This window comes from Pedobacter antarcticus, assembly GCF_900103515.1.
Taxonomy (GTDB): domain Bacteria; phylum Bacteroidota; class Bacteroidia; order Sphingobacteriales; family Sphingobacteriaceae; genus Pedobacter; species Pedobacter antarcticus.
The window spans coordinates 1-230,686 of sequence record NZ_FNGZ01000003.1 but is presented as its reverse complement, the minus strand read 5'-3'; the positions used below and the strand labels follow the sequence as shown (position 1 = coordinate 230,686).

The 230,686-nt window shown below is 41.0% G+C and carries 216 protein-coding genes and 1 pseudogene (1 of these 217 cut by a window edge); 106 read left to right on the top strand and 111 right to left on the bottom strand.

The genetic code is table 11. The features are described 5' to 3' along the window. On the top strand, positions 1-488 hold the 3' portion of the coding sequence (locus BLR53_RS08210; protein ID WP_051759627.1) for a nuclear transport factor 2 family protein. Its footprint begins 4 nt before the window's first position; 488 of the gene's 492 nt are visible here — the last part of the coding sequence; its start codon lies beyond the left edge, outside the window; its stop codon occupies positions 486-488. Further along, the gene (locus BLR53_RS08205; protein WP_074588924.1) at positions 466-1,638 is read left to right on the top strand and encodes a serine hydrolase domain-containing protein; all 1,173 of its coding nucleotides are present in this window, start codon (positions 466-468) and stop codon (positions 1,636-1,638) included. The genes BLR53_RS08210 and BLR53_RS08205 overlap by 23 nt, the downstream gene beginning before the upstream one ends. A gap of 49 nt (positions 1,639-1,687) precedes the next feature. Here the strand turns inward: BLR53_RS08205 and serS are convergent, their stop codons facing one another. Next, positions 1,688-2,959 (bottom strand): serine--tRNA ligase, encoded by a 1,272-nt coding sequence (gene serS, locus BLR53_RS08200; protein ID WP_037438433.1) that lies wholly within the window; start codon positions 2,957-2,959, stop codon positions 1,688-1,690. Positions 2,960-2,990: 31 nt separating this feature from the next. On the opposite strand from serS, the gene rsmI reads away from it, so the two are divergent. The 3 genes from rsmI (at position 2,991) to lnt (ending at position 6,128) form a co-directional block, all read left to right on the top strand. Continuing rightward, positions 2,991-3,734: a 16S rRNA (cytidine(1402)-2'-O)-methyltransferase gene (gene rsmI, locus BLR53_RS08195; RefSeq protein ID WP_051759630.1), complete on the top strand. Its 744-nt coding sequence runs from the start codon at positions 2,991-2,993 to the stop codon at positions 3,732-3,734. 105 nt (positions 3,735-3,839) lie between these two features. Continuing rightward, a complete protein-coding gene (locus BLR53_RS08190) occupies positions 3,840-4,496 on the top strand; it encodes a PH domain-containing protein (protein WP_074588922.1) in 657 nt (218 codons plus the stop codon). 6 nt (positions 4,497-4,502) lie between these two features. Beyond that, a complete protein-coding gene (gene lnt / locus BLR53_RS08185; protein WP_074588919.1) occupies positions 4,503-6,128 on the top strand; it encodes an apolipoprotein N-acyltransferase in 1,626 nt (541 codons plus the stop codon). Positions 6,129-6,206: 78 nt separating this feature from the next. Here the strand turns inward: lnt and BLR53_RS08180 are convergent, their stop codons facing one another. Together BLR53_RS08180 and BLR53_RS08175 are read right to left on the bottom strand one after the other, a co-directional pair. Next, positions 6,207-7,847: an NAD+ synthase gene (locus BLR53_RS08180; RefSeq protein WP_074588916.1), complete on the bottom strand. Its 1,641-nt coding sequence runs from the start codon at positions 7,845-7,847 to the stop codon at positions 6,207-6,209. A 10-nt stretch (positions 7,848-7,857) separates the two neighbouring features. After that, on the bottom strand, positions 7,858-8,520 hold the full coding sequence (locus BLR53_RS08175) for an outer membrane beta-barrel protein (protein ID WP_234797575.1): 663 nt from the start codon (positions 8,518-8,520) through the stop codon (positions 7,858-7,860). A 319-nt stretch (positions 8,521-8,839) separates the two neighbouring features. Between BLR53_RS08175 and BLR53_RS08170 the strand changes: the two genes are divergently transcribed. Next, positions 8,840-9,643 (top strand): patatin-like phospholipase family protein, encoded by an 804-nt coding sequence (locus BLR53_RS08170; RefSeq protein ID WP_074588914.1) that lies wholly within the window; start codon positions 8,840-8,842, stop codon positions 9,641-9,643. Here BLR53_RS08170 and BLR53_RS08165 read toward each other — a convergent pair. From BLR53_RS08165 to BLR53_RS08130, 8 genes are all read right to left on the bottom strand, one after another. Further along, a complete protein-coding gene (locus BLR53_RS08165; protein ID WP_074588912.1) occupies positions 9,640-10,359 on the bottom strand; it encodes a 2-phosphosulfolactate phosphatase in 720 nt (239 codons plus the stop codon). The two genes, BLR53_RS08170 and BLR53_RS08165, sit on opposite strands and share 4 nt — an antisense overlap. A 33-nt stretch (positions 10,360-10,392) precedes the next feature. After that, a complete protein-coding gene (gene gcvT, locus BLR53_RS08160) occupies positions 10,393-11,472 on the bottom strand; it encodes a glycine cleavage system aminomethyltransferase GcvT (protein ID WP_074588910.1) in 1,080 nt (359 codons plus the stop codon). 42 nt (positions 11,473-11,514) lie between these two features. Beyond that, positions 11,515-12,717 (bottom strand): glycosyltransferase family 4 protein, encoded by a 1,203-nt coding sequence (locus BLR53_RS08155; RefSeq protein ID WP_074589281.1) that lies wholly within the window; start codon positions 12,715-12,717, stop codon positions 11,515-11,517. A gap of 163 nt (positions 12,718-12,880) precedes the next feature. Then, a complete protein-coding gene (locus BLR53_RS08150) occupies positions 12,881-13,336 on the bottom strand; it encodes a hypothetical protein (protein ID WP_074588908.1) in 456 nt (151 codons plus the stop codon). Further along, positions 13,336-13,896 carry a Panacea domain-containing protein gene (locus tag BLR53_RS08145; RefSeq protein WP_037438442.1) on the bottom strand — a complete coding sequence of 187 codons (561 nt, stop codon included), beginning with the start codon at positions 13,894-13,896 and terminating at the stop codon, positions 13,336-13,338. Before BLR53_RS08145 ends, BLR53_RS08150 begins: the two co-directional genes overlap by 1 nt. Positions 13,897-14,021: 125 nt before the next feature. Beyond that, positions 14,022-14,633, bottom strand: a complete 612-nt coding sequence (locus BLR53_RS08140; protein ID WP_074588906.1) for a ribonuclease HII — start codon at positions 14,631-14,633, stop codon at positions 14,022-14,024. 18 nt (positions 14,634-14,651) lie between these two features. After that, on the bottom strand, positions 14,652-15,788 hold the full coding sequence (locus tag BLR53_RS08135; protein ID WP_074588904.1) for a glycosyltransferase family 2 protein: 1,137 nt from the start codon (positions 15,786-15,788) through the stop codon (positions 14,652-14,654). Next, the gene (locus tag BLR53_RS08130; protein ID WP_037438445.1) at positions 15,766-16,743 is read right to left on the bottom strand and encodes a lysylphosphatidylglycerol synthase domain-containing protein; all 978 of its coding nucleotides are present in this window, start codon (positions 16,741-16,743) and stop codon (positions 15,766-15,768) included. The genes BLR53_RS08135 and BLR53_RS08130 overlap by 23 nt, the downstream gene beginning before the upstream one ends. 43 nt (positions 16,744-16,786) lie before the next feature. On the opposite strand from BLR53_RS08130, the gene ruvC reads away from it, so the two are divergent. Further along, on the top strand, positions 16,787-17,350 hold the full coding sequence (ruvC, locus tag BLR53_RS08125) for a crossover junction endodeoxyribonuclease RuvC (protein ID WP_037438446.1): 564 nt from the start codon (positions 16,787-16,789) through the stop codon (positions 17,348-17,350). 124 nt (positions 17,351-17,474) lie between these two features. Here the strand turns inward: ruvC and BLR53_RS08120 are convergent, their stop codons facing one another. From BLR53_RS08120 to BLR53_RS08075, 10 genes are all read right to left on the bottom strand, one after another. Then, on the bottom strand, positions 17,475-17,690 hold the full coding sequence (locus tag BLR53_RS08120; RefSeq protein ID WP_037438447.1) for a hypothetical protein: 216 nt from the start codon (positions 17,688-17,690) through the stop codon (positions 17,475-17,477). Between the two features lie 70 nt (positions 17,691-17,760). Then, positions 17,761-18,555, bottom strand: coding sequence for a 5'-nucleotidase, lipoprotein e(P4) family (locus BLR53_RS08115; RefSeq protein WP_074588900.1), 795 nt, complete (start codon positions 18,553-18,555; stop codon positions 17,761-17,763). Positions 18,556-18,653: 98 nt separating this feature from the next. After that, positions 18,654-19,541 carry an ATP synthase F1 subunit gamma gene (gene atpG, locus BLR53_RS08110; RefSeq protein WP_037438449.1) on the bottom strand — a complete coding sequence of 296 codons (888 nt, stop codon included), beginning with the start codon at positions 19,539-19,541 and terminating at the stop codon, positions 18,654-18,656. A 27-nt stretch (positions 19,542-19,568) separates the two neighbouring features. Next, on the bottom strand, positions 19,569-21,143 hold the full coding sequence (gene atpA, locus BLR53_RS08105; RefSeq protein ID WP_074588896.1) for a F0F1 ATP synthase subunit alpha: 1,575 nt from the start codon (positions 21,141-21,143) through the stop codon (positions 19,569-19,571). A 44-nt stretch (positions 21,144-21,187) separates the two neighbouring features. After that, positions 21,188-21,736, bottom strand: coding sequence for an ATP synthase F1 subunit delta (gene atpH / locus BLR53_RS08100; RefSeq protein WP_037438451.1), 549 nt, complete (start codon positions 21,734-21,736; stop codon positions 21,188-21,190). Between the two features lie 26 nt (positions 21,737-21,762). Then, positions 21,763-22,257, bottom strand: coding sequence for a F0F1 ATP synthase subunit B (gene atpF, locus BLR53_RS08095; protein ID WP_037438452.1), 495 nt, complete (start codon positions 22,255-22,257; stop codon positions 21,763-21,765). An 88-nt stretch (positions 22,258-22,345) separates the two neighbouring features. Continuing rightward, complete coding sequence (gene atpE / locus BLR53_RS08090; RefSeq protein ID WP_037438545.1) at positions 22,346-22,546, bottom strand: ATP synthase F0 subunit C; 201 nt, start codon at positions 22,544-22,546, stop codon at positions 22,346-22,348. A gap of 34 nt (positions 22,547-22,580) precedes the next feature. After that, entirely contained in the window at positions 22,581-23,711 is a 1,131-nt protein-coding gene (atpB, locus tag BLR53_RS08085; RefSeq protein WP_037438453.1) for a F0F1 ATP synthase subunit A, read from the bottom strand. A gap of 17 nt (positions 23,712-23,728) precedes the next feature. Beyond that, a complete protein-coding gene (locus BLR53_RS08080; RefSeq protein ID WP_037438454.1) occupies positions 23,729-24,115 on the bottom strand; it encodes a hypothetical protein in 387 nt (128 codons plus the stop codon). A gap of 68 nt (positions 24,116-24,183) precedes the next feature. Continuing rightward, positions 24,184-24,405: an AtpZ/AtpI family protein gene (locus BLR53_RS08075; protein ID WP_074589279.1), complete on the bottom strand. Its 222-nt coding sequence runs from the start codon at positions 24,403-24,405 to the stop codon at positions 24,184-24,186. Between the two features lie 263 nt (positions 24,406-24,668). On the opposite strand from BLR53_RS08075, the gene BLR53_RS08070 reads away from it, so the two are divergent. From BLR53_RS08070 to BLR53_RS08055, 4 genes are all read left to right on the top strand, one after another. Beyond that, on the top strand, positions 24,669-26,894 hold the full coding sequence (locus tag BLR53_RS08070) for a penicillin-binding protein 1A (protein WP_037441094.1): 2,226 nt from the start codon (positions 24,669-24,671) through the stop codon (positions 26,892-26,894). Next, positions 26,895-28,700, top strand: coding sequence for an excinuclease ABC subunit UvrC (gene uvrC, locus BLR53_RS08065; protein ID WP_037441096.1), 1,806 nt, complete (start codon positions 26,895-26,897; stop codon positions 28,698-28,700). It begins immediately after the preceding gene. Between the two features lie 644 nt (positions 28,701-29,344). Beyond that, on the top strand, positions 29,345-29,836 hold the full coding sequence (locus BLR53_RS08060; protein ID WP_244889466.1) for a helix-turn-helix transcriptional regulator: 492 nt from the start codon (positions 29,345-29,347) through the stop codon (positions 29,834-29,836). Further along, on the top strand, positions 29,837-30,478 hold the full coding sequence (locus BLR53_RS08055) for a nucleotidyl transferase AbiEii/AbiGii toxin family protein (protein WP_074588888.1): 642 nt from the start codon (positions 29,837-29,839) through the stop codon (positions 30,476-30,478). It begins immediately after the preceding gene. An 862-nt stretch (positions 30,479-31,340) separates the two neighbouring features. Here BLR53_RS08055 and BLR53_RS08050 read toward each other — a convergent pair. Together BLR53_RS08050 and BLR53_RS08045 are read right to left on the bottom strand one after the other, a co-directional pair. Continuing rightward, positions 31,341-32,111 carry a uroporphyrinogen-III synthase gene (locus BLR53_RS08050; RefSeq protein ID WP_037443528.1) on the bottom strand — a complete coding sequence of 257 codons (771 nt, stop codon included), beginning with the start codon at positions 32,109-32,111 and terminating at the stop codon, positions 31,341-31,343. A gap of 9 nt (positions 32,112-32,120) precedes the next feature. Next, entirely contained in the window at positions 32,121-33,110 is a 990-nt protein-coding gene (locus tag BLR53_RS08045) for a DUF4271 domain-containing protein (protein WP_037443526.1), read from the bottom strand. A 156-nt stretch (positions 33,111-33,266) separates the two neighbouring features. On the opposite strand from BLR53_RS08045, the gene BLR53_RS08040 reads away from it, so the two are divergent. Then, complete coding sequence (locus BLR53_RS08040; RefSeq protein ID WP_074588884.1) at positions 33,267-33,755, top strand: GNAT family N-acetyltransferase; 489 nt, start codon at positions 33,267-33,269, stop codon at positions 33,753-33,755. A 4-nt stretch (positions 33,756-33,759) separates the two neighbouring features. After that, positions 33,760-34,248, top strand: coding sequence for a MarR family winged helix-turn-helix transcriptional regulator (locus tag BLR53_RS08035; RefSeq protein ID WP_074589277.1), 489 nt, complete (start codon positions 33,760-33,762; stop codon positions 34,246-34,248). Between the two features lie 27 nt (positions 34,249-34,275). Here BLR53_RS08035 and BLR53_RS08030 read toward each other — a convergent pair whose 3' ends face one another. After that, complete coding sequence (locus tag BLR53_RS08030; protein ID WP_074588881.1) at positions 34,276-36,624, bottom strand: ABC transporter permease; 2,349 nt, start codon at positions 36,622-36,624, stop codon at positions 34,276-34,278. Between the two features lie 218 nt (positions 36,625-36,842). On the opposite strand from BLR53_RS08030, the gene BLR53_RS08025 reads away from it, so the two are divergent. After that, on the top strand, positions 36,843-37,349 hold the full coding sequence (locus tag BLR53_RS08025; RefSeq protein WP_037443519.1) for a GNAT family N-acetyltransferase: 507 nt from the start codon (positions 36,843-36,845) through the stop codon (positions 37,347-37,349). Between the two features lie 92 nt (positions 37,350-37,441). On the opposite strand, the gene BLR53_RS08020 is transcribed toward BLR53_RS08025, so the two are convergent. Beyond that, positions 37,442-38,314, bottom strand: a complete 873-nt coding sequence (locus BLR53_RS08020; protein WP_037443516.1) for an inositol oxygenase family protein — start codon at positions 38,312-38,314, stop codon at positions 37,442-37,444. A gap of 184 nt (positions 38,315-38,498) precedes the next feature. Between BLR53_RS08020 and BLR53_RS08015 the strand changes: the two genes are divergently transcribed. The 7 genes from BLR53_RS08015 to BLR53_RS07985 all read left to right on the top strand — a co-directional run bounded on the left by BLR53_RS08015 (position 38,499) and on the right by BLR53_RS07985 (position 46,772). Further along, positions 38,499-39,512, top strand: coding sequence for a LacI family DNA-binding transcriptional regulator (locus tag BLR53_RS08015; RefSeq protein ID WP_074588876.1), 1,014 nt, complete (start codon positions 38,499-38,501; stop codon positions 39,510-39,512). A 106-nt stretch (positions 39,513-39,618) separates the two neighbouring features. Next, a complete protein-coding gene (gene hemW / locus BLR53_RS08010) occupies positions 39,619-40,767 on the top strand; it encodes a radical SAM family heme chaperone HemW (RefSeq protein ID WP_074588872.1) in 1,149 nt (382 codons plus the stop codon). Positions 40,768-40,960: 193 nt separating this feature from the next. Beyond that, the gene (locus BLR53_RS08005) at positions 40,961-41,842 is read left to right on the top strand and encodes a cupin-like domain-containing protein (RefSeq protein WP_037443509.1); all 882 of its coding nucleotides are present in this window, start codon (positions 40,961-40,963) and stop codon (positions 41,840-41,842) included. A gap of 80 nt (positions 41,843-41,922) precedes the next feature. After that, positions 41,923-42,804 (top strand): cupin-like domain-containing protein, encoded by an 882-nt coding sequence (locus BLR53_RS08000; protein ID WP_037443507.1) that lies wholly within the window; start codon positions 41,923-41,925, stop codon positions 42,802-42,804. A gap of 86 nt (positions 42,805-42,890) precedes the next feature. Then, the gene (locus BLR53_RS07995) at positions 42,891-43,985 is read left to right on the top strand and encodes a vWA domain-containing protein (RefSeq protein WP_037443505.1); all 1,095 of its coding nucleotides are present in this window, start codon (positions 42,891-42,893) and stop codon (positions 43,983-43,985) included. A 14-nt stretch (positions 43,986-43,999) separates the two neighbouring features. Continuing rightward, positions 44,000-45,490, top strand: coding sequence for a sigma 54-interacting transcriptional regulator (locus tag BLR53_RS07990; protein WP_074588868.1), 1,491 nt, complete (start codon positions 44,000-44,002; stop codon positions 45,488-45,490). 4 nt (positions 45,491-45,494) lie between these two features. After that, entirely contained in the window at positions 45,495-46,772 is a 1,278-nt protein-coding gene (locus BLR53_RS07985; protein WP_037443500.1) for a metallophosphoesterase, read from the top strand. 132 nt (positions 46,773-46,904) lie between these two features. On the opposite strand, the gene BLR53_RS07980 is transcribed toward BLR53_RS07985, so the two are convergent. From BLR53_RS07980 to BLR53_RS07970, 3 genes are read right to left on the bottom strand one after another with little or no spacing between them, the layout of a single operon-like run. Continuing rightward, on the bottom strand, positions 46,905-47,594 hold the full coding sequence (locus tag BLR53_RS07980) for a response regulator transcription factor (RefSeq protein WP_037443498.1): 690 nt from the start codon (positions 47,592-47,594) through the stop codon (positions 46,905-46,907). A 4-nt stretch (positions 47,595-47,598) separates the two neighbouring features. After that, the gene (locus tag BLR53_RS07975; RefSeq protein WP_074588864.1) at positions 47,599-49,266 is read right to left on the bottom strand and encodes a sensor histidine kinase; all 1,668 of its coding nucleotides are present in this window, start codon (positions 49,264-49,266) and stop codon (positions 47,599-47,601) included. A 6-nt stretch (positions 49,267-49,272) separates the two neighbouring features. Continuing rightward, on the bottom strand, positions 49,273-51,168 hold the full coding sequence (locus BLR53_RS07970; RefSeq protein WP_074588858.1) for a S9 family peptidase: 1,896 nt from the start codon (positions 51,166-51,168) through the stop codon (positions 49,273-49,275). Positions 51,169-51,417: 249 nt separating this feature from the next. On the opposite strand from BLR53_RS07970, the gene BLR53_RS07965 reads away from it, so the two are divergent. Both BLR53_RS07965 and rfbC read left to right on the top strand, forming a co-directional pair. Continuing rightward, entirely contained in the window at positions 51,418-51,720 is a 303-nt protein-coding gene (locus BLR53_RS07965) for a DUF4286 family protein (RefSeq protein WP_037443492.1), read from the top strand. Between the two features lie 4 nt (positions 51,721-51,724). Then, positions 51,725-52,279, top strand: coding sequence for a dTDP-4-dehydrorhamnose 3,5-epimerase (gene rfbC, locus BLR53_RS07960; protein ID WP_074588856.1), 555 nt, complete (start codon positions 51,725-51,727; stop codon positions 52,277-52,279). A 127-nt stretch (positions 52,280-52,406) separates the two neighbouring features. Here rfbC and BLR53_RS07955 read toward each other — a convergent pair whose 3' ends face one another. From BLR53_RS07955 to BLR53_RS07860, 20 genes are all read right to left on the bottom strand, one after another. Then, positions 52,407-53,249 carry an OmpA/MotB family protein gene (locus tag BLR53_RS07955; protein WP_083332044.1) on the bottom strand — a complete coding sequence of 281 codons (843 nt, stop codon included), beginning with the start codon at positions 53,247-53,249 and terminating at the stop codon, positions 52,407-52,409. Between the two features lie 8 nt (positions 53,250-53,257). After that, the gene (locus tag BLR53_RS07950; RefSeq protein ID WP_037440833.1) at positions 53,258-53,914 is read right to left on the bottom strand and encodes a DUF2461 domain-containing protein; all 657 of its coding nucleotides are present in this window, start codon (positions 53,912-53,914) and stop codon (positions 53,258-53,260) included. Beyond that, the gene (locus BLR53_RS07945) at positions 53,911-54,309 is read right to left on the bottom strand and encodes a hypothetical protein (RefSeq protein WP_037440835.1); all 399 of its coding nucleotides are present in this window, start codon (positions 54,307-54,309) and stop codon (positions 53,911-53,913) included. The genes BLR53_RS07950 and BLR53_RS07945 overlap by 4 nt, the downstream gene beginning before the upstream one ends. Positions 54,310-54,322: 13 nt before the next feature. After that, positions 54,323-54,574: a hypothetical protein gene (locus tag BLR53_RS07940; RefSeq protein ID WP_037440836.1), complete on the bottom strand. Its 252-nt coding sequence runs from the start codon at positions 54,572-54,574 to the stop codon at positions 54,323-54,325. A gap of 167 nt (positions 54,575-54,741) precedes the next feature. Next, the gene (locus BLR53_RS07935; protein WP_037440838.1) at positions 54,742-55,317 is read right to left on the bottom strand and encodes a DUF420 domain-containing protein; all 576 of its coding nucleotides are present in this window, start codon (positions 55,315-55,317) and stop codon (positions 54,742-54,744) included. Between the two features lie 21 nt (positions 55,318-55,338). Beyond that, on the bottom strand, positions 55,339-56,046 hold the full coding sequence (locus BLR53_RS07930) for an SCO family protein (protein WP_037440840.1): 708 nt from the start codon (positions 56,044-56,046) through the stop codon (positions 55,339-55,341). Next, positions 56,043-56,402, bottom strand: coding sequence for a cytochrome C oxidase subunit IV family protein (locus BLR53_RS07925; protein WP_037440842.1), 360 nt, complete (start codon positions 56,400-56,402; stop codon positions 56,043-56,045). The genes BLR53_RS07930 and BLR53_RS07925 overlap by 4 nt, the downstream gene beginning before the upstream one ends. A gap of 24 nt (positions 56,403-56,426) precedes the next feature. Further along, positions 56,427-57,134 carry a cytochrome c oxidase subunit 3 gene (locus BLR53_RS07920; RefSeq protein ID WP_037440848.1) on the bottom strand — a complete coding sequence of 236 codons (708 nt, stop codon included), beginning with the start codon at positions 57,132-57,134 and terminating at the stop codon, positions 56,427-56,429. Positions 57,135-57,164: 30 nt separating this feature from the next. Next, the gene (locus BLR53_RS07915; RefSeq protein ID WP_037440851.1) at positions 57,165-57,755 is read right to left on the bottom strand and encodes a cytochrome c oxidase subunit 3; all 591 of its coding nucleotides are present in this window, start codon (positions 57,753-57,755) and stop codon (positions 57,165-57,167) included. 1 nt (position 57,756) lies between these two features. Continuing rightward, on the bottom strand, positions 57,757-58,659 hold the full coding sequence (gene cyoE, locus BLR53_RS07910) for a heme o synthase (RefSeq protein WP_074588851.1): 903 nt from the start codon (positions 58,657-58,659) through the stop codon (positions 57,757-57,759). Between the two features lie 17 nt (positions 58,660-58,676). Then, on the bottom strand, positions 58,677-59,735 hold the full coding sequence (locus BLR53_RS07905) for a COX15/CtaA family protein (protein ID WP_037440856.1): 1,059 nt from the start codon (positions 59,733-59,735) through the stop codon (positions 58,677-58,679). Between the two features lie 85 nt (positions 59,736-59,820). Next, a complete protein-coding gene (locus tag BLR53_RS07900) occupies positions 59,821-61,710 on the bottom strand; it encodes a cytochrome c oxidase subunit I (RefSeq protein WP_170844845.1) in 1,890 nt (629 codons plus the stop codon). 20 nt (positions 61,711-61,730) lie between these two features. Further along, positions 61,731-62,993, bottom strand: coding sequence for a cytochrome c oxidase subunit II (locus BLR53_RS07895; RefSeq protein WP_037440861.1), 1,263 nt, complete (start codon positions 62,991-62,993; stop codon positions 61,731-61,733). 64 nt (positions 62,994-63,057) lie between these two features. Further along, positions 63,058-64,272 (bottom strand): quinol:cytochrome C oxidoreductase, encoded by a 1,215-nt coding sequence (locus tag BLR53_RS07890; RefSeq protein WP_074588849.1) that lies wholly within the window; start codon positions 64,270-64,272, stop codon positions 63,058-63,060. Between the two features lie 14 nt (positions 64,273-64,286). Further along, positions 64,287-64,871, bottom strand: a complete 585-nt coding sequence (locus tag BLR53_RS07885; RefSeq protein WP_234797526.1) for a c-type cytochrome — start codon at positions 64,869-64,871, stop codon at positions 64,287-64,289. After that, the gene (locus BLR53_RS07880; RefSeq protein WP_037440866.1) at positions 64,864-65,400 is read right to left on the bottom strand and encodes a DUF3341 domain-containing protein; all 537 of its coding nucleotides are present in this window, start codon (positions 65,398-65,400) and stop codon (positions 64,864-64,866) included. Before BLR53_RS07880 ends, BLR53_RS07885 begins: the two co-directional genes overlap by 8 nt. Before the next feature lie 2 nt (positions 65,401-65,402). Continuing rightward, positions 65,403-66,875 (bottom strand): NrfD/PsrC family molybdoenzyme membrane anchor subunit, encoded by a 1,473-nt coding sequence (gene nrfD, locus BLR53_RS07875; protein WP_037440869.1) that lies wholly within the window; start codon positions 66,873-66,875, stop codon positions 65,403-65,405. Between the two features lie 23 nt (positions 66,876-66,898). Further along, positions 66,899-69,928, bottom strand: a complete 3,030-nt coding sequence (locus tag BLR53_RS07870; RefSeq protein ID WP_074588847.1) for a TAT-variant-translocated molybdopterin oxidoreductase — start codon at positions 69,926-69,928, stop codon at positions 66,899-66,901. Between the two features lie 44 nt (positions 69,929-69,972). Continuing rightward, positions 69,973-71,268, bottom strand: coding sequence for a c-type cytochrome (locus BLR53_RS07865; RefSeq protein WP_037440873.1), 1,296 nt, complete (start codon positions 71,266-71,268; stop codon positions 69,973-69,975). A gap of 252 nt (positions 71,269-71,520) precedes the next feature. Then, entirely contained in the window at positions 71,521-72,501 is a 981-nt protein-coding gene (locus BLR53_RS07860) for a deoxyhypusine synthase family protein (RefSeq protein WP_074588845.1), read from the bottom strand. 363 nt (positions 72,502-72,864) lie between these two features. Here BLR53_RS07860 and BLR53_RS07855 point away from each other — a divergent pair, with 363 nt between their 5' ends. Together BLR53_RS07855 and BLR53_RS07850 are read left to right on the top strand one after the other, a co-directional pair. Then, positions 72,865-73,200 carry a DUF6686 family protein gene (locus tag BLR53_RS07855; protein WP_244889465.1) on the top strand — a complete coding sequence of 112 codons (336 nt, stop codon included), beginning with the start codon at positions 72,865-72,867 and terminating at the stop codon, positions 73,198-73,200. A gap of 38 nt (positions 73,201-73,238) precedes the next feature. After that, complete coding sequence (locus tag BLR53_RS07850) at positions 73,239-74,360, top strand: BamA/TamA family outer membrane protein (RefSeq protein WP_074588841.1); 1,122 nt, start codon at positions 73,239-73,241, stop codon at positions 74,358-74,360. Here BLR53_RS07850 and BLR53_RS07845 read toward each other — a convergent pair. Further along, positions 74,357-75,139: an O-methyltransferase gene (locus tag BLR53_RS07845; RefSeq protein WP_037440880.1), complete on the bottom strand. Its 783-nt coding sequence runs from the start codon at positions 75,137-75,139 to the stop codon at positions 74,357-74,359. The two genes, BLR53_RS07850 and BLR53_RS07845, sit on opposite strands and share 4 nt — an antisense overlap. 43 nt (positions 75,140-75,182) lie before the next feature. On the opposite strand from BLR53_RS07845, the gene BLR53_RS07840 reads away from it, so the two are divergent. Then, positions 75,183-76,052 carry a transglutaminase-like domain-containing protein gene (locus tag BLR53_RS07840; protein WP_074588838.1) on the top strand — a complete coding sequence of 290 codons (870 nt, stop codon included), beginning with the start codon at positions 75,183-75,185 and terminating at the stop codon, positions 76,050-76,052. Here BLR53_RS07840 and BLR53_RS07835 read toward each other — a convergent pair. From BLR53_RS07835 to BLR53_RS07825, 3 genes are all read right to left on the bottom strand, one after another. After that, a complete protein-coding gene (locus BLR53_RS07835) occupies positions 76,049-76,978 on the bottom strand; it encodes an alpha/beta hydrolase (RefSeq protein ID WP_074588836.1) in 930 nt (309 codons plus the stop codon). The two genes, BLR53_RS07840 and BLR53_RS07835, sit on opposite strands and share 4 nt — an antisense overlap. Positions 76,979-76,988: 10 nt before the next feature. Beyond that, positions 76,989-78,066 (bottom strand): peptide chain release factor 2 gene (gene prfB, locus BLR53_RS07830; RefSeq protein ID WP_139218413.1). Its coding sequence is split into 2 segments (ribosomal slippage): positions 76,989-78,005 and positions 78,007-78,066, totalling 1,077 coding nucleotides; the frame shifts between segments, so codons are not numbered across the junction. Between the two features lie 78 nt (positions 78,067-78,144). Then, the gene (locus tag BLR53_RS07825; protein ID WP_074588835.1) at positions 78,145-78,654 is read right to left on the bottom strand and encodes a hypothetical protein; all 510 of its coding nucleotides are present in this window, start codon (positions 78,652-78,654) and stop codon (positions 78,145-78,147) included. Positions 78,655-78,864: 210 nt separating this feature from the next. On the opposite strand from BLR53_RS07825, the gene pgi reads away from it, so the two are divergent. Beyond that, positions 78,865-80,517: a glucose-6-phosphate isomerase gene (gene pgi / locus BLR53_RS07820; protein ID WP_074589275.1), complete on the top strand. Its 1,653-nt coding sequence runs from the start codon at positions 78,865-78,867 to the stop codon at positions 80,515-80,517. A gap of 76 nt (positions 80,518-80,593) precedes the next feature. Then, positions 80,594-81,148 carry a DUF4251 domain-containing protein gene (locus tag BLR53_RS07815; protein WP_074589272.1) on the top strand — a complete coding sequence of 185 codons (555 nt, stop codon included), beginning with the start codon at positions 80,594-80,596 and terminating at the stop codon, positions 81,146-81,148. Positions 81,149-81,153: 5 nt separating this feature from the next. Here the strand turns inward: BLR53_RS07815 and BLR53_RS07810 are convergent, their stop codons facing one another. From BLR53_RS07810 to secA, 8 genes are all read right to left on the bottom strand, one after another. After that, positions 81,154-82,209, bottom strand: coding sequence for a glutaminyl-peptide cyclotransferase (locus BLR53_RS07810; protein ID WP_074589270.1), 1,056 nt, complete (start codon positions 82,207-82,209; stop codon positions 81,154-81,156). Between the two features lie 13 nt (positions 82,210-82,222). Next, positions 82,223-82,585 carry a YraN family protein gene (locus tag BLR53_RS07805; protein WP_037440892.1) on the bottom strand — a complete coding sequence of 121 codons (363 nt, stop codon included), beginning with the start codon at positions 82,583-82,585 and terminating at the stop codon, positions 82,223-82,225. Beyond that, positions 82,585-84,552, bottom strand: a complete 1,968-nt coding sequence (dnaG, locus tag BLR53_RS07800) for a DNA primase (RefSeq protein ID WP_074588833.1) — start codon at positions 84,550-84,552, stop codon at positions 82,585-82,587. The genes BLR53_RS07805 and dnaG overlap by 1 nt, the downstream gene beginning before the upstream one ends. Before the next feature lie 5 nt (positions 84,553-84,557). Beyond that, positions 84,558-85,229 (bottom strand): SGNH/GDSL hydrolase family protein, encoded by a 672-nt coding sequence (locus BLR53_RS07795; RefSeq protein ID WP_074588831.1) that lies wholly within the window; start codon positions 85,227-85,229, stop codon positions 84,558-84,560. A gap of 61 nt (positions 85,230-85,290) precedes the next feature. Further along, positions 85,291-86,238, bottom strand: a complete 948-nt coding sequence (locus BLR53_RS07790) for a hypothetical protein (protein ID WP_234797523.1) — start codon at positions 86,236-86,238, stop codon at positions 85,291-85,293. Between the two features lie 2 nt (positions 86,239-86,240). Next, positions 86,241-87,428 carry a M20 metallopeptidase family protein gene (locus tag BLR53_RS07785; RefSeq protein ID WP_074588829.1) on the bottom strand — a complete coding sequence of 396 codons (1,188 nt, stop codon included), beginning with the start codon at positions 87,426-87,428 and terminating at the stop codon, positions 86,241-86,243. Between the two features lie 4 nt (positions 87,429-87,432). Continuing rightward, the gene (locus BLR53_RS07780; protein WP_037440914.1) at positions 87,433-87,885 is read right to left on the bottom strand and encodes an SPOR domain-containing protein; all 453 of its coding nucleotides are present in this window, start codon (positions 87,883-87,885) and stop codon (positions 87,433-87,435) included. Positions 87,886-87,953: 68 nt separating this feature from the next. Beyond that, complete coding sequence (secA, locus tag BLR53_RS07775) at positions 87,954-91,262, bottom strand: preprotein translocase subunit SecA (protein ID WP_074588827.1); 3,309 nt, start codon at positions 91,260-91,262, stop codon at positions 87,954-87,956. Positions 91,263-91,521: 259 nt separating this feature from the next. Between secA and purD the strand changes: the two genes are divergently transcribed. Then, entirely contained in the window at positions 91,522-92,793 is a 1,272-nt protein-coding gene (gene purD, locus BLR53_RS07770; RefSeq protein WP_074588825.1) for a phosphoribosylamine--glycine ligase, read from the top strand. Between the two features lie 127 nt (positions 92,794-92,920). On the opposite strand, the gene BLR53_RS07765 is transcribed toward purD, so the two are convergent. After that, complete coding sequence (locus BLR53_RS07765; protein WP_074588823.1) at positions 92,921-94,105, bottom strand: formimidoylglutamase; 1,185 nt, start codon at positions 94,103-94,105, stop codon at positions 92,921-92,923. Between the two features lie 71 nt (positions 94,106-94,176). Between BLR53_RS07765 and BLR53_RS07760 the strand changes: the two genes are divergently transcribed. The 3 genes from BLR53_RS07760 to BLR53_RS07750 all read left to right on the top strand — a co-directional run bounded on the left by BLR53_RS07760 (position 94,177) and on the right by BLR53_RS07750 (position 97,614). Beyond that, entirely contained in the window at positions 94,177-95,145 is a 969-nt protein-coding gene (locus tag BLR53_RS07760) for an NAD-dependent epimerase/dehydratase family protein (protein ID WP_074588821.1), read from the top strand. Between the two features lies 1 nt (position 95,146). After that, complete coding sequence (locus BLR53_RS07755) at positions 95,147-96,445, top strand: HAD-IB family phosphatase (RefSeq protein ID WP_074588819.1); 1,299 nt, start codon at positions 95,147-95,149, stop codon at positions 96,443-96,445. Positions 96,446-96,549: 104 nt separating this feature from the next. Beyond that, on the top strand, positions 96,550-97,614 hold the full coding sequence (locus BLR53_RS07750) for a branched-chain amino acid aminotransferase (protein ID WP_037442388.1): 1,065 nt from the start codon (positions 96,550-96,552) through the stop codon (positions 97,612-97,614). Between the two features lie 62 nt (positions 97,615-97,676). Here the strand turns inward: BLR53_RS07750 and BLR53_RS07745 are convergent, their stop codons facing one another. Beyond that, positions 97,677-98,207 carry an NAD(P)H-dependent oxidoreductase gene (locus tag BLR53_RS07745; protein ID WP_037442387.1) on the bottom strand — a complete coding sequence of 177 codons (531 nt, stop codon included), beginning with the start codon at positions 98,205-98,207 and terminating at the stop codon, positions 97,677-97,679. Positions 98,208-98,304: 97 nt separating this feature from the next. On the opposite strand from BLR53_RS07745, the gene BLR53_RS07740 reads away from it, so the two are divergent. Next, positions 98,305-98,685 carry a winged helix-turn-helix transcriptional regulator gene (locus BLR53_RS07740; protein ID WP_074588817.1) on the top strand — a complete coding sequence of 127 codons (381 nt, stop codon included), beginning with the start codon at positions 98,305-98,307 and terminating at the stop codon, positions 98,683-98,685. A gap of 88 nt (positions 98,686-98,773) precedes the next feature. Here BLR53_RS07740 and BLR53_RS07735 read toward each other — a convergent pair whose 3' ends face one another. Further along, positions 98,774-99,406, bottom strand: a complete 633-nt coding sequence (locus BLR53_RS07735) for a TetR/AcrR family transcriptional regulator (protein ID WP_074588814.1) — start codon at positions 99,404-99,406, stop codon at positions 98,774-98,776. 259 nt (positions 99,407-99,665) lie between these two features. On the opposite strand from BLR53_RS07735, the gene BLR53_RS07730 reads away from it, so the two are divergent. After that, positions 99,666-100,763, top strand: coding sequence for a serine hydrolase domain-containing protein (locus BLR53_RS07730; protein WP_074588811.1), 1,098 nt, complete (start codon positions 99,666-99,668; stop codon positions 100,761-100,763). Between the two features lie 54 nt (positions 100,764-100,817). On the opposite strand, the gene BLR53_RS07725 is transcribed toward BLR53_RS07730, so the two are convergent. Then, positions 100,818-101,240, bottom strand: coding sequence for a winged helix-turn-helix transcriptional regulator (locus BLR53_RS07725; RefSeq protein WP_074588807.1), 423 nt, complete (start codon positions 101,238-101,240; stop codon positions 100,818-100,820). 89 nt (positions 101,241-101,329) lie between these two features. On the opposite strand from BLR53_RS07725, the gene BLR53_RS07720 reads away from it, so the two are divergent. The 3 genes from BLR53_RS07720 (at position 101,330) to BLR53_RS07705 (ending at position 104,257) form a co-directional block, all read left to right on the top strand. Continuing rightward, positions 101,330-101,776, top strand: a complete 447-nt coding sequence (locus BLR53_RS07720; protein ID WP_074588803.1) for a nuclear transport factor 2 family protein — start codon at positions 101,330-101,332, stop codon at positions 101,774-101,776. A gap of 4 nt (positions 101,777-101,780) precedes the next feature. Continuing rightward, entirely contained in the window at positions 101,781-102,662 is an 882-nt protein-coding gene (locus tag BLR53_RS07715; RefSeq protein ID WP_074588798.1) for an NmrA family NAD(P)-binding protein, read from the top strand. 515 nt (positions 102,663-103,177) lie between these two features. Next, positions 103,178-104,257 (top strand): NAD(P)H-dependent flavin oxidoreductase, encoded by a 1,080-nt coding sequence (locus tag BLR53_RS07705; protein WP_342342067.1) that lies wholly within the window; start codon positions 103,178-103,180, stop codon positions 104,255-104,257. Between the two features lie 190 nt (positions 104,258-104,447). Here BLR53_RS07705 and BLR53_RS07700 read toward each other — a convergent pair whose 3' ends face one another. After that, positions 104,448-104,858 carry a nuclear transport factor 2 family protein gene (locus tag BLR53_RS07700; RefSeq protein WP_037442373.1) on the bottom strand — a complete coding sequence of 137 codons (411 nt, stop codon included), beginning with the start codon at positions 104,856-104,858 and terminating at the stop codon, positions 104,448-104,450. 91 nt (positions 104,859-104,949) lie between these two features. Continuing rightward, on the bottom strand, positions 104,950-105,918 hold the full coding sequence (locus BLR53_RS07695) for an alpha/beta fold hydrolase (RefSeq protein ID WP_083332036.1): 969 nt from the start codon (positions 105,916-105,918) through the stop codon (positions 104,950-104,952). Positions 105,919-106,005: 87 nt separating this feature from the next. Here BLR53_RS07695 and BLR53_RS07690 point away from each other — a divergent pair, with 87 nt between their 5' ends. Both BLR53_RS07690 and BLR53_RS07685 read left to right on the top strand, forming a co-directional pair. Then, positions 106,006-106,890, top strand: coding sequence for a LysR family transcriptional regulator (locus tag BLR53_RS07690; protein ID WP_074589266.1), 885 nt, complete (start codon positions 106,006-106,008; stop codon positions 106,888-106,890). A 182-nt stretch (positions 106,891-107,072) separates the two neighbouring features. Further along, a complete protein-coding gene (locus BLR53_RS07685; RefSeq protein ID WP_074588788.1) occupies positions 107,073-108,113 on the top strand; it encodes a succinylglutamate desuccinylase/aspartoacylase family protein in 1,041 nt (346 codons plus the stop codon). Between the two features lie 81 nt (positions 108,114-108,194). Here the strand turns inward: BLR53_RS07685 and BLR53_RS07680 are convergent, their stop codons facing one another. Together BLR53_RS07680 and BLR53_RS07675 are read right to left on the bottom strand one after the other, a co-directional pair. Next, positions 108,195-108,743, bottom strand: a complete 549-nt coding sequence (locus BLR53_RS07680) for a GNAT family N-acetyltransferase (protein WP_074588783.1) — start codon at positions 108,741-108,743, stop codon at positions 108,195-108,197. A gap of 25 nt (positions 108,744-108,768) precedes the next feature. Beyond that, positions 108,769-109,095 (bottom strand): DMT family transporter, encoded by a 327-nt coding sequence (locus tag BLR53_RS07675; RefSeq protein WP_074588780.1) that lies wholly within the window; start codon positions 109,093-109,095, stop codon positions 108,769-108,771. A 233-nt stretch (positions 109,096-109,328) separates the two neighbouring features. Here BLR53_RS07675 and BLR53_RS07670 point away from each other — a divergent pair, with 233 nt between their 5' ends. The 5 genes from BLR53_RS07670 (at position 109,329) to BLR53_RS20310 (ending at position 115,375) form a co-directional block, all read left to right on the top strand. Then, positions 109,329-110,243: a LysR family transcriptional regulator gene (locus BLR53_RS07670; RefSeq protein WP_218122975.1), complete on the top strand. Its 915-nt coding sequence runs from the start codon at positions 109,329-109,331 to the stop codon at positions 110,241-110,243. Positions 110,244-110,748: 505 nt separating this feature from the next. After that, positions 110,749-111,495, top strand: a complete 747-nt coding sequence (locus BLR53_RS07665) for a DUF4377 domain-containing protein (RefSeq protein ID WP_051760036.1) — start codon at positions 110,749-110,751, stop codon at positions 111,493-111,495. Positions 111,496-111,563: 68 nt separating this feature from the next. Beyond that, positions 111,564-113,678: a S9 family peptidase gene (locus tag BLR53_RS07660; protein ID WP_074588772.1), complete on the top strand. Its 2,115-nt coding sequence runs from the start codon at positions 111,564-111,566 to the stop codon at positions 113,676-113,678. A gap of 371 nt (positions 113,679-114,049) precedes the next feature. After that, on the top strand, positions 114,050-115,210 hold the full coding sequence (locus tag BLR53_RS07655) for an alpha-L-fucosidase (protein WP_074588768.1): 1,161 nt from the start codon (positions 114,050-114,052) through the stop codon (positions 115,208-115,210). Further along, positions 115,211-115,375, top strand: coding sequence for an alpha-L-fucosidase C-terminal domain-containing protein (locus tag BLR53_RS20310; RefSeq protein WP_083332043.1), 165 nt, complete (start codon positions 115,211-115,213; stop codon positions 115,373-115,375). A gap of 80 nt (positions 115,376-115,455) precedes the next feature. Here BLR53_RS20310 and BLR53_RS07645 read toward each other — a convergent pair whose 3' ends face one another. Continuing rightward, entirely contained in the window at positions 115,456-116,337 is an 882-nt protein-coding gene (locus tag BLR53_RS07645) for a helix-turn-helix domain-containing protein (protein WP_074588765.1), read from the bottom strand. 155 nt (positions 116,338-116,492) lie between these two features. Between BLR53_RS07645 and BLR53_RS07640 the strand changes: the two genes are divergently transcribed. The 3 genes from BLR53_RS07640 to BLR53_RS07630 all read left to right on the top strand — a co-directional run bounded on the left by BLR53_RS07640 (position 116,493) and on the right by BLR53_RS07630 (position 119,231). Then, positions 116,493-116,888: a RidA family protein gene (locus tag BLR53_RS07640; protein ID WP_037442432.1), complete on the top strand. Its 396-nt coding sequence runs from the start codon at positions 116,493-116,495 to the stop codon at positions 116,886-116,888. Between the two features lie 78 nt (positions 116,889-116,966). After that, a complete protein-coding gene (locus tag BLR53_RS07635; RefSeq protein WP_083332035.1) occupies positions 116,967-117,809 on the top strand; it encodes an endo alpha-1,4 polygalactosaminidase in 843 nt (280 codons plus the stop codon). Between the two features lie 465 nt (positions 117,810-118,274). Beyond that, entirely contained in the window at positions 118,275-119,231 is a 957-nt protein-coding gene (locus BLR53_RS07630) for a gliding motility protein GldB-related protein (RefSeq protein WP_176763530.1), read from the top strand. A gap of 524 nt (positions 119,232-119,755) precedes the next feature. Here the strand turns inward: BLR53_RS07630 and BLR53_RS07625 are convergent. After that, complete coding sequence (locus tag BLR53_RS07625; RefSeq protein WP_074588760.1) at positions 119,756-120,250, bottom strand: hypothetical protein; 495 nt, start codon at positions 120,248-120,250, stop codon at positions 119,756-119,758. Then, positions 120,250-120,951, bottom strand: a complete 702-nt coding sequence (locus tag BLR53_RS07620; protein WP_037442357.1) for a DUF3800 domain-containing protein — start codon at positions 120,949-120,951, stop codon at positions 120,250-120,252. The genes BLR53_RS07625 and BLR53_RS07620 overlap by 1 nt, the downstream gene beginning before the upstream one ends. 581 nt (positions 120,952-121,532) lie before the next feature. Between BLR53_RS07620 and BLR53_RS07610 the strand changes: the two genes are divergently transcribed. The 4 genes from BLR53_RS07610 to BLR53_RS07595 are packed head-to-tail and all read left to right on the top strand — an operon-like array spanning position 121,533 to position 127,676. Next, positions 121,533-122,141 carry a TetR/AcrR family transcriptional regulator gene (locus BLR53_RS07610; protein ID WP_074588755.1) on the top strand — a complete coding sequence of 203 codons (609 nt, stop codon included), beginning with the start codon at positions 121,533-121,535 and terminating at the stop codon, positions 122,139-122,141. 45 nt (positions 122,142-122,186) lie between these two features. After that, positions 122,187-123,560, top strand: a complete 1,374-nt coding sequence (locus BLR53_RS07605) for a TolC family protein (RefSeq protein ID WP_074588753.1) — start codon at positions 122,187-122,189, stop codon at positions 123,558-123,560. 5 nt (positions 123,561-123,565) lie between these two features. Further along, the gene (locus BLR53_RS07600) at positions 123,566-124,612 is read left to right on the top strand and encodes an efflux RND transporter periplasmic adaptor subunit (RefSeq protein ID WP_074588751.1); all 1,047 of its coding nucleotides are present in this window, start codon (positions 123,566-123,568) and stop codon (positions 124,610-124,612) included. Between the two features lie 10 nt (positions 124,613-124,622). Continuing rightward, positions 124,623-127,676: an efflux RND transporter permease subunit gene (locus tag BLR53_RS07595; RefSeq protein ID WP_074588749.1), complete on the top strand. Its 3,054-nt coding sequence runs from the start codon at positions 124,623-124,625 to the stop codon at positions 127,674-127,676. A gap of 35 nt (positions 127,677-127,711) precedes the next feature. Here BLR53_RS07595 and BLR53_RS07590 read toward each other — a convergent pair whose 3' ends face one another. Both BLR53_RS07590 and BLR53_RS07585 read right to left on the bottom strand, forming a co-directional pair. Next, complete coding sequence (locus BLR53_RS07590; protein ID WP_037442353.1) at positions 127,712-129,496, bottom strand: hypothetical protein; 1,785 nt, start codon at positions 129,494-129,496, stop codon at positions 127,712-127,714. Between the two features lie 80 nt (positions 129,497-129,576). Further along, a complete protein-coding gene (locus BLR53_RS07585) occupies positions 129,577-131,397 on the bottom strand; it encodes an AsmA family protein (RefSeq protein WP_074588747.1) in 1,821 nt (606 codons plus the stop codon). 135 nt (positions 131,398-131,532) lie between these two features. Between BLR53_RS07585 and miaB the strand changes: the two genes are divergently transcribed. From miaB to BLR53_RS07540, 9 genes and pseudogenes are all read left to right on the top strand, one after another. Beyond that, positions 131,533-132,966 (top strand): tRNA (N6-isopentenyl adenosine(37)-C2)-methylthiotransferase MiaB, encoded by a 1,434-nt coding sequence (miaB, locus tag BLR53_RS07580; RefSeq protein WP_037442349.1) that lies wholly within the window; start codon positions 131,533-131,535, stop codon positions 132,964-132,966. A gap of 33 nt (positions 132,967-132,999) precedes the next feature. Beyond that, positions 133,000-134,232, top strand: coding sequence for a sigma-54 interaction domain-containing protein (locus BLR53_RS07575; protein WP_037442347.1), 1,233 nt, complete (start codon positions 133,000-133,002; stop codon positions 134,230-134,232). A 3-nt stretch (positions 134,233-134,235) separates the two neighbouring features. After that, on the top strand, positions 134,236-134,745 hold the full coding sequence (locus BLR53_RS07570; RefSeq protein ID WP_074588745.1) for an LptE family protein: 510 nt from the start codon (positions 134,236-134,238) through the stop codon (positions 134,743-134,745). Between the two features lie 36 nt (positions 134,746-134,781). Continuing rightward, the gene (locus BLR53_RS07565; RefSeq protein ID WP_074588742.1) at positions 134,782-135,873 is read left to right on the top strand and encodes a hypothetical protein; all 1,092 of its coding nucleotides are present in this window, start codon (positions 134,782-134,784) and stop codon (positions 135,871-135,873) included. A 14-nt stretch (positions 135,874-135,887) separates the two neighbouring features. Continuing rightward, on the top strand, positions 135,888-136,241 hold the full coding sequence (gene secG, locus BLR53_RS07560) for a preprotein translocase subunit SecG (RefSeq protein WP_037442340.1): 354 nt from the start codon (positions 135,888-135,890) through the stop codon (positions 136,239-136,241). A 228-nt stretch (positions 136,242-136,469) separates the two neighbouring features. After that, positions 136,470-136,760: a co-chaperone GroES gene (locus BLR53_RS07555; RefSeq protein WP_037442338.1), complete on the top strand. Its 291-nt coding sequence runs from the start codon at positions 136,470-136,472 to the stop codon at positions 136,758-136,760. A 68-nt stretch (positions 136,761-136,828) separates the two neighbouring features. Continuing rightward, positions 136,829-138,469, top strand: coding sequence for a chaperonin GroEL (gene groL, locus BLR53_RS07550; RefSeq protein ID WP_037442336.1), 1,641 nt, complete (start codon positions 136,829-136,831; stop codon positions 138,467-138,469). A gap of 102 nt (positions 138,470-138,571) precedes the next feature. Further along, positions 138,572-139,228 carry an MgtC/SapB family protein gene (locus BLR53_RS07545; RefSeq protein WP_074588740.1) on the top strand — a complete coding sequence of 219 codons (657 nt, stop codon included), beginning with the start codon at positions 138,572-138,574 and terminating at the stop codon, positions 139,226-139,228. Between the two features lie 34 nt (positions 139,229-139,262). Then, a pseudogene (locus BLR53_RS07540) lies at positions 139,263-140,679 on the top strand (L-serine ammonia-lyase). Here the strand turns inward: BLR53_RS07540 and lipB are convergent. Together lipB and BLR53_RS07530 are read right to left on the bottom strand one after the other, a co-directional pair. After that, positions 140,660-141,367, bottom strand: coding sequence for a lipoyl(octanoyl) transferase LipB (gene lipB, locus BLR53_RS07535; protein ID WP_074588737.1), 708 nt, complete (start codon positions 141,365-141,367; stop codon positions 140,660-140,662). The pseudogene BLR53_RS07540 and the gene lipB sit on opposite strands and share 20 nt — an antisense overlap. A 10-nt stretch (positions 141,368-141,377) precedes the next feature. Then, complete coding sequence (locus BLR53_RS07530; RefSeq protein WP_037442330.1) at positions 141,378-142,013, bottom strand: 4'-phosphopantetheinyl transferase family protein; 636 nt, start codon at positions 142,011-142,013, stop codon at positions 141,378-141,380. Positions 142,014-142,079: 66 nt separating this feature from the next. Here BLR53_RS07530 and dcd point away from each other — a divergent pair, with 66 nt between their 5' ends. The 5 genes from dcd (at position 142,080) to BLR53_RS07505 (ending at position 147,454) form a co-directional block, all read left to right on the top strand. Beyond that, positions 142,080-142,616 (top strand): dCTP deaminase, encoded by a 537-nt coding sequence (dcd, locus tag BLR53_RS07525; RefSeq protein WP_074588735.1) that lies wholly within the window; start codon positions 142,080-142,082, stop codon positions 142,614-142,616. Between the two features lie 143 nt (positions 142,617-142,759). Beyond that, positions 142,760-145,453 carry a carboxypeptidase-like regulatory domain-containing protein gene (locus BLR53_RS07520; protein ID WP_074588733.1) on the top strand — a complete coding sequence of 898 codons (2,694 nt, stop codon included), beginning with the start codon at positions 142,760-142,762 and terminating at the stop codon, positions 145,451-145,453. Positions 145,454-145,468: 15 nt separating this feature from the next. Next, a complete protein-coding gene (locus BLR53_RS07515; protein ID WP_074588731.1) occupies positions 145,469-146,227 on the top strand; it encodes an enoyl-CoA hydratase/isomerase family protein in 759 nt (252 codons plus the stop codon). A gap of 4 nt (positions 146,228-146,231) precedes the next feature. Beyond that, positions 146,232-147,107 carry an SDR family oxidoreductase gene (locus tag BLR53_RS07510; protein ID WP_074588729.1) on the top strand — a complete coding sequence of 292 codons (876 nt, stop codon included), beginning with the start codon at positions 146,232-146,234 and terminating at the stop codon, positions 147,105-147,107. A 65-nt stretch (positions 147,108-147,172) separates the two neighbouring features. Continuing rightward, the gene (locus tag BLR53_RS07505) at positions 147,173-147,454 is read left to right on the top strand and encodes an ATP-dependent Clp protease adaptor ClpS (protein WP_037442321.1); all 282 of its coding nucleotides are present in this window, start codon (positions 147,173-147,175) and stop codon (positions 147,452-147,454) included. A 23-nt stretch (positions 147,455-147,477) separates the two neighbouring features. Here the strand turns inward: BLR53_RS07505 and BLR53_RS07500 are convergent, their stop codons facing one another. Further along, positions 147,478-148,077 carry a thioredoxin family protein gene (locus BLR53_RS07500; RefSeq protein WP_074588727.1) on the bottom strand — a complete coding sequence of 200 codons (600 nt, stop codon included), beginning with the start codon at positions 148,075-148,077 and terminating at the stop codon, positions 147,478-147,480. 96 nt (positions 148,078-148,173) lie between these two features. Here BLR53_RS07500 and BLR53_RS07495 point away from each other — a divergent pair, with 96 nt between their 5' ends. From BLR53_RS07495 to BLR53_RS07485, 3 genes are all read left to right on the top strand, one after another. Continuing rightward, the gene (locus BLR53_RS07495; RefSeq protein ID WP_074588724.1) at positions 148,174-150,657 is read left to right on the top strand and encodes a TonB-dependent receptor; all 2,484 of its coding nucleotides are present in this window, start codon (positions 148,174-148,176) and stop codon (positions 150,655-150,657) included. Positions 150,658-150,747: 90 nt separating this feature from the next. After that, positions 150,748-151,302, top strand: coding sequence for an NUDIX domain-containing protein (locus tag BLR53_RS07490; protein WP_037442317.1), 555 nt, complete (start codon positions 150,748-150,750; stop codon positions 151,300-151,302). A gap of 7 nt (positions 151,303-151,309) precedes the next feature. After that, positions 151,310-152,053, top strand: a complete 744-nt coding sequence (locus BLR53_RS07485; protein WP_037442315.1) for a lysophospholipid acyltransferase family protein — start codon at positions 151,310-151,312, stop codon at positions 152,051-152,053. A gap of 20 nt (positions 152,054-152,073) precedes the next feature. Here the strand turns inward: BLR53_RS07485 and BLR53_RS07480 are convergent, their stop codons facing one another. Continuing rightward, positions 152,074-152,832 carry a LytR/AlgR family response regulator transcription factor gene (locus BLR53_RS07480; protein WP_074588722.1) on the bottom strand — a complete coding sequence of 253 codons (759 nt, stop codon included), beginning with the start codon at positions 152,830-152,832 and terminating at the stop codon, positions 152,074-152,076. A gap of 33 nt (positions 152,833-152,865) precedes the next feature. Continuing rightward, a complete protein-coding gene (locus tag BLR53_RS07475) occupies positions 152,866-153,891 on the bottom strand; it encodes a sensor histidine kinase (protein ID WP_074588719.1) in 1,026 nt (341 codons plus the stop codon). A gap of 341 nt (positions 153,892-154,232) precedes the next feature. Here BLR53_RS07475 and BLR53_RS07470 point away from each other — a divergent pair, with 341 nt between their 5' ends. From BLR53_RS07470 to BLR53_RS07460, 3 genes are all read left to right on the top strand, one after another. Further along, positions 154,233-154,421, top strand: a complete 189-nt coding sequence (locus BLR53_RS07470) for a hypothetical protein (RefSeq protein WP_139218412.1) — start codon at positions 154,233-154,235, stop codon at positions 154,419-154,421. Between the two features lie 247 nt (positions 154,422-154,668). Further along, a complete protein-coding gene (locus BLR53_RS07465) occupies positions 154,669-155,040 on the top strand; it encodes a BlaI/MecI/CopY family transcriptional regulator (RefSeq protein WP_037442307.1) in 372 nt (123 codons plus the stop codon). Position 155,041: 1 nt separating this feature from the next. Then, a complete protein-coding gene (locus BLR53_RS07460) occupies positions 155,042-156,292 on the top strand; it encodes a M56 family metallopeptidase (RefSeq protein WP_074588716.1) in 1,251 nt (416 codons plus the stop codon). 92 nt (positions 156,293-156,384) lie between these two features. Here the strand turns inward: BLR53_RS07460 and BLR53_RS07455 are convergent, their stop codons facing one another. The 4 genes from BLR53_RS07455 to BLR53_RS07440 form a co-directional block, all read right to left on the bottom strand. Next, positions 156,385-157,155 (bottom strand): succinate dehydrogenase/fumarate reductase iron-sulfur subunit, encoded by a 771-nt coding sequence (locus BLR53_RS07455; RefSeq protein WP_037442303.1) that lies wholly within the window; start codon positions 157,153-157,155, stop codon positions 156,385-156,387. A 24-nt stretch (positions 157,156-157,179) separates the two neighbouring features. Then, positions 157,180-159,159: a fumarate reductase/succinate dehydrogenase flavoprotein subunit gene (locus BLR53_RS07450; protein WP_037442301.1), complete on the bottom strand. Its 1,980-nt coding sequence runs from the start codon at positions 159,157-159,159 to the stop codon at positions 157,180-157,182. Positions 159,160-159,186: 27 nt separating this feature from the next. Then, entirely contained in the window at positions 159,187-159,867 is a 681-nt protein-coding gene (locus tag BLR53_RS07445; RefSeq protein WP_037442300.1) for a succinate dehydrogenase cytochrome b subunit, read from the bottom strand. A gap of 209 nt (positions 159,868-160,076) precedes the next feature. Then, positions 160,077-161,612 carry a S1C family serine protease gene (locus BLR53_RS07440; RefSeq protein ID WP_037442298.1) on the bottom strand — a complete coding sequence of 512 codons (1,536 nt, stop codon included), beginning with the start codon at positions 161,610-161,612 and terminating at the stop codon, positions 160,077-160,079. A gap of 248 nt (positions 161,613-161,860) precedes the next feature. Between BLR53_RS07440 and dapF the strand changes: the two genes are divergently transcribed. Continuing rightward, the gene (gene dapF, locus BLR53_RS07430; RefSeq protein WP_244889464.1) at positions 161,861-162,667 is read left to right on the top strand and encodes a diaminopimelate epimerase; all 807 of its coding nucleotides are present in this window, start codon (positions 161,861-161,863) and stop codon (positions 162,665-162,667) included. Here the strand turns inward: dapF and BLR53_RS07425 are convergent, their stop codons facing one another. From BLR53_RS07425 to BLR53_RS07410, 4 genes are all read right to left on the bottom strand, one after another. After that, entirely contained in the window at positions 162,668-164,926 is a 2,259-nt protein-coding gene (locus tag BLR53_RS07425) for a helix-turn-helix domain-containing protein (protein WP_051760026.1), read from the bottom strand. It abuts the gene before it with no gap. Positions 164,927-164,954: 28 nt separating this feature from the next. Beyond that, positions 164,955-165,653, bottom strand: coding sequence for a response regulator transcription factor (locus tag BLR53_RS07420; protein WP_037442296.1), 699 nt, complete (start codon positions 165,651-165,653; stop codon positions 164,955-164,957). Positions 165,654-165,706: 53 nt separating this feature from the next. After that, the gene (locus BLR53_RS07415; RefSeq protein WP_074588707.1) at positions 165,707-167,530 is read right to left on the bottom strand and encodes a sensor histidine kinase; all 1,824 of its coding nucleotides are present in this window, start codon (positions 167,528-167,530) and stop codon (positions 165,707-165,709) included. Between the two features lie 173 nt (positions 167,531-167,703). Continuing rightward, a complete protein-coding gene (locus tag BLR53_RS07410; protein ID WP_037442292.1) occupies positions 167,704-168,072 on the bottom strand; it encodes a DUF3127 domain-containing protein in 369 nt (122 codons plus the stop codon). Positions 168,073-168,144: 72 nt separating this feature from the next. On the opposite strand from BLR53_RS07410, the gene BLR53_RS07405 reads away from it, so the two are divergent. The 9 genes from BLR53_RS07405 (at position 168,145) to BLR53_RS07365 (ending at position 176,786) form a co-directional block, all read left to right on the top strand. Continuing rightward, positions 168,145-169,350, top strand: coding sequence for a THUMP domain-containing class I SAM-dependent RNA methyltransferase (locus tag BLR53_RS07405; protein WP_074588702.1), 1,206 nt, complete (start codon positions 168,145-168,147; stop codon positions 169,348-169,350). Between the two features lie 30 nt (positions 169,351-169,380). After that, positions 169,381-170,040, top strand: coding sequence for an HD domain-containing protein (locus BLR53_RS07400; protein ID WP_234797521.1), 660 nt, complete (start codon positions 169,381-169,383; stop codon positions 170,038-170,040). Between the two features lie 52 nt (positions 170,041-170,092). After that, complete coding sequence (locus tag BLR53_RS07395) at positions 170,093-171,349, top strand: putative DNA modification/repair radical SAM protein (RefSeq protein ID WP_037442291.1); 1,257 nt, start codon at positions 170,093-170,095, stop codon at positions 171,347-171,349. Between the two features lie 15 nt (positions 171,350-171,364). Further along, positions 171,365-172,126 carry a TIGR03915 family putative DNA repair protein gene (locus BLR53_RS07390; RefSeq protein WP_074588699.1) on the top strand — a complete coding sequence of 254 codons (762 nt, stop codon included), beginning with the start codon at positions 171,365-171,367 and terminating at the stop codon, positions 172,124-172,126. Positions 172,127-172,180: 54 nt separating this feature from the next. Then, on the top strand, positions 172,181-173,206 hold the full coding sequence (locus BLR53_RS07385) for a sensor histidine kinase (protein WP_037442287.1): 1,026 nt from the start codon (positions 172,181-172,183) through the stop codon (positions 173,204-173,206). Between the two features lie 86 nt (positions 173,207-173,292). Next, positions 173,293-173,934, top strand: a complete 642-nt coding sequence (locus BLR53_RS07380) for a DUF47 domain-containing protein (protein WP_037442285.1) — start codon at positions 173,293-173,295, stop codon at positions 173,932-173,934. A 12-nt stretch (positions 173,935-173,946) separates the two neighbouring features. Beyond that, positions 173,947-174,957, top strand: a complete 1,011-nt coding sequence (locus BLR53_RS07375; protein ID WP_037442283.1) for an inorganic phosphate transporter — start codon at positions 173,947-173,949, stop codon at positions 174,955-174,957. 696 nt (positions 174,958-175,653) lie between these two features. Further along, positions 175,654-176,169, top strand: a complete 516-nt coding sequence (locus BLR53_RS07370; protein WP_074588695.1) for an RNA polymerase sigma factor — start codon at positions 175,654-175,656, stop codon at positions 176,167-176,169. Next, entirely contained in the window at positions 176,166-176,786 is a 621-nt protein-coding gene (locus tag BLR53_RS07365) for a hypothetical protein (protein ID WP_074588691.1), read from the top strand. Before BLR53_RS07370 ends, BLR53_RS07365 begins: the two co-directional genes overlap by 4 nt. A gap of 37 nt (positions 176,787-176,823) precedes the next feature. Here the strand turns inward: BLR53_RS07365 and BLR53_RS07360 are convergent, their stop codons facing one another. Beyond that, on the bottom strand, positions 176,824-177,729 hold the full coding sequence (locus BLR53_RS07360; RefSeq protein WP_074588686.1) for a hypothetical protein: 906 nt from the start codon (positions 177,727-177,729) through the stop codon (positions 176,824-176,826). Continuing rightward, a complete protein-coding gene (locus tag BLR53_RS07355) occupies positions 177,722-178,300 on the bottom strand; it encodes an RNA polymerase sigma factor (protein ID WP_074588682.1) in 579 nt (192 codons plus the stop codon). The genes BLR53_RS07360 and BLR53_RS07355 overlap by 8 nt, the downstream gene beginning before the upstream one ends. Positions 178,301-178,454: 154 nt before the next feature. Here BLR53_RS07355 and BLR53_RS07350 point away from each other — a divergent pair, with 154 nt between their 5' ends. From BLR53_RS07350 to BLR53_RS07325, 6 genes are all read left to right on the top strand, one after another. Next, positions 178,455-179,192 carry a DUF4197 domain-containing protein gene (locus BLR53_RS07350; RefSeq protein ID WP_074588678.1) on the top strand — a complete coding sequence of 246 codons (738 nt, stop codon included), beginning with the start codon at positions 178,455-178,457 and terminating at the stop codon, positions 179,190-179,192. Positions 179,193-179,280: 88 nt separating this feature from the next. Continuing rightward, positions 179,281-180,594 (top strand): DEAD/DEAH box helicase, encoded by a 1,314-nt coding sequence (locus BLR53_RS07345; RefSeq protein WP_051760022.1) that lies wholly within the window; start codon positions 179,281-179,283, stop codon positions 180,592-180,594. 84 nt (positions 180,595-180,678) lie between these two features. Then, positions 180,679-181,959: a replication-associated recombination protein A gene (locus tag BLR53_RS07340; protein WP_074588673.1), complete on the top strand. Its 1,281-nt coding sequence runs from the start codon at positions 180,679-180,681 to the stop codon at positions 181,957-181,959. A gap of 10 nt (positions 181,960-181,969) precedes the next feature. Continuing rightward, positions 181,970-183,448, top strand: a complete 1,479-nt coding sequence (locus tag BLR53_RS07335; RefSeq protein ID WP_074588671.1) for a DUF5687 family protein — start codon at positions 181,970-181,972, stop codon at positions 183,446-183,448. Further along, positions 183,448-184,140, top strand: a complete 693-nt coding sequence (locus BLR53_RS07330; RefSeq protein ID WP_074588667.1) for an ABC transporter ATP-binding protein — start codon at positions 183,448-183,450, stop codon at positions 184,138-184,140. The genes BLR53_RS07335 and BLR53_RS07330 overlap by 1 nt, the downstream gene beginning before the upstream one ends. Before the next feature lie 176 nt (positions 184,141-184,316). Continuing rightward, positions 184,317-185,000, top strand: coding sequence for a YiaD family glycine zipper/OmpA-like lipoprotein (locus BLR53_RS07325; RefSeq protein ID WP_143007851.1), 684 nt, complete (start codon positions 184,317-184,319; stop codon positions 184,998-185,000). Positions 185,001-185,103: 103 nt separating this feature from the next. Here the strand turns inward: BLR53_RS07325 and BLR53_RS07320 are convergent, their stop codons facing one another. After that, positions 185,104-185,457, bottom strand: a complete 354-nt coding sequence (locus BLR53_RS07320; RefSeq protein WP_037442265.1) for a hypothetical protein — start codon at positions 185,455-185,457, stop codon at positions 185,104-185,106. Positions 185,458-185,539: 82 nt separating this feature from the next. Here BLR53_RS07320 and BLR53_RS07315 point away from each other — a divergent pair, with 82 nt between their 5' ends. Beyond that, positions 185,540-186,553, top strand: coding sequence for a Gfo/Idh/MocA family oxidoreductase (locus BLR53_RS07315; protein WP_074588662.1), 1,014 nt, complete (start codon positions 185,540-185,542; stop codon positions 186,551-186,553). Positions 186,554-186,619: 66 nt separating this feature from the next. Here the strand turns inward: BLR53_RS07315 and BLR53_RS07310 are convergent, their stop codons facing one another. From BLR53_RS07310 to BLR53_RS07300, 3 genes are all read right to left on the bottom strand, one after another. Then, complete coding sequence (locus BLR53_RS07310) at positions 186,620-187,609, bottom strand: alpha/beta fold hydrolase (protein WP_074588660.1); 990 nt, start codon at positions 187,607-187,609, stop codon at positions 186,620-186,622. A 204-nt stretch (positions 187,610-187,813) separates the two neighbouring features. Continuing rightward, positions 187,814-190,132 carry a TonB-dependent receptor gene (locus tag BLR53_RS07305; protein WP_074588657.1) on the bottom strand — a complete coding sequence of 773 codons (2,319 nt, stop codon included), beginning with the start codon at positions 190,130-190,132 and terminating at the stop codon, positions 187,814-187,816. 119 nt (positions 190,133-190,251) lie between these two features. Continuing rightward, positions 190,252-190,593: a hypothetical protein gene (locus BLR53_RS07300; protein WP_074588654.1), complete on the bottom strand. Its 342-nt coding sequence runs from the start codon at positions 190,591-190,593 to the stop codon at positions 190,252-190,254. 39 nt (positions 190,594-190,632) lie between these two features. Here BLR53_RS07300 and BLR53_RS07295 point away from each other — a divergent pair, with 39 nt between their 5' ends. The 3 genes from BLR53_RS07295 (at position 190,633) to BLR53_RS07285 (ending at position 193,204) form a co-directional block, all read left to right on the top strand. Then, positions 190,633-191,406 carry a TetR family transcriptional regulator C-terminal domain-containing protein gene (locus BLR53_RS07295; RefSeq protein WP_342342064.1) on the top strand — a complete coding sequence of 258 codons (774 nt, stop codon included), beginning with the start codon at positions 190,633-190,635 and terminating at the stop codon, positions 191,404-191,406. Positions 191,407-191,417: 11 nt separating this feature from the next. Further along, positions 191,418-192,719 carry an ABC1 kinase family protein gene (locus tag BLR53_RS07290; protein ID WP_074588652.1) on the top strand — a complete coding sequence of 434 codons (1,302 nt, stop codon included), beginning with the start codon at positions 191,418-191,420 and terminating at the stop codon, positions 192,717-192,719. A gap of 101 nt (positions 192,720-192,820) precedes the next feature. Beyond that, on the top strand, positions 192,821-193,204 hold the full coding sequence (locus BLR53_RS07285; RefSeq protein ID WP_074588650.1) for a response regulator transcription factor: 384 nt from the start codon (positions 192,821-192,823) through the stop codon (positions 193,202-193,204). Here BLR53_RS07285 and ku read toward each other — a convergent pair whose 3' ends face one another. Further along, positions 193,205-193,972: a non-homologous end joining protein Ku gene (gene ku, locus BLR53_RS07280; protein WP_074588647.1), complete on the bottom strand. Its 768-nt coding sequence runs from the start codon at positions 193,970-193,972 to the stop codon at positions 193,205-193,207. A gap of 72 nt (positions 193,973-194,044) precedes the next feature. Here ku and BLR53_RS07275 point away from each other — a divergent pair, with 72 nt between their 5' ends. Continuing rightward, positions 194,045-194,815: a dienelactone hydrolase family protein gene (locus BLR53_RS07275; protein WP_074588645.1), complete on the top strand. Its 771-nt coding sequence runs from the start codon at positions 194,045-194,047 to the stop codon at positions 194,813-194,815. Here the strand turns inward: BLR53_RS07275 and hisS are convergent. The 3 genes from hisS to pdhA all read right to left on the bottom strand — a co-directional run bounded on the left by hisS (position 194,812) and on the right by pdhA (position 198,962). Continuing rightward, entirely contained in the window at positions 194,812-196,215 is a 1,404-nt protein-coding gene (gene hisS / locus BLR53_RS07270; RefSeq protein WP_074588643.1) for a histidine--tRNA ligase, read from the bottom strand. The two genes, BLR53_RS07275 and hisS, sit on opposite strands and share 4 nt — an antisense overlap. Before the next feature lie 72 nt (positions 196,216-196,287). After that, entirely contained in the window at positions 196,288-197,934 is a 1,647-nt protein-coding gene (locus BLR53_RS07265; protein ID WP_074588641.1) for a pyruvate dehydrogenase complex dihydrolipoamide acetyltransferase, read from the bottom strand. A gap of 32 nt (positions 197,935-197,966) precedes the next feature. Next, positions 197,967-198,962, bottom strand: a complete 996-nt coding sequence (pdhA, locus tag BLR53_RS07260) for a pyruvate dehydrogenase (acetyl-transferring) E1 component subunit alpha (protein ID WP_037442246.1) — start codon at positions 198,960-198,962, stop codon at positions 197,967-197,969. A 234-nt stretch (positions 198,963-199,196) separates the two neighbouring features. Between pdhA and BLR53_RS07255 the strand changes: the two genes are divergently transcribed. The 3 genes from BLR53_RS07255 (at position 199,197) to BLR53_RS07245 (ending at position 201,959) form a co-directional block, all read left to right on the top strand. After that, a complete protein-coding gene (locus BLR53_RS07255) occupies positions 199,197-199,751 on the top strand; it encodes a C40 family peptidase (RefSeq protein ID WP_074588639.1) in 555 nt (184 codons plus the stop codon). An 81-nt stretch (positions 199,752-199,832) separates the two neighbouring features. Continuing rightward, complete coding sequence (locus BLR53_RS07250) at positions 199,833-200,963, top strand: CapA family protein (RefSeq protein ID WP_074589257.1); 1,131 nt, start codon at positions 199,833-199,835, stop codon at positions 200,961-200,963. Between the two features lie 72 nt (positions 200,964-201,035). Then, positions 201,036-201,959, top strand: a complete 924-nt coding sequence (locus tag BLR53_RS07245) for an SPFH domain-containing protein (RefSeq protein WP_037442244.1) — start codon at positions 201,036-201,038, stop codon at positions 201,957-201,959. 75 nt (positions 201,960-202,034) lie between these two features. On the opposite strand, the gene BLR53_RS07240 is transcribed toward BLR53_RS07245, so the two are convergent. The 6 genes from BLR53_RS07240 to fumC form a co-directional block, all read right to left on the bottom strand. Continuing rightward, positions 202,035-204,191, bottom strand: a complete 2,157-nt coding sequence (locus BLR53_RS07240; RefSeq protein WP_244889463.1) for a carboxy terminal-processing peptidase — start codon at positions 204,189-204,191, stop codon at positions 202,035-202,037. Positions 204,192-204,399: 208 nt separating this feature from the next. After that, the gene (locus BLR53_RS07235) at positions 204,400-205,071 is read right to left on the bottom strand and encodes a hypothetical protein (protein WP_074588636.1); all 672 of its coding nucleotides are present in this window, start codon (positions 205,069-205,071) and stop codon (positions 204,400-204,402) included. 152 nt (positions 205,072-205,223) lie between these two features. Beyond that, complete coding sequence (locus BLR53_RS07230; RefSeq protein WP_037442240.1) at positions 205,224-205,679, bottom strand: PA2169 family four-helix-bundle protein; 456 nt, start codon at positions 205,677-205,679, stop codon at positions 205,224-205,226. A gap of 157 nt (positions 205,680-205,836) precedes the next feature. Then, positions 205,837-206,628, bottom strand: coding sequence for a S1/P1 nuclease (locus BLR53_RS07225; RefSeq protein WP_074588633.1), 792 nt, complete (start codon positions 206,626-206,628; stop codon positions 205,837-205,839). Positions 206,629-206,721: 93 nt separating this feature from the next. Then, the gene (locus BLR53_RS07220) at positions 206,722-207,195 is read right to left on the bottom strand and encodes a fumarate hydratase (protein ID WP_244889462.1); all 474 of its coding nucleotides are present in this window, start codon (positions 207,193-207,195) and stop codon (positions 206,722-206,724) included. 25 nt (positions 207,196-207,220) lie between these two features. Then, on the bottom strand, positions 207,221-208,618 hold the full coding sequence (gene fumC, locus BLR53_RS07215; protein WP_037442234.1) for a class II fumarate hydratase: 1,398 nt from the start codon (positions 208,616-208,618) through the stop codon (positions 207,221-207,223). Positions 208,619-208,819: 201 nt separating this feature from the next. On the opposite strand from fumC, the gene BLR53_RS07210 reads away from it, so the two are divergent. Beyond that, on the top strand, positions 208,820-210,028 hold the full coding sequence (locus tag BLR53_RS07210) for a serine hydrolase domain-containing protein (RefSeq protein ID WP_037442232.1): 1,209 nt from the start codon (positions 208,820-208,822) through the stop codon (positions 210,026-210,028). On the opposite strand, the gene recG is transcribed toward BLR53_RS07210, so the two are convergent. The 5 genes from recG to BLR53_RS07190 form a co-directional block, all read right to left on the bottom strand. Beyond that, complete coding sequence (gene recG / locus BLR53_RS07205; protein WP_074589253.1) at positions 210,025-212,130, bottom strand: ATP-dependent DNA helicase RecG; 2,106 nt, start codon at positions 212,128-212,130, stop codon at positions 210,025-210,027. The genes BLR53_RS07210 and recG overlap by 4 nt on opposite strands. 4 nt (positions 212,131-212,134) lie before the next feature. After that, complete coding sequence (locus tag BLR53_RS07200; RefSeq protein WP_074589250.1) at positions 212,135-213,040, bottom strand: EamA family transporter; 906 nt, start codon at positions 213,038-213,040, stop codon at positions 212,135-212,137. A 1-nt stretch (position 213,041) separates the two neighbouring features. Continuing rightward, a complete protein-coding gene (locus BLR53_RS07195; protein WP_037442229.1) occupies positions 213,042-213,422 on the bottom strand; it encodes a RidA family protein in 381 nt (126 codons plus the stop codon). Position 213,423: 1 nt separating this feature from the next. Continuing rightward, entirely contained in the window at positions 213,424-213,555 is a 132-nt protein-coding gene (locus BLR53_RS20270) for a DUF6728 family protein (RefSeq protein WP_316741416.1), read from the bottom strand. Positions 213,556-213,684: 129 nt separating this feature from the next. Further along, a complete protein-coding gene (locus tag BLR53_RS07190) occupies positions 213,685-215,028 on the bottom strand; it encodes an OmpA family protein (protein ID WP_037442398.1) in 1,344 nt (447 codons plus the stop codon). Positions 215,029-215,589: 561 nt separating this feature from the next. On the opposite strand from BLR53_RS07190, the gene BLR53_RS07185 reads away from it, so the two are divergent. The 8 genes from BLR53_RS07185 (at position 215,590) to BLR53_RS07150 (ending at position 224,212) form a co-directional block, all read left to right on the top strand. Further along, the gene (locus BLR53_RS07185; RefSeq protein ID WP_074588627.1) at positions 215,590-216,246 is read left to right on the top strand and encodes a glycosyltransferase family 32 protein; all 657 of its coding nucleotides are present in this window, start codon (positions 215,590-215,592) and stop codon (positions 216,244-216,246) included. Positions 216,247-216,448: 202 nt separating this feature from the next. Beyond that, the gene (locus BLR53_RS07180; protein WP_074588623.1) at positions 216,449-217,351 is read left to right on the top strand and encodes a glycosyltransferase; all 903 of its coding nucleotides are present in this window, start codon (positions 216,449-216,451) and stop codon (positions 217,349-217,351) included. A gap of 29 nt (positions 217,352-217,380) precedes the next feature. After that, on the top strand, positions 217,381-218,178 hold the full coding sequence (locus tag BLR53_RS07175) for a glycosyltransferase family 2 protein (RefSeq protein ID WP_074588618.1): 798 nt from the start codon (positions 217,381-217,383) through the stop codon (positions 218,176-218,178). A 22-nt stretch (positions 218,179-218,200) separates the two neighbouring features. Further along, complete coding sequence (locus tag BLR53_RS07170) at positions 218,201-220,030, top strand: ABC transporter ATP-binding protein (protein ID WP_074589247.1); 1,830 nt, start codon at positions 218,201-218,203, stop codon at positions 220,028-220,030. A 115-nt stretch (positions 220,031-220,145) separates the two neighbouring features. Next, on the top strand, positions 220,146-221,108 hold the full coding sequence (locus BLR53_RS07165) for a glycosyltransferase (RefSeq protein ID WP_074588613.1): 963 nt from the start codon (positions 220,146-220,148) through the stop codon (positions 221,106-221,108). 49 nt (positions 221,109-221,157) lie between these two features. Continuing rightward, on the top strand, positions 221,158-222,333 hold the full coding sequence (locus tag BLR53_RS07160; protein WP_074588609.1) for a glycosyltransferase family 4 protein: 1,176 nt from the start codon (positions 221,158-221,160) through the stop codon (positions 222,331-222,333). 26 nt (positions 222,334-222,359) lie between these two features. Further along, positions 222,360-223,214, top strand: a complete 855-nt coding sequence (locus tag BLR53_RS07155) for an alpha-1,2-fucosyltransferase (protein WP_074588604.1) — start codon at positions 222,360-222,362, stop codon at positions 223,212-223,214. Continuing rightward, complete coding sequence (locus tag BLR53_RS07150; RefSeq protein ID WP_074588601.1) at positions 223,199-224,212, top strand: glycosyltransferase family 2 protein; 1,014 nt, start codon at positions 223,199-223,201, stop codon at positions 224,210-224,212. Before BLR53_RS07155 ends, BLR53_RS07150 begins: the two co-directional genes overlap by 16 nt. Positions 224,213-224,287: 75 nt before the next feature. On the opposite strand, the gene infB is transcribed toward BLR53_RS07150, so the two are convergent. From infB to BLR53_RS07130, 4 genes are all read right to left on the bottom strand, one after another. After that, complete coding sequence (gene infB, locus BLR53_RS07145; protein WP_074588595.1) at positions 224,288-227,326, bottom strand: translation initiation factor IF-2; 3,039 nt, start codon at positions 227,324-227,326, stop codon at positions 224,288-224,290. 222 nt (positions 227,327-227,548) lie between these two features. Then, entirely contained in the window at positions 227,549-228,784 is a 1,236-nt protein-coding gene (gene nusA / locus BLR53_RS07140; protein WP_037443076.1) for a transcription termination factor NusA, read from the bottom strand. Position 228,785: 1 nt separating this feature from the next. Further along, on the bottom strand, positions 228,786-229,250 hold the full coding sequence (gene rimP, locus BLR53_RS07135; RefSeq protein WP_037443081.1) for a ribosome assembly cofactor RimP: 465 nt from the start codon (positions 229,248-229,250) through the stop codon (positions 228,786-228,788). A 187-nt stretch (positions 229,251-229,437) separates the two neighbouring features. After that, positions 229,438-229,863, bottom strand: coding sequence for a hypothetical protein (locus tag BLR53_RS07130; protein WP_143007849.1), 426 nt, complete (start codon positions 229,861-229,863; stop codon positions 229,438-229,440). Between the two features lie 18 nt (positions 229,864-229,881). Here BLR53_RS07130 and BLR53_RS07125 point away from each other — a divergent pair, with 18 nt between their 5' ends. Both BLR53_RS07125 and BLR53_RS07120 read left to right on the top strand, forming a co-directional pair. Further along, positions 229,882-230,229 (top strand): phage holin family protein, encoded by a 348-nt coding sequence (locus BLR53_RS07125; protein ID WP_037443085.1) that lies wholly within the window; start codon positions 229,882-229,884, stop codon positions 230,227-230,229. A gap of 141 nt (positions 230,230-230,370) precedes the next feature. Further along, positions 230,371-230,686 (top strand): helix-turn-helix domain-containing protein (locus BLR53_RS07120; RefSeq protein ID WP_143007848.1); only part of this gene is annotated, 316 nt, incomplete at its 3' end.

The following is a 230,686-nucleotide window of genomic DNA, read 5'->3' as shown; positions in this document are numbered from 1 at the left end:
TGATCCGTAAAACCATTATGCTTGGCCTATTGACGCTTTGCGCACATGCAGGCTTTTCTCAACAGAATAAAACTGCAGAGACCCCATTATATCAGGAAATTTTTAAAGCAGACAGCCTGATGTTTCAGGCCTTCAATAACTGTGACAGCATTACATACCGGAAGTTTATAAAAGACGACCTGGAATTTTACCATGATCTGGGGGGCTTCACAAAAGGAGCTGCCAATGAAATGTTATCTATTAAAGAAATGTGTGAAAGAGGTAACCACATTCGCCGTGAGCTTATAAAAAGCAGTCTTGAAGTACACCCGCTAAAAGGATATGGAGCAGTTGAAATCGGCACCCATCGTTTTTACCATACCAATAAAGGCCAGGAGGAAAAGATCAGCGGAACATACAAATTTGTACAGGTTTGGGAATTTAAAGACGGTTTGTGGAAACTTGCCCGGGTAATCAGTTATGGCCATGAGAACGTCAGCAATGATTAGAACAGGTTTCACATTGATCCTTTTGCTCCTATTATGGACAAATGCTTACACGCAAATCAGAACATTGAATGGAACTTATGTTTCAGATAAGGCAATGGATGAGTTTCTAAAACAACAAATAGATTCAGGCGCAGTTCCTGGCTTATCCATAGCAGTAATCAATGATGGGAAAATTGTATTTCACCGTGCAATTGGCAGCGCCAATTTGGCTAATCATACACGGATAAACAAATCATCCATTTTTGAGGCCGCGTCCTTATCTAAAACTATGTTCACATATTTTGTACTCAGACTCGTAGATAAGGGCATTCTGAGTCTGGATACACCTTTACACACCTATCTGCCCTATCCTGATATTGCATACGACGAACGTTATAAATTAATCACGGCACGTATGGTATTGAGCCATACTGCAGGGTTTCCAAATTGGCGAACGCGCAATTTCGCCGATAGTAGCAGAAATATCCCAAAAGGGGACTTGTATTTAAAATTTAAACCGGGAACAGAGTTTTCTTATTCCGGAGAAGGCTATTATTATCTGGCTAAGGTTATTGCACAATTAACTAAAAATAGTCTGCAGACACTCGATAAATTATTCCAGCGGGAAGTCTCGGCACCTATGGGTTTACCATATGCCTGGTTTAGCACCAACCCTTTCATTACCAAACACAAAGTTACAGGTTATGTCGATAAGAAGGCACGCGACAACTGGCCAGCTTCGATAGTCGGCCAGGACTCAACATGGTTTGGTGCGGCCGGAGGTTTACATACAGAGGCCCTTACGTATGCTAAATTTCTGACAGCACTCATGAATGACTCGGGCCTTTCCCGTCAAAGCATAGAAGAATTCTTTAAAGCTCAGGTCGTACTCTCTGATCCTGCAGATCATGACGGCGATACAGCCTGGTGTCTTGGTCTATCCGTCAGACCAGGTTTAACTACACCAGATAATAACCATCGCGGAGATAATGGAAATTTCCAATCCTATTACCGGATAAATATGGAGCGTAAAGACGGTTATGTATTTTTTGCTAATTCAAACCATGGTGGGGAATTCAACGAAAAACTTGAAGCTTTTTTCAAAAAAGGTGTTTATGCAGAATCCGCAGAACGCTTCGGTAATACCGGAAAGCTGGCGGTCTCTAAATAAAAAAAGGGCATTCATCAAAAATGAATGCCCTTTAAACTAGGAGTGATTATTAATCAATTCTGTCGAATCCTGTATATGCAGCCAATACTTCCGGCAGTATGATACCTTCCGGTGTCTGACAGTTTTCCAGAATAGCAGCGACAATACGTGGTAAAGCCAATGCACTTCCATTGAGCGTGTGTGCCAATTGAGTTTTACCCGTATGACCTTTATATCTCAACTTAAGTCTGTTCGTCTGATAAGTCTCAAAATTAGATACAGAAGAAACCTCAAGCCAGCGTTGCTGTGCAGCGCTCCACACTTCCATATCATAAGTCATAGCAGAAGTAAAGCCCATATCACCACCACAAAGACGTAATACACGATAATGCAGTCCAAGCTCCTTTAATAAGGATTGCACATACAGGCTCATCTCTTCCAATACTGCGTAAGATTGCTCAGGATGAACGATTTGTACCAGCTCCACCTTATCAAACTGGTGCAGCCTGTTTAATCCGCGCACATGTGCACCATAAGAACCAGCCTCTCTGCGGAAACATGGTGTATAAGCCGTGTTCTTGACTGGCAGATCTTCCTCTTTTAGAATAACGTCCCTGTACAAATTAGTGACAGGAACCTCCGCAGTAGGGATCAGGTACAGATTATCTTCAGTTACGTGATACATCTGCCCCTCTTTGTCCGGTAATTGTCCGGTGCCGAAACCAGAAGCTTCGTTTACCATTAAAGGTACCTGCATTTCGCGGTATCCACTTTCCGTCGCGCGGTCCAGGAAGAAGTTAATCAGCGCTCTTTGCAGACGTGCTCCCTTTCCTTTATAAACCGGGAATCCTGCGCCGGCTATTTTAGTACCAAGTTCGAAATCTATAATATCATATTTAGCCGTCAGTTCCCAGTGCGGAACAGCACCTTCGTGTAATACAGCAGGGCTTCCGTGTGTATAAACAACTTCATTTTCTTCCGGCGTAGTGCCTGCAGGCACAGCTTCAGCTGGAAGGTTAGGTAACTGAACCAGAGCCTGATGCAACTGCTGTTCGGCCGCTAACAATTGCTCTGACAGCTGTTTAATCTGTTCCTTGTTAGCTGATGTAGTTTGTTTAATCGCTTCTGCCTCCTCTTTCTTACCATTACGCATCAGTTCACCAATTTGTTTGGCGCTTGAATTTGCAATAGCAGATAGGTTATCCAGTGAAGTTTGAGTTTGTCTGCGTTCTTCATCAATTCTGATAATTTCATCAACCAGCTCTGGCTGTTTGAAATTACGCACGCTTAAGCGTTCTAAAACTTTCTCTCTATTTTCGCGGATATAGTTAACTTGCAGCATTATTTATTTTTTTCAGCAAATATAACAAGTTTTGGAGAATACCACAGGCGGCAAACTATTTCTGGTACCGACACCGATCGGGAACCTGGAAGACATGACATTCAGAGCAATACGTATCCTGAAAGAAGCTGATGTGATCCTGGCAGAAGACACCAGGACAAGCGCACCACTGCTAAAACATTTCGGAATAGACAAGAAAGCCTACTCCCATCATCAGCACAATGAACACCAGGCTACTGCTGAAATTATACGTTTTCTGAAGGAAGGTAAACAAGTAGCCCTGATCTCAGATGCGGGGACACCGGCAATCTCTGATCCCGGTTTTTTCCTCGTACGGGAAGTTCTCAAGCACGATTTACCAATAGAATGCCTGCCTGGCGCAACAGCATTCGTCCCTGCACTGGTTAATTCAGGCCTGCCGACTGATTCCTTTGTTTTTGAAGGGTTCCTGCCAGTTAAAAAAGGAAGACAAACCAAACTGACTAAACTCGCTGCAGAAGAAAGGACTATCATCTTATACGAAAGCCCGCACCGCCTGCTAAAGACTCTGGAAGAATTCTGTACTTATTTTGGTGAAGACCGCCAGGCATCCGTGAGCCGGGAACTGACAAAAATGTATGAAGAAACAGTAAGAGGTACGATTCTTGAAATAAAATCACATTTCGAAAACAATATCTTAAAGGGTGAATTCGTAATTTGTGTCGCTGGCAGGGAGCCTCAGAAAAAGGAAAAAAGAAGTTACCGTAAAGATCAGCCCGAAGAAGACGAAGATTAAGATCCAGAAAAGCCTTTGCAGAGAATTCCCTGAAGAATCAAATTTCCGAATGGGATATTAGGGTAAACAAATTAAAAACAGGGTAAACAGATAAAAAGGTATAAAATGAATATAACCGAAAGATTTTTAAATGATGAGCAAGATCCTAAAGCTGTTGAAAAAGTATTAGGCAAACTGAGTGATATGCTGGTTACCGGCGAAGAACTTCTTTATCTGGCTGTACAGAAAAAACCAGCAGTAAACTTGCTTCCCGACTGCATCGTAGTAAGTAATAAAAGGATCTTTTATTGTGAACCAGCTAATTTCGGTATCACTATGAACTTCAAGGATATTTCCTGGAAAAGCATTAAAGAAGTGTCCTTTAAAGAAGAACTCTTCGGTTCTAAGTTCATTTGTGTACCGCAGCACGGAGAGAATATCATTACAGAATATATCCCAAAAGTACAGGCACGTAAACTTTACCAGGCCGCCTACGAGCAGCTTGAGGCTTTTAAAGAACAGCAGCGAAATACAGAACTGGAAGAAAGACGTGCCGCACAGCAGCAGCAATCACAGCAACCGCTGGTTATCACAGAAATTCCGGTACAGGAAAGTATTCCGGAACCAGAACCCGTAGTTTACCTCCCAGCTCCTGAACCTGCCCCGGAACCAGAAGATGAAACCACGCTGAAACTCCGAAAACTCAAAACACTTTACGATAAACAACTGATCACCCAGGAAGAATACGAAGCCAAGAAAGCAAGTATTTTAGCTGATCTATAGTCTCTGATGAAGATAAAATCAAATTATGCACTGGCACTATCCAGTGCTTTTCTACTTTGGCTGGCCTGGCCACCAATTCCCTACACGACCCCTTTATTATTAGTTGCCCTGGTTCCCCTGTTTATAGCAATCAGCAGGATTATGTCAGAACCAGACCCGAAAAAAGGAAAGCAGGTTTTCCTGACAGCAGGATTAACTTTTCTGGTTTGGAATACAGCCTGCATTTACTGGGTATATAACGCCATAAGTGCTTATAACAATCCTGTGGTAGCCCTTCTGGTGTCACTCATTCCCTATGGTTTGGGTGCACTATTAATGACCTTTGCCTTTTGGTTGTTCTACCGCCTTAAATTAGTTACAGCCAGCCCAAAACTAGCATATTTCGGGTTGGTCAGCTTTTGGGTAAGTATGGAATATCTCCATGCATCCTGGGACCTTGCCTTCCCCTGGATGACTCTGGGCAATGGACTCGCGGGAATGCATCAGCTTGCACAATGGTATGAAACTACCGGCGTGTATGGCGGTTCCGTATGGATCATTCTGAGTAATATTCTCGCTTTTGAAGCCTGGAAAAGTTATCAGCAAAATACCGGTTACCTGAAAATCAGGACTGGACTTGGCTGGTTGCTGCTCGTATTAATCCCAGTAGGGATTTCACTTGCCAAATATTACAATTACCAGGAAAAACCGATGCCGGTCAATGTTGTTGTGGTACAACCCAATATAGACCCCTATGAGAAAATGGGTGGTATGTCCACGGCCAACCAGCTAGATATCTTAACTAAATTATCCGATTCAGTTGCGCAGGTCAATACAGAATATTTCATCTGGCCAGAGACGGCACTCCCTAGCTATGTTGACGAAGAGAAGATCAGAGACAGCCGTGAGTTCCACAGCTTACAGCAGTTTCTAAACCGGTACAAAAACGGCACCCTGATAACCGGGATGGAAACCATGCGTTTTTATAACGAGCAAAAAACTATTTCATCATCCCTGGATCCAAACAGCGGACGTTATTACGATCATTTTAATACTGCTGTACAGTTAGAGAATTCGCCGAATGTGCAGTTTTATCATAAATCCAAATTGGTTCCTGGTGTTGAGAAAATGCCTTTCCCTAAATTATTATCGTTCCTTTCCCCTGTATTCGCAGGCCTGGGCGGCACAGTATCCGGCTGGGGGTGGCAGGACGATCCCGGCGTTTTTTATTCACAGAGTGGCGTAGGCGTAAGCCCTGTTATCTGTTATGAATCACTTTGGGGTAGCTGGATCGGTCAATCCGTTAAAGACGGTGCGCAGCTTATTGCGATTATCACTAATGATGGCTGGTGGGGAAATACTTCCGGAAAAGATCAGCATTTCCTGTATGCCAAACTTAGAGCGATAGAAACCCGCCGCTGGGTAGTCCGCTCTGCTAACACTGGTATTTCAGGTTTTATTGATCAGCGCGGGGACGTTGTTAAACAATCAGGATGGTGGAAAAGAGATGCGCTGAAGATGGATGTGAATCTGAACGACCAGCTCACCTTTTATACCAAAAGCGGAGATATCATCGCTCAGCTGCTCAGCCTTTGCGGCATCGGGCTGGCACTATTGATTCCCTTGAAAGCATTCAGTAGAAAAAAAGCATAAAACACCCTTAATAAGAAAAGCTCATCGACATTCCATAATGGTTTGCTGATGAGCTTTTTCTGTAAATTTAATTCCGGTTTAAGGAAGATATTTCCCGACAAGAGGCATTCTTCTGCCTTGTCCGAAAGCCTTTGGAGACACCCTTAAGATGGGTGGGGTCTGGTAGCGTTTAAACTCTGCACCATTTACCATTTTTATAACCTTTCTGACCAATTCTGCGTCATACCCCTGTTCAATAATTGCGGCAGACGTCTTACGCAGTTCAATAAACTGATAAAGGATCGCATCCAGCGTATCATAATCAGGGAGACTATCTGAATCCTTCTGATCAGGTCTAAGCTCAGCAGAAGGCGGCTTAACTATCGTATTTTCAGGAATAAACTCCCTTTCCTTATTAATATAACGGGCCAGCTCAAAGATTTGCGTTTTATAAACATCACCGATAACACCAATTGCGCCGCACATGTCACCATATAAAGTACCATAGCCAACTGCACATTCACTTTTATTAGATGTATTCAGCAGGATATAACCAAACTTGTTAGACATAGCCATTACGACTACACCTCTGGTTCTGGCCTGGATATTTTCTTCCGTCAGGTTAAAAGGTAAACCCTGAAAAGCAGGTGCCAGCATTAAGTCGAATGCGTCGGCAGCCTCCTTAATCGGAATGATCTGGTGCATACACCCAAAGTTTTCTACCAGATCCAGCGCATCTTTAATCGAATGATCCGTAGAATATTTAGAAGGCATTAAAACAGCCATTACATTTTCGGGTCCCAGTGCCCTGCAGGCTAGCGCACATACGATCGCAGAATCAATTCCACCAGAAAGACCCAGTACTGCTTTACTGAAACCAGATTTGCGGAAATAATCCTGAATACCAATTACCAGCGCATCATGGATTTGTGCAATATCACTTACAGGCTGGTGTGCTACCGGTTTTAAATCAGGAAAACCTTTTCCGTCAAAACGGTAAGTTCGGGAAGCAGTTTCAAAATAAGGCATTTCATCCAGCAATTGCCCCTGACTGTCATAGGCCATAGAACCGCCGTCAAAAATCAGCTCTGTCTGTGCACCCACCTGGTTGACGTATAACAGCGGCAATTTATACCTTGCTGCATTATCTGACAGTACCTGCCTTCTTTCCTCATCGTGAAGATAAGAGAACGGAGAAGCTGCAATATTAATCATTAGGTCTGGCTGTTGTAGAATCAGCTCATCCATCGGATTAGAGATATATAAAGGATTATTATTAATATTCCAGAGATCTTCACAAATCGTAAGCGCTATTCTGTAACCTTTGTATTCGATACAGTCAAATTCAGTAGCCGGCTCAAAATACCGGTATTCATCAAAAACATCGTAATTAGGCAGCAAAGCCTTTTTAACAATAGCTTTAACCTTGCCATCTTCAATAAAATAAGCTGCATTATAAAGATCCTTACCAGCAGGCTGCACATTCTTAACCGGCAATCCAATAATGCAGGCAATCCCCATACACTCAGCGGCTATTTGCGTAGCTGCAGCTTCACAAAGACTAATAAATTCCTCGAATTCAAGGAAATCCCGGGGCGGGTAACCGCAAACAGCAAGTTCCGCAAAAACAACCAGGTCTGAACCCTCTGCTTTAGCAGCGCTGATCTGCTCTATAATTGATTTTGTATTCTGCTCAAAATTACCAATGTGGTAGTTGAGCTGTGCAAGGGTAATATTCATGATTTGCTACTTAGAAAAACATCCCTAAATTAAGTCCGAAATAATGGTTCTTTACAGAACGGTTACTGTCAGAAGTTATATTCGTAAATCCGTTATTAAAAGTTAATCCGATCACGACGCTCGTATGGTTTGCGATATCATATTCCAAACCACCACCAATGATTAAACCAGCACGGTAGAATTTTGTTCCCTGATTTATTTCTCTTTTATCGACAGGATCCGGTCTGGTATCCATGCGGGATTTAGTTTTAAAATCGTTCGACAAACCAAACTGTCCATACCAGCGTGACTCTCCCATTTTATCAGTTTTTAATTTAACTGTCAACGGAACCTCCACATACTGCATCATATATTTCAGGTCGAATAACCTGTTTTGAGAACCGTCGGCAAAAGCGGTGTTTCTCCCAACTTCCGTTGTCCTGCCGTTGATTGTGGTTATTGTAATACCGGTAGCGATACTATAATTCTCTGCAAAATTGAAGTCGGCCATCATACCGTAGGCAAACCCTACATTAACCCCGTTACTTTTACCAGTTTCCGGCTTATACCAGCCGAAATTCGGGTGGGCAGTAAGACCTAAACGGAAACCATAATCCGGACCCGTAAAATTTTGTGCAAATACGCCGCTACCAAGAAGGGAAAATAAAAGGATAGTCAGTAATTTTTTCATCATGTGTAATTTACAATATTTAAGATTTTGTAATAATCAGGATGCGGATGCTTACATTTTAGCCGGATGCTATTGAGGTTTCCGCAACGTTCTGATTATATTTGTTAGTCATGAATAACGTTAATAGAGTTCAAATCTATCTATTTTTTCTATTTGTCCTGTCATTTATTTCGGGCAGACAGGGGAATAAACCAGATACAAACATTATTCCGTGTCATAAATAGCTTACTAATGAAAATCAGGATACACCATTGACAATAGCAGTATCCTGATAGTAATGAAGAATTAACAAGAATAAAAGCAGCAAGAAAAAAGAGCAGATATGACTAAAGTAGGAATTGTATTATCCGGAGGAGGTATCAGGGGAATTGCCCATCTCGGTGTATTAAAAGCATTAATTAATTCGGGCATTACCTTCAGCCATATCAGCGGCACGAGTGCAGGTTCTATAGTAGGTGCATTTTATGCGGCAGGCATAGACCCCGAAGAAGCACTTTATATCTTTATGGAAACCAAATTACTGCGCTTTATTCGCCCCGCTTTAACATTAGGGACACTCGGACTGATTAATATTGAACATACCTCTGAGCTGCTCAAAACATTTTTTCCCGAAGACCGGATAGAGAAATTAAAGATTCCGCTGACTATTGCCACAACCAATTTCAGCGAAGGTAAACTCGTATACTTTAGTGAAGGCCCTTTAATTCGTGCAATTCAAGCTTCCAGCTGTATTCCGGGGATTTTTAAACCAATTATGATTGATGGACAGATGTATGTCGACGGTGCGATATTAAATAACTTTCCTGTGGAACCCCTGCTCGAAGATTGTGACTTTATTATTGGCTCTTCCTGCAACCACCTTAAACCAGTCGGTGAGATTACCAATCTGCGTAAACTCATGACCAGAACCGGTATGATGTCTGTCAATAAAGATATGGAGCGCAAAGCAGGATATTGTGACCTCATGATTGAGCCCAAAGGAATGGGCGAAATCAGCACTTTCGATATGAAAAAAGCAGAAACTATTTACTGGCTCGCCTACGAAGAAACACTAAAGACCATTCAGCAGGATCTGGGTTTCAAGCAACTGCTTAATAATATGGATAGAAATAAAACAAAGAATTAGACCGTTTTCAACCGCACCAGACGTTCACCTTCCAGTACAGGTATTGCCTGGCAGGTATTCAGCTGAAGACAGAACGCTACATCCTTTTCGATATTTAAGGCTGCCATTCTGTGAGAATGGGACGATTTCCCAATATAGGCTCTCAAATCGTCCTTAGCTAACTGATAAAGATCTGCTGCTGCAACACTTGCATCATCTGCCATGCTGAAAGTGTCCCTTAATGCACTAACCACTGCACCAGCAAAAACAGTATCCTCTAAGTTAAACTGATCTTTCCATCCCGCGCATAGCAACAGCACGTTTTTATCCTGTGTTTTTAGCCATTCGCACAGCGCATCCAGGTTCAGGAAGGCTCCGATAACCACCTGACTCGCATTCGGCCGGGCAAGTTGCAGAGCTTTGGTACCATTGGTTGTGGTTAAGACAACTGTTTTACCGGATACTTTTTCTGCAGTATAGGAAAACGGAGAATTGCCAAAGTCGTAACCCGGGACAACTTCTCCGTTTCGCTCCGCTGCCAGTAAATAGCCTTGATCTGCATAACTCAGACATTCCTCCACCTGGGCCACCGGAATAATGGAGGTGGCACCATTTTCGATCCCATAGACAATCGAAGAGGTAGCTCTTAAAATGTCAATCACCACAACTATACTTTCTGTGATATCATATAGACCGATCAGGGCAGGTGTCAGGCAGACTTCAATATTTCTTTGCATAAAAAGAGGGAGGCAGCTATTTGCAATAATTAATTATTTATAAAAAGGGAATTTTACAACTTTGGCTTTAATCGCATTATTTCTGATGCTGATAAAAATCTCATTGCCTTCTTTCGCCTGATCTTTATTTACGTAACCAATACCGATTGCTTTTTGCAGGGATGGAGATTGCGTACCGGAAGTTACCTTACCGATTACATTTCCCTGTGCATCAACAATCTCATAGTCATGACGCGGAATACCACGGTCAATCATTTCAAAACCAATTAGCTTGCGTTTAACACCAGCTTCTTTTTCAGCTTTCAGCGCAGCAGAATTTGTAAATTCTTTCGTGAATTTAGTTACCCAGCCTAAACCAGCTTCAATTGGCGAAGTTGTGTCATCAATATCATTACCATATAAACAGAAACCCATTTCCAGACGCAATGTATCCCTCGCACCTAAACCAATAGGTTTAATCTGGTAATCGGCACCAGCTTGGAATACAGCATCCCAAACTGCTTCCGCATGCTCGTTATCGCAGTAAATTTCAAAACCACCTGCACCAGTATAACCTGTAGCAGAAACGACCACATTATCAACACCTGCAAACTTTCCTTTGGTAAAAGTATAATACTCCATAGAGGCCAGGTCAATTTCAGTCAGTGACTGTAAAGCCTCAGCAGCTTTCGGACCTTGTACCGCCAATAAAGATGTTTTTTCAGAGATATTGTGCATTTCCACCCCGTCAGTATTGAACTTCTGGATCCAGTTCCAGTCTTTTTCAATATTCGAAGCATTCACAACCAGCATATAAGTCTTCTCGTCGATTCTGTAAACCAGTAAATCATCTACGATACCGCCATTTTCATTCGGAAGGTAAGCATATTGCACTTTACCATCATATAATTTAGAAGCATCATTGCTGACAACTCTTTGGATCAGATCCAGCGCATTGTCACCTTTAATAATGAATTCACCCATATGACTTACGTCAAATACGCCTACGCTTTTTCTGACTGTAGCATGTTCTGCATTGATGCCCTCGTATTGAACGGGCATATTGTATCCTGCAAATGGAACCATTTTGGCTCCTAATGAAATGTGTCTATCTGTTAATGCGGTGTTTTTCATGCGCTTTTACTCTTAAAAATTGAGGGCAAAAGTACATAATTTTTATCCATTTACTAATTGAGTGTAGACATTCAGCATCCTTTTGGAAATACCCCGCAGATCATGATCACGCTCTACAGTTTTTCGTGCATTTTCACCCAGCTCCCGCCAGCGGTTTGGCCGGGTCAGACATTGCAGAATACAACGGTAGAATTCATCGGGCGTATCGGCAATCAGGATGTCATAACCATTTTTACAATTGAGCCCCTCTGCGGCGAAACTGGTTGCGATAATACATTTCTTCATGGCCATTCCCTCAATGATCTTTACCCGCATCCCACTCCCCGATAGCAAAGGCACAATCATAATTGCTTTGGAATTCATGAATTCAACGGCATCGAAGACCTCACCCTCTATCACCAGATTTTCGGAATCATATTCATAGAAATGCCGCTGTATCCGCTTTCCGGCAATATAAAACCGGAGCTCAGAATTCAGTTTTTCTATATCGGGCCAGATCTCTTCGATGAACCACTCCAATCCTTCTTTGTTTGGCCGCCAGTCCATCGCACCAATATGGAATAAGGTTGGAAAGCTCGTTTTGGATATATCAATAAGGTATTTTTCAAAGTCAAGTGCAACCGGGAAAACATCTATGGGTATTTCACAACCAAACTGCAGAATATTATGCCGGTCGGGTTCACTGATTGCAAAAATACGGTGGAAGCGGTTAAACTGTTCAGTTTCGTAAGTTTTGAGACGGCGGGCAAGAAATTGCAGGTATCGGCGCCGGGGTGTAAACCGCTCGCTGTTTGCCAGTCTTTCCCAGACATCAAAAACTATATTATGTGCCCGGTAAATCAGTTTGGCGTTGCTATATTGCTTAACAGTATCGAGGTAAGGTACAACAAAGAGCCCCTCAAACTGTATTACATCAAACTCAGTTTCCCGGAGCAGATTCTCTAACATCTTAGCTGCATCGTCATCATAAAACCGGGAAACATTATAAGAATCGTTACTGAAAATATTGAAAAACGCGTCCCAGAGATTAACCTCCGTATCCAGTTCAAAAGAATGAAATTTGATCTGTTCAAACACCGGATCATAAATATCATCCACATCTATACGATGAGAATTTGGGTTGATACAGAACAAAGTAATCTCTGCCCCCAAATTTAATAAGCCTTTCATTGTGTTGTAAACAACGATAGGATAACCACTGGTTGGAGGAAAAGGAACCCTGTTACTGAGAATTAGTGCTTTCAATCCGATCAAAATACAAATTATCTGTCGTTTTCGGAAAAGCTAAAGAAGTCTGGTGAAGAAATGGTAAATGTTTGACGGTGATGTGGTGTATTTTACAACGATAACCATCTTGTTTATGCCAATTTAGGTTGACATCACGTAAAACTTCCGATAAACTCTGAACTTAAAGAAACAATCCAAAAGTTTTCTTGATGGCCGGAGTGATAGTTCGAGCAGCCTTAATTTTTTCTCTTATCTCTTTTAGGTCAAACCCGGAGACTTCTCCAATAATTTTTGTTGGATCTTCACCGATAATAGTTAATAGCCAATCTGCATCTCGTTTATATATACTTGAGCAATCTGCATAAGAATCGTGAGATAGATAAGGCCTGTCCTTCGCAGTTAATTCTAAGTTTAAATCTCTAAGCTCCTGAGTAGGAAATACATTTGGATTTATTTCGGAATTTATAAAAATGGCTGCAAAAATTAATTTGTCGTAAGACTGTCCAACTAAGACAAAACGTTTCTGTTTTGGAGGATTAGTATCCCTGACATATAAACGGATAACTGAACCAATTTTAAGATTCCTCTGAACAAATTCTTGTCTAAAATTTTCTGGGAAAGAGTCAGAAAGCGACATTAAGAAACTCTAAGATTATTATTCTCAGCATTGAGCAAAATATAACGAAGCATTTCTGGCGCAGTCTCAACAGATTCTGCAATATCTAAATAAGACATTTCTGTTTCACTGGATTTTTCCGCCTTAGCCCATGCCGAATCATGAGATTTATCGGTAATCTCTCTAAAACTCAACTGCTGATTCTCATCAATTGAGGTTAAAATCGCATCAATATTGGATTCTGATAATTCATCAATATCAGGTTCGCGATTGGGTGTGACGTAAGGAATTTTTTCATTGCGGGTTACAGTGAAAGCTTTTGACAACTCCAATGCCTCATGGAATGGTGAACTCTGATTTTCTGAAGCTTTAAAAATATCATAAAGAAACGACGGAACGGGACCGTAAGGCATCGCCTGATAAACGTCACCAGTTAACGGCTGACCATAATTCTTTAGATGTTGCTGTTCAGCAAAATACAAGATTTTAAAAACCCTATGGTAATCTGCCTTACCAAGTTTATTTAGAATAAGGAGCGCAGCGTTAAGCGTTTTCTCTTTATCTACATTAAATGCCTGCATAATACAAAGTTAATTAATATTTCCGAATAAAAATACTAAACTAATTAGCAAATACTTTTATCGTAAGTCAATCGGAAATACTGTTTATCAGGTCTTAACCAATATTTCATGCACCATTCTGTTTATTACCCATCGTTTTCTGAAAAGCTAAAGAGGTCTGGTGAAGAAATAGTAAATGTTTGACGGTGATATGGCGTAAGCCCGTGTTCCAGAGCTGCAGAGCGGTGTACTCTGGTGGGGTAACCTTTATTTTGTTTCCAGTCATAAATCGGATATTCCAGATGCAGCTTTTCCATGTATTCGTCGCGGTGGGTTTTGGCCAGTACAGAAGCAGCAGCAATATTTAAATATTTGCCGTCTCCCTTTACAATACAACTATGCGGAATTTGTGGAAATGATTTAAAACGGTTACCATCAATGCTTAAATAGCCAGGTCTGAGCTGAAGCTTTTCGATAGCCCGGTGCATGGCCAGAAACGAGGCATTGAGTATATTGATCTCATCGATCTCGATATTGTCTACAGAAGCAACCGCCCAGGCTAATGCTTCCCTTTCGATTAAGGGACGAAGCGCAGCCCTTTGTGCATGCGTAAGTTTTTTGGAGTCATTCAGTTGTCCGGCAATAAAATCGGCTGGTAGAATAACTGCAGCTGCAAAAACAGGTCCGGCAAGACAACCTCTGCCTGCTTCATCACAACCGGCTTCCAGGTGTTCTATTTGAAAACAATTCAATAACATGTTGCAAATTTAAAAATATCAGCGGACAATCCTGCTTTTCCACTCGTACTTACCCGAGTTACCAGCAATACCGATGTAAATGATATATAGAATATGGAACAAATTGAGGACCGGTAATAATTTAAGTAAAGACGTCCTGCCTGCAAAAGCAGTGACACTCCGCAGGAAATAATATTCTATTCCAATCTTCAGGAGCAGCTGGCAGACCAGTACCGGCCAGAACTCCGGCATGAACAGTGCAGTAATCAAGTTAATCAAAATGCTGAGATTGAACAGCCATACAAATACGCCAAGCACAATAATAGACTTATTCTTATAACGGGTACTTTTAGATGCCCAGCGTTTACGCTGCTGCAGAAATTCCCGCAGATTGGGTTTGGCATGGGTATAGACAATTGCGTCCTTATTTTTAAGGAACCCTATTGAACTATCATCAGCAGCGGCCATTTTATGCAGCAACAGCTCATCATCACCGGAAGCCAGGTCATCTATTCCCTGAAAGCCGCCAACGGCGTAGAAGGCCTCTTTTTCGTAGGCCAGGTTTGCACCATTACAGGTCGAAGGTTTTTGGTTACCGATCGTGGAAGCACCCAACCCGATCAGGTAGAGGAACTCAAGGCTTTGTGCACGTTCGAAGAAACTACGCTCCTCATCATAGACCACCGGAGAAGATATCATTTTATAACCTTTTTCTTCATAGCAGGCTACTACAGTACTCAACCAGCGGCTACCCATCCGGCAGTCCGCATCAGTAGTGATAATCAATGTACCACTTGCCTGCCCTATAGCAGTCTGGATAGCTTTTTTCTTATAAGAATTTGTAGCGGCATCAGCTTTCAGGGAAATTAACTTTACGCCGCGGGAAGCATAAGACAAGACCACCTCTGCCGTATGATCTGTAGAATGGTCATCAATAAAAATGAGCTCCGTTAACGCCGGATCGTAATCCTGTGCCAGCAAGCATTCTATAGTCCGTTTAATACCGCCGGCTTCATTACGCGCAGCGATTATTACCGAAACCATTGTGCGGGCTTTTATACCCGCCGGTTTAAAACTGATCAGCTTGCCCCAGCCCCGGATAAATCCAAAGACAACGACCAGATAAACCAGCGTTAAAATAACAGATATCGTATTAATTACGTTTAAGAGTTCCAAAAAAGTTCAGTTTAAAAACAAAATAAGAGCCTAATATAGCAGGAATAATAATATTGATGAGCCAGATACTTGCCGTGCAGGCAATCACAGCTACATCCTGATCTGTGACATAGCTAAAGAAATAAGATGCCGTTACACTTCTGACACCAATATCAAACAAGTCCAATGAAGGCAAAGTACTTTGCACGAAGAACAAGATACAGGTCATCATCAGAATATCCATATAATACAAATCAGGAATCAGCCAGAAGAAAAGAATAAAATATTGCGTGCTGAATACCAAATAACGAGCCACGCAAAACAACAGAATCTTAAACAGCTCCTTTTTCTGGTAACGCCCCAGGATACTGTAAAACTTCTTGTATTTACGGGTAAACCGCATAGACAGCAGAATACCATTTAGCCAGCGGATATTAAAATAAAAGATAATAAAAAACAGGCAAAACATGGTAGATAGCGCTATTAGCGCATATTCAAGCCGATAATCCAGATCTGCAAAACGATAGAGGAATATACAGATTGCAATGGCACCGAAGATATTGGTAAGTACCATCTGACCAATATTGCCAACGGCCATAGCCACTACCCCGATAATCCGGCGTTTAGGTGAGAGAAAAAACACCCTCCCTCCATACTCCCCGATCCTGTTCGGCGTAAACACCGCCCAGGTGAGTCCGCAGAATACAGATTCCAGCGACCTCCAAAGGCTAAGCTTTTCGATCGGCCGTACTAGCCGGCGCCATTTCAAAGCTTCCAGCCCCCAGTTAACGAGCATCAAAAAGACAACGATACCCAAAACCATCGTAATTTCCGGCTGCGGTATGGCTTCAATCAATTTTCTGAAGTCTTTCAGGTTACTGTTTGAACTTAGTTTGGTATAGATCATCCAGAACGCCAGGGTGACAATACTAACTTTGAGCAGTGTGGAGACTATGGTTTTATACTTAGATATCAAATTGCTTTAAATTATATTATGCAAATATGCTTAATATTGCGGTATGTTGGTTGGAAAAAAGGAAAGGGTAATCATGGGGATCGATCCGGGTACTTCGGTAATGGGGTACGGCGTGATCCTGGAGAAGGGGAGCAAAATAGAACTGATCAGTATGGGAATTGTACGGATGGACCATCTGGACGACCATTTCCTTAAATTACAAAGGATCTTTGCCAAAACTGTAGGACTTGTAGAACAATACAAACCAGATGTTATGGCACTGGAAGCACCCTTCTACGGGAAGAATATCCAGGTTATGCTTAAACTCGGACGTGCACAAGGTATTGCTATGGCGGCAGGGCTATCCAAAGACATTCCAATCTTCGAATACGCACCCAGAAAAATTAAACAGTCCATTACCGGAAATGGAAATGCAGGTAAAGAGCAGGTCGCTGCAATGCTGCAGACACTACTCAAGTTCAAGGAGACACCAGAATTCCTGGATGCAACCGACGGACTTGCAGTTGCAGTCTGTCATTCCTTTCAGCGCGTGAGTACTAGCGGCAGCGGAAAATCCTATTCCGGCTGGGAAGCTTTTGCAAAAGACAATCAGAAAAGAGTTAAATAATTCAGCGTTTAAGCAGGTAATCATTAATTGATTACCTGCTTAAACGCAAAAAAGCCCCTGAACGAGTACGATCAGGGGCTTTTCTTATAAATATAAAGACCGGAATTATAAACCGGTATTTGTCTTAAGAATTCAGAATTTTAAATACCGCTTTGAAGCAGATAAAAGCACCAAGGAATAAAATTATCCAGGAAACCAAAGATAGTATTGTAGAATCCATTGCAAAACGCAGATAAACTCCCACGATGCTGACAACGATACCGACTATCAATAATTTATATATTGAAGTTTCATTTGCATTTTGCATGCTTTTAGTATTGTGTTTTGGCGTTTGCTCCATTTTTGTGTGTTTTATAATTTGCTAGCAAAATTAAGATTATTTCTTTTAAAACGGCATGATTAAAAGAGAATTATTTCATTTCATACCCCTTCAAACCCTGCACACGCTGTGCGGATCTTTCTTCCTCTGTTAACCCCGAACCTTTATAAAGAATTTTCTCCCAGTCACCGTACATCGGATTCGGTAAAACGATAAAATGATTACCAAACTCCTGCCATGCAGCATCTACCTGTTCCCGGGTATCCTTGCCCTCGCGGTAAAACACATTACTAAAGTCACTCAGATTGTCACCACAAAGCAGTAAAATATTATAATCTTTCAGCACGATCTGTCTGCGGGGCTCTTTATCTGAAGTTGCAGTGTTCAACAGCAAATGCGCTTCATCTGCATTAGGAAAACCCAGTCTCTGGAGATTTTTTAGGGTACCTGCATGCTCAGCTGCTGTACGGTTACTGATATAGAATGTTTCCACCTGTTTGTCCGCTGCAAATTTCAGGAAGCTTAAAGCCCCCGGAATAGTATCTGCCGCCCCCAGGCTGGTCCATTCGCCCCAGTCTTTCAAATTGTAACTAATCCCCTTTTGTATTTCGTGACCTTGAAAAGGTGAATTATCAAGTACGGTTTCATCTATATCTACAATGACACAATTCTTTTTAGCCGGATCGGCCGATGTCAGTCTGTTTACCAGCGATAACCTTGCAAAGTTGAATGCCTGAAAAGACAAGGCCCTGAACTCACCTGAGTGCTGTTGCCAGGCCACGGCAATTGCATAATCATTAGCGGGCGAAGCAACTGTTGTTTGTTGCGCTGCCAGTGTTAAAGGAAAAAAGCAGGCAAGTGCTGCCATTCTAAGCATTTGTTTCATATTGTAATTCTTTTACCGGTGCAAAAATAAAGAAATTATACGGGCACAAAAAAAGGGCTCCATAAAGAAGCCCTTTTTCCAAAATATGTTTACGGTTATTATCCGTTCAGTGCTGCTGCACCACTGACAATTTCTGTCAGCTCTGTTGTAATTGCAGCCTGACGAGCCTGGTTGTAAGAAAGCTTTAACGCTTTCAACAGGTCTCCCGCATTCTCAGTTGCTTTATCCATTGAGGTCATCCTTGCACCATGCTCAGAAGCATGAGAATCAAGAACAGCTTTATATAACTGGATTTTAATTGATTTAGGAATTAACTCCTTCACAATTTCTTCCTGAGAAGGTTCCAGTATATAATCTACCTGGTGGTGTACATTTGTTTGTACAACAGGCTGCTCATTTTTAGGTAAAGGCAACAGTTGTTCTGTAGTTAAAATTTGAACGGCAGCGTTTTTAAAGCGGTTATAAACCAATTCTACACGATCATATTTGCCTTGTTTGAAGCCGTCCATAATCATATCGGTGATTTTGGTTACGTTCTCAAAAGTAAGGGCTGCGTAAACCTCATTGTGGTTACCGATCACTTTGTAGTTACGTTTCTCGTAAAAATCCTGAGTCTTTTTACCAATAGCTACAATGCTTACATTACCATTCTGAAATTGTTTACTGTATTTCTCAGCAATCAGGTTGTTGGTTGTTTTGATAACATTCATGTTGAATGCACCAGCCAGTCCCCTGTTAGATGAAACAGCAACGATCAGTACTTTGTTCGGCTCACGTTCTTCAATAAAAGGCGATGAAGATCCTTCCAGGTTGGCAGAAAGATTTCCTAAGATTTCCTTAAGCTTGGTCGCATAAGGACGTAACTGTATAATCGCATTAGTAGCCCTTTTCAGTTTTGCTGCCGAAACCATTTTCATGGCTTTGGTAATCTGCTGGGTAGACTGTACCGATGATATACGAATTCTTACTTCTTTTAAATTAGCCATTCTTTTTTAATCTTCTTCCTTTTGTTATTAGTAATTAGCTGAAAGTTCTTTAGCTACGGTCTCCAATACAGATGTAATAGTATCATCCAGTTTACCAGCTTTTAAAGCAGCTAATGTTTGTGGGTGACGTTGTTCCAGTTGTTGCAGGTATTCTGCTTCAAAAGCTCTGATTTTGTTAACCGGTACAGAACGCATCAGGTTTTTAGTACCAATATAAATGATAGCGACTTGTTTCTCTACAGTCATTGGAGAGAATTGTCCCTGTTTTAAAATCTCCACGTTTCTTGAACCTTTATCCAGTACAGATTTGGTTGCAGCATCTAAATCAGATCCGAATTTAGAGAAAGCCTCTAACTCACGGTATTGTGCCTGATCCAGTTTTAAAGTACCAGCAACTTTTTTCATTGATTTAATCTGTGCATTACCACCTACACGTGATACAGAAATACCTACGTTGATCGCCGGACGAACACCTGCGTTAAACAAGTTAGACTCCAGGAAGATCTGACCGTCAGTAATGGAGATTACGTTAGTTGGGATATATGCAGATACGTCACCAGCCTGAGTTTCGATAATAGGCAAAGCAGTTAATGAACCACCACCTTTAACGATACCTTTCAGGGATTCAGGTAAATCGTTCATGTTTCTTGCGATCTCATCATTCGCGTTAATTTTAGCCGCACGCTCTAATAAACGACTGTGCAGGTAAAACACGTCACCCGGATAAGCCTCACGTCCTGGTGGACGACGCAATAACAGGGAAACCTCACGGTAAGCTACAGCTTGTTTAGACAAATCATCATAAACAATCAGTGCAGGACGACCTGTATCACGGAAGTACTCACCAATAGCAGCACCAGAGAAAGGTGCGTAGAACTGTAGTGGAGCAGGATCAGCAGCAGAAGCAGAAACAACAACAGTATAAGCCATTGCACCGTTTTCTTCTAAAGTACGTACAACGTTTGCTACTGTACTTGCTTTCTGACCACAAGCTACATATATACATAAAACAGGGTTACCTGCTTCATAAAATTCTTTTTGGTTGATAATGGTATCAATACAAACGGCACTTTTACCAGTTTGACGGTCACCAATAACCAGCTCACGCTGACCACGGCCGATTGGAATCATCGCGTCAATCGCTTTGATACCAGTTTGTAATGGCTCATTAACCGGCTGACGGTAAATTACACCCGGAGCTTTACGCTCGATCGGCATTTCGTAAGTTTCACCAATGATTGGTCCCTTACCGTCGATCGGCTCACCTAATGTATTTACAACACGGCCAAGTAAACCTTCACCAACTTTGATAGAGGCGATTTTCTTAGTACGTTTAATCGTATCCCCTTCTTTGATATTGCTTGACGGGCCTAAAAGTACCACACCAACGTTATCTTCTTCAAGGTTCAAAACAATACCCTGCAAGCCGTTTTCAAATTCAACTAGCTCACCTGATTGAACTTTAGTTAAACCATAAACACGGGCAATACCATCACCCACTTGTAATACGGTACCAACTTCTTCAAGTTCGGCTTCTGATTTAAAGCCCGACAATTGTTGCCTGATAATTGCCGATACTTCGTCTGGTCTTACCTCTACCATAATTTTATATTATTTCTTTTGTAATTCTTGTTTGAATAATGGAATTAAACCACACCCTGGGCAAATTCCTTTTTTAATTTATTTAGACTTCCAGCGATGCTGGCATCAAATTGTTTATCACCAACTTTAAGAATAAAACCACCAATAAGTTTTTCATTAACTTTTTCGTTGACGATTACTTCATTTGCACCGGTTTCCCTTTTCACAACAGTTACAATTTCTGCTTTGCTCTCCGGAGTTAACGGTGTAGCTGAAGAAACTTCTGCGGTTACAATACCTTTAATTACATTGTATTGTCTGATGAAAGCTTTGGTCGTATCAAATAAAATGGCAGAACGTCCTTTATTAACGATCAGTTTAAGGAATGAACTTGTAATCGGACTTACACTTTTACTCAGGATTTCATTCAGGATAGCGTATTTCTTATCCAATGGAATAACCGGGTTCTGCAGGATAGCCTCCAGAACAGAATTCTGGTCAATAACCTGCTCAATCAAAACCATATCATTCTTCATCTCTTCCAAAGAGTTTTGCTCCGTAGAAAGGTCAATTAATGATTTGGCGTATCTTGATGCTGCTTTATTTTCTGACATGTTCATTTTAATTTGATGGCAAGGAATTAGTTCAATTCAACGTCTTTCAACAGTGCTGCAACTAAATCCTGTTGTTTAGCTTGATCTGCTAACTGGCTTCTCAATACACGTTCAGCAATATCCAGTGACAGGGAAGAAACCTGATTTTTCAATTCAGCTAAAGCAGCTTTCTTTTGATTCTCGATTTCAATTTTTGCTTTCTCGATTAATTTAGCGCCTTCAGTCTGTGCCTGAACTCTTGCTTCATTAACAATTGTGTCTTTAAGGTTTTTAGCTTCTTTAAGGATCAGGTCTCTTTCTGCACGGGCTTCCTTCATGGATTCCTCATTTTGCGCAGCCAGACGAACCATTTCCTGCTTAGCCAGCTCAGCTTTGTTCAAAGCTTCGTCAATTGTCTGTTCGCGTTCTTTAATAGCCGCCAGCACAGGTTTCCATGCGAATTTGGCTAAAATAAACATCAACAATAGAAAAGCTATTGTTTGAAAAACAACTAAACCAATTTCCGGTACTAATAATTCCATCTCAATATATATAGGTTAATTCTAATTTCTTGTTAGATAGATTGTACTTTGCAGCAACCCTGCAAAGTACAATACTATTATCTTTTAGTTACACTAATGCAACTACTACTGCGAAAAGCGCAACTGCTTCAACGAATGCAGCAGCGATTAACATCGCAGTTTGAATTTTAGAGGCAGCTTCCGGTTGACGGGCAATACCTTCCATAGCTGAACTACCGATTTTTCCGATACCAACACCTGCGCCGATAGCAGCTAATCCAGCACCAATTGCAGCAATACTTCCTGTAATCATGATTATATATATTAATTGTTAAAAATTCTAATTAGTGGTGTTCTTCTATCGCCATACCAATAAACAGGGCAGACAGAATGGTAAAAATAAATGCCTGGATAAATGCAACCAGTAATTCGATAGCACCAATGAACAGGGCAAAAGGAACAGATACGAAGGATACGTACACCGAGTTGAAAACGAAGATCAATCCGATCAGCGCCAGCACAAGAATGTGTCCTGCAGTAATGTTCGCAAATAAACGAATAGCCAAAGCGATAGGTTTAGTAAAGATACCGATAATCTCAACCGGAACCAGAACAATATACAACCACCATGGAACGTCCGGGGCGAAGATATGTTTCCAGTAATATTTGTTACCGTTAACCAGAATCAGGATTAAAGTAATCGAAGCTAAAACTACCGTTACTGCAATATTACCAGTCAGGTTGGCTCCTCCCGGAAGGAAAGGAATCAGACCAAGCATATTGTTAAACCAGATAAAGAAAAACACAGTTAACAGGTAAGGCATAAATCTTTCATATTTATGGCCCAGGTTTGGCTTAGCGATATCATCACGTACAAACAAGATGATAGGCTCCATCCAAGACTGCAATCCTTTCGGAGATAAACCTTTTCTTACTTTATAACCGTTGGCTACTTTCAGGAATACCGCAAGGATAACCAAAACAGAGATGAACAGTGTACAAACGTTTTTAGTTATAGAGAAATCAAGTGGACGTTTATTTAAAGAATGATGATTTTCATCTACCTCTACATACTGACCGTGCTCATTTGCCGCTTCAGATGCATAATAAATTTTCTCATGCAATTTCACGAAACGCTGACCACCTTTTTCAACAACCAGTTTCGCTTCATCATCATGATGGAAATCGTTGGAATTGAAAACAACCAGACCTGTATTCGTATACAGCATTACCGGAAGACCGATATAGGTATCTCCGATTACATGCCAGCTATGCGAATCCGCAATATGGTGCAGGGCAAACTTCCCTAAATTAAACTTCTTCTCTGCCTCTGGTTCGGCATGAGCGGTCGCTGTTACGTTCGATGTGTCTTCCTGTGCGTATAACACCGGTGTTACAAAGAAAAACGCTAAAAAAAGCGCAAATACAACAGTTAACCTATTAACTTTAAAATCAAAAACGTGGCTACAATCCATTTACTGGCAGATTTTTACTATTTATTTTGGTGGCGCAAGTTACACAACAGCGAGTATATTTCAAAGAAGCTGAACAATAAATATAAAGAAAAAAAGTTGAGTGCAAAAACTACCCCCTTTTCTTTGCTGTTCAGGCTGTAAATCAGCACAAAAGCCAATGAAAAAATCATTTTGAGTACAATCGAACCCATAATAGCCACTACACCGGCCTGAGGGTCCATTTTGATTCCGATATATGCAGTTAAATACGCGATATATGTAAGCCCGCCGAGGAATCCGAACAATAACCAGAATTTATCTACCAATAATCTGGTATCCGGAAAGAGAAATGGAAGAGCAGCAGCGACCCCGGCCAGAACGAGACCATAGATCAGATAGAGGATAGTAAATCGGGGGAGTGTCAAAATAATTATTTTTTACAAAAGTATTAAAAGGATTCTGCACATCCAGTCAATTTTTGTAATTTGATAAGCTAACTATCTTTATTGTTCAGTTGCCGGACCACCTGATAAAGAGAAATAATCACACCTATAAGCCCGAAAATAGCCATACAGACTGGTTTCGCATTCTTCAGATATTCGTCCAGTTTATACCCTCCGAACGCAAACACGCCTATGGTAGCCAGCATCTGAAAACCCAGACCTGAGTATTTTACGAAATTTGTTGTATTTTTCTTATTTTCCTGTTCTTCCATAAAGTTTAATGGCAGCTCGCCCGTACCGCTAAAGATACAGCGCTCGCCGAAGGAATGCAAAACCCGGCACAACGGATTTGAAAAATGCCTGCTTACCCGCCAAAACAGCACCGAATGCAGTTTAGAGCGCTCTTTAATAGAAATTGATAATGACCAAAGATATATCTTCGGAACTTTAGTAGTTTTGCAGAGGTTAATTTTACTCCGGCTTTATCTCAGTAAAGAAACCATTATTCAGAATTCTACAAAAACAATTATACACAATGACCAAAAATATTTCAGCTGCGGAGATAAAAAGATATAACCTGACCCTCTGGAAATTACTGATTGGAGGATTGATCCTTTTCTCACTCTTCATTGTCGCTTTGGGTTTTGGCTTGTTCGGCACATTGCCTTCTTTCCGTGATATTGAACATCCTAAAAGCAACCAGGCAACAGAGATCCTGACCGAAGACAAACGTGTACTAGGCACTTACTTTGTGCAGAACCGGTCCAATGTCACTTATCCGGAAATCTCCCCGAATGTTATCAATGCACTGATCTCTACGGAAGATACTCGTTTCAAAGACCACTCAGGAATAGATTTTAAAAGGACATTTACTATCATATTCTATAATCTGATTGGTAAAAAGCAAGGTGCAAGTACCATTACCCAGCAACTTGCATTAAACCTTTTTTCTGAAGAAGGCCGCCAGCGCAATTTCGCTAAAAGACTGATGCAGAAATTCCAGGAGTGGATTGTGGCTGTTAAGCTGGAGCGGAACTATACGAAAGAGGAAATTATTACGATGTATCTGAATACCGTTGATTTCGGTAACCAGGCTTATGGAATTAAATCGGCAGCGAGAGTATATTTCAATACTACTCCCGATAAATTAACCGTACCACAGGCTGCAACACTGGTTGGCCTGCAGAAGGGTATTACGCGTTACTCACCTACCCGTAATCCGGAAAGATCCCTGGCCAGAAGGAATACAGTAATGGCTAACATGGTGAAAGAAGATATGCTTACGCCACAGGAATTCGAGCAGGAAAGACAACAGCCACTGAACCTCAAGTTTAGTGCTGCAACTGTGAATGACGGGATCGCCCCTTATTTCCGGGCGGTATTAAAAAGTGATATCAAAAAAATATTCCTGGAACGTTCTATTGTAAAAGCCGATGGTACACCTTATGATCTGGACAGGGATGGTCTGCGTATTATTACAACGATCAACTATGATATGCAGGTGTATGCTGAAGCAGCACAGAAAGAAGCTATGAAAGTTTTGCAGGATCAGTTTACCCAAAGCTGGAAGGGGAAAAATCCATTTAAAGGCAACGAAATGCAGATCGAACAAGGTATCAAGCGTTCCGATCGTTATAAAGCATTGCAACTGGAAGGTAAATCTGACGAAGAAATCAAAGCAGATTTTAATACGCCGACCAAACTGAGCATTTTTACCTGGAAAGGTAATATTGACACGCTGATGAAACCAGTGGATTCTGTCAAATACTATAAATTATTATTGCGTAACGCGATGATGGCAATGGATCCAAAAACAGGTTATGTGAAAGCATGGGTTGGCGGTATCAACTACGAACACTTTAAATATGACCAGGTTAAAATGGGTACCCGCCAGGTGGGTTCCACTGCTAAACCATTTACTTATTCTGTCGCCATAGAAAATGGTTATTCTCCCTGCTTCCAGGTACTGAATGAGCCGGTTACCATAGAAGTTCCGGGCAGTGCGCCATGGACTCCTAAATCGGGAGGAACATTACCGGGTTATGTAACTTTGCAGAAGGCGCTTGCTTACTCGCAAAACTATATTGCAGCGTACCTGATGAAACAAGTTGGTCCTACCGCTGTAGCTACACTGGCCAAGAGAATGGGCATCACCTCTAATGTACCCGCGTATCCGTCGATTGCACTGGGTAGTTTTGACGCCTCGGTATTTGATATGGTGGGTGCCTACAGTGTTTTTGCAAATAAAGGAATCTGGACACAGCCTACCTATATCCTGAGGATAGAAGATAAAAATGGTGTCGTACTATTTAGTCAGACACCACAGAAACATCCGGCTATGAGCGAAGATGTGGCTTATGTAATGACCAGAATGCTGGAGGGCGTTGTGAAGAACGGTTATGGCTACAGCCTGATTAGTAAATATGGAATTACCACGCCTGTAGGTGGAAAAACAGGTACTACACAAAACAATTCTGACGGCTGGTTCGTTGGCATTACGCCAGATCTGGTTGCCGGTGTATGGACAGGCTGTGAAGACAGGGCATTTCACTTTATCAGTACCAGACAGGGTGAGGGTGCCAAAACTGCGCTTCCTATCTTCGGTGGATTCCTGAAAAAGGTATATGCCAATCCGAAACTCAAAGTTGGCCGGGGAGATTTTGAACTCCCTAAAAACGGGGTTTCTATCACTTATGACTGCAACCAATATCAGCAGCAGCAAACAGACACCACAGAACTGGACGAGAAGTTAGGGTTTTAAATGAGCATTTTTGATCACAGGAAAGCGTTAGCAGATATACCACACCGCCCCGGCGTTTACCAGTACTGGGACGCTGAGGATACTTTGATTTATATCGGCAAGGCAAAGGACCTGCGTAACCGCGTAGGCTCCTATTTCAATCAGGATAACCAGATGAATGGTAAGACGCGCGTCCTGGTTTCCAGAATCCGTCGAATCAGTTTTACTATTGTCGATACGGAAATTGATGCCTGGCTGCTGGAAAACAGTCTGATCAAAAAACATCAGCCGCGTTATAATATTATGCTCAAGGATGATAAGACCTACCCATGGATTATTATCAAGAAAGAAGCTTTCCCACGTGTTTTCTGGACCCGTAAAATGATTAAAGATGGCTCGACCTATTTCGGGCCATACGCCTCCGTAGGTATGATGCATACTATCCTGGAGCTGATTAAAGAAACGTACCCCCTGCGGACATGTAACCTGCCACTCAGCCCTGAGAATATTGCTGCAGGTAAATTTAAAGTTTGCCTGGAGTATCAGATTGGTAACTGCAAGGGCCCTTGCCAGGCGCATCAGTCTTTACCAGATTATGAGGACAGCATCTCTGAAATTAAAGATATCCTGAACGGTAAGATCGGCAACGTGATCCGTGAGGTAAAACAAATCATCAAAACTGCTGTAGAAGACCTTAACTTCGAGCTTGCACACCTCTACCAGAAGAAGCTGCAGGTACTTGAAAAATACCAGAGTAAATCTACCGTGGTTAACAGTTCCATTACCAATGTTGATGTAGTGAGCATAGCTTCCGACGAACGCTATGCATTCGTGAATTACCTGAAGATCATGAATGGCAGCATTATCCAGACCCAAACCATTGAGATTAAAAAGAAGCTTGATGAATCGGATGAAGAGTTGCTGAGCATTGCGATCACGGAATTCCGCACTAAATTCAACAGTACTTCCCGCGAAATTATCGTTCCTTTTGAACTGAACCTGACCGACGAGAATCTTAAGTTCACCGTCCCTAAATTAGGAGAGAAAAAGAACCTGCTGGACCTGAGCCATAAGAACGTGCTCTTCTTCAAAAAAGAAAAGCTGAACCAGTACGAGAAACTTAACCCGGACCTTCGCACAGACCGCATCCTGGCACAGATGCAAAAAGATCTGATGCTGACACAGCTTCCTGTGCATATCGAATGTTTTGATAACTCGAACTTCCAGGGGCAGTACCCTGTATCTGCAATCGTAGTTTTCAAAGACGCTAAACCTTCCAAAAAAGATTACCGCCACTTCAACGTTAAAACCGTCGAAGGGCCAAACGATTTCGCTACCATGGAGGAAGCCGTTTACAGACGCTATAAACGCATGCTGGACGAAGGCGACCCGTTACCTCAACTCATTATCATTGACGGCGGCAAGGGTCAGCTAAGCTCTGCTGTGAGCAGCCTGAAAAAACTGGGCATCCATAACCAGGTAACGATTATCGGTATCGCCAAAAGGCTCGAAGAACTCTACTACCCCGGCGACAGCTATCCCCTGCACCTGGATAAGAAATCCGAGACGCTTAAAGTTATTCAGCAACTGCGTGATGAGGCCCATCGTTTTGGCATCACCTTTCACCGCAAAAAACGAGACCAGGGAACCCTCAAAACCGAACTCGAAGCTATTCCCGGCATCGGCAAAACCACAGCAGACAAATTGTTGCGCCAATTCAAATCCGTCAAAAGAATTAAACTGGCAACCGAAGCGGAACTCGCCGCGGTCCTGAACAAAAGTCAGGTACAAACCTTGCTCAAATACTTCAGTAACCCCGCAACTTAAAAAACTCTGCCTACCAATTTCTCATACGATGTCATTCGGGTCTGATTCGATCCACACCCTCCATATTTACACCTTTCCCTACATCAACCCCACCAACTTGTGGGTTCTTGTGGGTAAGATGTGAGTTCTTGTAGGTAAACTGTGGGTTCCAGTCGAAAAACACCAATGCGAGACCTGAATGAAACCAAAGCAAGACCCGAATGAAACCAAAGGATATCTCAATCCACTAAACTGGAAATTTGCCCTTCTCCGGGTCGACCTCGGGTCAGGTCCGGGTCGAACTCACCTGTTCTTCGGGTTCCAGTCGAACAATACCACCATATGGCCCGAATAAAACCAAAACATCAGCATATGAACATGCAGCAGTTTAGATTTTGTCAAAAAACTATTCTGACAACTACACCCCATTATTCAAGAACCTCCAAATACTTATAAATGGGTCAAGGATAGGGTAAAGCCGTTCCAACCCTATGAAAAAAATGGGCCAACTAAGAACGAGACACGACCAAGACTCTAAGAAAACACTTAAATGGGTAGATCGGGTGGACAATTACCTGGCGCTATGTACTTAAAGAGAAAAGCAACTACTGAGTAAACTAAAAATATATAACCAAAATTGATTATATTTGGATATGGAAAAATCAATGATCAGATACAAAGGAATTCACCCTGGACTAATTCTGGCACATGAGCTTGAGAAAAGAGGAATAAAAAAAAGACCTTTTGCTTTGTCCATTAATATACTCCCCCAGACCCTGAACGACATCACTAAAGCACGGAGAAGACTTACTCCATCCATATCCCTGAAGATTGACAGAGTACTCTGTCTTGAGGAAGGTACAATGCTTATACTACAGGCCTACTATGACCTAAAAGAAGAAAAAGAAAAGTCACCCGGGCCGACTCCTGACCTGAAAAACTTGAGAAAGATCCTTTTTTGGGATACCGATATCAATAAAATCGACTGGCAAAAGCAGTCCACCAGCATAATTCAGAGGGTCTTCGAGCGCGGAAATGATATCGAAAAGAAAACGCTACTGGACTTTTACGGCAGAAGCAAAATCAAATCAGTTACAGGCAGAAGCGGGATAAAAGATAATTACATTCCCATTATGAAAACCCTTAAATCAAAATAGATGTTAAAGTGGAATACAGTCGATGACCTACTCAAAAATAGCCTGTTAAAACTTATGGCGGCAGAGGAACTCTCCGAAATGCGCCTTGTAGGTGGCACAGCACTAAGTTTGCACCTTGGTCATAGGATGTCAGTAGATATTGATCTCTTTGCAGATTCCACGCTTTACGGAAAGATCGATTTTGAGGCAATTGAGAAGTTTCTAATTGACAACTTTGACTACGTGCAAGGAGACTTCGGTGCCAAACCGGGTATGGGAAAATCTTACCTTGTTGGCTCCTCCAGAGATAACTTGGTAAAGCTTGACCTATATTACTCGCAAGATCCTTTTTTTCAGGAATTTATATTCGAAGATGGAGTAAGGCTGGCGACAATCGAGGAAATTATAGCAATGAAAGTAGATGTGGTTCAAAGGGGAGGAAGAAAAAAAGATTTTTGGGATTTGCATGAGCTATTGCCAACTTATACAATCGCTGACATGATTGAACTGCACCGGAAACGCTTTGAGTGGACCCATGATCCAGATCTCATTTTAAAAAACTTTACAGATTTCTCCGTAGCCGATCCTGACTTCAACCCCATTTGTCTGAAAAGAAAGGAATGGGAATTCATAAAGGATGACTTTATAAAATCAGCATCCTAAAAACCAAGCTCAAAAAGATCCCTACCGGTCCGAAATTTCAATATCCAAGAGATTACTTCAATCGCTTTCTGTTGTGGATTGCATTTGATGTATTTGTTTCTTATAAGATTTAATCATGAGCCGATTATTACGTCTAATCGGCTCATGATTTCGGCATATTTGAGCCGATTACAATTACTAATTTGCTCAAGATATATAATTGGCAACATAAAGACTGGCCTGATACTACTTAAAACCGTATAGTTATAATACTTACTGAAGCAGATTAAAGATGGATTACAAAGTATCATTATCGAAAATAGATAGGACGATTAACTTCTAAATTTTATATATTACTTATAACCCATAAATACTGAAAATATTTACTGTTATGAGAATTTTAATGCTTCCGCTGCTAATAATAATCTTCGCACTTTACATACTCTATAGATTACTAATTACTAAAGATTTAAAAAAACATATTTGGGAATTGTATACTGGTCTTACCTTCATTGGAATATGGTGCATAATAGCATACCTTATTTTGTAATAATCTAGCCGCCAAACAAACAATTCGTTACCCATTCCCGCAATTCGCTAAACAAACAATTCGTCAACAAACAATTCGTCAACAAACAAATCGACCAATCACCCCCATACCGGACAACACCCCCGATGGTGTCAAACGTTTAAAAAGTTCGAAATTTTGCGCGTAAAGGCATCAGCTGATTCGTAGAATCAGGTGCCGGCCTTTGCGGCGCAAATTTCGACCTTTTTAAACTGCCACCAACAAAAAAAACCAGTTCCTGCAAATGCAAGAATCTGGTTTTCAATATATTTTCGGGAATTAACTCCCTTCAATTGTCAATCCCTGATGCGGAATCTATTTATTAGACTTTTTGATATAGTTTTCAATCGCCATAATCATCGAAGGAGATTCCGGTGATGGAGCAGCGATGTCCACGATAAGATTACTGTCTGTTACCGCTTTATGTGTATTTACACCGAAGGCAGCAATCCTTGTAAAGTTCTGCTGAAACTCCGGAAAATTGATGTAAAGCGACTGGATGCTTGACGGACTAAAGAAACCTATCACATCGTATGTCACATCGGCCAGATCAGATAAATCACTGACGACAGTTTTAAACAATACTGCTGGTGTCAGGTCATATCCGTTTTTGACCAGGAAATTCATGGTGTCTTCCGTTGCTACATCAGAGCAGGGATACAGGAATTTCTCAGATGCATGCTTTTTGAGAACCTCTGCGAGGTCTACAGCAGTCTGTTTTCCGAAGAAAATCTTCCTTTTACGGTACTGAATGTATTTCTGAAGATATAATGCTGTAGATTCTGAACTACAAAAGTATTTAAGATCCGCAGGAACTTCGTAGCGCATTTCTTCACAAATTCTGAAAAAATGATCTACTGCATTTCTGCTTGTAAATACAACAGCAGTATAATCACCTAATGCGATTTTATCTTTTCTGAAATCCCTGGCGGGTACCCCCTCTACATGGATAAAGGACCGGAAATCAACTTTTAAGTTATACTTCTTTGCTAACTCAAAATAGGGGGATTTCTCTGTTTCGGGTTTTGGTAAAGTTATCAGTATACTTTTTACTTTACGCAACCTATCTTCTGTTTTTTCTTGCATTTTACCTAGTTACAGCTCAAAACCTATTGCCTTGATTAATATCAAAATAGGACATATTTCGAGGGCACAAAAGTACACAAATAAATAGAACTTAGGAAACCGATAGTGAGATAATATATTAACACCAGCTCTGATCAATTGAAACGTAAAGATTAGTATGGTTATTACAAAAGCCAAAACAATATAATATATACCGTATTGGAGGGGTGAAAGACCAAAAGCCACTACAAGCGGAATAAACAATAATGAGATATTAAAATAACTTAAATATAATATAGAAACATACTCATGTACGGCCTTCTGAACATTAAACAGGTGGCCCAGGATACGCAGAAACAGGATTTTTAGTGCGTAAAAAACCATCACAAGAACAGACACGCTAATGAAGAAACGGAACCCCTGATTTACGTAGGCCAACTGATAGTACTGAGCTACCAGATAGAAGAACATGCCAATGGTAAAGCCGAACTGTATAAAGTAAAAAAGGAATGACCAGGAGCTGAAAACATTGTCTTCTTTATTGAGATTATTTAACCCTCTATTGCTATAAAACGCCTGTATGATGCTCTGGAGCTGTTTTGGAAAAGAAATTCTAAGTATTCCAAAAAAAGCAAGCAAGACAACTATAACTGCAATTACCCAGCCCTGCCCTTTCGGCTGCGGTTCTCCTGTCCGCAAACGGTTCTCCTTTTTTTTAAGGTGCCCGTACTTTTTAAACCAGGCATCAAGGTCTAGTTTTTCGAAAACATTTGCCTTTATAATACTATCAATGATAATGGACCGGTTTATTAAAGAATCGGGAACGAGCCAGGTGTGGGTCATAATGGAATCCGTTACAAAACGCTGGCGTGCCAGGAAGGCAGGATCCTGATTAACTGCCCGTCGGTATTGTGGCCTGACAGGGACAGAATCTGTTAACCTTACATCTTCCTGTGCAAATAGCAGAGGCTGACCAATGATCAGACACAACAAAAAAGTTACCAGAAAGGATTTCAGCATCAGGTTAAATTTAACGGAATTATGGTTTGTTGCAAATTTATGCTTTTATAATTTCCATTCCTATAACGCAGTTCTGGTTTTATTTTTTCGATATGACACCATATATTTGGATATATGTATTTGACTACGTAGTTTTATATTATAAAGTAAAAACAAATGAAAATTGAGATTTCACCCATAGAAAATGAATATGCAGAACAAGTGATTGATCTGATTTTAAGTATTCAGCAAAAAGAATTTAATGTTGCCATAACGCTGGCCGATCAGCCCGACCTGCTGGAGATTAAAAATTTCTATTATAGGGATGGTGGATGTTTCTGGGGAGCTTTTGCGGACGGTGAGCTGGTTGGTACAATTGCATTGATTAAATTTGATGCGCAAGCGGGTGCCATCAGGAAAATGTTTGTTAAAAAGGAGTTTCGCGGTAAAGAATTCGGAATTGCTCAGCTCCTGCTAGACACGTTAATAGACAGCAGCCGTGAAAAAGGGTTGAACAATCTTTACCTCGGTACGATTACAATATTGGCCGCAGCGCTGCGATTTTATGAAAAAAATGGATTTGTCCGCATAGCGAAGGAGTCGCTTCCAGAGACTTTTCCTTTAATGAGTGCAGATAATGTATTTTGTAATTTACCCCTGGATTAAAAGGATGAATATCATAGACGAATCTGGCATACTTGCAATTTCTACAAGATTACAGCGGCTGAGTGAGCAACTCAGAAAGGACGGAGCTTTACTTTATAAAAGCTTTGATATTGACTTTGAACCTAAATGGTTCCCTGTCATGTTAACCCTGCACCACAAGGAAATTTTAAGCGTCGTTGAAATAGCAAACGAAATCGGTTACACACACCCTTCTACCATTAGCCTGCTAAAAGAACTGGAGAAACAGAAACTCATCCGGTCTAAAAAGGACAAAATCGATGAAAGGAAACGTTTATTATTGCTGACGGCTAAAGGAAAAGAACTTATTATCCGTATGCAACCAGTCTGGGCCCTGATGATCACTGTACTGCAGGAAATAGCCGACAATGAGCATAACCTCCTGCAGGCTATCCAGCAGGCTGAGGATACCTTAAAAAATCAAAGCTTCCTGCAGCGGGCAATGCAATTGAAGCAGGAGAATACGTCTTCCTAACGAAAATATCCTGGCAGACTGGATCGGCTATTCATATCTAAGTGCTTTAACAACTATCGTCTTTGCAGCCTTATATGCCATTACACTGACCGTAAGCACACTGATGAACAAGGAAATAAGCATGGTATACAAAAAGGGCATCATGTCTATATCTGTACGATATACAAATCCTTTCAGCCAGGTTGTTCCCAATAGGAAAGCGAGCGGAATCGCAATAATATTTGCAATGAGAATTAACCCCAGGAAGTTTCCGTTGATGAGCTTAACGATATGAAAATCATCTGCGCCAAGAACTTTTCTGATCCCTATCTCTTTGGTTCTCTGTTTAGTAACAAAGCTAGCCAGCGCAAACAGCCCGAGTACGGCCACAAAGAGTGCCACATACGTAAAAATGTTAAACAGCTTGCTCAGGTGAATATACTGGATATAAACCTGCTGAAAGCTATTGTCCAGCCATTCATATTCGAATGGGAAGGGTTCTGCTGTCTGCCAGACCGACTCTATTTCCTTGATGGTCTGCAGGAAGTTACCGGGTGCAACCTTAATTACAACGTGGTCTGCTGAATTTGAATTCTCTGTCTCAATCACAAAAGCCATGGGCTCTACCTCAGACTCCATGCCCTTCTGTATATGATTTTTAACAATTCCAGCAATGTGCCAGTTACGAATCCATTGCTCACCAACCATTTTCTGGAGACCGTATTTATCTCTTGCTGATTCATTGACCACTACAGCCGACGAGTCTGCAAGGCGTCTTCCGGAGAATAGTTTGCCTTCAGCTACTCGCATGCCCATCACGTCAAAATAGTCTGCATCAACAGTAATTACACTCAGATCATTCACCTGCGTATCTTTGTAACTGGAACCGATAACCTGCATTCCCTGTACACCAGGGTAATAATTAACGCGGCCGACTTTAGCTACACCGTCTATTTTTAGCAGACGTTCTTTTAATGATTCAAAGTTTGTGCGTGTTTCATCCTTTCGGATCTTAAATACCATCACCTGGTCACTATTAAAACCAGTGTCTTTATTTTTCATGTAGTCCACCTGCTTGTTAATAATAAACAGGACAGAAATAAATACCGCTGCAATTATAAACTGAGAAACTATCAATACTTTTCTTAACCATAGACTACCTTGTCCTCTTGTAAAATCTCCTTTAAGTACCCTTGAAGGGTTAAAGCCGGAAAGAAAGAATGCGGCATATCCTCCGGCAATTAAGGTGACTATGACCATCACTATCCCGATCTGTAACATCAGTTTTTTTAACAGAAGTGGCGTATATAACACTAGTGTTGTACCCATCATCTTGTTTAATAAAGGGAGACATATTTCTGCGATGGCCCAGGCAAGGCCCATTGCGAGCAAACATTGCACGGCAGTTTCAGTCAAAAACTGGATGATAAGTTCTCGTTTACGCGCACCCATCACTTTCCTTACACCAATTTCTTTAGCTCTTCTGGACGACTGTGCAATGGATAAATTTGTAAAATTCATGCAGGCGATAAAAAGCAGGAGGCCGGAAACCAATAACAGTAATCTCTGATTTGCCGCATTACCCCGGCTGGCAATATCCTGTACTGCATTGGCCTTCAAATAAATATCTTTAACTGGTTGTACCAGCAGCTGAATTTTCTTTTTGTTAGAAATGTCTGCAATAGGCAGCTTAGCGGCTGTCTGATTGATTTTCTCTCTGAACTGAGTAATATTTGTTCCTTCGGCTAACTTTAGATAGCTGAAAAAATTAGCGTTTCCCCAACCCTCACCTTTGGATCCTGCTTTTACAAAGCCATCATTTGGCATATGTTCAGGGCTCGACGGATTTTCGTAAACGCCGGTGATGTGATAGGTTTTTTTCTGATCTATTTTAATGGTTTTGCCTACCGGATTGGCATCACCAAAAAACAATTTGCTGGTTTTACTGCTCAGGACGATGTTGTCAGCAGAAGCTAACGCCGTTTTTGCATTACCATAAATGAATTTGTAGGGAAAGAGATCAAACCAACTGCTGTCTACCCCAAGAATATGATCTACATAATGTTCATTTCCCGGATCTCCGACAAGCCTCTGTTTTAAATCCCAGATATAGATTCTGGCATAAGAGAGGATCTCGGGATGATTTGCTTTTAAAGCCGGAGCCAGCTCTCCCGGACTGGTTGGGTATTCCTCTGCACCTGGTTCATCAATCACAGAAATCCGGTAAACCTGGTCTGCTACCGGGTTCCAGTTATCGTAGCTGTTTTCGAAATTTACGTAAACCAGTATCAGGATAAAACCACTCAGCCCTACAGATAATCCGAAAATATTAATCGCAGTTAAGACTTTATTATTCCAGAGATTTCTTAACGCTAATTTGAGATTTAATATAAACATGCCTAAAATTTACAGAGTTTAACTCTGCTTTGCCAATGATATGCCAATTTAGCAAATCTAACTTTAACGGGGTTCTGCGGCCAGTAATTCCCATTTATTGTTCGTTACCGAACATGCCGCGTACACTACCGGACAAGATAAAGTTTAAATGAACAGGCTGTTCTTTTATCTTTGCCGCCGGGATATAATTCTACCGTCCCGGTTATCAATTTTTGCACATGGAAATTTTAAAAAGCACACCTGAAAATATTGATGAAATATTTTCAGTTTATGACGCCGCCACACAATACCAAAAGACAGTAAACAATAAAAACTGGAAAGGTTTCGAGCGCGAAAGAGTCCTTCAGGAAATTGAAGAAGGCCGGCACTATGTTATTTTAGAAGGAGAAACTATTGCCTGTACGTTCCTAATTAAAGAGGAAGATCGTGCAATCTGGAAAGAGAAAGATGCAGACCCGGCAATTTATATTCACAGAATTGCAACTAACCCAATTTTCAGGGGTGGCGGCTATGTGAAGAAGATTGTAGAATGGGCCAAGGAATATTGTAAACAACACCAAAAAGACTATATCCGGATAGATACCATGAGTGGTAACGAAAGGCTCAATAAATATTATACCAGCTGCGGATTTACTTTTCTGGGTGTAACTGATGTAGAGTGGAGCCCGGAACTGCCAGAGCATTACAGAAACATTAGCCTGAGCATTTTTGAAATTAAGCTTTAACTAGCAGACCCTTTAAATTAGTTCTGGGTAAATAAAGAAGCCGCAACAGTTTATAGCTGAGGCGGCTTCTTTGTTAATTTCGGGTGCTTTGTTTAGAGGGCTACTTTATCTGGTAAATATTTTGCTATCAGGTCTTCATAATAAGGTTTTAATTCACTTACTACGGGTGGTTTCGGACTTTTTGAATAGAGGTCATAAGGATTAAATTTATCGACCCATTTAAACATCTTCTGATCATGTGAATTTAATAAATGGTCATAAGCTTTTTCTCTGTGCTGCGAATAAAAAGAATGATACCGGATCATGTATAAGGCTTCTTCAGGAAGGTGCTGCCTGGTAATATGATAGAGATATTCGTCATGTCCCCAGGACATATGGATATTATCAAGCCCGCACTGGTGTGTATATACACCGTATTTTGTATTGTAACGTTCGTCTTTGCTATCCGGATTGGCATCAAAAAATTCCGGGAAGACAATTTTATCGGAGAATTTACACCCAACCGGAAACGAATCTCCAACGACATTCCACTGCGGCTCTCCAAACAGGCATAATACTTTTCCCAAGTCATGTATAAAACCGGTAAGTACAAACCAGTCCGGATGTCCGTCTGCCCGGATCGCTTCTGCTGTTTGCAGCAAATGCTGCAGCTGGTCTAAAGAGGTATCGGGATCGGAATCGTCAATCAGTGTATTTAGATATTCCATCGCTGCCCACCATGGTAACTCTTTTTTATCGAATTTCAGGAAGTTTTCCTTTTTTGCCAGGACATTCTCATAGGTCTGGTACTTGTGATTTAACCTGTAAAACTCACGCACAGAGTCAATTTCAGGACTGTCGTAATTTCTAAATTCATCCTTCGTTTTTGCAGGAACTCCCGGCTCAGGGTATCTTTTTAATACATCATCTTCCCAGACATCCAGACTTGATAACGGGGAGATCTCGTCTTTTTCAAACTCTTTCATAAGATAAATTTATAATTGATGATATTTTTGATAGCACATGCTGCAGTACCGATGGTAAATAAAAAAACGCGCTCATACATAAATCTCCATATAAAGATGTTAAATTAAAGGCTGATTGAATTTTTTATTTACGAATACGTTTAAGTGAATTGCTTTAATATTAAGCAGTTCTGAAAAAAAAAGAATGACCGAGAATGTAACTGTAAAAACTTTAGCCAGAGAATTGAATGTCTCTATTGCCACAGTGTCAAAAGCATTGAATGACAGCCATGAGATTAGTATAGAGACCAAGCAAAAAGTTCTGGCCCTGGCTAAAAAGCTGAAGTATGAGCGAAATCCGTCCGCAAGTAATCTGCGCAGCCAGAAGACCAAAACGATAGCAGTAATTGTCCCCGAAATTGCAAACAGCTTTTTTTCACTGGCTATCAATGGAATTGAAGAGATTGCCCGCAAACGCGATTATCATGTATTGATTTATCAGACACATGAGAATAGTGAAATAGAAACTGCTTTTACAGAAAGTCTGGTATGCGGAAGGGTTGATGGTATTCTGATCTCAATCTCCAGCAGCACAAATAATAGTTCGCACTTCAAAAGTTTGGTAAAAAAGATTCCGGTGGTGTTTTTTGACAGGGCCTTAGACGACATTGACGCGATCAAAGTTACTACCGATGACTACCAAAGCGCCTATCAAGCCACATTGCACCTGATCGAAAATGGTTGTAAAAATATAGCTTACTTATCTGCTTTGAGCAAGCTTGATACTGGAAAAAAGCGAATCCAGGGCTATTTTGATGCCCTGAAAAATAAAGGGTTGAGTTTCAACAAGGGCCTAATGGTTACACATGATCCAGATAGAGACAAAACATACAACCGCATTAAAAACCTGCTGATAATCCAGAAACCTGATGCCATTATTTCTTCTGTGGAAGAGATGGTAATTCCAGCCTATAATGCCTGTAAAGCATTGGATCTGCGGATTCCGGATGATGTTAAAATATTAAGTTTTTCCAATCTAAGCACAGCAGCCCTGTTAAACCCGTCTCTCACCACAATTACGCAGCCCGCATTCGAAATTGGTCAGGAAGCAGCGGGTTTTCTTTTTAAACTGCTTGATAAAAAATATATTACAACGGAAGAAATACCAGTTCTGAAATCTGTACTGATCAAACGCGATTCTACTTCCGGCCATACGTAAAGGGATCAGAGGCAGAATAAATGACCCCCCGATTAGATTCATAATTCCTACCTTTGAGCTATCAGTACATCTACTGCCACTCACCCTCAATTACGATTCTAATCACATGTCCGGAATTTATATTCATATCCCTTTTTGCAAACAGGCTTGTCACTACTGTGATTTCCATTTCAGCACTTCTTTGCGGTATACGCAGGAAATGACAGATGCAATCTGCAAAGAAATCGTCATGAAAAAAGAACGTGTCAAAGATGATCTTGGCAGTATCTATTTTGGTGGAGGTACACCTTCTCTGCTGCCAGAAAAGTCTTTTCAGCAAATTTTCGATACAATAACACGTCATTTCTCTATCGCGACAAATGCCGAAATAACGATTGAAGCGAATCCTGATGATCTAAATGCTGCAAAAATTGCCGTATTAAGGCAATTACCTATTAACCGTTTCAGTATCGGAATTCAATCTTTCTTTGAAGAAGATTTACGCTGGATGAACCGCGCACATAACGCAGAGGAGGCCGAAACCTGTATCAAAAGAAGTCAGGATGCAGGATTTGAAAACTTGAGTATAGACCTGATCTATGGTTATCCGCTGCTGACGGACAGCAAATTGCTGGAAAACATTAATAAATCTGTCTCGTTCCAGACACCACATATTTCGGCCTATGCCATGACGGTCGAACCCCGCACTGCACTGGCCTCGGCAATCAAAAAAGGGAAACAGGTTCCGGTAAATGATGAGCAGGCAGCAGCTCAGTTTACCTTATTAACTGAAAAACTGGCTATCGCAGGTTTTGACCAATATGAGATCTCTAATTTCAGCCTCCCTGGTAAACATGCTGTTCACAATACGAATTACTGGCGTGGTATTCCCTATCTGGGCATTGGCCCGTCAGCGCACGGATTCGATGGTTATAACCGCTATCTGAACGTGGCGAACAATGCGCATTACATGAATTTTCTGGAAAATGGCCAGCTAGCGGAAACAGTAGAGGAGCTGCATATCTGCGATCGCTTCAATGAATATATCATGACTTCCCTGCGTACAATGTGGGGTACAGATCTCAGCAAAATAAGAGTGGATTTTGGTAAGGTCTTTGCAGAGGAAACGAAAAAAAACGTGGAAATTTTCAAACAGCGGAAATGGGTTACCGAGCAAAATGAAGTCGTTACTTTAACGCCTGACGGCAAATTATTTGCTGACTATATCGCTTCGGAGCTTTTCCTGCTCCCTGAGGAAATCGCAGAAAAAATTTAAATTTGATTTGGTCAAAAGCAGTGCATTGGTAAAATTACCGGCAGATTACAGGATTCTCCTGCACAGAGAGAACATTTCCGGTTCTCTCAGGTTAAGTTAATGTTTACTTTTTGTAAGGATTTTGTTTTGAAAGCTCCTCGTAATTACAAAAGCATGATTTTTATTTAATTTTGACCACCAATATTAATGTAACATGAAGTTTGATCTCACTCAAATTGATTGCGTTGATGATATTTCCAAAGAAGATTTCGAAAAGAATTATCTGAAGAAGCGCAGACCCCTGGTTATTAAAAATATGGCCAGGAACTGGCCCGCGTATAGTAAATGGTCTATGGACTATATGAAAACTGTAGTCGGCGACAAGATGGTACCTTTATATGATAGTTCTAAAGCTGATCCTTCCAAACCAATTAACGCCGCTGCTTCGGAAATGAAATTCAGCGATTACATTGATTTAATCCGATCCACACCGACCGATCTTCGTATTTTCCTTTTCGACCCGATTAAACATGCGCCCAAATTACTGGAGGATTATATTGCGCCTAAAAACCTGATGGGAGGTTTTCTGGATAGTTATCCGAATATGTTCTTTGGTGGAAAAGGATCCGTTACTTTTCTGCACTATGATATTGACATGGCCCATATCTTCCACACACATTTCAATGGCCGCAAACATGTAATTCTATTTGAAAACAAATGGAAAGACCGCCTCTACCAGATTCCTTATGCGACATACGCCCTTGAGGATTATGATGTCGAAAATCCTGATTTTGAAAAATTTCCTGCGCTGAAGGGTGTAAAAGGTGTCGAAGCTTACCTGGAGCATGGCGACACTTTATTTATGCCTACGGGATACTGGCACTGGATGAAATATCTTGATGGTTCTTTTTCTATCAGTCTGAGAGCCTGGGATAAATCATGGTCAGTGAAAGCAAGAAGTCTTTTTAACTTAACCATACAGCGTAAATTCGATGATTTTATGAAGGGTAACTTCAGGTTTAAATATATGGACTGGAAGGAAAAATTAGCCTTTAAAAGGGCCAATAAGGCTTTAGCAAATCACAAACCTGAGTAAAATTAGGTTACATACTAGTATTTATACCCGTTTTCAGAATTTAATTCACAATTTGCAGCCTAGATTTTATCTTTTTGATTATGAGCTTCATCCTTAAACCGGTTGATACTGTCGAGCAGATCAGCCCCGCGGATTTTAAGAAAAATTACCTGAACCCGCGAAAACCACTAATTATAAAAGGATTAACAAAAAGCTGGCCTGCAAGAGAAAAATGGACAACGGAATACCTGAAAGAAATTGCAGGTAACCTGGAGGTACCGCTTTATGATAATGCGAAGGCCGACCCCTCACGCCCTATTAATTCTCCTACAGCAAAAATGCAGTTTGGAGACTACCTGGATCTAATTAAAAGAGAACCTACTGAACTCAGAATCTTCTTTTTTAATTTATTCAAGCATGTACCCAGCCTGATAGATGATATCGTTTTACCCAAAGATTTAATGGGTGGCTTTATTGAAAGCATGCCTGCCATGTTCTTTGGTGGCTCTAATTCGGTAACTTTCCTGCACTACGACATAGATCTCCCGCATTTATTCCATACCCATTTTGGCGGAAGAAAGCATATTATTCTTTTCGACAATAAATGGAAAGAAAGGTTATACTGTATTCCAAACGCCACGTATGCACTGGAAGATTATGATGTGGCCAATCCGGACTTTGACAAGTTCCCTGCACTGAACGGTGTTGAAGGGTACGAGGTCTTCCTGGAGCATGGTGATACTTTGTTTATGCCTACAGGAATGTGGCACTGGATGAAATATCTTGACGGTTCTTTCTCACTCAGCTTAAGAGCCTGGGACGCCTCTCCGGTAAGAAAAGCGCAAAGCTTGTATAATCTTGCTGTGAAGGGTGGTTTGGACAGTCTGATGAAGATGGCGTTTAAAGCTCCTTATGCACACTATCGTGAAAAACTGGCGGTAAAGCGCGCAGAAAGTGCACTAGCCAGAAACTCGCCTTCCTAATAAATTCTACCTCAGGTATTTTGACTTGCAGGTAACATTATTGGCAACCCAAACTTTTACCTTAGATCAATCGTTAATTGTATTATATGAGAGGTTTCCAATTTTCTAAATTTGTTCCTGAAAAGCAGGTGGCCGGTGGGTTTGACGATCTGTTTAAGTTATTTATGCAACTGCTCAATGTAACAGCCGGCGATGCTGCTTCTTCTCTTTCCTGGATGACGGAAATGGACAAGCTGCATTCTTTCACCAACAATGATTACGGTATCGGCGATTTTATTGAAGATCTTAAGGAAAAAGGCTATATCGCTCCTGACGAAAAGGGGGATTTTAAAGTCACTGCCAAATCTGAACAAACAATCCGTAAATCGGCACTGGAAGAGATATTCGGACAGCTCCGGAAATCTGGAAAAGGTGATCATACGAGTAACTTATCTGGCCTTGGTGATGAAAACAACGCGATCCGCAGAGCTTACTCTTTCGGAGATAGTGCCGATCAGATTGATATGACAGCTTCTATTCAGAATGCACAGATCAATCACGGGATCAACGATTTCATCATGACCGAGAATGACCTGGAAGTGCATGAAAAGGACTATAAAACGACTACAGCAACGGTGCTGATGATCGATATTTCTCATTCTATGATCCTTTACGGGGAAGACAGGATCACACCTGCCCGGAAAGTTGCTATGGCCCTTTCAGAGCTGATCAAAACTAAGTTTCCAAAGGATAGTCTGGATATTGTAGTCTTCGGTAATGATGCCTGGCCAATTACTCTAAAGGAGCTTCCCTACCTGGAAGTTGGCCCTTATCATACGAATACTTGTGCTGGCCTGGAGCTGGCTGCAGACATTCTGCGCAGAAGAAAAACACCTAATAAACAGATTTTCATGATCACTGATGGCAAACCTACCTGCCTCAAGGAAAATGGACGCTATTATAAAAACAGTATAGGTCTTGATCGTAAGGTTGTCGCCAAAACACTGAACATGGCCGCTCATTGTAAAAGGTTAAAAATACCGATTACTACTTTTATGATTGCCAAAGACCCCTATCTCCAGCACTTCGTGCGGGAATTTACCAAGATTAATGACGGAAGGGCTTTCTACAGTTCATTGGAAGGTCTTGGTGAATACATTTTTGAAGATTTCATTACCAACAGAAAAAAAACAGTTCGATAATTCGGCATCTATCTATGGACCATAATTTAATTCAAACGCTTGGCGCCCTCAAAAACGCCGGATATACTTCATTAAGCGTAAAAGAGGAATTACGCAAGAATCTTATTACCCAGCTCCAGAATAAAGCTGCTGGTTTTAAAGGCATCGTCGGCTACGATGAAACAGTAATACCTGAACTGCAAACGGCAATCTTATCCCGTCATAATATTCTGCTGCTCGGTCTTCGCGGGCAGGCGAAAACCAGAATCGCAAGGTTAATGGTGAACTTGCTGGATGAGTATGTCCCTTATATTACAGGGAGCGAAATCTTCGACGACCCTTTAAACCCTATTTCCTGGTTTGGAAGAGATATTATTTCCCGTATGGGTGAGGATACGCCCGTAAGCTGGCTTCACCGCTCTGAAAGATATACGGAAAAACTAGCTACACCTGATGTAACGGTCGCCGACCTGATTGGTGATGTCGATCCTATTAAGGCGGCGGCAATGAAGTTAACCTACAACGATGAAAGAGTCATTCACTTTGGTCTGATCCCGCGTGCACACCGTGGAATATTCGTGATCAATGAGCTGCCTGATCTTCAGGCCAGAATCCAGGTTTCCTTGTTTAATATGCTACAGGAAAAGGATATTCAGATCCGTGGTTTTAAACTCCGTCTCCCGCTGGATGTACAGTTCGTATTTACTGCAAATCCGGAGGATTACACGAACAGGGGCTCTATTGTGACACCACTGAAAGACAGAATTGAAAGTCAGATACTAACGCATTACCCACAAACGATCGCTATTTCCCGCAAAATCACTTTCCAGGAAGCAAGGGTTACCGAAGAACAGCTGCAGCGTGTGGAAGTAGATGGACTGGTAAAAGACCTGATTGAACAGATCGCTTTTGAAGCTAGAAAAAGTGAATATATAGATCAGAAATCTGGTGTTTCTGCCAGACTGACAATCTCTGCTTACGAAAACCTTATTTCTTTTGCTGAGCGAAGGGTTCTGGTAAGTGGCGAAGAAAGAACGGCAGTAAGACTGGCCGACCTGATTGGCATTATTCCTGCCATCACCGGAAAAATCGAGCTTGTCTATGAGGGTGAAATGGAAGGTCCGGCGAAAATAGCAGGCACGCTTACAGGTAAAGCAATTAAGGCTTTATTCCCAATCTATTTCCCTGATCCTGAAAAAATCAAAAAGAGCAAAGGAAAAAATCCGTATCAGGAAATCACAGACTGGTTCACCGAGGGGTACACAATGGCCATAACTGACGATATGACCAATGCGGAATATGAGGCGGAGTTAATGAAGGTAAATGGCCTTTATGACCTTGCAAAACGTTTCCACCATACATTGAGTGCCGCACAAATCCTGCTGCTGATGGAATTCATCCTGCATGGTCTTGCCGAGCATTCTCAACTAAGCAAAAAATTCTTAACCGGCGGATTTACTTTCGCTGATATGTTCGATAGTCTCTTCACTGCCGGTTCGGACGAAGATGATATAGATTTTACCTGATTTTATGGGCAGATTACCTTTTCTGATTACTGGCTGTCTTTTGATAATAGCCTTTGACTACTACTTTGTGAATGCCGTTCTGGCGGTTTTCAAATCCTGGTCCAAACCTGTACGTGATGGGTTCAAAAAGATTTACTGGTCAATTAGTATCCTGCTGATCGTAGGTGTCTTTGCGGGTATCTACCTGAATATTTATCTATCACTGCGTTCGGTAATCATGGTTTCTTTTTTCCTGATTACTGCTTGTAAAATTGTAATGCTGCCTTTCCTGCTGCTGGATGACCTGCGCAGACTGGTCGTTTACGTTTTCAGGAAAAAGAAAGTTGTGGAGGATGCAGGTATAAACGAACATAATGGTTCTCCTGTGATCGCTGACGGTGGTCCTGAGCCAATCACACGCTCCGCCTTTCTGGTGAAAGCCGGGCTAGTGGCTGCTGCTGTTCCCTTAACGTCTTTAACCTGGGGCATTGCTTCGGGTGCATATGATTACCAGGTCCGCAGAAAAACATTGATCTTACCTAATCTGCCTGCTGCTTTCGATGGTATTACCATGGGGCAGGTTTCTGATATCCACTCAGGCAGTTTCTATAATAAACGCGCTGTATTGGGGGGTGTAGAAATGCTCTTAGGGGAGAAGCCTGATTTTATTTTCTTCACCGGCGATATTGTAAATGATATGGCCAATGAAATGCGCGGATACCAGGATATTTTCAGCAAGATCAAGGCTCCTCTGGGTGTGTATTCTACGCTGGGTAACCACGATTATGGAGATTATCATTTTGGAAAGGAGCCTTCAGCTGCGAAAGCTAAAAACCTTGCAGATGTGATTAAAACACACGAACTGATGGGCTGGGACCTGCTCATGAATGAAAACCGCCGATTAAAAGTGGGCGGGGAAGAGATTGGCATCCTCGGTATCGAAAACTGGGGAATGGGCCGCTTTCCGAAATATGGAAAAATGGAGCTTGCTGTAAAGAACACAGATGATCTTCCGGTAAAACTACTGCTCTCACATGATCCTTCACACTGGAGAGCCGAGGTTCTACCTAAATATCCGCAGATCGATGCGATGTTCAGCGGGCATACGCATGGTATGCAATTTGGTGTCAGAACTGAGCATTTTCAATGGAGCCCCGTTGAATATATTTACAAGGAATGGGCTGGTCTTTACCAGGAACAACAGCAACAGCTATATGTGAATGTGGGATATGGGTTTCTTGGTTATCCGGGAAGGGTGGGTATCCTGCCTGAAATTACTATTTTCACATTGAAAAGGGCGTAATGATTGCTCTATGCATTATTCTATATAATGTTAGAAAACATTCCGGACATAAAAAAAGCACGCTGAATTAAAACAGCGTGCTTTTTTTATGTCTTTTGATTATTTTGTTCTCTACTCTAATTCTAAGCTGTATTAACCTGCATTAAAACGGTAACCAATACCTCTTACAGTCTGCAATAATTGCGGATTGTCCGGATTGAGTTCAATTTTCTTTCTCAATCTTACGATATGCATGTCCAGCGTACGGGTATTCACATCAGAATTGTACCCCCAGACAACCAGCATCAGCTCGTCCCGGTTAATGACCTTGTTCGGATTTCTAAGGAAATATAAAAGAATTCTGTTCTCCAGAATAGTTAACTCAATTTTTTTGCCGCTTCTGAAAAGGGTATGAATATTCGGATGGTGCTCCATGTCGCCAAAACGGTGTATCTCCGAACGGTCGTTATTAAGCAAAAACTTCACTTTGCTTTCCAGCATGGCAACCAGTACATCCATATTAAATGGCTTGGTCACATAGTCAGAAACACCAAATGTATAAGCGTCGATCTTATCGACATCCTGTGCCTTGGCAGTCATCATAATAATTAATTTATCGAATCCCTGCTTACGAACTTCTTCGCAGACTTCCGAGCCTTGTTTTCCCGGCAGCATCCAGTCCAGTAAAACAATATCCGGCTTTTCGTCCATAATCGTTCTGACTGCTGTTTCACCATCGCCATTCTCCAGGATCTCATATCCTTCGGATTTCAGACGGTGAACAACCAAGAATCTTAAATTTTCATCATCCTCAACTATCAGTATTTTAATTCCTTTAGACATATCATTAATTGTTATAAGGCAGTACGATTTTAAACTCTGTTCCTTTGTTTACTTTACTTTTTACGCTTATCTCTCCACTCATATAGTTAACCAGTTCTTTACAGAATGCAAGGCCAAGCCCCACGCTTCCATTTTGATTATACTGATTTTGGATTCTATAAAATTTCTTGAAGATATGATTAATCTCCGGTGCCGGAATACCTATCCCCTGATCTGTAAACCTAAGCACAATTTTTCCTTTTATCAACCGCGCCGTAATATGCAGCCTTTTAAGTTCTGGTCTGGAATATTTATAGGCGTTCTCTGCTAAATTATCAAAAAGACTTCCTAAAAGCACGGGATCTGTAATAAAAGTGCTGAAACCTGAAACTTCATAAGTCACATTAAAGTCGGGGTGTTTCAATGTATGGGATTCGATAGTACTTTCTATAAAATCTTCCATATTTACGATATCCTTATTGAGCTCTATGGCGTTATTTTCAATTTGTGTGAAGGCCAGTAATTTATTCATCAGTCCATTGAGCTTATCTGCTTCTTCATCCAAAATCTTACCGTACATCTTCAGCTCTCTTTCTGTAAGCGATGCAGCACTCCTGATATTGTTTCCAGCTATTTTAATGACACTGACGGGCGTTTTAAACTCATGGGTAAGGTTATTCACGAAATCGTATTGCAGCTTAAACATCCGGTGGTTAATATTCAGATTCCGGAAAATAAGATACGCAACCAATACGAGCAGACTATAAAACAGCAGCATGACGAGCGAAATTGGAATAAAATAACTTCTGATCTCTTTATCCACGAATGATTTGGCTGAAATAAAATAGAGCTTATAGTCGGAGAACGGACCGGGAAGGGCAATCTCCGTTGCAATATATTCAGATGAGGTATTCAAAGGATCGTAAGTAAGCGGCTCTATTCTGATGTTCTGATATAACAGCGGGCGCGAATTTATAATCCGAATCTTATAAGGATCCATATGAAATGATAACATATCCTGCTGGTAAACGGGCGACGGGTGCAGCTTGTTACGCAGCATCTCTTTATAAACTTTCAGATCTTCAAAACGGGGGATATTAAGATAAGTGATCTTATTAGACCGGATATTACTGAAATTTGTAAATAGCTCATCCTGTGCCGGCACTTTTGTTGTGTCGAGATTTTCAACGTAAGATATGAGTTTTATACCCAGAGCATTGAAATCATCCCTGTGATTGAATTTTTTTGTCTCGTCCCTGGAAAAAAGCTTCACGGAGTCCATAGGCACTAAATCTCCAAACTGATAGACCAATTTCGGGCCTAGGGAGAACTGTCCGGTGTTAAGACCGTCTCTGACTGGTCCGTTATTAACCTCAAGATCATAAAAGACAACCTTAGAAACAAAGGGATAGGTTTTTAAAATAGTATCCACAAATTTCGCTGTAGTAGCGGAGTCGAGGTATCCGTTATAATAAGATATCTCCGGCACTTTATTCTGAAAGAACTCATTATAAGGTTTGATACTTTCTTCTAGTACTTTAACCTTTTCAGAGACAAACTCATTCTCTATAAACTTTTTACTGAAATTATAGGCAAGAAACAGGGACAGGATAAAAAGCACCGAGATTAAGACGATAAATATCAGAATCAGGGAGAAGTTTTTACGGTAGCCGCTGTAATGTTCAGAATGCATAATTTACTATTTGCCCGATAAATTGTTGGACAGGAAATGTTCCAATGCTGTATAAAGTTTCTGACGGACATCTTCACCCTGAGGGGAAAACTCGCTGTATTCTTTTTCCAGATAAGTCACTTCTACATTTCTTTTCTTCAGCTCTTTAACAAATTGAATGGCCTCTCCCGAATTACTTCTCGGATCCTGCGGGTTTTGTGCGATAAACACAGGAACCTGGATTTTATCGGCATGAAACACCGGAGATGCCTGACGCATATAGTCCACTTCTGTTACCGGATTTCCAATAATTTCGTAATACATCTGCAGATTTGGTGTTAAAAATGGTGGAATTGATTTTAAATAACTGAATAAATTAATGACTCCTGAATTCGACCCGCCACAAACATACATACCCGGACTTGAATATAAGCTATTTAAGGCAATATAGCCACCAAAGCCTGTACCGTAAATAGCGATTTTGGATGGATTCGCAACTCCTTCATTAATCAGCCATTTCACGCCGTCATGAATATCTTCCTGAATTTTACCACCCCATTGTTTAAACCCTGCTGCCATGAAGTTCTTGCCATATCCCGATGATCCCCGGTAATTCATCTGAAAGACAGCATATCCACGGTTGGCCAAAAACTGAACTTCAGCATTATATTCCCAGATATTTCTATTTCCCGGACCATTGTGCGGCAATACTACTACTGGTAAATTAACTGGATTCCGATGTTGTGGCAAGGTAAGATAACCCTGGATCTTCAGACCATCACGCGCCTTAAAAGTAACAGGCTTCATTTCATTCATCTCCGATTCTTTGATCACCGGATTAAAGTCGCTAAGCTTACGCACATTTTGTTTCTTCACATCATACAGGTAATAAGAGCCTGGATTCCTGTCGGTAAATGTTCTAACCACATATAGGTTCTCTGCAATATCACGATCAATAATCCGGGATTCCGTACCTGGCAAAAGCTGATCCAGTTTGCTGTACAGCTTCTTTGCATTGCTATCCAGATAGAATTTTTCTTTCTTCCAGGTCTCACAAATCACAAAGGAGAACTTCTTCTTAGAGGATGAGTATTGTGCATCTACGACGTTAAGCGTATCATTACTAAAGAGTACTTTACTTTCTTTTCCTTTATTACAGTCTATCTCTACAAGCGCGCATTTATCTCTGTTTACATCAGAAATAGCATAAACTATATTCGGATTCTGTTCTGAAATAGATAATGGTTTAAAGGTAGATTTAAAATTATTCGTCACCACGGCTTTAAACGGTTGATTTTCTTTCTCCCTGTACCACAACGTCTGATTCACACCGTCGCTGGATGTAGCAAGCCTCAGGTTTCCTTTTGAATCAGTAAACCAATCAATAATATTACCGGGATTCCGCGCCGCCATATCCATCTTCCCGTTTCTGACATTTAAGCGATAGACATCAAATACCGAAGAATCCCTGCGGTTAGATGAAACTAACAGATATTTTTCGTCTATCAGTTTTTCTTTGAGTACGCGCATACGACTCCTGCCATTATTACTTAACTGACGTTCATTGTCGCCGTTTCGGTCTATTATAAAAATATCCGAAAATCGCTCCGCTCCTGCTTTCTCTTTATAATAAATTAGTTCTTCATTACTAACCCAGAAATAATATTTAATATTTTTTTCTTCGAATTTCGTGATCTGCTCTGTCGTCCCTGTAGCGAGATCTTCTACAAAAAGATTTTGCTTTTTACCTTGTACCTGCACAAAGGATAATTTCTTCCCATCGGGAGAGATACTGTATAAACTCTTATCCAGTGATTTAAAAAAGTCAGCTACAGGGATTATCCTTACTGTTTTTTCCGGTTTGCAGGCATTGCAGAATAGCAGGAAGAGAACCGGCAACAGTAGTTTAAGCTTTACATTCATAGCATAGTGTAGCGTGCAAAAATACATAACGGCTTTTGTGTATTATTGGAGTACACCAATATTGTTACTTTTCTAACTCCGTTAATAGTTCAAAATAATGAAATTTCATTTGAAGCAAAATAAAAGTACGTAACAATTAAAATACGTGCATTCTTATATACACATTGGCATTGAATTTTTCGTGCCTTCGGGAGAATTATGAACATAGAAATCACCTATCAAATGGATTCAATATGATATATTTGCAACATGCTATTATACAACGCAACTTTAATTATTGAAGAGGCTTCAGCCGGAGCCTGGATGCAATGGATGCAGGGAGAATACCTGCCTGAACTAATGGAAACTGGCCTGTTCATTTCTAAACGTTTACTAAAGGTAGTAGATTCACCAAACGAAGGACTTACCTATTGTGTGCAATTTATTGCAGAAAATCAGGAAGCATGCGATATTTATCAAAATGACTATGCACCTGCGTTTATTGAACGGATGAATATCATGTTCAAGGACAAATATGTATCCTTTAACACCATTATGGAATTTATAGATTAATAATATGAATATAATCCCTACTCCTATACATGACCTGTATGTTATCGAACCTAAAGTATGGCAGGATAACAGAGGTTATTTTTTCGAAAGCTACAATGCTAAAGTAATGGCAGAAGCCGGAATTAAAGCAGAGTTTGTACAAGATAATCAGAGCTTTTCACAGAAAGGCACACTCAGAGGTATGCATGCTCAGAACTTCCCCTCTCCACAGGGTAAATTAGTTAGAGTGATTCAGGGCAAAGTGCTAGATGTAGCAGTTGATATCAGAAAAAATTCTACAACCTATGGTAAGCATTTCAGTGTTGAACTTAGCGGCGAAAACAACAAACAGCTATGGGTTCCGCCTGGATTTCTACATGGTTTTTTAACCTTAGAAGACAACACTATTTTCAGTTACAAAGTGACTGGATATTTTGATAAAGGTGCGGAGATCGGTGTAATGTGGAATGATAAGGATCTGAATATTGACTGGACGAGTCATTTAGCTGAATCTGAATTTTTACTTTCTGATAAAGACCGTGTACTGGCTTCCTTCGATGATCTGGAAAGTCCATTCTAATAAGCTTAACCGTAAGTCTTCAACATAAAAGATAACGAATCATTTTCCTATAAAACAAAAGCGGCTGTATCATTAAATAAAAAATGATACAGCCGCTTTTGTTTATAGTTTATAGTTTATAACAGGATTATTGCTTAATCAAATTATATAATTCATCCAATTTTGGTGATAATACCACCTCGATTCTCCTGTTTCTGCTTCGGCCGTCCGCTGACGAATTAGATTCCAAAGGCTGGAATTCTCCTTTTCCAGTGGCAGTTAACCGAACCCCGGGAACTTTTTCATTCTCAGTTAGAAAACGAACTACCGAAGTGGACCGTAACACACTCAGATCCCAGTTATCTTTGATCTGCCCCAGATTATTTATTTTCTGCGAATCAGTATGGCCTTCGACAGCAATAATGATATCAGGCTGTTCTTTCAATACTTTAGCAAGTTGAGTCAAGGCTTGTTTCCCCTTCTCATCAATAACGATACTGCCGGATGGGAACAATAACTTATCCATCAGCGAAACATATACTTTACCGTCTTTCATCTCAACTGTCAGCCCACTTTTTGTAAAGCCTAATAAAGCCTGCTGTAGTTTCTCTTTGAGCTGATTTGTTGCTTCATCACGTTTGCGTAATACATCTTCGACTTCTTTCAGCCTTTGTTCACGTTTTTTAAGGTCATCAGACAGCTTACTAATTGCTGATGAACTGTTACTCTTGAGTGTTTTATACTTGCCGTCTACATCTTTATATTTGCCGCCTAATTCATTCAGCTTACCATATAAGTCTGCTGTATCCTGCTTCAAACGTCCGATAGTCTTTTCAAGGCTTTCATTGGAGTTCCTTGCGCTGCCCAGATCTGTATTGAGAGAGTCTCTATTCGCCAGCAAAGCTTTATATTTTTTAGGGGACATTACAACACATGACGTAAATGCACTCACCATTAATCCAACGGCAGAAAATAGAAAAATTCGTTTAATCATCTTATTTATTGGTCTAATGCTTTTCTGAGGAAGGAAACAAAAGGATAGACTCCCTGAAAAGCTTTTTTTAATTGATTGTTTATTTCGGGTTTAAAAAGGTCAGTATCGGAAATCGGAAATGAAGCTATAAAACTCTTCAATCTTAAATAATCAATCATAGGATTTTCCGGATCATATCCTTTGGGAGCTTTCTTCAGCGTATCGGAGTAAGATAACTCAAACTGACTGCTGAATTGCTTCTCATTAACAATTTCCTGAAACTCTTCTGCACTATAATCAATCTCTTCTCTAATGAGTTTCAAATCTGAAGCCTGTGGCATCCAGGATCCTGCTGCGAAAAATGAATTGCCAGGCTGGATGTGAAGGTAGTAATCGGGTCCTCCATTTTGTTTTACAGCAAAAGAAATCCCATAATTATTCTTATAAGGATCTTTATTCTTACTAAAACGGACATCTCTATAGATCCGCATCAGGCACTTTTTAGGATTAGTTTCCAGTGGAAAAGCGGGGTCGGCAGCTGCAAGTAAGGGAATCAACTCTTCGACCCAATTAAGGACGTCCTCTCTTGCCACTTCATAACGGGGTTTATGGATTGCAAACCACTCTCTATTGTTATTGGCAGCGAGTTCCACTAAAAAATTAAGGCTTTCAGGTTTAATCATGGTCTGTCATATATTGGATTGTAACCGATTCTCGGGGAGAGCCAGTGCAATAAAATAATTCGGGAATATCTGTAATTAAATGGGGAAAGCAGAAAACAGCCTCCAAAAATAACGGAAACATATAACCATAAAGAATCGAACTCCAGATTACCGCCAGAAAATATATAGGTCGCAAAGCCTGTCGCGATCATCTCTGTTACATTCATAGCATAGCTGACATACATCGCCGCATAAAAGTATCCAGGTTCAATTTCATAGCGCTGTCCGCAATGACCGCAATTCTCGTTAGTACGCTGTAAATTAAATCCATACAGGTTTCCAGTAAATATGTCGCCTCTTCTGCAGTGCGGACATTTTCCGTTAATTACTGCCGATAGCTTTGTGGTTTTTACCATATCCGGCAACCGATCAGGAGCTTTGCGTAAACTTTGAAGTACGATACTTTTTATACCATAAAACACCGATACCAGCAATTAAGATATATGGAATAACCAGCAGATAAACAATGCCTGTATTTAATCCCTTTCCCTGTGTATTACCATTCTTAGTACCTTGTTCAGCACTGATCGAACACATAGCACATTGCGCAGAGGCAGTTGAAATTCCAGTGCCGATAAAAGCACTGCAGAAAAGCAGACAGATAATTAAAAACTTTTTCATGTGTATGATATTTTTTAATTCAAAGCAAACCATGCGGTATATATAATCTCAGCTTATAATAAGCCTATTGGCATGACAACAAATATAAACTTTATAGCATTCAGACAGCAAGGGGCGATTCACACAGTGATGTCAAAAAAGAACTGTATCCGCTAATTATACTAATCTTAAAAGTTATAGTATGGACTGATCATCAAGTATACAATAACTCCCGATACAGCAACATATAACCAAACAGGAAATGCCCATCTTACGATCTTACGGTGACGCTCAACCTGCATACTGAAACCGCGCAGGAAACTCACCAGAATAAGTGGCAACACAATTACAGCAAGAATGATGTGGGTAATTAGAATAAAGAAGTAAATCATTCGCGTAGCGCCTACTGCCGCGAGTTCAGCTGCATCTAAAATCCCATTATGGTCAATATCACCATATTTGGTATCTTTCTCGTACAGGTGAAAGAGAATATAGAATATAAGAAACACTGCAGACAACATAAATGTAATTATGTTGGTGATTTTATGGGCCTGAATATTTTTCTTCTTGATAAAGATCAGGGAAATTACAAGTAATACAGCACAGGTTGCGTTGATACCGCCAATCAAATGTGGCAGCAAATAAATAAATGAAGGTTTTGTTTCCGGTGCCGGAACAAGCTTCAATGCAATTACAACAACAAGTACTACTGCTGTCACAATCCAGATGAGACGCAGGAAAAATTTATCATTTAAAGTAGTCATGTTTAGCTAAATTGTTGGGCATTATCTGCCATCACGGACATTTCTGAGTTCTTCAGCAATAAGAACTTTAATTTCATCATCGAGTTTAGAGAGTGCTTCCTGATTAGTCGCATCGTAATACCCCCGGATTCTATGCTGTGGGTCCAGTAGTACAAAAAGGTTACTGTATATAAACTTCTTCTCACCATTCTCTATACCCTGGTGAGCATCTATATAAAGTCCCTTATTAATCCATTGATAGATTTCCGTACTGTCTCCTGATAACAAATCCCATTTACCGGCATTCGCACCAATTTTGTCAGCATATTTTTTCAATTCTGAAGGTTTATCTGCAACCGGATCTATACTTAAGCTTATCGCATGAACCAGTGGATTCTTCCTATAAGTGTTCATATAGTTTTTCATTGCCTTACCGGCAAATTCAACTGCATAGTTATCACCCTGTGTGTAAAATAGATTCAGCACTATAATCTTTCCTTCATACGACTTCCAGGTTACACTGTCAGCAGCTTGATTCAACAATTTAAAGTCGGGAAGCATATGATAGATAGTATCAGGAATTTGTTTGCCCATTTTGGAATGGAAAGTCGATGCAACCTCTTTAGGGCCAAAAAAAGGCAAAGGCTTATACCTGTTTTTACCTTCTTTAACGAGTGCATAATATAAAAATCCTGGTACCGCTAAAATCGATACCAGGATTAATACTTTCTTTATTGAAGTTAACCTCATGGATGAAGTGACATGTGTAAATGAAGATACCCGCCTTCTATAAGCATTAGAACAATGAAGTATATAATAAATATAAAGGCTAGCCCCAGCGCGAGCTGTAGACCGGTTTTTTCAAACTTAAGGTGCATAAAGTAAGCAACGATATAATATGCTTTCAGAATTGTAAGTAAAATATAAAGAACGTTACCTGTCGTATGTCCCATCATACCTTTTGGCAAAATAACCAGGGCTATGATAAATTCAACTACCGTAATACCTAACAGGATAAAAAATACCTGCCAGATTTTAGATTTGCTTAGACCAGCATGCTCATCATGTGCATGTTCTTCTGTATTTTGTATGTTATGTTCAGACATGTGATTAAGATTAAAGATGGAAAATTATACTAGGTAGAAGAAGGTAAATACGAATACCCAAACCAAGTCAACAAAGTGCCAGTAAAGTCCAACTTTCTCAACCATGAGGTAATGACCACGTTTTTCAAATGTACCGTTCATCGCCATAATCAGAATGATAATGTTTAAAAGGACACCCGTAAATACGTGGAAACCGTGAAACCCGGTGATCGTAAAGAATAAGTTAGCAAACTGTAATGCAGAAACATTGGAAACCGGGCCTACAAAGAAATCCTGTAACCTATCAGCTGCAGGAATAGATCCCCACCAGAAACCTTCATGGTGTAAGTGACTCCACTCCAATGCCTGACAGCCAAGGAACATGAAACCACCGATAATTGTAGCGACCATCCAGCCTACAACTTCTTTTTTCGCCATTCTATGACCAGCTTCTACAGCAAGAACCATAGTAACTGAACTCATAATCAGGATAAAAGTCATGATACCTACAAACACCAAAGGCGCACCTGTATCCACAATACCCGGGATAGATTGGAAAACCAGATCCGGATCAGGCCATGTAAACTTAGAGAAACGTTGAGCTCCGTAGTATACTAATAAGGAAGAGAATGTAAATGCATCAGATAGCAAGAAAAACCACATCATTATTTTTCCGTATTCTACCGACCACGGTGAACGGCCGCCACTCCATGGAGTAGTTTTTACCTGATCTAATTGTGATAATGAATTCATTTTAAAAATTGTAATAGTTTGTTAAAAAGTCTAACTGTTCAAAAGTAAAAAAACATAAAGATATATCCATAATATATCTATAAAATGCCAAAATATAGAAGCAATTTCAATACGATAAACCGCATTCTCCTGCGGAACCTTAGTATAAGATCCCCAAAGGCTGTTTAAAATAAAACAAACGCCTGCAAAGATATGCAGTAAGTGCATTCCGGAAACAATGTAAATGACCGAAATTGCAGCATTGTTATTAACTAATGTCGCTCCGGTCTGATATAAAGCAGACCATGCATCGACCTGTAAATAACCAAATCCAAGTCCGAGTGCTAATGTAACCCAAAGCAGGCTCCTTTGTGCACTAATATTCTGCTGACGTACAGCACGAGCTGCAAAAAACAGACAAATACTACTTAGAACAAGTACCAATGTACTGTAAGTGAACATATCCGGTAAAACCAGACCATGTCCTTTGCCCTTAGATGCTGCAAAAACGATGTAATAACTCGTAAATCCTCCAAACATAATTGTCGAAGAAACTACAAACAGCCAGAGTACGAATTTCTTGGCTTTGGTTGAAGATTGTAAATCGTGTTCTACATCTTCCTGTTTTAATGTATGTACCATATTATTTACCTATAAAATCAAATAACAAAATCAATTGAACCAATGGAATATAAAAGAATGAAGCAAACATAACTTTTTTCGCACTTTCGATATCCAGGTTTACCAGCAGCTTATAAGCATACCAAAGGAACCATAACCCTGCAATCAGGGAAAACCCAGCAATATAATACCCACCGAATCCGTAAAATGTGGGCATCAAACTAACCGGAATCAAGACTAACGCACTAATAAATACAAATGCAGCGCTAACGCGATCACGTTTCTTTGTCGGCAGCAAACGGAATCCAGCCTTTTTGTAATCATCATCCAGCACCCAGGCTATAGCCCAGAAATGTGGGAACTGCCATACGAACTGAACTAAAAATAATATCCCTGCTATTTCATAATCAATAGGCAAGAAGTGTTTAACATGCCCCATTGCAGCTAAGTAGCCAATAAGCGGGGGTAACGCTCCTGGAATAGCACCGACAAATACGGCAATAGGAGATTTTCTTTTTAAAGGTGTATAAGCAAATGCGTATAACAGGATGGAAAAGACAGAGATCAGTCCGGTTTCAAGGTTTAATTTACCAAGTAACCAGGTACCGAACATCCCCATAATAAGTCCCATAACCAAACCCTGCCCGGTTGTCATTCTGCCAGCAGGCATGGGACGGTCCTTTGTACGGGTCATTAGCTTATCCAGGTCCTTTTCAATAATCTCATTAAAACAATTCGCCGCACCGGTGACAAGAAATCCACCCACAACCAGGATTAGCCAGTTGCCCCAGTCAATTCCTGGAATTTCACCTCTGGCAACCTGCATTCTGGATCCAATCAAAAAAGTAATGGAAGCGGAAAACACAACCAGAAATGTAAGTCTGAATTTGATGAGTTTAGATAGATCTGAGAAAAATAATTTCAATTCCTGTATGTTTAATATTATTGATTGTAAGTCCGTGTGCGGTATACCTGTAAAAAGAGGTAAAACTGCAGGGTAAACAGTACTGTTGAGAACACTAAGTGCGTTGCCTGAGCGAAAGGAGGCAGTGCAAAGTTAGACAATATTAATCCACTTGCAATCTGAATCAGCAAAACTAGTATGATCATATTAGACATTCTCAATTCTTTGGCTTTACCCCCAAATTTGTTCATCATCAACTGATAAATCACCACATTAGCGACCACCACAAAAATAGCGAGATCCCGGTGATACTGAAAAATGGCACCTGTTTTAGCAACCCATGTATTCCGCTGTTCATAGAGTAAATTTCTGGAAACCTCATCAATAGCTTCCCGCACTTCAGTACCAAAAACAATCTGAATAATGCTGAGAATAACCGAAACCGACACTAATAGTTTTAGCCAGCCTGTACCAGATATAATGATGGTGCGTTCCCTGTTTAAACTATCCGCATAAAAATGCGTATAAACCAAAATGGCAAGAATCACTATGGCCAACAGCATATGCACGGTTACAATCCAGGCAACCAGATTTGTAGAAACAACAATTGAACCAAGCCAGGCCTGAATAATAACAATCACAACATTCAGCAAGCTCAGGACAATAAGCCTATTGGCTTTTCCCTTATACGCGAAAGAACAAATGACCAGTCCGACCAACAAAAACCCAGTAACGGCACCTGTAAGCCTATTAATATACTCGGTCCAGGTTTTGGCGACGTTAAACTCTTCCGGAACGGCGATTGTCTCATCATGGCGGATACTGTTAGCCAGATGAGATTTACCCATTTTATCAAGCAGCTTTGCGAAACGCTCGTTTTTAGCAATCCTTCCAGCTACATACTTCTCTTTATAATCCTGGGGCAACTGATCAACAGAGGTCGGCGGAATATACTGATCAAAGCACTTAGGCCAGTCAGGACAGCCCATTCCGGAACCCGTACTGCGGACAACTGCACCCGCTAGAATGAGCACCAGTGTGACGATTAAAGTTATCAGGTTAAGCCGGATAAATCTATTTTCAGATTTAGTAACCATGTAGTTGAAAAGGTTAAAAAAAATGAGGTTACTGAACTAAGTATAAACTCAACCAGATAACCTCATTCATTATTTTATATTGGAATTAGTGCTGTTCGCGCACAATACCGTTAGCAGCATCCCATTCTCTCTGGATACGCTCAGACTCAGCATTACCTTCAAAATCATGAGGCATGTTTGAATGCATCGTTTGAGAATAAGGAACAGTTTGAGGAATGAAATCTTCTTCTGCACCAGGTTTACTGTAATCATATGGCCAACGGTGAACTGTTGGAATTTCTCCCGGCCAGTTACCATGGATATGCTCAACAGGCGTAGTCCATTCCAATGTATTAGATTCCCAAGGATTCTGTGTAGCTTTTTTACCTTTAAAAATTGAGTAGAAGAAGTTAAACAGGAATGCTACTTGTGCCAGAGCCGCTACAATCGCTGCCCAGGTTACAAATACGTTAACGGTAACCCATTTCTGCATAAATTCAAACTCAGTGAAGGCATAGTAACGACGCGGAACACCGTCAAGACCTAAGAAGTGTAATGGGAAGAATACCAGGTATGCACAAATAAAAGTAAGCCAGAAGTGCAGGTAACCTAATTTAGCATTCATCATTCTACCGAACATCTTAGGGAACCAGTGATAAACACCGGCAAGCATACCGAAGATTGCAGCAGACCCCATTACCAAGTGAAAGTGAGCAACAACAAAGTAAGTATCATGCAGGTTAATATCCAGTGAAGCATTACCCAGGAAGATACCTGTTAAACCACCAGAGATAAAGAATGAAACCATACCGATTGCACAAAGCATCGCTGGAGTGAACCTGATATTACCGCGCCACAAAGTAGCCAGATAGTTGAATGTTTTTACTGCAGAAGGAACCGCAATAATTAAAGTCGTGATCATAAATACACCGCCCAGTAATGGATTCATACCCGTTACAAACATGTGGTGACCCCATACGATAAATGATAACACTGTAATACCGATCAGTGAGTAAACCATCGCATGGTAACCAAAGATTGGTTTTCTTGAGTTCACAGAGATAACCTCAGAAGAAATACCTAATGCAGGCATAATTACAATATATACCTCTGGGTGACCAAGGAACCAGAATAAATGCTGCCAAAGAATTGGAGAACCACCTTCATTCGGTAACACCTGTGTACCCATTACGATATCAGAAAGATAGAAACTTGTACCGAAACTACGGTCAAAGATTAACAGAACAACACCAGCAACTAATACAGGGAAAGATAACACTCCCAGAATAGCTGTCAGGAAGAAAGCCCAGATAGTTAATGGCATTTTCCAAAGGTCCATACCTTTAGTACGCATGTTTAATACAGTACTGATATAGTTGATACCACCCATTAGCTGAGAAGCAACAAATAAGACCATACTAATTAACCACAAAGTCATACCCATGGCTGAACCAGAAATAGCTTTTGGAATAGCAGATAACGGCGGATAAACTGTCCATCCGGCACTTGCAGGTCCCGTTTCAATAAAGAATGAAGCCATCATAATTACACAGGCTACAAAGAATAACCAGTATGAAAGCATGTTCATGAAAGGCGAAGCCATATCCCGTACACCTAGCTGAAGCGGAATTAATAAGTTACTGAATGTACCACTCAATCCGGCAGTCAGTACAAAGAATACCATGATGGTACCGTGAATGGTAACCAGGGCAAGGTAAAAATCAGGTTTGATCCTTCCTCCTTCTGCCCATTTACCTAAAAAGGTCTCTAAAATAGGGAAACTTTTATCTGGCCATGCTAATTGCAAACGGAATAAAATCGACAATCCCATGGCAATAACAGCCATAACGATACCAGTTATTAAAAACTGTTTAGCGATCATCTTGTGATCCTGGCTAAAAATGTACTTCGTTATAAAAGTTTCCTTGTGATGACCATGATCGTGTCCGTCATGATGATCATTGTTATGTGTATCGTGTAATGTTATAGTTGACATAATGCGCTATTCCAGTATAATTATTTTTTTAAAGCCGGTTTGTTCATTGCTACAGCAGAAGAATCTTTGCCAGCAGTTGCAGTACTATCAGCAGGTGCAGCCGGAGTTGCTCCTGCAGCAGGATCTGCTACTAATGGTAAGTTAAATTCTTTCCTCAGATCATTATTTATAATTAATGGTTGCTCAGCAATCCAGGCGTCATATTCAGCCTGAGAAACAACACGAACAACTTTCTGCATATTATAGTGACCAGATCCACAAATTTTTGAACATAAGAACAAGAATTTAAAAGCTGGATCATTAACCTTTGCCTGCATATCGGCGGTAGTAATTGTAGGCGTAAATTCAAAGTAAGAAGTCATACCGGGAACAGTGTTTAACTGAACTCTGAAATGCGGCATGTAAAAACTGTGTAATACGTCTTTACTAGTTAAGATTAATCTTACCGGTTTATTTACCGGAATAACCATTTCCTCTGCCATTTGGTCATCAAGGTTGTTCTTATCATTAAAGTCCATACCTAAACCATTTGTACCAGTGATCAGTTTGTAGTTTTTCAAACCAACAACACCATCAGCACCAGGATAACGGATAGTCCAGGAGAACTGCTGAGAAGTAACTTCAATGCTTATAGGCTTATTGTTAGGGTCTTCAATTTTGTAGAAAATTGATCTCCAGGTCAGGAAGCCCATTAAAACAAGAACAGTTAAAACTAAAGCAGGAACGATAGTCCAGATACGCTCTAAAGCATTGTTATGCGGATAGTAGTAAGCTTTTCTCTTTCCGGAGTGTTTGTAGATATAAGAGAATACAAACAATACAATATGTGTTCCGATGAAAACAATTGTCGTAAGGATCAGCGTGATGTTAAACATCTGATCAATTTTCTTACCATGTTCCGATGCCGCGTCAGGCAGGATCATGCTACCATGAACTGTATATTCAAAATATACACCGCCAAGACCAACTATTAAGAAAAGTATGAAAAGAACCGCATTAATGGTATTCCAGTTGATTCCTTCAGGTTTGTCCTGAGCTTCACGTGTTAACTCATATACCCGCAAAGCTTTACCGATTATTGCTATAAATAAGCAAACCAGTAAAAATAACAGGGTATAAAATGCAACCGATTTGTAAATCGGCAACATATCGATCGGTTTTGCAGCCGTAGCGGCAGCACCGGCGGCAGCTTCTTGTGCAAATGCGCTGGTATTTGCAAACACAGTAACAATCACTGCCAGGGCCGCTATTGTCTTATTGCTTATAAATTTTCTTAAACTCATTTTCTTAAAAGTAGTACGATGTACTTCTACTATACTATTAATTTATATACTCTCTAACCAATAATTACAACTGGTGATTCAGACTCTCTTCAAGGAGAGGATGATTCTTTGCAATCAGCGGGCTCTTACTTAGTGCAGACAGTACTGTAAAGGTAAATAATCCTACAAATCCAATAGCTGTTCCTATCTCAATAATACCAAAACCGTTATGTTCTTCTACAGTACCCGGCATGATCATCTGGTAGTAATCTACCCAGTGTCCGCAAAGTACCACTATTGAAACACCCAGTAAGATATTTTCGTGTCTTTTATTGTCACGGTCCATCAGCAGAAGAACCGGAGCAAGGAAGTTCATTACTAAATTCAGGTAGAACCAGAATTTGTAAAACTCAAACCTTTTGTAAAAATACACAGTTTCTTCCGGCATGTTAGCATAATAGATCAACATAAATTGAGCAAACCATACATATGTCCAGAAAATAGAGAAACCAAAGATAAACTGACCAAGGTTGTGCAGGTGGCTATTATTAACCCATTGCATATAACCTGCTTTTCTCACCAGAATGATAATCACTGCCATAGTAGCAAGACTACTCACCCACATTGCTGCGAAGTTGTACCAGCCAAACATTGTAGAGAACCAGTGAGCCTCAAGAGACATCACGGTATCAAAAGCAAAAATTGGAGTTGTGAATCCGTAGATAACTAAAAATATACAAGAGTACTTGAAACTCTTATTATAAGAAGTTAATCCACCTTCCAGATCCTCGTTGGTAGAAAGTTTAGAAAGTAATAAAGCGAAGAAGCAATATACTCCCAAAAATATTACCTGACGGGCAAGGAAGAAAGGCACATTTAAAAATGCCGATTTACCGTCAATTAATTTATCATAGTTAGGATCCGTCGGGTCGGTAAGACCTGGGGCATTCCAGTGGTGATAAAGGTTATGTGTATAAAGACCAGCTCCGATGATAGCGATTAAAATCACTACTGCAATAGGTAGTACTTTGGCCATAGCCTGAGGTACACGGAGTATAGATGCAGACCAACCTGCCTGTGCGACAAACTGAACAGCTAAAAAGAATGCGCCTGACATACATACACATGCAAAGTAGTACGCCATTAATAACAGGTTGGCAAAAGTCCGTTCATGAAGTCCATGATCAGAAAAACCATAGCCGATACTTGCAAGTCCGATGACAATAGCCACGATACTTAAAGTTTTCGCCTTTCCTGTAAACTCAAACTGCTCAGTAAAATTATAATTGTGAGTTCCCATTTATATCTGCTTTTCTATTGTATTTTTTGTAATTGTTGAACATACATCACGACTTTCCATCTTTGATCTGGAGTTAGCTGAGAAGCATGTGATCCCATGTTATTTAAACCATACATAATTGTATGATAGATTTTGCCTTCGCTCAGATCTGACATAGCACCACCGCGTGATGAAGCAGCGTCACCATGGTAAGCAGGAACTCCGGCATATTTCTCAATTTGTACCAGATGACCTTTACCATCACCATTGTCACCGTGACAAGGACCGCAGAATACGGTATAGTAATGTTTACCAGACAAGAGGTTCTGCTCAGAATGCGGAAGAGGATTCTTCAGGTTTGCACCTGCAGCTTCGTAACCTTCTTTAGTATTTGCATACTCATACTTAACGAACCCTATCGGGTTAGTGTTTGCAGGAGGAGTTTGTGCAGTTTGTCCGTTAGCGAAATTATTGTTCGGCTGATCAGGGTTATAAGCAAGAGGATCATACATATTTCTTGCATATTCCAGTCCTGTACTTTTGTTATCCTTACAGGCTGAAAGCGTCGCAACAAAGGCCAAAAGAACAAATGAGGCTGCAACTATTTTATTCTTATTCATAGCTAATATACTTCCTTTCATTGTGCTTAACTTCAATAGCACCAGCTTCTTTTAATAACCCGTCAATTTTACTGTGTTCTGCATTTTGCTTAGCATCTACAGCGATAATAAATCTATCGTTGGATGCTCTAAGATCCATTACCCTAGGTGATCTACCCGGGAAAAGGTGAGTAGACGCGTAGTAAGCACCAACTAAACCAAATGCACAAAACAGTACAGTTAATTCAAACATAATTGGAATAAAATCCGGTAGTGCCATGGCTGGCTTACCTCCAATATTATGTCTCCAGTCCACCACAGAGGTCAGATAGATCAATGCGAATGCAGATGCTGTACCGGTGATCCCGCAGAAAAATGCGAAAACATCCAGTCTTGATCTTTTAATTCCTAGTTTGGCTTCGATGCCGTGGATAGGCATGGGCGTATATACATCATAAATCGAGATGTTATTCTCCTGTAACTTTTCGATGCCATGCATCATTTCGTCCGGATCGCCGAAACTGCCTAAAATATATTTGATATTACTCATTGTTATATTTTTGCGTATTCTTCTTGTTTAACACTATCAAATTTCTCTAATGATTCTACGTACTCTTTTACCTGAGCTTTATCCAGGTGACCAGATTTAATCTGTTTCAGTTTTTCCTGCTCACTAGAAGACTTAAGAATCATTTTCACCTCTGCGATTGCAATAGAAGGAAGTACTCTCAGGAATAACAGGAATAAAGTAAAGAATACTCCGATTGATCCAACAAATACACTTACGTCAACCCATGTCGGATAGAACATTGCCCAACTTGAAGGCAGGTAATCACGGTGTAATGAAGTTACGATAATTACGAAACGCTCAAACCACATACCAATGTTAACTACGATTGAGAGAATCCAGGTAGCAGTGATGCTTAAACGGATTTTCTTGAACCATAACAACTGAGGAGAAATTACGTTACAAGTCATCATCATCCAGTATGCCCACCAGTAAGGACCGGTTGAACGGTTGACGAAGGCATAAGTTTCGTATTCAGAACCTGAGTACCAGGCGATGAAGAATTCTGTTAAATAAGCCACACCTACGATGGAACCAGTAAGAATGATGATTTTGTTCATCGATTCAATATGGAACATGGTGATGTAGTTCTCAAGACCCAGAACCTTACGTGCGATAAGTAATAACGTTAATACCATCGCGAAACCAGAGAAAATCGCACCGGCAACGAAGTAAGGAGGGAAAATTGTGGTGTGCCAGCCCGGGATAACCGAAGTTGCAAAGTCCATGGATACAATTGTATGTACCGAAAGAACCAGTGGCGTTGAGATACCTGCAAGCACAAGTGATACAGTCTCAAAACGTTGCCATGTCTTAACGTTACCGTTCCAGCCGAAAGAGAAAATCGTGTAGATTTTACGGCGAAGACCAGTAGCACGGTCACGAATAGTAGCGATATCCGGTAATAGACCTGTATACCAGAATAGTAAGGATACAGAGAAATAAGTAGAAATCGCAAACATATCCCAAACCAGCGGTGAGTTAAAGTTTACCCATAAAGAACCAAACTGATTTGGTAGAGGTAATACCCAGTAAGCTAACCAGGGGCGCCCCATGTGGGAAACAACGTATGTTGCGGCGCAGATAACGGCGAAGATGGTCATCGCCTCTGCAGATCTGTTAATTGAGTTCCGCCAGTTTTGACGGAACAGTAAGAGTACAGCTGAAATAAGTGTACCGGCGTGACCGATACCTACCCACCATACGAAGCCGGTAATATCCCAGGCCCATCCTACTGTTTTATTCAGCCCCCATGCGCCGATACCAAACCAGAAGGTATAACTAACGGCTACGAGCCATAAAGTGGCTCCACAAAGGGAGGCAATAAAACCTATCCACCACGCCCTGTTCGGCTTGTTTTCAACCGGAGTTAAAATATCATCCGTAATCTTAGCATACGTGATATTCTGTCCGGTGATTAGTGGTTCTCTTAAAATTGATTCGTTATGTCCTGACATAATGTATTTTCTTTAATATCAGCTTACGCTTGTACTGTTGGTAATGAATCTGTGTTTCTAATTTTTGTCATGTAACCTATACCCGGTTGCGTGTTGATCTCTTCAAGCACATAGTAAACGCGTTCGCTGCGTAATGCTTTTGAAACTTCCGATTCCGGATCATTGCTGTCACCGAAGATAATCGCACCTGCAGAACAAGCCTGCTGGCAAGCCATTTTGATATCGCCATCTTTCAATGGACGCTTCTGCATTTTGGCAGTTAATTTACCATCCTGGATACGTTGGATACACATCGAACATTTTTCCATTACACCTCTTGAACGTGTAGTTACATCAGGGTTAAGTACCAGCTGAGTAAATTCATTGTTCAGGTAGTTATCGAAACGTGAATCGTTCCAGTAGTTAAACCAGTTGAAACGACGAACTTTATAAGGACAGTTGTTCGCGCAGTAACGCGTACCTACACAACGGTTATAAGCCATATGGTTCAGACCGTCAGAAGAGTGTGTAGTTGCAAGTACAGGACAAACCGTTTCACAAGGAGCGTGATCACAGTGCTGACATAACATCGGCTGGTGAACAACCGTTACATGGTCAAGATTGTCCATGTGTGCAATTTCTTTCTCCTCAGAAACGCTCTTATCACCTTCCTGGAAACTATAATAACGATCAATACGTAACCAGTGCATCTCTCTGCGTCTGCGTACCTCGTCACGACCAACAACAGGAATGTTGTTTTCTACGTTACAGGCAACCACACATGAACCACAACCAGTACAAGCATTCAGGTCAATAGCCATTACCCAGTTGTTACCAGGAGTTTCCCATTTATCCCAAAGATCGTACGATTTATGACCGTGTTTAGCATTACCGGCAGAAGGATTTTTCACAAATTCAGTGAAAGTAGCTTCGCGGATGATATTTCTACCCTCGAAAGAGTGGTGTGTTTGTGTTTGTGCTAATTCATAAGTAGCGCCGGTTTTACTGATTGTAACCGTAGTTGCATACTGTAAAGTACCGTTGCTGAATGAAAGGAATGGGAATGCATTTTTACCTACATTGTCACCAGCCTTACCAGCTTTGGTACGACCGTAACCTAATGCGATAGAAACAGTACCCTGAGCCTGACCCGGCTGAACTAATACCGGTAAAGTAATTGTATAACCATTACTTCCTTTTACTTCAACTACATCAAATTCTTTCAGTTCCAGTTTCTCGGCGAACTTAGGCGCGATAGCTACATAGTTATCCCAGGTAACTTTTGAAACAGGATCAGGTAATTCCTGAAGGAATGCGTTGTTAGCGTAACGACCGTCACGCATACCTGTACTTTCATAAACATGAAGTTCAATATCTTTCGCCAGCGCTTTGCTGCTGTTAGCGATTGAAGTTGCGACTGCATCCAGAGAAAGATTGAAAGTATAAGCACCTGCAGGTTTAGCAGCAGCCGTGAAAGTACCGCTTTGCAATAACTCATTCCAGGATTTACCCAGAACAGGTAGTATATTTTTCTCCCAGTTACCACGAACATACTGGTAATAATCAGTAACAGGAGCTTTAGACCAGATTAGTAAACTTTGCTCAGCCTGACGTGCATTGAAAACAGGATTGATGGTTGGCTGAACGATAGAATAATTTCCTTCGTAGCTATTGGCATCACCCCATGATTCAAGGTAGTTCAGATTAATTGCGATAGCGTCACAAAGCTCAGCAGTTTCATCTCTGCGGTCGGAGAAAGAAACCTTTAAAGGTACCTTACTTAAACCATCAGTAAATGCTTTTGCGTTAAGTGCGTCATAAGCAGGATTAGTACCCAGGAAGAACACAGCAGCAACTTCGCCTCTGCTCATCTCATTCAGTAACTCTGCGAATTCAGCATCATTTCCAGCATAACGTTTCGAAGGATTGTCAAGATCTATTGTCGTACCATAACTACCGATAATGGAGTTAATTGCGTTTACAAGGATCTGAGTAGACACATCATTAGAACCGCAAACCACCAGGGCTTTTCCTTTTTGCTGTAATAATTCTTTTGCAACTAATTTTAATGCTTTATCAGCAGTTGCATTATTAGGTAATGCAGCGCCAGCAAGCACTGCTTTTTCAGCCAATGCATTATATAAAGCAAGTAAAGCCGGACCCTGTTCTGATAATTTCAGCGGGATACGGGTATCGGCGTTGGTACCAGTCATGCTCATTCCTGTTTCGAACTGGAAGTGACGTGACATTTTACCTTTAGCCAGGGATTTATTATTTCTGTTGGAAACATATTGAGCAGTGTGTTCTTCACCACTGATCCATGTACCCAGGAAGTCAGCTCCGAAACTTACGATCAGGTCTGCCTTGTCAAAATTATATTTAGGAATTACTGCTTTACCAAAGCTATTTTCATTTGCTTTAATAATACCTGTGTAGGAAACCGCGTCATATTGAACATGTTTGGTTGCCGGGTATGCCGCAGTAAAATCTGCAACAACAGCTTTAGTAGAAGGACTGTTTACCGAAGAAGAAACAATTCTGATTTTCTTTCCTGAAGCATTAGCCTTAGCTAATTCAGCGGCAACAAAAGCATCGAGTTTTTCCCAGGTAGTTTCTTCATTTTTTAATACCGGTGCTTTCAGTTTTGAAACATCATACAGGTCTAGAACGGATGCCTGAGCCTGAGCATCAGTACCCTGATTAAAGACACCTGCACCAGGATTCGGTTCAATCTTGATCGGACGACCTTCTCTGGTTTTAACCAGAACAGGCTGACCATTGAAACTTGATACATAATAATTCGGGATACCCGGAATTACTTCTTCAGGTTTAATCAGGTAAGGTACAGCTTTGTGTACGGGAGCTGGCTGACAAGCCGCTAACGTAACTGCACCAAGACCAAAGCCTAAGGCTTTTAAAAAGTCACGGCGAGGAGTTACTGTACTTAATCCTGCTTCATTTAAAACATCTTCTATTGGAAGCGGCTCTGCGAATTCGTTTTTATTGCTTTCCACAAATTCAGAGGTCTTGTTAAATTCCTCTAAGCCTTTCCAGTATTTTTTATTGCTTTCCATTTAAGCTATATTACTGTTTATCGAACGTTCTTTACTAAACTCTATTAATAGTGACATTTACCGCATTCCATTCCACCTAATAATGCAGGTGTAACTTTTTCACCTTTTTTGATCTTCTCGTGAGCTTCGATCACTTTGGTGTAGTATGCGTTGTCTTTAACTTCCAGCTGGGTATCTTTGTGACAGTTGATACACCATTTCATAGTCAGTGGAGAATACTGGTAGATTTCTTCCATTGTATTTACCGGACCATGGCATGCAAAACATACAGGCTCGTTAGGTTTTAATCCTTTTTCTTTACGGATAGCTTCTTCAGCAACTACAACGTGTTGTGAGTGATTGAAGTAAGCGAAATCAGGAAGATTATGTACACGAATCCATTCAACTGGTTTTTCTTTAGACTTGTCATAAGACATGTTGTCTGCATCATAACCCAGGGCATTGTAGATTTTCTGAATCTCAGGAGAGATGTTACCATCATGGTTATCTCTACCCTGAACCTGTTTGTGACAGTTCATACAAACATTCAGCGAAGGGATAGTTGCATTTTTAGACTCAAATGCACCAGCATGGCAATATTGACAGTCAATCTGATTTACACCTGCGTGCAATTCGTGAGAGAATTTAATCGGTTGTGTTGGTTGGTATCCAGTATGAACACCTGTGTTCCACATACCCATCCATCCGAAAGAACCTAAACTGATTACCAGACACAGGATAAAGAAGAATACGAATTTCTTGTTTTTAAATAACTGACCGATACCGGCAGCCATAGATACATTCTCTTCCTCGATAATTTCAACGCCTTGTTTTTTCAGGATCAGTCTTTCCAGCATTTTAATCGCTCTTCCTAAAATAATAAGGATTGCGATAGAGATCAGGATAACAGCAACGATACCTGCGATAGAGAAACTTGAAACCTCATCAGAAGCACCAGCGCCTGCTGCAACTTCACCTTCTTTTTTCGGCTCACCTGCTTTGACGTAAGCAAGGATACTTTTAATCTGATCCGGTGTTAAGGTCGGGAATGCAGTCATATCTGCATTCGGGTTCCATTTAGAAGCTTCAACAGCCTCTTTGTCACCTGAAGCGATAAAAGCAGGAGCGTTGTTGATCCATTTGATCAAGAATTCTTCACTTTTAGTCGGGATCAGCGGCTGTAATGCCGGACCAATCAAATCACGGTCAAGGGCGTGGCATGAAGTACATTTTTCCTTGAAGATTTTTCTACCTTCTACTGCGTCTTGTGCTTTTGTACCAGAAACGATTAAAACAGATAGAGCCGTAAACATAAATGCCGACTTCCAAACTCTTCTAATGATCAATGAGATATTCCTCATAATGAGTATTTTATGCTATTTTTTAAAAAACTGTAATAAACGCTATTGATGTTTAAACTCTTGTTCGCCACCAAAACGTCCACAAAAGTAAAATTTATTAAGTTACCAATGACAAAGAAATGACAGTAAATACAATTTATAATCATTCTAAATATTTGCATTTTATGGCTTTAAACGAAGAAAACAGCCGAATTTCTTCGTCCGGCTGTTTTCTCCTTTAGCCATTTTTTTTTCCAGGATTTTGGAAATTAATTACATTTTTAATATCCAGGCAAAAATCAATGGAGCGACGATAGTTGCGTCCGATTCCACAATAAATTTCGGTGTGTTAATATCCAGTTTTCCCCAGGTGATTTTTTCGTTTGGAACAGCACCTGAATAAGACCCGTAAGAGGTCGTAGAATCAGAGATCTGGCAGAAGTAGCTCCAGAATGGAATATTTTCCATTTCCATATCCTGATATAACATTGGCACCACACAAATCGGGAAGTCACCTGCAATACCACCACCGATCTGGAAAAACCCGATACCTTTACCAGCACTGTTCTTAATATACCAGTCAGCCAGGTAGCCCATATACTCGATACCACTTTTCATGGTACTTGCTTTCAGCTCACCTTTCATCACATAAGACGCGAAGATATTACCCATGGTTGAGTCTTCCCATCCCGGTACAACGATCGGCAGATTTTTTTCTGCGGCCGCAAGCATCCAGGAGTTCTTAGGATCGATCTCATAATATTGTTCCAAATCGCCGCTCAGCAACATCTTGTACATATATTCATGTGGAAAGAAACGCTCACCTGCTTCTTCTGCATCTTTCCATATCTTGTGGATATGTTTTTGCAACCTTCTAAAAGCTTCTTCTTCAGGAATACAAGTATCCGTAACACGGTTATAGTGATTTTCCAAAAGATCCCATTCATCCTGCGGACTCAGGTCACGGTAATTCGGAACACGTTTATAGTGTGAATGCGCAACAAGGTTCATGATATCCTCCTCCAGGTTGGCACCGGTACAGGAGATGATAGAAACTTTATCCTGACGGATCATTTCAGCAAGGGAAATTCCCAGTTCAGCTGTACTCATCGCACCGGCAAGAGTAATCATCATTTTACCGCCTTCATCCAAATGCGTTTCATAGCCTTTAGCCGCATCCATCATAGCAGCTGCGTTGAAATGGAGATAATTAGTCTCCATAAATTTAGAAATTGGTCCTCTTGTTACACTCATGTTAAATAAATTATATTGTTGCTTAGTTTTGTTTATGCAAATCCTTCCAGACAGAAGAACCGCAAACGTTCATTTATGTTTGTATCTAAAAATCAGGCCATTAGATTATATTAATTATAAAAACATACAATAAAGGGCTCTGAGCCGCAAAAATAGGGAATTTATATGAATTAAGTATGTCCCGGACAGGAACCTGGAATAGTAGCCGCCCCCTTTAACTGCCAATACTGCCTTTTATTTTTTTTAACAAAAAATAAGTTGTCAGAACCTGCATTAAAAGCAGTTTCAACAGAATTTTCTCTTTTATTTAGAATCTTTATAAATAATATGCTAAGTTTGAAAATACGCTTAAAAGAAGAGCTTATGTGCAAAACTATAGTCCTCAGTACCCAGGAAGATTCAGCGGTATCCCATTGCCCGTCCTGCCACGTTATTTATGTATGGCATAAAAATCTAATGTTAAATTTTAGTGAACAGGACTTTCTGAGTTTTAAATCTATGCTGGATGAATACCGGTATTGCGAATCAGGAATGCCATTTCCCGATCAGCGCGAGAGAATATTACTTCACACACCACATGAGGACATCAGTTTTGCCTTCACGCAAGAAGAACTCCTTCAACTGCTTAAGTTGCTTGATGAAGCATTGTTCATGAAAGAAGTCTATACGCTGATGAGAACTGAGCCCGGATTCCGTTAAAATGTTTATTTTCGCCGGATATACAATTAATATCCCTGATGAAACGAACCCTGCTTTGCGGACTTTTACTAAGCATTACCTTTTCAGCATCTGCACAGATGAAACTAATCCGGAAAATGCTTTCCGAAAAAGTAGACAGTACAAGGAGAGCAAGTTTCATGCCTTTGCCCTTACTTAGGTATTCGCAAGAAGTCGGCCTTGAATTCGGCCTGGCAGGTTTATACTCAACCTATCTGGATAAAAAGGATTCCACCAACCGGAGTTCGAACTTTTCTACGGTCCTCTCCTATTCGACCGAGAAACAATATAATGTAACCCTTAAAGGAGATGTCTGGACAAAGGCGAATGCATGGCACCTGATCGGAGAGATGCGTTTTAGAAGTACGCCATTTGATTTTTACGGAACCGGCAACCAAACACTGGAGGCCAGCAAAGACCGTCTGGTTCAGGATCAGGTGAAAATGATGTTTGACATCGAAAAGAATATTCTGCCTTTTGCTTATACAGGTGCTTCACTGGGGTATGAACATTATAGCTTTAAAGATAAAGAAGCAGGTGGTATCTATGAGTTGCAGCAGGGAAGACCAGGAGGCTCAACAATATTTGTAGGTCTCTCTCAAACCTATGATACCAGAAACTCCAATAATTACCCTACCCATGGATTCTTTGGCCGGATATCTTATCAGTATGCACCGAAGTTTTTCAGCGGCGAAGAATTCAGTGGCAGCCAGATCAAATTAGTTCTGCGTAACTTCTGGTCCCTTTCACCAAAATTTGTATTGGGTGTTAATGGCATATACCATACCGTACAAAGCAGTAATACTCCATTTTATATGCTGCCACAACTCGGCAATGACGAAATGATGCGTGGATATTATTCGGGAAGGTACCGGGATGAAAATCTACTGGCTGCGCAAACCGAACTTCGTTACAGATTCAGTAACCGCTTTGGACTGGTTGCATTTGGCGGCGGGGGCAGGGTATTTGCTAACGGTGACTTCTCCTTTAAACAGTTTAAACCATCTGTGGGAGCCGGTATCCGGTATTTCTATGACCCGGCAAAAGGACTGAGTGTCAGAGCTGACTATGCAGTTGGCGAGAAAAGACCTAATGAGGCCAGACAATCTGGTTTCTACCTGAGTCTGGCCGAAGCCTTTTAGTACTTGATTTTAAAATGTTCCTTGGCTTGCCCCTTTTTAAAATAGACTAGTCCTATCCAGAATAAATCTACTGTTACCGTCACATCAGGATGATTTTTAATTTCAGTCCAGGCTCTCTTCATGCCTTCGCTCCAATAGATATCATCAAAGATCAACAGTGTATTTTCATGCACTTTCGGCAGACATAGTTTAAAATAATTCAGGGTAGCATCCTCGCGGTGGTTTCCGTCGATATATACAAAATCGAGGTGATCCTGTTTTTCGATAAACTCAGGCAGCAACTGATCAAAATTTCCAACCTGCAATTCTATCCGCTCCAACCCAAGTTCCCTGAAATTCTGTGCAGCCCTTGCAGCAGTTTGCGGGCAGCCTTCCATGGTTACCACTTCAGCCTCCGGGCGGGATTTCGCCAGGTAGGCAGTTGTAATTCCCAGACAGGTTCCCAGTTCAGCAATCCGGTTCGCTTCACTGTATCTGGCTAGCCGGAAAATAAGCTGTGCCAGACCGGGAGACTTTAATGCATTTTTAGCAATTTCCTTCACTCGTTTTTGCCTGTTCTTATTCAGGTGTGAGCCAGCCCCAAGATCAGTTACGGTGATCAGCGCATCGTCATGCAAAAGTTTTTTTCGCTGTTCCTCAATCACACCATATTCGGCTTTAGGAGAAAAATCGTAAATTACCTCATCCACTAGTTTATAAACAAACGGAGAATGTGTCCCATGCCTGCTTTTGGCGGTTAAACGATGCTTCAGATAATCGCTGATAAATTGTAGTACCATATAGCAGCAAAAATAAGTAAACGTCAAATGAAAGTGGCATCGAATGGAAAATAGTAAAGAAATAGACGCTTTAATAAGGCTACTGGAAGACCCGGATCAGGAAGTATATGGTGAAGTAGAGAAAAGACTCCTCGAACATGGCAACGCTGTGGTTAAGTTTCTGGAGACAGAATGGGAAAAATCACTGGATACCCTGATTCAGGAAAGAATAGAAAATATAGTCCATCAGATTCAGTTTAACAATGTCAAAGAGGATCTTTCACTATGGTACCAGAGTGGTGCATTTGACCTTCTAAAAGGTGCATTGGTTATTAACCGGTATCAATATCCCGATCTTGACGAACAGCGGGTCATTAACCAGCTTGAAGAAATCAGGCGGGAAGTATGGCTTGGCCTTCAGCATGAAATGAGTTCTGTAGAGAAAATAAAACTGATTAATCATATCTTCTATAAGATCAACGGATTCAGCGGTAATACTAAAAATCATCACGACCCGCAGAACTCCTATATCAACCAGGTATTGGATACCCGGAAAGGAAATCAGATCTCATTAGCCATTATTTACTGCACTATAGCACAGAAGCTGGATATCCCTGTTTACGGTGTCAATCTGCCGCAGCATTTTATCCTGGGGTATATAGATGAAACCAAAAGAGATGAGCAGGAGTTCGGTGTTCTATTTTATATTAATGCCTTTAACAAAGGCGCAATTTTCGGCAAGCATGATGTAGACCAGTTTCTGCGCCAGCTTAATTTGCAGCCAATGCCAGGTTTTTATGCTCCGTGCAGCAACGTTGAGATCATCCGCCGTATTATCCGCAACCTGATCTCCGCCTATGAAAATCTGGGCTCAGCAGAGAAGGTAGCCGAGTTAAAAGAACTGCAGGACATCCTTTCCGAAAATTTTATTTAGTCTTTCAGAAAATTATTCTCTACCAACCAGTTTTCCAGACTTACAAACCAATCCTCAGAGGTTGTACGGTTGTGCAGACCAAATCCATGTCCGCCGGCCTGATAAAGATGTGTTTCTACAGGAACGCCATTTTTCTGAAGGGCCTGGTTAAACAGGATACTGTTCTCAACCGGAACCGTTGTGTCATCATTTGCGTGTACCAGGAAAGTACGGGGCGTTTGTGGTGTTACATGCAGTTCATTAGAAAAATAATTCCGTTTTTCCGCAGAAGCATCTTTACCGATGAGGTTGTTAACCGATCCGGTATGTGTAGATGCGCCGAAACTGATAACCGGATAAATAAGTATAGAAAAGTCAGGACGAAGATTTAGCTTCTCTGCATTCTGAATTTGCTGATCCTTATAATGAACAGTCAATGAACCGGCCAGATGCCCTCCGGCAGAAAAGCCCATAATTCCAATTTTGGCTGGATCCACACCCCAGGCAGCTGCATTTTTTCGCAAGACATAAATTGCCTGCTGTGCATCCTGAAGCGGCGCAAGGGATTTATTCTCCATAATTGCATCGTCTGGCAATCGGTATTTCAGCACGACGGCTGTTATGCCTTTTTCCGCGAAGCGTCTGGCGACCTCATCTCCTTCGTGGGAAATGGCCAGATGTGCGTATCCGCCGCCAGGGCAGATAATCACAGCTGTACCATTAGCTTTATCTTTTGCTGGCCGGAATATACGGAGCTCAGGAAAGAACACCTTACTCAAACCGGTTATTTTGCCATCCTGTATGGCAGGTATTTCCTTATAACCAGCAGGTGTAGCCTTTGCTCCGGGGATTACTCCCGGATACAGCGCCATTACCTCCTGCGCACGTGTCAGTTGTGTACCCATCAGACTTAAACATATATAAATCAGCCAGCTTCTCTTTTTCATTCTTTCTATATTAAAATTCCATCAGGTAGGCTTTCAGAAAATCATTTAATTCTCCATCCAGCACACCCTGTGCATTTGAGGTCTCATAATTCGTTCTCAGGTCTTTAACCAGTTTGTAAGGATGAAGCACATAGTTTCTAATCTGCGAACCCCATTCTATTTTCATTTTAGAGCCTTCTACAGCTGCAGAGGCTTCCATCCTTTTTCGCATTTCTGCTTCATAGAGTTGAGACTTCAACAAACGAAGTGCATTTTCCTTATTCTGCAACTGGGAACGTGATTCCTGGTTTTTAATTACGATGCCCGAAGGCTTGTGGTATAACCGGACAGCAGTTTCCACCTTATTCACATTCTGTCCACCTGCACCACCGGACCGGAAGGTTTCGAACTCAATATCTGCATCCTTAATCTCAATCTCAATGGTATCATCTACAAGCGGATACACGTAAACCGAAGCGAACGATGTATGTCGTCGTGCGTTGGAGTCGAATGGCGATATCCGGACCAGACGGTGTACCCCGTTTTCCCCTTTAAGATAACCGTAAGAAAAGTCTCCTGCGAACTGCATTGTGACAGATTTGACACCTGTAACCTCACCTGCCTGATAATCTTGTTCAGTTACCTTGTAACCGTTCTTTTCTCCCCACATGATATACATCCGCATGAGCATAGCTGCCCAGTCACAGCTTTCTGTACCACCTGCACCGGCTGTGATCTGCATCACAGCGTTCAGCTGATCTTCTTTACTGCTGAGCATATTTTTAAGCTCAAGATCTTCTACCATCGAGCGGCAGTGCTCATACTGTTCTTCCATTTCCTCCAAAGTGGCATCACCAGCCTGGAAGAAATCAAATAACACCTGTGTATCTTCAAATTCGGCATTAACACGTTGCCAGGCATCTGTCCATACCTTTTTTGCGTTCATTTCTGCCAAATGCTTTTCAGCCTTTTTAGGATCATCCCAAAAATCTGTCTGTAAGGTAAGCTCCTGTTCTATATAAATAGCTTCGAGTCGTGTTTCGACGTCAAAGATGCCTCCTCAGGGACGCTATTCTGTCCCTTAAATCCTGTATTTGTTCTTTAGTCATAACACAAATATAACATATAAAACAGAAAAAGGGTACCTGAACAAGCCAGACACCCCCTGTATAACCACATAAAAACGCTTAACTAAATAAACCTTTCAGCTTGTCGACAATACCACCTCCCTGGCTATCAGCAGAGCCTGGCTCTGCATTACCGTCTTTAAAAAGGTCCGTCAGATCTGACAACTGGAATTTGCCATCCGGACCAGATATTTTCGTAATAATATCCTGTATATTGAAAGAACTATCATTAGGATCATTTGTCTTGTTTACAAACTGACCTACAATTCCGGGTATCAGAGAAGCTGCAATTCCTTTAGCAGATTCCAGATTAATTCCCATACCTGACAATTTATCTATAAAACTAGAGGAAGCTTCCTGTACAACATTGCTGTTTTGCACATCTCCACCCTTAAAAGCAGCAACCAGATTAGCCAGGTTACCGGAAGATACCTGCGACTGCAAAGCTTCCATAATTGATCCGGAAGCCGCAGAAACGGCTGCTTCGTTCTGCTCGTCTGGCACAGCGCTATTGTTCAAAATAGCTTCCTGTGCATTTTCTTTCACCAACTGATTTAAATTCTCTAACATAACCGTTTTTTAAGAGTGATTGTTATTTTTGTCTATAGAATACAAGTTAGGAAATAAAATCAACTGGAAAATCACCAATCCAACTGATAATGAATACATAACGTTTCAAATCCAACAGGTGGACTTCCTGTTATTCTAAACATTAACCCGGTACTACTTGTTTGCATGATATCGGAAAAGAGAAATTACATTTTAAAAGAAAACATTCTTATGCTACCAACCATTAATTTCACGGAAACAAACGCCTACAAATACCTCGCAGACCATTTCATTGTGATCAATGAGAAAAACATCAAACAACTGTTCGAAGAAGATGCGGAGCGTTTTGAAAAATTCTCGACAATCTTTAACGACATCCTGCTCGATTATTCCAAAAACAGGGTAGATGACACCACTATCGCATTACTGCTTCAGCTGGCCAGAGAATGTAAACTGGACGAAGCTATTAAGGCTATGTTCGCGGGCGAAGCGATTAATCAGACGGAAGACCGGGCTGTACTGCACACAGCTTTACGTAACTTCAGCGGTAAACCTGTGTTGGTAGACGGAAAGAACGTAATGGATGACGTACATGCTGTTCTGGACAAAATGGAAACTTTTAGTAACCAGATTATCTCCGGCAATTGGAAAGGGTATACTGGCAAAGCGATTACCGATGTCGTTAATATTGGTATCGGCGGATCGGATCTGGGTCCGGTTATGGTTACAGAGGCACTTAAAGCTTATAAGAACCACCTGACCATGCACTTTGTATCCAATATTGACGGTACACATATAGCAGAGACACTTAAAACTGTAAATCCGGAAACAACTTTGTTCCTGGTTGCGTCAAAAACGTTTACTACACAGGAAACTATGACTAATGCTCTGACAGCAAAATCTTGGTTTCTTGACAAAGGTGCAAAAGAGGCAGACGTAGCTAAGCACTTTGCGGCATTGTCCACCAATGCAAAAGATGTTGCCGAATTCGGAATTGATACAGAGAATATGTTTGGTTTCTGGGACTGGGTTGGCGGCAGATATTCACTGTGGAGTGCCATAGGTATGCCAATTGCCTTAAGTATCGGTTTTGACAACTTTAAAGCGTTGCTTAAGGGTGCACATGCGGCCGATGAGCATTTTGAAAACACACCGTTCGAAAACAATATTCCGGTTATTCTGGGTCTGCTCGGCGTTTGGTACATCAATTTCTTCGATGCAGAAACACAGGCAATTTTACCATATGATCAGTATATGCACCGTTTCGCTGCCTATTTTCAGCAAGGTGATATGGAAAGTAACGGAAAACATGTAGACAGAAATGGTAAAGAAGTTACTTATGAAACTGGTCCGGTTATCTGGGGCGAACCAGGAACAAATGGTCAGCATGCCTTTTACCAATTGATTCATCAGGGCACAAGATTAATTCCTTGTGATTTTATCGCACCTGCACAGAGTTTAAACCCGATTGGTGAACACCACCCTATTCTGCTGTCTAATTTCTTTGCACAGACAGAAGCTTTAATGAACGGAAAAACTAAAGAACAAGTCATTGAAGAATTGAAAAAAGACGACAAATCTGCAGAAGAAATCGAGAAGCTTGCACCTTTCAAAACTTTTGACGGTAACCGCCCGACAAACTCCATTCTGTTGAAGAAAGTGACACCGGAAAGCCTGGGTACACTCATCGCTTTATACGAACACAAGATTTTCGTTCAGGGAATTATCTGGAACATCTTTAGTTTTGATCAATGGGGTGTTGAATTAGGTAAACAACTGGCCAAAAGCATATTGCCTGAACTGAAAGACGATGAACCAGTTCATACACACGATGCTTCTACTAACGGTCTGATCAACCAATATAAAAACTGGAGAAACAGCTAAATAACAGCGTGTTCATCTGCCGGTTAAACTATTAATCCGAATAATTGTCCAATAGGTACACAAAAACATGAAACAGATGAACACGCTTAAAAAACTCCTTGTGCTGGCATTGCTGCTTCCTGCAGCTCAGTTACAGGCCCAGAACAACAAACAAACCGTTGCCAGTGCCATTGCCGCACAGGACTATGTGTTTTCAGCAAGGAGCGCGCAGCCGCTTAATGCTTCTGATATTAATAGGGTCATGAGTCGCATGCCGGGCTATACCGGCGGTGGAACTATAAATCTCGCCGGATCATCCTACGATCTGATTGTTAAGAAAGACAGCGTTGTGGCTTATCTTCCTTATTATGGCAGATCTTATACCGCCAAAATCGGGGGTAACCCGGATGACAACGGTATTAAGTTCAAATCCAAATCATTTGGTTATACTGTTAAAGACCGTAAAAAAGGCGGCTGGCAGATTGAAATCAAACCAAAAGATGTCAAAGACAACTATGTCATCAATATGACTGTTGGCACCACTGGCAATGCCACATTGGTCGTTACCAGCAATAACCAGCAGAGCATTACCTTTGACGGCACAGTAACAGCCGCAGCAAAACCTAAAGACACAAAAGATTCAAAAGAATAAACCGGTTATTTTGTGACCGGTATCAGCGATATTTCAAATAATTTATCGAATTTCTTACCGGTCACAAATAAACGTTTTCCAACCGCGTCCCAAGCAATCCCGTTCAGGACATCTGTATTCGCAAATTTATCCTTCGCAGGTAAGATACCCGTAAGATTAGCGTAAGCCTCTATAGCGCCAGTATTTGGGTCTATAATCGCAATATTATCCGACTGGTAAATGTTGGCGTATATCTTTCCGTCAATGTATTCCAGCTCATTTAACTGATCTACAGGGCCGTTGTTATCATACACATCCACATAACTCTCTTCCTTGTAAGTATCCTTATTCAGGAACCAGATTCTATTTGTTCCGTCAGACTTTATAATGCGCTTTCCATCAAAAGTAAGACCCCATCCTTCACGACTGTTCTGATAGGTAAAAGTTCCATTCTGTTTCAGGGTTTTAGCATCGTAGGTAAAACCTACATTTTCGCGCCAGGTTAACAGGATAATTTTATCGCCGATTAAAGTTGAACCTTCTGCAAAGTATTTCGGGTCAAGATCAACCCGCTGTAAAGCTTTGCCTGTTTTTAAATCTACCCAGCGCAGAGAAGAACTTCCGTACTCTCCCGTACTTTCCAGAAGACGGCCCCCATGATATTCAAGACCCTGGGTATAAGAACTTGTATCATGTGGAAATACGTTAATAACTTTATAATTGAACAGCTTAGGCTGTATTGAAGATTTCAAGACAATATTTGTTGTTACCGTATCTTTCGTGTTTCCGTTTTCCAGAATAGCAGTAATCTGCTTGTAACCAAGGCTCAGTCCTTTGGTGGCAAAGGTATACGCACCCGTACCGTCCTGTGTGCCCAGCGGCTTTCCGTCCAGCAGGTAACTGATTTTCTTTACTTCTTCATTCGCAGGAATTTCCAGTTCAACTTTCACTTCCTGGCCCAGACCAAAACTCTGGCCTTGTTCCGGTAATTTAAAACCTGCATAAGATGACTTGCCGTCATTGGATTTGCAGGAACTCAGCGCTACAGCGCCGCAAATGATACTGATTAAAACTAATTTCATATTCTTCAGGGTATCAGCCAGGCCAAAATGCATCTTCGATATGGTTAATGTGATAAAGGTCTTTATTTTCAAAAACAATTGCAACTATGTCAAAGCGAATCTCGCCCTGATGCTGCCTTCTGGCAATATAAACGGAAGAAGCCATTTCCAATTGCCTTTCTTTCTTCCAATCTACAAAATCTTCCGGCTCGCCATGCAATACCGAGCGCCTGGTTTTTACTTCAACAAAAATAAGCTTGTTTTCAAACCAGGCAATTAAATCTACTTCAGCACGGCCGTATACCCAGTTTCTTTCCAGAATCAGATAACCGGAAGCCTCCAGGTAGTCCGAGGCAAGCCTTTCTCCTGTCCTGCCCAGTTCCAGGTGCAGGCTCATTATTTAATAACTACAGATCCCAGAAAACGGGAGATTTCCCGTTCCACATTCTTAATAAAGGCGTAACGCTGCATTAGAATTTCCTGATTAACAGGGTCGTCTTCTGTTTTAATTTCCTGGAGCAATCCAAGCAGAATCCGGTCGACCTTACGTTTTTTCAGGTGGAATAATCCGCCTAATATGGTTGCTTTGAGATTTACAGTTTCATCCCGCACGTAGATCTGATGCTTATTGTACCAGTTCTCACTCAGCGTATAAGGAGATGTAGACAGTGTAATCGCAAGATCGGCAATTGTACGGTCCTCGCTTTTAATAAATTGATTGGCTACAGGTAAATGTCCGTTTTCTATCTCTTGCTTATAACTTTCGATGATCTTCTTACAAATCTCGTCTTCAAATGTAACATCGGCCAGATTCTGAATAATAAATGACCCGATATACATATCGTCGATATTATCCCAGCTGACTAATTCATGCCCGAAAGCAAGTAGCAGCCTGATAATTTCATGCTCCTGCAGCAGGTCGTCATCTGCGCGCTCCTGCTCATCCGGCAGATCCGGTTTAGCGTTATCGTCGAACAGATTCTCAGGCGGACCATCCTGTTCCGGAGAAGCCGAAGGGAACTGCCTTCTAGACGGCTGTGCAGCAGCGTTCTTCTTAAATTTAGCCGAACGCATTTTATTCAGCTCGGTTAGCAGTATACGTTCCTCCACCTGCAGCAGATGACTGCATTCGCGGATAAACACAGACACCTTAATATCATCCGGTATTTTCGCGATACTCTCTACAATATCACGAATGATACCTGCCCTTTTAATCGGATCTTTTCCCGCCTCTTTCAGCAGAATATCCGCTTTATAAAGGATAAAGTCTTTTCGGTTATTCTCGATATAGTTTTTAAAGGCTCCCGCACCCACCCGATGCATATAGGAATCCGGATCATGCCCATCCGGAAAATTAACAACCTTCACATTCAGGCCCTCTTCCAGGATCATATCCAGACCGCGCAGGGAAGCTTTGATACCCGCAGCATCACCGTCATACAAGATGGTTACATTTTGCGTAAACCTGCCAATCAGACGGATCTGTTCCACAGTCAGTGACGTACCGGAAGATGCAACCACATTTTCCACGCCTGCCTGATGGACAGAAAGCACATCTGCATAACCCTCTACCAGATAGCAATTATCTGCATCCCGGATGGCCTTTTTGGCTTGAAACAAACCATAAAGCACATTAGATTTATGGTAAATATCACTCTCCGGAGAGTTTACATATTTCGGGACGTTTTTATCTGTTTTCAGCGTCCTGCCGCCAAACCCGATAACCCTGCCCGTGAAGTTATGGATCGGGAACATTACCCTTCCACGAAAACGATCATAGATTCTTCCGTTATCATTGTGTACGGTCAATCCCGTTTTAGAAAGATACTCCTCCTGATGCCCGGCAGCTTTAGCGCTAAGCAGTAAAGCATCCCACTGGTCAGGAGAATAACCCAATTCAAATTTTCGGATAATATCTTCCCTGAAACCCCTTTCTTTGAAATAACTCAGCCCGATCGCCCGCCCTTGTTCTCCGGTCCATAGTTCGTTAGCGAAGAATGCAGCCGCATACTGGGAGATCACATACAGACTTTCCCTGGCATTATTGGCCGCAATATGTTCCGGTCTTTGCTGTTCCTCCTCTACCTCAATATTGTATTTCTGAGCCAGAAACTTAAGCGCTTCCGGATAAGAGTATTTCTCATGGTCCATAATAAAATGGACCGAATCTCCACCCTTACCACAACCAAAACACTTGTAGATACCTTTGGTTACAGAAACGTGAAAAGAAGGTGTTTTTTCATTATGAAAAGGACAGTTCCCAATTAAACTGGTTCCCCTTTTCTTCAGAGAGACAAAATCACCGACAACCTCCTCTATACGGGCGGTGTCCATGATTTTGCTAATAGTATCCTGATTAATCATTCAGGTTATCGGATTAAAGGTAAAATTGCATCAGCAACCATTTGGTTTCCTTTTGCGTTAAGGTGAACGCCGTCAGTGGTCAGAATACCTTTCTCCAGATCCTGCGGATTATTTGCAGCATCGTAAGCTGTGAATACTTTCCTCAGATCTGCAAGGGGTAATTGGTGCTCAGCTGCCAGTTTTCGGATCTCGCCTGCATACTTGTCCAGCTCAGCATCCATTTCATTGGTTCCCGGTTTTTTCTCACCGATTACTGCCGGCGTACAGAGGACAACTCTAGAACCACCGCCTTGAATTTTTTTAATCAGCGCCTGGTAAAACCGGACAAACTTATCCTGGTCTGTTCCTGTACGGGAACTCCATTTATGCCACACGTCATTTACGCCAACGTAGATTACGACAACGTCTGGCTTTTTAGCCAGCACATCATCTTCCAGGCGAAGAAAAAGGTCATAAACTTTGTTCCCGCCAATACCTGCACCGATCACAGTATTGCCGGCTGGTTCCAGTCCCTTTTTCAAAAGATCAACATATCCGCCGGGCTCTACACCCATTTGGGTAATAGAATCACCAAACAGGATTATTTTCTTCCCTTTAGGCTTTAAGGCCATAGTAGAAATGACCACAACACCTATTAGCAGCGCAGCAGCAGATCTGATCAATAATTGCTTAGACATAATTTATTTTTTTGGTTCAAACCAAAGATAATTAAAACGACTGTTTATCTGGTAATCAGGATCATCGTTTGAAATCAGGCTGATAATCCTTCTGCAGAATCAGGAAGCTTGCCCGCTCTTCTTTTTTGAAAGGAACATTCCAGTTTCCCTGATAAGTGATTTTAGAGGGTAGTTTATCTTCGCCGAAATAACTCATTTCAATATTCATCTGCACATCAAAATCGAATAGCATATTACTATATTTCATATCCACATGACGCCCGAGGATTTCAAAATTCCGTTTATCAAATACGGTAATCAGCTCCTTGATCATTAGCCCATCCTTAGTCCATTTACTCAGTCCTGGTTTAACCTTCACTATAAAACGGTACACCGGTATCGAATCCAGATAGGTGGCACTCTGAAAAGTGTAGTCATAGTATTGCCGCATATTAGCCGTGAAAATCTCTGTCTTACTGCCTATAAAAGGAATTCCCTTCACAGGTTTTCCTGGATTAAAGATTAGTGTCTTCAGCTTAGCCTTATAACCAGAAAGTGTCCCGCCTTTACTGCCTCCTGTCGGTGCATCGGGTACGAAATCACTCTGGTAAGCATTCATAAAGATATAATCAAACATCTCCAGCGTATACAACTGATATTTGCCGTTCTTTTTAAAAACCTTGCCTGTATCCTGCTTCACCAGATATTCCATTTTCACAGGCCCCGTGTTCCGGTGCCTGATCTTACGGTAGATACGGCCGTTTACTTTATTCTTTTTATCGTAAGTATAGATCCGGTTCTCCGCAATGAAGCTGTATTTCTTCATACGCCTGAAAGCCTCATAAAAACTGGTATCACTAATCACAGCCCTTATAAAGGTCTCCGCACTTAGCTTTTCACTCACGATGTTCACATTGGATTCCAGGGAGATGGTTTTCAGCGTATCCGGATTAAAACGGTCTATTTCCTGCGCTGAGAGCTTTCCAAAGTACAGGAAGCAGATACACGAAGTCAAAAAAAATAATTTCAAAATTAGTTCCCCAATTGTTTAAGTGCCATATATGCCATCAGACCGCTGGAGATCTTCAGCGCATCTTCATCAATATCAAAATTAGGATGGTGAACTGAGTAACTCGTTCCCTTCGCAGCATTACCTGTGCCTAAACGGTAAAAGCAGGCATCAGTAACCTGTGAATAATAGGCGAAATCTTCTGCTGCCATCCAAATATCCAGATCAAGTACATTTTCCTTACCGAGATAATCTTCAGCGAAGGCTCTGGCGTTCGCTGTAAGCTTCTCTTCATTCACCAGGAAAGGATAACCATTCATGATCGTAAATTCGCAGCTCCCACCCATACTTTCTGCAATGCCTTCGGCCATCTTTTTCATTAGTATTTTTGCTTCTGCTCTCCATTGCTCATTCAGTGTGCGAAAAGTACCTTCCAGTTTTACCTCGTTCGGGATAATATTGGTAGCACCATTGGCAATAACCTTTCCGAACGAAAGTACAGTCGGTAAACGCGGATCTGCATTTCTGCTTACAATCTGCTGTAAGGCAACAATAATATGTGAAGTAATCAATACCGGATCTATGTTCTGCTGCGGCTGTGCACCATGGCCTCCCTTGCCAGTAACCGTTACATACAGCTCATCAGTTGAGGCCATATAGATTCCAGAACGGAAACCAACTTTACCAGCATCGATCATAGGCATTACATGCTGCCCGATAATATGATGCGGAGCCGGGTTTTGCAATACCCCCTCTTTGATCATTATACTCGCGCCGCCCGGAAGCCTTTCCTCACCCGGTTGAAAAATCAATTTAACAGTCCCACCAAAATCAGCTTTCAGCTGTTGCAGGATATGAGCCACGCCCAGTAACGAAGAAGTATGTACATCATGTCCGCAGGCATGCATAACCCCTGTGTTTTTAGACGTATAAGGCTTATCATTGGCTTCAGTTATCGGCAGGGCATCTATATCTGCACGCAGTGCGATAACTTGTTCAGAAGGCAACCCGCCGGTAATTAAACCTACCACCCCTGTATCTGCCATTACAGTAAAAGGAATACCCAGTTCCTGTAACCGTGCCTGGATAAATTTTGAAGTTTCATATTCTTGAAAAGATAATTCCGGATTGGCATGCAGGTGGCGCCTGTTGGCTACTACGTCGTCGTATATTTGTGCTGCTAATGTCTGTACTTGGTCTTTATTGATCATTGGATTAATCTAAACTAGGTGCATTGATTTTTTCTCTGAAGATGAATAAAGTCGGGAATATCCCTCTTAATTCGTTCATCAACCTCTGGGCTTCCAGACGCGTCCGGAAATCACCAACTCTTAAGTAATAATTAGGTTCTTTATAGGTGATATAGGTATTTAATTTCGGATGGAGTGCTTTAAACCTGTTTTGCTCCGCAAATGTCTGCCGCCGGTCCGCTCCGTAAAAAACCTGTACCCGGTACCCCATTTGACTAACAATAGGGCCGGCTTTCCGTACACCACCCGCTGTTACCGGTGCTGTGGTAGACCCAGCCGCCGGTTTCTTGCTCAACTGAATTCTACGCTCAATCATGGAATCAATCAATGGGTCCTTAATGACCTTAACTTCTCCTCTTTGCTGTGCAAAGGAGAAAAGGGAAAAAATACAGAGGATTAATGTCAGGAATAATTTCATAAGCTGGCCTAAAAAAAAGAATGCCGAATTTTTTTTCAAAAATCGGCATTCTATATGGGTATTACAAATTACAATCCGGCACCATGGCAGTTTTTAAATTTCCTGCCGCTACCACAAGGACAAAGGTCATTTCTGCCTGCTGTCACTTCTTTGCGGATAGGCTGCTGCGGAGCCTGCTCTCTGGTGTCCTCAAACTGACCTTCCGAAGAACCAGCTGAAGCAAACTCAGGTTTTGTAGCCTGTATTTTATTTGAAACCGGCTGAGGTGCTTGTGCCTCTCTGACATCGTCGGCTTCCTGCTGACCAGGAATACCACCTTTATACAGGAAGCTCACCACTTCTTTATTCACCGCATTCAACATGTTTTTAAACAGGTTAAATGCTTCCATTTTATAAATAATTAATGGATCTTTCTGCTCGTAAACTGCATTCTGAACTGATTGTTTCAATTCATCCATTTCACGCAAATGTTCTTTCCATGATTCATCAATCAGTGCAAGCACGATTGTTTTCTCAAAGGACTTAGTCACTTCACGACCGTTGTTCGCAATTGCTTTTTTCAATTCAACAGGCACCTGAATACTTCTGATACCATCTGTGAAAGGAACTACGATCTGCTCAATATGATCACCACGTTCTTCAAAAACCTGGGTCAGAACCGGCATCGCCTGGCTAATAATTGCATCAGACTTACGGTTATAGAAAGCAGTTGCTTCTTCGAATAATTTATCCGTTAAGATATGTACACTTCTCGAGCTGAATTCCTGATCGGTAATTGCTGTATCCAGAGAGAAATTTTTAATTACTTCCAGTTTGAAACCTTCGTAATTTCCTTCTTCTTTATATTCAGTAACCACATCTTCAGCAACATCGAATACCATATTGTTCATATCTACGTCCAGACGTTCACCAAATAAGGCATTTTTACGTTTGGCATAAATAACAGAACGCTGTGAGTTCATTACATCATCATACTCCAGTAAACGTTTACGGATACCAAAGTTATTCTCTTCTACTTTTTTCTGTGCACGCTCGATAGATTTGGTAATCATAGAATGCTGAATCACTTCACCATCTTCAATTCCCATTTTCACCATAATATTGGAGATTCTTTCCGAACCGAATAAACGCATCAGGTTATCTTCCAGGGAAACGAAGAACTGAGATGATCCCGGATCACCCTGACGACCTGCACGACCACGTAACTGTCTGTCTACACGACGCGACTCATGACGCTCTGTACCAACGATTGCCAAACCACCTGCATCTTTCACACCAGCACCTAGTTTAATATCCGTACCACGACCAGCCATGTTGGTTGCAATCGTTACTGTACCTGCCTGACCAGCTTCTGCAACGATATCTGCTTCCTTCTGGTGCATTTTCGCATTCAGTACATTATGTTTGATACCACGCAGTTTTAACATACGACTCAGCAATTCGGAGATCTCAACCGAAGTTGTACCTACCAGAACCGGTCTGCCTGCCTGTGTCAGTTTAACAATTTCCTCAGCAACAGCATTATATTTTTCCCTTACCGTACGGTAAACATAATCTTGATGATCAATTCTGGACATTACGCGGTTAGTTGGAATTTCAACCACGTCCAGTTTATAGATTGACCAGAACTCACCCGATTCAGTTGTTGCTGTACCAGTCATACCACATAATTTGTGGTACATTCTAAAGAAGTTCTGTAAAGTTACTGTAGCATAAGTTTGTGAAGCATCTTCTACTTTTACATTCTCTTTTGCTTCAATCGCCTGGTGTAGACCATCAGAATAACGGCGACCGTCCATAATACGTCCAGTCTGCTCATCAACGATTTTAATTTTGCCTTCATCAATGATATACTCCACGTCCATTTCGAACAGGGTATATGCTTTCAACAACTGGTTAACAGAGTGAACCCTTTCTGCCTTGATTGAATAATCACGCATCAGTTCATCTTTTCTCGCGATTTTATCTTCACTGCTTAAAGCAGATTTTTCAATTTCAGCAATCTCAGTACCCACATCAGGTAATACGAAGAAATGCTCATCTTCACCAGATTTAGTAATCAGTTCAATACCTTTTTCGGTTAGTTCAACCTGATTGTTTTTCTCATCAATATGGAAATACAATTCAGCATCAACCTTAGGCATATTCTTAGACTGATCTGCCATATAATAATTTTCAGTTTTCAGCAGTAACTGTCTGTTGCCACCTTCACTTAAAAATTTAATCAGTGCTTTATTTTTTGGCAAACCACGGAATGCTCTTAATAGAGCCAAGCCTCCTTCGCCCTCATCCGGACCAGTTCTGCCATCATTGATAGATTTTTTAGCCTCGTTCAGTGCTCTGCTCACAAAATCTTTCTGCGCATTAACCAGACGTTCAATTCTTGGTTTCAATTCATGAAACTCATGCTGATCACCAAAAGGTACCGGACCTGAAATAATCAGTGGGGTACGTGCATCATCGATCAGGACTGAATCAACCTCATCGACCATCGCGAAGTGCAGCTTACGCTGAACCAGCTGGCCAGGCTCCTGAGACATATTGTCACGCAGGTAGTCAAAACCAAATTCATTATTCGTTCCATAAGTGATATCCGCCAGGTAAGCATTTCTGCGTTCCTGTGAATTCGGCTCATGTTTATCTATACAATCTACACGTAGTCCGTGGAATTCGAATAGCGGACCGTTCCACTCCGAGTCACGTCGTGCCAGGTAATCATTGACAGTTACAATATGCACACCCTGACCGGCTAAAGAATTCAGGTAAGCAGGTAGCGTACTCACCAGTGTTTTACCCTCACCAGTTGCCATCTCTGCAATTTTGCCGCTGTGCAATACAATACCACCAATCAGCTGTACATCATAATGCACCATATTCCAAACAACAGTACTTCCGGCAGCATCCCAGGTATTAGCCCAGTAAGCTTTATCGCCTTCAATTTTAACGTTACTGCGTCTTGCCGCATATTCCCTGTCATACGCAGAAGCCGTAACTTCCAGCGTACCATTTTCAGTTAAGCGGCGTGAAGTTTCTTTAACTACAGCAAATGCCTCAGGCAGCAACTGTAATAAAACTACTTCAAGTTCTTTGTCCCTATCCTTGATCAATACATCAATACGCTCATAAAGCGCAGTCTTTTCTGCAAGCGCCAGTTGCTGATCCTCAGCTTCTGCTTTCAATGCAGCAATCTGCGCATCGATTTCTGCTAATGATTTTGCAATTACATCTTTAAAATAGACGGTTTTGTTACGCAGTTCATCATTACTCAATGAAGAAAGCTTAGCGTATTCCTCGTTTATTTTGATGACAAGTGGTTGGATTGCCTTAATATCTCTTTCCGATTTGCTTCCAAAAACCTTGGTTAAAAATCCTAGCATCGTTTTGATTGTGTTAAATTTTATATAAAGTCTTAATTTTACAACAATTAAGCCATTCCGGCTGACAAGTCAGATTGGCAGTTGTAAGGCGCTAAAAATACAAAATATCTGTTATTTCCCGCTGTCCTTCAGTGGTTATTTCTACGTATTGTACAATTTGTCATTACTTTGTAAGTTAACTAGCTGTTCTGGCGCTTCAATCTGAATTTAAACATGCACGTAAACTGTGAAATTTAGGTAAAGCGGTTATATTTGCTTCATGAATATCTTATTATTAGGATCCGGCGGCAGAGAAAGCGCTTTCGCCTGGAAAATGAGCCAGTCTGCATTATGCGAAAAACTCATCATTGCACCCGGTAATGGTGGTACTGCGGCGTACGGCAAAAACTTTCCCTTAAATCCAAACGATTTTGAAGCCGTAAAAAAGCTGGTACTGAAAGAAGAAATCAACTTTGTGGTAGTTGGCCCGGAAGAACCCCTGGTTAATGGAATTCATGACTTTTTCCTGGCTGATGAAGACCTGAAACACATCCCGGTAATTGGTCCAAAAAAAGAAGGGGCTATTCTGGAAGGCAGTAAAGATTTCGCAAAAGCTTTTATGGCCCGCCACAATATCCCAACACCAGGCTCCCGCTCATTCACTGGAGAAAACCTGGAAGATGGATTGGCTTACCTGGAAAACCATAGCATGCCTGTAGTGCTTAAAGCAGATGGTCTTGCTGCGGGTAAAGGTGTCCTGATCTGCCAGACTAAAGAAGAAGCAGCAGAAGAACTTAAATTAATGCTTGGCGGAAAATTCGGAACAGCAGGTGCGATAGTCGTCATTGAAGAATTCCTGACTGGTATTGAACTTTCTGTATTCGTACTGACGGACGGAGAAAACTATGTTGTACTGCCCGAAGCGAAAGATTATAAAAAAATAGGTCAGGCAGATACAGGCCTGAATACAGGTGGAATGGGCTCGGTTTCTCCGGTTCCTTTCGCCGACGAAAAATTCCTGAAAGAAGTAGAAGATACGATTATCGTACCTACAATTGATGGATTAAAAAAAGACGGTATTGACTATAGCGGATTTATATTCTTTGGCCTGTTTAAAGTCGGAGATAAACCCCTGATCATTGAGTATAACTGCAGAATGGGCGATCCGGAGACAGAAAGTGTATTACCAAGAATTGAAAATGACCTGGTAGAACTTTTCATTGCAGCCTCCAAACAAAAACTAAACGAATGTACCCTGAAGATCAGCCCTAAATCGGCAGCTACAGTAATGATCGTAGCTGGCGGATATCCTGGTGACTACGAAAAAGGCAAAGCGATCAGCGGCATAGAGAACATCCGTAAATCCCTTGCTTTTCATGCCGGAACGGCACTGGAAGGTGGAGTTGTGAAAACCAATGGTGGTAGAGTAATTGCGATCACCAGCTTACAGGACACGCAGTTTGATGCCTTGCAATCAGCTACAGCTGACGCTTCCCGTATTTACTTCGATGGCAAGTACTTCAGGGAAGATATCGGATTTGATCTGGTATAAATAAAATATTGATAAAAAAAAGCCGCTGCGTCTGCAGCGGCTTTTTTTTATCAATATTTTAAATCATTAGAAAAACAAAGGCAATTGTTATATAGAAATTCTATTAGGTGAATAAATCACGTAATTATTAAAGTAGTTTCTGATAAGTCCTCCACCACAGATCGGGCATTTCCCCATTTACAGCCATGGTATAATCCTCATATCTGCAGGGAACCAGGTGATACCGTTCATTTTCCGTCATTCCGGGATATGGAACCTGCATCCACCAGCGGTCAGTTTTTTTACTTTTGACAAATAACATTTCTCCGGATCCGTCATTCAGGCTCGTCCTGTAAATCATGTAGGCCGATTTAGGATTAAGAGGGAGATCCTTTTTACGGTTATAAAAACCATCCACGAAATACCAGACCATCTGTGCCAGCAGCATTGCCGTCTGCGCATTACGATCAAAAGCCGGATTAAATTCGTAGAAACCTATGGAAGTTAGCTTGTCATTTAAACCCGCATAATGTGCGATTTTACAAGCCTGCTCACCGTAAAAACCATTGGGACCCGCATTTCCATTAGCCGGTGCATCTGCAGAACGGATGGCAGAAAGATCGAAGCTCACCATATTTGCATTCCGGAGTACAGGCTCAGCAGAACTGATATCCTTCAGGAAGTCTCCCAGGCGATGTACATCAAAATAGAGTTTATTCATAACTTTCAGACTCTCCTGACTAACCAGGTAAGTCTGATAACCGACATTACTAAAATTAAACAGATAGTTCGGCTGATGTAATAAAATCCTGTTCAGATAAGCATCCGAGTCGGTAATGATACTTCCTTCTTCATGCTCATCTTCATCTAAGTCAAATTTCCGGTCTACCACAACCAGATCAACTTTTTGTTCCAGCCCTTCATAGGCCAGGTATTGCGGATAAGTCAAATCCTGCCCTCCCCCGATAATTACCGGGATAATCTCCTGCTGAATCAATTCAGCTACAACCAATTTCAAAGCAATGTAAGTATCCGAAACGGCAGCCCCGGCCTGAATATTCCCCAGGTCTACGATACGACTGCCGAAAGCACCTTCATGCAGCAGGTAAAACTGCTCCCTGAAATAATCAGGCCCAAGAAAACAACCTTCATTCTGCTTTGCCTGACGATCATCTTTTACACCAATTATAGCAATATCGAAACGACGATCTCCCAATTCCGGAAATTCATCCATATAAAAACTGGTCTTCATACCTAACTGCGAGGTCATAAAACCTTGTGCAGGAGAGAAAGTTTCAGGATTTACGGGAGATAAAAAATCAGATAAGCTCATAATTCATATAATGTATGACCTCAAATATCTATTTTTGAGACCATATATTAATAATATCTCATCAAAAAGAAATGATTTTAGTAACCGGTGCTACAGGTTTTTTAGGCTCAGAACTGATTCTTCAGCTGACCAGCCAGGGAAAAAAGCTGCGTGCACTAAAAAGGCAGCATGCTGTAATCCCCAAACACTTAGCAGATAATGAGCTGATTGAATGGTTTATTGCAGATATCAATGACCCTGCAGATCTGGAAGACGCTTTCTCAGGAATCAAACAGGTTTTTCATTGCGCTGCCCTGGTGTCCTTCCTTCCTTCAGACCAGGCAGAGATGCTACGTGTTAATATCGAAGGAACCAGCAACATCGCAAATCTTTGCCAGCTTTATGGCGTAAGACTAGTCCATGTGAGCTCCGTTGCTGCATTGGGAGAACCTAAAAAAAATGCGCTCATCACAGAGAAGGATTTTTGGGAATACGATAAACACTCCGGCCATTACGCCATCTCCAAGTATGAAGGTGAAATGGAGGTTTGGAGAAGTATTACCGAAGGCCTGGATGCGGTTATTGTTAACCCTTCAGTAATTATCGGCCCTTCGGCTGGTTTTCAGGGCAGCGGATCAATTTTTAAACTGGTGCGTAAAGGCATGAATTTTTACACCTCCGGAGGCGTCGGTATAGTCGACGTTTCAGATGTTGCTGCCGTAATGATCAAGCTGATGGATAGCGAAGTTACAGCTGAGAGATTTATCATTTCTTCAGAAAATTATACCTATCGCAAACTCTTTAAAGAAATAGCAGAGGCATTTGGCCTTAAAGCACCACAAAAAGAGGCTAAACCCTGGATGCTGGGACTCGCCCGGAGAATAGCTGGTGTGGCTTCGGCAATCACTGGTAAGTCATTCGGCCTGACCAAAGATGTAGTCAGAAGCAGTATGATCAGCAGCTTTTACGATAATGAGAAGGTTACACTTGCAACCGGCATCCGTTTTAAACCCGTTGGACAAAGCATAAAAGAAGTTTGTCTAAAACTTAAGAACCACTAGAATGAAGCAGAAGAGCATCTATATTATCGACTTTGACAGCACTTTTACGCAGGTAGAAGCACTGGATGAACTCGCCCGTATCTCCCTGAAAAAGCATCCGGATAAGGAAGCAATTTTTCAAAAAATCGAAGATCTGACCAATCTGGCTATGGAAGGTAAATTATCTTTCGGTGAAAGCCTTGCACAGCGTGTCCGTTTATTGGAAGCTTCCGAAGATCACCTCAAACAATTAATTAAACATCTGAAAAAGAAGGTTTCGAAATCCTTTTCCAGAAATGCTGCTTTCTTCAAGAAACATGCAGATCAGGTTCTGATTGTATCTGGCGGATTTAAGGAATTTATTACCCCTGTAGTTAGTCCTTACCATATCCGGAAAGAAAATATTTATGCCAATACTTTCGTCACTACCGGTGACGGAAAAATTATAGATTATGATCACGCCAATCCTTTAAGTGAGGAAGGTGGAAAGGTTAAACTCATGCAGCAGCTAAATCTGGAAGGCGATCTTTACGGGATCGGCGACGGATATTCTGATTTCCAGCTGAGAGAAAGCGGACTAATCAAAAAGTTCTATGCCTTCACAGAAAATATCTCCCGGGAAAGTATCGTGAGCCGTGCAGATCATGTTACACCAAGCTTCGATGAATTCCTGTATGTGAATAATCTGCCAAGAGCTATATCCTACCCTAAAAACCGGATTTTATGCCTGATTATAGGCGATGTAGCGCCGGAAAGCCTCCAGTTGCTAAAAACAGATGGATTCTCTATCCGTCACAAAAAGACATTCGAGCCTAAATATGTAAAGGATGTGCATATGTTATTGCTGGCTGACGGAGAGAAGGTAGAACCAGAAAAGTTAAAAGAGGCACTGAAACTGAAAACTATAGGCTATCTCGGTAATGCTAAAGACAATCTGGATCTGAAAAAATGCACAGAAATGGGAATCGTTGTTTTTGAAGATCCGAAACACAACCCCAGAAATGCCAATTTCATTCCTAAAAGAATGCTGGACTTCATGAACAAGGGGACAACCTATCTGAGCATCAATTTCCCGAATCTGCAGTTGCCGCTTATTGCCAAATCTCATCGTCTGATCCACGTCCACCGGAATGTACCGGGAATTATGGCACAGATCAATACCGTATTTGCGAAACACAGCATCAATATTGTGGGACAGTTCCTGATGACCAATGCAGCGATCGGGTACGCAATCACAGATATCAATGCCGAATACGACAAAGATTTGTTTAAATCACTCAAAAAAATTGAGCATACGATCAAATTCAGAGTATTGTATTAGAGGAGCTCAGACAGTGTTATCATATGGCAAAAACCCATAATATTAAAATAAAATAGGTGTCCGCCCTATTTTTTCCTAATTTTACCGAGATAAAAACAGAGACAGTGAAAGATTCTTTAAATATTAAAACCACAAAAGCTGGTCAATCCAGATTGGCAGAAACAGATTTCAGAGACCTTCCATTCGGAAAGGTTTTTACAGACCACATGTTCGTTGCAGACTTCGAAGACGGAGAATGGAAAAACTTCGAAATTCTACCTTATGGTCCTATTTCGATGAGTCCTGCAATATCTGCACTTCACTACGGACAGGCTATTTTTGAAGGGATGAAAGCTTACACACAACCTGATGGAAGCGTTAGTGTTTTTCGTGCCGACAAGAACTTCGCAAGGCTCAATAAATCGGCTGTACGTATGGCTATGGCTACGATTCCTGAAGATGTATTTATGCAAGGTATTGCTGCGTTGATTAACATTGACAAAGCATGGGTCCCTTCAGAAGAAAATTACTCTCTTTATCTGCGTCCGGTAATGTTCGCAACAGACCCTGTTTTAGGCGTAAGACCATCGTCCAGCTACAAATTTGTAATCCTGGCCAACCCAAGTGCGCCATATTACAGCAACCCTTTACGGGTTAAAATTGAAACTCATTATACCCGTTCTGACAATGGTGGTGTAGGTGCCGCAAAAACTGCAGGTAACTATTCAAGAGCAATGCTCCCTACTGTTGAAGCTCAGGCACAAGGATTTGACCAGTTAATCTGGACAGATGCCAAAGAAAATAAATATGTAGAAGAGTCCGGTGCTGCCAACCTGATGTTTATCATCGATGGTAAAATCGTAACACCCGAAGTGAGGGAAACTATCCTGGATGGTGTTACGCGCGATACGATTATCCTGTTGGCTAAAAGTATGGGAATTACGGTAGAAGAAAGAAGAGTCGCAATCAGCGAAGTTCTGGAAGCTATTGAAAATGGTACCCTTACCGAAGCCTTTGCAGTAGGAACCGCAGCAACAGTTACTCAGATCAGCGAGATCTCTTACGAAGGTAAAAACCATGTTCTTGCAGATCCTGCAACCAGAACTGTCTCACCTGCAATTGCTAAGAAACTGAATGATATCCGTTATGGTGTAACCGCAGATGAATTCGGCTGGAACTGGATCGTTTAATTAAAGCGAACCTTCTCCACTAAAAAAAATCCCGTCAGCATATACAAGGCTGACGGGATTTTTTAAAAACCTGTCAGGAATTTCATATATGATCTTACCCCCAGTTCGATATGGCTATCAGAGACATTAAATTCCAAACCGTAGAAAGCGAATGCCGGTTGGTAGTCCGCTTTGACATATTCAAAACTTAGCTCGAATGGCCTGGTGAGTTCGTTGAGCGGATATTTATACTTCCCTGCAGTACTCAACTCCTCTTCTTCCACTCCTAACGATATGGCTAGCGCTATTTTTTTGCCTTTCATGCGGTACCCACTTTTACTACCATATGCCCAGCCGTGAGTTAATACTTGATCGAACCATTTTTTTAATAGTGAGGGAATATTAAACCAGTAATAGGGAAATTGGAATATAATCTTATCGTATTGCTCGACTAGACGCTGTTCAGCCTGGACATCTATGTTTTCGTCCGGATATGCATCGTATAACTGGTGAACAGTGTACTGTTCTGGAAATTTAAGTAGCTCCTCGATCCACCTTTTATTCATGGTAGACTCGCTTATGGTAGGGTGCGTAATAATTATTAAAGTCTTCATAGTGATATCATCAATTAATGTAACACGAAGGTAGCACACACTACATAAAATTAGTATATTACCCACCAATTGTTATGTACTATAAAAAATGTAAGTATTGACTGAGATTAAACAAACATCGACCAATTTCTCCAACAAGAGCGCGCTAAGTGACGAATGTCCAGAAGCTTATGCCTCAACTATTATCGGCGGACAGTGGACACTGGTAATCTGCTCCTGGTTATTGAGCGGTAAGCTCCGGTTCGGGGAACTGAAAAAGAAATTGCCAAACATTACCGAACGTATGTTAACCTTACAGCTCCGTAAGCTCGAAGAAAATATGATAATCAGTAGGACAGTTTATGCAGAAGTTCCACCACGTGTAGAATATGAATTAACTCCAATAGGATACTCCTTAAAACCTGTCATCAAAGAGTTGGAAAACTGGGGCGTTCGTCATAAAAAGTTAACGAGTAAACAACTGGAAACTGAGGGTTAATTGTTTCGAAGCATGTCTGCTTATATTATACATCTTTTATTCAGACAATGACTTCTTCTACACTTAGCTTAAGATGTGTGATGCAATGTTACTCCGTATATGTTTGTTCTAAAATTAAGCTGATCGCTTTTTTTATTCTTACCATGCCCTCCGTTGTATTCAGGTCTATTTCACAAAAAAGTGTATCGGTTGACTTTGCATGTAAAACCAAGTAATAAATTCCTGCTACCAGTAAGGCCGACACCGCCCTTAGATCAGTGTCCTTTCCTTCCAGTTCCCTATCAGAGAGTTTAAAAAAATCCCTGCTTAGCAGCTCTCTTTCCTCAGAAACGTCCTTCATGATCTGGGTAGATTGACTTATTTGCCATAATACAATCTTTTGCATCTCCTCTTCGTTGAAAAAATAGTCAAGTTGGTTTTGCAGCAACTTGTCCAGTATAGGTTTCGTATTTTCTCCGGTATACTTTTTAATTAATTCAACAGCGTCGCCGGAGGCAGTAATCCAATAATCTTTGCTTCTCACATAGGTTTCAATAAGATTATCTATAGTTCCAAAATAAAGGGTAATCAATCGTCTATTTAGCCCGGCTACCCTCGCAATATTTGTAGCTGTTAAGCCAGTATATCCTTCGTTTTTGATTACTGTTCCCACAGCTTCAATAAGCTTTAACGTCGAACGCTCCTTATCATTTGATGGGCCTTTATATCTTTTTCTTATCATAATACTTGAACTCTTAAAAACCCTTTCCCTTCACGAATTGAAATATACTAATTTTCCCGTATAGGGGAAATTAGTATATTAGCTCATATTTTACTGATTACCAGAAGACCTTAAATCATCATTTATATGAGGAAGTTTCAATCTAACAGCGTGTATACTACTTGTTAACAAAATTCACGAAATGAAAACGCAAATTCTTAGAATCGTTCTTCGCGCTGGTGTATTGCAACGAATAGATTCCCAACTATCCTTATAACTTATGAGAACTAAATTTCTGTTCATTATCATTTCAATTTTTATTTCATTTAATGTAAAAGCACAATTAATTGCTCGCTCAATAGACAGTATATTAACTACATACGTTAAAAATGGACAATTTGATGGTAGCATATTAATAGGTAAAGGGTCTAAGGTAATCTATGCCCACCAATATGGACTAGCTAATCGCCAATTTCATGTGCCAATTACGTCGACAACGAAGTTTCCAGTGGCTTCCATTACTAAGCTATATACAGCTATCCTTATATTAAAACTTCAGGAGGAGAAGAAATTAGATATTAATAAAACGATAGACCAATATATTCCAGATATACTTCCTGAAAGCAGCACGAAAATTACTATAAAACAGTTATTGACTCATACTTCCGGCCTGCCGAAGGAAAAAATTGCAGCCTACAAAACACGATTTAACATTACAGAATTCATTGAGAAAAATATCGTTGATACCTTGCTGACTAAGCCAGGCACCAGGTATGACTACAATAACGTTAATTACATTTTGTTAGGTGCTATAATTGAGTCTGTATCCGGTAAAAATTGGCGTCAGGTTTTATCTGAGAAGATCATTCAGCCACTTAGCTTAGAAAATACAGGTTTAATCCAAACGGATTCTGTTATTAATAATTTAGCATACGGATATCATAATTATGCATTCGGGGACTTACCGGCTAAGCCGTTGAAGAATGATGCTTTCATATACATGGAAAATTATGCAACGGCTGGTGCAATTTTCACTACCCCAGAAGAATTGTTTAAGCTACACTTAGCTTTGGCTGAAAATAAGCTACTTAACTCAACTTCCAAAAAGCTAATGTATGCACCAGAAATTAATTTAGGCCTGGTGGATGGTACCCCTTACTTTGTAACGTTGGGCAGTTATTATGGAAGCAGGCAATTTAAAGGTCAGACAAAGCCTATCGATGTTATTGAAAGAACGGGGAATATAAATGGGTTTAATACGATCTACATTCAATTGCCATTAACAAAAGAAACCATAATCATATTTTGTAATACGGATGCGGGTGACCTTAATACGATTACTGATGAACTTTTAAATGTCTTAATTTCATCTCATTAATCCCTCCTGGCCGTTGCGTGCCTTTAGTTTACACATTTCAGCAAATTTATTATATTAAAGGTCATAAATAGTCTCTTTATACAGCTTTGTTAGTTGCGGCTCCCATGAGACAGACCAGTTTAACAGGGCCATCAATGGATCTGCAGTACTTTTGCCAAATTCAGTCAATGTATATTCTACTCTTGGTGGAACCTCTGGAAAAACTTTACGGACGACCATGCCATAACTTATCAAAATCTTTAAAGTTTGATTGAGCATTTTTGGCGATATACCCTTAATTTGCCTCAGCAATTCACTACTGCGTTTACTGCCCTGCATTAATGCCATCAGGATGAGTAGTGTCCACTTATTTGCTATGAGCGTTAATGACTGATTCAGGATACAACTTTCATCTAAACTGGATTTCAACAGTAAAGATTGCTGTAACTTAAAATAATTTTCATTTTTTTCTCCTATCTCATTGATTATTTCGTCCATATCTTACTTTAAAGTGCTTATGTGACTTAATGGTGCCTACTTGCAAATATATAGTCTGGGATTTACTTTTGTACATAATCTTAGGAAATATGGCTTTAGAAAATACACCTGGTCAGCAAATTTTGCTGAATTTATTGGATGCTTTTAACAAGGATACACAAACTGTTTTATCGCTTTTTGATCCAACGGCAACTGTAGAATATCCTTATGCGAAATCAATAGGCTCAGCTTACCGATTGACCATGGATGACTACAGAAGACACCTGGATAATATCCTTCCGGATATGCCCGATATTATATTCTCAGAATTAAATGTTTATCCATTGGCCGAGCAGGATTCCTATTGGGCGGAATTTCATGGCGAAACTAAAGTTCCAGCAACAGGGGACTTATATCAACAGGATTATGTCGTCCATTTTAGATTAGAAAGCGGGAAGTTCATTTACTACAAAGAATATTGGAATGTCCTCCCCGTTCTTAAGACTTTAATGGGAAAAGACAAAGCTCAGCAGATCATTGACAACCACTTATCTTAACAATATGAAGAAAATAGCAATTGCAGCTGCTACAGGTAATATTGGAAGCAGTGTGGCGAGGCAAATAGCCTCACATGGAGCGACACCATTGTTGCTAGGTCAAAACCTCAAAAGATTAGACGACCTGTACATTAGTGAGGGGGTATCAATAGTGGCAGATATTAGTAATACGGAACAAGTGATTGCAGCAACTGAAGGGGCAGAAGCTTTGTTCTGGGTAGTTCCGCCAGTACTTAACGTATCTAGTTTACATGAATGGTATCAAAAGGTGACTGATGCAGGTGTTGCTGCCGTTATTCAAAACAAAATCAACAGAGTTGTACTTGTCTCTTCCCTTGGGGCCAGCAGTTCGCCGAACTTGGGAACCGTAAGCTATTGTGGAGATATGGAAGCGGCTTTTGACAAGCTTGACGCTAACGTATTGGCGTTAAGACCAGGTTATTTTCTGGAAAATTTTATACTACAGGCAAAAGACATTCGCGAGAAAGGAATTTTTACTTTTCCTTATGACAGCGATCATGATATTCCTTTTATAAGTTCAGATGATATTGCTGAAGCGGCATCACGTTATCTTCTTGGTGAAACTTGGGCAGGCCATTGGAAATTAAACCTCATGGGTCCGGAAAACATAACCTTAGCACAAGCAGCATCTCGCCTATCGGCCATGATGGGTAAGTCAGTTAAGTATGTACAACAATCTGGTGAAGAGGTAAAAGCTCAACTGAGTAGTTGGGGAACGTCTGAACGCGTACAACAAGAATTGATGGATTTATTTTCTGCCTTAGGTGATTCAAATGGGCCATATGCCACCCCTCGAACTATAGAGGCAACTACAGCTACAACTTTCGAGCAGTTTTTAGAACGGAAGTTCCTATCTTCGCTTTAATTAGATGTGTTTAAATCGTTGATTGTTTTTCGAAGTCCGTTTTTATGGTCTTAGAAATAACCTATTCTCAGACGTAGTTGAGCACATAAAAATTATTAATCATAACTATGAAATACTTTAAGATAATTGTTTTTTGTTTTCTAATTGCCTCAGTTCTTAGCTTACTGGGTGTGTTCGTTCTGCAATCTACCGGTTTAATTGGTAAAGCAGATTCAGATTTTAGAAACCTCCCTTATGGAATCGCTATTGGCATTAATTTCTTTTTTTTTCTTTCAAGCTTTACCATTCTACTCAATCTTAAAGAAAAAGTCCGCGATAATAATACATATAAGGCAATGAGTTTTTTCCTGCTACCGGCCATATTTGTAGTATTTCTACTATTAGGATCGTGGAATCAGCCTTGGCCAGGCATACTATTTTGCGTTCCTTACTTTATTGTATTATTCATTTTTTTCCTTAGGTCAAAAAATACAACACAAGGACTTTTATAAACCGATTCAAGACTATACTCCCATATTATACAGTTTATGGAAGATCTTAAGCACTTACTGGATATCAGTTATCCAATTATTCAAGCACCTATGTTGGGGGTGACAACTCCCGCCATGGTAGCAGCGGTGGCCAATGCAGGCGGCTTGGGTTGCCTGCCATTGGGTGGGTTATCACCTGAGAAATCCCTGGCCCTGGTTAAGGAAACAAAGGCTAAAACCAGTAAGCCTTTCGCTGTAAACCTCTTTGCTCACTCGCTAACATCTGAGGTTAGTGAAGAGGATATCAAAATAATGGAGAATTATCTCGAAGCGCTTCACAAGAAATATAATTTGCCGTTTGAGCATAAACCAATTTCCTCTTACCGGTTTTATAATCACCATGACCAAATAGATATCCTCCTGGATGAACAGGTACCTATTGTAAGCTTCACTTTCGGTTTGCCAGAGGCACAAATACTTTCGCAGCTTAGAGAACGTGGCGTTAAAGCGATTGGAACGGCAACAAGCATTAAAGAAGCCGCATTATTGGATAAAGCTGGCATGGATGCTATTGTCGTCCAGGGTATTGAAGCCGGGGGACACAGAGGTAGCTTTATCGATAAGGAACCCCTGCCGCAGGTTGGTTTGATATCTCTTGTTCCGCAGGTTGTGGATACCGTGTCAGTTCCGGTTATTGCTGCTGGGGGGATTTTTGATCACCGCACGATTAAAGCGGTATTTACCCTTGGTGCAGCAGGCGCACAACTAGGTAGTTATTTTCTTGCAGCAGAAGAAAGTGCCGCCAGCGAAGTTTACAAAGAACGTGTGCTCAGCTCTACTGATACCTCTACCGAACTTACCCAGGCATTTACCGGAAAATGGGCAAGGGGCATTGGAAACAGCTTCATGGAAGAAATGAAAAACTCAGGATTGGTTATACCGTATTATACCTATCAGAACAGTTTAACGGCAGCGCTCAGAGACTTCGGCAAGTCCGGTGGAATCGCTGATATTATTTCGCTTTGGGCAGGACAATCTGCATCACAAAGCAAAAGTGGCAGTACCGAAGCCTTGTTCAACAAGCTTATCCAACAAATAAAAAACGATCCTAATCCCATATTTTAAACATAAAAAAACATAATATGCCTTTGGCAAGAATAGACGTTACCCCAGGGAAGAACCGATGAGGTAGAAACTTTCTGTACATCTGAATTGGACCGTTGCCAGATCCACCAGTCAGAAACAGAACCTGACTAGTGGACAGCACTGGCGCCTATTCTCTCTGGTCATTCGTTTGATCTAATGTTTATCTATTCTACAGAATTCGATCTTTTTCATCAATGGCCAGATCATTTATGCTAGCGAACCGTTTTTCCATTAGCCCGCATTTATCAAATTCCCAAAGTTCATTCCCAAAGCTACGGAACCATTGCCCTTGCTGGTCATGCCATTCATATTCAAAGCGAACTGCTATACGGTTTTCAGTAAATGCCCAAAGTTCTTTTTTAAGCTTGTAGCCAAGCTCATTCTTCCATTTGTTTGCTAAAAATACTTTTACTTCTTCACGGCCAGAAATAAACTCCGACCGATTGCGCCATTCTGTATTAAGGGTATAAGCCATGCATACTACCTCAGGATCGCGGCTATTCCATGCGCGCTCTGCAAGCATAACTTTCTCCACCGCGGAATCGTAGCTAAACGGTGGTACTGGGTTTTTAATTTCCATCACTTTATTTGATTTATAGGATATTTAGAAAAAGCCCAGCTTGTACTGGGCTTACTTTGATCACATTTAGGCAGTATTACACCCAAAAATCTTATTTTGGAAGGGTGGAGAGAAACTTCAGTATTTCGCTTCCTATCTCCTGTCCATGGGTTTCTAACGCAAAGTGGCCAGTATCATAAAATTTCACTATTGCGTCAGGAATATCTTTTTTATAGGCCTCAGCCCCGATAGGGAGAAAAAATGGATCTTTATTTCCCCACACAGCGAGCAATTTTGGTTTGTTGGTTCTAAAATACTTTTGAAACGATGGATACAGATCAACATTTGTTTTATAGTCTTTTAACAGATCAAGCTGAATCTCTGCAGATTCTGGCCTATCTAGAAAATACTGATCCAAAATATAAGCTTCGGGGGCTAAGAGCGATGTATCGGTAACGCCAGTGAAGTACTGGAATTTCGTTCCCTCTTTGCTATAAAAGGTTCTTAGCGCATCTCTATTTTCCTGGGTGTCATTTTCCCAATATTTCTGAATAGGATTCCAGCCCGTACTTAGTCCTTCTACATAAGCATTGCCATTCTGTGAAATAATCCCCGTAATTTTCTCTGGATTCGCAAGTGCCAAACGATATCCGGTTGGCGCACCATAATCAAATACATAAATTGCAAACCTTTTTAAACCTAATTCATCTATAAAGCCCTGCATTGTTTTGGCCAGATTTTCAAATGTATAGGTATAAGTTTTACGATCTGGTAAATCAGTATTTCCAAATCCCGGAAGATCAGGGGCTATAACGTGATATTTTTTGTTTAACAACGGTATCAGATTGCGGAACATATGTGATGATGTTGGGTAACCATGCAACAATAATATTGTGGGTGCTCCTGCTGGACCCGACTCCCTATAAAATACGCCAAGTCCGTTTACATTTACCTTACGGTGATGAACAACCCCAACTTCTAAAGCAGGACTTGTTTTAATTGTGTTTGATTGTGCCATAATTTCTGTTCTCCCTAATAAGCCAGTCATGATTATTGTGAAGGCTATTTTTAGTTTTTTCATTTTCCTTTTTTTTTATTCAAAAGTAAACTAGATATTTGATCATTAAAAATGATTTATAAAGATACCATGTATCTTAATTTAAGATTTATGAACACAAATGACCTTAATTTATTTGAAGCCGTTGCGCATTATGGAAGTTTTACAAAGGCTGCTGAAGCGATGTTTACAGTTCAATCGAATGTAACTACCCGTATAAAAAACTTGGAAGAGGAGTTTGGTGCACTGCTTTTTACCAGAAACAACCGCAAGGTCGAATTAACTCCGGAAGGCGAAAAACTTATTCACTATACAAAACAATTCAAGCATATTTTTGATGAGGCGAAAAGGTCGATTGGGAAAAGTGACGTCGTAAAGGGCCAGATTAAAATTGGATTTTTGGAAACCATGATGACCCTGAAAGGCCCTGAACTTATTAATGAACTTGCCTCAAAATTTCCTTTTGTTGACCTGGATTTTAGATCCGCGATGAGCGCCAGCTTAATAAGTGATGTATTGAATTATAAATTAGATGCAGCATTTGTCCCTGCTCCTCTTGACATTCCGGAGCTTGAACAAATTAAAATAAAAGACGAACAGGTCGTGATTGTTGCTCCGGCAGATTGTGAAAATCTTGATATTTTACTTGCAAAAAATCCGCTTAAAACAATAGTTTTCGATCAAGGTTGCGTATTTAGAGCTAAACTTGACTCTTGGCTTGTAAGCAGAGGTATTATCCAATATCATAAAACAGTAATGAATTCCATTGAAGGCGTTGTAAATTTTATTGAATCCGGAATTGGATTTAGTGTGATGCCAGAAGAAATCATAAGTACGTTTTATGGCAATAGAAAAATAAAAACATTCCAACTACCAAAGGAATTGGGCCTTATGACAACAATTTTGGTCTATAGAAAAGATGTGCCACTTTCCCCTGCTTTAAAAGCTTTTATCAGCATAAGTGGCGGAACAAAAAGTATCAATATCGATAAATAAAATTTCACCTTAGCGTATAGCGGAGGAAATAAGTATGAAACGACTGCAGCATATTTATACCCTGTTCATTTGACATCGTTAGACGCCGACATTGGTTCGTTTATTGAGACAAGTCAGTGTAGAAATACACCAAAATTATCTTTTTCTTTGTTGCTTTTAGGAACTAAAACTCTTGTCACGATATGAAAACCCACTTGCTTTCTATATTTCTGATCAGTTCTTCCTTTCTCACTTTCGCTCAGGAAGCGGGGTTTCGTTCGCTTATTTCACGTAGCAAGCCTGGAATTACCGATACTATCTTAACTATCCGCGCCAAAAATAATACAGCCGTGCAGATCCCGATGACGATTGTCAAGGGAAGAGATAAAGGTCCGACATTCACAGTTATGGCAGGAATACATGGTATGGAATACCCACCGATCCTATCCTTGCTGGAGTTTCGAAAAGAGATTGATCCCGCGTTGTTGAAAGGACAGGTAATCATAATACCAATCGTCAACCAAACCTCCTTCTACACTCGGACACCTTTTGTAAACCCTCTGGATGGTGTCAATCTGAACAGGGCATTTCCCGGAGACCCAGACGGGACGATCACTGAGGTAATGGCTGATTTCCTAACCAAAGAGGTTTTCGCCTCTACGGATGTACTATTGGACATGCATGGCGGAGATGTTGGTGAAGATTTGATTCCTTTCATCTGCTATTATGATAACAAGCAGTTCAGAAATCAGACCGCATTGGCTTCCCGCCTGAGCGAGATCAGCGGATTTGAAACGATTGTAGCTTATCCATATATATTGTCACCGGATCAGCCAGCAATGTATGCCTTCAAACAGGCTGTCAGGCAAGGTGTAACTGCTCTTAGTATCGAAATCGGAAGACTTGGGAATTGGCGAAAAGAGGAAGTATCACTGGCCAAAAAATCCTTATTCCGCTTAATGGCGGAATTGAACATGTATGGGACAAAATCAGCAAATAATGTTTCTCAGGTCAGGGCGAGATATAATAAACAGGCTTATGTATCTGTACCTGTACAAGGGATTTTTGTGAGCGAAATGGCTGCCGGTGATCGGATCGTTAAGGGCGCGGAGGTGGGTTATATCACCGATGTCTTTGGTAGAAAGAAATTGCCTGTCTATGCACCTGAATCTGGTATTATCTTGTATAAGATTGGCACACCACCAGTAAATAAGGGTGAAACACTTTTATGCATAGGTTTCTGAGTGGTCCACTCCCGCCGTGGTAGCAGCGGTTGAATTGACCCTTTAGATTTCGTTTGAGTAATAATGACAACTGAGAGAGCTTTAGCTCCGATATAAGCTTGGCTGATTACAACGCAAACTTTTTCTCATCATGATGTCGGTCTGCTGGTCATCACCAAGTTTGAAAATGTGTTTATCAAACTCAATAAAACCATTTTTTTTATAAAAATTAATGGCTCTGGGGTTTTCTTCCCATACTCCTAGCCATACATACTCAGCACTCTTTTCCTGAGATATCTGCATTGCTTTTTCGTAAAGTAGCTGTCCAACTTTTTTGCCGTGATAGGCTTGTACAACATATATTCGTTCAATTTCAACAGAGTTAACATCTTTCAGTTCTGTCTGCGACTTTCCAGTATTAAGCTTTAAATAACCAATAACATCACCACCGGTAACCGCAAAGTAAAACTGTGAATATGCATCGGTCAGCTCAGCTTCCAGTTTGTGTAGGGAGAAACCCTCTTGGAGATATTTAGCCATATTTTCTTCTGTGTTGCTTGCAGAGAAGGTTTCGGAAAAGGTTTGCTTACCAATTTGCGCTAAGGCTTCAATATCTCTTAGGGTAACTTTCTTGATTTCTATATTTTCCATTTTGCAATTATTTGATTGTATTTCCTTAATGCGATACGGCCTTTAATCCGATAATAGAACCAATTAGCGTCATTATAAAAAGCATTCGTAGAAAAGTTGCAGGTTCTTTAAATACCAGTATTCCTACTAGAACGGTTCCAACGGCACCAATTCCTGTCCATACGGCATAGGCGGTTCCAATTGGTAGGGTCTGCGTAGCTTTGATCAGTAGTCCCATGCTCACCAATAGCATGACCACGAAGCCTGCATACCAGCTTATCATTTCATTTCCTTGAGATTCTTTTGCCTTTCCCAAACAAAAAGCAAAGCCTACCTCAGCCAAGCCACCTAAAATTAAAAGTATCCAGTTCATCTGTTTTATCTATTTAACTGATTTTATATATGTCATTCCTGCCTTAACCATCGAGAAAGAATAGGTTTCATGTTTCTCACAACGGGTTTGTAGTCTAAGTTATAGCGGTAAGAGCCTTTTCAAATTCGGCATGCTTTTCTATCAGTACCATCAACTTATCTAAATCTAACGGGCTGCAAGGTCTTATGTTGAATGCTAACTGTTCCATAAGTACAAAACTACATTATCTGGTAATGCCTAAAAATGCTATTATAGCATATAGTAATGCTTATATTGCATTAATGAATATTCAACAGATCAAATATTTTTTAGCCCTTGCGCAGGAACTCCACTTCTGGAAAACAGCTGGAAGGATGCATATCACCCAATCTGCCCTTAGCCGTCAAATCCAGGCACTGGAACGTGAATTAGGTGTTCAGCTATTTGAGCGTGACAAACGGAATGTTAAGCTTACTTCTGCAGGGCAATTCTTACGAGAAAAGTGGGAAGTGCAAATTAATGAGTTGGAGTTTTTTCATGAACACGCCCGTCAGATACAATTAGGTGAAAGCGGCACTATAATTATTGCGCACCCCGATTCAATATCTGCATCCATCATGCCGGACATGCTCAGCAGTATTGCTTCAGCCTATCCTAAACTTAAGATCGAACTTGTACAAGTACGGTATGAAGATCAGCTGGAGTTCCTACGCAACTACAAAATAGACCTCGTGATTACCAGGGATATCAATAATGCCGATGATATCCGTTCAGAAAAGATTTCGACCGACTTTTTGTCTATTGTAGTGCCCGAGAATCATCCTTTTCGTAACGCAGAGGATCTTACGAAAGAAACGCTTAGCAGCCAAAAGTTTATCTTACCCATAAAGGACGGGGGAAGCAGTTACAGTGACCTTATTCAACAGTTATTTCGAACTTATGATATTGTGCCTGATGCATACTTACATTCGGAGTTTGGTTCAGCAATTATTGCCTTGGTGAAAAAGGGTTTAGGTATAGCCGTAATGCCTAACTCTTACATGTTCCATGAAATTCCCGGTATTAGATTTATCACCTTGCCATTTCAGACCGATCTATTCCTTAATTGGAGAGTTAATGATCATCATCCGGTTCTAAATAATGTACTACAGTTCATTCTGAAAAGCTAATATGTCTTTAAGTAACTTAAATTATTAAAATTCCCTCATTAACTGATAATCAAATAGGATTCGGAATATTTGTATCATATCATATGTCAATATACTGGCCTCTTGATGCTGTTTTTTTTTATCGAGTTATTCAATGTTGGTTCGCCAACATTATATCTTCCCTTGAAAAGGATATATTAGCCTTATCAAGGCCTTCTTAGAGCCTTGGTCGGGTGTTGTTCGTAGTTACCCCAATTTTTACACAGCGTTGGCCTATCTAAAACCCATCCTTAACCCAACTACACTCGATTTTTCTTGTAAACACAATCCGCGAAGGACTCTCCGGGTCAAATCCGGACAAAGCATAACAAGAGCTACACCCGGACTCTAACTCTATAAAATTTTTATGGAAATCTGAATTTCCTTACATCCCTTTAATATAAAGCGGAGATTGAAAGCATAATTACCTGAAAATAGACAGGTATAAAACGGCATGATCTTCGCGCAAAAAATAAAAAAGAACAAAATGGAAACGATCTACAATTCAAAAATCAAGAAAGTGATGCCAGGAGCAATTTTAGCCCTGTTTTTACTCTGTGGAAGTTTTATCAGCGCTAAAGCAGACGTCATCAGATTGCAGGTTAAAGAAGAAACAGCTAATTGCACAGGTGTTGCTCCACAAACCTGCATGTTGGTTAAGTATAAAAGCAGCAAAGACTGGGAGCTTTTTTATAGCGGTATAAAAGGTTTTAAATACACACCGGGTTACCGTTACACCCTTTCGGTTCAGCGTACCAAAAGGAAAAATGTGCCAGCAGATGCTTCTGCCTATACCTACAGACTGATTAAAGTTATTAAGAAGCAGAAAATTGCCGTTAAAACGGACGATCCGACCAGTCAAGAATATGCCTGGGCGTTTATTGCAAAACACCGCTGGAACCTGATCCAGCTGAATAACAAAACTCAGGAAAACTCACCTGCCTTCTTAGTTTTTGACATTACCACAGGCAAAGTAAATGGAAATTCAGGGTGTAATTCTATTTTCGGTTCTTTCGAACATACTGCGAATACAATCAGTTTCAAACAACTCGCAAGTACGATGATGGCCTGCCTGGATGATAAATCCAACCAGTTGGAGCGCGAGTTCAGCCAGGCCATTACGGGTAAGACCTTTACTTTCGATATCGCAGAGCAAACCTTAAATCTTTATCAGGATGGAAAAATCGTACTGATGTTTGGCATGGCTCCATTAGATCTGTCACAAAAAAGGTAATTGTACGCCTACAAATTAAATAATCCGGATTGCTTTCTTATTTTCGTGAACTATAAAAAACTGAACGAATGAAGAAATCTTTATTGCTACTCTGCACTTCCGGATTATTCCTAAACCTACAGGCGCAGCAGCAAAAACTAACCTTTGAGCAGACACAAGGTAAAATTCCTTCTCTGACCAATCCCATCAATACAATCTCCGGCTGGAGTGATGAACAGCATTATATAGAAACAGATCCTAAAACCCGTCAGCAATACACGGTTGACGTCAAAACAGGAACAAGACTTCCTTACACACCCCCTCCCAAAAGCGATGTAAGCGTAATGATCAAAGACAATGATGTCTATATTCAATACGGCAAACAAGAGCCTAAAAAATTAACCACAGATACTGCTGCTGAAAAGAACCCTACACTTTCTCCTGATGGAAAATATGTAGCCTTTACACGGAATGGCGATCTTTACGCGGTCGATGTGACCAGCGGAAAAGAAATCCGTTACACCACCGATGCGACCGATGTAATTTATAACGGTTATTCTTCCTGGGTATATTTCGAGGAGATCTTAGGCCGTCCAACGCAATATAAAGCCTTCTGGTGGTCTCCGGACAGTAAAACAATAGCTTTTATGCGTTTCGATGATACCAAGGTTCCTATGTTCCCTATTAACGGGTCGACAGGACAGCATGGCTATGTCGAAAAGACACGTTATCCTAAAGCTGGAGATCCGAATCCTGAAGTACGTATCGGTTTTGTACCTGCTTCCGGCGGTGCTGTAACCTGGGCAGACTTCAATGCTAAGGACGACCAGTATTTTGGCACACCTTACTGGAGTTTTGATAGTAGTAACCTAATGGTTCAATGGATGAACCGCGGACAGGATAACCTTAAATTCTACGCAGTTAAACCAAATAATGGGGCAAAAACTGAGATCTATGATGAGAAGCAACCGTCATGGGTAGATCTGGATTACGATGAACGCATTACTTATCTGGGTGACAATAAACATTATATCCTGAAAAGTGACCGTACGGGCTGGGCACATTATTACCTGTATACATTGGCAGGCAAGCTGATTAATCCAATTACGAGCGGCAAATGGCAGGTAACTAAACTACTGAAAGCGGATGAGAAAAATAAAATCATCTACTTCATGGCAAGAAAAGAAGCCTCTACCACAACCGACCTGTACCGGGTTAATTACGATGGAAAAGGACTAAAACGACTGACCTTCGGAAATTATACGCATCAGGTTGCTTTATCTCCATCTGGCAAACAATTTATCACGACATATTCCAATGTTTCCACTCCACCAAAACAGGCATTGCTGGATAACAACGGTAAACTGATCCGTGAAATTGCAGACAGCAAATCTCCGGACTTCGGAAAATTCGCCGTCGGCAAAACAGAAATGATTTCTATTCCTACTGATGACGGATACCTGTTACCAGCAGTAATTACTTACCCGGTTAATTTTGATGAGTCTAAACAATACCCCGTAATTTTCAGCATTTATGGAGGCCCTAATGCAGGAACAGTAACCAATACCTGGAAAGGCACAGCCGGACAGTGGTGGGCAAATGAAGGTATTATCCAGATCGCTGTAGATCACCGTGCTTCAGGACAATTTGGCAAAGAAGGCGTTGCGCTTATGCACCGTAACCTAAGTAAATGGGAAATGAAAGATTACATTACCGCAGCGCAATGGCTGAAGGCCAAGCCATGGGTTAACCCAACTAAATTACTCATTACCGGTCATAGTTACGGTGGTTATATCACAACAATGGCTTTAACCAAAGGCGCCGATTATTTTGATTATGGTTATGCAGGAGCGCCTGTTACCAGCTGGGAATTGTATGACACCAGTTACGCAGAGCGTTTCATGGACACGCCGCAGGAAAACCCTGAGGGTTATAAGAATGCATCTGTACTAACTTACGTAGACCAGTACAAAGGTCTGTTACGCATTATGCATGGTGACATGGATGACAATGTCCACATGCAGAACACGATACAACTGATAGACAAATTACAGGATGCTAACAAACATTTTGAACTGATGATCTATCCGGGTGGCAGACACGGCTGGGCGAACACAAAAGGAAAGCATGATTTTTCTGAAAGAGCACGTTTCTACTACCTCAATTTGCTGGACAAACCTGTTCCTGCAGATTTGCTGAAATAAAGAATAAACTCTTTAGCTTGTTGAGAAGCTAGAAAACGGCGGTTCCAGATTTGGGGCCGCCGTTTTTGTTTAACCCTCCTTCGGGTTTCAGTTTCATAGACCACGTTAATTTACACAGTAACCCCACAAGAGCCCATACGGTTGTGGGGTCTTGTGGGGTTACTGTGGGTTCTGGTGGGTAATTTGCGACCGACAGTAAGAGAAGACTCTAACAACACCCGAACGAAACAAGGGAATGGACAGGATTAACAAAATTCAAAACATATTCCCAGATAAAGCATTCATTAACACCATATTGCTTAATGAAAGGACATTATTACTGAATCTATCACGTCCTTTATTCTTTTCTTTGTTATAACCAAATATCAATTATGAAAAAGATCTGTTTATTTATTGCCGGGCTCCTCCTGTCCTGTTCCGTTTTTGCCCAAAAAAATTATCTGGAAGAATCTACGTCTGCTAAAAAGCAACGCCTGCAATGGTGGCAGGATGCTAGATTTGGTATGTTTATCCACTGGGGTCTATATGCTGTTCCTGCGGGAGAATACAACGGGAAGGATGGTGGTGCCGAATGGATAATGGATACACATAAAATTCCAACATCAGAATACGAAAAATATGCCGCACAATTTAATCCTCAGAAATTCAATGCCAAAGAGTGGGTAAGCATTGCCAAAGGTGCCGGAGCAAAATACGTCGTATTTACTTCTAAGCATCATGATGGTTTCAGTATGTGGGACAGCAAAATAACCAACTACGACATCATGGATGCGACACCTTTTAAAAGGGATGTGATTAAAGAACTGGCAGATGCCTGTAAAGCTGCAGGGATCGAGTTCGGTCTTTATCATTCTATTATGGACTGGCACCAGCCCGATGCCAACCCTAAACAAAAAACTGAGCAGAAGCCCGATTTTAGTAAATACAGAGAAGAATATCTGAAACCACAGTTAGCAGAATTAATTAAAAAATATGATCCGGCTATCTTATGGTTTGACGGGGAGTGGACTCCTGAATGGACCGAAGAACAAGGTAAAGATCTTTATAATTATTTACGAACCCTCAAGCCGTCCCTGATCATCAATAATCGTATCGGCAAAGCTCGTAACAGTATGGCGGGAATGAATAAATATGAAAATGCTGCCGGAGATTTTGGTACGCCGGAACAAGAAATCCTGAAGTCAAATTCCAAGGATTATTGGGAAAGCTGCATGACAATTAACAATAACTGGGGATTTGTAAAGAATGATCATAATTGGAAATCGGCCGAAAAGCTGATCGACAATTTAATCGATGTGGCAGCAAAAGGTGGTAACTACCTGCTGAATGTTGGCCCGGACGCACAGGGAGAGATCCCGGAACCAAGTGTTGAACGTCTGGCAGAAATGGGTAAATGGCTTGATATTAATAAGCAAGCGATCTATGGAACTAAAAGTCTAACTAATTACAAAGAAGGTGATAACATCCGATTTACGCAAAGTACCGATGGCAAAATAACATATGCTATTTTTGATAAGCATAGCGGTGATTAAATTAAGATCTCTTCCATCCATCCAAAAGCAGGCTCAAAAATATATCTGCTTGGTATAGATAAACCGTTAACCTGGACAAAAAGCAATGGTGGCTTTACCGTTAAACTACCCGCGGAACTACCCGGCAAATACGCCTGGGTACTTAAAATTCAGCCGGCTGCCTGAATTTTTAATTGAAGGTATTGAGTTAACATTAGCGGCATTTTACACCAAAATCAAGCATGGAAATAAAAATCGTAATTCCACTAATTTGACTGACTTTTCGTTAAGCTGGGATTATAGCCAAAATGACTTTTATATAAACGGGAAAAATGCGAAACATTTTCATAACCTACCTCATAACAAACATCTGCAATGGTTAATTGAGTGGAAGAAATTAATTCTTTAGCTTTTTGTAAGCGTTTTTCCTGAATCCATTTCGCGGGGGTGGTTTGAAATAATGCCTCAAATTCACGGCGAAAGCCTGACAAACTTCGTCCTGAAATGTATGCCAATTCTTCAAGTGTATAAGGCTTAAGGTAATTTATTTGTACAACATTCATTAAATCTCTGGTATCATTGCGATTAAGATTCATCAATTGTTGCAGGAAAACCGGATTTTCTTCGGATAAGTCATAAAGTAATTCCAATATTTTCAATTTATACAAACCTGTTTTTATTTTTTCAGTATCATCAAAATAGGGCTTTAACGATGCTAGAAAGGTTTGCAACCGTATTCCATAAGGATGAATCAAAATTTCATTATTTGGTGTGTTATGTTTAGAATAATCATCCATTTCAACTAACTTAATAAAATCAAGAATAATATCTTTTTTCAGAGAAAAGGAAACACTTTCATACATATAATCATCTTCTTTTTCGCCTCTTTTTACAATCTCAACATAAGTCGCTTTTTTCATTAATAACATTTCTCCCTTTTTTAAAGATAACAACTGATTACCGATTTGTAATTCATTTGTTCCTTCCACAGCGAATAATAAAAAATGCTCTTTGAGCATATTCGTTTTATGAAATGGAGTTTTATGTTGTTGCCTACAAATTTCTGTCGTTCCAATTTTGTCAGATGTTAGTACGATATGTGTTCCCGCATACAAGTCCTTATTCTCAACTTTTTTCTCAATATTCATATTGCTCTGATTTTCGGAAAATTACATAATCCTTTACCGTATAATTCTAATTAACGTTAAAAATATATTGAAAGAAATAGTCATTAAATATGGAAGTTTTAGCAATCGTGTTGTGCTTTCTAATATGGAAATTTGAACTATTTAAAATTCGAAATATGATACAGTTTAAAAATTCAGAAAAAGTATTCAAGATCAATGGGTTGTCACAGGTCGTAGAAATTCCATTAGGAAATCAGAAAATGTTAGTGCTATCCGGACAAATTCCTCTCAATCAAAAGGGAGAATTGGTAGGTAATGACGTACGAACACAAACGGTTCAAATTTTCGAAAATGTAAAAGCTATTTTAGAAAGTTGCGGTGCTAGTTTAAACGACATTATAAAACTCGGGATATTTATAACAGATATTTCGCAAACGGCTGTTTACAGAGAAGTAAGAGACCAATATATTAATCTTGAAACGCCACCAACAAGTACACTTTTGGAAGTGAAAGGGTTGTTTAGAGCTGATATTTTTATTGAAATTGAGGTTACAGCTATTGTAGCAAACTAATTTTTTTAGCCACAAGACTAAGCCAATTACTTTCTATAAGAGTTGATATGTAAGCTTTTAATATAAAGAAAACAATTTATGAAACATGTAATTGTCGTAGCAATGATGATTCTTTTAATCTCAGCATGCAAAAAAGACAGCAGTATTGATGATGATAATATCGTGGATAGTGTTAAAACTCCATCTGACAAAACATCATGGTGGCAACCTAAGGCTGGTATGTCCTTCGATTGGATGCTGGATGACCTTCAACCCGGAGCTTCCTTTACGTCTGAAATTGTGGACGTCGATGCATTTACAACCTCTGCCGCACAAGTAGCCACATTACACGCTCAAGGTAAAAAGGTTATTGCCTATATTTCTGTGGGGACAATAGAAAACGACAGACCTGATGTTAATTTACTTCCCGCGGATGTCATTGGAAAAGTATACCCGGAGTGGCCTAATGAGCGCTGGCTGAACATTAAAAAATTGGATAAGTTAAAACCCTGGCTCAATTCCAGAATCAATATGATTTTAAAAAAAGGATTTGATGCAATAGAACCTGACGATCTTGATAGTTACTCAAATGAAACAGGCTTTAAAATAACCTTGAATGACACGAAACTATATTGCGACTATCTTATAAAACTGGCACATGAGAATGGTTTAGGTATCGGTCAGAAAAATGTGCAAGAATTATCGGTGGAGTACAGTACTAAATTCGATTGGGTATTAACTGAAGATGCTTTTGATCAAGGCTGGCTGAAGGATGTTAAATCTTATATAGATCTTAACAAACCCGTATTTGTAGTAGAATACACCGATAAAATATCTGAAAAAACATTTGCAGATGAGGTATGTCCAGCTTCTCAAATTTTAAAATATACGGCTGTACTTAAGCACAGGAACCTTGATAAATGGGTTTTCAAATGTAAATAAACACATTCATCTTTAAGAAACTCATTAGTTTATAAATTGTAATGTATATAGCGACTGTAAACCTTGTATAGTTTTGCAATTGCAATATAAAATGGCTTATCCTGAAATGGCTATACATTTTACTGAATTAATTTTAGATAGACTATACACGCAAATTTGTTATTCCTGTATCAATTATACAAGTTGCTTTTCATTTGGTTTGCACCATTTAGGTTTCCATCTTTTTTTCAATGGCCCGTGTTTCAGGTGTGCCTGTTCTAGAGTTAGACAATCACAACTACTCCCATTGCTGCTTCAATTGGATAATGGTAATATCGCTTACCCAAACTTGCTCAGCTCTATAACAGATAGATTTTAGATGTAAAACTTAGGTAAAAACATGTTCCAGGTCCATTTGTGAATTAATTTTTTAAGTGCGTTTTTGCTTTTGGCGCAACTAATCCAAAACTATATTGTCCTATGACTATGAAGAATTTTATTTTCCTAGTATTATCTGTTTTTTCATCAGTCGTATGTCTTGGCCAACAAAACCATTCCAAAAACACCGTTCCACTAAAGGCGAAATTTATTACCAGCGATATACCTCAGTTCTGGGCAGCTTTTGATTCTGCCGGGCGGGCGCCGCTTAGGAGCCGGGAGATTTATGATGAACTTTATTTTAACAAAGGCTCCTACGGCTTGGGAATATTTAAGACTGCGGCCATAGGGACTACCGAAGCATTCGCTTCCAAGATCGAAAAATACGATAAGTATTATCGATCTATCAGAAGGAACACCCTTCAGGTACAAGGTGCCATACCTGCAATGAGGAAATCGTTTCAGCGGCTGAAAGAGCTTTATCCTGCGTCCGTATTTCCTGACGTTTATATCGTAATGGGGTCAATGGGGTCAGGTGGGCGTTCTATGGCCGAGGGACTTTTTATCGGCGCTGATGTAAACTGTGCGGATGAAAGTTCAGACTTCACCAACATAAGCCCAGCATTCTCCAAAATCTTAAAATCCTTGACTTTGGATAAAATGCCAACCCTAGTGACACATGAATTAATCCATTATCAGCAGAACTATACCGATACCAGCAAGAACATCCTTAGTCGTGCTATAGCAGAAGGGAGCGCCGACTTCGTATGTAAACTGATAACCGGTACTACTGCTAACCATCTTTTGCACCAATACGGGAAAATGCATGAAAAAGAATTATGGACGCAATTTAAAAATGAACTTAGCAGTAATGATATTCAGAAATGGTTCTATTATCCTGCAACCGACTCAAGGCCTTCAGACCTGGGTTACTACATTGGGTATAAGATCACGGAAGCCTATTACCTGAGGTCAAAAGACAAGAAAAAGGCAATTGAGGAAATTTTTAATATAAGCAACTTCCGCTCGTTCTTAGAGAAAAGCGCATACGGATCAAAATTGTAATATAAATTTTTGGAAGTTGCACGGTGCAAGTGCGTAAGCTTTGAAACTTAAAAATGTTTTTACTGAAAAAAAACTAAGATATACAGTATGTGAGTTTTTATATATATTTCGTGCTTTGACCAAGCTTAAGTTAAAGCTAAATAATACATACTATCACAACTTATAATCATTGTTAAATAAATCTGCTAGATAAACATTAAATAACAGTCTCAAAAAACGAAGGTATGACCAATATCTAACCTAATTTTTGAAATTACGAGAAAATGATTAAATCACCGTAATAAACTAATGCCATTTATTACGTAGCGAAAACAGTAATCGGTAACCTTTTTGACTATGGATTTTGAAGTGCTCTAACTATAGAAGAAGATGTAGAAGTTGGTGATCTTGTAATACAAGATAATAAGATAGGAGATATTTGTAGCATAGTTATTGTAATTAATAATAATATTATATATTTGTATCGTCATTTCCCTCGGGAAAAGGACCTGGTTGGCCGCATTACCGTAATTGCGGCATTTTTTTTATCCCTGATTTTTATACCAGTCTTCTCTTTTTTCAAAATATTCCCGATTCCGTTTGCTGTCAATATGAAAGCAACTGACTATGATGTAATCTGGGGTAACTCGTTGCATGATCACTAGAAAGTTTTCTTCTTTATACCAATAGTACTCTCTACTGATGCCATCGGATTCAGGATAATCAAAGCAAGTGATTTCTTCCTCCTGATAGTTTTCTAGTATGCATCTAATCCATTGTACCTTGTTCGCGCGATGTCGATCAAATACCCGTTCCCTACCTTTGCCTTTCCTGGTAATTAAATGCACGAATGTTTCAGGGTAGCCCTCATAGCCTTCGATTGTAGATGCACTCATGATTATTCTAACCGTAAGACCCTTAAATACAAAAGGGTTATCTATAAAATCACGAACGTATATTTCATAAATTTCATCTAATTGATCGTAAGTTGGATCCATAGACAATCCAGGAATTAAGTCATCAAGTTCAAATAATTCCATTATTGCCGAAGTGGTGCCTGATGATCTGAAATTTTAAATTTGGTTTCCCACGGGGTTGTTCCTTCGTCAAGACAAAAGCCCGATTTCGCTTCTAAATATTGTACGAATTCAAGCTTTGCGGGATTTGCAGGCAAATTATCTTTAATATTGGTTCTAGATTTATAAGCAATTGCGCCTATGAAAAGATCTGTGAGCTGAAAAAACTCATTTTCGTGCGATCTTAAATGTTGGAATCTCCTGAATGGCGAAACGCCTGCGCATTTTTCATTTAAATATTCTTTTATCTTACTTAACTTTTCTTTACCCTTTGTATCCTTATAATCGATAAATATGCGGTAATCACCATTCGTGGGCATTGGCTGTAATAGATGAAAAATAATCCTGTAGTAATAATTGTCATGTTTCCCCATATTAAAGTCTGAATGGTCAAGACGCTCTTTGTACTTCACTAGAATACAACTAAATTCAAGAGGTGTTTCGAAAAAATAATCCACCAGCTCTTTATAGAGATCCAAGTTTTTTGCAGAAAATTTGCTCCACTTAAGCTCCTTAAACTTTCCATGCTTCTCCTTAATGCTCCTAATGCCTAGTCGCAGATCCTTAGACACTAAGTGTGGCACTTTAACGTACCCTAAAGTCATGATCGAAATTCCATCATGTTCTAAATGGCAGCTTTCATCTAAAAATAAATCGTAGGTCATAATTAATAAGCAGATCTCGGCAAAGATAGCATCATTCGTTTATTTAAACTTATCACTATGTCATTTATCGATATTTAGATCTTCATTACATCTGAACTAATGAAATATGATTATGTTAAATTCTATTTTTTCATGCAGCTTTTGCAAAAATCACCAATCCTTAAAGAAACCAAAATTTAAAAATTTGCAAAAAAGACGAACGAAATCTGCCATTGCCATAAGATTAGATCAGGAGTACTTCGGTACTAACTATGTCTTTGTATTTAAGGAATGTTAAAGGCAAGCCTAGTATCCTACAGAAAGAAGCATTGTACGCAACCAGTCTTTACCTTCTGAATTTTCAGCAGCGTAACCGAAAGATCATTATATGCGAAACTAAGCTTTCCTTTCGCCTTACGCGCGGGCAGCCTCGCAAATCCTACGAGGGTCATAACATTTTATTAAATAAAGCAAATCCCTTACAGGATAAAAAACATTTGGTTATTTGAACACTGTTCAATATATTTGCATCCTCAATTAAAATGAGAAATAAGATGGAAATATTTTTCAAGTCTGATACATCTTATAAATCATAATTATCTATGGGCATTACAGAACGGAAACAAAGAGAGAAGCAGGAGATGCGGCAGCGAATATTAGATGGTGCGAGAAAGGTATTTCTTCAGAATGGCTACGAGCTTGCTAGTATGCGCAACATTGCCAACGAGATCAACTATAGTGCAGGCGTGATTTATTTTCATTTTAAAGATAAGGGCGAAATCTTCCAGGAACTCCATAAGGAAGGCTTTAACTTATTACTTAAACAACTTCGCGTGCTGGATTCAGTGATCGATCCATTTGAGCGACTAAAGGCTTCTGGTAGAGTATTCATCCAGTTTGCACAAGAGAACAAAGATTATTATGACCTGATGTTCCTCGTAGAAGAACCTTTGAAAAATTCAGAGGAAAGTGGTTTACAGATCGCTCAGAGCGCAATTAACCATCTGCATAACCTGATTAAAGAATGTCAGGACAACGGACGGTTTAAAGGTATGGAAACTGATTATTTCTCGTTTATGTTCCTCTCTGCCATACATGGAATCTGTGCCCTTTTTTGTAAGGATCGAACCGTTAGTTTTGCGAATAGGACAAACGAAGAACTGATGGAAAATGGTTATGCCTATCTGGTCAACCTTCTGGAAAAGGGTTAACCCCTTTTTTTACTACTTTATTGAACACTGTTTAAATTTAATACAATGATTAGTCAAATCCGAAATCTATCTACTATTTACCGGCTGACCGCTTTACAGCTCTTGATCCTCCTACTCCCATCGGAGTTGAGTGCCCAAAGCCGCCTAAACGACTACATCTCGCAAGGGCTGGCATCAAATCAGAGCATCAAAGAGCAAGACTTCCTGCTCAAAAAGAACATTTATGCGCTTCAGGAAGCAAAAAGCATGTTTCTGCCCAGCGTGACGTTTTCTACCACCTATACAAAAGCCGACGGTGGAAGAACAATAGACTTCCCCACTGGCGACCTTTTTAATGCGGCCTATGCTACGCTAAACCAACTCACCGGAAGCAACTCATTTCCACAGCTGGAAAACCAGAGTATACTGCTCAATCCAGATAATTTCTATGACGCCAAGTTCCGCACAAGTTTACCCATCCTAAACGCTGAATTGGTGTACAACAAAAGGATCAAATCGCAACAGGTGGATCTGCAGAAAGCAGAAATACTGATGTACAAACGTGAATTAGTTAAGGAAATCAAAACAGCGTACTATAATTATCTGAAGGCTACTAATGCCATCAGCATCTACCAATCCTTTCTGAAACTACTCGAAGAAGGTGAAAGGGTAAATCGTAAACTCTTCGATAACAACAAGATCAATCGTACGGCCGTGATCCGTAGCCAAAACGAGGTGTCAAAAATAAACGCTTCTTTAACCGCTGCTAAGAAAACAGAGGAATCTGCCCGTTATTATTTCAATTTCCTGTTGAACAGGCCACTGACTGATCCTATTCTTACCGATGACCTTCCAGTATCGCCAGCACAGGATAACCTGCCACTGGGTGACGTTAATGGTCGTGAGGAACTAGCTAAGCTTAAGATTGCCCAAGGGATCAATAATAACCTGACCGGCCTTGCCAAATCCTACCTTATACCAAAGATCGGAACATCGCTGGATCTGGGCTCGCAAGCTTTCGACTGGAAGTTTAATGATAAAAGCAGATATTATCTGCTGGGAATTTCATTGGAATGGAACCTCTTCTCCTCCGGAAGAAACAATTATAAGATTAAACAGTCCATTGCCAGCGAACAGGCTTTATTCGCGCAGACCAATCATGTGACCAAGCAATTGCTTACCGAACTAAATGTACGAAGGGCAAACTTGCAAAGTTCTTATGCGCAATACCGGGCGGCACAGTCGCAATTAAAGACAACCCAGACCTACTATAATGACATGACCAAGCTCTATAAAGAGGGTATGGTAATTTACATAGAACTGCTCGACGCACAAAACCAATGGGTTGACGCCCAGCTCCAATCCAATATAGCACTATACGACACCTGGATATCCTTTACCGCCATCGAACGTGCCAACGCCAGTTTCAACATACAATAGACATCATGAACAAGACACAACTCACACTTATTGGGCTTACATCACTGCTGTTCGCCTGCAAAGACAAACCGAAAAACACAAGTCCCTTAGGCCAGCCCGACATCGTATCGGTTAAAGTTGCCCCTGTATCTTCATTTGGCGTAACTAATTCCATTCAGGCCACAGGCTTGGTGGGCACCGAAAATGAAGCTAATTATTCATTTAAAATTGGCGGCGTTATCCGGAGTATACTGGTTGATGAAGGACAGTTTTTTAAAAAGGGGCAATTGCTGGCCACCCTGAACACCACCGAGATCGCTGCTGGGTTGGCTCAGGCAGACCTTGAGGTAGAGAAGGCAACCCGGGATTATGGAAGGGCGACAAACCTTTACAAGGACAGCGTATTTACGCTTGAACAGTTGCAAAATACTAAGACTGCGTTGGATGTTGCCAAAAAAACAAGTGAGGCCGCTGCCTTCAATCAGCGTTATGCCAAAATCTATGCTGCCTCTGATGGTTTCGTAACCAAAAAAGTGGCCAGCGAAGGTGAAGTAATTGGAGGGGGAATGCCGGTAATTATGACAAACTCTACGCAAAAGAGTGACGGCTACCTTTTAAAGGTTGGGGTAACCGATCAGGAGTGGGCCTCAATCAAAGCAGGTCAATCTGCCTTTGTTAGTCTTGATGGCTATCCTGACCAGCAATTCCAGGCAACGGTACTGCGTAAACTCCAGTCTGCTGACGCCGCGATTGGATCCTTTCAGGTAGAATTGAAACTCCAGCTCGGCAACTTAAGGCCAGCAACCGGCATGTTTGGAAAATCAGCAATCCAGACCAATACTTCACAAAATACGACTGTAATTCCTTTCAGTGCCCTGGTAGAGGCAGATGGAGAAACCGGATACATCTTTACGCCTAAAGGTACAGACCGCGTTAGAAAGGTACCCGTAACGATCTTAAAATTTGACAACAAAAATGTTTACCTAAAAGACAAACTGGAAGGAATAGAACGCATAGTTATCTCTAACAGTGCGTATCTCAACGAACAGTCTACCGTAAAAATTATCAAGTAAAAACGCCGACATGAAAATTACAAATTTTGCCGTAAAAAACTACCAGTTTACCCTGATCATATTCGTGCTGGTGGCGGTAGTGGGCTTGCTAACGCTCTTTACCATGCCCCGCTCGGAAGATCCTACTACCCACCCTCCGCAATACCTGGTTACGGTAATTTATCCCGGCACCAGTCCTAAGGATATGGAAGAGCAGGTCGTGAAGCCTATCGAAAACAAGATCTACGGTCTGGAGAACATCGATAAGATCCTGACCACAGTTGAAGATGGCGTTGCCGCCATACAGATCAAATTCAAGTATGGCGTAGATGTAGACAATAAGTACCAGGAGATCTCCACAGAGATCAATGCCCTTAAAAATGGTGAGCTTCCAAAAGACATCTATTTGATTAAGACAGAAAAAATTGCCTCATCAGATGTAAAGATCATCCAGATTGCACTTATCTCCAATACCGCCTCGTCCAAAACATTAAGGGACAACGCGGATAAACTGAAGACCCAGCTGGAAAAAATCACCAATCTGAGGGAGGTGAAATATACAGGGATGCCGGAGCAGGAAATCCGGATTGACATGCAGCTCGATAAGCTTGCACAATTAAAAATACCCCTGAACGTGGTGATTGGCAGTCTTCAAAGTGAAGCAGCTGACATTCCGGGCGGAAGCATCAATATGGAAACAAAGGTCTTTAATGTAAAGACGAGTGGCAAGTTTAAGAATGTGGAAGATGTAGCCAACACGGTGATCTATAATGCAAATGGAAAAATCATATATCTGAAAGATGTGGCCCAGGTAGGCTATAAGGATGGGACAGTAAACCACATCACCAGGATCAATGGACAACGCTGTATATTGGTTACCTCTTCGATGAAGAACAATGTGGATATCAGTCAGGTTAAGAAAGAGTACACTCCGGTACTGGAGCAATTTTCCGAAACATTACCTGAGAACATTAAGCTGGTCAAAAACTTTGACCAGGCAGATATGGTGTCCAAACGATTGGGGCACCTTGGCTTTGATTTTGGACTAGCGATCGTATTGGTCGTGGTTACCCTTTTGCCGCTGGGCTTTAGGCCATCGCTGATCGTAATGATTTCTATCCCACTTTCACTGGCTCTGGGTCTGATTGCAATGAACTTGCTTGGCTTTTCGCTCAACCAACTCAGTATTGTGGGGCTTGTGGTAGCATTGGGTTTATTGGTTGATGACAGTATTGTTGTTGTCGAGAATATTGAGAGATGGCTCAGGGAAGGACATTCCAGAAAAGATGCCATTCTAAAGGGAACCAAGCAGATAGGGGCAGCGGTTGTAGGCTGTACCGCAACGCTGGTGATCGCATTTTTACCACTGGCCTTTCTTCCAGATATGGCCGGAGAATTTATCCGAAGTCTGCCTATGGCCATTATTACCAGTGTACTGGCTTCTATGATCGTAGCACTTACACTAGTGCCTTTTATAGGGAGCAAGATCCTGAAAACCCATACTCACGGAGAAGGAAATTTCTTTCTGAAAAAATTACAGGGTTTTTTGACTTGGTCATATCGGAGCGTTATGCCTCTGGCGCTGAAGTGGCCCAAAGTAACTATCGGGATATCCATCGCATTGAGCGTTCTGGCCTTTTTACTATTCCCATTGGCAGGGTTCAAACTTTTTCCTACTTCTGAAAAACCGATGTTCCTGATCAATATCAAAATGCCCCTGCAGGCAAATATCCCCGAAAGTGACCGGGTTGCAAAGCTGGTGGAAACTGAATTGAAAAAGCACAAGGAAATCATTTATTATACCTCAAACGTAGGAAAGGGAAATCCACAGATCTATTACAATGTGCATCAGCAAGACATTAAACCGGATTTCGCGCAGATTTTTGTGCAATTGGAAGAGGAAACCAGTCCAATTGACAAGACCGAACTGATCAAAAGACTCAGAAGTAAGTTCACCGATTTCCCTTATGCAAAAATAGAAGTAAAGGATTTTGAACAGGGCACTCCGATCGAAGCCAATATCGTGGTCAGAATTTTTGGAGAGAATCAGGATACCCTCAGGTCGCTCTCGTTCCAGGTGGAGGAGCTATTGCGCAAACATCCGGGAACTTTTTTCATCAATAACGAACTCAATGCCTATAAATCTGACGTGAAGATTAAAATAGATAAAGAAAAGGCCCGAACTTTAAGTGTATTGACTAGCGACGTCGACAAGGTGATCAGAATGGCCGTTGCCGGAATTAATGTAGGAGATTATATTGATGACAGAGGTGATTCCAGAAACGTGGTGATCACCATACCGCGTGACAAGTTTTCAAATCTGGATGCATTGAAGAACCTTTATGTCAATAACGTACAAGGTGCTCCAATTCAAATTGATCAGATTGCAACCGTCAGCATGGAAACCTCGCCTACTGCTATCAACCATTTCAACAAATCACGGTTTGCCAAGGTGACCTCCCTCACCAAGGACAATGTGTTGGCAAATGATATACTTAAGGACATTGTACCAGAACTCAACAAATTGAAAATGCCCAAGGGCTACTATTATAAATTGTCAGGCGAGGCTGAATCAGAAGGTGACGCGCTGGGAGGTAATTTCCTTTCTGTAATCATCTTAAGTACATTTCTGTTTATAGCGGTTTTACTCCTGCAGTTCAAGACATTTAAGGGAATCATTATCGTTTTATCAATTATCCCGCTGGGTGTTCTGGGCGGAGTGATATTCTTGTTGATAACCGGAAACCCAATGTCTCTTGTTTCTATTATCGGTTTCATTGGTCTATCAGGCATACAGGTAAAAAATTCATTGCTGTTGGTTGATTTCACCAACCAGTTGCGCGAAGAGGGAAAAAGTATAGACGAGGCCATAAACATTGCCGGGGAGACCAGATTCCTGCCTGTTGTACTTACATCTATCACTGCCATCTGTGGCCTGATTCCGATTGCCATGAATCCCAATCCACAGATCGCACCACTTGCCATCGTACTGATTGGCGGACTGATAAGTTCTACAATTTTATCACGTATTGTGACCCCGGTTATGTATAAGCTCATACCGCCGCAAATGGATGAGAAGATATGATAAGTGATGAGAAGACCTGTCGGGTTTGGCCAGTACTATCCCCGCTTTCTTCTTTCCCGGGCCTGGCGCCTGAGCTCGCGGTCGGTCTTTAATTTTTCGAATTGCTGGATTTTCTTGTTGATCTCAGCCTGCTTCTGCGGGCTGAGGCCAACTGTGTATTTGATCCCCTGAAAAAGACTCTGCCAGATAAAACTAAAAAAAGAGTGCGTAGGATTACGTTTATAATCGACTTTTGCAGTAATGAAATTACCCTTGCTATCTGGATTGTCTGCATTTATGACCATGGCATTGGCCAGCATGGAGATAAGCCCCTGCTTAACCAGCCAGTCTTTACCTTCTACCTTTTTCAGCAGCGTAACCGAAAGATCATTATATGCGAAATTAAGCTTTCCTTTCGCCTGGTTCTCGTCGGCAGCAATATCAAAGCTTAGTTTTCTGACCACCCCGCTTTTAACTTGAAGCATCCCCAGAGGTTTGGTAATTCTGTTTAGCAGTGGTCCATCCAGATGCCCCAGCTCTCCTTTGTAGGAGAAAGCACCCTTTTCAGATAGCAAATCGAACCGAAAATCTACAATCAGCCTGCCCTGCCCCATCATATCGCTTCGAAGATTGGCCTGCATAACCGGATTTTTAGCTTTGGCTTTAGCTTCATTGGTTACATTTAACAGCGTACCGGAAGTATTCTCGAAAGTGATCTTCCCCTTCATCTTACTTTCTCTATCGTACTCGGCATAACTGAGATCCAGATTTGCCAATGTCAGCTTATGGATGGTAACCAGTCCTTTAACACTTTGCAGTAGCTGATGCGGAAATTTACCCATTCTTACCGTTCCTCTGGAAGGAAGTTCATTGTTATTAAAAACAGACACATAACCATTGCTAATGTTCATTTCATTGGCAAGCAGCTCCTGTTTCCTGACATATAAAGGCAGGTCTATTCCTTTCAGATCAATATCATTCAGCAGAATACTAAACCTGTCTTTGGCGAAACCGGATACCCTCGCGAACTCCATTTCTCCGTAGCGCGGTATAACGCCAAACTTACGTACGTTCAGCTTGCCGGTGGAAGAACGGAAAGACAATTCATTTAGTTCGATATGATAAAGGCTGTCCGGTGTTGCATACTTATAATCACTGAGATTAATCCATACATCTTTTAACAAATAGAAACGCCCGGGATCTGTCGCTGACCCTGCATCTATAAGCCAGTCTTTTAAGCTGATATTCAACTTATTTAAAGAATCTGTAACCGGCACATCACCGTTCTTGTTCACATAGCTAAAACTGATATCCTTAAGATCAATGCTCTGAACGCTGATCTCTTTTAAAAACTGTGATATATAGGCGTATGGAGATTTATAGGGCCGGGGCAGTCTGTCTTCATTAAATTCCAGCTGTTTATTGGTCATCACGACTTTGGGATGTTCAAACAGAAGCTGATCTACCCGTAAACGCTGTCCTTTCCAAAGTTGATAAGGATGGAAGTTTCTGATTGTTAATTTCTTTACTGTAACAGCATAGGTATTATTCGGCGCACGCTGCAGACGCACGAGCTTGTTATAGATAACTGTATCCGGGATAATTTCCACATCACTTACTGAGGCATTGCCGAAAAGAAAATTAGTATTAACCCTTGAAAATTTAACACTGTACAGGCTGTCAGTTGAATTGAGGACGAGATCTTTCAATTCACGCGTTATAGCCGGCCGCATCCTTGCTGCCAGTAACCACGAAGCCGCATCTGCCAGAGCAAACAGCAGGAACAGGGTAATAACTATCCATTTGATCAGACTGATTGTCTTTCGTGATTTTTCATTCATGCAGCAGCTCTATTGTTTACAATATACATAATTCACTTCACACAATATTTATTTTTCGAAGCTGTCGGAAAGGCTTCCCATTAATTTTTATTTTGCTGCCGCTCTTGTTCTTTTTTCTTTTTTTCTTCTTTCTTTTCCTCTTGTTTTTCCGCCCTCTTTTCTTTTCGATCTTTGAGCTTTTTCTGCATGTCTTTATTCCCCTGTTCCGGACTTTTCATTGGAACAATACCTAGTCCGACGGTTTCTCTAAGACCGACAAATACACTTTTCCATAAGAGATTAAAGAAAGAAGCGGAAGGTGTCCTTTCGAAATCAATTTTCACCTCGCGGAGTTCTTTACCTGGCAGAGGATTGGAATCCTTGATCAGGATGTTATTGGCAAGGAATGACAAGAATCCTTTCTTTTTAGGTGCCCCTCCATCTTCGTCCACTTTGAGCAGCCGTATTTTCAAATCAGTATAACGCATCTGCATTTTACCTTTGGCACCATAACGATTGCCTTCTGCCTCAAAGTCGATTTTACTGATTTTGCCGCTTTCCATTTCTACTAAACCCAGTGCGCGGGACAGTGGATTGAGTTTAACCATATCCATTGGGCCTATATGACCTTTATAGTGAAATCCAGCGACAGGGGAACGAAGTTTGAAATCTATCCGGATATTTAGATGCGCTGCCTTAACCAAATCTGCTTCAAGCAGGGCAACGGCCACCGCACTCTTATCCAGAGAAACTGAATCGTTGGTTACATTTAAGACATTTCCTTTCAAATGGTCAATGTGTATAGTCCCTTTTTGTTCTGCCATTGGGTTATACTCGGTATAAGCTACATTGAGCTGGCGGAGTTTCAGTGTATCAATTGTTGTCGCTACCGGTAATCGCTGCAATGCCATATGAGGGAAATTCTTCGTCTTATCCTGCGTAGCGTCACCCGGCAATTCACGGTTCATAAAAATCTTTGCAATACCAGAATTGAGCAGCAGACTTTGCGCATGCAGCACACCTTCACTATTTAGTCGCAGATAATCTATACCCGAAAATAGGATGTGCTTAAAATGTAGATCATAACGGTCTTTCTGTGTTCCAAGTTTTCGGCTGAACTCCAGTTCAGGATATTTAGGGATCATCCTGAAGTTTTTTACCTCCAGTTCTTTTTTTCGCAACGATCCGGTAATACTGTCAACCTTAGTGGTATACATCCCATCCTTAGATGGCGATTGATAACCGGCTATTTCGAACCTGACATCTTTCGTATAATAAAAACGGGTGGTATCATCGTCAGAATGTTCATCAAGCAGAAAATCCCGGACGGTGAGATTCAGCTTATGTACCGAATTAAGTTTCTTACCTGTGGCCCCGCTGATATAATCGAAATCTGCATCGGCAATGCGCATTGCCTTAATCCGGACAGCATGTAATGTGCCTGAAAGAACTTCATGCAGGCTCTTTGGCTTTGTCTCAGTCTGAGGCCGGTGCTGTCCGGCATAATATGTCATGTTAATAGAAGGCTTATTCAGGATAATATCATTCAGATCTATTTCCTTTTTACGCCAGATGCGAAGCAGGGAAAGCCTGCGAAGCTGCAGTTTCGCCAACCGGATCTCAAACAGGTGTGTAGGTGCAACTTTTTTATCCAGTAATGCATTGAGCATTACCGTATCCGGCCGCAACCAGATGCTGTCCGCACTGATGCTACCTGTAAGAATGTTCAGGTGAAGATCTTTCACACTGACCTGATATAGCCCCTGCGACCCCTTATTGACAGCTTCTGTGATCTTTTTCTCCAGTTCAGGTTTCCAGTTTTTACTGAAATATACCGAGACTCCAGTTAACAGCACTAATACGGTTAAGACTGTCAGGCCTGTCCATTTTAATATTTTCCTTAATTGCGGATTTTCGATCATAAACCGGGTATTTGTATACAGAGACAAATGTGTACAGGACAATGTTTGACATTCATCAGATCTTTTTAAATGCTGCCAATTTGTCATTTACGAATTATATTTAGTATTTTTGCGCTTAGTAACATTTAATCCGATATGATCGATTTACAGCTAACAGATAAGACACACGATGAAGAGCGTCAGGGTGAAGCCCTGATTATTGATGCACCTAAAGCCCTTAATGCCAGAAAGCTATATATTGAAAGTTATGGTTGTCAGATGAATTTTGCCGATTCTGAAATTGTAGCTTCTATTCTGCTCGACCAGGGTTTTGAGACAACAGGAAATTATCAGGAAGCGGACGCCATCTTCATTAATACCTGCTCGATCCGGGAAAACGCAGAACAGCGTGTTAGAAATCGCTTATCACAGTTCGGAATTGAAAAACGTAAAAACCCGAAACTGATCGTTGGTGTACTGGGCTGCATGGCCGAAAGATTAAAATCTAAATTTCTGGAAGAGGAAAAACTTGTCGATGTTGTAGTCGGACCTGATGCTTACCGTGATCTGCCAGCACTGCTTGAGCAGGTTGGAGAAGGCCAGAAAGCAATTAATGTGCTCTTATCACGCGAGGAGACCTATGCTGATATCAGCCCGGTTCGTCTGAACGGAAATGGGATTACTGCTTTTATCTCTATTATGAGAGGTTGCGATAACATGTGTTCTTTCTGTGTGGTTCCTTTTACCAGGGGACGTGAACGCAGCCGTGATCCGCATTCAATTCTGGCGGAAGCACAGGACCTGCATGAACGTGGTTACAAAGAAGTTACACTGCTGGGGCAAAACGTGGATTCTTATAAATGGAAAGGATCTGATCAGGCAGATGACCAGGCTGAAACCATGGTTAATTTCGCACAATTACTCGAAAAGGTTGCATTGATCAGCCCGGAACTCCGTGTACGTTTCTCCACTTCACACCCGAAAGACATTACCGACGAGGTACTATATACAATTAAAAAACACGATAATATCTGTAACAATATCCATCTGCCGGTTCAGTCGGGCAGTACCAGAGTATTGGAACTGATGAACAGGACCTACACAAGAGAATGGTATATTAACCGCGTGGATGCAATCCGAAGTATCATTCCTGAATGTGCCATCTCTACGGACATCATTGCGGGTTTCTGCTCGGAGACAGAAGAGGAATTCCAGGAAACCTTGAGCATGATGGATTATGTGGATTATGATTTTGCATTCTGTTTCAGCTATTCGGAAAGACCAGGAACAATGGCCGCCCGTAAACTGGAGGATGATGTTCCTGAGGAAGTCAAAAAACGCAGGCTGAAAGAAATTCTGCTGAAACAACAGGAGTCATCCCGGAAACGTTTGCAGGAATCTGTTGGCAAAACAGTTAGAATTCTCGTAGAAGGCTATTCAAAAAAATCGGACCTTGACCTTTGCGGCAGAAATGACCAGAATGCAATGATCGTATTTCCGGCTGTCGAAAATGTTAAGCCCGGTCAATATGTAAATGTCGTGATTGAGCGTTGTACATCAGCGACCCTTCTGGGCAGAATTGCAGATTAACAAACTGATTTTTTTACAAAACATACTTTTATTTTGGACGTACAGGATATCAAAAACCGATTTGGAATTATTGGCGGCTCACCCTTGCTCAACCGTGCAATAGATATTGCCAGGCAGGTAGCCCCGACAGATATGTCCGTGCTGATCACGGGCGAAAGTGGTAGTGGTAAAGAAGTTTTTTCCCATATCATTCACCAGATCAGTGCCCGTAAACATGGTTCTTTTATCGCAGTGAATTGCGGAGCTATTCCGGAGGGTACAATTGATTCGGAATTATTCGGCCATGAGAAAGGCTCTTTTACCGGCGCACACGAAGCGCGCAAAGGATACTTTGAAGTAGCAAATGGCGGTACAATCTTTCTGGATGAGGTGGCAGAGCTACCTCTTGGTACGCAGGCACGCCTGCTGAGAATTCTGGAAAGCGGTGAATACCTGCGGGTAGGTTCTTCCAAAGTGCAGAAGACAGATGTCCGGATCATTGCTGCAACCAACGTTGATGTATATAACCGGGTTAAATCTGGAAAATTCAGAGAAGATCTTTATTATAGATTAAATACCGTTCCATTGCGCATTCCGGCTTTACAGGAGCGTAAAGAAGATATTTACTTATTATTCCGTAAGTTCTCTGCCGATTTCAGTGATAAATACCGCAGCCCCGGCATTCAGCTGGACAATGAAGCTATCCAGTTACTGACAAATTACAGCTGGCCTGGAAATGTCAGACAACTGAAGAATATTGCAGAACAGGTTTGTGTGTTAGAGAAAGACAGAAATGTCACCGCACAGGCACTAATGAACTATATTCCAAATGAAGGTGGCAGCAATCTTCCTATGGCTATTAACAACAATAATAAAGAGGATTTTTCTGAACGTGATATTTTATACAAAGTTCTCTTTGATATGAAAAAGGATATGATGGACCTGAAAAAACTGGTTGCAGAAATTATTCAGAGCGGTGGTAACACCTCGCATATCATGGCTGAGAACCCGCATTATATTAATCAGCTTTACCAGGATGTAGATCCGGAAATGAGCCACGAGAATACGCTGACTATTAAAAAACCTTCTCAAAATGCCCCGGTAGATTATAATTACACGCATGATGCAGAAGAAGTGGAAGAATCACTTTCCCTGATCGATAAAGAATCTGACCTGATTAAAAAGGCTTTAAAAAAGCATAAAGGCAAGCGGAAATTTGCTGCACAGGAACTGGGAATTTCAGAACGGACGCTCTACAGAAAAATTAAAGAACTGAATTTAAATTAAGCAATGAAAAAAATATTTTTACTGTTGCTGATCCCTTTCGCGTCAGTGCTGCATTCCTGCTCCATCAAATTAAACGGAGCTTCTATTCCACCGGCTATGAAAACAGTAGCTGTTTTATATTTCGAGAATAATGCGCCACTGGTTATTCCTACCCTGAGCCAGGACTTTACTGAAGCCCTGAAAACAAGGATTCGTAACCAGACTAGTCTGGCGATCCGGAATAATGATGCCGATGCTATATTCGAAGGCAGGATTACAGGTTACGATATCCGCCCGACCTCCCTGCAAAATAATAATTCACCAAGTGCAGGAACGAATAAACTGACCATTAGAATCAGCGTTAAATATACCAGTAACTTAGACCCTAAACAGAGTTTTGAAGAGTCCTTCGAAAGGTTCAGAGAATTTCCTGCAACCGGACAGACACTGGAATCACAGCAACAGCAGTTTATCAGGGAAATTAATGCTCAGCTTACTGAAGACATCTTTAACCGTGCTTTTGCGCAGTGGTAAAGAGGAAAATTAAATTTCATTGTTTAACTTAGTCACGTGGAGCTGGATAATCATCTTAAAAATCAACTGTCAGAATTATTGGCGGACCCTGCAAAAGCAGGCCCTGCTGATCGATTCATGCTGCAAGAATTAATTCAGGAATATCCTTATTTTCAGCCACTGCACCTACTGCTGGCCAGGGCCCTGATGCAGGAACCTGAAAAAGAACAGGTATTTGCTACTGCCGCTTTTTACACTGGAGGGACTTCGCTCCATAATTTTATTAAACAGAAGGAATTTTATTCCAGGAACTTATCGGTTATAGCACTATCTGCAGATCAGCATCCGGCAACCAGTCAACCGCATGAAATCCTGCACGTTCTGAGTGCGGCTGCAACTGAACAACCTGCGGAAACTGAAAATACAGAATATCGTCCTTTCCGTAACGGAACACAGCCTGCTGCGGAAGCGCCGCGCAGACCGTCGCCGGAACATGATTTTGCTGTGGAAAGTATTGCTTCCTCTGATTTTTTTGCTTTTGAGCAAAACTTTGGGACGGAGGCTCCGGCAGAAATTCAGGAACAGGAGCTTCAGGTTACTGCGCCAGTACAGACCGAAGAAAAAGTGGAGCCGGCTGAACCAGAAGAAAAAAGCAGTGTCAGTAATTATCATGATGAGAAACTACCCTATACGTTTTTATGGTGGCTGGCTAAAACCCGCAAAGAACATCAGAGTATCTTTCAGCCCTATGCAGTTCAGAAAACCAGAACTAATGACTCTCCTGAATTACAACAGCAATATGTAGAGCATATTTTTCACCTGCAAAGTCCGCTTACCGGGCAGGCGGAATTACCGGAGGCTGAAGATAAACCAAAACATACCGGAAAAGAGTTCGAACTGATCGAGAGTTTTATTAAAAATGACCCGCAGATCAACCCGCCAAAAGCTGAGCAGATCGACACGGAAAATAAGGCTAAAAAGAGTGCCGAAGACCAGAATGACCTGGTGTCAGAGACCCTGGCTAACATTTACATAGAGCAAATGCTTTACGACAAGGCGATAGATACTTATGAAAAATTAAGTTTGAAGTTTCCAGAAAAAAGCCGTTACTTTGCCGACCTTATCCAAGGTATTCAAAAGAAAATTTAACCATTTAACATACTATGCTTTTTTTAATTATTTTATTAATCATTATTTGTGTTGCTCTAGGGCTGTTTGTTTTGATACAAAACCCAAAAGGTGGTGGTCTTGCAACAGGCGGATCCGGCAGTAACATGTTTGGTGTACAACGCACCGGAGACGTTTTAGAAAAAGGCACCTGGGTATTGTTAACACTGATTGTTGTGATCTCTCTGGCTATTACCACTATTGGTAAAACCGGTGGCGCCAGTACAGGCAGCGGAAGTTCTAAAATTCAGGAACACCTGGATAAAACACCTACGCCTTCTCCGATTGGTGGAAATGTTGCTCCGCAGACAACTGCGCCGGCACCAGCACCAGCAGATACTGCTAAATAATATTTAAAGCTATCAAGGCATAATCAGGCCCGTCAGAATTTAAACGCTGACGGGCCTTTTTTTTATTCTGCCAGTCTGACACAAAAAATCAGACGCATAATCCATTAGCTGACAAGCCTGCGTAAATTTGTCAAGCTAAACCCGCTTGGCATAAAAACTGATACAGACTTAGTAAGTAGTTATCTACAAATTTTAATGTTACCCTAAAAAATAAATTTATATTAAATTATGGCTTTAAACCTTAAAACCATCGCAGGAACAGCAAATCGTGTAATTGTTGAGCCTGCTCCGGCAGAGACTAAAACTGCATCTGGACTTTACATTCCGGAAACTGCACAGGAAAAACCATCAAAAGGAACTGTGGTATCTGTTTCTGAAGAAGATTCAGAAGGTAAAAAACCAACTGTGAAAGTTGGAGACGTAGTAATTTACGGCAAATACGGAGGCACTGAGTTTCCTTATGAAGGCAAAGATTACTTAATCATGCGCGAAACTGATATTTACGCAGTCGAGCTTTAATCCTCCAATAATTAAAATTTCGCAGATAATTTTTATTTAAAATTCATTCTGATTAATCAAAAACAAAGATGTCTAAACAAGTAAAATATAATGTAGAAGCCCGTGACGCCCTGAAAAGAGGTGTTGACATTTTGGCTAATGCCGTTAAGGTAACTTTAGGACCTAAAGGTCGTAACGTAATTATTGATAAAAAATTCGGTTCACCTGCAATCACAAAAGATGGTGTAACTGTTGCCAAAGAAATTGAATTAAAAGACCCTATCGAAAACATGGGTGCTCAAATGGTAAAAGAAGTTGCTTCTAAAACTGCAGATATCGCAGGTGATGGTACAACTACTGCTACTGTTTTAGCTCAGGCTATCGTAACAGCAGGTATTAAAAACGTTGCTGCCGGTGCTAATCCAATGGATTTGAAACGCGGTATCGACAAAGCTGTTACAGCAATCGTTGAGAACTTAAGAGCTCAGTCTCAAACAGTTGGCGAAGACAACAATAAAATTAAGCAAGTAGCATCTATCTCTGCTAACAATGACGAAGTAATCGGTGCACTGATTGCTGAAGCAATGGGTAAAGTAGGTAAAGATGGTGTTATCACTGTTGAAGAGGCAAAAGGTACTGAAACTGAAGTTAAAACAGTTGAAGGTATGCAATTTGACCGTGGTTACTTATCTCCGTATTTCGTAACCAATGCTGACAAAATGGAAGCAGAACTGGAAAATCCTTATATCCTGATCTACGACAAAAAAATCAGTAACATGAAAGAATTACTGCCGATCTTAGAGAAGCAGGTTCAGACTGGTAAACCGTTATTAATTATTGCAGAAGACTTAGATGGCGAAGCTTTAGCTACTTTAGTAGTTAACAAAATCCGTGGTTCCCTGAAAGTAGTAGCTGTTAAAGCTCCTGGTTTTGGTGACCGTAGAAAAGCTATGCTGGAAGATATCGCTGTATTAACTGGTGGTACTGTAATTTCTGAAGAAAAAGGTTACAAACTGGAAACAGCTGATCTTGAATACTTAGGTACTGCAGAAAAAATCACTGTTGATAAAGACAATACTACAATCATCAATGGTTTTGGTAACCCTGATTTAATCAGAGCTAGAGTTAGCGAAATTAAAACAGCTACTGAAACTACTACATCTGACTACGACAAAGAAAAATTACAGGAACGTCTGGCTAAATTAGCTGGTGGTGTCGCTGTTCTTTATGTTGGTGCAGCATCTGAAGTAGAGATGAAAGAGAAAAAAGACCGTGTTGATGATGCTTTACATGCAACTCGCGCAGCGGTTGAAGAAGGTATCGTAGCAGGTGGTGGTGTTGCTTTCATCCGTGCAATCGAAGCATTAGACGGAATGAAAGGCGCTAACGAAGATGAAACTACTGGTATCCAGATTATTCGTCGTGCAATTGAAGAGCCATTACGTCAGATCTGCCAGAATGCAGGTATTGAAGGATCTATCGTTGTTCAAAAAGTTAAAGAAGGTACTGCTGACTTCGGTTACAATGCCCGTACTGATGTTTATGAAAACTTAATCAGTGCTGGTGTTATCGATCCTACTAAAGTAGGTCGTGTAGCTTTAGAAAACGCTGCATCTATCGCTGCCATGTTGTTAACTACAGAATGTGTATTAGCAGATGAGCCAGATGATAGTCCTGCTGGTGGTTCTATGCCTCCTATGGGCGGTGGTGGCATGGGCGGAATGATGTAATTCTTCCTCCATAAAGCTTAAAAAAGACCCACTATATTTTAGTGGGTCTTTTTTTATGCAATAACGCCGGGAAGCACTTATCTTTGACCTCTGGAACAAGCTATGGAAAACCTATCAGAAGCCAGTCATTTCATTACTCAGTCGGAAGTTAATAAATTCCTTTTGGCTACATTACTTTGTGGTCTTATAGGCCTGGAGCGGGAGCTCAGAGCTAAACAGGCTGGTCTCAAAACCATGATTATGATTGGTTTGGGAGCAACGTTATTCACTATTCTTTCTGTTAAAATTGAAACCACCAGTCAGGATAGGATTGCATCCAATATTGTCACAGGTATTGGTTTTTTGGGTGCAGGTGTAATTTTCAGGGAAGAGAACAGGATCAAAGGCCTGACAACCGCCTGCGTAATCTGGATCGTCGCTGCCATTGGCATGGCCATAGGATCTGGTTTTTATGAACAGGCTGTAGGCGTAACACTACTGGTTTTGCTGGCCTTACTTACTTTCCCTTACCTGGAGGGATATGTTATCCGCAGATCCACTACCCGGGAATACCGAATTGTCAGGGAATTTGACAAAGGCAAACTGGACTCGTATGAAGACTATTTCAGGCACTTTGATCTTCAAATGGAAAGAGGCGTACAAGTGATGTCAGATGGCAAAATAAGCGGAAGCTGGACAGCTACCGGAAAGCCCGGGAATCATGACAAATTTGTCGATCAGCTGTTGCAGGACGAAGACATCCTGGAATTCCACTTCTAAAATTTTTATCCTTTTTATCTATTAGTTTTGCATCATGCTTAGAGAACAAATCTCTGTATTTGATATATTTAAAATCGGCATAGGCCCTTCGAGTTCACATACTCTTGGGCCATGGCGTGCCGCGCAGCAGTTTACAGCAGCTCTTTCCGCACAGCATTTACTGGAATCGGTTAGCCAGGTGAAGATTCTGCTTTATGGCTCATTAGCCAAAACCGGGCATGGACACGGGACTGATATCGCTGTTATGCTTGGGCTGGCAGGTGCAGATCCTGTTACTTTTGACGTCAATGCTGTCGAACCTACTGTCGCTGCTATGAAAAATGGCGCCGGTCTGTTACTGGGTGGTGAAAGAAAAATAAGTTTTAACTATACAGAAGATCTGCTATTCCTTTATTCGGAGAGCCTCCCTTTCCACCCGAATGCAGTAACTTTTCAGGCTTTCCTGGATAATGGAAAAGCTTTTTCTGAAACCTACTACTCTATTCGTTGTAAAAGAAGGTGATACCGGAGCAGAGAAGGAACAGGTCGATCTACCTTTCCCAATTGAAAAAGCAGGCGATCTGCTGCACTGGTGCCTGACTACCGGCCTGAAAGTTTCTGAAGTGGTAATGGAAAATGAACTGGCATGGCGCACTGAAGCGGAGACCCGCTCCGGAATACTACGCCATTTCGAAGTGATGAAGGACTGCACGTACAGAGGTTGTCATACCGGCGGTTTTTTACCGGGCGGACTCAATGTTGGCCGCAGGGCTGCCGCTTTGAATAAAAGACTCATCGGCAAAAAAGAATATCACGATTATAAAAGCTGGATTGAAGCTATCCGTTCAGGTGGTAATGGATTTAATTATACATTGGACTGGGTTAGTTGTTTCGCGCTTGCCGTAAATGAAGAAAATGCTTCTTTTGGCAGGGTAGTTACTGCACCAACCAATGGAGCGGCAGGGGTAATTCCGGCTGTGCTTCAATATTATATTACTTTCTGCGACGGCTATTCTGACGCACAGATTATTCAATTTATAACCTGCGCCTCCGAAATAGGCAGCATCTTTAAAAAAGGTGCTACAATTTCCGCAGCTATGGGCGGCTGCCAGGCAGAGATAGGTGTTTCTTCAGCTATGGCTGCAGCGGCACTGACAGAATGTATGGGTGGCTCTCAGCGACAGGTGATGATGGCGGCAGAGATAGCCATGGAACATCATTTGGGTTTAACCTGTGATCCGATTGGCGGTCTGGTACAGATTCCTTGTATAGAGAGGAATACCATGGGCGCAATTAAGGCGATAACGGCTTCCCAACTGGCCTTGCAAAGTAATCCTGACAAAGCAAAAGTAAGTCTCGGAGCTGTAGTAAATACGATGTGGGAAACTGCGCTGGATATGAACTCCAAATACAAAGAAACTTCCGATGGCGGATTGGCTACTAATATTCCGATCAGTCTGCCAGAATGTTAATTACCATCTGAAATTGTGATGCAATATGCTTTTTAAGTTTCTCTTTCACCTCCTCCATGGGTAATTTATACCCGAGTTCGCGTTCCATGGAGGTGACATCTTTATCGTCTATTCCACAAGGAACAATACTCTTGAAATAATCAAGGTCGGGATTAACATTTAAAGCAAAACCATGCATGGTTACCCAACGGCTGCACCGCACACCCATGGCACAGATTTTCCGGGCTTTGTCATTATCCGCGTCCAGCCAGACTCCCGTATATCCGGGGTAACGGCCGGCTTTGATTCCGTATTCCTGCAAGGTTAAAATAACGGCTTCTTCGAGTGTTCTCAGATATAAATGTATATCAGTGAAAAAATTATCGAGATCCAGAATGGGGTAGCCAACCAGCTGTCCCGGTCCGTGATAGGTAATATCACCACCCCTATTAATCTTATAAAAGGCAGCCCCTTTATCCTCCAGGCCTTTTTCATCGAGCAGCAGATACTCTGCATGCCCGCTTTTACCCAATGTATAAACATGTGGATGCTCACAAAAGAACAAGTAATTAGGTGTTGGATTACTAGTCCCTTCATTCCTGTTCGCCGTCTTAACTGCAACTGTAGCCTGAAGGGTAGCTTCCTGTTTATCCCAGGCTTCCTGATAATCTATTAATCCCCAGTCTTGAAAACTGACTTGTTTGTTCATCTTGGTTCTGTTAAGCGACAATATAACCGGTCATATAGCCGTCTTGTGTTTTAAAATAACTGACTTTCAAAATTTTAGGTCCTTCAGGCAAGGTAACAATTGCTTGAAGTTCTCCCTGATCAGAAGGTATAAATGGCAATAAACGGATATGCTTTCTGAATTCCAGTCCTTTCTTACCGTACCATTTATAAATAGCTTCTTTTGCACACCAGCTAATATACAGGCTGTTCGTTTCCAGATTTAGCTCTCCAAGTTCGGTAAGCGATAAGAACTTCTGCTTTATACTTTGAATTTTAGGCTTGATCATCTCAATATCCACACCAACACTTCTTGTTCTTCCGATCATCACTGCAGCATAATCATAGGAGTGGCTCAGGGAAATATGAAATGAAGAATCTGATAGAAATGGCTTCCCGTGATCATCCATACGGACATCAATATAAGCAGAGGTATTGAGCAAGGTTCGCAGCAGTAATCTTGTGCTCAACCAGTGGAGAAGTCTTTTCCCTTTGTTCAGGCTGGCTATAAAATCCAGTTCATGTTGCTTTAATTGCAAACCAGAGATCAGCTCTTGTTCCTGTTCTTCGATTTTCCAGACCGCTAGTGTAGTCTGTTCATCAATTTCATGTTTATAGATTACCGGCATTCTATTTTAAAAAATCAATGCAAAAGTATCTTAAATTAATCATAATTTCGCCGAAAGACTTGACAAATGATACTTTCAGATAAGCGTATATTAGAAGAGATTGACAAAGGAACAATCATTATTGAACCCTTTAATTCAGAATGCCTGGGTACAAATTCCTACGATGTACATCTGGGTAAATACCTGGCCACTTATACAGACCGGGTACTGGACGCTAAAGCGCACAATAAAATCCAGCATTTTGAAATTCCTAAAGAAGGTTTTGTCTTGCAGCCAGGTACACTTTATCTCGGGGTTACTGTCGAATATACCGAGACACATGCACATGTGCCTTTTCTGGAAGGTAAATCCAGCACCGGTCGTTTAGGAATTGACATCCACGCAACGGCGGGAAAAGGTGATGTGGGCTTCTGCAATACCTGGACACTTGAAATCTCTTGTGCACAGCCAGTGCGGATTTACGCGGGGATGCCTATCGGACAATTGATCTATTTCGTTGTTGAAGGGCAGATCGAAACGATGTATCATGCCAAAGACAATGCAAAATATAGCAATAAAACAACGAAGCCTGTAGAAAGTATGATGTGGAAGAATACCTTCTAAACATCAGAAGGACATACAGATATTTAACAATCAACAGAGACAAAACAACATTTGATTAGATAAATTTCAGAGAAAAGGCATAATTTAATTTGTAATTAACCCTTAAATACTTTAATTTGAGGGTTAATTCATTTTAGCCCCTGATGAAATTCCGCGCCTCTCTTCTATCTTTTCTCTCGGCAGCAGTCTGCTTTCTCCTTTTTGCATTTTGTAATGCTGACGATCCCCTTGAGCTTTTACTTCGGAGAATTAATGCCTATGCAGAACTGAATCCCCAAGAAAAAGTACACCTCCATCTGGATAAGCCCTATTATGCAATTGGAGACCGAATCTGGTTTAAAGCCTATGTCAGCACAGATCTGGAAGATCGTTCAACGCAATTAAGCCAGTTACTTTATGTTGAGCTGATCAATCCCGAAGATTCTGTTTCCAAACAGCTCATCTTACCTTTAACATCGGGCATAACCTGGGGTTCTGTTCAGCTGACAGATACACTTCAGGAAGGAAATTACCGGATCAGGGCTTATACTAATCATATGCGCAATGCAGGTGAAGAGTTTTTTTACGACCGTACAATTAAAATCGGAAATGCCTGGGCTAACCAGGTGTTCACACATACTTCTTTTTCATATACGGCAGATCAGCGTGGTACCAGAACCGAAGCTAAGATCAGCTATACGGATAAAAAGGGAATCCCATACGCCGCCAGACCGGTAAGCTATGAAGTTTTCTTGCAAAACAAAACCGTGGAGCGCGGTAAAGCTTTTACAAACAGCGATGGAGAGATCATTCTATCCTTCTCCGGCAAATCTGTATACCCACAGTCCGGATATATTCAAACGCGGCTGGATCTGGTAAACAAGCAAAGAATTGATAAACGAATCCCTATCCACAGGCTGTCAGCGCAAACTGCTGTACAATTTTTTCCAGAAAGCGGATACCTTGTGGAGGGTCTGCCCGCTAAAGTAGGTGTCAAATCTTTAGGGACAACAGGTCTCGCCGAACCTTGTACAGGGACTGTAGTGGATCAGGACGGACAGTTGGTTGTAAAGTTTAAAACCGCAGAAACAGGTATGGGCAGTTTCTTTCTCAGCCCACAGCCCGGAATGATCTATCAAGCTAAAATTGAATTCAGAGACGGATCAACCCAGACCTTACAGCTTCCTCCCGTAAAGCAGGACGGGTATGTACTGACTGTGAACCACAGGCCTGACCAGAAGCTACAGGTTAAAGCCATGCTGAGCAAGTCCATGTTGGATAAGGGCGAACTCAGAATTATGGTACAGCATAACCAAAAGGTGTTAAGTACTATTAAGATTCTTTCTGACAAGCAGCTGACCAACGTACTTATACCGGAAAAGGATCTTCCTTCGGGTCTTATACGGCTGACACTCTTTGACAACCAGAACAGACCACTAGCAGAAAGACTTGCTTTTGTCCATAATGCGGCCGAAGAAATTGACATCGACCTGCAGGGGATAGAGACTAGTTATAAAAAACGTGGAAATGTCCTGGCGACATTACAGGCTACTGCTGCTGGACAACCGGTAAACGGTAGTTTTTCCGTCTCAGTAACCAACACCAATATCGTAATTCCCGAAACGGAAAATGAATCAAATATCCTCACCACGCTGTTACTGACCTCAGATCTAAGAGGATATGTTGAGAAACCAAACCAGTATCTGGCAGACCGGCAACCGGCAACTCTTGAAAAACTGGACGATTTACTTCTAACACAGGGATGGAGCAGGTATAGCTGGAAAGATATCCTGGCCGATCAGCAGGCAAAACCCGTATTCGGTGTAGAAAAATCCCTTGCTATCAGTGGAACTGTCCTGACTACAGGAGGTAAACCTGTAGCAGGCGGTAAAATTTCTTTATTCAGTAATAAGGATGGTGTTTTATTGCTTGATACGCTGACTGACGCATCTGGCCGGTTCAATTTTGACAACCTGGCTTTCAATGACACGACAAAATTCGTCGTTCAGGCCAGAACAGCAAAGGACAAAAAACATGTTGAAATTAAAATGGATCTGCGGCCTGCCATGGTAGCGACTCGGAACAAGAATTTCGCTGATATTACATTGAATGTTAATGAAGCAATCAGCAGATATATTTTGCGAAGCGAAGCTTTTTTGAATGACCAGACCAGCAAAGGATTGCTACAGCGAAGTTTTCAGTTAAATGAGGTTCAGGTCCGCACTGAAAGAAAAAAGACTATCAGAACAGATAATCTCAATGGAAGCGGTAATGCAGACCGGACTTTGCTGGCTGCCGAGCTGGGCACGTGTGTCAGATTATCCGACTGTCTGCAAGGGAAGGTTGCAGGTCTGGTTATTCAGACAGGTAAGGCCTATCTGGTTAGAAGCCTGGAGAATCCGATGCAGATTGTAGTAGATGGCATGTATGTAGACCCCGAGTTTCTGGATGATATCAACCCTGTGGATGTGGAGACGGTGGAGATCCTGAAAAGTATAAATTACACGGCTATTTACGGTATGCGTGCTGCAGGTGGTGTCCTGCTGATCACAACCAAACGTGGTGACTCCCGCTCAGCCTTTAAAAGTTATATACCTGGTCTTGTTACGGTATTCGCGCAGGGATATACTTCTTCCCCAGAATTTTATTCGCCGGTATACACCCCGGAGCAAAAACCAGAGGGCCGCGATTTGCGTTCTACGGTCTGGTGGAAACCAAATTTATATACCGGAACCGGAGGGAATACAAAAATAAATTTCTATAATACAGACGAATCCGGAACTTACAGAGTTGTAATAGAGGGAATGGATAATTTGGGAAGGCCCGGGCGTAAAGTCCTGACTTATACTGTAGATTAATTTTAAGACAAAAATATGAACACCATACATGTAACGATCAAAGACCGTTTGGCTATATTAACCCTCAACAGAGGAAAGTCAAATGCTATGAACCGGGAGATGATCACCGAGCTGACGGATATGCTGCTGAATATCGAGAAAGATGATAACATAGGTGGCTTACTAATCACCGGACGTGATAATTTCTTTTCGGCCGGCCTGGACCTGATCGAATTATACGGATATGATCAGGAAGATACCCGATCTTTCTGGGAGCTCTTTCTCCGTTTTGGATCTATTATTACTGCGTTTAAAAAACCGATGGTGGCCGCACTGAATGGGCATGCTCCTGCTGGCGGTTGTGTGATCGCACTGGCCTGTGATGCGCGGGTTATGGCAGAGGGCAAGTTCATTATCGGTCTGAACGAAGTACCTGTCGGCATTATTGTTCCGGACAGCATCTTTCAGCTCTATGCTTTCTGGCTGGGTCATGCCGCTGCATCCAGAAGTCTGCTCGAAGGTAAATTATTTGACCCTGAAGAGGCGTTAAAGATCGGGCTGGTAGATGAATTGGTTAAGCCGGAAAGTATCATGACCGCCGCCGAAAGAAAAGTCAGAAAGTATATGGCTTTTGAACCGCAGACCTGGCAGCAAAGTAAACTGAATATCCGTGCGGGAATTATAGCAGCCACTTCAGCAGATCAAACGCTCGCGCTGGACAGGATGCTGGAACAATGGTGGTCTCCTGCAACACGCAGTATTCTCAAAATGTTAATTGATAACCTTAAAAAGTAAGCATATGTATAATCAGCCAATGTTAAGGGACGATGCCATGAAAGGCAAAACAATTGTAATTACAGGCGGTGGTACAGGGCTGGGGAAAGCAATGGGTACGTACTTCCTGAAGCTGGGTGCAAACTTAGTAATCACCAGTAGAAAAGCTGATGTACTGGAAAAGACTGCAAAAGAAATGGAGCAGGAAACAGGCGGGAAGGTACTTGCTGTTGCCTGTGATGTACGCGAGTACGAACAGGTCGAAAATGTGTTGAAAGAAACCCTGCAGACTTTCGGACAGGTCGACTGCCTGCTGAATAATGCAGCGGGAAACTTCATCTCCCCTACCGAGCGACTTTCTGCGAATGCTTTCTCTACTGTAATTGACATTGTGCTGAAAGGTTCGGTTAACTGTACGCTTGCCTTCGGTAAACATTGGATCGCAGCTAAACAGCCAGCGAGCATTCTTAATATTGTAACTACGTATGCATTTACTGGTTCTGCCTATGTTGTGCCTTCTGCCTGTGCAAAAGGCGGTGTATTGGCAATGACCCGGTCATTGGCTGTAGAATGGGGTAAATATGGTATCCGTACTAATGCGATCGCACCGGGGCCATTTCCAACCAAGGGAGCCTGGGAACGTCTTCTACCGGGAGATCTGGCCGAAAAGTTCGATTTCAAAAATAGGGTTCCGCTAAAAAGAGTCGGTGAGCATCAGGAACTGGCTAATCTGGCTGCATTTCTGCTCAGCGATTTCTCTTCTTATATTAACGGTGAGGTAATCACTATTGACGGAGGCGAATGGTTGCAGGGTGCCGGGCAATTTAACGGCCTGGAAGCAATTCCAGATGAACTTTGGGATTCATTCGCACAAATGACACGTTCGGCAAAAGGAAGCTGATCCAGTAGATAATAATAATTTTATTTTAACGTATCTTTTTTTTGAAATTAGGTTATTTTTGTAAAATGACTACAGAAACGAAAGAAGAATCATTTACGCTGGAAGAGATCCTGTCCTCTTTGAAGACTTCTCACCGTCTTATTCTTTGGAATGATGATGTGAATACTTTTGACCATGTAATCCATTGTATGACCAAATATCTGGACTATACAGATTCACAGGCAGAAAAGATTGCCTGGGAAGTTCATAACAAGGGCAAATGTGCCGTTTTAAAAGGGTCTTTTACCGAGATGGAAATCTATCGTAAAATATTACAGCAGGAAGGACTGACTGTGACTGTAGACTAATCCGGCCTTCCGGTCTGCCTGCTCTATTTCAAAGACCGGAAAACCTGGCTGAGCTCTTCTTGTGTATGTCTGGTCTGATCTTTTGCGTACCAGTGATGCAGTTTCTCCGCTACTTTGAATAGATCTGATTCTTCCTTCTTCCATCCACCGAGCATTTCCTGCAGAATTGCCGGCCGGGGACCCCATTTTGCAATCTGCTCACCTTCTTCATTAATTATCAGCATAACAGGGATAGCCCTACCACCATTAGTGAGATGCGCATCCATCAATTCTAAATGTTGATCACGCAGGACGAGTCGTAGCTCCAGTTTTTCAGGAAATTGTAAAGCGATGTGCTGAAATACCGGTACCAACTGAGCGGCGTCACCACACCAGCCTTCAGTAATAATCAGTAGACGGTATCGATCTGTTAATGCCAAAAGCTCTTTTTCGAGTTCTGGCAGAACCCGAATAGTTTTTTCAACCCGCTTCATACGCTGAAGATTCATTTTACTGTAATGCAGCATGGCGTCACTACTGTCTTCCCCCGTAGTCTGACCATTCTCAAGGCGCTTTGTAACTAATTCTTTATAGGCAGAATAGCTTAAACCTTCATTCACAAAAATATTACTGTAATTAACCATATATGCGTTGTAATAAAATAGTTACCACCTGTTTTTTAAACTATCGCACCGTTACTTTGTCCATCCTAAGAAAATACACCAAAATACACTAACTTAATGAACCTGTCTATCTACAAAATTCTATTATTCAGTTTAATTTTAAACTTCTTTGTCTCTTCAGCTATCCAGGCTCAAAATACCGGCAACGGTAAACTTACCGGAAAAGTTGTAGATGTGCAAAATAATGAAACTGTTCCTTTCGCTTCGGCTGTTGTTTTAAATAACAGTACCAAAGCCGTTGTCCGTACTGCCCAGACTGATGCAGACGGTAACCTTTCGATTCCAAATCTTCCCGCTGGCAGTTTCACGGTTAAAATCAGCTATGTTGGTTATCAAACAATGGTAAAAAATAACGTGACACTGGTTGCAGGTAAAGACTTCAATCTTGGAACTGTAAAAATGACTGCTTCTAAAGGCAATGTGCTGAATGAAGTTGCGATTACAGCCCAGAAAAGTACTATACAGCTGGGCATAGACAAAAAAGTATTTTCTGTTGAACAAAGTCTTGTCAGTGAAGGTGGTTCGGCCACAGACCTGCTGGCGAATGTTCCTTCTGTGCAGACTGATGTGGACGGAAATGTAAGCTTACGAGGCTCTACTGGCGTAAGGGTACTGATTGACGGTAAGCCTTCTTTAATTGCAGGTGGAAATGTCGCGCAGATTCTGCAGTCCATCCCTGCCAGTTCTATCGAAACTGTGGAGGTAATCACAAACCCTTCTTCCAAATATGATGCAGAAGGGCAATCAGGTATCATTAACATCGTATTGAAAAAGAACGCTAAATTAGGCTTTAACGGGAATGTTGCACTTACTGCAGGAAACAGGGATAACTATAACGCAAATACCAGTCTTAGTTTTCAAAATAAAAAAGTGAATCTTTATGGTAATTATTCTTTCAGAAGAGGAAATAGAATTGGCGGAGGTTTCAATAATATAGAATACTTGCAGCCCATTGGTGAACTTGCCTTCGCCGATCAGTTGACAGACTCTAGAAACACCGATAAAAGTCATAATGTAAAAGCAGGTCTGGATTATTATCTGACTTCTAAAGATATTCTGAGTTTTTCTGGCGGTTTTAATATCAGGGATAATGACCGGACTGAATTACTGGACATTAATAAATATAATGCACAACGTAATCCGCTCGAACTGAGCAACCGGACAAATACTAATCTGGGCAGCGGCAAGAGTTTTGATACTAACCTGGATTATAGCCATAAGTTTAAACCAGGTGAAGAGCTGACTTTCAATTTTGGCTTCTCCAAAGGTAATAACGACAATTTCCAGCGATACATTACCGATCTGCAAAGCCTGAACGGTATTGCTCCTGGTAATGGCGAAAGACGTACGAATGATAATGAGGGCGATAACAAAAACTATAATATTCAGGCAGATTATAATACTTCGATCGGTAAAACAGGTAAACTGGAGGCAGGATATCGCAGCCAGATCCGTTTTTCAGACAACACTACAGATGCCCAGTTATTTGACTACGATTTAGAAAGTTACCGCCCGGATCTGCGTCTGACAAATTTATTTGACAGTAAAGATCAGGTACATGCAATCTATATGAATTATCAGAATCAGATTGGCAAATTCGGTTATCAGTTCGGATTACGTGCAGAAGATGCTTCCCTGGTATCTAATAGCGGTGGTTATGACCTGAATAACCAATTGGTAAATGCAACTTCTAAAATTGCTTATAAACGTCTTTATCCAAGTATCTATCTGACACAGAAAATGGAACATGAGCAGCAGATCCAGTTAAGTTACAGCAGAAGAGTAAACAGACCAAGACCATGGGATACCAATCCGTTTATTGATTATGGTGATCCTTTAAACTGGCGTCGCGGTAATCCAAACCTGCTGCCTGAAGATGTACATGCTTTCGAACTCGGATACAGCAAATTCTGGCCTAAAGTTACCTTAATTTCCAGTGCATACGTACGCAGAACGAACGACCTTATTCAGCGTGTACGTTCTCAGCCTGATGAAAATGGGGTGATTATCTCTACTCCTCAGAATTTAACTAAAGATCTTTCGAGCGGGCTGGAACTAATTGCTAAAGTCGATGTGCTAAAAGCATGGAACTTTACAGCAAACGTAAATGTATATCACAGTAAAATTGATGCTGTCCCAGCTTATGACATTGCCGGCAATTCGGGTTTTAGCTGGAACTCTAACCTGACTAACAATTTTGTACTTCCTTACGGAATTACTTTACAGCTCAGAGGTGAATACACTTCGTCGCAGGTACTGGCTCAAGGTAGACGGAAGTCGATGTATACTTTTGACGGCGGCGCTAAATACGATTTTCCGGGTAAAAAAGCTTCCCTCGGCCTGAATGTAAGAGATATTTTCAACACACGCCAGTTTGGTATGGTAACCAATGACGGCAGGTCTATCGTAGATTTTGAACGCTATATGACAGGTCCGATGGGCAACATTACGTTCTCTTACCGCTTCGGTCAGACGACGTTCCAGAAAAAACAGAAGAAACCTGAACAGGTTGACAACAGACCTGATGAAGGCCAATTTTAAGGAAATGACCGCTTTACAGCGGTCATTTTTTGTTTAAGGCCTATCCGAATGACAGGTTTTTGGAGATTCTAGATTTTTGTATCTTGCGGCATGGAAAATGAAAATCCCTGGACTACATTGGAAAGCAGATTGGTTTATGAAAATAACTGGATTGGTCTTACTGAACACCAGGTGATTAATCCTTCCGGCGGCAAAGGTATTTACGGTCAGGTAAGCTTTAAAAACCTGGCTATTGGGATTCTTCCGGTTGACGATGAAATGCATACCTGGCTTGTCGGACAATATCGCTACCCCCTAAAAGCCTACAGCTGGGAAATTCCTGAGGGTGGTGGTCCGTTACATCTATCCCCACTCGATAGTGCAAAACGGGAACTTCAGGAAGAAACAGGTCTTTCGGCAGATTCATGGACGGAAATACAGCGTTTACACCTATCTAACTCAGTTACGGACGAACTGGCAATAGTTTATCTAGCCAGAGGATTGACACAGGGACAGGCTGCCCCTGAAGATACCGAAGAACTGGTTTTACGCCGCCTCCCGTTGCAAGAAGCATGCACAATGGCAGAAAATGGATCTATCACTGATAGTATCAGCGTGGCCGCTCTGCTAAAAGCTAAAATAATGATACTCGAAGGCAAATTATAAATTACACATGAGCAAATTTCTGGGTTATATCCTTACCCCTGTTTTCTACTTTTTTTTCACCTTGTCACTTTTGATCTTTCATCCGCTCCAATGGATTTCTTTCCGTTTATTTGGATACCGGGCACATAAAGTGGTTGTAGATTACCTTAATTTTTGTCTGACCTATTGCCAGATATTCCTGGGTTCATCTACTACATTTATTAATAAACAAAAACTTCCGCAGGGCCGCCCGGTAATCTTTATTGCCAATCATCAGAGCATGTATGATATTCCCGCTCTGATCTGGTTTCTCAGACAATACCACGTAAAGTTTATCTCGAAGATAGAACTTACCAAGGGTATTCCCTCCATATCCTATAACCTGAAACATGGAGGAGGAGCCAATATAAACCGGAAAGACAGTAAGCAAGCCGTATCTGAAATTATCAAATTGGGTCGCAGAATGAAATCGAATAACTGGTCGACAATGATCTTCGCTGAAGGTACACGTGCTAAAGACGGACAGATGAAACCTTTTCAGGTCGGTGGTATAGCTACACTGCTGAAAGCAGTTCCCGACGCACTCATCGTACCTGTTGCTATTGAAAATTCCTGGAAAATTGTGCAATACGGACCATTTCCACTTTGCGCCGGGTTAAAACTCCGTTGGACTGTACTCAGCCCTATCATCACTGAAGGGCTGAATCCTGAGGAGATTGCTTTGCAGGCAGAAAAATCAATCCGGATAAGCTTAAATCAAATGAAAAACTAAGCCCGCTGAAGAACGAAATATTATAGATTCTTATTCTCAATCCGGCGGAAGAACTCATCTCTGTAGGTATCTCCTATCGGAATGATCTTATCACAGATACTGATTCGGCTGCGCTCTATACTTTCGATTTTATCCAGTGCGATGATATAGGATTTATGTACTCTGATGAAATTTGCAGAAGGCAAAGTTTCTTCCATCCTTTTCATGTTCTGCAGCGTGATCACCCGCTCATTCTTTGTATAAATTGAGATATAATCTTTTAAACCTTCAATATAGAGGATATCGTTCAGTTCAATCTTCTGGATCTTATGTTCTGATTTAACAAAGATAAAATCTGTCACCTGTTCTGAATGGTTTGCCGGAGCCGGTGGCGGAACCGGAGTGGTTGCAGCTACAATTGTCTGATTCCCTTCCAGCTGTTTATTCTGTCTGTTATGTACTTTTTCAACTGCCTTATAGAAGCGGTCAAATGCGATTGGTTTTAGCAGATAATCTGAAACGTCCAGGTCATAGCTTTCCAGCGCATATTGTGAATAGGCAGTAGTAAGAATATAACTGGCTTTATTACTGGCAATTTTAAGAAACTGTATACCAGTCAGATCGGGCATCTGTATATCCAGAAAAACCAGGTCTATACCACCTGCCTGAACCAGCTGCAAAGCTTCAATTGCATTTTCGGTTCTTTTAACCAGTTCCAGGAAAGGTACTTTCGATACGTAATCTTCGATGATATCCAGCGCTAATGGTTCATCGTCTACAGCTATACACTTCAAAGTCATTTTAGGGCTGTTTAATAATTTTTTCGTTATAATCTATATATCCAGCATCAGCTCGCTGGTATAATGAGTTGCTGAATTTACAATATTTAATTTATATCTATCTGGATAAAGCAACTGTAAACGCCTTTCAACGTTGTTTAGACCTACTCCACCCACCTCATCCTTATTTCCAATTCTCTTCCTATTCGTAATACTGAAATGAAGAATCTTTTGATTGGCGATGATATTAATACGAATCGGGTCGGCAGGATCATTTGCCACGCCATGTTTAAATGCATTTTCTACAAATGAGATCAGCACCAGGGGGATAATCTTCTGATCTTTAATTTCGCCATTAATACTCATCTCAATGGCTGCACCATCTTTAAAACGCAGTCGATGCAGGTCTACATAACTTTCAAGATAGGAGATCTCTTTGCTAAGTTCCACCCATATATCATTGCTTTCGTAGATCATATAGCGCATTATTTCAGATAATTTAAGTACGGCATCAGCTGTTTTCTCAGATTTCTGGTAAGCGAGTGAGTAAATATTATTCAGCGAATTAAACAAGAAATGCGGGTTAAGTTGCGATTTAAGGAATTGCAGCTCCATATCTTTCCTTTCATTCTCCAGACTACGTTGTACCCTGATATTACTGAACCAATCCAGCATGAATTTAATCAGGCAGCTGGAAATGATAAAGAAACCCGACACGAACACAGTACTAATCATATATACAGAGAGATCCGTTTCCTGCAGCGCTCCTGTTTTACTGTCATGGTGCTCTAAAATCACATCCCTGTATAATACCGCGATGATCGTTTTTGCAGCCGTCATCCCAGCAATTAATAATACAAGCGCCAGAATATACATCCAGTACTTTTTCAGCAGCTGAGGGATCAGCAGGGTATAATTAATATAGAATACGGAGATATTGATTATAGAATAATAGCCAAGACTAACAACGACTTCCCGGGAAAATATGCTTTTGCCACTCATAAATATCGTCAGGCCAAGAATTGCCCCGATAAACATCCAGTAAGCTAAATGGGAAATGATCTCTCTATTATCTTTCATTTGTTTGCACAATAAGAATCAGGTCTAAAGCTATTAATTTTTAAAATTAAACCGCGTTCTGATAGGAATAAAACGAGAAATCTCCTATTGATCGGTATTTAAATCGACGAACAGGCATTTTTATTCTACGAACTGGATAAACCCATGAAATATGCCTGTTTATCTGATTTGAGCCGTTGATCTAGAATTATATCCCCTTCGTATAAAACATTTTAACAGCCAAAAATTTATAATTCTATTTGTTTCAACAAAACGAAATAAAGATGAAAACTTCTGCTTACTACCTCGACCAAAAAACAGTTCAGCATAATATCAGCAGTTTCACAACAAAATATATACCTATGAAAACTTCAGCATATCAACACCTTTCACAACCGCTTGTAAGTGACAGGATGTACAATAGTTACCAATCTCATATCAGCAGCCTATCCGCTGCCAAAACATATATTATGGATAAATTAACAACTGTTTCTCCATTCCTGTTAATGCTGATTCCCGTTTTAACTGTGATGATCTACAGCTTTTTTTAAGAAAAAGATCGTATTTGACCGGGCAATACAGCCCTTTTAAATTGCACTAAACACCCTTTCCTCCGTTCTGGAGGGATTAACACCATATATAGTTTAGTTTTAGTTAATAAATAAAAAAGGTAGCTGGATGGCTACCTTTTTTTTATTTATCAAAGTTTTCAATATTTCTCTTTGTAACTAAGAGTTTAGTTTGTACATTTAACTAAAGGCTTAGTTACAAACGGCACAAAGCCAGATAAAAAGAATTATGGAAATTAAAGACCTGACTAAAGCAGAAGAACAAATCATGCAAATTGTATGGCAGATTAAAAAAGGCTTTGTGAAAGAAGTAGTTGACTTACTTCCAGAACCAAAACCAGCGTACAATACGGTATCTACAATAATCAGGATCCTGGAAACCAAGGGATTTATTGCACATGAGCCAGCCGGCAAAGCGCACCTGTATTATCCGATTATCTCACTTGAAGATTATAAGCGCCACGCCACAGACAAATTGCTGGGCAATTATTTCGGAAACTCAGTGGAAAGCATGTTTTCGTTTTTCGTGAAAGAGGAAAAGCTGGACGTTAAGGATGTGGATGATATTCTGAAAATGATCAATGAACTAAAAAAGAAATAAGATGAACTGGATTATTTATATTTTGGTGGTCAACAGCAGTCTGCTGCTATTTTATCTTCTCTATAAACTGCTCCTTGAAAAGGAGACGTTTTTCAGGCTCAACAGATATTACCTGATCACGGCTGCAATGTCCGCGATGCTTATACCGCTGATACCACAGGACTGGCTGCCCTTGCAAAAAGACCTCCTTAATGAGAACAACCCCCGGGAGATATTAATTATGCTCTCTGAGGTTAGCGTATCGCCATTGAAAAGCAATACTCCCATATGGATCAGTTTTGCCTTGAGTATTTATCTGGCTGGTGGTATTTTCTTCACCTTAAAGCTATTCAGGCGTCTGATTCAACTCAGAAAAATAATAAGCGAACCCCTTTCGGGCGTGGCCTTCTCATTTTTCAGCTTTAAATGTGTCGACAGAAGATTGGTTGGTGCAGCGATAATTGACAGGCATGAGGAGGTCCATATCAGACATTTACATAGTGCGGACATTATCTTTTTTGAGATCCTGGCAATTATGTGCTGGTTCAATCCGGTGATCTACGCCTATAAAAAGTCGATAGTACAGGTCCATGAGTTCTATGCAGATGAAATAGCTTCTGCATATCAGGGCGACAAGTCTGCCTATGCCATGCTGCTGCTCAGTAAAGCGCTCCGGATTAATCCCCAGGTACTGACCAATAGTTTTTTCAATGAACCTTTACTTAAAACCCGAATTCATATGTTAAACAAAAGAAAATCAGCAAAACCGGCGGCATTGAAATACGCGCTGTTCGTACCTCTTTGCGCAGGAACATTATTACTGACATCTGCAACGTTGACAAAAGAGACAAAGTCCGAAAACTCAGGCACCGGAAATTCCTACTTTGCCTCCACGCCACTAAATCAATTCGGCTTACAGCAGCAGGAGCCAGGAAAGGTCTACGAATTCGTTAAAACTGACACCCAACCGGAATTCCCGGGGGGCATGAAAAAATTCTATGAATATCTGGGCGCATCACTTAAATACCCGGAATCAGCCGCTAAAAATAAGGTGGAGGGCAAAGTGTTCCTAAGCTATATCGTAGAAACGGATGGTAAAATTAGCCATGTTAAAGTCGAAAGAGGATTGAATGCAGCCCTGGATGCGGAAGCAGTCAGAGTGCTTACAGAATCCCCTAACTGGATTCCCGGAAAAGTAGGTAATACACCAGTCCGGGTGAAGTATAATATCCCAATCCATTTCGGGCTGACTAAGAAACCAGCAAAAGCATAAACAGCAGGTTTTAGCATGGCCTAAAAACAAGAAACCCCGGCAAAATCTGCCGGGGTTTCTTGTTAAATCCTTGTCTCGTAGACCTAAATCTATTAAACTTCTTCCTCAGAAACAAATTTTGCTGAATAAAAATCTCTGTTCATTCTTGCAATATTCTCCAGGGAGATTCCTTTAGGGCATTCTGCTTCGCAGGCGCCGGTATTAGTACAGTTACCGAAACCTTCAGCATCCATCTGTGCAACCATACTTTGAACACGACGGTAACGCTCTGGTTGACCCTGAGGCAGTTGTGCAAGCTGAGATATTTTCGCCGAGGTGAATAACATGGCCGAAGCATTCTTACATGTTGCTACACAAGCGCCACATCCGATACAAGCTGCTGCTTCGAAAGCAGAGTCTGCCTGAAATTTAGGAATAGGCAATGCATTTGCATCCTGTGCATTTCCTGTATTCACAGAAATAAAACCACCTGCCGCAATAATTCTGTCAAATGCTGTACGGTCTACCGCTAAATCTTTAATTACCGGGAATGCTTTAGCTCTCCATGGTTCTACAACAATGGTATCGCCATCCTGGAACGAACGCATATGAAGCTGGCATGTAGTAATGCCTTCTTTAGGCCCGTGAGGTCTTCCGTTAATATACATCGAGCATGCGCCGCAGATACCTTCTCTGCAGTCATGATCAAATACAATTGGTTCTTCTCCCTTATTGATCAGCTGCTCGTTTAAAACGTCAAACATTTCTAGGAAGGACATGTCAGGAGAAATCTCCGACATTTTATAATCGACCAAATTACCTTTGGCTTTGTTATTTTTCTGACGCCAAACTTTCAGCGTTAAATTCATATTTCCTGTACTCATGGTATTGGAGATTTTAGTACTAGCTTATTTATAACTTCTTTGTGCGATTTTGATGTTTTCGAACTTCAGTTGCTCTTTATGCAGTTCAAACTTCACATCATCTTTGTATTCCCAGGCTGAAACAAAAGCATAATTTTCATCATCTCTTAATGCTTCACCTTCTTCAGTCTGATATTCCTCTCTGAAGTGACCACCGCAAGACTCGTTTCGCTGCAATGCATCCATACACATCAGTTCACCAAGTTCAATAAAGTCTGCCACACGTCCGGCTTTCTCCAGCTCAGGATTGAATTCATTCATCTCACCGGGAACACGCACATCTTGCCAGAATTCTTTACGTAAAGCCTGAATTTCGGCTATCGCTGAAGTAAGACCTTCTGCATTACGCGCCATTCCGCATTTCTCCCACATGATCTTTCCTAGACGTTTATGGAAGAAATCCACAGATTTCGTTCCCTTAACCGACAGGAAATGCTCAAGAATACCTCTTACACTAGCTTCTGCTTCAACAAAGGCAGGGTGATCCAATGGAATAGGTTTAGTCGCCAGCTCTTTTGACAGGTAGGCTCCTATTGTATAAGGAATTACAAAATAACCATCTGCCAGACCTTGCATCAGTGCAGACGCACCTAAACGGTTAGCTCCATGATCAGAGAAGTTCGCTTCACCCAGCGCATAAAGGCCAGGTACCGTCGTCATCAGGTTATAATCAACCCAAAGACCACCCATTGTATAGTGAACAGCAGGATAGATACGCATCGGAAGTTCATAAGGATCTTCTCCTGTGATCTGCTTGTACATATCAAACAGGTTACCATATTTTTCTTTGATTACATCACGACCCAAACGCATGCAAGTTTCACGGTCAGGATTGTGGATATTGTGTTTTGTAGCCTCGATACGTCCGTAACGTTCTGTATTTGCAGTAAAATCGAGGTATACAGCCAATTTAGACTGGCCAACACCATAACCTGCATCACAACGCTCTTTAGCAGCACGGGAAGCCACATCACGTGGAACCAGGTTACCGAAAGCAGGATAACGACGCTCTAAATAATAATCTCTTTCTTCTTCTGGAATATCGGTTGCTTTACGCTGATCGTCTTTTTTCTTAGGAACCCAGATACGTCCGTCATTACGTAAGGACTCAGACATCAGGGTTAACTTAGACTGGTGATCTCCTGAAACCGGAATACAGGTCGGGTGAATCTGAGTAAAACAAGGGTTACCGAAGTAAGCGCCTTTTTTATGTGCTTTCCAGGCTGCAGTTACGTTACTTCCCATTGCATTTGTAGAGAGATAGAATACGTTACCATATCCACCGGTACCCAACAATACTGCATGACCAAAATGACGCTCCAGTTCTCCGGTAATCAGATTACGCGCAATAATTCCACGCGCTTTACCTTCAATTACGACAACATCAAGCATTTCATGGCGGGTAAACATTTCGACTTTACCCATGCCAATCTGGCGTTCCAGTGCGCTGTATGCTCCTAAAAGTAATTGCTGACCAGTCTGACCTGCTGCATAAAAAGTACGTTGAACCTGTGTACCACCAAATGAGCGGTTATCCAGTAATCCACCATATTCTCTGGCCAGGGGAACACCCTGAGCAACACATTGGTCGATGATGTTTGCACTAACCTCAGCTAAACGGTGTACGTTAGCTTCACGGGCACGGTAATCACCACCTTTAATTGTATCATAAAATAAACGGTAAACGCTGTCACCATCATTCTGATAGTTTTTTGCCGCATTGATACCACCCTGAGCCGCGATTGAGTGAGCTCTTCTAGGTGAATCCTGGAAACAAAAACATTTAACCTTATATCCCATTTCAGCCAGGGTGGACGCTGCCGAAGCACCTGCCAGACCTGAACCTACAATAATTATTTCTATACTTCTTTTATTCGCCGGATTAACAAGAGGCATTGAAGACCTCAGTTTAGTCCATTTACCGGTCAGTTCACCTTCCGGTATATTTGCATTCATATCTGCCATTCTATTTAGCGTTATACGTTCTAAACCTTAATTAATAAACCCTGCATACATGGCAATCGGCATTGCCGCAAAGACCACTGCAATAATGATGGAATACCATACACCAAGCGCTTTAATAAGCGGTGAGTATTTCTTGTGATTCCAGCCTAAAGTCTGAAACGCAGATGCAAAACCATGTAATAAGTGGTATAGCAATGAACCCATTGCCAATACATACAATACTACCAGCCATACGTTCTGGAATGTTTCCTTCATCACCGCGAACAGGTCTTCGTGCCCGTTAGCATCTTCAGTAGGAATACCAGTAAAGCGTGAAACTACCCAGAAGTTCGATAAGTGAACGATCAGGAAAATCAGCAATAACGTACCTAATAAACCCATAGAGCGGGAATACCATTTACTGTTTGCTTTACCATCATACACTGCATACTTCTCAGGGCGGGCTGCCTGATTCTGAAAGGTAAGGCGCAGACCTTGAATGATGTGCAGCAATAAACCCGCCATCAGAATTACTTCAGAAGCTCTGATCAGCCAGTTGGTTGCCATAAAATGTGCACCGATGTTAAAAGTTAAACCACCGTCATTGACAAATATCAAAGCATTGATAAAGCAATGTACAATAAGAAATAAAATTAGAAACAGGCCGGTGATACCCATTATTAGTTTTTTTCCTATAGATGAGGAAAAAGCGTTTCCGAAACTAGCCATTAGATTTATTTATTTTTGAGTTCTATTAATGCAAAAGTATTTAATAAATGACTTAATTTATACATATACCAGTCCAAATAAAAAGAATTAACCTATTTAGAAACATTCTACATCAGAATGCCCTGACAAGCCGCCATGGGCCTTTTTAAGCAAAAAAAACGGGTAGCAAATTTAATTGCTACCCGTTTTAAAGTTTTAAAATGCGGCGGTTAGTTGAAACTAAACGTGTAATTTCCGTTAGGTCCGACTCCTGAAACAGTAATCTTGCCGTTTTTCGAAGTTGGTAATGCCGACTCGACATCTTTTGCACTGTTAACAGCTTTACCATTGATCGTAGTTACCAATAATCCTTTCGGGATATCTAAACTATCAAACAGTTTACCTGGAACAACGCTGGTTACAATGACACCATTCTTCACCCCATATTTTTCCTTAGCCGAAGCGGATGCCGGAGCAAAACTTGCGCCCAATTTATCAATGCTCATGCCGGTACTTCTACCTGCTGTTTCTGATTTGGTCTTAGCCAGTGTTTCTTCACCTTTTAAGGTTACCGATACGTTCTGTTCTTTACCGCCTCTGGAAATAGTCAGCTGAACTTTGTCACCAGGACTCAGTCTGCCAATTTTTTCCTGCAGATCTGGTGAGGCAAAAATCTCTTTACCATCTACTTTCTTAATGATATCTCCTTCTTTAATACCAGCTGCAGCCGCGCCACCACCAGGTACGACACCACTAACCAGCAAACCACTGATATCTTTAATTTTATTTTGTTCAGCAACGTCTGCATTCAGCTCCTGGAATGTTACTCCCACATAACCTCTTTTTACACTTCCGTATTTTTTAAAATCTTCCAGAATTTTTTTAGCCAGATTAACAGGGATAGCAAAGCCGTAACCCTCGTTAGTACCAGTCTGTGAAGCGATAGCTGCATTAATACCGATCAGCTCACCGTTCGCATTTACCAGGGCGCCGCCACTGTTACCTGGGTTAATTGCCGCATCTGTCTGAATATAAGATTCAATGGCAGAATTTGTACGTGAAGGAACTTTACCTGTACGCTGATACTCTTCATATTCTTCTTCTGTAGGCTGTTGCTGTTCGCGGCCTAAAATACCAATTGCTCTGGCTTTAGCACTCACAATACCGGCTGTTACTGTGGTTTGCAGGTTTAGCGGGAAGCCTACTGCAAGAACCCACTCTCCTACCTGAACGTTATCTGAATTACCCATTTTAACTACTGGTAAATCTGTTGCTTCCACTTTAATCAGTGCAAGGTCGGTATTCGCATCACGGCCAATTACTTTAGCTTCTACTTTACGTCTGTCAGACAAAATCACCTGAATTTTCTCAGCGTTGTCCACAACGTGATTATTCGTCACGATATAACCGTCAGAAGTTAAAATAACTCCGGAACCCGAAGCTGCTCTTGGCGCACGCTGAGCTCTGCGGCCGCCCCGGCCGCCAAAGAATTCTTCCATCATATCCATCGGTGAGGAAGGGCCGGATGAACCAGAAGAACTAAATGTAGTCTGAATATGCACGACAGCTGGTGAAACCACTGCGGCTGCCTGAACAAAATCAACCGCTCCGGCAGATGAAATTTTTGAAGGATTACTCGCAAAAAGAAGGTTCTGCTTCTCAGCAAGGGTCATGTTGTTGGTTTTATTTTCCAACATTTTGTAGCCACCGATTGCTGCTGCGCCACCTACGAATGCGGCTAAGAAAATTAATGCTATTTTTTTCATGTTGTTTTATTTTTCATTTGTTATAAAACCGGTGGAATACCGGGTCTATTTGTGTATAAGATTATTTCTGATGAACAGCTAACCTCTGTTCCTGATTTGCCCGCCACGATATTTTTGTCCGATGATATCAAGACTGGGCATCAAATTGAATTTAAGGCGGCATATGAAATTCTTTTGTACAAGGTATTCAAATTTAATACCATTAGAACGATATTTGCAGGTATAAACACAGCTATTAGTGTTAAAAAATGTTAAATCAATCCTACGCCAAAGATATGTCAGTACATTTTTATAAATACCAGGGAGCCGGTAACGATTTTATCCTGCTTGATAACCGCAGCGGAGCCTTTAATCCGGAGGACACAGATACTGTCCGCCAGTGGTGCGACAGGCGTTTTGGCGTTGGGGCAGACGGTCTTATGCTCCTTCAAAATCATGCGGATTACGATTTCGAAATGGTTTATTACAACGCAGATGGAAATCCCGGCAGTATGTGCGGAAATGGAGGCAGATGTATCGTCGCATTTGCTAAGCACCTGAATATCATTGACAGTGAGACTAACTTTTTGGCAGTCGACGGGCCTCACTATGCCAAAATTACAGCTGAAGGTAATTGGGTCGAACTACAGATGATAGATGTCCATGCGCTAAACCGCGATGGTGAAGATTATGTGCTGAACACTGGCTCACCGCATTATGTACAACAGGTAATTGGCCTGGACACTAAAGATGTATATCAGGACGGCAAACAGATTCGCAATCAGGAAAATTATAAAACAGCAGGTATTAATGTAAACTTCGTGGAAGAACACCCTGATCATCTTTTTGTAAGAACTTTTGAAAGGGGTGTGGAAGACGAAACTTATGCATGCGGAACCGGAGTTACTGCAGTTGCATTGGCGATTGCGCATACCAAAGGTCAGCAGGGTAAAATTGAAACTGACATTAAGGTCTTGGGCGGTAGACTGAAAGTACAGTTTGAAGCGAATGGCGATAACTACAGTAATATATTTTTATGCGGACCGGCAAAGAGAGTTTTCGAAGGGGAAATCTGATTACTCTCCCTCCGCCAGATGCGCTGCGATACCGATCTTAATCTCACCGAAAGTATAACTTTTACCCAGGTGGGCACGGATCGGTGTCAGGTTCATGGTTTGCAGTACCTTAATTGCCTGCAGGATTTTATCTAATTTCTTCTTTCCAAGTATATCCAGCGCTGAAATCTCCTGTTTGGCCACATAATGGGCCAAATGCCCCTCTATTGTACCAACGACCATCTTTCGTTCCGAAGCAATTTCAGAGATCGACTTTCCATCGAGAAAAAGCTCCAGTGAAACTTCCTTCGTATCTTCTTTAGGCTCCTTAGGCGCGTCAGATTTCTTAGCCCTTTCCCGCTTCGCTGTAAAATCAAGTTTACCGGGCACCGCATGAACCTTTTTCATTTGGGCTTCTCTTTCCTCCTGATTCAGCAGACCGCTCATTTCTGCTTTTGTAAAATCGGTACCATCAATCTTACATTGCAGCAGACCCGAAGATTTTCTAATTTTCTTAAACTGCTCATAGAACAAAGATTCCATTTCGAGCAACTCTGTTAAATAGGCTGTAACCAGTTTGTCTTGTTTTACCAGTTCCATCCTTTCAAAGATTCTCCGGCTTAAGTCCAGCAGCAGGGGATTAAAGTATTTCTCCGCAGCCTGCGTTCTTTCCAGTAAAATCCGGAGCCCGTCTTCTGATTGATCCTGGCAGAGCCGTTGTATTTGAGCAAGAAACTTACTCGCATTAGATTTAACCTCACTTAGATCCTTTAAGAGTTGCTGAGCCCACTTTACATGCTTCTGCTTCGCAGATTTATTAATATCCTTTGAATAGGAATGTACGTGTTCGTAAACAAAATTATCAAGTGGCGTGAGATCGAAGCATTGCAGCAGATACCTGCGTAGAAAGAATTCACTTTCATGCTTGATCTGCTCATCCAGTGTCTGCTGAGTTTGCTTATTTTTAGAGAATAACGATACGTTTTGATCCTGCCTGATTCCCGTTCTGGAGATTTGGGAAGTCAGCACGAGACCATCTAATGAACGCAGCCTTGATAGTGCTACATAAATCTGTCCGGGGGCAAAAGCATTCCCAATATCAATAATTGCTTTATCGAAAGTAAGACCCTGGCTTTTATGCACAGTAATAGCCCAGGCGAGTTTTATCGGAAACTGGATGAATTTACCGATTACCTCTTCTTCAATCTCGTTGGTAACCTTATGGTTTGTATACCTGATGTTTTTCCAGGTAAAGCTTTCCAGTACAATCTTTTCACCCTCTCCATCTGTGAGCACCTCTATCCGGTCCTCGTCCAGGCTGATGACGGTTGCAATCTTACCATTAAAAAATTTCCTTTCCCCACTCTGATCGTTCTTAATGAACATAACCTGTGCGCCAAGCTTTAATTCCAGACGATGTTCCGCCGGATAAGACCCTTCGGAAAACTCACCATCAATTGTAGCTTTATAGAAATATGACTTACCTTCAAGTTCTTCCAGACTTTTCTTGTTCAGGGTGTCTGCACGCTGGTTGTGCGTGGTAAGTGTAATATATTTATCGTCTTTTCCGGGTACAAAATCATGACGGTAATATTTTTCCAGCAATGCTATATTTTCCGCCGTGATCTCATTATTCCGGAGATTGTTAAGCAGGCTGATAAAGACATCATCGGCCTGGCGGTAAATTTTCTCCAGCTCAATATAAACAGGTGGATGATGCTGCAGCGCATGTGCATCAAAGAAATAAATACTTTTATAGAACTCTCCGAGCAATTGCCATTCATTGGCTTTAACCACCGGCGGCAGCTGATGAAGATCTCCGATAAACAAAACCTGTACTCCGCCAAAGCTTTCATTATTTTTACGGATATAACGCAGCACCATATCAATTGCATCAAGCAGGTCTGCCCGCAACATACTGACCTCATCAATAATTAGCAGTTCCAGATCCTGAAATATCCGCCGCTTGGTCGTATTCATCTGCAAATGCCGCACGATTGACCGCGGGGTATTATACAACTGATTGAAAGGCTCCACTGCAGGAGCTTTAGGCAGATAAGTCCCGAAAGGTAATTGAAAAAGTGAGTGAATAGTAACTCCAGCTGCATTGATCGCTGCAATACCTGTCGGAGCGACAATTACTGCTCTTTTATGTGTCAGCTCCATCAGATTCCTCAAAAAAGTAGTCTTTCCGGTTCCGGCTTTACCGGTCAGAAAAATGTGTCTGGAGGTGTAATTGATGAATCTGGCAGCAACTTCAGCAGGATTGTATTCGGACATATTTCGCAGCATTTGAACTGCAAAGGTACTAAAGATTGATCAGGAGTTTGTAACCCTTACCATGTACATTTAGTATTTCAACCCTGGAATCCTCCCTTAAATACTTACGTAACTTACTGAGAAACACATCCATAGATCGTCCGTTAAAATAATTATCATCGTGCCATATACTGAGTAATGCTTCTTCTCTTGTCAACACGGCATTCTGCTTCAAACAGAGTAAACGCAGTAATTCGGCCTCTTTGGTGGAGAGTTTTTGCTGCACTCCTTTGTGGGTAATCAGCTGCGTCGTATAATCAAATGTGTAATTTCCAATTTCAAAAAGAGTCTGTTCGGGAGCAGCGGGAACGGTTTCTTTAGCCGACACTCTTTTCAGTAAAGCATTGATACGCAATAAAAGCTCTTCGATTCGGAATGGCTTGGTGATATAGTCATCTCCGCCCAGATCGTAGGCTGCAGCTTTATCTTCCATCATTGCTTTCGCCGTCGCAAAAATAATTGGCACATGCTCATTCATTTTACGAATTTCCTTCCCCAGTGCAAAACCATCTTTTTTAGGCATCATCACATCCAGGATACATAGATCAAAGTTCTGGCGGCTAAAAGCACGCAGACCTTCTTCTCCATCTACACAAAGGACAATATCAAACTTACCTTTCAATTGCAAATAGTCTTGTAACAGCATGCCCAGATTAGGGTCGTCTTCCACCAGCAGAATTTTCTTCATCTTATCTTTTTTATACGTTTATATAAGGTTAGCTCTAATTTCCTGCTTCAGCATTAAGCCAGCGGCAATACGATCTCAAATACAGTACCTTTATCCTTTTCACTTTTAACGCTGATTGTCCCTTTCAGCTGTGTGATAATATCCATTACATAGTTTAACCCAAGTCCAAAACCCTTCACATCATGAAGATTCCCAGTCGGCACTCTGTAAAACTGGTCGAAAATCCGTTTACTATGTTCCCGTGTTATTCCGATTCCCTTATCCGCTACTTCAATAATCAGATTATTCCCTGAATTACGGGTAGTCAGACGGATCTGCGGTTTCTCTTTACTGTATTTATTGGCATTATCGAGCAGGTTATAGAGTACGTTGGACAAATGTAATTCGTCTGCAGTCACGACGTGATTTACTGCATGAAGTTCCTGCAATACATCTGCCGATCGTTTTTGAAACTGCAGATCCATACTGTCCACCACCGCAGTAATTAAAGTATGCATGTCTACAGGCTCATAGTCAAGTTGAAGCTCTCTCTTTTCCAGTCTGGCAATACTCAGCACTCTTTCTATATGATTACCCAATCTGACATTTTCATCATAAATAATCCCCGCAAGTCTGCTCACCCTGGTTTTATCCTCAAGAATCTCCGGGTCACGCAGCGCCTCACTGGCAATCATAATCGTAGATACCGGTGTTTTAAATTCATGCGTCATATTATTAATGAAATCCGTTTTCATCTCGGAGATTTTCTTCTGTTTCAAAATTGCATAAAGCGTATAGGAGAAAATAGAGATCAGCACCAGCAAAAGTCCCGCTGAGGAAGCCATAGTCACACCCAGATTACTGAAGATCAAAGACTCTTTATCTGGAAAATTAACATAAAGCATTCCGGGATCGCGGATAACATCCTGGCTGAATAGTGTGGTCTGATAAGTATTGGCTGGCAAAAGTTCTCCTTTTTCGACGGAGGCTTTGCGAAAAAGCACCGTATTATGTGTTACACTTTTCAACCAGAAGCTGTAATCCAATCTGATATTTCTATTCTCCAATTCCTTCCTGAGCAATGTGTCCAGCATGTCCGGATCAATACGGGAGCGCAGCGGCACATCTACCTGGCTCATCTCTTTAGCAGCCGCTTCCAGCACATTAAAATCATTTTCATGGAACAGAACGGTATCGCTTTGAAGTTCCTTCAATTCATTCTTTTTCCGCCTTGCTGCAACCTCATCTTCCAGACGAAATTTTGATTTCATCTCATCGGTCTGACTAGGCAGCGAAACCCGGAGCGGCCGGCCATCTACCCTGCTATAGACCAGATAACGAATACTATCCGGAAGTTTCTTAGGCTCAATATTAAAAGTCTTGGTGCCTCCCATTCTGAAGGTCTTGCGCACATTACTGCCAATCATATTTAAGTCGGCATCAAACCCGACATTAACGTCAACATTTAACGGGGTGGTCGATTCATTCGCTAATGCAAAAAAATCTGCTTCAGATATAATAGCAGGACTGAGATATATTTTACGGATAATTTCGTCCTGATAATTCAGTTCGTCAATAATCTGTTTCTGCTGCCGGTATTTTCTTTGACGCTCGTCTTCTTTAAATTTCTGATCGAGATCTATTAGCTTTCTGGTGCGGTCACGACGCTGGTTTTCGAGCTTAATACGCCATTCCAGATCCTTCTTATTAATATTATCTACCGCATTTAAGCGTTGTGCTTTTCCTGCAACAGCAGTCAGGGCCTGATTGACATCCTGTTCAAACAGCTGAGATTTTAGCCTGTATCCTTCCCTGATGTAATACAGCTGCATTACAAAGACCCCTAATAAGGCCACAGTCATTAAAGCGGTAATTAACCAAAGGCTTTTTCTCTTCATGAATCGCAGCTGTTAAGCTTATCGGATTTAAATCCAAAAATAAGTAAGACAGGCAGATAAAGCAGCTATTTTAACAAATTTTAACACCGCAGGACCGGCGGGGTAATGGCAAAAAAAATGCCGGGAATAAATTCCCGGCACTCATGGTACAATTTGTTTTCCTAAAAAAGGTCTTAGAATGGCAGATCATCTTCCTCGCCTGGAGCGCTATTCAGGTCTGCCGGTGGTGCATATTGTGGAGTAGAAGCCGCTGCTGCACTGTTAGTCAATGCATTGATACGCCATACTACTAAACTGTTAAAATAAGAGGTTTTGCCTGTTTTGTCAGTCCATGGACGGCCACGAAGATTGAAGGAAACCTCCACGTCGTCACCGGTTTTAAGGCTGTCAAATAATGCAGTTTTATCTTGTAAAGCTTCGAACCTGATATATTCAGGATAAGTAGGGTTTTCTGCGTACTCAATAATGAGGTCACGCTTTTTAAATGTCTCACTCACCTGCTGTAATGCACCGATTTCGTGCACTTTTCCTTTTAATTCCATAACAAATACTCTTTTATTCTACTTTCTAATTCAAATCTCTATATTATTATTGATAACTTCGCACAATAAATTATGCAAGTTTTCCACAACAAAAGTAAGGTTATTATAACCTGTAACAAAAGGCTTTCCGCCTACCTCGCAACTGAGGTGACTGAACTCGGGTACGAAATTGTCAGGGAGTTCCCTACCGGACTAGAGCTTCACCTCACACTTTCGGAGTGCATTAAACTGAATTTAAACCTGCGTTGCGCAAGTCAGATCCTGTATTCCCTGAAAAGTTTTGAAGTAAATAATCCGGAAGAACTTTACCGCGAATTAGTCGATATGCCATGGGAAGACCTGATTGATTTTTCGGGCTATTTCTCGGTTACCTCAAATGTGGATAACCCAACCATAACTACACCGCTTTTCACCAACCTGAAAGTAAAAGACGCAATTGTAGACCGAATCAAAGAAAAAAAGGGTATGCGCCCCAATTCAGGATCGGATGCAAATAAAACTGTAGTTCACCTTTACTGGAAAGATGATAAAGCCGATATTTTCCTGGACACTTCAGGTGAAACACTGGCTAAACATGGTTACCGTAAAATCCCTGGAAAAGCACCGATGCTGGAGGCACTTGCAGCCAGTGTAGTGATGGGTACAGGCTGGGACGGCAAAACACCATTTATTAATCCGATGTGTGGTTCGGGAACTCTGGCTATTGAGGCTGCATTAATTGCGACCAACAGAAGACCAGGTTTGTTCCGTATGAATTATGGATTTATGCACATTCTGGGATATGATGAAGAAGTGTTCTTTGCAGAACGCCGGATTCTGAAAGATCAGGTTATAAAAAATACAGACCTGCAGATTGTGGCTACCGATCTTTCCGAAGATGCAGTTGATATCAGCAGGAAGAATGCAAAAACCGCAGGAGTAGATACACTGATCACTTTCGAGGTATGTGACTTCGCCGATACACAGGTACCGCAGGGGGGTAAAGGTGTTGTAGTCTTTAACCCGGAATACGGTGAACGTTTGGGCGTACATTCACAACTTGAACTGACTTATAAAAGGATAGGAGATTTCCTTAAACAGGAGTGCAAAGGATATAACGGCTATATTTTTACCGGTAATCCTGATCTTGCCAAAAAAATAGGATTGAAAGCTTCCAGAAAAGTCGAATTTTATAATGGGAAACTGGATTGCCGTCTGCTGGAGTACGAGCTGTACGACGGTACAAAAAGACCTGAGCATGAAAGGCCCCAGCCAAAAACACCAAAACCGGAACAATAATCCGGTTTTTTTTGTTTTATCTTTAGTGTTATGGAGACCAGTATCAGTTCAATCATCGAAAAAACAATCACTTTCGTAAAGAAGACACTCGAAGGTGCAGAAGCCGGGCATGACTGGTTTCATATCCAACGGGTTTATCACAATGCACTTCATATCAATGCTGTCGAAAATGCCGAATCCTTGAGAGTATCGCTTGCTGCCCTGCTGCACGATATAGCAGACAGTAAATTTCATGGCGGCAATGAAGAGATAGGCCCGCAGCTGGCTGTAGAATTTATGCAAAAAATCCAGGTCGAAGAGCGTGTTGTGGAAGATGTGAAACAGATCATCAGAAACATGAGCTATAAAGCAAGTCTGGGTGGAACTACTTACTATTCCCACGAAATGGCGGTTGTACAGGATGCCGACAGGCTGGATGCAATCGGAGCCATCGGTATAGCCCGTGCTTTCACTTATGGCGGTTATAAAAACCGGCTACTTTACGATCCTGCTATCCCCCCCGAACAAGATCTCAATAAAGAAACTTATAAGAACTCTGTTGCCCCTACCATCAATCATTTTTACGAAAAGCTCTTGCGCCTGAAAAACCTGATGCAAACCGATACAGGAAGAAAAATGGCTGAAGGAAGACACGAGTTTATGCTGCAGTTTCTTGACCAGTTTTACGCTGAATGGGAAGGTAAAAAATAAATAACTAATTTATTTAGTAACATAATACTATATTTGTTAGCAAATTAGTCTTATGTCAGATCGTATTCGGGAAAAATTAAACATTCTGGCTGATGCAGCCAAATATGATGTCTCCTGCTCCTCAAGCGGCGGAACCAGAAAAAACACTAATAAAGGTCTAGGCGACAGCCATTCCTCAGGAATCTGCCACACTTATACTGAGGACGGACGTTGCGTTTCTTTGCTCAAAATCCTTTTAACCAATCACTGTATTTTTGATTGTGCTTACTGTGTTTCCAGAAAAAGCAATGACATCCAGCGAGCAGCTTTTACTGTCGAGGAAGTAGTTTCTCTAACGATGAATTTCTACCGGAGAAATTATATAGAAGGCCTTTTTCTCAGCTCCGGTATCTTCAAAAATGCAGACTTCACGATGGAACGTTTATTACGTGTGGTCAAAAAATTACGGCTTGAAGAACGGTTTAACGGATATATCCACCTCAAAACGATTCCAGGTGCCAGTGAGGAACTCATCAAAGAAGCCGGCCTTTATGCAGACCGTATGAGTATTAATCTGGAAATGCCAACCGAGGCCGGCCTGAGATTGCTAGCGCCGGAAAAAACACATCAGGAAGTTATTACCCCCCTCGACTACGTACAGAAACAGATTGTACAATTCAAGGAGGAACGCAAGCTTATCCGCAATGTCCCTAAATTTGTTCCTGCAGGTCAAAGTACACAAATGGTTATCGGAGCAACACCGGAGACAGATAAAGAAATTATGCAGACTGCCCATCGGTTCTACCAGGATTTCTCGCTCAAACGTGTTTATTATTCCGGTTATATCCCTATTTCTCATGACCAGCGTCTCCCGGTAATTGGCACACAGCCGCCACTCATTCGTGAAAACAGATTATACCAAACAGACTGGTTAATGCGCTTTTACGGGTTCCATGTCAATGAAATTCTTAATGACAGTAATCCTCATCTGGATATTGATATAGATCCTAAATTAAGCTGGGCACTCCGCAACATGCAGTACTTCCCCGTCGACATTAATACCGCTGCGTATAAAATGATCCTGAGAGTTCCGGGAATTGGCGTGGGATCTGCTAAAAAGATCGTTCAGGCCAGGCAATTTGGCCGGCTCCGTATCGATCAGCTAAAAAAGATCGGCGTGGCCTACAATCGCGCAAGGCACTTTATCCAGTGTGCAGACAGCCCTATACAATTGAGAGACTACCAGGGCTTTCAGATTAAAGCCTTTATCCTTGCAGAAAGTCAGAGCAAGTACCTGAAACACGACCTCAATCAGATTAAACTTTTTTAGCTCCCCCGGAATAATATGCAGATATACTTATTTGACGGAACTACTGAAGGTCTGCTCACTGCGGTCTTCGAATGGTTTGAGCGAAAACCTGGCAAAATCAGCCTGCAAACCAAAGATAAACACCAGCCGGATGCCTTCTATGATGTCATGTTTATTCATAATGACAGTCAGAAAGCAAGCCGCGTTTGGAAGGGTTTGGTACAAAAACTTAGCAAAGACTGGATCCGAAGGCTCCACTGTTGCTGTCTGGCCGAAAATGAAGAAACCTGGATTGCCCTTTTCCAGTTCTGCTGTAATCTCTTTACAACCCCTGCCGCGATTCAATACAACTATGGAGATCCTAATGTGCTTTTGTTAAGCCAAACTGCAAAGAAAGTGGAAAGAGAAAAACATCGCATGGAGGCGTTTATACGGTTTCAGGAAACAGCCGACGGAATTTATTATTGCGGAATCGACCCGGATTTCAATGTTATCCCATTATTGCAGCGGCATTTTCAAAACCGCTATGCCGATCAGCAGTGGATAATTTACGACCTTAAAAGAAAGTATGGGATCTTCTATAATAAACAGGATGTTCAGGAAATACAGCTCGACCTGAAAATGGGCCTGAGATCTTCGATACTACCTGCCACACAACAGTCGGCACAAGAAAGTTTGTATACTCTGCTGTGGCAGGATTATTTTAAAAGCACTAATATTCCGGCGCGAAAAAATACCGCCCTGCATATCCGCCACGTGCCTAAACGCTATTGGAAATACCTCACAGAAAAACAATAATTTAGTAATGCAGGTTCCTTTAGCTTTGATCAAATTTAATGCTAATTTGGTCCTATGAAATTAAGTATCCTGGTTTTAATCACCGCACTGGCGGTAGGCCTGTCGATCGGGCTTGTAAATTTCCATTTTCAACAGAGCTGGTATTTTATGCTGGTCTCCTTCGGGATCTCCTTTGCGACCAGTTTCATCTTATTTTATTACCTGCTTGAAAAATTCATCTATTCTAAAATCAAGCTGATCTACAAGCTCATACACAATCTCAAGCTCGGTAAAGATCTGAAGGATGCCCTGGGAGAATATGTGAGTTCCGATCCGATTAATGATGTGGAGCATGAAGTGAAAGAATGGGCAGGAGCCAAAAAAAATGAGATTGAACTGCTTAAAAAGCAAGAACAGTTCAGACGGGAATTTCTATCTAACGTCTCTCACGAATTTAAAACTCCGCTTTTTGCAATACAGGGTTATATCGAGACGCTAAAGGATTGCCTGATCGATGATCCGGAAACTGCAGTGAGGTTCCTGCAGAAAGCAGAAAATAATGTAGAACGCCTGAGTTACCTGATCAATGATCTGGATTCTATTTCGAAACTTGAGACTGGCGAAATTCCAATTAATTACGAAAAATTTGATATCGTTTTGTTGACGAAGGAAGTGATGGAATCAATGGAAGACAAAGCAAAAAAACGTGGTATCAAACTATTCTTCAAGGATAAATATATGCACCCTGCCTTTGTCAGGGCTGACCGGGAAAAGATCCGTCAAGTACTTATTAACTTGATTTCTAATTCAATGAAATACAGCAAGGAAAATGGATCTACCTCTCTTAAAATATTTGAACTCCATGATCAGTTTCTGATTGAAGTTACTGATGATGGTATCGGAATCGATGAAAAACACCTGCCGCGATTGTTCGAAAGATTTTATAGAATTGACTCTCACCGGTCCAGAGAAGTAGGTGGCACAGGACTCGGTCTGGCAATTGTGAAACATATTCTGGAGGCTCATGAGCAAATTATCTCTGTAAGAAGTACTTTACAAATTGGTACCACCTTCGCATTCACCTTAGAAAAAGGAGGGTAGTTTTTAAAAAAATATGGTTTTTATGTTAACACTTAACACTAACTTAACATTGCGATCCTACTTTTGTAGCATATTTATTAGTTAGCATGAATAATCTTTTTAAGTTCTTTACCCCGAAAGACAAGAAATTCCAACCGCTGTTTGAGCAGGCAGGAAGTAATGTATTAAAGATTTCTGAAGCACTGTTACTTGCAGTTAGCGCTAAAGATCTGGATGAGAGAAAAAAACATATCGATGAAATCGAGCGTTTAGAGCACGTGGGTGATGATATCACCCATTCAATCTTCCTGGAACTCAGCAAGAATTTTATTACTCCTTTTGACAGGGAAGACATCCATGCCCTTGCCAGTGCAGTAGATGACATTGCAGATTATATCCACGCTTCGGCAAGTAATATCCATTTATACCAGATCACTAACATTGGTGACGCCATGGTTAAACTGGCAGAATTGCTTGTAGAAATGTGTACCGACCTGGAAAAAGCGATCAAAGAATTGAGAAGCTTTAAAAACATCCGTGTAATTGCTGACGCCTGCGTTAGAATTAATAGTGGTGAAAACCAGGCAGACAATGTGTGTAATCTGGCTATCGCAAGATTATTTGAATTCGAAACCAACGCAATTGAGCTGATTAAACAAAAAGAAGTCCTGCAAACGCTGGAAATGGCTACTGATAAATGTGAGGATGCCGCTAACGTGCTGGAATCTATTTTGGTTAAGAACGCTTAAAAAATTTAAAAAATGGTATCAACCTTATTAATTGTTGTTATTTTCCTGGCTATTGCCTTTGATTATATCAACGGTTTTCACGATGCGGCTAACTCTATTGCCACAGTTGTGTCTACAAAAGTCCTGAGCCCGTTTCAAGCCGTACTTTGGGCGGCTATTTTCAACTTTGCTGCATATTTCTATTTTACAGACCATAAAGTTGCAAATACAATAGCCAAAACCGTAGTGGAGAACTTCATTACCCTGGAGGTGATTCTTTCGGGCCTGGTCGCAGCAATTCTCTGGAACCTGCTAACCTGGTGGTATGGTATACCGTCCAGTTCATCTCATACACTAATTGGTGGATTTGCCGGCGCTGGTATGGCTAAAGCAGCGTCAATGGGCGCAGGTGTTATGACTGCTATTAATCTTGCCCCTATCCTGAAAGTGGTTGCCTTTATCGTACTTGCTCCAGTTATTGGTATGGTAATCTCCGTGATTATATCAATTATTCTGTTGCATTTGTCTAAGAACGCAAGACCATCTGTCGCTGAATACTGGTTTAAGAAATTACAGCTGGTTTCATCGGCAGCTTTAAGTTTCACGCATGGTGGTAATGATGCTCAAAAAGTAATGGGTATCATCTATGTCGCGATGGTTGCCGGAAACGTACTGAAAACAGGTGATGCAATGCCTGAATGGATTCCTATTACTTGTTATGCAGCAATCTCACTCGGAACAATGAGTGGTGGCTGGAAAATCGTTAAAACAATGGGTTCCAAAATTACTAAAGTAAATGCCTTCGAGGGTGTAGCAGCTGAAACTGCTGGTGCTGTAACCCTGGGTATCACTGAGCATTTCGGTATCCCTGTATCTACAACCCATACGATTACTGGTTCCATTGTAGGTGTAGGTTTGCTTAAACGTGTTTCTGCAGTACGTTGGGGTGTAACGGTCAGTTTACTTTGGGCATGGGTATTAACCATCCCTGTATCTGCAACTCTTGCAGCTTTAATCTTTTCTGTGATTCACTTATTCTTTTAAAAAATAAACAGGTTTTCCTGATTAGGGGTGTCCATAGTTATGGATACCCTTTTTTTATGACCGTATGGCTCCTGTATTGGTCGGGTATCATTTGGCAATCGATCTAAAAACGGTTGGTTGTATTAGACCACTTATTAATGTAAACACTAATCAGTAATTTACTTTTTTACTGTAAACTAATTCCAATATAGGACAACTCGGATATTGTTAAAGGTTAAAATGGTGTTGATACGGTATTGACAGGGTGTTCAGTCGGTGTTGATATACCCAATGACCGACTGAACACCCTATCAATACCGCCTCAATAGCCTTTTAGCGTAAAGCTAGCTAACTAATTTCTCTGTTATAAAGGAACCAAAGATGCTTACGTTCGAAATACGTAAGATCTCAACTTTTGGCTGTTTGCTTTAAGCAATGATACAAGTGTATGTTTATGCTGAACGGCAGCTGGCATGAATCAAAAATATATAAGTTATGTCTTTCTGGTTAGGACAGGCAGCTCTTAAGATTATCAATGACACGACCTCTTTTTTATGGTCGTATGGCTCCTGTATTGGTCGGGTATCGTTTTATTCAAATTGGGGTTAACCCATCAAAACCGTGTTTACCATGATTGAAAATAATCCAGCAGCAACTGTAATAAATTCGATATTGCCCGGACTAATACAGCAAAGAATAAATAAATAGGATCTGGCTGTGCAAAATACTTTAAATCAACAACAAGATTTGTTTTCCGAACTGGTCAGGGAAAATCATGCGAGCATATATCGTATTTGCAGAGCTTACCTGTATGATATTTCTCATGCTGATGATTTGTATCAGGAGATACTCTACCAGGCCTGGAAGGGACTTAAGAACTTCAAAGGACAGGCAAAAGCCAGTACCTGGATATATCGTATCGCAGTAAACACTGCGATTAGTTATAATATCAAAAACAAACGCCATCAGCATTTGCCTTTACCAGAATGTTTTCAAATCCCCTATCAGGATACACTGGTGCAAAAAAAGGAACAGGAAGCCCAGCTAATTAAACTCCGTTTCTGTATTAGTCAACTAGTTCCGCAGGACCGGCTGATCATCTCACTGGTACTGGAAAATAAAAGCTATAAAGAGATCGGAGAAATTACCGGTAGCAGTTTGAGCAATACAGGGGTAAAAATTAACCGTATAAAAGGTCGTTTACTTAATCTAATGGAGACTATTAAGCCATGACAAATTTCGAAGATTTACAAAAGAACTGGCTTTCCCAGCCTGTCAGCACATCTGTTAAGCAAGAAGCACTTAATTCCGCGCTGCCTGATAAATGGCAGCGGAACCAACGTAAAGTATTGTGGTCAAATATGTGCATGAGCGCTGGATTTCTAATGGCACTAATGGTAATCGGCTGGGTGTACTTTACTTTTCGGAGTAAATATGAATGGCCATTCGAATTAAGCATTGCGGCAATTTACTGCTCAATGATAGTTTTCTTATTCGTAAGCTGGCGAAGCTACGCATTCAAAAAAGAGAACAGAGGTGAATCGAGTATTGATTTTATCCGGCACCAGTTGCAGAAAATCCAATGGCAACGTAAAACACTCACAGTCTATATATGGATTTATAACACGATATTATGGTTTGCCTTTTCCATCTACATTATTGAGATAACTAAAGGTGCCAGTTTCCTGTTCACTTTCACTGCAATGGCTATCACAACTTCCTATCTTTTAGGAATTACATTATGGAGCAGGAATTACAAACATAAAAAGCAGCTTATTGAAATAGACGAGGTGAAATCTGAGCTTGAGTCACTGTTAAATGATTTAAAAGAAAACGAACAGCTGAAATAAACTGAGCAGGATCAGATTAATGACAGATTGCTTTATGCTAAAAGGCAACAGTGTAGTTTACTCTGGTCTCGGGAGTGGCTGGTTTTTCCCAAAGCGGCCCCTCAGCAAGCAACTTGATAGCTTCACTATCCAGAGCCTTACCTGCGCTTGTCAGTACTTTAAAATTAAAGGGCTTACCAGCAGCATTAATTTGAAAGCTAAGCTCAACGATCTTCGCAATTCCTTCCGGTGTATTTACCGATTTATGGTCGTTAAGGTAAGTGTCAAGTTCGGCCCAACCATCTACTGGCGCAGAAGCAGCAGGCACTGCAGTGGCAATGCGGGCAGAGGCCATCTTACTAGTTACAGCGGCCGTACTTACGGCTACTGAGTCTGAAATATCATTTGCGCCGAAAGTTTGTACATCAGCAGCAACTGGTGCCGACATTGTTGTAGAAGCGTCTACGGTGTTTCCGGCAGATGTTACCGGTTTATGTTTTGGCTGAACAGCGGCTACGCTCAGCTCAGTCTGCGGTAATTCCGCAGAATCTCCACCCGGGTTTACCAGACTTTGCCCGGCAGGTCCGGTTACCGGACCAAGATCGACCTCAACTTTCTTAGGATTTGCTGCAAGCTGTTCTTTTCCGGCTCTTTCGCGCATTAGAAAGATTACACTCACTGTAATAAACATGACAGCAGCAGCTGCCCCTATACTTAAACGCTGCCAAGTAAAAACACTGGATTTTTTTTGCTGACGCTGTACCGCAGTTCGTTCATAAAGTTGTTTCTGCAACAGTGAAACCTGTTGTGACATACGAGAAGGATGCTCGGCGAGACCAGCTAGCGCCTGTGCCACAAAAGGGTCCTCAAGCGCATGTTTTTCCACCTGATGCATACTTTTGGCATCAAGCTTACCATCCAGGTAATCTTCCAGTATTGCTATATCTAACCAATCGTTATTCACCGCTGTTTTTTTCTATACAAATTTTCAAATTCCTTTTCCCATTCTGAATATAGCTCTTCACCTTTAACATTTCGTATCCTGTAATTTCCGCTACTTCCTTATAGCACTTTTCCTGCAAATAGAAAAGGTCAACACTTTGGCGCTGCTCCTCCGATAACGTTTCCATACACTTTTCCATCACAGTAAACTGCTGTTCCTGTACATCACTTATATCCAGATGCACAAATGTGTCATTTTCCACAAACTGATCTTCAATAGAGACAGTCTGATAACGGGAAGATTTACGCATAGCCATCAGACAGTGATTCCTGGTTAAAACATGCAGCCAGCTTTTGAAATTCTGCACTTCATGTATCCTCAGTTTGGGAATTAGCTCTTCGAAGATCTGCATAACAGCATCCTTGCTTGCCTCTTCATCCTTGAAATAATTCAGACACACACCATAAACCAAATGCATATAGCGACTGTATAGTGTACCCAGGATCTCAAGATCGCCACTTGATTTATACCGGGCAATCAATTCTACATCTGCCGTATCTCTCTTTCCGTCTGTATTTTTAATAAATTTCAAGTTGTTTCTCGGGGAAAATTCTCTTCAAGTATAAATATTTTTTCCGGGAAAGCCATGTTTCTTATACACAAACGGGTCATATAAAATAGCTGTGACAGCTAATTATCAGATTAATGGCTGGAATTTTGCTTATTTTTGTCTGTAACACAACACTATGAATACATATAAATGGAGCATCTGCTCTTTCTTTCTGATACTAAGCTTTGTCAGCATTACTGCCATGGGACAAATTAATCTCGGCAATCTCTTAAAATCGACTAAATCTTCAAACAATCCAACTACTACTGACATCAGTTCAGCTTTAAAGGAAGCCCTAACTATTGGCATCTCCAAAGGTGCTGATCAACTGTCAGCAAAAGATGGATTCTTAAGTAATCCGGCTGTGAAAATTTTGTTTCCACCGGAGGCACAAAAGGTCGAAAAGTCGTTGCGTCAGCTAGGAATGGGCAAACTTGCAGATAATGTCATTACCAGTTTAAATCATGCGGCAGAAGATGCAGCCAAAGAGGCTAAACCAATTTTCGTTTCTGCCATCAAACAAATGACAATAAAAGATGCAAGCCAGATATTGCTGGGAAGTGACGACGCCGCAACCAGCTATTTTAAAAGAGTGACAACTTCACAGCTGATGGAAAAATTTAGTCCCGTAGTTACCGCTAGTTTGAATAAAATGGGTGCAACTAAATACTGGTCTGACGCTGCAGGTAAATATAACCAGCTTCCACTGGTTAAAAAGGTAGATACAGATTTGTCTGCCTATGTAGCAGAGAAAGCAATTGAAGGGATGTTTATCCAGGTAGCCAGGGAAGAACTTGACGTCCGCAATAATCTTGGAGCTCGTACCTCACCTGTTTTACAGAAAGTATTTGGCTACGCCGATAAGCAGAAATAGGCACAGGGGTGACAGATTAACTATACTGATTAACAGAAGTAAAAAAAAAAGATTACTTTACAGAATCATTACGCATAAAGACAATATATTGGATTTTAAAGATTTTAATTTTAACCCGGAATTACTCGAAGGGTTATTAGCCATGGGTTTCAGAAATGCAACCCCGATACAACAGGAAGCTATTCCTTTAATACTGGCAAAGAAAGACCTCATTGCCTGTGCACAAACGGGCACCGGAAAAACCGGGGCTTATCTGTTGCCGGTTATGAATATGATCAGCCAAACGGAAAACCGTCATAATAATACTTTAATTCTTGCGCCGACAAGGGAACTTGCTCAGCAGATTGATTTACAGGTAGAAGCCCTCTCTTACTTTACCAACATCAGCTCAATTACAGTTTATGGCGGTGGAGATGGAATCGCCTATGAACAGCAAAAACGCAGTATGCGTGACGGTGTCGACATTATTATCGCGACGCCGGGCAGACTAATATCCCATCTTTCTTCAGGCGTTTTAAAACTAGACCAGCTCCAGCATCTGATCCTGGATGAGGCAGACCGCATGCTTGATATGGGTTTTTACGACGACATCATGAGAATTGTGAGTTTCTTGCCCGAGAAAAGACAAACAGTATTATTCTCGGCAACTATGCCCCCTAAGATCAGAAAACTTGCCGGCAGTTTGCTCCATGAACCTGAACAGGTGAGTATTGCTATATCCAAACCCGCAGCCGGGATCAGCCAGCAAGCTTACCTTGTACATGATTTACAAAAGGTAAAGTTACTCACCCGTCTGATGAAAAATGTAGACTATCCGAGCATCCTGATTTTTGCTTCCACTAAGGAAAAAGTTAAGAATCTGGGTAAGGTATTCCGTGGATTGGGTTTCAAAGCTGAAGCTTTTCATTCTGACCTCGACCAGAAAGAAAGAGAGGCGATTTTATCTGAATTTAAGAACAAAAGAGTTCCGGTACTAATTGGTACTGACGTACTCTCAAGAGGAATAGATGTGGAAGGTATTACATTGGTGATCAACTTTGATGTGCCACATGATCCAGAGGACTATATTCACAGAATTGGTCGTACAGCACGTGCTGCCACGACAGGAACGGCCATTACACTGGTTAATGAAAAGGACAAACGAAAGTTCGCAAACATTGAGAAGCTGATCGGTAAAACCATTGAGCGGATGCCATTACCCGAAGAATTGGGCGAAGTTCCTGCAGAAAGTGAAAACAAATCTACGTCAGACCGCTCTGGAAGAGACAAAAGAAAACCTCAGCGCAAGGTCTGGAATAAAAAACCAAAGACCGCAGGTACCGCGGCTAACCAGTCCGGACCGGCCTCTGATAATAATACAAAAGGTACTGTCTCTGGTGAAAGCAGTGCAAGTCAGGCATAAAAGCAAGACCTTTTCCGCAGCAGAAAACGATCAAACACAGACAGGAGCATCTAATTGCTCCTGTTTTTTTTTAACTTTATATTTATGCAAAACCTCCCTCCATTGGCAGAACGTATGCGTCCGCAAAATCTGGACGAATATGTAGGTCAAAAGCATTTGGTTGGTCCGGATGCTGTTTTAAGAAAAGCTATCCAAAGTGGACAATTACCCTCCATGATCTTTTGGGGCCCGCCGGGTGTCGGAAAAACAACACTTGCTTATATTATTTCCCAAACGCTGGACAGACCTTTTTTTAACCTGAGTGCTATTAATTCCGGAGTAAAGGATATCAGGGATGTCATAGAACGGGCGGCCAGATTAAAAGATAGTCTGATGGGTGTCCCTGTCCTATTTATTGATGAGATTCACCGCTTTAGTAAATCGCAGCAAGACAGTCTGCTGGGTGCAGTTGAAAAAGGACTCGTAACTTTAATTGGCGCCACTACGGAGAACCCTTCTTTCGAAGTCATTTCTGCCTTACTGTCCCGTTGCCAGGTCTATATTTTGCAGGCTCTGGATGAGGAAGAGCTTCGTGGTTTACTCGATACCGCAATCCTGGCGGATGAAGTATTGAAGCAAAAAAAGATCAAAATCAAAGAACACGAAGCTTTAATCCGTTTATCAGGTGGCGACGCCCGCAAGTTGTTGAATGTACTGGAAATAGCCGTCAACGGAATCGGGGGTGACAAAATTACTCTTGATAATGAAAATGTACTGAAGCATGCACAACAAAACCTAGCCTTATATGACAAGGCTGGTGAGCAGCATTACGACATTATTTCTGCCTTTATTAAAAGTATCCGCGGGAGTGATCCTAATGGTGCAGTTTATTGGCTTGCAAGGATGATAGAAGGAGGAGAAGATCCTTTATTTATTGCCCGCAGACTGCTGATTCTCGCTTCAGAGGATATTGGTAATGCTAACCCCAATGCACTCCTGCTTGCTAATAATTGTTTTCAGGCCGTTAATGTGATTGGATTTCCAGAGTCCAGAATTATCCTTTCACAGGCCGTAACTTATATGGCATCTTCTGTTAAAAGTAATGCAGCATATGAAGCGATAAATAAGGCACAGCAACTGGTTAAACAAACCGGGAATCTGCCGGTACCACTTCATATCCGTAATGCACCTACCAAATTAATGAAGAATATCGGTTATGGTAAAGACTATAAATATGCACATGGTTATGAAGGGAACTTCAGTCCGCAGGAATACCTGCCTGAACAGATCAGTGGAACAAAACTTTATGACCCCGGAAATAATCCAGCCGAAGATAAACTCAGAGAAAAACTAAAACAGAACTGGAAAGATAAATATAACTATTAACCGGAACGATATGCTGTTCATCTTTATCAGACATCAGTGGCTGAGTTTCTGGCGTTCAAAAGGCAAAGGCCGCGACCTGGGTATACAGCTCGTCATGGGATTTCTGATTCTCTATATTATGGCAACCGCGCTGCTGGTAGGGTTCAACCTAGATAAGCTGATCATTGAATTTTTTCCGGATAAGTCTGTATTTGCAGTCTTTAACGGTCTGTTGCTTTATTATTTTGCACTGGATTTTCTAATGCGTTTTCAACTCCAGGAGTTGCCTGCGCTAGCAATAGTTCCCTATCTGCATTTAAGAATTCCCAAGGAGAAAATACTGGATTTTCTACAGCTACGCCCGCTATTCAGCGTATTTAACCTGATTCCATTTTTTATCTTCACGCCTTTTATTTTATCGGAAATCTTACTTATCTCAGATACATTCACAGCAGCCATGTATCTTTTTGCCCTGCTTTGCCTGGTTCTGTGGAATAATTATACCGTACTATATCTTAAACGGATAGCAACTGGTCATTTGTGGCTAATGATCTCTGGCTTCTTTCTCGCGGGTGTTGCTGCGCTATTGGAATACCTTGGGATCTATCATTTATCGGGTATCTCAGACTTTATTTTCAGCTCAATTTTAAGCTCTCCGTGGATCGCCTTTCTGTTTATGCTTCCGGTACTGCTAATCTTTAGGATCAATGGCAATTACCTGCGCCATCATTTATATACTGAAGAAATAACCGGCAAGCGTAAAAGCGTAAACCTTTTCAGTCTGAATTTTCCGGCTTCATTTGGTTTACCCGGTAAACTCGCTTCACTGGAAATCAAATTAATCTTGCGTAATAAACGCCCTAGAGCTACAGTCAGCAAGAGTTTGATCTTTATTTTTTACGGATTTGTATTCTATAAACAAAAGGAGCTGGACGCTAACCAGTTCGGACTGCTTTTTTTCGCCGCAATTTTTATGGTCGGGAATATCTCGACGATTTACGGTCAGTTTATGTTTGGCTGGCAGGGGGAAGAATTCGATGGTCTGATGACAAGTAAAATGACCCTTAAAGATTTTTTCAGGGGAAAATTACTTTTAATGACCACCTGGACGGTACTCTTCACACTCATTCTCAGCCCTTATGGTTTCCTGAACCCGAAGATACTGCTATTACACTTTACAGCCTGTCTTTATTATATAGGAATCGGGAATGTCGTGGTTCTATATTTCGCTACTTTTAACAGTAAGAAAATTGAACTGGGTAAAGGAGCAAGTATGAACTGGCAGGGCGTGAGTGCATCTACAATAATACTTGCGCTGCCACTGATTATGATGCCTGTCGGGCTTTATTATTTATTCAGTTGGATTTCCACGCCATATGTTGCGCTATATATATTGGCAGGGTTAGGCTTTGTTGCTTTGCTGCTGCAGGGGCATGTAATCAACATTCTCACACGAGCATTTAAATATAGGAAATATAAGATTACAGAGGGCTTTAGACAAAATTCATAATGATTCAGATACAGCAACTTCGCAAAACATACACCGGAAAAACGGTTATTCAGATAGAAGACCTACAGATCAATGCTGGAGAAACAATCGGTGTAATCGGGAATAACGGCGCGGGAAAAACAACGTTATTCCGTATGATCCTAGACCTTATCCGGGCTGATCAAGGGCAGGTATTATTAAAGGGGAAATCTGTGGCTGAAGACCAGGAATGGAAAAATTATACAGCTTCCTATCTGGATGAAGGTTTTTTAATCGGTTATCTAAGCCCGGAAGAATATTTCGATTTCATAGCAAGCCTGCAGGGAATGAGCAAAAAACAGCTTACCGATAGCTTACAGCAATATACCGAAATTTTCAATGGCGAAATCCTGGATACCGGGAAGTTTATACGTGATTTTTCAAAGGGGAACCAGAATAAAATAGGTATCTGTTCGGCCTTAATGCAAAAACCGGAACTACTAATTCTGGATGAACCTTTCGCTAACCTCGATCCAAGTACGCAAATTAGGTTAAAAGCACATTTGAAATCTTTGAATGCCACGGGCCTGACGCTATTAATCTCCAGCCACGATCTGAATCACGTTACTGATGTCTGTGACAGGATTATACTTTTCGAAAAAGGCAGGATTATTCGTGATCTGCAAAAAGATGAGCATACATTAAGGGAATTGGAAAATTATTTTGCACTGTGAGCTTATACATATCCTGATTGTACAGATTATTGGTCACCCGGTTTTCTTTTATGTCTCTTTACCACACAAGTGTTTACAACAACATTAATACTTACCGTTTCCTAACAAAGATTTTACTGATTGAATTCTTGGCATTACCTTTGATTCTCACTCGGCATTAACATAGAGAAATTATTATGATCACTTCAAAATTTAAAATAGCAACATTCAGCGTGGCATTGGCTATTGGTTCAATGGCATTTCAGAGCTGCGATAGCTTAACCAAAACACAAAAAGGTGCAGGTATAGGCGCTGCTGCCGGTGGTGTATTAGGAGCTATTATTGGTAAGAAAGCTGGAAATACAGCTGTTGGTGCCATTATCGGTGGTGCGGTAGGTGGTACAGCGGGTGGATTTATCGGAAAGCGTATGGATAAGCAGGCTGCCGAAATTCAGAATGCAATTCCGAATGCAGAAGTGGTACGTGAAGGTGAAGGTATTATCGTTAAATTTGATAGTGGTATCCTTTTTGACTTTGATAGTGCGAACTTAAAAGCACAGGCAAAAGACAACGTGAAATCTCTTGCGGGTTCATTAAATGAGTACCCTAACACAGAAATCAGAATTATCGGCCATACTGATAATAAAGGTACTGAAACTTACAATATGGGTCTTTCTGAAAGAAGAGCTGCTGCCGTTAAAGCATATGCTGTTTCTCAGGGAGTTCCGGCTTCCCGTTTAACTACAGTAGGTAAAGGATTTTCTGAGCCTATCGCAGATAATTCTACTGACGCTGGAAGAGCTGCCAACCGTCGTGTAGAGGTTGTTATTACTGCTAATGAGCAATTGAAAAAAGAAGCAGCATCACAAGCTGGCGGCTAATTTCAAATATTTATTATACCTATGAAAAACGAAAAAACCGGGACTTTCCCGGTTTTTTTATTGCCTTAATTTCCTGAAAAGGAATATATACGGAGTGTGCCTGCTACGATTCCGTGGTATAGATATCTTCAAAATAATGTATAGCCAATGACTTCAGGAGTAATTCCTGCTCCATCATCGCAAATGAAGGAATATCTTTAACCAACTTCCAGTGTGGCCATCCATCCTGATCCAATCCCTCTATTTCATAAAAGCCCATCTCACTCATCAGCCTGCAGGTCGCAATATGCATCAACTCTTCTTTTTGTCTTTTGCTATACTTACCTGGTCCTTTACCGAGCTCCTGGACTCCTATAAGGAATAACATCACCTTCAGATCCGGCAGATCTGAATCAAATTCTTTCGCAATTCTTTGCTGTAGAATTTTCCATTTTTCATTTATTTCTGCGGGTTTCATGCTACAAAGGTAAATTTTTTAACGCCTCTTTTTATGACAATATAATTTACTACGAATTTGCAGGATTAGTTACTTTTGAATTATGGAAAAAGTAATCTCAACCGGTTTGCTTGCTTATGGCATGTCAGGAAAAATATTTCATGGTCCTTTTCTCGATAATCACCCGGGATTCAAACTGCGGGCTGTAACAGAGCGTTCTGCTAAAAATGCAGACAAAGATTATCCGGGAATTATCAGTTATTCAAGTGTTGAAGACCTGTTAAATGATTCTGAGATTGAACTGGTTGTCATTAACACACCCAATAATACGCATTATGAATATGCAGAAAAGGCTCTGAATGCCGGAAAGCATATTTTAGTAGAAAAACCCTTTACCCCAAGTTCAGCTGAAGCTAAATATCTGTTTGAACTGGCTGCAAAAAAAAATCTGCACATACTTGTCTATCAGAACAGAAGATGGGATAGTGACTTTAGCACTTTTAAAGAAGTCGTTGAAAGCGGAAAACTGGGTAAATTGTCTGAAGTACATATCCGTTATGACCGGTATAAATCTGCAATCGGCGTTAAAGCTTTTAAAGAAGAACCATTTCCGGCGAGCGGGCTGCAATACGACTTGGGTCCACATGTGCTTGATCAGGCTATCAGCTTATTTGGAATCCCCCTGTCCTTCCATAAAATTCTCGGCAAAAACCGCAAAGACACTTTAGTTGACGATTATTTCTGTATCCACCTTACCTATCCGGACAGCGTAAATGTTTTTGTGTACTCCAGTATGCTGGTTGTTGATATTCAGCCTTCGTTTATAGCACATGGAACAAATGGAACACTGGTTAAAGAGAGAGCCGACATACAGGAAGAACAGTTACTGAAAGGTATTAAGCCCGGAACGCCTGGTTTCGGAGTAGAGCCAGAAGGTAAAGAAGCTAAACTGACTACTATTAACTCCGCTGGTGAACGTTATACCGAATTTATAGTTGCAAAGCCTTCAAATTACGGTAACCTTTTCGAAGCTGTCTACCAAACCCTGGTACATCAGCAGCCATTTCCTGTTACACAAGAGCAGCAGATTGCCCAACTTGAAATTTTGGAATCCTGATCTCATCTATAAACCAAAAAAGCCCTTTCTACGAGATATCTCGTAGAAAGGGCTTTTTTTTGCGCTTTACAATCCGCCCAAAAGGGCAACTAAAAACTCTGTGGGCACTTCCAGATGTGGAATATGTCCGGCCCCATCAAATTCAATTAATTTTGCATTGGGAATCTTTGCCGCAGTTTGCTTGCCTAAAACCTTATACTGCCCATATTGATTCTGCTGTTGCTGGCTTAACAAGCTCTTGCCTACAACCGTATGATCTTCTTTTCCTATAAATAAAATAGTAGGTACGGTCACATGCTGGAATTCATATACAACAGGCTGTTCATAGATCATAGTAAAGGTCATGGCCGCCACTTTCGCATATCTTGGAAAATCGGCACTGTTGGTTACACCAGCTGCTACGCTCACCAGTTTATCATATTCCGGTTTCCAGACTACGAAATAAGAACTTTTATAATATTGTTTGATGCTTTCTGCTGTTGCTTTTAACTCATTCTGATATTGGTCGGAAGTACTGGTATAAGGAACAAAACTACGGTAATCTTCCAGACCGATCGGATTTTCCAATAACAGTTTCTCTGTCTGCTGTGGATACATCAGTGCAAACCTGGTAGCAAGCATGCCGCCCATAGAGTGTCCGAGAATATTTGCCTTCGGTATCCCCAATCCGTCCAGTAATAATTTATTCCAGGCAGCCATCTGATGGAAGCTGTAATGAATAAATGGTTTTGATGATTTCCCAAAACCAATCTGATCCGGAACCACCACCCGGAACCCTCTTCCGGTTAATGCTTTTATCACATCTGCCCAGTAGTATCCTCCGAAATTTTTCCCATGAAAAAGCATCACAGTTCTGCCATTGGCTTTACCGGTTGGCAGCACGTCCATATAAGCCATACGAAGATCCTGGCCTTCGGTCTGAATTGGAAGAAATTTCACTGGATACGGATAAGTTACGTTCTCCAAAGTAATAGATAGTGTATCCTGTTGCTGAGCTGATGCGGACAGGCATAAAATGGCACTTATAAAAAATGTAAATACGGATCTTCGGAACATGTAATAAGGTATAATATCGTTACTATTAAAATAGTAAAAATAAGTTTTATTAAAGATAAAGGCGCTGTGTGTGTATTAAAATTACATTGAACGGAAATTGGATTTCCGGCATTATATACAAAGAGGCGCCTGATTTATCCATAGAAAAACCAGGCGCCTCCTGTTTGCAAACGCTGAGCAGAAACTGGCTCAGCCGTGTTATTATTAATTTTTAATAGTGAATGGAAGTGTTACTCCAAAAGTTACATTTCTACCCTGGTTATAGATTCCCAATGTTGGCTCTTCTTCGCTTAACCTCCCTGGTTTAAAGCGGCTCAAGTGATCATAATAAGCTTTATTCAGCAAGTTCTTACCAGCTACATACAAAGTAATATCCTGTTTTTTACTCAACTTAAGCGTCGTGCCCACTGCAGCATTTAACAACGTATAACCGGAACTGGATTGCTCAAAACTGTCAACTTTATTCTGCTTAAAGAAGTTATCTATTCCAACTGAAATATAACTATGTTTTGTTCCGCGAACCTCTGGTTCAAAACGCAGTTCATTTCTTAAAGTAGCCGCCGGAATGAATGGCAGGGATTCTTTAGTTGCACGGTTCGTGGCACGTGTATAGGAGAAACTATTCTCAAAATGCAGATAATGTACCGGATGCAATGTCAGCATAGCTTCTACACCGCGAAGGAATGCGTCGTCCTGAACAAAACGGAAGACAGGGAACTTTCTATCCTGAGCCTCAATAGTCTCGCCGTCTGCTCTGTAATAAATATAATTGTTTATGATATTCGCAAAACCACCTAAACTGGCACTCACGTACTGATTTTGATAATCAAAGGACGCATCAAACTGAAAACTCTGTTCCGGTTTCAGGTCTGCATTCCCAATTTCATAACGAAATGCACCTTCATGAACTCCATTACTGGCTAACTCAGCAATATTTGGTGCCCGAAATGCCGATCCTGCATTCGCTTTAAAACTCAGGGCATCATTAAACTCGTAGGTGTATCCTAATGCACCTGACACTCTATTAAATTGATTGCTAAAGGCGCCAAAGCTCGATTCTTCTCCTTCAAATGCCTTCCCAGTCATCTTCCTGTAATCGATCCTCGCACCGGCATTAAAGGTGCTTTTATCCCACGTTTTTTTGATAAATGCAAATGCTCCAAATGTCCTGGAATCAAAGTCAGGAATAAGCTGCTCTTCTCCGCTTGTATTTAAACTGTGAATAAACTCGCCTGAAACGCCAACCACCGGAGACCAGCCATTAAAGTTTTTAAAAGAATATTTTAGGTCGTAACTGTAAGTATAGCTATTCAGGAACAACGCAGGATCTTCACCTGGTTCTTCCAGCTCACGGCGCAGGTTATGCTGGTAACCGAGTGTCGCTTTCAAACTACCCTCCCCTAACAGAATATTACTATTCAAAGCAATTTTATAGTGCCTGATATCCTGTTGCGGATAGGCTAATGTCCTGTCTTTGTTCTCTGACTTAGTGAAAGGTTCTCCATCTTCATTTATCAGTTGTCCATCTTCATTTCTTTCCGGATCATAAAAACCGATACGCGTACGGAAGCTTGAAGCATCTAAATGTGCATATCCCCATTTTTTATTCAAACCAATCTGACCTCCAAAATTAGTTTCATTGAACCCCGAGTTAGGCACATACTCAGTTGGCGTCTTGTAGGCATAGGCATTCTTATAAGATCCTCGTACCTTATAAACCAGTCCGTTCTCATTGCCCTGTAACATTAATGAATTACCTGTCATGCCGTTATTTGTCGCATAGTTTGTCAGAAACTCACCTCTCAGCGTTCCTTCCGGTGCAGGAAGTCCGTCCAAAATATTGATTACACCTCCTAATGCATCGGAGCCATACATAAGACTCGCAGGGCCTCTGAGAATCTCGACCCGGTCTGCACTGTACTGGTCAATCTCAACTCCGTGCTCATCCCCCCACTGTTGCCCTTGTTGTTTGACGCCATTATTCAACGTAACGACACGGTTATAACTCAAGCCTCGGATTACCGGTTTGGAAATAGCAGGTCCGGTTGTAACCTGAGATACGCCTGGCACCCTGCTCAGAGCATCCATCAGATTGGTTGAAGGGCGGTAAAGCAGATCATCTTTACTTACCGTAGTCACAGAGGTGCTGTTCTTCCGGTTATCTGAGCTAGATGCTGTGCCGGTAATAACCACCTCGCGTCCTTCTATTACGCTGGCTTTAAGTACAAAATCCAAATCACCCGGACTTGAAAAGTTTATAGTTCTGGTAATGGTCTGATAACCGATATAACTCACCTGCACCAGCGCTGCACCTCTTGTTGGAACCTGACTGAATTTAAATGTTCCATCGGCTCCTGCAATAGCTGAAATACGCAGATCCGGAATACTAATTGTTGCTCCTGGTAACGGCTGGTTTTGGGTATCAGTGATCCTACCTCGCAGCACTGCATTATCTACTGCTAAAACAGGAAATGCAGCAAAAACTGAACATAGCAGCGCTATGAGCAGAAATATCTTCTTCATAAAAGTTTCTTAAATTGGCTCCTCTGCTCCGCCGAAGCAAACAGATTATGCCTGATCAATTGTACAATTCTTCGTCCGCGCATTTCGCCCGGAATTACAGCGGAAAATCCGCCGGCAAATTAGCTGTACAAAGGGGGGCCACGAAGTGACTGACTGATTAAGGCCGTATAACCGGCATGCGCGATAAGGTCTGCATAGCGGAGATAACTACTGCCGATACTGATAGCAGGTGTTTGACTTGTTTTACTGTAATCTTTTTCGAAATGGGCAGAACAGACCAGACAATTATGCTGCTGCTTACTGATATGCACTTTGTGCTGACAAAAGTCGCCCGGCTTCGCACAACTTTCCTGCTGCTCCTGATGATGGTGCAGAGAACTCCATGGTGTTAACGCTATAGCAAACACGCAGAGTAAAAGGAATGCCAGTAGCTGACTGATATGTTGACGATGTGCTTTCAAGCTGAACAAAAATACGTAAAACGGGGTAAATAAAAACTCATGAACGTAACATTGCGCTCATATGACTGCTTTTTATCGAAATCTCAGGAAATTGCAGGTGAAACACAGGTAATTAAATGCGGATTCAAAACTAATCCTGCCTTTATTTCGTTCATTAATAAAACAATTATGGCAACTGCGCAACAAATTAGAAACGGTTACATCGATTATGTGCTGACACATGATGGGCAACCGAAATCTGTCTACAGTTTTGTTAAGAAGCTGAAAATATCCGAAGCAGACTTCTACAGTTTCTTCGCGTCTTTTGACAGTATTGAAAAAATAATCTGGGTTGAATTAACAGTAGAGACTTTATCTGCTATCCGTGGCCAGGAAGTATGGACGGAATATTCTTCCAGGGACAAAATGTTATCTTTTTTCTACAGCTATACTGAATTGTTAAAAAAAGACAGAAGTTTTATCATCTATTCGCTAGGTAGATCACCTAAAAGACTTAGTGCTCCGGAAGTGCTCTCCGGTGTGAGACCAATCTTTGAAAACTTTGCCGATGAGCTGATTGCCGAAGGTCTGGAAAATGGCGAAATAGCAGATCGCAAATTTCTCACAAAAAGATATAAGGATGCTTTATGGATACAGTTCGGCTTTATTCTGAATTTCTGGGTTAACGACGAAAGCACAGACTTTGAGAAAACAGATGAAGCTATTGAAAAGGGTATCAACGTAACTTTTGATCTTTTACAGCGTTCTCCGCTGGATAATTTACTGGAATATGGAAAATTCCTCTCCAGAAATAAAAAATCTTTTACTATCTGAAATAAGCCTGCATGAACGAGCAAGAAAGTATCCCGGTTACCAAAGTTGAAAGGTCTGCAAAATTTGTTAAGACAGGCTTCCAGATAGGGGGAAATTATATCAAACATTATTCTAAGAAACTATTCAATCCGGATCTGGACAGAGCACAGTTGAATGAGGACAACGCAACGGACATTTACAAGTCGCTGAGCGAACTGAAAGGCAGCGCCTTAAAAATAGCACAAATGCTGAGCATGGATAAAAATATCCTGCCGAAATCTTATATAGATAAATTCACACAGTCTCAATATAATGCGCCACCTCTTTCGGGGCCGCTGATCGTACGCACTTTCAAAAAGAATTTCGGTAAAAATCCGGAAGCGATTTACGATAAATTTAAACTCAGTTCGACCCACGCCGCATCTATTGGACAGGTACATGAGGCAGAACTGAATGGAAAGAAACTCGCGATTAAAATTCAGTATCCTGGTGTTGGAGACAGCATCTCTTCAGATCTCAAGCTGGTCAAACCTTTTGCGTTCCGTCTGCTGGGGATGAGTGAAAAAGAACTTAATATCTATATCGCTGAGGTTGAAGAACGTCTACTGGAAGAAACAGACTATGAACTCGAGGTAAGAAGGTCCATAGAGATTACCAATGCTTGCGTAGTGCTTGATAATGTAGTTTTTCCAAGTTACTACCCCGAATTGTCAGGTAAGAGAATTATTACCATGGACTGGATTGAAGGCAAACATCTCCGGGAATTCCTGGCAACGAACCCCTCCCAACAGCTGCGTAATAAAATCGGCCAGGCACTATGGGACTTTTATAATTTTCAGCAGCATGAGCTCAGAGCCGTACATGCGGATCCGCATCCGGGAAACTTCCTGATCACACCAGATGAGAAACTTGGCGTCATCGACTTCGGTTGTATTAAAGAGATGCCAGAAGATTTTTATCAGCCGTTCTTCTCCTTAATTTCTACAGATGTAATTAATGACCGCGAAAAAACGATACAGGCTTTCCGTAAATTAGAAATGATTCTTCCGGGTGATTCTCCCAGCCAGATTGACTTTTATTATCAAGCCTACCTGGAAATGATCCAGCTTTTTGCCAAGCCATATACCAGCAAAACTTTCGATTTCAGCCAACCTGAGTTTTTTGAGGAGCTCTACCTTTACGGTGAAAAAATTGCAAAAATGCCCGAATTTAAGCAAGCCAGGGGAGTAAAACACTTTATTTATGTAAATCGCACCAACTTCGGTCTGTATACGATACTCCAGGAACTAAAAGCGGTGGTTAAAACTGATACATATCAGCCAAAATTGAATTAAGAGAGGTAATTTGACGCTTACGTTCATTTTTTGTTTATACAAATCTGAATTTACATAAACATGATCTGTTTTTGATATATTTGTGTAATACAGATAGCATCATGGGCCCGTCAGTCAATAAAAACATACTTGTTGTTGAAGATAATCGTGCGATTCTAGATGTAATCACACTTATACTGCAAAGTGAGGCATATCAGGTGACCGGTTTAAATAAAGGCGCAGATATTTTACAGCATATAAATTTGCATAAGCCGCATCTTATCATTCTTGATATCATGCTACCGGATGTAGATGGCAGAGACTTGCTTACGCTGATCCGCTCCCAGGAGCACACCAGCAGAATTCCTGTGCTGATGATTTCCGCGCGTTATACTGTTGAAAATATAGAACATGGCCCTGAAAAACCTGATGATTTTCTTGCCAAGCCTTTCGACATCGATAGTTTATTAGACAAGATTGAAGCTATTCTGGATAAAGACAGGTAATCACGCTCCTTTTTTTCCCAAACTCTGCATCAACTGACTATAAAGGTCATCACTCTTTTCTTCGGTAACTTTCAATTTTTTGATTTTCACACGTTTCCCTTTGGCTTTTGCTTTAATAATTTTGAGCAGTTCTCCATTGTACTCGTCTTTAAACCCTTCAATATTAAATGGGGATGTATATTGCTTGATAAGCGCCAGGCCCACATCGAGCTCTTTCTTAGTAATAGTATCAGGCTTCGGGATATCCAGTTCTGACGTTGCCCGGATTTCTTCATCAAATCTGATCTTGGTAATAACCAATACATCGTCTAACGGGTGAATTACACACAGGTTTTCCGTGCTGCGTAATACGAATCGGGCCACACCGGCCTTTTTTGCCCCCGTCAGGGCTTTAAGCAACAGGGAATATGCTTTCTTACCTTGTTTCTCAGGCAGTGCATAATAAGAAGTCTCATAATAAATTGGATTAATTTCATCTATACCAACAAAATTCTCCAGATTGATCATTTTATTCTTTTCCGGACTTGCATCCTCAAAATCATGCTCATCTAGTATTACATACTGTTCGTCGAGCATATAACCTTTCACAATTCTGTTATATGGTACTTCTTTTCCGGTGTGTTCATTAATCCGCTGATACTTGATTCTGGAATGATCTTTACCGTCGAGCATATCCAGATCTAAACGGCTGGTCTGCACAGCTGCGTATAATTTAACTGGTATATTAACCAGCCCAAATCCAATCGATCCTTTCCATATAGTTCTCATAAGATTGTCCTTTGAGATTTTAACAATATTGTAAGGAGTTTGTTTAAATTGCTGAACCATAAACTTATCGATATGAACACGAAACTCACCATTGTACTTAGTCTGATCGTTTCGACATCCTTCGCACAACTCAAACCTGTGAGCTATCAGGATAAAGACCAAAAACTTAGCGGCCTGTCGATCATACCTGCGAAACCCGGAACCGGCAAAACAGGCATACTTATCCTGCCTGCCTGGAAAGGTATTGATGATCACGCCAAAAAGGTAGCGGAAGAACTTTCCAAAACGGGTTATTATGCCTTCATTGCCGATATCTATGGTGAGGGACATTATCCTACAGACAATAAATCTGCGGCAGAGCAATCGGGGTTTTATAAGAAAAATTATAAAATCTATCAGGAGAGGATCAGGCTTGCGCTACAACAGCTGATTAAATCTGGTGCAAATCCAAATGAGATTGTTGTAATCGGTTATTGTTTCGGCGGGACAGGCGCAATTGAAGCGGCTAGAGCCAACTTCCCGGTAAAAGGCGTTGTTTCCTTCCACGGCGGACTAGGAAAAGATCCTGAGTGCGCTAGTGACTCTGCAATAAAACCGGCTGTTCTCGTTTTACATGGTGCTGATGATCCTTCCGTACCTCCAGCTCAGGTACTCGCTTTTGAAGATGAAATGCGCAAGGCCAAAGCGGACTGGCAGTTAATTGCATATGCTAATGCAGTGCATGCTTTTACAGAACCTGCCGCCGGCAACGATAATTCGAAAGGCGCTGCGTATAATGAAAAAGCAGATAAACGTTCCTGGGAACATTTTCTGCTTTTTCTTAAAGAATTAACATCGCATTAATCTGCGCCGTTGATCTCCTTTATTAGGATTGAAGTGATTTCCTCAGCATTTAATTGTTGTTGGGAACCACTTTGCATATTTTTAAGTGTCAGTTTTCCGCTTTCCATTTCGTCACTTCCAATCAAAATGACATAAGGGATAGATTTAGCATCTGCATAACCCATTTGCTTTTTAAGTTTTGCTGATGCCGGGTAAAGTTCAGCTGCAATCCCAGCCTCACGGAACTGCTGTAATACAGGCAGCGCATAAAGTTCGGCCTGCGCATCGAAATTACTGATTAATACGGTTGTACCGGCAGTCGCAGATTCAGGGAACAGTTCAAGTTCGTCCATCACGTCATAGATTCGGTCAGCTCCGAAAGATATCCCAACGCCGGTCAAACCTCTCAATCCGAACATCCCTGTCAGGTCATCATATCTTCCACCACCACCGATACTCCCCATTGCAGCTTCATTAGTTTTAACTTCGAAAATACAGCCTGTATAATAATTAAGGCCCCTCGCTAAAGTAATATCCAGCTCCAGGTCGGGAAATTTAAGCTGACTTCCTGAAAGGAGATTCTGGACGTAGCTATAAACCTGCTCCAGTTCTTCAATCCCTTTAAGTCCTGTTTCCGAATTAGCCAGCACTTCTTTTAACTGAGCCAGTTTAGTCTCATTATTACCTTCCAACAAAATAACTGGCTTCAGTTTATCTATATCTGCATCTGTAAACCCGCGGTCCAGTAACTCTTTGATCACACCATCCAAACCAATTTTGTCCAGTTTGTCAATCGCTACTGTCATGTCAATAATCAATTCCGGTTTACCGATTATTTCGGCGATGCCACTCAGGATTTTCCTGTTATTAATTTTAATAGTGAAATCCTTCATCCCCAGATTAGTCAGTGCTTCCTGGTAGATAAGTACGAATTCGGCCTCATTCAACAAACTCGGCGATCCGACTACATCTACATCGCATTGATAAAATTCTCTGTAACGCCCTTTTTGAGGTCTGTCTGCACGCCAAACCGGCTGAACCTGGAAACGTTTAAAGGGCAAAGCGATGTCGTTCTGGTGCATGACTACATACCTTGCAAAAGGAACAGTCAGATCATACCGCAACGCTTTTTCACTGATTGAAGAGATTAATGCTGAAGAATTCTTTTCGGCCAAATTTATCTGATTAGCTTTAGCTAAATAATCGCCTGAATTCAGGATTTTAAAGATTAGTTTATCACCTTCATCACCATACTTCCCAGTCAGGGTAGACAGGTTTTCCATCGATGGAGTCTGAATTTCCGCATACCCGTATTTTTTAAATACTTTTTTAATGGTATCAAAAATGAAATTACGCTTCACCATTTCCTGAGGTGAGAAATCACGGGTACCCTTGGCTAAGGATGGTTTGATATTTGACATGCGGGCAAAAGTACAAAAAGTAAAAGGCATAAAAAAAGCTGCCGAAGCAGCTTTTTAATTATTTGATCTCGATTAAACTAATAATCTAACTGGTTCTTCCAGTAATGATTTCAGTGTTTGCAGGAATGCAGAACCTGTTGCGCCATCTACTACACGGTGATCGCAGCTTAAGGTAACTTTCATGACATTTCCAGGAACCACAGCGCCATTTTTAACTACCGGCACTTGTGAGATTCCTCCGATAGCCAGAATACAAGCATCAGGTGGATTGATAATTGCAGTAAATTCATCTATTCCGAACATACCCAGGTTAGAAATCGTAAATGTCGACCCTTCCCAATCTGCAGGCTGAAGCTTTTTAGCTTTTGCACGTTGCGCAAAATCTTTAACTTCTGCAGAAATATGAGAAAGAGATTTTCCATCTGCGAACCTAACTACAGGTACCAGTAAACCATCTTCCACAGCTACTGCTACACCGATGTTCACATGCTCATTATAACGGATTTTATCACCTAACCATGAAGAATTCACATTAGGGTGTTGTTTCAATGCTACAGCAACTGCCTTCAGTACCATATCATTGAATGAGATTTTAACTGGTGAGAATTCATTGATTTTTGCACGGGCAGCGATTGCTCCGTCCATGTCAATACTCATAGTCAGATAAAAGTGAGGAGCGGTGAACAAGCTTTCAGAAAGACGTTTGGCAATAACCTTACGCATTTGTGTAACTGGTTTCTCTGTATATTTCTCTTCACCAATAAATGCAGGGATAGACGGTGTAGCTTTTTCAGTTGCAGCACTTGCTTCTGCTTTCGCAGGCGCAGCAGCTTGTTTAAAGTTCTCTATATCTTTTTTAATGATTCTACCGCCATCAGCACTACCTGCTACCTGAGATAAATCAATTCCTTTTTCTTTTGCTATACGTTTGGCTAAAGGAGACGCTTTTAAACGGCTTCCGTCAGTTGATGTATGTGCAGCTTCTGCTGGTTCTTCTGCAACAGCAGCTTCTTTGACAGGAGCCGCAGTTGCAGCATCTGCAGCCGGTTTAGCTGGCGCATCGCCCTGGCTTAGGATACCGCTAATGTCAGTTCCTTCCGGGCCAACAATTGCAATAATACCATTGACTTTAGCCGCAGCACCTTTTTCTACACCAATGTGTAGTAAAGTTCCTGAAGCATAACCCATAACTTCCATAGTTGCCTTATCGGTTTCTACATCAGCCAGAATATCGTCGTCTTTAACTTGGTCTCCAACTTTTTTATGCCATTCAGCAATTACGCCTTCAGTCATGGTGTCGCTTAGTAAAGGCATGCGTACTACTGTAACACCCATTTTTTCCAGATCTGCATCCGTTAATGCTGCGCCCTTTGCCGCTGGTGCCTCTTTAGCTTCTTCTTCATTTTCTTTGGCAGGTGCTTCTGCAGCTGCAGCCGGGGCAGCAGTACCTTCCGCATCAAGAGCAGCTTTATAGTCTTCTCCTTCTTTACCAATTACAGCGATAACTGCATCTACTGGTACTGCTTTTCCTTCTTCTACACCGATATACAGCATAGTTCCGTCCCAGTATGATTCCAGATCCATGGTTGCTTTATCAGTTTCCACTTCAGCCAGTACATCACCGCTTTTTACTTTATCGCCAACTTTTTTATGCCACTTCGCCATTACCCCTTCGGTCATGGTGTCGCTCATCTTGGGCATCTTAACTACTTCAGCCATTCTATAATATCAAATTGAAATATGTTCAAAAATTAATCCAGGACGTATGGATAGTCCTGCTGCACATAAACATCAGTATATAATTCTGATGCTTCCGGCCAAGGTGATTCTTCAGCAAATTTCACCGATTCATCAACGATCTGTTTTACTTTAGCTTCGATCTCTTCAATCCATGCCTCATCAGCATATTTTTCTTTTAAGATTACCTCTCTTACAGATTCAATCGGATCTTTAGCTTTATATTCTTCCAGTTCGTCTTTTGTACGGTATTTTGCAGGGTCAGACATTGAATGTCCGCGGTAACGGTAAGTTCTCATTTCTAAGAAAGTCGGACCTTCACCGTTTCTTGCACGCTGAGCAGCTTCATCCATCGCATTGTGTACTGCAACTGGATCCATACCATCAACTGGTGCGCATGGCATATCAAAACCTAAACCCAGTTTATAGATATCCAGCATATTAGTAGTACGTTCTACGGAAGTTCCCATAGCGTAACCATTATTCTCACAAACAAAGATTACAGGAAGTTTCCATAACATAGCCATATTAAAGGCTTCATTCAGTGCGCCCTGACGAACTGCACCGTCGCCCATATAGCAAACGTTTACATTTTTTGTTCCTTTATATTTTTCAGCGAAAGCGATACCAGCACCCAGAGGGATCTGGCCACCCACGATACCGTGACCGCCATAGAAGTTGTGTTCTTTACTGAACATGTGCATCGAACCGCCTTTACCTTTGGAACAGCCAGTTGCTTTTCCGTACATTTCGGCCATGATGCTATTTGCACTAACACCCTTAGCCAAAGCATGAGCGTGATCACGGTAAGCTGTGATCATGGAGTCTTCAGGCTGCAGCGCAGATATAGCTCCTGCTACGACAGCCTCCTGTCCAATGTACAGGTGACAAAAACCACGGATCTTTTGCTGTCCGTAAAGTTGACCAGTTTTCTCTTCGAATTTACGCATCAGCAACATCGACTCAAACCACTTCAGATAGGTATCTTTATTAATTTCTACTGCACTCATTTTTGGCTATTGATTTTTATTTATGAGAGCAAATCTACTTTATTATTGTAATATATCGAAGAAATACTGTAAAATGCATGATATCAAATCAATGTAAAAGTGTTAAATTGCCGTGAATGCATAGATAACATTTGGATAACATAACTAAATTACATAGTTTTGACAACCTGACAATAAGCCCCCGTGGTGTACGTTTAAGTGCAAGTACCGTTTACCCAAACTTAACAGTGTAACATGATAAAAAAATTTTTGTTTTCTAGCCTGGTCACCTTATGCAGTTTAACAGCATTAAATGCACAGATCAAAACTAAAGAAACCAATAAATTAGCAGATCCTGACAACTTAGCCTCACAATATTTTTCGCAGGTTATGGGTGTTGCAGTCGACGCAACATCTAACGTAAAACTCTACAAGTTTATCTACGAATGGATCGGAACTCCTTATCGTTTTGGCGGTAACACACAAAAGGGGATTGACTGTTCAGCTTTCACAAAAGCCATTTACGATAAAGTTTTCAATACAACTTTACTCAGAAACTCAAGAGATATATTCAGTATGGTAGACCCCCTGCCAAAAGATGAACTGAAAGAAGGAGATTTAGTATTCTTCAAAATCAAAAGTAAAAGCATTACACATATTGGTATTTATTTAGGCGATAATCGCTTTGCCCACGCCTCTTCATCCAGAGGAGTCGTAATCAGCAATTTGAACGAACCCTATTATTCAAGGTTCTTTTATAAAGGCGGAAGAATCCTGGAATCAGGCAAAAAAGATCTGATTGAAGAATAAAAACTAAAAAAATATTTAAAAGTCCTTCTGATTAAAATTAGAAGGACTTTTTTTTTATCCCAGATATCAATGATGGCAAAAATGATTCATCCAGTAAAACTTTACGCAAAGCTTCTAATCGCACTAACTGTATGCCTTGCTATACCTATCCTGCTCAGCTGCTCACGTGCTGCAGGGACAATTAATGAAACCGTTAACGCGGTGTCTGTTCAGGACACTGTAGCTACACCTGGAAAAGACACACTTAAAGTAATAGCAGTGGGAGATATTATGCTTGGATCAGCTTACCCTTCTCCTTCAGGTCTACCCCCACGTCAGGGCAGGGACAGCTTTAAAAACGTTGCTTCTTATCTTAACGGAGATATAGTATTCGGAAATCTTGAAGGAAGCTTTCTTGACTCTGGCAAATCCACCAAATGTAAAGACACATTAGGCAATAGCTGCTTTGCCTTCAGAATGCCTGAAGCATATGCCAGCATTTATAAAGAAGCGGGTTTTAACTTATTAAGCCTTGCTAATAATCATGTCGGAGATTTCGGCAATAAGGGTCGTAAGAGAAGCATGGCTTTACTGGATTCATTGGAAATTAATTATGCCGGCCTAACATCCCATCCTTACAGTATCTTTGAAAAAGACAGTGTAAAATATGGATTCTGTGCCTTTGCTCCCAACGAGAATACAGTTTCGATTAATCAGACAGACAGCGCTAAAGCACTGGTCTCATTTCTAAAAAAACAGGTCAATATTGTAATAGTGTCATTTCATGGTGGTGCTGAGGGCGCAAAGTTCGAACACGTACCCCGAACAGATGAAATCTTTTATAAGGAAAATCGCGGAAACGTTTACGCATTCGCCCACGCCGTAATTGATGCCGGAGCCGATCTTGTATTGGGGCACGGTCCGCATGTCACAAGGGCTGTAGAAGTCTATAAAAATAAATTTATAGCCTATAGTCTGGGTAATTTCTGCACCTATGGACAGTTTAGCCTTAAAGGCCCTAATGGCTTCGCACCACTAATGGATATCAGAATCAAAGCCAATGGTGATTTTCTTTACGCAGACGTAGTTTCCGTTAAACAAGACAAGCTGAATGGCTTGACTGTTGATCCGCTACATACCGCATTCTGGAAAATCGCCACTTTAACTGGTCAGGACTTTCCAGGGCATGGGCTTAGCTTCAAAGGTCAGCGAATCGCTCCTTCATCCCAGTGATGGGAATAATAAACGGTGGCTATCCGGGGATATTTTCTTATATTATAACATTTACACTAATTCAATATCATTATGGCTTACGTACTCTACTTCCTGGTTTTTTTTGTAGTTATCATCCTCTTCAGCTCCTTTGTCACCGTTAAACAAGGCACTATCGGAGTTGTCACCGTATTCGGCAAATATCGCCGGCAGCTCAGACCGGGACTGAGCTTTAAAATACCCTTAATCGAAGTCATACATTCCAGGATATCTATTCAGAACCGCTCTGTAGAGTTATCATTTCAGGCTGTAACTCAGGATCAGGCCAATGTATATTTTAAAGCGATGCTACTTTACTCCGTTCTGGATCAGGGAGAAGAAACTATCAAAAACGTCGCTTTTAAGTTCGTAGATGCAAGCAATCTGATGCAGGCACTAATTCGTACTATTGAAGGTTCTATTCGTGCGTATGTTGCCACACAAAAACAGGCAAATGTATTGGCACAAAGAAATGAAATTGTGGAGCATGTGAAGGAGCAGATTGATAAGGTTTTGGAATCCTGGGGGTATCATCTGCAGGATCTGCAGTTGAATGATATAACCTTCGACGATGAAATTATGCGTTCAATGAGTCGGGTCGTTGCTTCTCATAACCTGAAGGCCGCCGCAGAAAATGAAGGTCAGGCACTCTTAATCACAAAAACGAAAGGTGCAGAAGCAGATGGTAATGCAATTAAGATTGCTGCTGCTGCGGAAAGAGAAGCTGCACAACTCCGTGGTCAAGGTATTGCTTTATTCCGTGCAGAAGTCGCCCATGGTATGACCAAGGCCGCACAGGAGATGGAACAAGCTAATCTGGACATCTCAGTGATCCTATTTACAATGTGGACCGAATCCATTAAACAGTTCGCAGAGAACAGTGAGGGGAACGTGATATTCCTGGATGGGTCTACGGAAGGAATGAACAAAACAATGAAAGAAATGATGGCTATGCAGATGCAGAGGAAAGATCCTTAATATTTCTTGCCAACAAAAAACGCCCCCAATAGCTAGCTGCTTCTGGGGGCGTTTTTATTAAAAGGCTGTGTTGTATTAAGGATTAACTTTAGGGCTGGGCTTAGGTTCCAGTCCCATCAGATCTGCAAGTACATGCAGACTTTCGTCTTGTATGAAATCAAAATTCTCATCCTTTTTAATCTTATCTCCTTTTTTCACCGCAGGCAAGCCGCGTGAAGCACGAAGCTTATTTATTCTATCCAGGTTCTTAGCTTCCAGACTATCTCTTTCCGCTTTAAGTTTGGTTTCATTTAAAGGTACTGACGTTTCCTGCTCACGCTTCTTCATGCTTTCAATATCATCCATCAACGCTTTATAATCAAGAGATTTCTCCATCCTTGCATCATGCCTTTTGATCAGTTCGGGCTTAAGACCGCTTAGATCTGCAACAGGAATAAAATTAGATTGACGAATCTCGTCCCATGCCAGAGCCGATGGCTCGGTATCTTCCCCGATTTTATCTAATGGATAGAATGAAGGCAGAACGATATCAGGCATTACGCCTTTATGCTGTGTACTGCTACCATTAACACGGTAAAATTTGGCCATAGTTAAGTTAATCTGTCCAAGCTGAGGCGGAACAGCAGCTGCATTAGCACCATTAACTTTAACTGCAGCTCCTGAACTTTTCTGAATCAGCATAGCCAGTCGCTGCACTAATGACGGATTCAGTAAATTATTCAGATTAATGGATGATTGAACCGTTCCCTTACCATAAGTCTGTGTACCGATAATGATGCCACGTCCATAATCCTGAATTGCTCCAGCGAAAATCTCCGATGCAGATGCACTTAAACGATCTACCATTACACCCATCGGTCCTGACCAGGCAACGCCAGCATTTTCGTCGCTGTTTACCTGAATCTGACCTTTAAGGTCTTTTACCTGTACAACAGGTCCCTTATCGATAAATAAACCCGTAAGATCGATAGATTCAACAAGAGAACCGCCTCCATTTGCACGCAGATCCATCATGATTGCATCAACCTTGTCAATCCTTTTCAGTGTATCCAGTAATAATTTAACATCACGTGTTGTACTCTTATAGTTCGGATCACCAGCATTGGCAGCTTTAAAATCTGCGTAGAATGCGGGCACACTAATTACCCCTATTTTGTAAGTATGACCATCTGACTGAATCGTTTTTACTTCTTTTTTGGCAGATTGATCTTCCATAATGATCTTCTCTCTCGTTAGCTCTATAACAACTGGCTTCGAAGACATATCCTGACCTACCGGAATGATTTTCAAACGTACTTTCGTGCCTTTAGGCCCTTTTATCTTCGCTACAGAACTTTCTATTCTCCAGCCTATAATATCTTCAAAATCACCTGTTGCCTGTGCTACAGCTACAATTCTGTCACCTGTATTCAGCAGTTTACTTTTAAAAGCAGGACCTCCCGGAATAATTTCAGCGATCTTCAAAATATCATTTTCCAATTGTAATCTCGCACCTATCCCCTCAAAGGAACGGGCCATATCTTCATTAAAACGCTCAGCATTTGCCGGATTAAAATAATTAGTATGTGGATCTATTGTCTCGGTAAATGCATCCATAACCATTTGAAATACATCCTGGTTATTCAATTTTGCAGATTGTGACTTCAGATTCTGATATCTTTTAGTGAGGGTCTCTACATTTTTCGCTTCTGTAGTTCCAGCAATTTTCAGGTTAATTAATTCGTATTTTACTCTTTTCTTCCAGATTTCGTTTAGAGCAGATACAGAAGTAACCCAGGGCATTTTTTCGCGGTCAAAAACATAAGTATCATTTTTGTTGAAATCATACTTATCCTTAATCTGTGCCATAGCATAGTCCAACGTTTCATTATACCTTTTGGAATAGACATTGAATATATAAAACGGAGCGCTTAGATCTCCCGCCCGGAATGAGTCATCCAGTGTAAAACGGAACTGCTCGAAGTCTTTGATATCAGAAGCCAGGAAGTAGCTTCTATACGGATCCAGTGATTTGACATATTTATCCAGTATCAGGGAAGATATTGAATCGTTTAACGGTATCTTCTTATAGTTGTAGTTTTCTATAAGCGTCACAATTTCCTTCAAAACCAGGCCTTGCTGCTCATCAGGTTTAATATTAGGAATGCCTTCAACAAGCTGCTGCGGCTTTGGAGCTGCCTGACACGCCAGGATTGCTGCTGTGAAGGTGACTAATAATACTCTTTTCAACATCTCTTTTAATAATTTAAAATCCATTTCTACAGTAACAACCAATATGGTACCAATTTCATAATTAAACAGAAAAGAGACAGTATCTCACTGTCTCTTTTCTGTAATCTTTATCAAAAATAATTAAATACATGAATAACCAGCAGTTGCATAATTCTTTTTACAAAAAACATGCTGCATTTGAAATTCGATGCCATGGGTATCAAAATAATTACCTGATCCCTGCTTTTTTCTCTGCTATCACTGCCCTTACCTGGCGCAATTGAACCTGGTACTGCGGGGCATTTGTATTTTTCGTTAGCAATTCAACCCGTTGTATATCTTTCAGAGCCATATCGTACTCCCGCTTCTTAATCTTAACTCTTATAATGCCGAGCATAGAATCTATATAGTTCAGGTTGCTATTTGTTTGCCTGGCGAGAATACCTTGTTGGGTATAGAACCACATTGACTGCGTCAGTTTGTTTGAAGCCAGGTAAATTCTTCCTAACTGATTATAGGAAGCCATCTGCCCTGACCTGTTGCCAGATTTCGAATACGTTTTTAAAGCGACGTTCAGAATCACCTGCTCTGCTTCGGTATAGTGCTGCATCAGATAATGAACGTGGCTTAGTCTAAGCAGCGACGCACCGTATCTGGAAAAATTCCGGACATTATTATATTCAAAAGCTGCCTTACCGAAAAAAGTGATTGCGTCATTCAGATCACCACTTTTTTCATTCTTTTCACCCTCTTCAAAGTACAAATCTCCGTCGTCCCTTGACACAGCAACATTGATAGCGCCCGAACTGATATATGGCTCCTGCAGTACATAATTACTGGACTGTGCAGAGGCCGGAACTATATTTATTAAAAAAACTAGTCCCAAACAGAGTTTATACATAACGCAAATATAATTTTTTTTATATAAACACCTGTAAACTAACCCAGAATCAGAAAAAAATACTTATTCCAATTAAAATGAAGAGCCCGGTCTTTCCAGACCAGGCTCTCTCATTTGTAACACACCTATCAGTGGCTGACCAAATGATTGGTTTAGCCCTGCTGATCCCTTAATGCTTTAATTTCGTCATGGGATTTTCTGAGCTCTGCCTTTTGTGTGCTAATCAGATCTCTGTTAGCGGCAGATAAGCCTTCTTCCTCCAAAGCAGATTTATAGGCACGTTGGGCTGCGTCTTCCCCAGCCTCACAATTGCTCAGAACAGTTTTCCTATCGTGTCCGGTAAACACAGCTTTCACATCCATCCATGCCCGGTAAATTTTTCCTGATGTTGTCGTTCCAGTTTCCAACTCTGTACCCGTACCCTGTACGGCAGACGCAAGTGCCTGTTTGTACTGATGACTTTCGGAAATCATCCTGACGAATAAACTTTTCAGGTCGCTATCTTCTGGCTGTAACTCTTCAATTGCTTTCTCATAACCGGCAACGCGATCATTATTTATTTGAATCAGATCGTTTAATGTTTCCGGGTTAACTGTTGTATTTTCCATATTTCATTGGTTTTGATGTACCTCCAGAACAGGTATCCTTATAAAAGGTTTTCACAATTATACAAACAGGTAAATACACTGGTCAGACAGCAAACCAAATAGAAGGGCTGCTGCAGATTAATGTTTGCAGCAGCCCTTTTTTGAATTCAACTTTAGATTACCCGTATATCCGGTTGATAATTTCAGCCAGACGGATCCCACCCTTTAGCAATTGTTGGTTAACCACATCTACGAACTTGAAATTGTAGTTATAGCTTAACTTGGCTTCTGCTGGGGTAGATTTATAAATATCATTACAAATCAGGTAACTTTGAAAAACAGCATCTTTAAGGCTGTCATGGCTCCAGGCCTGAAATTGTGCTTTTGTTGGATGATTGATTGCATTGGCATACTCTGTATAGCTCAACTGCTGGTAATCTACCAAAGCCTCGTCCCATACCCTGTGCAGATTTGAACGTTGTCCGAACCAGCTTACCTGAATTTTATTGCCTCCTAAATCGTCTTTCCTTGCCGTATGCATAGGCTGATGAAGATCTCCAACCAAGTGAATCAGCACACGCATTGCCTGTTGCTGTGCTTCCGGACTAGCATTTTTATTTTTTAAAATCGCAGTCATTTCAGGGATTTTACTGTAAACATTTGCCTCTTTAAAAGAATCCAGAAAACTGAAAACACCCTGCTGATCTAAACCTTCCGGAAGATTCACGTAATGCCAGCTGCCCATATAATTGTAGCTGGTATCGGACTTGATGAAGTCAGGCCAGTTACTTGCCATTGCCAGACTTTCTGTACCTAAAACTTTTTTGACGGCTTTCCGTGCTTTTGCATTCAGGTAAAAATCGGCAATCTGCCCGACAATACGGTGTCCGGTTATACCCCAGGCTGATACATTGAAAGGAAGATAAGCCAGAATGGCTATTAGAAAAAACAACTTTTTAAACTGTTTCATAGAGCAATTTATGCTATTAAATAAATAAAAAGAGCCTCCTTAAGAATGGCTCAAAACAAAAATCAGCCTGCGTATTCCACAGGCTGAATAAAATTATAGTTCTTTTGGAACACAGACGATCTCCTGTTTAAGCACTAAATGCACATCACGCTGATCGCTAAGGTTCTGCAGATATAACTGTCTTTTCTCAGCAGGCTTGATCAGGAAACTTTTCCTGTAAATCCCTACAGTATAACAGCCAGATACTTTCTGCTTATAATTGGCTTTGGTGTAAGTGCCCTCCAGAAAAAGGCTGTCTTTACGAACCTCATATACACCTTTTGCATACTCTTTCCAAACCCCGTTATTATAACAAGGATCTTCATAATAATTTACTTTGGAATGCGTGGTCATATCTACATAAAATGAATCACATGTAAACTTAATCTGATGACTAGTGTAGGTCATTAGTTTTTCTGAATTGGGAATACTATCCTGATTCCAGACACCCTGTAAAAATACTTCCCCGTTTCCCTGTACATTTGGCCTGCGTTCACAAGCCAAAAATACGGGTAGCGTAAATAACAAAAAAAGATAATAATACCCCTTCATATTATTTCAGACTACCTACCATATCTTCAGGTTTCACCCACTGGTCAAACTGCTCACTGGTTACCAGGCCGAGTTCAATTGCAGCTTCACGTAATGTTTTATTTTCTTTATGTGCTTTTTTAGCAATTTTAGCAGCGTTCTCATATCCAATATGCGGATTAAGAGCTGTAACCAGCATCAGTGAATTCTCCAGATGTTTCTTAATCTCCGGCAGATTTGCCTGAATACCAACTGCACAGTTATCATTAAATGAAACACATGCATCGCCTAATAATCTTCCTGATTGAAGAACATTTGCTGCGATAACCGGTTTAAATACATTTAATTCAAAATGCCCGTTACTTCCGCCAATACCAACTGTCACGTCATTACCCATTACCTGTGCACAAACCATTGTTAGCGCTTCAGGCTGAGTCGGATTAACCTTACCCGGCATAATAGAAGAACCTGGTTCATTGTCTGGAATAACAATTTCACCAATTCCTGAACGTGGGCCTGAACTCAACATACGTATATCATTGGCTATTTTCATTAAAGCTACAGCTGTACGTTTATAAGCTGCAGAAAGCTCCACCATCGCATCATGTGCAGCCAGTGCTTCAAATTTATTAGGTGCAGTAACAAAAGGCAATCCAGTCAATTCTGCAATTTTCGCAGCTACCAGTACATCATAACCTTTAGGCGTATTCAGACCAGTACCAACCGCTGTACCACCCAGCGCAAGTTCAGTGATCATAACCAGGGCGTTTTTTATAGCACGGATACTATTTGTTAGCTGCTGTGCATAGCCCGAAAACTCCTGGCCCAGTGTTAGAGGCGTAGCATCCATAAAATGGGTTCTGCCTGTTTTAACCACATTGGCAAATTCTACGGTCTTGGCTTGTAAAGTCTGCTGTAATTTTTCCAGACCCGGAATCGTAATTTCAACAGCCTGTTTGTAAGCCGCAATATGCATTGCTGTCGGATAAGTATCATTAGAAGACTGAGACTTATTCACATCATCATTAGGGTGAAGGATTTTTGATGCATCTGCCAGGTCGCCACCATTCAATACGTGTGCGCGGTAAGCGATCACTTCATTTGCATTCATATTACTTTGCGTGCCTGAACCAGTTTGCCAGATTACCAGTGGAAACTGATCATCAAGCTTACCTGCAATAACTTCATCACAAGCCTTAGCGATCCAGTCGGCTTTATCAGCAGGCAGAACACCCAGCTCATTATTCGCCAGTGCTGCAGCCTTTTTCAAATAACCAAAAGCATGGATAATCTCCTTCGGCATAGAAGCTTCCGGTCCGATTTTAAAGTTATTACGTGAACGTTCAGTTTGTGCCCCCCAATATTTATCGGCAGGTACCTGCACTTCGCCCATGGTGTCGTGTTCGGTTCTAAAAGTCATTTGTTCTGTATTTAATTTGATGTAATTATATTCTGTTTCTACTCAAAAATAGTTTTGCTGCGTTAAAAAAACGACGCATTACAAAAATAGCGTTTTATATGTATACAAGAATGTAAAGTCTTTTATAATGTTTAAAACTCTTTTGCGTTTTAAGCGGTAATAGTGTTATTTTTCGAGCTTCAAAAAAGACCAAACCAATTCATGACTTATCGTATAATTACCTTTGCAGCTTTACTAGCTGTATCTACATTTAGTGCCTGCTCCAACTCCGAAAAAAAAATAGCGGATCCGAAAATCCGGACAGTTAGCGATGATAAAAAAGATAGTCTTTTATTGGTTTATAATCCTGAAAAAGGGGATAAATGGATTGCTGACTTTGCTCAGAATCTCCATAAAAAATACGGATTTAACGGAAATATGCTTGTTGCCAAAGATGGCAAAATACTCTATGAAAAGTCTTTAGGATGGGCAGACTACCTACACAGGGACAGTCTCAAAATCAATTCAGAATTTGAACTCGCATCTATCACCAAAACGTTCACGGGTGTAGCGATTATGCAATTGATAGAAGCAGGTAAAATCCACCTGACTGATGATGTCAAAAAATTCTTCCCAAATTTCCCCTATGAAGGAGTGACCGTCAGGTTATTACTTACGCACCGTAGTGGGATGATGAATTATGTCTATTTCAGTGACGGTGTATGGAAAGATAAGAAGAAACCTATGAGCAATATGGACGTCATGAACCTGATTGCAGAATACAAGCCTAACCGTTACGCCAAGCCTGATACCAGATTTCACTATAACAATTCAAATTACATGGTATTGGCTTCCATCATAGAAAAGGTAACCGGCAAACCCTATTCAGATTATATGATGGATCATGTCTTTAAACCGGCAGGCATGAAAAATACGCATGTATATTCGACAACAGTGTATCCGAAAATACCTGTTGACGTTGTCGGCCACGACCGCACATGGAAGTATTCGGTAGTACAGAACTTCCTGGATGGCCCTGTTGGAGACAAGGGAATATACAGTACAGTTCACGATCTCGTTTTATATGACAATGCGCTCAGAACCGGAAGATTGCTTACACAAGCGAGCCTGGATTCGGCTTATACCGGACATAATAAACCTGTTAACGGCCACTTTAATTACGGCTATGGGTGGAGAATGTTCGACGGAAATAAAGGTAGGAAAGTGGTTTACCACACCGGGTGGTGGCATGGATTCAGACATATATATGTCCGAGATCTGGACAAAAATATTGTAATTGTATTTCTGGGTAACCTAACTAATGGAAGTTTACTTCATTTAGATGAACTTTATAAACATCTCGGCGTACCTGTTATCCGGAAAGGGGCATACAGCGGGTCCGGATCGCTTCCCGGAAGCGACGAAGATTAAGAAATTTTATCCAGTGCAATCCCTCTGTTTTTTTTATCTGTAAAACGCTTCAAAAGCGCATTTTCGGGTAAAGTAAGCAGAGGGTCTTGCTGGAAAATATCAATAACCGTGTTTCTGGCTTCCTGAAGAATTTGCTGATCTTTAACCAAATCTGCCAGCTTCAGGTCAAGCACACCACTCTGCTGCGTACCAGAAAGATCACCTGGTCCACGCAGTTCCAGGTCGATCTCAGAGATCTCAAAACCGTTATTTGTTCTCACCATTGTCTCCAGCCTTTTACGGCCTTCTTTGCTTAATTTATTCCCGGACATCAGAATACAAAAACTTTGTTCCGCCCCCCTGCCTACACGACCCCGGAGCTGGTGCAGCTGGGAGAGTCCGAAGCGCTCAGCATTCTCAATAATCATAACCGAAGCATTTGGAACATTTACACCAACTTCTATGACGGTAGTAGCCACCATAATTTGAGTCTTACCAGTAATAAAACGATCCATTTCGAACTGCTTATCTGCATTTGGCATCTTACCGTGGACGATACTGATCTGATAGTCCGGCAGGGGAAACTGATACCGCATCTGTTCAATACCTGCTTCCAAGTGGAGCAGATCCAGCTTTTCACTTTCTTTAATTAACGGGTAAACCACATAGACCTGCCTCCCTTTAGCAATTTCAGTCTTCATGAAGCCAAACATGCGTAAACGCTGCCCCTCGTAGAGATGACGGGTGTCAATTGGTTTTCGCCCGGCGGGTAACTCATCTATCACCGAAACATCCAGATCACCATAGATCGTCATAGCGAGTGTACGTGGAATCGGTGTTGCCGTCATGACCAGAATATGAGGCGGCACTGCATTTTTGCGCCACAATTTCGCCCGTTGTTCAACCCCGAACCGGTGTTGCTCATCAATAACGACCAGCCCCAGATTTTTAAAAACCACCTTATCTTCGATGAGAGCATGTGTCCCAATTAATATATCTATCTCACCCGCCTCCAGCTGCGCATGCAAAAGCGTACGCTGCTTTTTGGTTGTTGTTCCCGTTAGAATAGCCACCCGGATTAGCTGATCGCCTACCAATTCAAAAATAGAATGATAGTGCTGCCTCGCCAGAATTTCTGTAGGCGCCATCATACAGGCCTGGAATCCATTATCATTTGCCAGGAGCATGCTCATTAGCGCGACGACGGTTTTACCGCTGCCCACATCTCCCTGCACAAGCCGGTTCATTTGAATGCCACGCTGCGTATCAGTACGGACCTCTTTTATGACCCTTTTTTGCGCGTTTGTTAATTCAAAAGGGAGAATGTCCTGGTAAAAGGTATGGACATAATTTCCAACCAGGCTAAAACGGTGTCCCTTGAACTTAAGCTCCCGAAATTGTTTATTAGCCAAAAGCTGCAATTGAATAAAGAATAGCTCTTCGAATTTTAGCCTGCGCTGGGCGTGCTGCAGCATCTTACTATCTGCAGGAAAATGAATATGAAGCAACGCCTCTTTACGACTGATCAATTTGTATTTCTCCAGAATATATGCAGGTAGCGTTTCCCTAACCTCAGACAAACAGCTCGTAATAACCAATGCCTGCAGTTTTTGAATACCCTTACTGTCAATTGAAAACTTCTTTAGTTTTTCAGTCGAATTATAAACTGGCTGCAATGTTAAATTTCCCGTAACTGTTGCCGGTCTTGGATAAGGCTCCAGCTCAGGATGAGATATGCTGAAGCTACCATTAAATACCGTTGGCTTACCGAAAGCGATATACACTTTACCGCGCATGATGTTTTCTTCTACCCACTTAAGACTTTGAAACCACACCAATTCTATCGTTCCGGTTTCGTCAGTAAGTCGTGCAACAATTCGTTTTTTATGCTTTTCTCCGATTGTTTCTTTTCCTGTAATCCGGCCGAGAATTTGTACATAAGGAAGCTCCGGATCCAGTTCTGAAACCTTATAGAACCTGGTACGGTCAATATAACGGAAAGGATAAAAACCAAGCAGATCCGCATAGGTATAAATACCCAGTTCTTTCTGCAGCACTTCGGCTCTCTTGGGTCCTACCCCTTTCAGAAACTCAATTGTTGTATCTAGATCAGCATTCAGCAAAAGATCAATTGGATTTAGCGACAAAGATTTCTCTAAGCTGCTTCGAGTTGAATAAAATTACAGAAAATAAAAGCGTGGCATAAGCATAAACCTGATTCAGGCTAATGATCTGACCGAAATACAGGATTGCTACAGCAAATGCTATGATCGGATTGATATAAATCATAATCCCTAAAGTTGAAGACGGGATACCGATCAGTGCGTATAAACTTAGGAATAAAGGGATAATAGTGAATATTATGGCGATAGCAAGGATATTCAACCAAAACCAGGAACTGTCTGGGAAGCCATGATGCCTGAAAAAATAAAAAGGCAACAGGATTAATACTGCCAAAGCGAATTGCGCCGCAAGCACATTTAATTTATCCAGCCCCTGCATTTTACGCTGAATGAGCAAATAACCTGCATAAAAAGAAGCAATCACAGTGGACCACAATACTTCTGTCAGAGAACCCGTGGCCAGGAAAACAATACTAACAAGCGCCAGCCCCAAAGAGAGAAGCTTCAATCCGGATAACGGTTCTTTCAGGATAAGAAAGCCGCCAAATGCCGTCAGTAATGGACACACCATATAGGCAAATGCTGCTGAGGTCAGACTGACATTATTAACAGCATATATAAACGTATACCAGTTCATCATCAGAAACACAGTAGCCATTAATAACTGCCAGGCATAGGTCTTTCTTTTCGCAGGTGTTATATCTCTGATAACCTGGAGATCGGCTTTTAGTTGTTTCCTTCTAAAAAGCAAAATCGCCACCCAGATGCAGATCAGAGAAGTAAAGATCCGGTAATATAAAATCTCTTCCGCGGGAAATGATTTGATGTTCCTGAGCGGAATTGCAAAAAAGCCCCAGAGTGCAAAAGAGCCCAATGCCGCGAGCAGATACTTCAAATTAGACTTTTCCAACTTATCCTTTATAAGCAATAACAGATATTTCTACATTGACTGCTTTAGGCAAACCTTTTACAGCAACTGTTTCACGGGCCGGGAAATCCGATTTGAAATAACCGGCATAAACCTCATTGACTTCATTAAACAAAGCCATATCAGATAAAAATATAGTTGTTTTTACAATATGTTTGAATTCAAACCCAGCTTCCATAAGTACAGCGTTCAGGTTTCTCATTACCTGTTCAGTTTCTGCTTTGATAGAGTCTTTGCTCAATTCGCCTGTTGCAGGATTAATAGGAATTTGTCCGGAAACATAGAGAAAACCGTTAGCCAGGACAGCCTGACTATATGGACCAATCGGAGCAGGGGCATTAGAAGTGTTAATAATTTTCTTCATCTTAAATCAGGTGTAAAAGTTTTAAAATAATCCCGGTCAGAAAAACGGTGATAGCGACAACATTAATGACATGCATAATTTTTATGTCAGTACTCGTCGGTCGGTCAGGATCTTTTTTTCTGAAAAAATACATAAAACAAATGTATAAAATAAACGAACATTCATGCAGACTTTCTGTAGCAGAGGCTGCCTTTTCAGCATAGAGTGTAAAAAAAAAGAGGGCCCTGAATCAGGGCCCTCTTTTTATGTTGTTTAAGAAAGATTAGTTTCTTGAAGTTTCAACACGACGGTTTTGGATACGACCTTCTTCAGTATCGTTAGAAGCAATTGGATTAGCTTCACCAAATCCTTTAGTAGTTACTTGGTTTGAAGAAACACCAGAGTTTACTAAGTAAGTTTTAACAGAATTCGCTCTGTCTTTAGATAACTTCAGGTTATATGCAGCAGTACCTTCGCTAGAAGCATAACCTTTTACTAAGGCTTTACCACCGTTTTCACGTAAAACTGAAGATAATTTATCTAAAGTTGGATAAGCTTCAGTTTTTAAAACTGAAGAGTTGAATTCAAATTGGATAGTTTCGAAACCAGTTACATTAGCGTTTGCAACAGGAGCAGTAGCTACTGGAAGTGGACATCCTGAACCATCAACAGCAGTACCTGCAGGCGTACCTGGGCATTTGTCGAATTGATCAGAAACACCATCACCATCGCTATCTTTTTTCAAATCTTCAACAGATTTTTCAACATTAGAAACACGAGTTTTTAATGCTTCAACTTCTTGACGTAAAGATGGATCTTTCAATTCATCATACATTAAAGCTAAAGGATTAACCCAGTTAAGATCTGGTTTAGATTTAGATCCTAATGAGAATTCTAATCCAGCGTAACCGTATGAGAATTTATCATTGTTTCCTTTTGCATAAGTTCCATCAAAGTTATCTCCGTCAACAAAGTGCATTGTATAACCTAAGTTAAATGCAACACGGTCAGAAACTTTAAATTTAACACCAGCACCGATTGGGATATATGCTTCTTTTACATATTTTTTATCACCTGATCCGTTAGACTCACCAGCTTTATCTTTCCAGTCAACAACTTGACCAGAACCAGTAGTGAATTTTGGAGAATAAGCTACTAAACCGTAACCAGCAGTAACGAAGAAGTTTACTGAATTCTCACGACGTAAGAAATCAACAGTTGCAACGTTAACAACACCTCTTAAATCAACTGCGTAACCGATTTGAGTTTCGAAGTCTTTACGGTCAAATTGGTTACCACCAGCAAAGTCTTTGTTAGTACCAGAAACTTTACCACGGAATACATTACCTTCTAATCCGAAAGCATGACCTAATTGTTTTTTCAATGAAACACCGTAACCTAAGTTAACATCAGCGTTAGTGAAATCGTTTTTACCACCGATAGCTAAGAATGGAGACATAACACCACCATTAACACCGATTGTCCAGGTTCTGTACTGGCCTCTTCCGCCAAATACCTTGGCTGAAGACGAGGACTCAGGAGTTTCCTGTGCAGATGCAAGCGTAGATGCTCCCATAACCGCAACAACAGAAAACGCCAACCCCTTCTTTAAAGTAGAATAATTCATAATTTTTTCTTTTTTAAGGTTAAACAAATTTTAAATTGTATAATTTTTTTGTGTAGCAAAATTAAACAAATTTTTAATTCTCACAACAGTTACACAAACTCCGTTCCAAATTTAACATATTTATTCAGTTCAGGAAAATTGCTTACGATCCGTAAATTAACACGAATACGAAAATCCAAATCAGGATAATGTGCTTTAAACAAATTTTCAGCAGAAAAAAGCAAAACAAGCTATAAATCAAGTAATTAACACGCACCCCCTATAATCTTGCTTTTGGTGGTCCCTGATCAGCCACTTTTTTTATTTGTAAAATGGGACAATGGCATTTTGTCTGCAGTTGATCCCTTGCCTGCCTATTGTTTGCTTTTGTGGATACTGCAGCCTAAAAAGCCAAGAAAGTCCTATTTTTAAGACAAACGTAACTGGTATATATATAAGGTCTACCTTCCTGATTCGCCTGCCGGAGCAGGCTGACATAATCCTTATAAGGTATCCTGAAAGAAATGTTTTAACTTGCACCATCTATTAGAATACCAGAAAAACATCAATCCAAGCAACTCAATGGCTATACCGAAGATCATACACCAGACTTTTAAATCAAAGGAACTTCCGATGATCACCCGCTGGCATATTGCCCGGTTCAGAAAGAAAAACCCGGAGTATACATATGAGTTCTATGACGACGAAAGGATTTCTGCCTTCTTACAGCAGGAATACGGGCCAGAAATGAACGCTGCCTATCAGCGCCTTAATATTGGTGCTGCAAAAGCAGACTTCTTTAGATATGCGGTATTATATAAAAAGGGCGGTATTTATCTCGATATCGATAGTGGGATCAACTCGCGCCTGGATAATTTCATTCACGATGACGATGTCGCGATAATCACAAAGGAAGGTGATCCTGTCTTTTACGCACAATGGGCCTTAATTTTCAGTGCGGGCCATCCTTTTCTTGAAAAAGCAATTGAACTGGTCCTGGACAATATCAATCACAACCGTTATCCGCATGACGTACATCAGATGACCGGACCAACGGTTTATACGAGGGCGATCAAAGAGAGCTTGACACAACATCCCGAAACTAATTTCCGTTTACTTGGTACAGACTACGACGGACATTTAAAAGTCAAATACAAATTAGGCAAGTTCTTCCTCTACGAAAAGAAGGCAGATCACTGGAAACAGAAGCAATTAACGACACCGGTTTTAAAACCTTGAGAAAAAATTACCTGATAATATATTGGCGAGAAAAGGACCCTGATAGGAAGACAAGGTTAAGGAAAGGTTAAACCCTCTTTAGCAAGATTGATTTTATTTTATAAATACTCGTTATCAATCAGTTCCCTAACATAAAATTTATATTTGTCGCAAAAAAAGAACACGACACGTTTAACAATCTGTATACAAACAAGACTCCAACATGAAGATTAGTGGTTTTACCTATATGCGAAATAGTTTTACCTACGGGTATCCTGTTATAGAATCTATACTTTCTATCCTTCCTCTATGTGATGAATTCATCGCTGTTGTAGGGAAGTCAGACGATGGTACACGTGAAGCTATAGAGGCAATAGGCTCGCCAAAAATCAAAATAATTGATACTGTATGGGATGACGCCCTTATTAAAGGAGGTCAGGTATTTGCACAACAGGCAAATATTGGATTAAAAGCCTGCACGGGAGATTGGGCGTTTCATATTCAATCTGATGAAGTATTTCATGAAGATAGTCTGGCTGAGATAAAAAAAGCGATGGAAGATAATTTAAACGATCCCGGAGTAGAAGGGTTTCTTTTTAATTTTTATCACTTTATAGGAGACTATAAACATATCGGAACAACCAGAAGATGGCATCGCCGGGAGATTCGTATAGTGCGTAATTTACCTGGAGTATATTCCTATAAAGACTCCCAGGGATTTAGAATATATCCTGGTCATGAAGATTATTTACAACAGACAAATAGCAGAAAACTCAATGTGCGTCTGCTGAATGCAAGGATTTTTCATTATTCCTATTGCAGAAACCCCGACTTGCTGCTTGGAAAAGTAAAGAGATTCAATAATTACTATCAGTCCCAAGACAAAACCGAAGAGCAATATAAAGCTTACAAAACATTTGATTTCGGGACCGTCGCCGATATTCTTGCCCCGTTTACAGACAGCCATCCTGCTACAATGAAAGAAACAATTGCTAATCAGGATTGGGTTTTCAAACATAATCCTAAAAAAATTGCTTTATCATTCAGAAGATTAATGCTTCATCGAATAGAACAGGTAACAGGTTGGAGAATTGGTGAGTACAAAAATTATAAAATAATAAAATAGCAAAACCACTCCTGATCAAACTTTAAAGAATGCAAAATCAAAAAGCATCCGTTGCTTTAATAATTTCAACTTACAACTGGCCGGAGGCACTTGAGCTTGTTCTGAAGAGCGTCGCTCAGCAAACCGATATGCCTGATGAAATTATTATCGCAGATGATGGGTCTTCGCAGCTCACAGCTGATGTCATCGAGGGTTGTAGAACTCGTTATCAACTTCCTGTTACTCACATATGGCATGAAGACAAAGGATTCAGGAAAAGTAGAATACTTAACACGGCCGTCAAAGAAGTCAAATCTGCCTATATTATAGAAATTGACGGTGATATTATACTTGACTCGAATTTTGTAGAAGATCATCGTAATGCCGCTAAACAAGGTTTTTTTGTACAGGGAAGCCGCGCTATGCTTAGCGAAGGCAAGTCAAAAGAAATTCTAAGAACCAGGGAAATTACTTTTTCAATCTTTTCAAAAGGCCTTTACAGCAGATTTAATGCGCTTAGACTACCTTTCATGAAATGGTTGTTTATATTTGACCCCTCTAACCCCTACCATATCAAAGGTTGCAATCTGGCTTTTTGGAAAAAAGATTATATCGCAGTTAATGGTTATTTTAATAATTTTGAAGGCTGGGGAGGAGAAGATTATGAATTCGGTGCCCGCCTGCTACATTCAGGTGTGCAAAGGAGACGACTGAAAATGGCAGCATTATGCTACCACATTTATCATAAAATAAATTCAAGAGCCAACTCCGCCCAGAATGACGTCATTTATAAACGAACATTAGCTGATAAATCATCCTGGTGCAACGACGGCTACGCACAGGTATAAATAGCCATCCTCATTAATCATGATCAAAACATATTTCAGACTTTTATCATTTGCAAAGCCCATAGAAAAGTTTGCAATTCCATATGCGGTAGCAACTATTCTTGCTGTATTATTTAACACCTTTCTATTTACATTATTAGGGCCGTTGTTGGAGACTCTATTTGTTTCCGGGGCAAATGATCATCCCTCAACATTAATAAAGAACGTTTCTACTTTCGATCTGGTTGGCCGGTTCAATGAATATATTGCCTATTGTATTACTGCCTACGGAAAGCTCTACACCTTAAAAGTTGTCTGCGCTGTTATTGTTGTCTGTGTATTTCTGGCTAACTTCTTTCGTTACTTTTCACAAAGATTTATGGAAGATCTGAGGGTTCATACTTTATTGAATTTGAGAAAGACTGTGTTCAATAATATTATGGATCTACATGTCGGTTATTTCAGCAACGAGCGCAAAGGCGATATTATTTCAAAGGTAGCCTCTGATGTCCAGGTTGTTCAGTTTACAGTAACTAACACACTGCAGGTCCTTTTTAAAGAGCCCGTACAATTAATATTCTTCGTGGGTGTACTTTTGTCTATCTCCGTCAAACTAACCCTGTTTGCTCTACTAGTTATTCCGATATCAGGATTTATAATCAGTAAAATCGTTAAAAGGTTAAGACAACAAGCAAAGCAGGCACACGAATCTTTTGCGAAGATGATTGGATTTTTAGACGAATCGTTAGGTGGTATTAAAATTATCAAAGCCTTCAATGCCGCTGAAAGAATCAAAACTAAATTTGACGACGAGAACATTTTTTACTCTAATTTAACCAGAAAAATGATCAGGAGACAACAATTAGCATCCCCCGTCTCACAAACGCTGGGTGTACTTGTGGTCGTTTTTATTGTACTTTACGGAGGAACAATGATTTTGAATAACCAGGGTGAATTAACCCCTGCAAAATTCCTGGTTTATATTGCCATTTTTTCTCAGGTCATGCAGCCAATCAAAGCTATTACCGATTCATTTAGCGGTATCCATTCCGGGATTGCTGCTGGGGTAAGAGTATTGGATTTGATCGATACAAAACCAGAACTTGTTGATGTTCCGGATGCCATTCAACTGAATACATTTTCGGACAGCATTAAATTTGAGCAGGTCAGTTTTAGTTATGGTGAAAAAACAATTCTGCACGATATTAACCTGACCATCAAAAAAGGCCAGACTGTGGCTCTTGTAGGGCCCTCGGGCGGCGGAAAGACAACTTTAATGGATTTGATTCCAAGATTCTACGATCCGCAGACCGGTAGAATAACGATCGATGGACATGACCTGAAATCACTGAGTATGGTAAGCATCCGGGCCCAACTCGGTACGGTTAATCAGCAATCAATCCTGTTTAATGACACTATAGCAAATAATATATCTTTCGCTAATCCGTCTGCTACCAGAGAACAAATCATACAAGCTGCAAAAATTGCGAATGCTGACAGCTTCATTACAAATACAGAAAATGGTTATGACACTAATATCGGAGACAGTGGAAATAAGCTTTCAGGAGGACAGAGACAAAGAATTTGTATTGCCAGAGCTGTATTAGCGAATCCCCCGGTGATGTTGTTGGATGAAGCCACATCTGCCTTAGATACTGAATCAGAGAAACTGGTTCAGGATGCATTGAACAAATTAATGGAAAATCGGACTTCCATTGTCATTGCACACAGACTAAGTACAATTATGAATGCAGATATGATTGCTGTCATCGACCAGGGAAGAGTTGTTGAAAAGGGCACACATCATGAATTATTACGGCAAAAAGGCATCTATAGCAGATTGATTGAATTACAAACTTTTGTGGAACAATAACATAGCGGTGAGAATTCTCTTCCCTTCTAAATATGGAAGCCTGAATTAACCTAAGAATAGATGAATAAGCTAACCACGCCGAAAAATTTGGCGTAGTTAGAAATAAATAAAATACATGAAAAACGGAATGACGATTATTATCTGCACCCATAACGGGGCGGCAAGACTGAGTCAAACAATAATTCATATCACCCAGCAAGTTGTATCCCCGTCCATTCACTGGGAAGTAATTTTGGCGGACAACGGATCTTCTGACGATACCATAGCAACAGCAGAAACGATCTGGAATGCCAATTGCCCCGAAAATATTCCATTCAGAATCATTAAAGAACCTAAGCCAGGTAAATTATATGCGCTACAAAAGGCAATTCAGACAGCAGAATATGAGTTTCTGATTATATGCGATGATGATAATTGGCTTGCACCGGACTATATAGAAAAAGCATATAACATTCTCCATACAATGCCCGAAGTTGCAGCCGCTGGTGGCCGGGGTATCCCTGCAACTGATGCGTCTGAACTCCCTGATTGGTTTGCAGCGCATAGTCAAGATTATGCAACCGGTCCTCAGGCAGATAAAAATGGAATACTTAAACCTGGATCAAGACTGTGGGGCGCTGGACTGGTCACCAGACGATCAGTCTACCTCAACATGTATAAAAATTATCAATCATTTCTTGAAGAGAGTGAAGTTAATATTCTATCAGCAGAAGATACCGAATATTGCCTGCGACTTACTCTGAAAGGTTATAAACTGTACTATGATGATAGGTTGGTTTATCAGCATTTTATTGGCGCTCACAAACTTAATACTGAATTCAGAGACCAACTAGTTAAAGGTTTTCGGGATTCTGACGCCATTCTTCTAAAGTATTATGTTGCCATCAAAGTTCACGTTGATACAGGAAGATCTTTTAACCGAACCAAGCTTTTATTGGCTATGCCATTTAGACTTCTCTTTGCTTTTTCAAAAAGACGTACCGAAAAAGCGAGAAATATTTTATTTCATTTGCTCCCTTTCGACATCCCGACAGATGATATATCTAAGAGGATCAAGGCGTTTATTCAGAATGACTAAAGTATAATTAGGCTGTACAGTTACGGATTACAGCTTTAATAAGGATAATATGATAAAAAAAATAAAACGATCTTATAGTAATTTTACTGCGCTTTTAGATTATCCAAGAATACATTCGGGACTTAACAAAGAAAGAAAATTGTTCTTTTTCTTTTACACCTGGGCATTTGGAGGAGCAGAACGTGTACATATCAGCCTTCTAAAATTATTTAAGGCATTGGATCCTATTTGTTTTATTACGACCAAATCTGGAAACGAGGGCTTTAAAAACGAATTCGAATCGAATTCTACAGTTATCAATCTGGGCAGATGGGCTGAAAAGGTCAGTTATAAAAAACACATGTACAAAAAACTGGCTAAAATGATCAATAAACAGAAATCGCCGATCGTTTTTGGAGGTAATAGTGAGTTCTTATATGAGATGATTCCACTTTTAGAACCACACGTAACAATTATCGATCTCCTCCACAATTTTGCTGATTTTAAACAAGGTTCTGAATGGCGTAGCTTACCTTATACACGGCGGATTGATAAAAGAATTGTACTCGGCGAAAAATTATTAGAGCAGCTCAAAAATCATTATGCAGAAAACGCTATAGAGGAAAGCTATCTAAACCGTGTCGAGATCATTCCTAATTTCGTTGACATTGAGCAACCTTTTCAGAAGAAGGATTTCAATGGTATTCTTGAAGTTCTTTTTGTTGCAAGAAATAGCCCCGAGAAAAGATTTCATGTCGTTAAATCAATCGCTGAAAAATGTCAGAAATTAGCATTGCCACTTAAATTCACTGTAATTGGCGATTTTGAAGACTCTGAAGACATGCCGCAGAATATTCAGCTTGTTGGTGCCATCTATGATAAGTCTGTATTAAATGAATTTTACAAAAGGGCTCACATAGTTTTATTAACTTCAAGAAGAGAAGGTCTTCCTATGGTAATTTTAGAAGGTATGAGTTTTGGACTTATACCGATCTCTACCGACGTAGGAGAGCTAAATGCTTACATTGGTGAACATAAAGGCAATGGTTACTTGATTAATAATCCCATTGATGAGGAACAAATTATTGCCAGTTTTGTGGTAAAATTCACAGAAATTATGGAGGAAAGGAACGAATTGGCAAAAGTAAGTCAAAATGCATATGACACAGTCAAACGGGAATTTTCGTTCGAAAATTTCGCCAATGCTTATCGTAAAACGATTCTTGACTCAATCCCGGCAAAGTAATATATTAGCCTTTATATCTCTTTAAAATGAAAGTAGTCAAAATCCTGGGTGGTCTGGGAAATCAAATGTTTCAATATGCTTTTTATCTGGCTTTATCTCACCGGTATAAATCTGTCAAAACAGATTTATCCGGATACGAGAATTATACGCTACATAACGGCTTTGAACTAACGAGGGTATTTGGTATTCATCCTCCCCAGGCCTCGCTTTTTACTGTAAATCTGTATAGCTCTCATATCAGATCATGGAAGTACCGTAAAATGAGAAGGGTTTTAATGTTAAAAAACACTTATAAGGTCGAGGATATATTTTTCGCTTTTGACAAAGATATACTCCATAACAAAAAACCAATGTTGTATTGGGGATATTGGCAGAATCAGGAATATTTTATAGATATAGAAAAAAAAATACGGGCTGAATTCAGATTTAAGAATCCACTGAACGAAGATAATTCCAAATATATGCAGTCGATTAAGAGCACGACCAGTGTATCTGTGCATATCAGAAGGGGGGATTACCTTAAAGACGAGCTTTTAGGAGGCCTTTGTTCCCTTAACTATTATAAAAAGGCAATTAGTAAAATGATTGCCTCGCTGGATGCCCCTGTATTTTATATCTTCTCTGACGATCTGCAGTGGTGTAAAGAGAATCTTGATTTGGATGATCCGAAATTCTATATTTCTGGCAACGACCATAATAACAGCTATATAGATATGCAGTTGATGAGTTACTGCAAACACAATATTATTGCGAACAGCAGCTTCAGCTGGTGGGCCGCATGGTTAAATGAAAATCCAAATAAAATTGTAATCGGTCCGGAAAAATGGACTAATAATGATGATAGCAATCAAATCATACCGGAACAATGGATAAAACTGTAAGCAAACCATACGTTACCGTATTCATGGCAGTTTATAATGGAGATCTTTATATTAAAGATTCCATCCAGAGTGTACTGGATCAGAGCTATTCTGATTTTGAGTTACTCATCATAAATGATGGGTCTACAGATGCAACCGTAGCCATTATAGAGCAGTTCAATGATTCCAGAATCAGATTGATCAACAATGAAACGAATAAGGGGTTAAGTTACACGAGAGAGCTCGGCATCCAGCAGGCTCAGGGTATCTACTATGCAATACTAGATAGTGATGACATAGCTAGCCCCGACAGATTGCAGTTGCAGGTAGCTTATTTCGAAAGTCATCCTGAAGTTCATTTATGCGGCGGACATGCACGCATCATTGATGGAAAAGGAGCAGAAACCGGATTTATGAAGATTGACACCGGAACAGTGCAGGATATGGGCATTAACATGCTTTTTGGAAACCCCTTCATCAATTCATCCTTAATGATGAACAGAGAAACAATATTAGCCGTTGGTGGCTATAGAAATTTCGCCCCTGCAGAAGATTACGATCTAAGCTACCGGATTTCGCTAAAATACGGTGTTGCGAACTTAGATCACGTACTCGTATCCTACAGAGTACATGACACAAACATATCTACATTGCAATGGGACGGGATGGTTGCTGCAGAAAAAGACATTATCAGCGAAATGCATTCTAACCTGGGAATTCCATCCGACCAAACTCTGATTAGGCTACATCACGAGATCATTTGTCATACATTCAAAGGTAAAGAGCCTTCTGGGTACATTAAGCTGTTAGAACTCCTTAAAGCCAGCAATAGTAAAGTTAAAATATACCCGGAGCGACGTTTCAATGAAATATTATTCGAAAAGTGGTTCGCGATCGTCAGACAAAAAAGCAACAAGAATATTTTCAGCCTCTATTTTAAGAATGAGCTCTTCGAATGGTCATTTGTAACACCCAAACAAATTCGAAAACTGATCAAACAGGCACTCTTCAACCGTTAAGTTTCAGCTTGAATATAAAAAGGAAAGCCCTGCAGTATTAAACTGCAGGGCTTTTTTATGATGTTCAAAAGCTTATTACAGCTTTCTTTTTACTTCAACTTGTTCGTAGGCTTCCACAATATCTCCAACTTCAATATTATTAAAGTTTTGAATATTCAGACCACACTCGTAACCTCTGGATACTTCTTTCACATCATCTTTATAACGTTTCAGTGAAGCCAGCTCACCCGTGTAGATAACCACACCATCTCTGACGATACGGATCTTACTGTTACGTGTAATTGTTCCGTCAAGGACCATACATCCTGCGATTGTACCAACTTTAGTGATTTTGAAGGTATCTCTGATCTCGACGTTAGCCGTAATTTTCTCCTGGAATTCAGGGGCAAGCATACCTTCCATCGCAGCCTTGATCTCATTGATCGCATCATAGATGATCGAGTATAAACGGATATCAATTTGTTCTGCTTCAGCAAGCTTTCTTGCACCTGAAGAAGGACGTACCTGGAATCCAATGATAATCGCATCAGAAGCCGAAGCCAGCAATACATCAGATTCAGAGATCTGACCAACCGCTTTACTGATAATGTTAATCTGAATTTCTTCAGTAGACAGTTTCAGCAATGAATCGGCTAATGCCTCGATTGAACCATCCACGTCACCTTTAACAATCAGGTTCAGTTCTTTAAAGTTACCGATAGCCAGACGACGACCGATCTCATCTAAAGTAATATGTTTCTGAGTTCTCAGTCCCTGCTCACGCATTAACTGTAAACGTTTATTAGCAATTTCTCTCGCTTCAGATTCACTCTCTACCGCATTGAACTTATCACCTGCAGTAGGCGCGCCCTGCATACCCAATACCTGAACTGGTACTGACGGGCCTGCCTGAGGAACTTTCTGACCACGTTCGTTGAACAATGCTTTTACACGTCCACTGTAACTTCCTGCCAGGATCGGATCACCAACTTTCAGTGTTCCTGCCTGTACCAGAACTGTAGTTACAATACCACGACCCTTATCCAGAGTTGCTTCGATTACACTACCAGTGGCACGTTTATTAGGATTTGCTGTTAATTCCAGCAATTCTGCTTCAAGTAATACTTTATCCAGTAACAGGTCTACATTTAAACCGCTTTTACCTGAGATTTCCTGAGACTGGAACTTACCGCCCCAATCCTCAACCAGGATATTCATGATAGATAACTGCTCACGGATTTTATCTGAGTTTGCACCCGGTTTGTCAATTTTTGTAAAGGCAAACACCAATGGAACTCCTGCTGCCTGCGCATGACTGATTGCCTCTTTCGTCTGAGGCATCACAGCATCATCCGCTGCAATAACGATAATTGCAATATCTGCTACCTTCGCACCACGTGCACGCATTGCCGTAAAGGCCTCGTGACCCGGTGTATCCAGGAATGTTACTTGTTTACCTGTTGGAGTAGTTACCATATAGGCACCAATATGCTGGGTAATACCCCCTGCCTCACCGGCAACAACATTCGCCTTCCTGATATAATCCAGCAGGGAAGTTTTACCGTGATCGACGTGACCCATGATCGTAACAACCGGTGCTCTTGGAATTAAATCTTCAGGAGCATCTGCTTCTTCAATAATGCTGTCACTTTCATCATCAGGTTTCACAAACTGGATTTCATAACCGAACTCATCGGCTACAATAGTTAGTGTTTCTGCATCCAAACGCTGATTAATGGAAACGAACATACCAAGACTCATACAGGTTCCGATAATTTTGGTTACCTGTACATCCATCATGCTGGCCAGTTCATTTGCAGTTACGAATTCAGTTACTCTCAGTACTTTCGACTGAAGCTCCTGCTCCATAGCTGCTTCCTCAGCTGATAAAGCAACGTCGTCACGTTTTCCACGGCGTAATTTCGCACGCTGTGCAAATTTACCGGACTTACCTGCTCCGCTTAAACGTGCAAGTGTTGCTTTAATCTGATCCTGGATTTCCTTTTCAGTTGGCTCTTCTTTCGGGCCGCCTCCAGGTTTGCTATTTCTAAAATTCGGCCTGTTAGCCGTATTATTCGTGTTGTTTCTAAAATCAGGTCTGTTGGTAAAGGTCGGAGCGCCTGCAGGTCTTGCTGGTGCCGCACTGTTACCACCTTGTCCGCTACCGGACTGGTTCTGGCCTGTACCCGTATGACCGGGTGCGCCTGGCGTCTTTTTACGCTTACGTTTTCTTTTGGCGTCATTGCTGTCACCTGAAGAAGCCACAGGTTGTGACTTACGTTCTGGTGTTGTCGGCAAGACAATTTTACCAATAATGTTAGGTCCGGAAAGCTTAACCGATCGGGCTTTTATAACCTCAACCTCTTCAGGCTGGTTAGGTTTAGGCGCCTGGTTTTCTTTCACCGGCTCTGCTTTAGCAACGGGTGATTCCACAGGTTTGGGTTTTTCTTCTGTTTTGATTGGTGCTGCAGGCTGAGGTGTTTCAGCTTTTGGTGCAGGTTCTTCTGCAGGTTTCTCAACCGGCTTAACTGCTTCCTCAGCTTTTGGCGCTTCTGCCTTAGGAGTTTCTTCTACCACTTTAACCGGTTCTTGTACCGGAGCGACCGGAGCCGCTTCAGCCTGAACAGGTTTAGGTGCAGGAGTCTCTTCCTTTTTAGCAGGGCGTGTCTTCGCATTCAATTCATCAAGATTAATTTTCCCAACTATCTTGACCCCTTTAATTGCTGCATCGTCTGCTTTTTCAGGTTCTTTTTCCACTACTGTTTCCTGAACAGGAGCCGGAGCCTCTTCTTTTTGTTTCTCAACAACAGGAGGCGTATATGTATGAAGGTTCTTAACTAAAATACCTTCATTTTCAAATTCCACATTTTTTCTAGGTGCCTCAGCAACTTTCTCAGTTACTTCCGGTTCATCACGACGAATTTTACCAATAACAATCTGATTGGCTTCTTCTTTTACGATTTTATCTCCCTGAAACTCTTTGAGCAATGCATTATACATGTCACGGGAGAGTTTAGTAGTGGGTTTATTCTCAACAGAAAAGCCTTTCTTTTCTAAAAACTCAACGGCCGTAGCTATCCCTACGTTAAGTTCCTTAACTGCCTTAAATAAAATTATTGGTTTGTCGTCTGACATTGATATCCTATTTTTTCTTAATTCTTATACAAAAGTAACGTTTATTCTTGTTTTTTCATCCTCACAAATTGATTTTATCGGTTTAAGGCTCTAGCATGCCTAATTCCTCTTTTTAAAAAGGTATAAAAGCCTGCCCTATTTCCGTATTTATTTGTTTTTAACTATGTTGAAACTGTCTGACACCTGCCTGTGGCAACATCAGACAATTTCACAAGAAAACGTTTATTCAAATTCTGACTGTAAGATACTGATCACTTCTTTGATCGTCTCCTCTTCCAGGTCAGTTCTTTTAACCAGCTCATCCACTGATAAAGCCAGTACGCTTCTAGCTGTATCACAACCAATTGCTTTCAATTCGTCTATGATCCAACTATCGATCTCATCCGAGAACTCTTCAATATCCACATCTTCATCTTCCTCACCTGCTTCGCGGTAAACATCGATTTCATAACCTGTCAGTTTGCCTGCAAGTTTGATATTATGTCCGCCACGTCCGATAGCTAGTGAAACCTGATCAGGCTTCAGATAAACCGAAGCATGTTTAGTTACATCATCCAGCTTAATGGAAGTGATTTTTGCAGGACTTAATGCCCTGGTGATGTAGAGTGAAACATTGTTTGTGAAATTAATCACGTCAATATTTTCATTTTTTAATTCTCTGACAATACCATGGATACGGGAACCTTTCATACCAACACATGCCCCTACCGGGTCAATTCTGTCATCATAAGACTCCACTGCAACCTTGGCACGTTCACCTGGTTCACGAACAATTTTCTTAATCGTGATCAGACCGTCAAAGATCTCAGGCACCTCAATTTCAAACAAACGCTGTAAGAATTCAGGCGCAATTCTGGAAATGATGATTTTTGGTGTACTGTTCATCATATCCACTTTAAGGATCACCGCTCTCACAGAGTCTCCTTTTTTGAAATAATCCGCAGGGATCTGTTCTGTCTTAGGCATTAGCAACTCATTGCCTTCGTCATCCAGCACCAGCGTTTCTTTCTTCCAGACCTGGTATACCTCACCGGTAACAATTTCACCAACCCTGTCTTTATATTTTTTGAAAATTTCGTCTTTTTCCAGTTCCAGAACTTTAGAAACCAAAGTCTGACGTGCAGCTAAAATTGCACGGCGGCCAAAGCTTTCCAGTGTGATCTGTTCGATATAGTCATCACCGACTTCCATATCTGCATCCAGTTGTTTAACTTCTGACAATTCGATCTCCAGGTCATCATCCTCCGAAAATCCGTCTTCCATTACTTTTCTTGTGCGCCAGATCTCCAAATCCCCGTTGTCGGGGTTAACAATTACATCGCAATTCTCATCGGTCCCGTATTTTTTACGCAGCATACTGCGAAAAACTTCTTCCAGTACACTAATTACTGTAGGACGGTCGATGTTCTTGAACTCTTTGAATTCCTGAAATGAATCGATTAAATTAATATTGCTCATTTTATTTAAATGAAATTAAAACCTTTGTTTCTAATATATGATCAAAGTTCAGACTGGTTTCAACCAATTGAGCCTTTTTCCCTTTTTCTTTTACTTTCTCCTCAATGAGGATTGATTCTGCATCCACCGACAGGAGTTTACCTTCCTTTAACTGACCATCAGACAATTTAACGCTTAAATCACGTCCGATATTCTTCTGGTACTGCCTGTTAAGCTTCAGCGGCTCACCTACACCAGGAGAGGATACTTCCAGATTATAGGCTTTTTCAATGGTGTTCTCTTCTTCCAAATGGAAACCAACGTGCCTGCTGATCGCTGCACAATCCTGAATACTAATTCCTTCATCTCCATCTACATGAATAATGAGCTTATTGTTTGGCAACATCCTGACTTCAACCAGAAATAGTTCCGGTCTGTCAGAAATTTTTTCTTCAACTAATGCTGTTACTCTCTTCTCTATTTGCATAACCAATTTGCGGGTAAAAGAAAAGAGGGGACACCAGCCCCCTCTTACCCCTCTATTTCTTGCAAATGTATGGATTTAATTTCATAAATAAAAATAAACCCTGCTATCGAAGACCAGAACCCGTCACAGCTAATTTACAGAATTTCAGAATCCTATTAAAAGGAAATTTCCATTTATCTTCAGGGCACTAGTAAGAAAGCAGATACTCTTCCGGCTTAAGCTGATGATCCATTTTTCCTTTAAGCAACATCCCTGCGGTCGCAAAGCGTGCGTTGAGATAAGATACCACCAAATAATCTTTCCCTTTGGAAAAAGTATGCTCAGGTATAAACACAATACTGCTGTCAGTAACACTGAATATTCCTGCAATATTTCTTTCGGTATCTTCCCCCCGGTCCTTCTCCAGTACCCGGATCAGCGTACTAAACGCGGAATCAGCGGGGAGTTCCTGCCGCAGTAATTGCAGTCCTGCAGGATCAATCTGCTTAAACACTATACTGTTGCTATCTGCAGAAAAACCAACCGAAAGTGGCCTGTTATTTGCAGTATTACAAGCAATCAAACATACTGCTCCTGTACTCCAGACCAGCATACAAAACAAACGCTTAAACATCCAATAAAGCTAAACATTATGAAGTTAATTATCGAAATCTTATTGATGGGGCTGGCCATGCTGCTGGGTTCCTATCTTGTTCCCGGCGTACATATCGACGGATTCGGGTCTGCCGTGATAGCCGCAATTTTAATTGCACTCGCAAATGCCACCATTGGCACCATACTGCGAATCCTGACTTTTCCTGTTAATTTCCTCACCCTGGGCCTGGTGTCATTTATCATTACCGTATTGATGATCCTTTTGGTTGACAGCATGATGACGTCATTCCATACCAGCGGTTTCTTTGCTGCTGCACTCCTGGCCATCGTGGTTGCGGTGATCAAAGGATTATTCGGCGCAATTGCCGGCGAAAGTGAAAAATAAACACTTTCAGCAAAACTGATTTATAAAAAAGAGGTCGCTCATTTTGTCAATGATACGACCTCCTATTTATTTCGTTGAAAATTATGGAATTCTGCATTTACGTGTCCATTCCTGAAAAAGCTATACACTATAAAACAGTGTATGGAAAGAGAAGAAGAGTTGTTCTACTCAGAAAGAACGAGTAAAAATCAGAAGTTTGACAAGCGACTGATCGCTCATGTTGTTAAGCTGGCCGAAGAAGGGACGCCCCGGAGGGATCTGATAAAGACTTATAAAATGACCGGAGAAACCCTTGGGATGTGGTTGGACAAGTACAGTTCAATTTTGCATAAACGCAAGCTTCACAGTACTGCAGAAAAACGATCGATTGTTCGAGCTATCCATGGGGGGATGAGTATAAAGGAAGCCGTTATCGTATACAATATCAGCTCAAGGAGTACCATACGAAACTGGATTA

Coding starts and splice junctions, on each gene's coding strand:
- hemW (WP_074588872.1), top strand. CDS start 39,619: ATGTCCGGAATTTATATTCATATCCCTTTTTGCAAACAGGCTTGTCAC.
- BLR53_RS07395 (WP_037442291.1), top strand. CDS start 170,093: ATGTCAGATCGTATTCGGGAAAAATTAAACATTCTGGCTGATGCAGCC.
- BLR53_RS07265 (WP_074588641.1), bottom strand. CDS start 197,934: ATGGCTGAAGTAGTTAAGATGCCCAAGATGAGCGACACCATGACCGAA.
- BLR53_RS07390 (WP_074588699.1), top strand. CDS start 171,365: ATGCAGATATACTTATTTGACGGAACTACTGAAGGTCTGCTCACTGCG.
- BLR53_RS07725 (WP_074588807.1), bottom strand. CDS start 101,240: ATGGACGAAATAATCAATGAGATAGGAGAAAAAAATGAAAATTATTTT.
- BLR53_RS07950 (WP_037440833.1), bottom strand. CDS start 53,914: ATGATTAAACCTGAAAGCCTTAATTTTTTAGTGGAACTCGCTGCCAAT.
- BLR53_RS07425 (WP_051760026.1), bottom strand. CDS start 164,926: ATGTCCGAATACAATCCTGCTGAAGTTGCTGCCAGATTCATCAATTAC.
- BLR53_RS07900 (WP_170844845.1), bottom strand. CDS start 61,710: ATGTCAACTATAACATTACACGATACACATAACAATGATCATCATGAC.
- BLR53_RS07160 (WP_074588609.1), top strand. CDS start 221,158: ATGATAAAAAAAATAAAACGATCTTATAGTAATTTTACTGCGCTTTTA.
- BLR53_RS07335 (WP_074588671.1), top strand. CDS start 181,970: ATGCTGTTCATCTTTATCAGACATCAGTGGCTGAGTTTCTGGCGTTCA.
- BLR53_RS07825 (WP_074588835.1), bottom strand. CDS start 78,654: ATGTTAGAGAATTTAAATCAGTTGGTGAAAGAAAATGCACAGGAAGCT.
- BLR53_RS07285 (WP_074588650.1), top strand. CDS start 192,821: ATGGGCCCGTCAGTCAATAAAAACATACTTGTTGTTGAAGATAATCGT.
- BLR53_RS07720 (WP_074588803.1), top strand. CDS start 101,330: ATGGCTTTAGAAAATACACCTGGTCAGCAAATTTTGCTGAATTTATTG.
- BLR53_RS07495 (WP_074588724.1), top strand. CDS start 148,174: ATGAACCTGTCTATCTACAAAATTCTATTATTCAGTTTAATTTTAAAC.
- BLR53_RS07605 (WP_074588753.1), top strand. CDS start 122,187: ATGATTAGTCAAATCCGAAATCTATCTACTATTTACCGGCTGACCGCT.
- BLR53_RS07890 (WP_074588849.1), bottom strand. CDS start 64,272: ATGGGAACTCACAATTATAATTTTACTGAGCAGTTTGAGTTTACAGGA.
- pgi (WP_074589275.1), top strand. CDS start 78,865: ATGCTACCAACCATTAATTTCACGGAAACAAACGCCTACAAATACCTC.
- BLR53_RS07620 (WP_037442357.1), bottom strand. CDS start 120,951: ATGACCTACGATTTATTTTTAGATGAAAGCTGCCATTTAGAACATGAT.
- BLR53_RS07945 (WP_037440835.1), bottom strand. CDS start 54,309: ATGGTAAAAACCACAAAGCTATCGGCAGTAATTAACGGAAAATGTCCG.
- BLR53_RS07305 (WP_074588657.1), bottom strand. CDS start 190,132: ATGAAGAAGATATTTCTGCTCATAGCGCTGCTATGTTCAGTTTTTGCT.
- rfbC (WP_074588856.1), top strand. CDS start 51,725: ATGAATATAATCCCTACTCCTATACATGACCTGTATGTTATCGAACCT.
- BLR53_RS07155 (WP_074588604.1), top strand. CDS start 222,360: ATGAAAGTAGTCAAAATCCTGGGTGGTCTGGGAAATCAAATGTTTCAA.
- atpA (WP_074588896.1), bottom strand. CDS start 21,143: ATGGTAGAGGTAAGACCAGACGAAGTATCGGCAATTATCAGGCAACAA.
- atpB (WP_037438453.1), bottom strand. CDS start 23,711: ATGGATTGTAGCCACGTTTTTGATTTTAAAGTTAATAGGTTAACTGTT.
- atpH (WP_037438451.1), bottom strand. CDS start 21,736: ATGTCAGAAAATAAAGCAGCATCAAGATACGCCAAATCATTAATTGAC.
- BLR53_RS08055 (WP_074588888.1), top strand. CDS start 29,837: ATGTTAAAGTGGAATACAGTCGATGACCTACTCAAAAATAGCCTGTTA.
- BLR53_RS07415 (WP_074588707.1), bottom strand. CDS start 167,530: ATGAAGAGAAAAAGCCTTTGGTTAATTACCGCTTTAATGACTGTGGCC.
- BLR53_RS07505 (WP_037442321.1), top strand. CDS start 147,173: ATGACTACAGAAACGAAAGAAGAATCATTTACGCTGGAAGAGATCCTG.
- BLR53_RS07990 (WP_074588868.1), top strand. CDS start 44,000: ATGGACCATAATTTAATTCAAACGCTTGGCGCCCTCAAAAACGCCGGA.
- BLR53_RS07935 (WP_037440838.1), bottom strand. CDS start 55,317: ATGACTACTTTAAATGATAAATTTTTCCTGCGTCTCATCTGGATTGTG.
- lipB (WP_074588737.1), bottom strand. CDS start 141,367: ATGAACAAACAAGTCAGTTTTCAAGACTGGGGATTAATAGATTATCAG.
- BLR53_RS07815 (WP_074589272.1), top strand. CDS start 80,594: ATGAACACGCTTAAAAAACTCCTTGTGCTGGCATTGCTGCTTCCTGCA.
- BLR53_RS07570 (WP_074588745.1), top strand. CDS start 134,236: ATGAAAAAAATATTTTTACTGTTGCTGATCCCTTTCGCGTCAGTGCTG.
- BLR53_RS07250 (WP_074589257.1), top strand. CDS start 199,833: ATGATTCATCCAGTAAAACTTTACGCAAAGCTTCTAATCGCACTAACT.
- BLR53_RS07840 (WP_074588838.1), top strand. CDS start 75,183: ATGGAAAATAGTAAAGAAATAGACGCTTTAATAAGGCTACTGGAAGAC.
- BLR53_RS07980 (WP_037443498.1), bottom strand. CDS start 47,594: ATGTCTAAAGGAATTAAAATACTGATAGTTGAGGATGATGAAAATTTA.
- BLR53_RS07310 (WP_074588660.1), bottom strand. CDS start 187,609: ATGTTCCGAAGATCCGTATTTACATTTTTTATAAGTGCCATTTTATGC.
- BLR53_RS07150 (WP_074588601.1), top strand. CDS start 223,199: ATGGATAAAACTGTAAGCAAACCATACGTTACCGTATTCATGGCAGTT.
- BLR53_RS07645 (WP_074588765.1), bottom strand. CDS start 116,337: ATGAATATTGAGAAAAAAGTTGAGAATAAGGACTTGTATGCGGGAACA.
- BLR53_RS07275 (WP_074588645.1), top strand. CDS start 194,045: ATGAACACGAAACTCACCATTGTACTTAGTCTGATCGTTTCGACATCC.
- BLR53_RS08075 (WP_074589279.1), bottom strand. CDS start 24,405: ATGGAAGAACAGGAAAATAAGAAAAATACAACAAATTTCGTAAAATAC.
- BLR53_RS07520 (WP_074588733.1), top strand. CDS start 142,760: ATGAAATTCCGCGCCTCTCTTCTATCTTTTCTCTCGGCAGCAGTCTGC.
- BLR53_RS07130 (WP_143007849.1), bottom strand. CDS start 229,863: ATGTTTAAGCGTTTGTTTTGTATGCTGGTCTGGAGTACAGGAGCAGTA.
- BLR53_RS07635 (WP_083332035.1), top strand. CDS start 116,967: ATGAAACATGTAATTGTCGTAGCAATGATGATTCTTTTAATCTCAGCA.
- BLR53_RS07625 (WP_074588760.1), bottom strand. CDS start 120,250: ATGGAATTATTTGAACTTGATGACTTAATTCCTGGATTGTCTATGGAT.
- BLR53_RS07460 (WP_074588716.1), top strand. CDS start 155,042: ATGAACTGGATTATTTATATTTTGGTGGTCAACAGCAGTCTGCTGCTA.
- BLR53_RS07470 (WP_139218412.1), top strand. CDS start 154,233: ATGAAAACTTCAGCATATCAACACCTTTCACAACCGCTTGTAAGTGAC.
- BLR53_RS07765 (WP_074588823.1), bottom strand. CDS start 94,105: ATGAGCTTATCTGATTTTTTATCTCCCGTAAATCCTGAAACTTTCTCT.
- dapF (WP_244889464.1), top strand. CDS start 161,861: ATGTTAAATCAATCCTACGCCAAAGATATGTCAGTACATTTTTATAAA.
- BLR53_RS08015 (WP_074588876.1), top strand. CDS start 38,499: ATGACCGAGAATGTAACTGTAAAAACTTTAGCCAGAGAATTGAATGTC.
- secG (WP_037442340.1), top strand. CDS start 135,888: ATGCTTTTTTTAATTATTTTATTAATCATTATTTGTGTTGCTCTAGGG.
- BLR53_RS07995 (WP_037443505.1), top strand. CDS start 42,891: ATGAGAGGTTTCCAATTTTCTAAATTTGTTCCTGAAAAGCAGGTGGCC.
- BLR53_RS07780 (WP_037440914.1), bottom strand. CDS start 87,885: ATGAAATTATTCCTGACATTAATCCTCTGTATTTTTTCCCTTTTCTCC.
- BLR53_RS07340 (WP_074588673.1), top strand. CDS start 180,679: ATGCAAAACCTCCCTCCATTGGCAGAACGTATGCGTCCGCAAAATCTG.
- BLR53_RS07240 (WP_244889463.1), bottom strand. CDS start 204,191: ATGTTGAAAAGAGTATTATTAGTCACCTTCACAGCAGCAATCCTGGCG.
- BLR53_RS07895 (WP_037440861.1), bottom strand. CDS start 62,993: ATGAGTTTAAGAAAATTTATAAGCAATAAGACAATAGCGGCCCTGGCA.
- BLR53_RS07490 (WP_037442317.1), top strand. CDS start 150,748: ATGGAAAATGAAAATCCCTGGACTACATTGGAAAGCAGATTGGTTTAT.
- fumC (WP_037442234.1), bottom strand. CDS start 208,618: ATGACTTTTAGAACCGAACACGACACCATGGGCGAAGTGCAGGTACCT.
- BLR53_RS07350 (WP_074588678.1), top strand. CDS start 178,455: ATGAATACATATAAATGGAGCATCTGCTCTTTCTTTCTGATACTAAGC.
- BLR53_RS08175 (WP_234797575.1), bottom strand. CDS start 8,520: ATGATGAAAAAATTACTGACTATCCTTTTATTTTCCCTTCTTGGTAGC.
- secA (WP_074588827.1), bottom strand. CDS start 91,262: ATGCTAGGATTTTTAACCAAGGTTTTTGGAAGCAAATCGGAAAGAGAT.
- BLR53_RS07745 (WP_037442387.1), bottom strand. CDS start 98,207: ATGAAGACTTTAATAATTATTACGCACCCTACCATAAGCGAGTCTACC.
- BLR53_RS07545 (WP_074588740.1), top strand. CDS start 138,572: ATGGAAAACCTATCAGAAGCCAGTCATTTCATTACTCAGTCGGAAGTT.
- BLR53_RS07330 (WP_074588667.1), top strand. CDS start 183,448: ATGATTCAGATACAGCAACTTCGCAAAACATACACCGGAAAAACGGTT.
- BLR53_RS07465 (WP_037442307.1), top strand. CDS start 154,669: ATGGAAATTAAAGACCTGACTAAAGCAGAAGAACAAATCATGCAAATT.
- BLR53_RS07665 (WP_051760036.1), top strand. CDS start 110,749: ATGGAAACGATCTACAATTCAAAAATCAAGAAAGTGATGCCAGGAGCA.
- BLR53_RS07760 (WP_074588821.1), top strand. CDS start 94,177: ATGATTTTAGTAACCGGTGCTACAGGTTTTTTAGGCTCAGAACTGATT.
- atpF (WP_037438452.1), bottom strand. CDS start 22,257: ATGGAATTATTAGTACCGGAAATTGGTTTAGTTGTTTTTCAAACAATA.
- BLR53_RS07915 (WP_037440851.1), bottom strand. CDS start 57,755: ATGGTACATACATTAAAACAGGAAGATGTAGAACACGATTTACAATCT.
- BLR53_RS07320 (WP_037442265.1), bottom strand. CDS start 185,457: ATGAAACCCGCAGAAATAAATGAAAAATGGAAAATTCTACAGCAAAGA.
- BLR53_RS07700 (WP_037442373.1), bottom strand. CDS start 104,858: ATGGAAATTAAAAACCCAGTACCACCGTTTAGCTACGATTCCGCGGTG.
- BLR53_RS07295 (WP_342342064.1), top strand. CDS start 190,633: ATGAACGTAACATTGCGCTCATATGACTGCTTTTTATCGAAATCTCAG.
- BLR53_RS07965 (WP_037443492.1), top strand. CDS start 51,418: ATGCTATTATACAACGCAACTTTAATTATTGAAGAGGCTTCAGCCGGA.
- BLR53_RS07975 (WP_074588864.1), bottom strand. CDS start 49,266: ATGCATTCTGAACATTACAGCGGCTACCGTAAAAACTTCTCCCTGATT.
- BLR53_RS07940 (WP_037440836.1), bottom strand. CDS start 54,574: ATGAAAAAGTTTTTAATTATCTGTCTGCTTTTCTGCAGTGCTTTTATC.
- BLR53_RS07675 (WP_074588780.1), bottom strand. CDS start 109,095: ATGAACTGGATACTTTTAATTTTAGGTGGCTTGGCTGAGGTAGGCTTT.
- BLR53_RS07630 (WP_176763530.1), top strand. CDS start 118,275: ATGAAGAATTTTATTTTCCTAGTATTATCTGTTTTTTCATCAGTCGTA.
- BLR53_RS07420 (WP_037442296.1), bottom strand. CDS start 165,653: ATGAAGAAAATTCTGCTGGTGGAAGACGACCCTAATCTGGGCATGCTG.
- atpG (WP_037438449.1), bottom strand. CDS start 19,541: ATGGCTAATTTAAAAGAAGTAAGAATTCGTATATCATCGGTACAGTCT.
- BLR53_RS08050 (WP_037443528.1), bottom strand. CDS start 32,111: ATGCAAGAAAAAACAGAAGATAGGTTGCGTAAAGTAAAAAGTATACTG.
- BLR53_RS07610 (WP_074588755.1), top strand. CDS start 121,533: ATGGGCATTACAGAACGGAAACAAAGAGAGAAGCAGGAGATGCGGCAG.
- BLR53_RS07640 (WP_037442432.1), top strand. CDS start 116,493: ATGATACAGTTTAAAAATTCAGAAAAAGTATTCAAGATCAATGGGTTG.
- gcvT (WP_074588910.1), bottom strand. CDS start 11,472: ATGAAAAACACCGCATTAACAGATAGACACATTTCATTAGGAGCCAAA.
- BLR53_RS07445 (WP_037442300.1), bottom strand. CDS start 159,867: ATGGCTAGTTTCGGAAACGCTTTTTCCTCATCTATAGGAAAAAAACTA.
- BLR53_RS08140 (WP_074588906.1), bottom strand. CDS start 14,633: ATGTTATTGAATTGTTTTCAAATAGAACACCTGGAAGCCGGTTGTGAT.
- rimP (WP_037443081.1), bottom strand. CDS start 229,250: ATGCAAATAGAGAAGAGAGTAACAGCATTAGTTGAAGAAAAAATTTCT.
- BLR53_RS07835 (WP_074588836.1), bottom strand. CDS start 76,978: ATGAAAAAGAGAAGCTGGCTGATTTATATATGTTTAAGTCTGATGGGT.
- BLR53_RS07315 (WP_074588662.1), top strand. CDS start 185,540: ATGGAAAAAGTAATCTCAACCGGTTTGCTTGCTTATGGCATGTCAGGA.
- BLR53_RS07500 (WP_074588727.1), bottom strand. CDS start 148,077: ATGGTTAATTACAGTAATATTTTTGTGAATGAAGGTTTAAGCTATTCT.
- pdhA (WP_037442246.1), bottom strand. CDS start 198,962: ATGAGTGCAGTAGAAATTAATAAAGATACCTATCTGAAGTGGTTTGAG.
- BLR53_RS07375 (WP_037442283.1), top strand. CDS start 173,947: ATGGTATCAACCTTATTAATTGTTGTTATTTTCCTGGCTATTGCCTTT.
- BLR53_RS07225 (WP_074588633.1), bottom strand. CDS start 206,628: ATGAAACAGTTTAAAAAGTTGTTTTTTCTAATAGCCATTCTGGCTTAT.
- BLR53_RS07125 (WP_037443085.1), top strand. CDS start 229,882: ATGAAGTTAATTATCGAAATCTTATTGATGGGGCTGGCCATGCTGCTG.
- serS (WP_037438433.1), bottom strand. CDS start 2,959: ATGCTGCAAGTTAACTATATCCGCGAAAATAGAGAGAAAGTTTTAGAA.
- BLR53_RS08005 (WP_037443509.1), top strand. CDS start 40,961: ATGAAGTTTGATCTCACTCAAATTGATTGCGTTGATGATATTTCCAAA.
- BLR53_RS08170 (WP_074588914.1), top strand. CDS start 8,840: ATGACTAAAGTAGGAATTGTATTATCCGGAGGAGGTATCAGGGGAATT.
- BLR53_RS07190 (WP_037442398.1), bottom strand. CDS start 215,028: ATGAATTATTCTACTTTAAAGAAGGGGTTGGCGTTTTCTGTTGTTGCG.
- BLR53_RS08025 (WP_037443519.1), top strand. CDS start 36,843: ATGGAAATTTTAAAAAGCACACCTGAAAATATTGATGAAATATTTTCA.
- BLR53_RS08180 (WP_074588916.1), bottom strand. CDS start 7,847: ATGAATATTACCCTTGCACAGCTCAACTACCACATTGGTAATTTTGAG.
- BLR53_RS07175 (WP_074588618.1), top strand. CDS start 217,381: ATGCAAAATCAAAAAGCATCCGTTGCTTTAATAATTTCAACTTACAAC.
- BLR53_RS07755 (WP_074588819.1), top strand. CDS start 95,147: ATGAAGCAGAAGAGCATCTATATTATCGACTTTGACAGCACTTTTACG.
- BLR53_RS07595 (WP_074588749.1), top strand. CDS start 124,623: ATGAAAATTACAAATTTTGCCGTAAAAAACTACCAGTTTACCCTGATC.
- BLR53_RS07845 (WP_037440880.1), bottom strand. CDS start 75,139: ATGGTACTACAATTTATCAGCGATTATCTGAAGCATCGTTTAACCGCC.
- BLR53_RS07165 (WP_074588613.1), top strand. CDS start 220,146: ATGAAAAACGGAATGACGATTATTATCTGCACCCATAACGGGGCGGCA.
- BLR53_RS07880 (WP_037440866.1), bottom strand. CDS start 65,400: ATGAGTAATATCAAATATATTTTAGGCAGTTTCGGCGATCCGGACGAA.
- BLR53_RS07925 (WP_037440842.1), bottom strand. CDS start 56,402: ATGTCTGAACATAACATACAAAATACAGAAGAACATGCACATGATGAG.
- dcd (WP_074588735.1), top strand. CDS start 142,080: ATGATACTTTCAGATAAGCGTATATTAGAAGAGATTGACAAAGGAACA.
- BLR53_RS08145 (WP_037438442.1), bottom strand. CDS start 13,896: ATGCAGGCATTTAATGTAGATAAAGAGAAAACGCTTAACGCTGCGCTC.
- BLR53_RS07930 (WP_037440840.1), bottom strand. CDS start 56,046: ATGAGGTTAACTTCAATAAAGAAAGTATTAATCCTGGTATCGATTTTA.
- BLR53_RS07655 (WP_074588768.1), top strand. CDS start 114,050: ATGAAAAAGATCTGTTTATTTATTGCCGGGCTCCTCCTGTCCTGTTCC.
- BLR53_RS07735 (WP_074588814.1), bottom strand. CDS start 99,406: ATGATAAGAAAAAGATATAAAGGCCCATCAAATGATAAGGAGCGTTCG.
- miaB (WP_037442349.1), top strand. CDS start 131,533: ATGATCGATTTACAGCTAACAGATAAGACACACGATGAAGAGCGTCAG.
- BLR53_RS08035 (WP_074589277.1), top strand. CDS start 33,760: ATGAATATCATAGACGAATCTGGCATACTTGCAATTTCTACAAGATTA.
- BLR53_RS07195 (WP_037442229.1), bottom strand. CDS start 213,422: ATGAAGAAAATTATTAACACTTCTAATGCCCCTGCTCCGATTGGTCCA.
- BLR53_RS07235 (WP_074588636.1), bottom strand. CDS start 205,071: ATGTATAAACTCTGTTTGGGACTAGTTTTTTTAATAAATATAGTTCCG.
- BLR53_RS07590 (WP_037442353.1), bottom strand. CDS start 129,496: ATGAATGAAAAATCACGAAAGACAATCAGTCTGATCAAATGGATAGTT.
- uvrC (WP_037441096.1), top strand. CDS start 26,895: ATGAGCATTTTTGATCACAGGAAAGCGTTAGCAGATATACCACACCGC.
- BLR53_RS07290 (WP_074588652.1), top strand. CDS start 191,418: ATGAACGAGCAAGAAAGTATCCCGGTTACCAAAGTTGAAAGGTCTGCA.
- BLR53_RS08190 (WP_074588922.1), top strand. CDS start 3,840: ATGAATATAACCGAAAGATTTTTAAATGATGAGCAAGATCCTAAAGCT.
- BLR53_RS08040 (WP_074588884.1), top strand. CDS start 33,267: ATGAAAATTGAGATTTCACCCATAGAAAATGAATATGCAGAACAAGTG.
- nrfD (WP_037440869.1), bottom strand. CDS start 66,875: ATGTCAGGACATAACGAATCAATTTTAAGAGAACCACTAATCACCGGA.
- BLR53_RS08070 (WP_037441094.1), top strand. CDS start 24,669: ATGACCAAAAATATTTCAGCTGCGGAGATAAAAAGATATAACCTGACC.
- BLR53_RS07405 (WP_074588702.1), top strand. CDS start 168,145: ATGCAAGTTTTCCACAACAAAAGTAAGGTTATTATAACCTGTAACAAA.
- BLR53_RS07870 (WP_074588847.1), bottom strand. CDS start 69,928: ATGGAAAGCAATAAAAAATACTGGAAAGGCTTAGAGGAATTTAACAAG.
- BLR53_RS07860 (WP_074588845.1), bottom strand. CDS start 72,501: ATGAGTGTAACAAGAGGACCAATTTCTAAATTTATGGAGACTAATTAT.
- BLR53_RS07385 (WP_037442287.1), top strand. CDS start 172,181: ATGAAATTAAGTATCCTGGTTTTAATCACCGCACTGGCGGTAGGCCTG.
- BLR53_RS07785 (WP_074588829.1), bottom strand. CDS start 87,428: ATGATCAATAAAGACCAAGTACAGACATTAGCAGCACAAATATACGAC.
- BLR53_RS07440 (WP_037442298.1), bottom strand. CDS start 161,612: ATGAAAAAAATAGCATTAATTTTCTTAGCCGCATTCGTAGGTGGCGCA.
- BLR53_RS07795 (WP_074588831.1), bottom strand. CDS start 85,229: ATGTCTAAGCAATTATTGATCAGATCTGCTGCTGCGCTGCTAATAGGT.
- BLR53_RS07885 (WP_234797526.1), bottom strand. CDS start 64,871: ATGAATAAGAATAAAATAGTTGCAGCCTCATTTGTTCTTTTGGCCTTT.
- BLR53_RS07660 (WP_074588772.1), top strand. CDS start 111,564: ATGAAGAAATCTTTATTGCTACTCTGCACTTCCGGATTATTCCTAAAC.
- BLR53_RS07185 (WP_074588627.1), top strand. CDS start 215,590: ATGGCTATACCGAAGATCATACACCAGACTTTTAAATCAAAGGAACTT.
- infB (WP_074588595.1), bottom strand. CDS start 227,326: ATGTCAGACGACAAACCAATAATTTTATTTAAGGCAGTTAAGGAACTT.
- hisS (WP_074588643.1), bottom strand. CDS start 196,215: ATGTCAAATATCAAACCATCCTTAGCCAAGGGTACCCGTGATTTCTCA.
- BLR53_RS07805 (WP_037440892.1), bottom strand. CDS start 82,585: ATGAGCCTGCACCTGGAACTGGGCAGGACAGGAGAAAGGCTTGCCTCG.
- BLR53_RS07455 (WP_037442303.1), bottom strand. CDS start 157,155: ATGAGTACAGGAAATATGAATTTAACGCTGAAAGTTTGGCGTCAGAAA.
- BLR53_RS07485 (WP_037442315.1), top strand. CDS start 151,310: ATGAGCAAATTTCTGGGTTATATCCTTACCCCTGTTTTCTACTTTTTT.
- lnt (WP_074588919.1), top strand. CDS start 4,503: ATGAAGATAAAATCAAATTATGCACTGGCACTATCCAGTGCTTTTCTA.
- BLR53_RS07245 (WP_037442244.1), top strand. CDS start 201,036: ATGGCTTACGTACTCTACTTCCTGGTTTTTTTTGTAGTTATCATCCTC.
- BLR53_RS07680 (WP_074588783.1), bottom strand. CDS start 108,743: ATGGAAAATATAGAAATCAAGAAAGTTACCCTAAGAGATATTGAAGCC.
- BLR53_RS08115 (WP_074588900.1), bottom strand. CDS start 18,555: ATGAAACAAATGCTTAGAATGGCAGCACTTGCCTGCTTTTTTCCTTTA.
- dnaG (WP_074588833.1), bottom strand. CDS start 84,552: ATGATTAATCAGGATACTATTAGCAAAATCATGGACACCGCCCGTATA.
- BLR53_RS07555 (WP_037442338.1), top strand. CDS start 136,470: ATGGCTTTAAACCTTAAAACCATCGCAGGAACAGCAAATCGTGTAATT.
- BLR53_RS07325 (WP_143007851.1), top strand. CDS start 184,317: ATGATCACTTCAAAATTTAAAATAGCAACATTCAGCGTGGCATTGGCT.
- BLR53_RS08060 (WP_244889466.1), top strand. CDS start 29,345: ATGATCAGATACAAAGGAATTCACCCTGGACTAATTCTGGCACATGAG.
- BLR53_RS07985 (WP_037443500.1), top strand. CDS start 45,495: ATGGGCAGATTACCTTTTCTGATTACTGGCTGTCTTTTGATAATAGCC.
- BLR53_RS07410 (WP_037442292.1), bottom strand. CDS start 168,072: ATGGAATTAAAAGGAAAAGTGCACGAAATCGGTGCATTACAGCAGGTG.
- BLR53_RS07730 (WP_074588811.1), top strand. CDS start 99,666: ATGAGAACTAAATTTCTGTTCATTATCATTTCAATTTTTATTTCATTT.
- groL (WP_037442336.1), top strand. CDS start 136,829: ATGTCTAAACAAGTAAAATATAATGTAGAAGCCCGTGACGCCCTGAAA.
- BLR53_RS07180 (WP_074588623.1), top strand. CDS start 216,449: ATGAAGATTAGTGGTTTTACCTATATGCGAAATAGTTTTACCTACGGG.
- BLR53_RS07850 (WP_074588841.1), top strand. CDS start 73,239: ATGAAACGAACCCTGCTTTGCGGACTTTTACTAAGCATTACCTTTTCA.
- BLR53_RS07585 (WP_074588747.1), bottom strand. CDS start 131,397: ATGATCGAAAATCCGCAATTAAGGAAAATATTAAAATGGACAGGCCTG.
- BLR53_RS07480 (WP_074588722.1), bottom strand. CDS start 152,832: ATGACTTTGAAGTGTATAGCTGTAGACGATGAACCATTAGCGCTGGAT.
- BLR53_RS07600 (WP_074588751.1), top strand. CDS start 123,566: ATGAACAAGACACAACTCACACTTATTGGGCTTACATCACTGCTGTTC.
- BLR53_RS07905 (WP_037440856.1), bottom strand. CDS start 59,735: ATGGTTACTAAATCTGAAAATAGATTTATCCGGCTTAACCTGATAACT.
- BLR53_RS07510 (WP_074588729.1), top strand. CDS start 146,232: ATGTATAATCAGCCAATGTTAAGGGACGATGCCATGAAAGGCAAAACA.
- BLR53_RS07380 (WP_037442285.1), top strand. CDS start 173,293: ATGAATAATCTTTTTAAGTTCTTTACCCCGAAAGACAAGAAATTCCAA.
- BLR53_RS08150 (WP_074588908.1), bottom strand. CDS start 13,336: ATGTCGCTTTCTGACTCTTTCCCAGAAAATTTTAGACAAGAATTTGTT.
- BLR53_RS07230 (WP_037442240.1), bottom strand. CDS start 205,679: ATGGAAAATACAACAGTTAACCCGGAAACATTAAACGATCTGATTCAA.
- BLR53_RS07920 (WP_037440848.1), bottom strand. CDS start 57,134: ATGAATTCATTATCACAATTAGATCAGGTAAAAACTACTCCATGGAGT.
- BLR53_RS08120 (WP_037438447.1), bottom strand. CDS start 17,690: ATGGAGCAAACGCCAAAACACAATACTAAAAGCATGCAAAATGCAAAT.
- ruvC (WP_037438446.1), top strand. CDS start 16,787: ATGTTGGTTGGAAAAAAGGAAAGGGTAATCATGGGGATCGATCCGGGT.
- BLR53_RS08020 (WP_037443516.1), bottom strand. CDS start 38,314: ATGAAAGAGTTTGAAAAAGACGAGATCTCCCCGTTATCAAGTCTGGAT.
- nusA (WP_037443076.1), bottom strand. CDS start 228,784: ATGAGCAATATTAATTTAATCGATTCATTTCAGGAATTCAAAGAGTTC.
- BLR53_RS07685 (WP_074588788.1), top strand. CDS start 107,073: ATGAAAACCCACTTGCTTTCTATATTTCTGATCAGTTCTTCCTTTCTC.
- BLR53_RS20270 (WP_316741416.1), bottom strand. CDS start 213,555: ATGTATTTTTTCAGAAAAAAAGATCCTGACCGACCGACGAGTACTGAC.
- BLR53_RS07530 (WP_037442330.1), bottom strand. CDS start 142,013: ATGCCGGTAATCTATAAACATGAAATTGATGAACAGACTACACTAGCG.
- BLR53_RS08045 (WP_037443526.1), bottom strand. CDS start 33,110: ATGCTGAAATCCTTTCTGGTAACTTTTTTGTTGTGTCTGATCATTGGT.
- BLR53_RS07855 (WP_244889465.1), top strand. CDS start 72,865: ATGTGCAAAACTATAGTCCTCAGTACCCAGGAAGATTCAGCGGTATCC.
- BLR53_RS08030 (WP_074588881.1), bottom strand. CDS start 36,624: ATGTTTATATTAAATCTCAAATTAGCGTTAAGAAATCTCTGGAATAAT.
- BLR53_RS07810 (WP_074589270.1), bottom strand. CDS start 82,209: ATGAAATTAGTTTTAATCAGTATCATTTGCGGCGCTGTAGCGCTGAGT.
- BLR53_RS07450 (WP_037442301.1), bottom strand. CDS start 159,159: ATGGCAGATATGAATGCAAATATACCGGAAGGTGAACTGACCGGTAAA.
- BLR53_RS07695 (WP_083332036.1), bottom strand. CDS start 105,918: ATGAAAAAACTAAAAATAGCCTTCACAATAATCATGACTGGCTTATTA.
- purD (WP_074588825.1), top strand. CDS start 91,522: ATGAATATCTTATTATTAGGATCCGGCGGCAGAGAAAGCGCTTTCGCC.
- BLR53_RS07365 (WP_074588691.1), top strand. CDS start 176,166: ATGACAAATTTCGAAGATTTACAAAAGAACTGGCTTTCCCAGCCTGTC.
- BLR53_RS07690 (WP_074589266.1), top strand. CDS start 106,006: ATGAACACAAATGACCTTAATTTATTTGAAGCCGTTGCGCATTATGGA.
- BLR53_RS07715 (WP_074588798.1), top strand. CDS start 101,781: ATGAAGAAAATAGCAATTGCAGCTGCTACAGGTAATATTGGAAGCAGT.
- BLR53_RS08205 (WP_074588924.1), top strand. CDS start 466: ATGAGAACGTCAGCAATGATTAGAACAGGTTTCACATTGATCCTTTTG.
- BLR53_RS07865 (WP_037440873.1), bottom strand. CDS start 71,268: ATGAGGAATATCTCATTGATCATTAGAAGAGTTTGGAAGTCGGCATTT.
- BLR53_RS07210 (WP_037442232.1), top strand. CDS start 208,820: ATGACTTATCGTATAATTACCTTTGCAGCTTTACTAGCTGTATCTACA.
- BLR53_RS08000 (WP_037443507.1), top strand. CDS start 41,923: ATGAGCTTCATCCTTAAACCGGTTGATACTGTCGAGCAGATCAGCCCC.
- BLR53_RS08165 (WP_074588912.1), bottom strand. CDS start 10,359: ATGCAAAGAAATATTGAAGTCTGCCTGACACCTGCCCTGATCGGTCTA.
- BLR53_RS07670 (WP_218122975.1), top strand. CDS start 109,329: ATGCCTAAAAATGCTATTATAGCATATAGTAATGCTTATATTGCATTA.
- BLR53_RS07970 (WP_074588858.1), bottom strand. CDS start 51,168: ATGAATGTAAAGCTTAAACTACTGTTGCCGGTTCTCTTCCTGCTATTC.
- BLR53_RS07515 (WP_074588731.1), top strand. CDS start 145,469: ATGAACACCATACATGTAACGATCAAAGACCGTTTGGCTATATTAACC.
- BLR53_RS07255 (WP_074588639.1), top strand. CDS start 199,197: ATGATAAAAAAATTTTTGTTTTCTAGCCTGGTCACCTTATGCAGTTTA.
- BLR53_RS07400 (WP_234797521.1), top strand. CDS start 169,381: ATGGAGACCAGTATCAGTTCAATCATCGAAAAAACAATCACTTTCGTA.
- ku (WP_074588647.1), bottom strand. CDS start 193,972: ATGAGAACTATATGGAAAGGATCGATTGGATTTGGGCTGGTTAATATA.
- BLR53_RS07475 (WP_074588719.1), bottom strand. CDS start 153,891: ATGAAAGATAATAGAGAGATCATTTCCCATTTAGCTTACTGGATGTTT.